We start from the raw sequence: 230,686 nt of genomic DNA on the forward strand, positions 1-230,686 counted from the left end.
ACCATAAGCGCGCTTCGAAGGTGGAATGATCGGCGGCAGAGATAGTTATTTTGTTCATTATTTGATCGCTGTGCTGACGAGAGTTAGCCGGCCGTGTCAGGCGGCGCTGTTACCATCTCCGTTATGTGTCAAATTGTAAATAGCTGGGAGGCGACTTTTGCCGCGATGTGAGAAAACAGGTAAACTCCGGCTGCTTTTTTGGCCGGTATTTCTACTGGGGAGCCGGAATCCGGTCAATTCAAAATTTCACAAAACCCTGCATATAACGATAATTCAGGGTTATCAGGAGGCGGTATGAACGAGCAATTTTTCCAGGAGCGTTATCCGGAGGGCTATCCGAGTTCGATAGACCCGGATAAGCACGAATCATTAGTCGAAATCTTTAATGGTTTCGTAGAACGTTTTGCTGATCGCCCGGCTTTTACCTGTCTGGGACAAACCCTGACCTATGCCGAACTGAATAAGCAGAGCGCCGCCTTCGCAGCTTACCTGCAGAACGAGACCAGCCTGCAGGCCGGTGACCGCATCGCGGTGCAGCTGCCGAATATTCTGCAATATCCGATTGTTGTGTTCGGTGCTATGCGTGCTGGTATGGTGGTGGTTAATACCAACCCGTTGTATACCGAACGCGAGATGGAACACCAGTTTAACGACTCCGGCGCCAAAGCGCTGGTTGTGCTGGCTAACATGGCCGACAAAGCTGAAAAGGTTCTGCCAAATACCGGTATCAAGCACGTTATCGTCACCAACGTTGGTGATATGCACGGCACAATCAAACGTGTGCTGATTAATACCGTTCTCAAGCACGTTAAAAAAGAAGTTCCGGCCTTTAACATTCCGGGTGCTGTTGCCCTGCGCAGTGCGCTGAAAACCGGAGCAGGAAAAACCTTCACCGAAGTTAAAATGGACCGCAATGATGTGGCCGTGCTGCAGTACACCGGCGGTACCACCGGCGTCGCCAAAGGTGCAATGCTGACTCACCGCAACCTGATGTCGAACATGATGCAGTGTCATGGTCTGTTTACTATGGTGCTGGAAGAAGGCAAAGAAACCGTTATCGCGCCGCTGCCGCTGTACCATATCTACGCCTTTACTGTGCATTGCATGGTGCTGCTGGAAACCGGTAACCACTCGATTCTGATTCCTAACCCGCGTGATATTCCGGGCTTTATCAAAACCCTGCAGGGTGCTGAGTTCAGCGGTTTTGTGGGTCTGAATACACTGTTCGTTGCGCTCTGCGGTCAGGAAGCCTTCCGTGCCCTGAACTTCAGCAAACTGAAACTGACCATCTCCGGTGGTATGGCGCTGACCAAAGACGCGGCAGACCAGTGGCAGAAAGTTACCGGTTGTGAAATTGCTGAAGGTTTTGGTATGACTGAAACTTCTCCGGTTGTTTCTTTCAACCCGCCAGGCCATATCAAGCTGGGTACCATCGGTATGCCGGTTGCTGGTACTAACTGTAAAGTGATCGACGAAGAAGGTAATGAATTACCTCTGGGTGAGCCGGGTGAACTCTGCGTTAAAGGCCCGCAGGTAATGAAAGGTTACTGGCAGCGTCCGGAAGCGACCGCCGAAACCATCACCGAAGATGGCTGGCTGAAAACCGGCGATATGGCGGTGATCACGGATGACGGTTACATGAAGATCGTTGACCGTAAAAAAGACATGATCATTGTCTCTGGTTTCAACGTTTACCCGAACGAAGTGGAAGATGTACTGGTATCTCACCCGGACATCGTTGAAGCCGCTGCAATCGGTATTCCGGATCCTAAGAGCTCTGAAGCGGTTAAAGTGTTTATCGTTTCCAAAAACGAAAACCTGACCGCAGCAGAAGTAAAAGACTGGTGCCGCGAGCGTCTGACCGCTTATAAAGTACCGCGTCATATTGAGTTCCGTGACGAGCTGCCGAAGACCAACGTCGGCAAAATCCTGCGTCGCGAACTGCGTGATGCGGAGCTGGCCAAGCACAACTGAGTTGTCCAGGGCCTGTCCACACTAATTGAATAGGGCCTGCTGAGAGCCAGTTTTTCTCAGAACAAGGAGAGAGGAGTGATATTAGCGGGCTAAATGAATGACGAGCGACGATGTTAATGGGGAAAACTGGCCTCAGCCCGAAGGGTTATGGCTAAAAATCCCTCATCCTGCGTTGCTGTTCGTTCGCTTAACCCGTTAGGCCACACTCTCAGCGCCTTGTTTGAGAAATTTTTAGCCAATAACAGGCCTGTTTAATTAGTGTGGACAGGCCCTGGGTCGTGATAAAAACGCCCTGTATTTTCGGATACGGGGCGTTTTTATTGGTGGAGCCGGCGAATTTACCGCCGAATCCACATGTTAACAATAATGGAGATTCCCGTGAGCGCTGACGCTTTTACTGCCGACTGGGCAGCCCTGCATAAAGCCATTGACCAATGTTTGCTGAAAGATCAGCACGGCATGCGCCGCAGTGTGCAGCAGTTAAAGAAGCGCTCGCCGGATGATGCTGCCACTCAGGCGCAGCTGGAAAAACTGCTGCAGCGTATTCAGCGCAGCCAGCAGACGGTAGCGTTGCGCTCTCAGCCTTTACGTATTGCCTATCCGGAAGAACTGCCGGTCAGCGGCAAACGTGATGAGATTCTCGCGGCACTGCGCGACCATCAGGTAGTGGTGGTCGCCGGTGAAACCGGTTCCGGTAAAACCACGCAATTACCTAAAATTTGCCTGGAAGCCGGTTTTGGCCGCCAGGGGCGGATTGCTCATACCCAGCCACGGCGTCTGGCTGCGCGTGCGGTTGCGCAGCGAATTGCTGAAGAACTGGGTTGTGAGCTTGGTCAGCAGGTTGGCTATCAGGTGCGCTTTACCGATCAGAGTGTCGATGCCAGCCGGGTAAAGCTGATGACCGATGGTATTTTGCTGGCGCAAACCCAGCACGATCGCTTTCTCAATGAATACGACGCCATCATTATCGACGAAGCGCATGAGCGCAGTCTGAATATTGATTTTTTGCTGGGCTATTTAAAGCAGTTGCTGCCGCAACGTCCGGATCTGAAAATTATTATTACCTCAGCCACCATCGATGTTGACCGTTTCGCTCAGCATTTTGCCGATGCCAGTGGTAAAGCCGCTCCGGTGATTGAAGTATCCGGTCGTACTTTTCCGGTTGAAGTCCGATACCGTTCTTTATTACGTGATGAAGAGGACGCGGATGACCGCACTTTGTTTGAGGGTGTGGCTGAAGCACTGGCAGAACTGCGCGAAGAAGATAAAAAATCCGGTCAGCATGGTGATGTACTGATTTTTATGCCGGGTGAGCGTGAAATCCGCGAGTGCGCCGAATTTTTACGCCGCGCACAATTACCGGCCACCGAAATCCTGCCGCTCTATGCGCGTTTAAGCGGTGCCGATCAGCAGAAAATCTTTAAGCCTCACGGTGGCCGGCGGGTGGTGCTGGCCACTAACGTGGCCGAAACCTCGCTGACGGTGCCGGGCATCCGTTATGTGATTGATTCCGGCGTGGCGCGCATCAGCCGCTACAGTTACCGCAGTAAAGTACAGCGGCTGCCGGTTGAGGCTATTTCTCAGGCCAGTGCCAATCAGCGTGCTGGTCGTTGTGGCCGTACTTCGCCGGGTATCTGTATCCGTCTGTACGAAGAAGCCGATTTTCTTGCCCGCTCAGAATTTACCGATCCGGAAATTCAGCGCACGAATCTGGCCGCGGTTATTTTGCAGATGCTGCATCTGAAACTCGGCCGGCTGCAGGATTTCCCATTTATCGATGCCCCCGACGAGCGCTTTATTAAAGACGGTTTTAATCTGCTGCAGGAACTTGAAGCGGTTGATGCCGACGGGAATATGACAACGCTGGGCCGGCAGATGGCGCGTCTGCCGGTCGATCCGCGTATTGGCCGGATGTTGCTCGAAGCAAAGCAGCAGCAATCATTGCGCGAGGTGCTGATTATTGCTGCGGCATTAACCGTGCAGGACCCGCGTGAGCGCCCGCCGGAAAAACAACAGGCCGCGGATGAAAAGCACCGCCTCTGGCAGCACGAAGAATCCGATTTTCTCAGTCTGGTGAATTTATGGTTTGCCTACGAAGAACAGCGTCAGGAAACCTCTCAGGCGCAGTTGCGTAAATGGTGCAGCAAACATTTTCTGTCTTTTATGCGCATGCGTGAATGGCGTGATACCCATCGCCAGCTGCATGTATTGTGCAAAGAGCTGGAATTAAAAGAAAACACCGAACCGGCCAGTTACGAAGCCGTACATAAAGCCTTGCTGGCCGGTATGCTCAGCCAGATTGGTTTTAAATCGGAAGGGCAGGAATATCTGGGCGCCCGTAACCGTAAATTGTTTATTTTTCCGGCGTCGGGGCAATACAAGAAAAAACCGAAATGGATGATGACCGCTGAACTGGTTGAAACCAGTAAGCTGTATGCGCGTACGGTGGCGCGCATAGAACCGCAGTGGATAGAGCAGGTCGGCAAGCCGCTGCTGAAATATCAGTATTTTGAACCGCACTGGAATGCCCAGCGTGGGCAGGTAACCGCTTTTGAACAAAGTACGTTATACGGATTGATCGTTAATCCGCGCAAACGGGTTAATTATGCGTTAACGCATCCGCAGGAAGCACGGGAAGTCTTTATTCAGGAAGGCCTGGTAGAGCAGCAGTTGCGCAGCAAACTGCCGTTTTACCGCAAAAATATTGCCCTGCTGAAAGAAGTCACTGAGTACGAAGAGAAATCCCGCCGCCGTGATCTGGTCATTGACGATGCCTGGCAGGCCGAGTTTTATCGCCGGCATTTACCACTGGAAATTCCGTCGGTCAGACACCTTGAGCGCTGGTATGAAAAAGCCTCCGCGGCGGAGAAAAAAGCACTCGAATTTACCCGCGATCAGTTACTCAGCGCGGATGCCGCAGGCATTGGCGCCAGGGATTTTCCCGGCGAACTGGAATGGCAGGGCATGGCTTTTCCGCTCAGTTATACCTTTGCACCAGGAACCGATAATGATGGCGTCAGTCTGAGTGTGCCGGTGGCTATGCTGCAACAGGTTCCGGATGCTCAGGTGGAGTGGCTGGTGCCCGGCTTTATCGGTGAAAAAGCCGCTCAGCTGATTAAAGGTTTACCCAAGGCCGTGCGCAAAAATTTTGTACCTGTACCGAATACGGTAGAAGTATTTCTGCGTCAGGCGGATGCCTCTCAGGGTGGTCTGTATATTCAGTTACTGAATTTTCTTAATAAAACCCAGCGTCCGCCGCTGGAATTATCACAGCTGCTGGAGGTTGAGTTACCGCCGCATCTGCGCATGAATATCCGGGTGATGTCCGATGGTAAGCTGCTGGCGCAGGGGCGCGATCTGGCAGCGTTAAAAGCGCAGCTGAGTGATGCCAGTCAGCAGCAGGTACTGACACTGGCGCATCAGGATTATCAGCGCAGCGATATCAGTCAGTGGGATTTTGCCGATTTACCGGAGACTATCCAAACGCAGGTGAATGGTTTACCGGTACGCGCTTTTCCGTGTTTACGTTTGCAGGGCCAGCAGCTGGAGCTGACGGTTGAGGCCAATATTAACGACGCCCGCCGCGCACACCGCACCGGCGTCAGTCGCCTGATCCGCAACGCTCTGCCGGAGCAGGAGCGGATGCTGAAAGCCCATATTCAGAAAACCATGGCCAGCCGCTGGTTGCTGGCAAAAGGTCTGGGCAGTCAGGCTGATATTGCCAATGACCTGCTTGAAGCTGCGTTTATTCAGGTGTTTGTGCCTCTGGATGAAGCGCTGCCTTACACTGAGGCTGAATATAAAGCCCGTCTGGAGCGTCGCTCTGAGCTGATCGCCCACGGTGAACGGTTACTGGCGCAATATATTGAGTGGCTGCAGCTGCGCCATACCATCCTGAAACGTATTGGTGGTGCGGTCAGTCTTGATCGTGCGATGGCCTACAGCGATGTAAAAGCTCATCTGCAGCGGCTTCTGGCTTCCGGTTTTATGAGCCGCACCCCCTGGGTTCAGCTGCAATGCTACAGCCGTTATTTACGTGCAATGGAATACCGCATCGATAAGCTGCAGGGCAATCTGCCGCGTGACCGGCAGTCGATGATTGAGTATGAGGCGCTGGCAACCCCTTATCTGGAATTACTGGCGCGTGTTGACATCGATGACCATCCGCAATTGCAGGAATTTGGCTGGCTGCTGGAGGAGTGGCGGGTGTCGTTGTTTGCTCAGCCGCTGGGTACCCGTGAGCCGGTATCGATGAAACGGCTGCAGAAGCGTTGGCTGGAAATCCGTGATATCTGATTTTTTTTCGTCTGTTCTGTAAGAAGCGGGTATACCCTGCGACTAAGGTTAGGTGCACTGCAAAAGGGTTGAATTAATTACCTTTTCCGGGCACTAATGTGTCAGCCTCCGCTCTACGGACGCGGGGCCAGACTCTTAATAACCAATGAACAGGACTACATCATGGCTAAGAAAACAATGAAACCCGTTGCTGCTGTACTGGGTACCGCCTTTATTGCCGCGCTGGCTCAGGCGCCGGTAGCCTCTGCTGCTGAAAACCCATTTGCATCCGCCGAGTTACAGTCTGGTTATAAGCTGGCTGCAAACCATGAAGGCAAGTGCGGTGAAGGTAAATGCGGCGCCGAAAAAACAAAATCTGAAGGCAAGTGCGGCGCAGAAAAAACCAAATCCGAAGGCAAATGCGGCGAAGGCAAATGTGGTGCTGAAAAGTCCAAGGCAAATGCTGAAGGTAAGTGCGGCGAAGGCAAGTGCGGTGCCAGCAAAACGAAAGCTGAAGGCAAATGCGGCGCAGATAAATAACGATGAAAACATCCTCCCACTTCGTTTCCGGAGCCGGGTTGGGTTTGCGGCGGGCTTTGATGGGCCCGCTGGCAGACGTGCCGGATTCGGCGATTGATTTTATGGAAATTGCGCCGGAAAACTGGATCGGAATTGGTGGCCGTTTTGGCAAACAATTACGCCAGTTTACTGAACGGTATGATTTTCTTTGTCATGGTCTGTCTTTATCTCTGGGTGGCCCCGCACCGCTCGATGAAGCACTGGTTCGCTCGGTCAAAAGCTTTATGCAGGAACATGGCATTAAGGCCTACAGCGAGCACCTGAGCTATTGCAGTGATGATGGTCATTTATATGATCTGATGCCTATTCCAATGACCGAAACTGCCGTTAATTATGTCGCTGAGCGCATTATGCGGGTGCAGGATATTCTCGGGCAGCGTCTGATTATCGAAAATGTGTCAACCTATGCCGAACCCGGTAAAGAAATGTCGGAGCAGGATTTTGTCTGCGCAGTACTGGAAAAGGCCGACTGCGACCTGCTGCTGGATGTTAATAATGTTTATGTGAACAGTATTAACCATGGTCAGGATGCGTTGGCTTATATCCGCGCCATGCCATCAGAACGTATCCGCTATCTGCATATTGCCGGTCATTACGATGAAGCCGATGACCTGTTGGTCGATACCCATGGTAATGCGGTTAAAGCCGATGTCTGGCAATTGTTGCAGCATGCTTATCAGTGTCATGGGGTGCTGCCTACGCTGCTGGAACGGGATTTTAACTTCCCGGAGGTGGCTGAATTAGTGGCTGAGCTTGATATTATCCGCCAGTATCAGGACGAGGCTGAGCGCACTGTAAAAAATGGTTCTCTGGTCAGCGGAGGTGTCCGTGTCAGTCGCTGAGCATAATGAACACCTTAAACTGCAGCGGGAATTTGCCGCTCATCTGCGCAATCCAGAGGTGGTAGCTGCGCCCGAGAGTATCGATGAGCGCCGCCTGTCAGTTTATCGCGAACTGTTTTTTAATAACGTTAAAGGCTTTCTGGATACAACCTTTCCGGTCTGTGCCGAAGTGCTGGGCGAATCTCGCTGGCAGGCCTTAGCGCGTGATTTTTTTGCCAGTTACCGCGCCCAGAGTCCTTATTTTCTGGAAATTCCGCGTGAATTCCTGACTTATCTTGAAACGCATTATCAGCCTGACGCTGATGATCCTGAGTATTTTTATGAGCTGGCCCATTATGAGTGGCTGGAGCTTGCGCTTGATATCGCTGTTGCTGCTGATACTACCGGACTGAAGAGTGAGTTGACTGAACAGAATCTGGCAGCCGGCATTCCCTTAGTGGCGGTGGCTGAAGGTTTTCTTTATCAGTATCCGGTACACGAAATATCGTTACAGAATAAATTCCCTGAAGCGAAAGCAACGGCGCTGATCGTTTATCGTGCACCGGATGATCAGGTCCGCTTTATTGAAACCAACCCTTTTACTCTGCAATTACTGGCTCTGCTGAAAGAACAAACGCTCAGTGGCTATGACGCTGTCTGCACGTTACTGCAGCAGGCCGGAATGAGTGTCAGCGAAGCTGCAGTTGCCGGTGGTATGGCTATTCTGCAGCAATGGGCCGGGCAGGGATTAATTACCGGTGTTCAGGCCGTAACTGAAGCGAATTAATCTGAGGAATATGTTATGTCGTTAGTCAGTTTTCTTGATGCGCAGCACGACCGGTTAAATTCAACCCGTGCTTTCGATTTTTTGGCTCCTCTTGCTTTGCGCCTGTACCTGGCTGCTGTTTTTTGGGTAGCCGGTATGAATAAAGTGGCCGGCTTCGATAATGTGGTCGAATGGTTTGGTAACAGCGATTGGGGATTGGGGTTACCTTTCCCCTGGCTGATGGCATTTCTGGCGACGGCTGCTGAAGTGGGCGGTGCGGTTTTGCTGCTGCTGGGGCTTGGCACCCGTTACATTGCTGTGCCCCTTATGATTACCATGCTGGTCGCCATTTTTACCGTGCACTGGGATCATGGCTGGCAGGCGGTTGCGGACCTGAATTCTCCGGGAGCCACGGCGGCGACAGCAGAGGCATTAACCCGTCTTGAACGGGCACGTGAAATATTGCAGGAATATGGCAACTATGCCTGGCTGACGGCGGATGGACGTTACAGCTTTGTGGTGTCCAATAACGGTATTGAATGGGGCGTAACCTATCTGCTGATGCTGCTGGTTTTGTTTTTTCAGGGGGCTGGTCGCTGGTTCAGTCTGGACTACTGGATTGAGCAACGTTACCGGGCGCAATAGAGTGTTCCGTACGTGTTGCGTTCGTGGTGCGCGTGGGTCTGTTTTTATCGGTTCTGAGCTGTTTTAATGATGCGAAATTTACAGTAGAGAATTCATGATGCGCGCACCATGGTTGCTCCCCTTATGCCTTGCTTCTTCATTAAGCTGGGCAGCAGAGACGACAGATCCAGACCCCTGGGAAGGGTTTAATCGCTCTGTATTTGCGTTTAATGAAAATCTGGATAAATACATCGCCAAGCCTCTGGCGCAGGGGTATCAGTACATAACCCCCGAGCCTGTCGATCAGTCGGTAACGCATTTTTTCTCCAACCTTGGTGATGTGCTGGTTATCGTTAATGATATTGGCCAGCTGAAAATGGGGCAGGCGTTATCAGATACAGCCCGTTTTCTTATTAACAGCACTGTTGGGTTCTTTGGCGTGTTTGATGTGGCTACGCATATTGGCCTGCCAAAGCATGACGAAGATTTTGGTCAGACGCTTGGTTACTGGGGCGTGGGCAGCGGACCTTATCTGATGTTGCCGTTCCTTGGGCCCAGCACTTTGCGTGATGGTACTGGCCTGTTGATCGACTACCAGAGTGATCTGGGCTACACCGGAATTGGCAACAACTACGCACAGGAGATTGGGCTTTATACCGTGCGTGGGGTTGACCTGCGTGCCGACTTAATTGCCTCTGAGGGGCTGATCTCCGGCGATCGTTATACCTTTATCCGCAGCTTTTATCTGCAGCGTCGTGAATATCAGATTAACGATGGTGTTGTGCAGGATGAGTTCGAAGATGACTTTGACGATTTCGATGATGAAGAAGACTGGGGAGATGATTGGGATAAGTAACGTTCTTCGCCTGGTCAGCATAAAAAAACCCGCATCAGCGGGTTTTTTTATGCGCGCCGGATGTTGATCAGGCGTTGCGCTTTGGCAGTACGTCTTTCAGTTTATTGCGCATGCTGCGGATGGCTTCCGCTGTTTCGTCCCAGCTGATGCAGCCATCGGTAACTGACAAACCGTATTCCAGATCGTCCAGATTGGCCGGGATGTTCTGGCGGCCATGTTTCAGATTGGATTCCACCATCAGGCCGATAATGGATTTGTTGCCTTCCAGAATCTGGTTGGTGACATTATCCATAACCAGAGGCTGTAACGCCGGGTTTTTATTGGAGTTTTCATGGCTGCAGTCAACCATGATGTTCTGCGCCAGATCGGATTTCGCCAGCGCCTGTTCGGCCAGGGAAATATTCACTGAGTCGTAGTTCGGCTTGCCGCCGCCACCACGTAAAACCACGTGACCGTACGGGTTACCCTTGGTCGATACGATGGATACTTTACCGCCCTGATCAATACCCAGGAAGCGGTGCGGGTTGGCAACCGACATCAGGGCATTGGTTGCAACGGTCAGGCTGCCGTCAGTGCCGTTTTTAAAGCCAACAGCAGAAGACAGGCCAGAGGCCATTTCACGGTGAGTCTGGGATTCGGTGGTGCGTGCACCGATGGCTGACCAGGTGATCAGATCCTGCAGATATTGCGGAGAAATCGGGTCCAGAGCTTCGGTAGACAGTGGCAGGCCGAACTCGGCGAGATCAATCAGCAGGCGGCGGGCAATGTGCAGGCCGTCCTGAATCTTGAACGTATCGTTCATGTACGGATCGTTGATCAGGCCTTTCCAGCCGACGGTGGTGCGCGGCTTTTCAAAGTAAACGCGCATTACCAGATACAGGGTATCGCTGACTTCTTCGGCCAGATCGCGCAGGCGAGCTGCATATTCTTTGGCGGCTTCTACGTCATGGATAGAGCAGGGGCCAACGACGATAAAAATGCGGTGGTCTTTACGGTCCAGAATATCGCGCACGACCTGGCGGCCTTGCTGTACGCTGGCAACAGCGGCTTCGCTGCTGGGCATGTCGGTTTTAAGTTGTTCCGGGGTGATCAGCGGAACAATCGACTCAATATTGAGATCTTCTACGCGATTGTCAGTCATTCTGCTTCCTGATTGTGGGCGAATGTGGGCGAATGTAATTCTGTTACAATGATGCCCGATTATGACAAATGATAACCCGCTTGCACATCCATTCCCGCTGACAGATGCACGCAATTCTGCGCAATTGTATCTGGGCCTGCCTATGTGGTTTATGCCGGACTGGAAAGGAAGGCTGCTGAATACCCATTGTGGTGCCGCAGACGCGCTGAGTAGTTATTCGCAGGTATTCAGCTCGGTGGAAGGTAACACCACCTTTTATGGGCTGCCGTCTGCTGATCGGGCAGAGCGCTGGGCGCGGCAGGTTCCTGAACATTTCCGCTTTTGTTTTAAAGTGCCGAAAAGTATCAGTCACGCAGACGATATTCCCCGTCAGCTGCTAAAAGAAGGTCCGTTGCTGGAGGATTTTATTACTCCGCTGCGTGAGCGTGTTGGTGTGCTGTTACTGCAATTGCCGGTCAGCTTTACACCTCAGCGCAGTGCAGAGCTATTTTCCGCGCTGGAAATACTACAACGGCTGGTAAAGCTGCCGCTGGCGGTTGAGTGCCGTCATCCGGGATTTTTTCTCAAAGATCAGCACGAAGTGACGTTGTTGCAGGAGTTAAAGCGGCTGGCGGTTAATCGGGTTGTCTTTGACAGCCGTGGCCTGTTCCGGGATGGCGCGATAACAGACGCGGTTATTCATGCGCAAAGTAAAAAGCCGCGCCTGCCGGTGCATCCTCTGGCAACGGCACAGAATCCCGTTGTCCGTTTTATCGGCCATTCAGACTGGCAGCAGAATCTGCTGTATCTGCAACAGTGGCAAACTAAAATTCAGCAATGGCTGCACGAGGGCCGGTCGCCATATTTCTTTGTGCATACCGCCGGGAATCATGATTGTCCGGAGTTCGCACGTTATCTGGTTAAGTTCTGGCAGGGTACTATGGCTGATTGGCCGGGAGAGGGGGGGCGGAGGTAATTCCGCTGCAGGAAATACAGCGGATTTGTTTGCTTAAGTTGCTGCCGGGATCAGCGCAGCTTGCTTTGCAGTTCTTTAAATTTCATTACTTTTTCGGCTTCGAATACCCAGGTGCCCTGAGTCTCTTCGCCGTCAAGCAGACCCTCGCGGGCATAGCGTTTTACCGTAACGGGTTTGAGTTCAAGAATTTCCGCAACTTGTTCCAATGACAGTTTTTCCGATGTGCTCACAGATATCCCTCCGTATTTTTCTGTAAGCCTAGACCGGATTTCTCCGGGTGTTGGCGGAATTAAGGAAATGTCAGGTGAAAAACAAGAGGGTGAACATTTCCGGTACGCACCTGGGCAGGAATCAGAAGAATGCGTATTTTGCTCCCAGCATCAGCAACAGGCTGGCAAGTATGGGCTTTAACAGTTCATCCGGCATTTTTCGGCTCAGGTGGCTGCCAACATGGATGGCCGGAAGAGAGCCGATTAACAGAGCGCCGAGCAGGGCGAAATCAACATTACCCAGATACATATGGATAAAGCCGGCGCACAGTGTTAACGGCACGGCGTGAGCAATGTCGGTGCCAACAATGTGGGTTGAACGCAATGCAGGATAAAGCAGCATCAGAATGGCGGTGCCAATGGCGCCTGCGCCAACCGACGATAATGTAACGAATACGCCGAGAAAAACACCCATAACAAAAGTAGCCTGAGGTCGCCATCTGGCCCAGTTGCGTGAGCTGGCTCTGCTGGCCCATTGCTGGATCTGTTTGCGCAGCAGTATGACCACGGCCGTGAGCAGCAGCATGATGCCAAGGGCATTGCGCAGTAGGTGGGCGTAGTTTTCCGGGTGTTGGAAAAGATATTCAAGCAGCAGGCCGGTCAGAAGTGCACTGGGAATGCTGCCCAGTGCCAACAGTTTTACTAAGGCCCAGCGGACATGACTCTGCCTGTGGTGGCTCCATGCGCCTCCTGCTTTGGTAATGCCGGCATACATCAGATCGGTACCTACAGCGACCTGCGGCGGGAAGCCAAACAGCAACAAAAGCGGGGTCATCAGAGCGCCGCCGCCAATGCCTGTCATGCCAACAATCAAGCCAACGCCAGCGCCAGCTGCTATATATAACAAAATATCCATGAAATATGGTCTAAAGTAGTACAGGAGGCTCTAAGAGAGGCGATTGATGCTAATGTAGAGGGTGGCATCTATTCTGGAAAAGAATATTTGTTTATATTTTTATAACAAATACTGAGGTTTGGCAGGGAGGAATTATGAAATTGCAGCAATTGCGATACATCTGGGAGGTAGCGCATCACGACCTCAACGTGTCGGCAACAGCCCAGGTGCTGTATACCTCGCAGCCGGGCATCAGTAAGCAGATCCGTCTGCTGGAGGATGAGCTGGGGGTTGAGATTTTTGCCCGCAGCGGCAAGCACCTTACCCGAATCACTCCTGCTGGCGAGGCCATTTTGCAGGTGGCTGGCGAAATCTTGCGCAAAGTTGAAAGCATTAAACAGGTTGCGCAGGAGTTCAGCGATGAAGCCAAGGGCAGCCTGTCCATTGCGACGACGCATACTCAGGCACGTTATGCGCTGCCTGGCGTAATCGAGAAGTTTATGCAGCAGTATCCGGATGTTTCCCTGCACATGCATCAGGGGACACCGATGCAGATTGCAGAAATGGCCGCCAATGGCACGACCGATTTTGCTATTGCCACCGAAGCGATGGAATTGTTCGGCGATCTGATTATGATGCCGTGCTATCGCTGGAACCGCAGTATCCTGGTGCCGCGCACGCATCCGCTGGCGCAGCACCCAAGGCCGACGCTGGAGCAGGTGGCCGCTTATCCACTGGTTACCTACGTCTTCGGATTCACCGGGCGTTCCAAGTTGGATGATGCCTTTAAGAGCCGCGGCCTGACGCCACGCATTGCCTTTACTGCGGCCGATTCCGACGTTATCAAGACCTATGTGCGTCTTGGTGTCGGTGTGGGTATTGTTGCCAGTATGGCGCTCGATAAAGAACTGGATGATGATCTGGTGGCACTGGATGCCAGCCACTTATTTGCATCCAGCGTGACCAAAATCGGCTTCCGTAAAGGAACCTTTCTGCGCGGCTATATGTTCGATTTTATTGCCGCCTTTGCGCCGCATCTTACCCGCGATCTGGTTGAGCGGGCTGCGCAGTGTCATAACAAGCAGGAAATTGATGAACTGTTTGCCGGAGTGACTTTGCCGGAGCATTGATGATTTATTCCTGTCACAAAAAAGCCGCTCAGTGAGCGGCTTTTTTGTTGTCTGGCATCAGCCCTTGCTGATGATATTACCGGCGTGCAGGCCACATTCTTTGTGGCCGGCGCCTTCCCACCACCAGCGGCCTTCACGTTCGTGCTGGTTGGGCAGGGTTGGGCGGGTGCAAGGCTGGCAGCCGATGCTGACAAAACCCTGTGCGTGCAGCTTGTTGTAAGGCACGTCGAATACTTTGATGTACTCCCACACCTGCGCTGAGCTCCACAGAGCCAGTGGGTTGTACTTGGTCAGCTCACCGTTGCGCCCCTGAAAAGCACCGTCGGCTTCGACCAGTTGTACATCGCTGCGCGTGCCGGGGCTCTGGTCACGGCGCTGGCCGGTGATCCAGGCGTCAAGGGTTGCCAGCTTGGCTTTCAGGGGGGCGATCTTACGTACGCCGCAGCACTCCTGATGACCATCTTCGTAGAAACTGAACAGACCCTTTTCGCGCACGAAGTTCTGCAATGCAACCTGCTCTGGCGTACGCACGTCGATGCTGATGTTGTAGTGTTTGCGTACCGCTTCGATAAATTCGTAGGTTTCAGGGTGCAGGCGGCCGGTATCCAGAGTGAAAATTTCGACATCAGGCTTAATTTTTACGGCCATATCGATCAGTACAACGTCTTCGGCACCGCTGAAGGATACTGCGATTGCATCGTGATTTTCGATGGCGTGGCGGATCAGATCTTTCGGGCGCTTGTCGGCAAATTGCTCATTGAGAGCGGTAAAATCCTGGGTCATGGTTCTGGCCTAATCGGTTGCTGTGGGCCGGCGTTTTCTGTTGGCTTGCGCTGATGGCACCAGGGCAGACGCCGTGCATTCTTTATGGTGGAGATTAGCATGGCATTTTTAGCTCAAATAATAATAAAAAAGAATATTATTATGCCGCTATTGTGGTGTGTATCTGCAGGGATGTTGTCAATCGGGGTGCATATGGCTAGAGTACGCGCCGAATAACAGTCTTCTGTCTAATTGTGGAGTATTCATGGAAATCGCGTGTCTTGACCTTGAGGGTGTACTGGTTCCGGAAATCTGGATTGAGTTTGCCCAAAAAACCGGTATCGAAGAGCTGAAGGCAACGACGCGCGATATCCCCGACTATGACGTGCTGATGAAACAGCGCCTGCGCATTCTGGATGAGCATAACCTGAAGATTCAGGATATTCAGGAGGTGATTGCCACCCTGAAGCCGCTTGAAGGTGCGGTGGAGTTTGTTAACTGGCTGCGTGAGCGCTTTCAGGTGATTATCCTGTCGGATACCTTCTATGAGTTCTCTCAGCCGCTGATGCGCCAGCTGGGTTTTCCGACACTGCTCTGTCACCGTCTGATCACCGACGAAACCGGCCGTGTGGTTGATTACAAGCTGCGTCAGGCTGATCCTAAGCGCCAGTCAATCCGTGCGCTGCAGACTATTTACTACCGTACCATCGCGGCTGGTGACTCATACAACGACACTACTATGCTGGCGGAAGCCGATGCAGGCATCCTGTTCCATGCGCCACAGAATGTGATTGATGAGTTCCCGCAATTTCCGGCCGTACACACCTATGAAGACCTGAAGAAGGAATTCATCAAAGCCAGTAATCGCGATCTGACTCTCTGAGCATAAAACACTCAAAAGCAGTAAAAACAACAATGCCGGCAGTTGCCGGCATTGTTGTTTCTGGAGGGTATCTGATGTCTGGAGGGGGTGGAAAGGGAGGCAGATAACGGCTCAGAGCGGCGTGTTCAGAATACGGCCTACTTTGCTGTGGATCTCCTGCCATTCATCTTCCCAGGTGGAATCCATCACGATGCCACCTCCGCCCCAGCAGACGGCTCCGTTTGTAGTTGCAGCGATGGTGCGGATAAGAATGTTGAAGTCAGCATGGCCGGCATCATCGAAGTAGCCCAGAACGCCGCAATAAGCTCCGCGTGATTCGTGTTCCAGCTCATCAATAACCTCCATGGCCCGGCGCTTGGGTGCGCCCGTGATTGAACCGCCGGGCAGGGCGTCAAAGATCACATCCACTGCGTGCTGGTCGGGGCGTCTGGTTGCTACGATGGTGCTGACCATATGATGCACATTGGCGTGGCTCTCAATATCAAACAGCTTGGTCACTTTGACTGAGAAGGGTTCGGCGCTGCGGCTCAGATCGTTGCGCAGCAAATCCACAATCATCAGATTCTCGGCACGGTTCTTGGGGCTGTTGGCCAGCCACTGACAATTGTGTTCGTCGGCTTCGGCCGTTTCACCTCTGGCAATGGTGCCCTTGATTGGCTTGGTTTCGATACGGTCACCATCAATGCGGATAAAGCGCTCCGGGCTGACGCTAAACAGTGTCTGTGCCGGTGTTTTCAGATACGCCGAAAAGGGTGCGTTGAAGGTTTGCAGCAGCGATGCCGGGTTGTGGTTGGTAAGGTCTGCCTGGCAATGAAAAGGCATTGCCAGGTTAACCTGATAGCAATCACCGGCTACCAGATAATTACGCGTAGCGCCAAAGGCCTGCTGATATTGCTCCTTGCTCCAGCCGCTCTGCCATTGCTGCTGTGGGGATGATGGGTTATCTGTTTTTCTGTGCTTCTGTATGGCTGCCTGAATGTGATTGATAAAAGGAATCGTGACTGTGTCGGGCAGATTGTGTGGATTCTGCAGGTTGCAGCTGTTTTCAGCAAAATCCAGATAAATACTCAAGGGGTAGTGAAAAAACTCTGCAAGCGGGGTAGTTGATTGCGATGCAGGCAGCCCCTGCAGAACCCTGCCGGCCTCGTAGCTTAGGTAGCCCGCCCATCCGCTACAAAAAGGCGCTGTTACTGGCGAGGAGTGTGGCCGGTTGCGGTTGCTTGCTGAGTGTTTCCGAATGACTTTGCGTATCTGCTGGAGATCCTGCTTGCTGATGGCTGTCAGTGACTTGTCAGGAAGGCAGGCAAGTACCGCTGTGCTCTTCTCTGAACTACTGACTTGGGCATTTTGCGACACCTTTGCTTGATGGCTGTCCTGGGATTTACCGGAAAACATCAGTATTGGATTATCCAATAAGTGGCCTGACAGGAGGGCTTCCAGGGCAGAGAAGGGTAGTTTTTTGTGTATCATTTCAGGCCAGTTTTTTAAGGTGCATTTAAGTTTAAGTTATTGAATTATAAAGGATATTAAGGGGTTCTTAGCAGAAAGTACCAGTGTCGTAATGGGGAGTTGGGTTAGTGCGTGTAATTAATTGTAAAAAAGTGGTGGACAACACCAAACCCCCATAATAGATTGTTCAACAATTCTCCGGGCAGTTACGAATTGCCTGAACAGAAATAAGAATAAAGAAAACTGTAATCAGAAACCAATTTTAAAAAATTCACAGAGATTGTACCGGATGGGGCTGTAACGGCCTGACGGTATGGGATCGGTGATAGGGCACGGAAAATGCCCGGAAACCTAAGAAAAATAATCAGGAGTGTGCACATGAAATTCCTTAAGAAAGCTTCTCTCGCCGCGGCTATTGCAGCAGCATCAATCTCTGCTCAGGCAGAAATGGTTGCTCTGGATGACGCTACTATGTCTGCAACCACCGGTCAGGCTGGTGTGACTATTGAGATTGATATCGATGCAACAGGCATCTCTATTGGTGAGGTCGAATATAAGGACGAAGGTTCTGTTCTGCTGCAAAACATCACAGTGAAAAACGTTAATAATTTAACTCAAGAAATTGATGTTGACGCAAGCGGGAACTTGGTAATTGGTATGTCTGGCGTTACCGGCATGGAGGTTGCTATCGGTGATACCGCAGCTGATGCAACTGGGAGTAAGAGTGCAGTAGCTTTGCGTAGTACCGCTGGTGAGACCACGGAGCTGGTTAACAATCTGGATATGACATTAAACCTGGGTAATTCTACCACTACTATCGCCAACTTGCAGGCTGCTGGTAATGCCGCTGCGCTGGGTATTACTGGTGATGCAGCTACTGGTTCAGTTGCTATTCTTGCGAATACCTCTATCGAAATTACTGATATGAATGTTGGTGCCTTTGGTTATACGGCTGCTCAGGCAGCGACACGTGCAGCGGCTGCTCGTGCAAACGGTGATATTGCTGATGATGACGCTGTAGAAGCGGGCTATGCCTCTCAGCTGGCAAATGGCTCTGCGGTTCAGGTTACTGGTCTGAAGTTCTACGGTACTGGTGGTGTTGGCACTGCAGCTACTATTGAGCAAACCATTTGGGCTAAAGGTGGTAGTGCAGCTCAAGGTGGTGGTGTGTATATCCAGATGGGTCAGATTGCTGGTACTCTGGATATTGCCGGAATCAGCATGGGTGGTGCTTCAATCGGTTCTGTTAAAGTTTCCGATATTAACCTGAACGGCATGACTCAGCGTATTTACGGTCACTAAGTTTCGCTTGGATGTCGTAAAAAAGAAACCCGCTTCGGCGGGTTTTTTTATGCTCCAACATTGTTTTGTCTTTCTTTTGTAAATTTATTTTTTTATTATCTGCGTTATAAATTTAACAATAAATGGAAGTAGGGATGCTCAGAAATAAATTAGCCCTCGCAGTTGTATCGTTATGTTCTTCTTTTCATGTTTATGCCGCTGCAATGCAGGAGTTGAGTGATCAGCAGATGTCTGGTGTTACCGGGCAGGCTGGTGTCACTATTGAAATTGATATCGACTCTTCGGGTGTTTCGGTTGGCGAAGTAGAATACAGGGATGAAGGTTCTGTTGTTCTGCAAAATATTCAGATCAGTGATGTAAATAACCTGACGCAAACTATTGATGTGGACTCGAATGGTAATTTAATCATTGCTCATGGTGAGGTTTCTGGTATTCAGCTGTTAGTGGGCGATAGTGCGGTTGACACTGATGGAAAGTACAGTGCTGTTGCGCTGAAGAGTTCGGCTGGTGAAACGGCTGAGCTGGTCAATGATATCGCGATGACGGTTGACCTGGGTGCCGGAAGTACCACGGTTGTTAATATGGCTGAAACTGCAGGTAATGCTGCATTAATTGCGGATCTGCCTGTGGCGGCACGTTCCGGGTCTGTCGCTATTCGTTCGTCTAGCTCACTTGAAATTACTGGTTTTGATATGGGCCTCTTTGGTTATACCGCACAGCAGGCGGCTGATCGTGTGGGTATTAATTTGAGTGGCCAGAATCTTGGTCAGTTTTCTGCCGCGGCACAGTCGGATTTAACTCAGGCTCAGGATCAGCTTGCTACCGCTCAAGCGAATCTGGGGAGTGCGCAGGCTCTTCTTGGCTCGACTCAGGCGACCTTGCAAAATGCCGTTGTGGCTGATGGTTTTTCGGTATCTTTTGCTGCTGACGGATCGGTTCAGGAAATTCGTGATTCAGGTAATGCGGTTATTGATATTGCTTCATCAGCCTATTCCGCGAATGCAGCAGCTGTTGATTCGGCGGCGTCCGATGCCATTCTTGCTGGAGGTGCTGTGACTGGTGCTCAGCAGGGTGTTGTTGATGCAGGTGCTGTTGTTGATGCTGCTGATCTGGCAGGAGATCTGGCCAATGGTGCTGCAGTGAAGGTTCGTGGTCTTAAATTGTATGGCGCGGCAGGTGTTGGTAGTAAGGCTGTTATTGAGCAGACTATCTGGGCTAAGGGTGGTGATGCGGCCAGTGGTGGTGGTGTTTATATTAATATTGGTCGCTTTGACGGGGTTCTTGATGTTGCGGCTGTGGAGGTTGGCGGGGCCTCTCTGGGTGGGATTAAGGTGAGAGATATTGACCTGAGTGGAATGACTCAGCGTATTTATGGTCATTAAAAAAAGATCTCCCCAGAAAAGACCCGCTAAGGCGGGTTTTTTCTGTTTCAATGGTTCAAAAAGACCGGAAAAGAAACGAAATTGACACTTTTTGTGTTGGTCGTTTGTGTGATTTTATGTAACATGAGCTTCGACTCACCATAACAATAACAAGTAATAAGTCGGAGGGGCCTCAGGCCATCATCTGTGTTTATCATTCTCCTAGGTTCCATTATTGGCTTTGCCATGGTTCACGAGCTGGCTATTGTGAACGACCGCCAGCAGGGTGATGCCTTTGTTCGCGTGGCCGTGAACGAGCCTTATCAGTATGATCAGCTGGTAAATGTTGAGCCTCTGTCCGTTAAAAAATTCAATAATGTTGTGCGCCAGGCGTATGACTATTCCTGCGGCTCTGCTGCACTGACCACATTGCTCGACTTTTATTTGGGACGTAACTTTCAGGAACGTCAGGTGATGGAAGGCCTGCTGCGTTTTGGCGAGACAGAACGTATTGTTCAGCGTCGTGGCTTTTCCCTGCTGGATATGAAGCGTCTGGTAACTGCGCTGGGACATCCGTCCGGTGGCTTTAAAGCAGAAGCCAAAGATTTGCTGGAACTGGATCACCCGGCGATTGCCCCTATTGAATATGCTGGGTTTAAGCATTTTGTGGTTATTCGTGCTGTCTATGAAAACCGCGTTTATCTGGCCGATCCTGCGTTGGGTAATATCAGTTTTACCCTTAGTCGGTTTTTGGAAATCTGGGACAATAACGTGCTGTTTATCGTTTTCCCTAACGGCCATAAACCAGCAAGCGGTCTGGAATTGCGCGAAGAAGATATGCGCTATGTTTCTGATTTTATTATCGCGGAAAACAGCTATAAAGAATTTCCGCTGATGGCCATGAAGTATGAAGATGCTATCGGTAATGAAATCGCATCAATGAGTAATAATGCTAAATCGTCATTTGTTCCTCAGCTGGACGCTAGCGGCAAAGCCTTGCGTGACGAAGATGGCAATGTGAAGTATGAAATTAAGTTGGAAGATGCGGCTGATGGTGTGAGTTCGGATGAATTCAACGTCAGAGTCACAACCGATGATCCTAATGAACGCCTGGTTAAAGAACTGCGCTTCAGAAGAAAATAATAACGATACGGGATTTAAGGAAAATTCATGTTTATTCGAACCACGCTGATCTCGCTACCGCTGCTGCTTGCATGGGGGGCTAATGTTCACGCTGACCAGGCTCAGGATTTGTCAAAAGCCCGTGAGGCGTTGACCAAACAGGATAGCGATGCTGACACCGAAAAAGCACTGGAAGAAGTGTTTGAGGCGGCAGAGAAAAATTATTCTCTGTTGAAACGGGGGGGCGTGGCACTGAATTATAACTTCGATTACAGCTACTATGGTGATCAGCGTATTGATCTGGTTATTGAACCCAATCTGGATTCGGAGGGGCAGCCGACAGGGTCGTCGTCGATCCGCAATGCGGATGTATCACCAGTAGCAAGTCATACTTTTACCAACGCCTTTACCTTTGATTATGGTTTGTTCAATAACCTGACGCTGAGTGCCCGTCTGCCTCTGGTTGCCAAGTTTGAAACCGAAGATGAGCTGACCGCTTACGCGCTGGGTGATATCAGTGGCTCGGTACGCTGGCAGCCTTATGAATACGTTCCGGGACAGATGAGTCAGACTGTATTCGGCTCGCTGAAACTGAAAACCGGCGACAGCCCCTATGAGATTGATCTGGATAGAAACTTATCCAGTGGTTCGGGGACTTATAGTCTGAGTGGTGGTTTGAGCGTATCCAAAGTGCTCGATCCGGTTGTGCTGTTCGGATCGGGTAGCTACGGTTATAACATGCCGGAAAAAGGTCTGAATCAGGTACGTGGCAGCTCTATTCTGCAAGAGGTTCATCCGGGTAACAGCCTGTCATTCTCTATGGGTTTTGCGTACTCGCTTTCTTATGACGTGTCACTGAGTGCTTCTTTTCAGGGCTCATTTAACGATCGTACGCGCTTCCAGATATATACGCCGAGTACCGGAGAAACTCAGAGCTCTATTTCTGGCAGTCAGATGAGCGGCATTATGAACTTTGCGCTGGGTGTTCGTGTTTCACCTAAAACCATTGCCAATATCAACGTTGGTTTTGGTATGACGGAATTATCTCCCGACATTATCCTTGGATTATCGTTACCGATCGACATTGAGGGTGTGAAACCTTCGTCCGGTAGCTAATAGGCTATGGCTTCTATAACGATAAAAATAACAGGGTTTCGGCGAAGCATTATGCGCATTCTTTTCCTATTCATTTTTCTGGTGCCAGGGTTGGCCAGCGCACAGTTGGCTCAAAACCTGTTTCTGGATACCAAAGCTATGTCGCTGGGTAATGCTGTTACAGCAGACCCGGTCGGGATTATGGATATTCATTTTAATCCGGCGGGTCTTACCAAGCTTGAAGGCCGGCAGATCCAGATTCAGCTGATGAATATCCTGCTGTCTTCGGAAGCAAAATTCAGTCTGCCTGATGATTACCAGTCCAATGGGGAGCTTCTGGATATCAGTAAAGATCCTATTCTGGGCAGTGATGGTCGTGCTGAAAGTCATGCGACGGCGGCGGCCTATATTCCAGGCATTGGCCTTATGCCAATGACATTGCCAGTACTGACACTGCCGACCGGCGGTGTGTCCATTCAGCCGCCCGGTTCAAAATTTACCTTTGCCAATGCGGTGTATGCACCGATGGCTGCAGGCTTTGCCAAAGACGATAACGACCCGGGTCGTTATCAGGCCAAACAGGTTGCTTTGCAGCGTTTTACTTATTTGTCACCTTCTTTTGGCTATAAGGTAACCGATGAGTTTTCGGTCGGTGCCAGTTTCCTTTTTTCTCACCAGGCTGTTGCGGTTGTTCAGGATATTCGTGCGCCAAGTGTTCTGATTGGTGTATTGGAGCAATTACAGACAGCCTTTGGTTGTTTTGATAGTGACGGTAATCCAACAGGTAATGATCCTCTGGCGCCACTGATCACACTCTGTGGTGGTAAGGTTGGACCTTATGAAGATGTGGGTACACTGAAAATTATCACGGAAGAAAGTCTCTCTCCATCATTCAACCTTGGCTTTTTATGGGAGCCGGCTGATTGGGTTGCCTTTGGTGTTGGCTATCAGAGTGAAGCTGTCTCGCACCTGAAGGGTACTTATGATCTCGAGTACACTGACGAGTTTGCTAATTTCTTCCGCACTTTCCGTTCATCCATTATTGGTGCGATTGGCGGCGCCATCTTCTCGTTACCAACCGGTGTGAAAAAAGAGAGTGGTCACGTTTCTACTGAGTTGACGTATCCGCAGCACTTTCAGACTGGCGTTAAACTACGTTTCCTGGATAAATACCAGTTAAACATGGATGCCGGCTGGACTGATTACGATAAGTGGGATGCGCTGGAGTTTGAGTTTGATCGCCAGGTAAGCTTCCTCAGTACCGCTAAAACCCTGGCGCCGACATTGGTTAGCGATACTTCTTTACGTCAGCCGCTGAACTATAAAAGCGTCTGGAGTTTTGGTTTCGGCATGCAGTACGACCTGAATTCTCGTATCAAGCTGCGCTTGGGTTATGAGCCGCGTAAAAGCTCAATTCCGGATGATGCACGCAGTATTCAGGCGCCTCTGGGCTTCGCAAAACTATACAGTGTGGGTATGGGCTATCAGTGGGATCTGGATACGGTAGTGGATTTGTCACTGAGTTTCATGCAGTCTAAAGAAACCATTCTCGCCGACCCTCAGAATGCTGAGTCTACCGGCGAATACCCTAATTCAAGTGATGCCATTAACCGTAACTGTCTGACATGTACCGTAACCAACCCTTATCCGGGTCTGGATGTAGACACCAAGCTGACCATCGGTGCAGCAGGTATCAGCTTCCGTACCAAGTTCTGATTCTGCTCTGTTTGGCTCTGGCATTTCCTGCCGGGGCTGGGCAGGAGTATTTCACCTGGGTGGATGAGCAGGGGCGCATCCATAACAGCATTAAACCTCCTTCTGAAAAATCTGAAGATCTTCCGCAGGCAAGTAATGCGCAGGAAAGTGATTTTTTGACGGAAGAAGAATTTCAGGAAAAACTGGCAAAAGATAACGCCGATAATCCTCCTTTTTATACCTGGATTGATGCGCAGGGGCGTCTGCAAAGTCAGGAAATTCCTCAGGTTAATATCGAGGTTGAGGAGCTTACTCAGTTGCAGGCGGCGGATCATTCACTGCTGCCGCCACTGCGTGTAGCCGCTGAGATAAGGGATGCCGGTTGCTGTGCACGATATACTCATCTGTTTAAAGAAACGATTCCGGAATATGATTCGGTTGTTTTTTCACAGCCACAAATGTCGGTTCCTTTCAAAACCCGCTCAGGCGATAAGCCTGCATGGTATTTTCGCCTGACAGGCAGTAATGGTGCCGCACGCCGCGCGCTGAATCTGTATTTGCGTGGAACCGATGAGCCAGAGAAGGGAGCTGCTACGGTTGCGCTTATCGCATTGAATAAGCAGCTTCAGCCGTTGTATTTTATTCCGCAGCTGATTACTCAAAGTTATCTGTCTACCTGGCGTTCTGAGGCTTGCCGGGAAAGTCTGGTCAGTATTCTTGATGCTGAAGTTTCCGCATTCATTATTTATTTTCCTGAATCCGTGCCAGCTTCCGCTTCGCTGCAGGTAGAATGGATGCATGGAAAAACATCAGATTAATTGCCGTACTTCAGGCTGCGAGCAACATGCGCTCCTGCTTCAGTACCCGTCTTTACGCGAAACTTCTGCGCCACGCCGTTTATTGTTGCTTCACGGCGCCGGTGTGCCGGGCGAAGTGACCTGGACCTATGTGGCGAATTACCTCCACGAATGGGATGAGATTCTAATACCGGACTTTGCCGGTATGGGGCGTTCCCGGTTTCTCGCGGATACCCCGCCGCGTCTGAGTGACTATGTGCTTCAGATCCGCGAGTTATGTGAAGCGCTCGACTGGACGGAATTTGATATCGCCGGCTATTCCTTTGGCGGCATGGTTGCCGTGCGTTATTTGCAGCAATATGGTTCGCGATGCTTATGTTTTTTGCTGGAGCCGGCGATGCTGTTTTCGGCTGACTGCGGCAAAATACGGCAGAAAGCGGATGATTATCTGACCGTTGCCGACCGGGTTGAACAGAATCCGCAGGATGCGGATGCCTATTTCACTTTTCTCGAATCAGTCTCTCCGCAGCGTACGCGAAATGACAAAGTTGACCGGCTGACGATTGCGCGCTTACAGGAAAATGCTCAGGGCTTTGCTCAGGCATTGCGTGCGGTCAGTCAGATGTTGCTGGACGACTGTGCAACTTACGCGGGCTGGATCGCACCCTGGCCGGGCATCAGTTTTGTCGGTGGATTGAGCCATGCGACCATGCTTGGCCGTCATCGTTTGCTGGCAGAGCAAAGTGCCGACTGGCAATGCCATGTGGTGGATAACGCTGATCACAGCCTGGTGTTTACCAAGCCGCGCACCATTGCCAAGGTCATGAATGAGCGTCGCCAGCGGGGCTGACGACGCATATTTTGCTTAGCTCTGCAGGCGACGCTGCAGACCTGTTTCGGCCATGATGCGGGTCGAAATTTCCTCGATTGAACGGTCGGTGGTGCTCAGGAACGGAATCTGCTCGCGCTGATACAGCATCTCAACTTCATCAATTTCGTGATAGCACTGCTTAAGTGACGCGTAACGGCTGTTGGCGCGGCGTTCATTGCGGATGGCGGCCAGCCGGTCCGGGTCGATGGTCAGGCCAAACAGTTTGTGGCGGTGTTGTTCCAGGCTGTTGGGCAATTTCAGGTCGGCCATATCTTCTTCGGTCAGCGGATAGTTTGCCGCTTTAATGCCAAACTGCATCGCCAGATACAGGCAGGTTGGCGTTTTTCCGGAGCGGGATACGCCCACCAGAATAATGTCGGCTTCGGCATATTGGCGGGTGCGGGCGCCGTCGTCGTTATCCAGGGCAAAGTTTACCGCATCGATGCGCGCCAGATAGCTGGTGCTGGTTGTGGGTGAGTGAGATTTACCCACACTGTAGGAGGATTCAACCTGCAGTTCCGCTTCCAGTGGTGCGAGGAAGGCGGCAAAAATATCGATCTTCAGGGCGTTGGCTGAGTCGATAATAGTGCGTATTTTTTTATCGACAATGGTGTCGAACACAATGGCCGGAGCGCCGCTGTTTTCCGCTGCCAGGTTAATCTTGGCTACGGCTTTCTCAGCCTTCTCGATTGAATCGATATACGGCAGGGTGATGCGTTCAAATTCAATGGCTTCAAACTGAGCCAACAGACTGTTGCCCAGCGTTTCGGCGGTAATGCCGGTGCCGTCGGAGATAAAATAGGCGGTTCGCTTCATGTGGAAATTTGTTCCCTCTGCCCTTAGTATTACGCAGCCGTTCGCCGCAGCAGGCGATTTTAGGTGATTATGTCCTGTGTGGCGAGACAGAACACAGGCGTTGGACATTACAGGAGAAAGACGTTGACAGATTACGTACTCTGGTTTGATCAGGTATCCATGGGCGATGTCGAGCGGGTAGGTGGTAAAAATGCCTCGCTCGGTGAAATGATCAGCAACCTGACCAGCGCCGGAGTTTCCGTGCCCAACGGCTTCGCCACCACCGCCGACGCCTACCGCGAATTCTTAAGTTACGAAGGTCTCGACAGCCGCATTCAGCAGGCGCTGGATGATCTGAACGTCGATGATATCCGCGCCCTGACCGAAACCGGCGCCAAAATCCGCAACTGGATTCTGGACGCACCACTGCCGCCGCAGCTTGAAGCCGATGTGCGTACTGCTTTCGCCAAGCTGCAGGAAGGCAATGAGTCCATGGCGGTTGCCGTGCGTTCTTCCGCAACCGCAGAAGATTTACCCGATGCATCCTTTGCCGGTCAGCAGGAAACCCACCTGAATATCGTCGGTATTGATAACGTCCTGCATGCCATCCGCGACGTATTTGCCTCTTTATTTAATGACCGCGCAATTGCCTACCGTGACCATCAGGGCTTCGACCACCACAAGGTGGCATTGTCGGCCGGCATTCAGCGCATGGTGCGCTCTGAGACAGCCTCCAGCGGTGTGATGTTTACCCTGGATACAGAATCCGGCTTCGATCAGGTGGTGTTTGTCACCTCGTCCTATGGCCTGGGCGAAACCGTGGTGCAGGGTGCAGTTAACCCGGATGAATTCTACGTTCACAAAAACAATCTGGCGGCCGGACGTCCGGCAATTCTGCGCCGCAACCTGGGCGCTAAAGCCATTAAGATGGTGTACAACAAAGAAGCCGCCGTTGGTAAGTCGGTAGAAACCCAGCGTGTTGACCGTGAGCTGCGCCAGGTCTTTTCGGTAACCGACGCCGAAGTCGAAAATCTTGCCCGTCAGGCAATGATTATTGAAAAGCACTACGGCCGTCCGATGGATATCGAATGGGCCAAAGATGGCGATGACCAGCAGCTCTACATCGTTCAGGCCCGTCCTGAAACCGTGAAGAGCCGCGCCAGCAAAAACGTGATGGAGCGTTACCTGCTGAAAGAAACCGGCAGCGTGCTGGTTGAAGGCCGTTCCATTGGCCACCGCATCGGTAAAGGTAAAGTACGCGTCATTAAAAGCATCGATCAGATGGATCAGGTGCAGGAAGGTGATGTGCTGGTTGCCGATATGACCGACCCGGACTGGGAACCGGTAATGAAACGCTCGGCGGCTATCGTAACCAACCGTGGTGGCCGCACCTGTCACGCCGCGATCATTGCGCGCGAACTGGGTATTCCGGCGGTGGTTGGCTGTGAAGATGCCACCTCTAAGCTGCAGGATGGCCAGGATGTTACCGTTTCCTGTGCGGAAGGTGACACCGGCTTTGTTTACGAAGGCGCACTGGATTTTGATATCCGCACCAACAGCGTCGATCAGATGCCGGATTTGCCATTCAAGATCATGATGAACGTCGGTAACCCGGATCGTGCCTTCGACTTCCAGGGCCTGCCGAATGCCGGTGTGGGTCTGGCGCGTCTCGAATTTATTATTAACCGTATGATCGGTGTGCACCCGAAAGCCTTGCTGAATTTCGACAATCTGCCGGAAGAAGTGAAGCCTACCGTAGAACGCCGCATTTCCGGTTATGCCGGCCCGGTAGATTTCTACGTCGAAAAACTGGTGGAAGGTATTTCAACGCTGGCGGCGGCATTCTGGCCTAAGCGCGTGATCGTGCGTCTGTCTGACTTCAAATCCAACGAATACGCCAACCTGATTGGCGGCCGCCTGTACGAGCCGGAAGAAGAAAACCCGATGCTGGGCTTCCGTGGTGCATCGCGCTACATCTCGAAAAACTTCCGTGACTGTTTCGAGCTTGAGTGCCGGGCGATGAAAAAAGTCCGTAACGAAATGGGCTTCACCAATGTCGAGATCATGGTGCCCTTTGTGCGCACCGTGGGCGAAGCCGAGCAGGTTGTTAACCTGCTGGAAGAAAATGGCCTGAAGCGCGGTGAAAATGATCTGAAGCTGATCATGATGTGCGAGCTGCCAGCCAACGCCATTCTGGCTGAGCAGTTCCTTGAATTCTTTGATGGTTTCTCCGTCGGCTCCAACGACCTTACTCAGTTAACCCTGGGTCTGGATCGTGACTCCGGCATCATTGCGCACCTGTTCGATGAGCGTAACGAAGCCATTCTGGCACTGCTGGAAAATGCCATTAACGCCTGTAAGAAAGCCGGTAAATACATCGGTATCTGTGGTCAGGGGCCATCGGATCATCCGGACTTTGCCAAGTGGCTGATGGAACACGGTATCGACAGCGTGTCGCTGAACCCGGATTCCGTGCTGGATACCTGGTTCTTCCTGGCGGACAAAAATTCCTGAATGAAAAGCAGCAGTGAATTATTTCCGGTGAGCCTGCTCAGAGCGGATGTTCTGGGCGATCTCACCGAAGACGTTTATCTGGTAAAACACAACCGCGATCCGGACCGCAGCGTCCAGATCGCGGTTTCGCATCTTGGCCTGCGCTCCCGTGGCGGACACAGTGGCCAGCCACTGATTCTGCTGCACGGCAGTTTCACCAATCGCGGCTTCTGGCTGTCCGATAAGGGCGAAGGACTGGCGCGCTATCTGCTCGAGCAGGGGTTTGATGTCTGGCTGATGGAGCAGCGAGGTCATGGCCTGTCACCGCGCAATCACGATTATGTACGCAATACGCTGGAGCGTTATGTGCTCAGCGATATTCCGGCGGTGAACGATTTTGTGCAGGAGCAGAGCGGGCATAAGCCGGTCTGGATCGGTCATTCGCTGGGCGGTGTGATTATTTCCAGCAGCGTGGCTGCCGGTCGCCTGCATGCCGAGAACAGTCGCGCCATGGTTCTGCTGGGCACTCAGGTGGTGCGTCGGCCCTGGTACCTGTGGTTGCCACTGACCAGTCTGGTGCTGCGCATGCTGGTAAAAAGCAAAGCCGAGCTGGATGGCCGTAAGCTGGGCATCGGCCCGGAAAATGAGCCAGCTGGTCTGGTGAATGAATATCTGGCGCGTCACAGCCTGTTTGGCCGCTGGCAGATCCGCAGTGAAAAGCTCAGGCTGCTGCCAGCCTGGAAGCAGGGGGCTGATTTGCCGTTGCTGGCGGTTGCCGCAGCGGCGGATAAATCCGACCCGGCGAAAGCTTGTCTGCGCTTTGCCTCCCTGTATGGCGGTGCGCAGAAAGACAATCTGCTGCTGGGCAAAGCTGAAGGTTTCAGTCGCGATTACGGCCATGTCGATATGGTGGTCAGCAAAGAGGCGGCGGCCGAGGTCTGGCCGCGTATTCAGCGCTGGCTGAGTCAGCTTGGCCAACAGGCTGGCGCCTGAGATGGGCACACGGCGCCTGTTGCTGGCTGGCGGTACCGGGCTGATTGGCCGTGCCTTGCTGGACAATCTGCTGCTGAGCGATTGGGCCGGGCACATAGTGTTGCCTGTGCGTCAGCCACAACAATGGCGCAGGGCATATCCGCAACTGGCGGCAGATAAGCGCATCCAGGTGCTGACTTATGATGAGCTGTTTGCCAGCCAGCAGCCCGTTGATCTGATGTTCTGCGCGCTGGGTACGACCCAGGCCAAGGCCGGTAAAGCCGGGTTGCGTCAGGTGGATTATCAGCTGGTTGTTGACTGTGCGGCCTGGGCTAAGCAGCAGGGCGCTGAGCTGGTGTCGGTGGTCAGTGCGCTGGGCGCCAACCGCCGTTCGCCATTTTTCTATAACCGCGTCAAAGGCGATATGGAGCAGGCGCTGGAGCAGATGAATCTGCCCCGGCTGCAGATCTGGCAGCCGTCGCTGTTGCTGGGCGAGCGCGACGAGTTTCGTCTGGCCGAGCACCTGAGTGGCTGGATATTACGCCTGCCGCTGTTTGGCAATGTACAGGCACTGGCCGGTGAACGTATTGCCCGCGCCATGATTGCGGCGGCTTCAGTGTCTGAATCTGGCTCTGAGATTGAACCTGAATCCGGCCCCGAATCATCCGTTATGCGCTATCGCGTGCGTGACATTAAACGTCTGGCCAGAGTCTGAACAGGCTTAGGCAGGCAACAGAATTTTATTATCCTCCATCACAAGTAAGGACAAAGAAATGACTCAGTACGTAACTCCGGATCTGTGCGATGCCTACCCTGAACTGATTCAGGTGGTTGAGCCAATGTTCAACAACTACGGTGGCAACGAATCTTTTGGTGGCGAAATCGTTACCGTTAAGTGCTTTGAAGATAACTCCAAAGTCAAAGAGCTGGTTGATACCGACGGCAAAGGCAAAGTGATGGTTGTGGACGGCGGCGCCTCCATGCGTCACGCGCTGCTGGGCGATATGCTGGCTGAAAAAGCGGCGAAAAACGGTTGGGAAGGTATCATCGTTTACGGTTGCATCCGTGACGTCGACGTGATCATGCAGACTGATCTGGGCGTTCAGGCGCTGGCCACTCACCCGCTGAAAACCGACAAGCGCGGTCTGGGTGATGTGAACGTTACCGTTAAATTCGGTGGTGTTGAATTTGTACCGGGTCACTTCGTGTATGCCGACAACAACGGCATTATCGTGTCTCCCCAGGCGCTGAGCATGCCGGAGTAAGGCTGTCTTATACGCATCTGGGTGCGAATAAAAAGCCGGCATTGCGCCGGCTTTTTTGTGTCTGCTGACCTGTCCTGAAATAAGGACACCTAAAAAAGCTATCAAGTGCGTGATCTACCAGGCGCGTGAACTGCCAATCAGGTGCGCTACGCGCAGGGAGCTTTCAACGGCACCGTCGAGCAACGGAATGCCATCACACAGATAAGAGCCGGTCAGCAAAATACGCTGACTGGCGTCCTGGCGGCGCAGCTCGCGTACCGCCTGACGGCTCTGCAGGGTTACCAGTGGCCGGCTGAAAGTAACATCGGCGAGCACACTTGACGGATTGGCCGCACGCAGCGGGTTCCACACCTGCAGAATGGCCGGGCCGTTGCGCAGATGACCAATGGCTTTGGCCAGATCGACGGTGGCTTCCGGGCGATTCTCGTCACCCGGTAAGAAATAACTGACCGGCGCCAGCGGCATCAGGCTGGCAGGCAGCAGTGAGGTATCGGTGTGCAGCTGCATGCGCGATTCAACCACCGGGATCTGCTGCAGCTGCTGGCAGCGTGACTGGGCGCTGGGCAGTTTGCTCAGAATCTGGCTGGCGTGATGCGGCTGGGTGGCAATAACCACGCGATCAAACACAGCGGTTTGTGCGCCGCTGCAGACGCGCACGCCGTGATTGTCTTCTTCTATATGGTCAATGGCCGTTGCGGTACGCAGGCTGACGTTGCTTTCCAGCAGTTGTGCGACCACCTCATCGACGCCGCCACTGGCGCGCATCAGGCCGTCTTTCATTACACCGCAGGTCAGGTAGTTGATCAGAATGTCCGCCGGGTAGGCCAGTACGTCGTCGTAGTCACAGGTGCACACGGTCGCCAGTGCCGGCAGCAATATCTGGCGGCAGTAATCGTTGTCGAGGCTGTGCTGCTGCAGAAAACTACCGAAGCTCTGCTGATCCGTATCCGGACTGTGTTTATGTTGCTGCAGGGTGTTGAACAGGTTGAGGTGCTGGGCGAGCAATGGGCCGTTCAGCAACTTGGGGAAGCTCAGGCTGCGCTTGCCCAGCTGCAGGTTGCCGTAATGAAAAAACAGGCGGTTATCGGCATCGGCATAAGCGGCGGCATGGTCGGTGGTTTCAGTACGCACGCCGGCATCGCGGTATAGGCGCAGCAGGCTGGGATAGTAAGCCGGAGTGAAAACCCGCAGAGGAATATCAATGGATGTGCTTTTGTCAGCCCAGGGAATGTCTACGCTGTAGATGCCCATACCCGGCTTCGCGGCGCGTTCATAGAGCGTGACGTCGTGGTCGCGACTCAGCAGCCAGGCGGCGCTCAGGCCGGCAATGCCGGAGCCAATAATGGCGATACGCTGGCGATTAATGGGAGTGGATGGGGCGGCGGGTTGAGCAGGCATGAAGGCACTTTCCTGTGAAATCTGCGCCGAGGTTAGCGCAAAGCCTGGGCAGATCCCAGAGTTTGCGCTGTCAACTTTGCTGTTTTATTGGCTGCTCTCGCTGATTGTATACAATCTTAGTCTTAATTCGCTTGAAATATGATTTTATCGGCGTAACCTAGCCAAACTTAAAGAGTATTGTAGACAAAGCTGATGAATGATAACCAAACGCTGGCCGACAAAGTGTTCGCGGAACTGACTACCGCCATTGTGCGTGGTGAGTTGCGTCCGGGCACCAAATTGTCGGAGCAGACCCTGGTTGAGCGTTATGGTGGCAGTCGCGCGCCGATGCGCGAAGCCATTCAGAAGCTTGAAGCCCGTCATCTGGTGGTGCGCATTCCCCATGCCGGTGCCCGTGTGGTATCGCTGAGTCTGGCCGAGCTGCGGGATATCTACGAAGTGCGTCTTGAGCTGGAAAGCATGGCCTGCCGTCTGGCGGCCCTTCGCATGAGCGATGACGAGATTCAGGAACTGTACGGCCTGCTGCAGGAGCATGAAGCCTCCATTGCGGCTGAGCAGGGGCAGGCCTATTACCAGAAAGCCGGTGATCTCGATTTCCATTACCGCATCATCAAAGGCAGTCAGAATCACCGTTTACATCAGATGTTGTGCGGCGAGCTGTACCACATCGTGCGTATGTACCGCTACCAGACCAGTACCAGCGCCAAGCGCCCACTGCAGGCTCTGCAGGAACACCAACGAATTGTTGAGGCTATTTCGGCGCGTGATGCCGAACTGGCTGAATTACTGATGCGACGTCATATCCAGGCATCGCTGACCAATCTGGAAAATCGTTTAGCTGAAGAGGAGGGTCACTCATGACTCCAGGTCAGAAATTCCGTAAAGCACTGGCGGATAACAAACCGCTGCAAATTGTCGGCACCATTAACGCTTACGCGGCGATGATGGCGGAGCGTATTGGTCATCAGGCCATTTATCTGTCGGGTGGCGGTGTGGCAAACGCCTCTTACGGTCTGCCGGATCTGGGTATGACCTCGCTCAATGACGTGGTGGAAGACGTGCGTCGCATCACCTCCGCCAGCAGCCTGCCATTACTGGTGGATATCGACACCGGCTGGGGCGGTGCGTTTAACATTGCCCGTACCATCCAGCAGATGGAAAAAGCCGGCGCCGCAGCCGTGCATATTGAAGATCAGGTGATGCAGAAGCGCTGTGGTCACCGTCCGAACAAAGAAATCGTCTCTCAGGCAGAAATGGTTGACCGTATCAAAGCCTGTGTCGATGCCCGTAACGACGACAGCTTCTTTATCATGGCCCGTACCGATGCGTTCGCGCAGGAAGGTCTGGATGCCGCTATCGAACGTGCTCAGGCCTGTGTGGCAGCCGGTGCTGATGGTATTTTCGCCGAAGCAATCAAAACCGAAGATGACTACCGTAAATTCTCTGCAGCATTGGATGTACCACTGCTGGCAAATATCACCGAATTTGGCCAGACCGAACTGTGGAACCGTGAACAGCTGGGTGAGTGGGGCGCGGCCATGGTGCTGTACCCGCTGAGCGCTTTCCGTGCGATGAACAAAGCCGCAGAAACCGTGTATAAAAGCATCCTGGCAGAGGGTGACCAGCGCAAGGTGGTCGATATCATGCAAACCCGTATGGAGCTGTATGATTACCTGAACTATCACGATTTTGAGCAGAAGCTGGATGCGTTATTCGCAGAAGGTAAAAACAAGTAATACATCCACCCGTCGGGCGGGCTCAGAGTCCGTCGCAACCAGATGAACATCCGCGTCTGACGTCTGACGTCCGGCGCTCTGCTAAGGGGAAATAACAATGGCAGCAGCAAAAGAACTGAGTGGCGCCGGCCTGCGTGGTCAGGTAGCTGGTAAAACCGCACTGTCCACCGTAGGTAAAGAAGGCTCCGGTCTGACCTACCGTGGTTACGACGTAAAAGATCTGGCCGACAATTGCCAGTTTGAAGAAGTTGCGCACCTGATCCTGAAGGGCAAACTGCCGAATCAGGCTGAACTGGATGCTTACAAAACCAAACTGAAAGGTCTGCGCACTCTGCCGCAGGCGCTGAAAGAAGTGCTGGAGCGTATTCCGGCTTCTGCGCACCCGATGGATGTGATGCGCACTGGCTGCTCTATGCTGGGCAACCTGGAAACCGAAGAAAGCTTTGATCAGCAGCAGGATGCCACCGACCGTATGCTGGCGGTGTTCCCGGGCATGATCAACTACTGGTACAACTTCAGCCACAACGGCATCCGCATCGATGAAAACACCGGTGCCGATTCCATTGCCGAACAGTTCCTGTGGACCCTGCATAACAAGAAGCCGTCTGAGCTGCACACCCGCGTGATGCACGCGTCTCTGGTGTTGTACGCCGAGCACGAATTCAACGCGTCTACCTTCACCGCCCGCGTGTGTGCCTCAACCCTGAGCGATATGCACTCCTGCGTGACCGGCGCCATCGGCTCTCTGCGTGGCCCGCTGCACGGCGGTGCTAACGAAGCGGCGATGGAACTGATCGAAGGCATGAAAGACCCGGAAGATGCAGAACAGAAACTGATGGGGATGCTGGAGCGCAAAGAGAAGATCATGGGCTTTGGTCATGCCATCTACCGTGAATCCGATCCGCGTAACGCCATCATCAAAATCTGGTCTGAAAAACTGGCCGGTGAAAACGGTGATACCAATCTGTACGACATTTCCGTGCGTTGTGAAGCGGTGATGTGGCGCGAGAAGAAACTGTTCTGTAACGCCGACTTCTTCCACGCCTCGGCCTACAACTACATGGGCATTCCAACCAAGCTGTTCACCCCGATTTTCGTCTGCTCCCGCCTGACCGGCTGGGCCGCTCACGTGATGGAACAGCGTGCGGACAACCGTATTATCCGCCCGAGCGCAGAATACACCGGCGAAGCCAACCGTGTGGTACCGCCAATCGGCGAGCGTTAAACCATTCAGCGCACCGCTCAGCCGGTGCGCTTTTTGTTTAAACGAATTTTTGAGCACTCCTACGAGCGCTTTGTGAGAGAGAACATGAATACTGAATACCGTAAATCACTGGCTGGCACGGGTCTTGACTATTTCGATACCCGCGCCGCTGTCGATGCGATCAAGCCGGGTGCTTATGCCACTCTGCCTTATACCTCCCGTATTCTGGCCGAACAGCTGGTGCGCCGCTGTGAGCCTGAACTGCTGACTGATGCCCTGAAGCAGCTGATCGAGCGTAAGCGTGATCTGGATTTTCCGTGGTATCCGGCGCGCGTGGTGTGCCATGACATTCTTGGTCAGACCGCTCTGGTGGATCTGGCCGGTCTGCGTGACGCCATTGCTGACAAAGGCGGTGACCCGTCCAAAGTCAATCCGGTGGTACAGACTCAGCTGATCGTTGACCACTCGCTGGCCGTTGAATGCGGTGGTTTCGATCCGGATGCCTTCCAGAAAAACCGCGATATCGAAGAGCGCCGTAACGAAGATCGTTTCCACTTTATTAACTGGACCAAGACCGCGTTCGATAACGTCGACGTGATTCCGGCCGGTAATGGCATCATGCACCAGATCAACCTGGAGAAGATGTCTCCGGTGGTGCAGGCGCAGAACGGTGTGGCCTACCCGGACACCTGTGTCGGTACCGATTCTCACACCCCGCACGTGGATGCACTTGGCGTTATCTCTGTGGGCGTGGGCGGTCTGGAAGCCGAAACTGTGATGCTGGGCCACCCATCCATGATGCGTCTGCCTGACATCGTGGGTGTTGAGCTGACCGGCAAGCGCCAGCCTGGCATTACTGCCACCGATATCGTACTGGCTCTGACTGAATTCCTGCGTAAAGAGCGCGTAGTTGGCGCTTATGTGGAGTTCTTCGGCGAAGGTGCGCGCAGCCTGTCCATCGGTGACCGTGCGACCATTTCCAACATGACACCGGAATACGGTGCGACTGCGGCGATGTTCTCCATTGATGAACAGACCATCGACTACCTGAAGCTGACCGGTCGTGAGCCAGAGCAGGTGGCCCTGGTAGAACAGTATGCCAAAGAAACCGGCCTGTGGGCGGATGCGCTGGCCACGGCTGAATACGAGCGCGTGCTGAGCTTCGATCTGTCTGCCGTTGGCCGTAACATGGCGGGCCCGTCTAACCCGCATGCGCGCGTTGCCACCAAAGATCTGGCCGCCAAAGGCATTGCCGGTAATCTGGAGGCTGCCAAAGCACAGGAAGCCGAAGGTCTGATGCCGGATGGCGCGGTGATCATCGCGGCGATTACGTCCTGTACCAATACTTCTAACCCGCGTAACGTGGTCGCGGCCGGTCTGCTGGCGAAAAAAGCCAACGAGCTGGGCCTGATCCGCAAGCCATGGGTGAAATCATCCTTCGCGCCGGGCTCCAAAGTGGCCGAGCTGTACCTCAAAGACTCAGGTCTGCTGCCGGAACTGGAAAAACTGGGCTTTGGTATCGTGGCTTTCGCCTGTACTACCTGTAACGGTATGTCCGGTGCGCTGGACCCTGTGATTCAGCAGGAAATCATCGATCGTGATCTGTATGCCACGGCGGTACTGTCCGGTAACCGCAACTTCGATGGCCGTATTCACCCGTACGCCAAGCAGGCGTTCCTGGCATCGCCACCACTGGTCGTGGCCTACGCCATCGCCGGTACTATCCGTTTTGATATCGAAAACGATGTGCTGGCTGTAGTTGAGGTGGACGGAGATGCGAAAGAAATCCGCCTGAAGGATATCTGGCCATCGGATGAAGAAATCGACGCCATCGTTAAAGAAAGCGTGAAGCCGGAGCAGTTCCGTCAGATCTACATCCCGATGTTCGATCTGGGTACCAAAGAGAAAGCCGCCAGCCCGCTGTACGACTGGCGCCCGATGTCGACTTACATCCGTCGTCCTCCTTACTGGGAAGGCGCTCTGGCGGGCGAACGCACGCTGAAAGGTATGCGTCCACTGGCACTGCTGCCAGACAACATCACCACTGACCACCTGTCACCGTCCAACGCCATTCTGATGGACAGTGCAGCGGGCGAGTACCTGCACAAAATGGGTCTGCCGGAAGAGGACTTTAACTCTTACGCAACTCACCGTGGTGACCACCTGACGGCACAGCGTGCAACCTTCGCCAACCCGAAACTGCTGAACGAAATGGTGCGTGACGAAGAGGGCAAGGTGAAGCAGGGCTCTCTGGCTCGTGTTGAGCCGGAAGGCAAAGTGATGCGTATGTGGGAAGCCATTGAAACCTACATGAACCGCAAACAGCCGCTGATCATCGTTGCCGGTGCCGACTACGGTCAGGGTTCTTCCCGTGACTGGGCCGCCAAAGGTGTGCGTCTGGCCGGTGTTGAAGCCATTGCCGCTGAAGGCTTCGAACGCATTCACCGTACCAATCTGATTGGTATGGGCGTGCTGCCGCTGGAATTCAAAGCCGGCACCACTCGTAAGACGCTGGGCCTCGACGGCACCGAAACTTACGACGTAAAAGGTGAGCTGAGCCCGCGTGGCGATGTGACCCTGGTGATTAACCGTGCCAATGGCGAAGTGGTCGAAGTACCGATGACCTGTCGCTTAGATACTGCAGCGGAAGTGGAAGTCTATAAGGCAGGGGGGGTACTGCAGAAATTCGCCCAGGACTTCCTGCAGGGCGAATAACGAAGCTGGCTACCTCGTGAGCGCTTCCGAAACGCCGCAGAATATATCGTTTTGCGGCGTTTTAAAAAATCCAAAGTAGGGTGGGCGCTGCCCACCTTTCTTTTAAGGGCATCGACGTTTTCAGTAACGTCCTGAAAGAGAAATAATTATGTCCAAACAAATTAAAATTCCGGCCACTTATATGCGTGGCGGCACTTCTAAGGGTGTATTTTTCAGCCTGACCGATTTACCCCAAGCCGCTCAGGTGCCGGGTGAAGCACGTGACAATATTCTGCTGCGCGTTATCGGCAGTCCAGACCCGTACGGTCAGCAAATTGATGGTATGGGCGGTGCGACCTCCAGTACCTCCAAAACTGTGATTCTGGCAAAAAGCGAACAGCCGGATCACGATGTGGACTATTTATTCGGCCAGGTGTCGATTAATAAACCGTTCGTCGACTGGTCAGGTAACTGCGGTAATTTAACCGCTGCCGTTGGAGCCTTTGCCATTAGTAAAGGTCTGGTTGCGGCCGAGCGCATTCCTCACAACGGCATTTGTACTGTGCGTATCTGGCAAAAAAATATTCAGAAAACCATTATCGCCCATGTACCGATCACCGATGGTGAGGTGCAGGAAATCGGTGATTTTGAGCTCGACGGCGTAACCTTTCCGGCAGCGGAAGTGGTGATCGAATTTATGGACCCGGCGGATGGCGAAGGTTCTATGTTTCCGACCGGTAACGTAGTCGATGATCTCGAAGTTCCGGGCATTGGTACGTTCAAAGCCACCATGATTAATTCCGGTATTCCGACCATTTTTGTCAATGCGGCGGATATTGGTTACAAAGGCACCGAGCTGCAGAAAGACATTAATTCCGATGCCGAAGCGCTGGCGAAATTTGAAACCATGCGTGCTTACGGTGCGGTAAAAATGGGTTTAATTGCCGATATTTCTGAAGCGGTTGCGCGCCAACACACGCCGAAAATTGCTTTCGTGGCACCTGCAACGGATTACGAAGCATCCAGTGGCAAACAGATTTCTGCAGCCGATATCGATGTCTGCGTACGTGCGTTATCCATGGGGAAATTACACCATGCGATGATGGGTACGGCGTCGGTGGCCATCGCAACGGCGGCGGCGGTACCTGGTACGCTGGTGAATCTGGCGGCCGGCGGTACCGAACGTGACTCCGTAACCTTTGGTCATCCGTCCGGTACATTACGCGTGGGTGCAGCGGCGGCGTTGGTTGATGGCGAATGGACGGCGACCAAAGCTGTAATGAGCCGCAGTGCGCGGATAATTATGGAAGGTAATGTGCATATTCCTGCCGACAACATCCATCTCTGAAGCAACATTCCTTATAGGGGTACTCCGGCCGGAGTACTCCATACTCATTAATGGCCCGTATGGCAAAGGTTCGGTCTTGCTGTAAGTCAGGGTTTGACCTTACGACGTATTTAACATGAGTAATCTTTTTATATGGATGGCTAATGTATGCGTCGGTTCTTGCTGGTTCTTTTGTTGCTGTTGCCAGGCGTTGGGGTAAGTCAGGCTGCTGAGAGGTTAAATGATGCGGAAGCCGTTAATTATGCCGGTAGTCTGCGTTATTTGTCGCAGCGGGTTATGAAAAATTATCTGGCGGTTGGCGCTGCTATTCGCCCCGATAAGGCCCATCAGCAATTGGATGAAAGTGTTGCGGAATTTGAACAACACTTGCAGCAGCTGCTTGATTATGCTGCAGATTCTGATTTGCAAAAATCGTTACGCCAGATCGAATCTTTGTGGCAACAGCAGCGCCAGATGCTGCTGTCCACACCACAAAAAGATCAGGCAAAAACCTTGTTGCAGGATAATAATCGCTTGCTGGCTTTATGTGAGCAAACTACTCATGCCATCAGTCAGGCCATTACTCAAGCCACCAACAGGCCCGAAGCTCTGCTGATTAATATTGCCGGACGACAACGGATGCTATCGCAGAAAATTGCCAAAGCTTATTTTGCTCTTTATTGGAATGTTCAGGATGAGGGGTTAAAGGCCGAATTTGAGCAGGCTGTGCAGCAATTTTCATTGGCCATGACGCAATTGCAGGGTAGCCCTGAGAGTACCGAACAGATTCGTCAGGCGTTGGCCAGGGTTGATTCGCAATGGACTTTTTCCCAGACCGGTTTTGCCTTAAATAAGGAAGGCCGTTATGTGCCGACGGTTATCGCTGTAACGACAGAATCCATTTTGTGGAAAATGGATGCCATTACTCATCAATATGAAGAGTTGATGAATCTCTGAGTATGGAGCGTCGCTGAAATATTTGTACATGGTAGTGGGCATACAAGCTAAGGCACAGCCCAAAGGCTGTGCCTTATGTTTTTTAAAGCGCCCGCTGCTGGTCGCGCAGTGCATCTTCAACGGCAAAGCGCATATATTGATCGTTCTGAGGAATGCGTTTAAGAAAATTCACAATGTCTGTATCCGGCTGCATTTTTCCTAAGGTCTCAACCATGCGGCGCTGCACCAGAGGTTCGTAGGTGGAAATCATCGACATCATCTTTTCCTGCACACCTCTGCCTAATTTAATCAGGGCGTTTTGTGCCTCTTCCGGAATTTTATGATCAAGATCGCCGAGGCTTTCTATCAATAGTTCCTGTGCGCGTAAATCCTGGGTGCGGATATTTCCCAGTACGGTGATCAGATGGCGTTTCATGGTCGTGCGGTAAGGGCCGCTGGCCTGCACGCGCACACGCTCCAATTTACGGATAACGAGGTCTTCTGCAGCCGCCGCGCGCGTTCCGTAAGCAACCAGATACTCTCCGTAAGCATTTAATTCCATGGCATTGCCGTCACCGAATAACCGGTCAGCACATTCTCTTGGCGTACAGGCTTCGGAGTCGGGCAGGTTATAACGGATAAACCACAGGTTCTTCTGTACCTCATTAATGCGCTGGCCTTTGATGATCTGAGCAAACAGCTTTGGATAGCGGCCGAGTATATTCTCGATTAATGCTGCCTGCTGCTGATTTTCTTCGGCGTTACGTTCCAGTGTTGTCAGCAGGTAATACATTGTTTTGGCAGTGTTGTCGTTGAGGGTGTCTTTTTGCTCGTTCAGTTTTTCCAGCAGCAGATTAAAGCTGTTGCTGGCCAGTTCCTGGTTGCCGGCTGCCTTCAGCTGGTTTTTATAAAAATCGGTAATGGGTTTAACTATGTCATTAATGTCCGGCAGCTCGCCACTGTACTGCTGGAATAATTCAGCCCCGATAGCCGGCTGGCGATAAGCGCTGGCTTTAATAATGCGTGCGGTCAGTTCTCCAGCGCTCAGGGCAGGGTTGCCGACTTTTCCTTTTTCTGCCGCCTGAATCAATGACTGCAATTGATTTTTCAGTTGCAGCGCGGTTTGTGGCTGATAGCTGGGCTTACCGCTGCGCGTATCATCGGGGGATTTATCGCTGTAATTGGATAACGCTGACAGCAGAGGCTGCAGGCGGTCTTCTGGCAGGCGCTGCAGGCTGCTGAGCATGGTTTCCCATTCGGTTGGTGTGATGCCGTTATCTTTGGTAATGGCGTATTTTGCGATGCCTGGAAGATATTCGGACAGATTATGCGGTGCAATCTGTGCCAGCTGGACAAACAGATAGTCCCGGTAGCCAGTAGCGGGATAGCGGCTCTGGGTGAGGGAGTAGAGCACGTTATATTGCCAGTCGTTGCAGTCGTTATCGAAAGGCGCTTTTAATGCAAAAGCGACCAGCTCGGCATTTTTATCCGGGCTTGGGGCTTTCTGTAATGTGATTTTTACCTGCTCACGTACGGCGTCACAGGGGTTTTTACCACCACTGCCAATAATGGTTGCAATCTGGGTGCTTAAACCATCGGGATCGACTTCAATTTCCGCTTTCAGGTAAAAATTTTCGCCATCCCATTTTTCTTCAAGGATCTTTGTTTTTGTCAGCGCGCTGGCAAATGTCTGGTAGTTGGCCTGCACAGTACGGCTGAATTCTTCTTTATCGAGGGTTTCGGTGTTGCTGAAACTGGATTGCACCTGCACACCGACTTCTTCAATTAACAGCACCTGAAGTTGTTGCAGGGCGGCTTTGCGGGCGGAAACCTTTGAATCATTTTCGCTGGCGTTGTAGGTGTACTCACGCACCATGGTCATCGACTCGGCACTGGCGCTCTGGCTGAATATTGTGCAGATGATCAGTGCCAGCAGCAGCTGTAAATAAGGCTGCTTGGCTGAATATGCGACGGGCATAATGGATAGGGCTTTGGCCATGGATCGTCCTTGCTGAAAATTTCTGATTCGGGTGAGGATATTACTGATAACTGTCTCGTCAGTCAGCAGTGAAACGTTTTTGCGGGCTATAAAAAAACCGCCCGGAGGCGGTTTTTCAGTCAGTAACAGACGGCGACGTACGTTGTCGCCTGTCGGTGTTACTTGTTGTGCTCGTCGGCTTCTGTTGCTGTTTCAGCGTCAGTTACCGCAGTGGTTTCTGTTGCTGGTTCAGCGTCAGCTACAACCACAGATTCGGCAGCTGGCTCTGCAACGGCTTGCTCGGTCGGTGCTGCTGCCTGTTCCGCACTATCCGCATTGCGGCGGTTGCGCGGATCATTAGGCGCACGACCGCCCGGGTTGCGACGGCGTCCACGACGGGATGCACGATCATTGCCCTGGGTTGCTGTAGCTGCTTCTTCCTGAGAAGTCGTTACTTCTGCTTCGGTTGTTTCCGTTTCGGTTGCTTCTTCCTGGACCTTTTCTGCGGCGGCTGGTTTTTCCTCAGCAACAGTCACTTCAGGCTGGGAGGCCGTTTCTTCTGCTGGCTGAGCGACAGTTTCCTGCACTTCAGCTGCTTCAGTAGTCTGTACTTCTGCTGTTTGTGTTTCAGCAGCAGGGGCTTCAGTGGCCGGAGTCTCAGAGGTCAGGGTTTCAGTGGTATGAGTCTCTGTAGTCTGGGTTTCTGCCGCTGCAGGAGCTTCAGTCGCCGGAACTTCCGCTACAGCTTCCTGAGCATCAGCACTTTCAACAGCTGCTGACTGCTCAGCGGTTTCTGCTTTTACTTCGCTGGTCTCAGCATTGGCTGATTCGACAGCGGCTTCCGCTGCATTGGCGTCAGTGTTTTCCCCATTGTCTGCTTCAGCGGCACCGGTTTTGGCCGGGCGGTCGTCACGGTTGCGATTGCGGCGGCGGCTGTTGCGTGAGCGGCGGGTTGTTTTTTCGCCATTATCATCAGCGTTGCTTTCGCTGCCCGCATCCGTGCTGTTACCGGCATCGGCAGGGGTTGCTGCATTTTCGCTTACAGCACTATCTGCAGCTACCACAGCCTGTTCTTCAGCAGCCTGTTCGTTGCTGTTTTCTTCAGCGCTGGCAGCGTTAGCCTGGGTATTGTTGCGCTCGCCACGTTCACCACGGTTGCGACGACGACGACCCTCTGGGCGACCTTCGCTGCTGCGGTTGCCGGCATCGGCGGTTTCGCTGGCCACTACGTTGCTGGCTGCTTCGTTTTCGGTCAGTTCAACTTTGTCATTGCGGACTTCGTTGCGTGGTGCGCGATTGCCGCTGCGGTCACGGCGTGGTGCACGTGGCTCGTTGCTGGCTTCGGCTTCATTGCGCTCGGCACGGTTGTCGTTACGTTCACCGTCGTTACGGTTATCGTTGCGATTGCGGGCAGGGCGGTCGTTACGGTTGCGACCGGAGCGTTCGCCACGACCTTCGTTGCGGTTTTCGCTGCGATTGCCGCGCTCGTTATCACTGTCGTTGCGGTCATCGCGGTTGCGCTCGTTACGATTGCGGTTACGGCCACGGTCATTGCGGTTGCGTTCGTTACGGTTGCGCTCATTGCGGCCGTTACTGCTTTCTTCGCGGGCTTTTTTCGGCGCAGGTTTTTCTTCCTGCTTTTCTCCGCCATCAAACAGTGCAGACAGGGCGCTGCCAATTTTGCTCCACAGGCCTTTGCTGGCTGTTGCTTCGTTTGCTGCTGCAACTGGTGCAGCGGCAGGAACGCTGTGAGCGCCGGCTTTAACCGCAGCTTGCTGTACTTTGCTGGTTTCGCGGATGGTCAGATCCAGACCGTATTCGGTCTCTTCTTCTTCCATCTTGTGTTCGTAGCTGACTTCGCCGATCAGGCTGTCATCCGGACGCAGACGCAATACTTCGTAGTGCGGTGTTTCCATGTTCGGATTCGGCAGAACCACGACTTTACTGCCGTGACGGGCTTCGATACCGGCGATCAGGGTGCGTTTTTCGTTCAGCAGGAAGGTAGCAACGGATACCGGCACAATGGCGCGGATCTGTCCGGTGTTCTCTTTAGCAGCTTCTTCTTCGATCAGGCGCAGAATTGACAGACCGGTAGACTGGATATCACGCACAACACCAGTACCGTTACAGCGCGGGCATACGTGGCCGCTGGTTTCTTCCAGCGACGGACGCAGACGCTGACGCGACATTTCCATCAGACCGAAGCGGGAAATACGGCCAACCTGTACGCGGGCACGATCCACTTCCAGTGCTTTCTTCAGGCGGGTTTCAACTTCGCGCTGATTCTTGCTGGACAGCATGTCGATAAAGTCGATCACTACCAGGCCGCCCATATCGCGCAGGCGCAGCTGGCGGGCAATCTCGTCGGCCGCTTCCAGGTTGGTGTTCAGTGCGGTTTCTTCGATATCAGCACCTTTGGTGGCGCGCGCCGAGTTGATGTCGATAGACACCAGAGCTTCGGTCGGGTCGATAACGATAGAACCACCGGATGGCAGTTTCACTTCACGCTGGAAAGCCGATTCGATCTGGCTTTCAATCTGATAGCGGTTGAACAGTGGCACGGCATCGGTGTAGCGCTTGAACTTGTTCTGGTAGTGCGGCATGACCTGCTGCACAAAGCCCAGAGCTTCTTCGTAGGCGGCATCGGTGTCGATCAGTACTTCACCGACGTCCTGACGCAGGTAGTCACGGATGGCGCGGATGATAACGTTGCTTTCCTGCAGCAGCAGGCAAGGAGCAGGGCGCTCGTCGGAGGCGCGCTTGATGGCGTCCCACAGGTGAACCAGATAGTTCAGGTCAGCCTGCAGTTCTTCGGCGCTGCGGCCAATGCCGGCGGTACGGACGATAACGCCCATTTTGTCCGGCACGGTCACGCCTTTCATGGCTTCACGCAGTTCGGTGCGCTCGTCGCCTTCGATGCGGCGGGAGATGCCGCCGGCACGTGGATTGTTTGGCATCAGTACCAGATAGCGGCCAGCCAGGGACACCTGAGTGGTCAGTGCGGCGCCTTTATTGCCACGCTCTTCTTTGTCGACCTGAATGATAACTTCCTGGCCTTCGCGCAGCACATCTTTGATGTTGATGCGGCCTGGGCCTGGGTCTTTAACAAAGTATTCGCGGGCAATTTCTTTCAGTGGCAGAAAGCCGTGACGCTCAGCACCGAAGTCGACAAACGCGGCTTCCAGGCTGGGTTCGATGCGGGTGATTTTACCTTTATAGACATTGGACTTCTTCTGCTCGCGGGAGCCGGACTCAATATCGAGGTCGTAGAGTTTCTGGCCATCTACAAGGGCTACACGCAACTCTTCAGGCTGAGTTGCATTGATAAGCATTCTTTTCATGCTGTACGTTAAGCTCGTTCTGGCAACGTACCGGCTGGCAATGCCGGACTATTCCGGCCACTACCAAAATATTTATGGGTGCTTTGCAGCAGTTGTCAGCGCCGTTTTCGGGTCGCCTGACCTGTCTCGCAGTGGTGCCTCTGGTTTGTTGTGCACCAACACTGTCCATAATTTGATAATGCGAGATTGCCCGCAGGTCGCTGCGTGGTTTATCTCACTGGGCGGGCGGCCATGGGCCTGCGCTCGCCGTAATTATTCGTCAGGAAGAGTTTTAACAGTATGTCTTCTTCCTTATACTCTGCCGCTTGATCGGCCTGGCCTCGCCTTTCGGCTGATCTTGATCGTCGGCTGGGTTGTACGCTTTCTCTGTGCCGACCAAGGCCGTGGGCGAATATAGCAACATTGGTTGCGCCCCGCAAATGCCATACCACAAATAAATCCGCCGCCTGGGCTGCTTTGAACCTATGTCAAATCACGAAATCGATACCGGTAAAGTATCGCTGTTGACGGTGACCGCCGATAACGATGGTCAGCGTGTCGATAATTTTCTTATCTCCGTATTAAAAGGTGTGCCCAAGACTCTGGTGTACCGCATCATCCGCAAGGGCGAGGTGCGGGTAAATAAAGGAAGAGTGAAGGCGGATACCCGTCTGGCGTCTGGTGATGTGGTGCGGGTGCCGCCGCTGCGCATCGCCGAGCGCGATGAAACGCCGGATGTGTCACCGGCGCTGCAGGAAATTCTGCAGAATGCCATCCTGCATGAAGATGATGGTCTTCTGGTGGTGAATAAGCCCCACGGGCTGGCCGTGCATGGCGGCAGCGGGGTGAATCTGGGGCTGATTGAAGCCTTACGTAAAATGCGCCCGGATCATCGCTTTCTTGAGCTGGTGCATCGTCTCGATCGTGATACCTCGGGCGTTATTATGATTGCCAAAAAGCGTTCAGTACTGACGGCTCTGCAGCGTATGCTGGCGAACAAATCAGGTATCAGTAAAAAGTATCTGGCCATGGTGCACGGGCATTGGCCTGCTTCTGTGACCGAGGTGCGTGAACCGCTGTTGCGTTTTGAACGCCAGTCCGGTGAGCGCATGGTGATGGTGAGTCCTGAAGGCAAAACGTCACTGACCAAAACCACCCTGAAGGCCTCGGGGTCGCATTACTCATTAATAGAAGCAGAGCCGGTGACCGGGCGTACCCATCAGATTCGGGTGCACTGTCAGTTTCAGGGCTGCAGTATTGCCGGTGATGTGAAGTACTGCGACCGCTCGCAGCAGAATATCGACAAGCGTCAGGGGGTTAAGCGTTTGTTTCTGCATGCCTGGCAGTTGTCTTTCCGCCATCCTGACAGTGGTGAGCGCCTGCAGATCAGTGCGCTGCCGGACGATGAATTCAGCAGTATTTTAAAGAAGGCGGGGTGTGAGTTTGCGCTTTAAACTGATTATTTTTGACTGGGACGGTACGCTGGTCGATTCCACTCAGCGCATTGTCGACAGTATGCAGCAGGCGGCTGGTGAGGTTGGCTTGCCGCAGGTCGCGGATGCTGCGGTGCAGAACATTATTGGTCTTGGTTTACCGGAGGCGCTTCGTACGGTATGGCCGGCGATTGATGAGCCGCAATTGCAGGCCATGACGCAGGTGTATGCGCGCTATTTCGTCGCTGACAGTCAGGTTGCCATGGGCTTCTTTCCCGGAACTCCGGAGTTTCTGGAAGGTCTGGTTGAGCGGGGCCATTTACTGGCGGTTGCCACCGGCAAAAGCCGGCGCGGACTCGACCGGATGCTGCGCGACCTGAAAATAGGGCACAGATTCGCTGCGACCCGCTGCGCCGATGAAACCCGCTCGAAGCCGCATCCGCAGATGCTCAGGGAGTTGCTGAGTGAGCTGAACATTGCGCCGGATGAGGCGCTGATGGTCGGCGATACCACCTACGACCTGGATATGGCTAATGCTGCCGGTATGGCGTCTGTGGCCATGGGGCATGGCGCGCACGATGATCGCGTGCTTCTGGCTTGTGGTCCGCTGGCCATCTGCCATAGCATTCAAGAACTTAACGACTGGATACGTATTAATGGATAACGAAAACCTCAACCAGAATCAGCCGGCAAACCGCCCGGACGATAACAGCAAAGAATGGAAGCTGATCGAAAAAGTACTGATGGATATGCAGGGCGAGCAGAAGCGCGCCCGTCGCTGGGGTATTTTCTTTAAAGCGCTCACCTTTATTTACCTGTTCGCCATTATCTGGCTGCTGCGCATGCCGGGCGAGCATGGAGCAGAAATGCTGCCGGAAGGAAATTATGCCGCCGTTATCGAAGTGAATGGGGTGATTGCCGCCGATCAGGACGCCAGCGCTGATGCGCTTATTGGTGCATTGCGTGACGCCTTCGATGATGAAAAAGCACTGGGGGTGATTCTGCGCATTAACAGCCCGGGTGGCAGTCCGGTACAGGCCGGTTACGTCTATGACGAAATCAAACGCCTGAAAGAAACCCGTCCGGATTTTCCTGTGTATGCGGTGATTATGGATCTGGGTGCTTCCGGGGCTTATTACATTGCTGCGGCGGCGGATGAAATCTATGCCGATAAAGCCAGTCTGGTGGGCTCTATCGGTGTGGTGGGCTCCGGCTTTGGCTTTGTGAAAGCGATGGAGAAATTCGGCGTCGAGCGTCGCCAGTATACTGCCGGTGAGCACAAGGGCTTCCTTGATCCTTTCCTGCCTGAGAATGAAGATGAAAAAGCCTTCTGGCAGGGCGTGCTCAAGGTCACCCATAAGCAGTTTATCGAGCAGGTGAAGCTGGGTCGTGGCGAGCGCCTGAAAGATGATCCGAATCTGTTTTCTGGTCTGGTGTGGTCTGGTGAGCAGGCGCTGGATCTGGGGCTGATTGATGGGCTGGCATCCAGCAGTCAGATTGCCCGGGAAAAACTGGATACCGAAGAGCTGGTTAACTTTACCTACCAGCCAAGCCCCTGGGATGAGCTGGTGAAGCGCTTCGGTGCAAGTATGGGGCGTGGCTTTGCGACGCTGCTGACTGAGCAGACCCTGAGTCTGCGTTAAATAATTTTGACAGAGGGGCTTTGCGTACCTATGATGTCGCGCACTATGGCAGAGGCTCAGCTTCCCAAGCGTGTTGATGCGGTAAAACTGGTTACTGTTGGACAGCAATTCAGTGCCGATATTGACAGCAAACAGCTAACCAGGCTTAACGAAGCAGTCGAAGACTGCGTCGCTCCGGTTCACTGCGAAATTCGTTTCGAACGTGATCAGGAAAAGCACCGGTTACTGCAGGGCAGCTGTAATACAAGTGTTGTCATGATCTGTCAGCGCTGTCTCGGGAATGTCACCATTCCTGTGGAAAGCAGCTTTCAGCTGGGACTTGTATTTGACGATGATCAGGCCAAGCAATTACCGAAACGGTTTGAGCCGGTCGAAGTTGACGAAAATGGTCAGCTGGATCTGTGGTCAGTGATGGAAGACGAAGTGCTGCTGGCACTGCCCATGTTTCCAACACACCCGGAAGGCGATTGTCAGTTTAAGCAACCTGAGTCGAAGCCGGAAACAACAGATTCAGACGACAAACGACCCAACCCGTTTGACGTTTTAGCTAAGCTCAAACAGAAATAGCGAATAGTTAGGAGCCTAAAATGGCGGTTCAGCAAAACAAAGTAACTCGTTCCAAGCGTGGCATGCGTCGTTCACACGATGCTCTGGACACTGCAGCAATGGCACTGTCTACCGATCCGACTTCTGGTGAAACTCACCGTCGTCACCACGTAAGCGCTGACGGTTTCTACCGTGGCAAAAAAGTCGTGGAGACTGGCAACAACTAATATGTTTACCGTTGCGGTAGATGTAATGGGCGGGGACTTAGGTCCCCGCGTTGCGTTTCAGGCCTGTAAGAAATTCCTCAAGTCGCGCCCGGATGTTCATCTGATTGTGGCGGTGACTCAGGACTTCGCTGATGAAGCGGAGTCGTTCTTTGCTTCCCGTAAATCGCGGGTACGCATTCTCCTTTGTGAAACCCAGATATCCATGCAGGATAAACCCGCGCAAATGCTGCGTCAGGGGCTGAAGTCAACCATGGCTGCCGTGCTGCATGAATATCAGCAGGGGCGCGCACAGGGTGTGCTTTCTGTTGGTAATACCGGGGCACTGATGGTGCTTGCCCGTCATCTTTTGGGAATGCTGCCCGGTCTTGACCGTCCGGCGCTGGCAACCCAGTTGCCCACGCGCAAAAAACCACTGCTGATGCTCGATCTGGGCGCCAATTTAGGTGTCAGTGCTGATCAGCTGGTGCAGTTTGCCTGCATTGGTGCGGCCTGGAGTTGCACCCAGTGCGCGACGGCGCCACGCCTTGGCCTCCTGAATGTTGGGCGCGAGTCAACCAAGGGGACGGATAATGTGCGTCATGCGGCCGAGCAGCTGCAGCGTATTATGCCGGACTACTATGTCGGCTTTTACGAAGGTGATGACCTCTACCGCGGCGAGCTGGATGTGCTGGTAACCGATGGTTTTGCCGGTAATATCGCCCTGAAAGCCAGCGAAGGGTTGTCGGAATGGCTCAGTGAGCAGCTGCAGAGCGAGTTCCGCAACACCTGGTTTCTGCGCTGGCTGTCATTCCTTTGGGCGCCGGCCATTGGTCGTATTGAGCGGCGTATATCACCGGCCCGTCATGGTGGTGCTTTGCTGTTGGGCCTGGATGGCGTGGTGGTTAAAACCCATGGCAAATCCGACGAGCGCGCTTATCGCTATGCGCTGGAGTACCTGCTGCAGAAAGTTGAGCGCTTCGACAAACCGCGTTTGCTGGCCGAGCTTAATCGTCTGCAAAATCATTAAGCGGTGAATCTGATTCAATAATATTGTGCATTGTTGACTATTTATTGTAACAATTGCTCTCCATATTATGTGTCCGGCTTTCGGCACTGATGTTGGAACGCAATTGATAGCGCGTATTCAGAAACGTTATTCAGAATTCGTACAACAGTGATTTTTATCGTGAATACAGGGCAAGTGATGACCGATGTAATTGCATTCTTCCCCGGTCAGGGAGCGCAGCAGGTTGGTATGCTGGCTGATCTGGCGGCCGAATATCCTCAGATTCAGAGCACCTTTGCACAAGCCTCTGAATCCATCAATCTTGATCTCTGGGCCATGTGTCAGGACGGCCCGGCAGAAACACTGAATCAAACCTATAACACTCAGCCAGCGTTACTGACCGCCAGCGTTGCTTTATGGCGTGTACTGCAGGAAGCCTGCCCGGCGCTGAATGTTATTGCTGGAGCAGGACATTCTCTGGGTGAATATTCCGCCCTGGTTGCTGCCGATGCTATCGATTTTGCCGACGCTGTGCGTCTGGTGAAAAAACGCGGCGAGCTGATGGAAGCTGCTGTACCGGCTGGTCAGGGTGGCATGGCCGCAGTGCTGGGTCTGGAAGAAGATCAGATCCGCGCCGTGTGTGCTGAGGCTTCTGCTGCCGGTGTGGTTGAGCCGGCGAATTTTAACGCACCTGGCCAGATTGTCATTGCCGGCGCCATGAGCGGTGTGGAAAAAGCCATCGAGCTGGCAAAGGCTGCAGGTGCGAAACGAGCATTGCCGCTGGCGGTCAGTGGTCCGTTCCACTCCAGCCTGATGAAAGCCGCGGCCGAAGAGTTTGGTGAAGCACTGAATGCTGTTTCCTTCCGCGCACCGGTATTCCCGGTGTATCACAACGTTGATAATGCGGTGGCAACTCTGGCAGAAATTCCATCGCGTCTGCTGGCGCAGCTGTACAGCCCGGTTAACTGGACTGGTGCCGTGCAGGCCTGCCGCGGACGCGCCGATAATGCGATTGAATTCGGTCCGGGCAAAGTGCTCAGCGGCCTGAACAAACGCATCGATAAAACGCTGGCAACCCATAATACGGGTGATGCCGCGTCCTTACAGGCAACCATTGCCTTTATTCAAGGATCCTGAATATGAGTGAAAAATTACTCGCCCTGGTGACTGGCGCTTCTCGCGGTATTGGTCGCGCGATTGCCGAACGTCTGGCACGTGACGGCTATCGTGTTGTTGGTACCGCAACCAGCGAATCCGGTGCAGCTTCTGTACGCGAAGCGTTGCAGCAGATCGAGGGTGACAACGATGCACTGGTGCTGAATATTGCCGATGCGGCACAAACAGACAGCGCCCTGAAAGAGTTTTTGCAGAATTACGGCACGCCACGGGTAGTGGTGAATAATGCCGGAATCACGCGCGACAACCTGTTTCTGCGCATGTCGGATGACGAGTGGGGCGAGGTGATTAACACCAACCTCACCGGCGTATTCCGCGTATGCAAATCCATGGTTAAGCCGATGCTGAAGCAGAAGGCTGGCGCCATTATTAATATCAGTTCCATTATCGGTACTACCGGTAATGGCGGGCAGGCAAACTACGCTGCTGCCAAGGCGGGTCTGGAAGGTTTCAGCCGCTCTCTGGCGCAGGAAATTGCTAGCCGGAACATCACGGTGAATTGTGTCGCGCCGGGATTTATTCAAACAGATATGACGGAAATCTTGCCTGAAACGCAAAAAGAGGCGATCCTAGCCACCATTCCAGGCAAGCGCTTCGGACAGGTAGAAGAAATCGCTGGTGCGGTTGCTTTTCTGGCCGGAAACGACGCGAAATACATTACAGGCCAGACCATTCATGTGAATGGCGGCATGAATATGGGCTGAGGTCATTAAGACCACCAGGAAACTTGAAACGGTAGGAAAAAACCATGAGCAACATTGAAGAACGCGTAAAGAAAATCGTATGTGAACAGCTGGGTGTTAAAGAAGAAGATGTTAAGGCTTCATCCTCTTTTGTTGACGATCTGGGCGCGGATTCTCTGGATACTGTAGAGCTGGTTATGGCTCTGGAAGAAGAATTCGAAACTGAAATTCCTGATGAAGACGCTGAGAAGCTGACTACCGTTCAGGAAGCGATCGACTACATCATCGCCAACCTGTAAGGTCAGCGAGCCCGAAAGCCGCCTCTTCTGACGCGGCTTTTTTTATGCCTGTTATGTGACCTTTTGGCGGCCGTGTTTGCGACTACTGGGATGAAAAACGGAATATGACAAAGCGACGTGTGGTAATTACGGGACTGGGCAGTGTTAACCCGCTTGGTCTGAATGTGGCGGATACCTGGCGCGCGCTCTGCGCCGGAGAAAGTGGTATCACCCGTATTGAACACTTTGACACGGAAGGGTACGCCACGAAGATTGGCGGCGCTGTTAAACAGTTCGACGTCACCAGCGTGATGAGCGAAAAAGATGCGCGCAAAATGGATCTCTTTCTGCAGTACGCCATGGTGGCGGCAGAGCAGGCCATTGTTGATGCAGCCTTTCCCGAATCGTTAAACCGTGACCGTGTCGGTGTGGCTGTTGGCTCAGGCATCGGCGGGATCACGACGATTGAACAGAATTACCAGCAATTGCAGAGCAGTGGCCCGCGCCGGGTATCACCGTTTCTTGTGCCTGCTGCCGTGATTAATATGGCGTCCGGCAATATTGCTATCCGCCACAAACTCCGCGGCCCTAACTTTGCTATCACCACTGCCTGCACCACAGGTACTCATAATATTGGCTATGCCGCCCGTACCATCGCTTACGGCGATGCGGATGTGATGATTGCCGGCGGGTCCGAGATGGCATCGTCGCCTCTTGGTGTCGCCGGTTTTGCCGCGGCCCGCGCCATGAGTACCCGCAACGACGAGCCGGAAAAAGCCAGTCGGCCGTGGGATAAAGACCGTGATGGTTTTGTGCTGGGCGATGGCGCGGCTGTACTGGTACTGGAATCTCTTGAACATGCTCAGGCCCGTGGCGCGACTATTTATGCCGAACTCAGTGGTCTGGGCATGAGTGATGATGCCCATCACATCACCAGTCCGCCAGAAAATGGCGAGGGCGCGCGCATGGCGATGGCCAATGCGCTTAACGATGCCGGTCTGCAGCCGCAGGATATTGATTACATCAACGCCCACGGCACCTCGACGCTGATTGGCGATATTGCCGAGACACAGGCGATTAAGGATTTGTTTGGTGATCATGTCAGCCGTCTGGCTGTCTCTTCAACCAAGTCCATGACCGGCCACCTGCTGGGGGCTGCCGGCGCTCTGGAAGCTCTGATTACGGTGCTGGCGGTACGCGATGGCATTGCGCCGCCAACCATCAATCTTGATCATCCTGCCGAAGGATGCGATCTGGATTACGTTCCGCATAAGGCGCGTAAAATGGATATCCGCGCTGCTGTTTCCAACTCCTTTGGTTTCGGTGGTACCAACGGCAGCCTGCTGTTCCGTCGTTATGATGTCTGAAGTCAGTACTGCATACGTTTGGGTTAACGGTCAGTGGCAGGAGCGGGGTCATAGCCAAGCTCAGAGCCATTGGCCGTCCAATGACCGCGCGCTGCACTACGGTGATGGTCTGTTTGAAACCATCCGTTTTGCACCCGATGGCAGCATTCCTTTATGGCCATACCATAAACAGCGTCTGCTGCAGGGCTTATGTGCACTGGATTTCCCGATAGACAGCTTTCAGTGTATCGAACAGGCTCTGGCTCAGCGCCCGCAAAGCCCGCTGCTGGCCGGTAAGCTGCTGATCAGTCGCGGCGCCGGCCCGCGTGGCTATGCGCCGCCAGCCGAGCCTGAGCTGTTACTGCAGTGGCAGGAGTTTACGCCGCCTGACTGGGGCTATCTCCGTCTTCCGCAGGGTATAGTGGCCGGATTCAGCGATATCCGGCTGGCGATTCAGCCGGCATTGGCGGGCTTTAAGCATCTGAATCGCTTAGAGCAGGTATTGGCGCGCCAGCGCTTTGAGCCCGACTGGCAGGAAGCGGTGATGCTGGATGCGCAGGGGCAGGTGATCGAAGGCTGTATGAGCAATCTGTTTCTACTGGAAAATGGTCAGCTGGTAACCCCGGATCTCAGTGGCAGCGGAGTGAATGGCGTTGTGCGGCGCTGGCTGTTGGCGCATCACAATGTCATCATTACCCCTTTTGGACGCGAACGTCTGCTGGCCGCTGATGCCGTCTTCTTCTGCAATACGCTGCAGGGGATTGTTATGGTCAGCCGCATAGACGGGCGGCAATTCGAACACCCGGCAGCGCAGCATCAGATCGCAACGCTGCAGAAGGATCTGGAGAATCTTTACGCATGACACTGAGCAAACGCCTGCTGGCTTTGTCCTCCCTTGTTTTCCTGTTACTGAGTGCCACTGTATTGGCTATCTGGCAGCTGCCAACCAGTAACGAGCAACCTGTCCGTATCGAAGTGGTCAGCGGTGACACCATCAGCAGCCTCAGTCGCCGCTGGCAGGCCGACGGCTGGTTGCCATCGGCGCTGTTGTTGCGACTTCAGGCGCGACTGACCGGTCAGGAGCGGGTGTTGCGCGTCGGCGAGTACGATGTGCCGGCAGCGCTCAGTGGCACTGAATTACTGAACTTTCTCGCCAATGCGACACCGGTGACTTATCGCGTCAGCCTGATTGAAGGGTTGCAGTTGCGCGAGGCGCTGACGGCGCTGGCTGAGGCGCCGCGACTGACCCAGGATCTGAACCCGCTGACACCGGAGCGGGTTGGCGAGATGCTTGGCCTGCAGGGCAACCCGGAAGGCTGGCTGTATCCGGATACCTACGTGTATCACAGCGGTGAAGGGGTTTCGTCGGTGATTCGTCAGGCCTACCAGCGTATGCGGGAGCAACTGGCTGCTGCGTGGGAGGCCCGTGCGGCGGACGTGCCGTACAAAAGCCCTTATGAAGCACTGATCATGGCGTCGATTGTGGAGAAAGAAACCGGCGTAGTGGCTGAGCGCCCGGTGATTGCCGGCGTTTTTGTACGCCGCCTGCAGAAAAATATGCGTCTTGAGACCGATCCGACGGTTATTTATGGCCTGGGGCCAGAATTTGATGGCAATCTGCGCAAAAAGCATCTGCAGGACCGGACAAATCCGTACAATACCTACCGCCAGAAAGGCCTGCCGCCAACGCCGATTGCGCTGGCCGGGCGTGCCGCGCTGGATGCGGCGCTGAATCCCGCTGATGGCGATGAGCTGTACTTTGTTGCCCGTGGCGACGGCAGCCATCAGTTTTCGGCAACGCTGGAAGAACACAATAAAGCGGTGCGGAAATACCAGATTTTCCGCCGTAAAAAAGATTACCGATCGGCGCCGGCAGAAGCTTCGGCGTCAGAATCCTGAGCAGGAACATCCCGTATGACAAAGCCGCAAGCAGGCTTGTTTATTACCTTTGAAGGCGGAGAAGGTGTGGGTAAATCCACCAATATCGCCTTCTGTGCCGAGTGGCTTCGCGCCCGTGGCATTGAAGTGGTCGTTACCCGTGAGCCGGGCGGCACTGAAATCGCCGAAACCATCCGCGAGCGCCTTCTTAAGGCTCATCACACAGAAAGCATGCAGCCTCTGACCGAACTGCTGCTGGTGTTTGCTGCCCGTGCCCAGCACCTGCAGGCATTCATTCAGCCTGCGCTGGCGCGCGGCGCCTGGGTGTTGTGTGATCGTTTTACCGACTCCACCATCGCCTATCAGGGCTTTGGCCGCCAGCTGCCACTGCCACAGATTGAACAGCTGAAAGCACTGGTGCAGCAGGGGCTGGAACCGGACTGCACCTTACTGCTGGAAGCGCCACTAGCGGTCGGCATGGGTCGTGCCCGTGGCCGTGCCGATCAGGCCGGCGAAGCGGTTGATCGTTTTGAGCAGGAGCAGCTGGATTTCTTTGAGCGGGTCCAGCAGGGCTTTGACTGGCTGGCCTCTCAGCATGAACGCTTCCGCCGTATTGATGCCGCACAGCCGCTGGCGCAGGTGCAGCAGCAGATCGAACAGGTTCTGCAGAGTTTGCTGCCACCGGGCGGACTGCAATGAGAGGTGAGGCATGAGTGTGCAACCCTGGCATCAGAGCGTCTGGCATGAGCTGGTGCGCCGTCAGCAAAGCGGAGGGCTGCCCCACGCGCTGCTGCTGACCGGCCTTGAGGGTATTGGCAAGCATCAGTTGGCACTGCATGTGGCCCAATGGCTGCTGTGTTTGCGTGACGAGGCTGAACCCTGTGGCCAGTGCCACAGTTGTCAGCTCTGGGCGGCCGGTACGCATCCCGATTTTATGCTGTGTCAGCCGGAAGATGGCAGTCGCCAGATCCGTATTGATGCGATCCGCAAGGTGAATGATTTTCTTGCCCAGACACCGCAGATCAGCCGCTGCCAGGTGGTCAGCCTGCGCCCGGTGGAAGTGATGAACACCAATGCCGCCAATGCCTTACTGAAAACTCTGGAAGAGCCGCCGGGTGAGAGCTTTCTGCTGCTCGAAACCGAGCGTTTCGGCTCGGTGTTGCCGACCATCCGCAGCCGCTGCCAGCGCCTGCAGCTCAGTCCGCCGGGGCAGACCGAAGCCCTGAGCTGGCTGCAACAGCAAGGCTTCAGCGCCGAGGTGGCAGAACAGGCGTTGCGCATGAATCATCAGGCGCCGCTGAAAGCGCTGGACTGGCTGACGCGTGAGCAAAGCAGTCAGCAGCAGAAGTGGTTTGAGCTGCTGCGCCAGTGGAGTCAGGGGCAAATTCCGCTGCAGGCCGCGGCGGAAGGTTGGAATAAACTTGAATTTCAGGATGTAACCTCCTGGTTTTATTCAATTTTGTCTGACTGCCTTAAAGCGAAGCTGGGTGTCGGTCCTGAGCAGCTGGTGTTTACCGATCAGGTTTTTCAGTTGCTGCCGTGCGCTACCCTGAATCCGGCAAAGCTGATAACCTTGCAGCATAAAGTTCAGGCCGTACTCGGGCAGTTGCTGTCCGGTGGCGGTAACTATAATAAGCAGTTGCTGCTTGAATCCCTGTTGCTGGATTGGCAGCAGATCGTTCAGGACAGTCATCGCGGGGAGCATGCATGACCGCCAATTTAGGTGCCCGCAGCGGCATTTTGTCGCTGACTATTAAAGATAAATCGGTTCTTTACGCCGCCTATATGCCGTTTATCAAAGACGGCGGTTTGTTTATTCCAACCAACAAGCAGTATCAGCTGGGCGATGAAGTTTTCATGCTGCTGAAGCTGATGGACGAAGCAGAAAAAATCCCGGTGGCCGGCAAGGTGGTCTGGGTAACGCCGAAAGGTGCGCAGGGTAACAAGGTAGCCGGAATCGGCGTACAGTTTACCGGCGACGAAAGCATGGCCCGCGACAAGATCGAAACCTATCTGGCCGGCGCCCTGAAGTCGGATCGTATTACCCATACGATGTGAGCTAAGCGGTCGATATAGACAAGCGGCCGAAAGAAAAAAGAGCGCCATAGCGCAATATTGTTCACTTGGCGTTTAAAGTCATTTGAAACGCCCAGTGCCTCGCAGGGGAACTTATCCCCTTGCCGGCGGGGCTTTATACCTGACCGCCATGGATGGCGGGAATGCATGTTTTGCAGGAGCAAAAACAGGCCTAGCTTCGCGCTGTGCAGGCCTTTTTCCTCCATTCAGACCACCTCGGTCACGGTAACGCGGATAATGGGCCATCCATGGCCCTATCCGCTCGCTCTGCATCCATGCAGATACGTACCGGCTCGGTGCTTTTCATTCCGGCGTCCTGCAGGCGCATTGATTACTCCGCCAAGCGGCTTTTCAGAACGGACATTATTGTTCGATAAAAACGACGTTGCGGCCGGGATAAACTGCGCCTCTGGGCCCGCCGCCATGAGCGATGATTTTTACGATCTGTCTGGCATGGATGCCAGACAAGCGTATCCGGCCATGGATGGCCGATATACGCGTGGTCAGTAAAAAACGAGTGAATAAGGACCACGGGCCAGAAAGCGCAAAGCAGGGGTTTGGGGATAAGATCCCCAAGTTGGGCGCAGGGGCTTGCCCCGCAACGGCTGTTCACATGCAGCCAGCGCTGGCTGCTTAATCTTTTTTATACCGCAAGCTACGCTCAGAGCGCTTCAAGCAAACACTCCACGGCATCTACGGCGTCTTCCATCACTTCTTGAGTGGTATGGAAGTGCGGCGAGAAGCGGATACCGCCGCCGCGATTAGCGCAAATCACCCCGGCCTGCATCAGCAGCTTGTACAGTTGTGTGCTGTCTTTACCCATAAAGTGGAAGGTCAGAATGCCCGACGGACGCTGATGCAACAGTGGATTGATAAAGGTGGCACCCTTGTCGTCCAGTAATTCCTTCAGGTACAGCACGTTGGTTACCACGCGGGTCGCAACCTGATCCATGCCGACTTCGAGCAGCAGATCGGTGCTGGCTTTCAGCGCAGTAGCGGCCAGCATATTGGGGCTGCCACACTCAAAACGCCGCGCATCGGCGGCAGGTTGCCAGTCTTTGCGGTCGTAGTTACCCATATCCTCGACCATATGCCAGCCGAATTCGGACAGGCTCAGCTGATCCATAATCTGTGGCCGTACATAGAAAAACCCCAGACCTTCCGGGCCAAGCAGCCATTTATGGCCGTCAGCCATGGCAAAATCGGCCTGAATCGCCTGAACCGAAAATGGCAGGGCACCCACCGCCTGAATGGCATCGACGCAGAACAGAGTGCCGGCCGCCCGACAGGCTTCGCCCAGCCGGACCAGATCCAGCGTCAGGCCGGTGGCATACTGCACTGCACTGATCGACAACAATCGTGGCTTCTGCGCTAAGGCTTCCAGCAACAGGGATTCCGGGTCATCCCAGGGCAGTGCGACTTCCACAACCTGCACCCCTTTATGTGCCAGCGCTTCCCAGACGATGCGGTTGGACGGGAATTCCTGATCGCTGATCACCACCACATCACCCGGCTGCCAGTCGAGTCCGGCGGCCACAAAAGACAACGCTTCTGAGGTGTTTTTAACCAGAGCGACCGAGCCTTTCGGGGCGTCGATCAGGGCTTCCAGGTTGCGTTTGAGGCCAGCTTCCATCGAGCTCCATTGTGGATAGCGGCTGGCGCCGAGGGCGGTATTCTCGGCAGCAAATTCGCTGACCGCCACGCGCGCGCGCTCTGGCCAGGGCGCAACGGCAGCGTGATTCAGATACAGACACTCGTGATTGACCGGGAATTCATCGTCCCAGCGCGCTTCGGTATTCATAGGGCTCCTGCGGTTTCATTACATAGGGCATTAGTGCACAGAAAGAACAGGCTGGTGCAACGCGGTTGTACGGCTGAGGTTCTGTGCCTGTCAGACACCTGTTAACATACCTGAGTTTACACATCAGGATAAGCAGAGAGCTGTATGTCATCATCAAACGCTTTTCGTCATCTCGGCAGCACCCGCGTTGAATCGCTGAATATCGATATTCTTCATTACGAGCACATCGCCACCGGCGCAGTGCATTATCATCTGGCTACCGACTACGATGAAAAAGCTTTTATGGTCGCCCTGCGCACCATGCCCCACGACTCCACCGGCGTAGCGCACATTCTGGAGCACACCGCATTGTGCGGCAGCGAGAAATATCCGGTGCGCGATCCGTTCTTTATGATGACGCGCCGCTCGCTCAATACCTTTATGAACGCCATGACCAGTAGTGACTGGACCGCGTATCCTTTTGCCTCACAAAACGACAAAGACTTTAAAAACCTGCTCGATGTGTATCTGGATGCAGTGTTTTTCTCGCGTCTGCACGAGCTGGATTTTGCTCAGGAAGGCCACCGCATTGAATTCAGCGAAGAAGGCAACGCCGACTCGCCGCTGGAATACAAAGGCGTGGTGTTTAACGAGATGAAAGGGGCGATGTCGTCCACGGTCAGCCAGTTATGGCAGGGCATCAGCAGCTACCTGTTCCCGACCACTACCTATCACTACAACAGTGGTGGTGAGCCGGCAGAAATCACCGATCTGACCTATGAGCAACTGGTCAGCTTCTACAAAACCCACTACCACCCATCGAATGCCATCTTTATGACCTTCGGTAATCTGGATGTGAGTGAACTGCACGAAACCCTTGAAACCCAGGCGCTGAGCCGCTTTGAGCGTCAGGACAAACAATGGCGTGTTGAACCGGAAAAACGCTATGCCGCGCCACTGGCGGTTGAGCAATGCTACGGCATCGACAGCGACGACCTGAGCGCCCAGACCCATCATGTGCTGGGCTGGCTACTGGGTGAATCAACCGATCTGGATGCTCAGCTGGAAGCGCATCTGGTCAGTCAGGTGCTGCTCGATAACAGCGCCTCACCACTGCGCCGCGCGCTGGAAGAAACCGATCTGGGCGGCTCGCCGTCACCGCTGTGCGGGCTGGAAGATTCCAACCGCGAAATGAGCTTTATGTGCGGCATCGAAGGCAGTGAGCCGGAACACGCCCAGGCGCTGGAGCAGCTGGTGCTCGACACCCTGCAGAACGTCGCCGACAACGGCGTGGAGCAGAGCATGATTGATGCCGCGCTGCATCAGCTGGAACTGCATCAGCGTGAAATCGGTGGCGACCATTACCCTTATGGTCTGCAGCTTATTTTTAACTCGTTACCGGCGGCGACCCATTACGGCGATCCGGCAGCCCTGCTGAACCTTGATCCGGCGCTTGAGCGTCTGCGCGCCAAAGCCAGTCAGCCAGGCTTTATGCAGGAGGCGGTACAGCGTCTGCTGCTCAATAACCGCCACCGGGTGCGTTTCACCCTGCGCCCGGATAACGGCGTAAACGACGAAATGAAACGCCTGGAAGAGCAGCGTCTGGCTGAGATTAAAGCCGGTCTGACTGCTGAGCAGAAACAGGCGATCCTCGATCAGGCTCAGGCACTGAAAGAACGCCAGCAGCAGGAGGATGATCCGGGCCTGCTGCCACAGGTGACTCTGGCCGATGTGCGCCCACAAGTCAGTTATGTGACGCCGAGTAACACCTATCAGGATGGTCTGCCGGCCACCGAATACGTTGCCGGCACCAACGGTCTGATCTACCAGCAACTACTGGTAGATCTGCCCGCGTTTAATGCCGAACAGCTGAGCTGGCTGCCGTTCTTTACCCAGGCCTGGAGTGAAGTAGGCGCCGGTGGTAACGATTACCTCTACCAGCAACAGAAACAGACTGCACTGGTTGGCAGCCTGTCGGCGTATGCCAGTCTGAAAGGTAAAGTCGATAATGCCGACCAGCTGGAAGGCTATCTGGTGATGAGCGGTAAGGCGCTGGCAGCCAAGGCCGATGATTTCAGTGCACTGATGCAGGAAACCTGGCAGGCACCGACCTTTGCTGAGGAGAATCGTCTGCTCGATTTGCTGACTCAGGCCAAATCACGCCGTGAACAGGGCATTACCGGCAACGGTCACGGCCTGGCTATGTCGCTGGCGGCCGCACCACTGAACCGCGCCGCCAATGTGTCAAATGACCTCGGCGGCCTGCCGCAGGTAAAACGCCTGAAAGAACGTCTGCAGCGTGCGCAGAAAGAAGGCGCAGGTTTCCTGTCAGCCGCTCTGCAGGATATTTACCGGCAGATCGCTTTGCCACAGGAGGCGCTGCTGGTGCATGACGAGCAGGGCGCGGCCGCGCATCTTGCCAGCCTGCACAACTGCTGGACGCCACAAGCTGCCGCACCTGCAGCGGCACTGAGCTGGGAAATGCCGGAAACCGCAACCTACTGGATGGTGGATTCGCAGGTGAATTTCTGTGCCTGGGCACTGCCGACGGTGACTATGGATCACGCCGATGCTGCACCGCTGGCGGTACTGGCAGGCCTGTTACGCAATGCCTTCCTGCACACTGCTATTCGTGAACGCGGCGGTGCTTACGGTGCCGGCGCGACCCAGGATTCGGCGCTGGGCTGCTTTAAATTTTATTCCTACCGTGATCCGCGGGTGGAAGGCACCTTTGCGGATTTCGCCGCCTCCATCGACTGGTTACTGGCGCGCAGCAGTGGTGACGACCTGATTGAGCAATCGGTGCTGGGTCTGATCGGTGGTATGGATCGTCCGGGCTCACCAGCAGGTGAAGCCAAGCAATGCTTCCATCAGGATAAGAGCGGCCGCTCGCGGGCACTGCGTCAGCAATTCCGTGAGCGCATTCTGGCCACCTGCTGGGCAGATGTGCAGCGCGTTGCTGAGCAATATCTGCACAATCAGGTCGGTAGCAAGGCTGTTATCGCGCCACGTGGAACTGACAATATTGCAAATAATCTCGGATTAATTGCGAATGATTATTGATTGACTACTAATCCGGCGGCATAATGCCGCCGGTTTGCAGCCATACCCGGGCGCATTCAGTTTTTGTTAATACAAAGCCGTTAGACTTCTCGCTTGAAATATCACTTCACATTGACAGGGACACGACCGGTCATGAAAACCCCGTATATCCTCGCCACATGCTTGCTGGCCTGCACGCTCAGTGCTCAGGCTGCCCCTCAAACCGGGACTCAAACCGGAACCAGGGCCGACAGCCCGTCAGATACTCTGACCAGCGCTCAGCAGCAGATCAGTGCTACCGACAACAGTGGCCGCAACAGCCAGCAGAAGGTTGAGAAACTGGATGATCAGACCCAGCTGCTGCTGAACGAGTACCGTCAGCTGCGTGCCGAAACGGAACAGCTGGCGCTCTACAACCGTCAGATGGCCGCCATCGTTTATAACCAGGATAAAGAGCTGGAGTCGCTCGCGCGTCAGATTACCGAAATTGAGCGCACCGAACGGGGCATCCTGCCACTGATGAGCCGCATGCTGGATTCTCTTGAGCAATTTGTGGCACTGGATACACCTTTTCTGCCACAGGAGCGCGGTGCCCGTATTGCGTTGCTGAAAGACCTGCTGACCCGTGCCGACGTTACCGTGTCAGAAAAATTCCGCCGGGTGCTGGAAGCCTATCAGGTGGAAGTGGATTACGGCCGCAATATCGAAGCCTACCGTGGCCAGATGGATAACATTTCTTACGATTTTCTGCGGGTCGGACGCCTGGCGCTGTACCGCATCAGCAATGACGGTCAGCATGCCTGGCTCTGGCATAAAGGGCAGGGCAACTGGCTGGCACTGGACGATGGCTATATGCGCGACCTGCGCAAAGCACTCAAAGTGGCGCAACAGATTGCCGCCCCCGAACTGATGGTTCTGCCTCTGCCGACTCAGGCCTCCCTTGAGTCCGTTATGACAACCTCAACCAACAAACAGGCGGAGGCACAATAATGAAACCTTTCCTGTCCTCCGTGTTACTGCCGGCGATTCTAAGTTTCACCTTCAGCGCTACGGCAATCGCCGCGGATGCTGCTGAACAAACCGCTAAAAACAGCGATCCACTGACTGGCCTGCTGAATCAGATCGGCAGCTACAGCCGTGAAGAAGCGGCACAGAACAAGGCCCGTGAGGCCAAATTCCTCAGTGATCTGAATACCCAGAAGCGCATGCTGAGCGAGGCTCGCGCCGCGCTGAAACGTGAACAGCAGCTGGCCGACTCGCTGAAAGATCGCTTCGACAATAACGAGCAGGCACTGACCGAACGCGAAGAAGAACTGCGTTTGCGGGTGGGGAATCTGGGCGAGATGTTTGGCGTGGTACGTCAGGTTGCTAACGATCTGAACACCGTGCTGGGCGACAGCCTGACCTCGGTTGAGATTCCTCAGCGCAAAGCCGATCTGAACAAGCTGGCGGAAGCCAAAGAATTGCCGACCATCGCCGAGCTGGAAGCGCTGTGGTTCAGCCTGCAGCAGGAAATGACCATCAATGGCGCCGTGACATCCTTTGATAGCGTGGTGATTGGCGCCGATGGCAAGCCACAGAAGCGCAGCGTTACCCGCTTGGGTGTGTTCAATGCCGTGGATAACAGCGGTTATCTGGCTTATGACGCCGAACTGAAACAGCTGCAGATGCTGGGCCGTCAGCCCGGTGCGGCGGATATGATCCCTGAATGGCTGAACGCCAATGCGGCCGTCGCACCTTTTGCACTGGACCCAAGCCGTGGCGCCTTGCTGAACCTGTCACTGGAAAGCCCGGACCTGCTGGAGCGGGTACAGCAGGGCGCGCTGGTTGGCTACATCATTATCGGCCTGGGCCTGATTGGTCTGGCACTGGCGGGCTGGCGCCTGGTAGTGCTGGGTACCGTTGGTCGCAAGGTTCGTCAGCAACTGGATAACATCGACAACGCGGCAGAAGACAATCCACTCGGGCGTGTGCTGGCCAGCTACCGCAATCTGCCGCAACCGCTGGATGTGGATGTACTGGAAGCCAAAATGGACGAGGCGGTTCTGCGCGAACTGCCGGCGCTGGAGCGCGGCCAGACCATCATCAAACTCTTTGCCGGCATCGCGCCGCTGCTGGGTCTGCTGGGCACGGTAACCGGCATGATCGCGACCTTTCAGGCGATCACCAATTTCGGCACCGGCGATCCGAAGCTGATGGCGTCCGGTATTTCTCAGGCACTGATCACTACGGTGCTAGGCCTGTTAGCTGCGATCCCGCTGCTGCTGGCTCACAACTGGGTGGCATCACGCAGCAAGGCGCTGATTCAGCTGCTGGATGAGCAGTCTGCCGGACTGATCGCCCAGGCGCTGGAAAACCGCTCCGGCCAGAACCCGAAAGGCAACTGAGATGCAGTGGCTGCTGGACTTTATGGCCCAGGGCGGCCCGGTACTGTACGGCATTCTGGTGCTGTGCGTGCTGCTCTGGAGTCTGATCATTGAGCGCCTGTGGTTTTTCTACCGCGAGATGCCACGCCTGAATCGCGCTATTGCCGAACGCTGGGCACAGCGCAGCGAACACCAGAGCTGGAATGCGCGCAAAATCCGCGCGGCCTGGCTCAGTCAGCAAAAGCAGGCGGCGCAGCAATATTTGTCACTGGTTGGCATTCTGATCGCCATCTGTCCGCTGATGGGCTTGCTGGGAACCGTGACCGGCATGGTCAGTGTGTTTGATGTGCTGGCGGTGACCGGTACCGGTAATGCGCGGGCTATGGCGTCGGGTATCTCTCAGGCGACCATTCCGACCATGGCCGGACTGGTGGTGGCACTGACCGGTTTGTATTTCCGCACCCGCTTTAAACGTTTAAGTGAGCGCGGCGTGCATCAGCTCGCCGAATGGCTAACGACCGACTGAATTTACGGATTATTTGTTATGGCACGTCGTCACACCGATAGTGAAGCCGATGGCAACGATATCGATATCACCCCGATGCTGGATATCGTCTTTATCATGCTGATCTTTTTTATTGTTACGACCTCTTTCGTTAAAGAAAGCGGCGTAACCGTCAGCCGCCCGAGTGCGCAGACCGCAGAAGAGAAAAAGGGCAGTAATATTCTGCTGGCGATCCGCGCCAATGGCGAAATCTGGATCGACCGCCGCGCCATTGATGTGCGCGCTGTGCGTCCGAACATTGAGCGCATGAAAGCAGAAAACCCGGAAGGGGCTGTGATCATTCAGGCTGACGAATTTTCACCGACCGGCCTTCTGGTCAAGGTGATGGATCAGGTACGCCTGGCCGGAATTACCAATATTTCTATTTCCGCCGAGGCGGCTAACTGATGCCCCGTTTGGCGATTGCTTTATTACTGGCTTGCGGGGTAAGTCTTGGCTTGTTCTGGGCGATGCATCAGATGGTGTCAGGGCCTGGGGAGCTTAAGCGCGATAATCGCGACAACACCTATGTCGACTTTGTGCGCCTGAAGCAGGAAAGCAAAACCCAGCTGAAAGAACGGCGCAAGCAGGAGCCACCCAAGCCGAAAAAACCGCAACTGCCAAAAGAATCGGTGGCCGAACAAAACACGCCGATGCAGCAGTTGCCGTTCAATATGCCTGATGTAAATCCGGATTTATCACTGGCGCAGAATTCGCTATTGGGCGACGCCGTGGTTGGTATGGGCTTTGGCGATACCGATGTTATTCCGCTGGTGCGGATGAATGCTGTGTACCCCCAAAAAGCAGTGCGTCAGAAAATCGAAGGCTATGTAACCGCTCGTCTGGCGATTAACCCCGAAGGCACAGTCGACGATGTCGAAATTCTGGAGGCCGAGCCGCGTGGCGTGTTTGAGCGCGAAGCCATCCGGGCGCTGTATAAATACAAATTCAAACCGAAAATGGAAAATGGCCGGCCGGTTGCGCAACAGGCAACCCAGACCATTGAATTTAAGCTGGGTGATTCCTGATGCGTCTTTTTACCACCCCGTTTCCCGGGCTGTTTTTCGGACTGCTGTTCTGCCTGCTGGCTCCGGTGCTGCAGGCCGCCAATAACAGCCTGTCACCATCCACTTATGAAGCATTGAATGCCATTCAGGAACAGCTGGCGGCACAGCAGTACAGCGGAGCCGAACAGGCTTTGCTGGAGCTGGAAGAGGATTTAACCCCCGGCTTCGGTCTGGCGCTGAGCTATCAATTGCACGGCCAGCTCTATCTGCTGCAGGAAAAAAACACTGAAGCCATGACCTGGTACAGTAAAGCGCTGAGCCTGAATGCGCTGGCTCCGGCGCAGGAGTCAGCACTGTCGACCACGCTGGCGCAATTGCATCTGGCGGCAGAAAACACCAATGCAGCCATTGCTGAGCTGGAACCACGACTGACAAACATCCTGCAGCTGGAAAAAGAAAAAAACAGCAGCAAGGGTAAAGGTGACAAAGAAAAAAACGCCGACTGGATTCAGCCTCTGAGCTTTATCACGCTGGCCTCGGCCTATCAGCTGGAAAAAAATTACGCCGCCTCCATTCCCTGGTTGTTAAAGGGTATTGGGCGCACACAGGCACGTGGCGACAAGCCGAAAGAAAACTGGCTGCAGATGCTGATGGCGGCGCACTATCAGCAAAAATCCTATCTGAAAACCGCCATGGTGCTGGATGATCTGCTGCGTATAAATCCTGCCAAAGAAGATTACTGGCAGCAGCAGGCGGCTATTTATCAGCTGCTGGAAAAGCCGAAACTGGCCCTGCGGACACTGGAGTTGGGATACGCCGGACACTATCTGAAAAAAGCCGACAGTATTCTGCTGCTGGTGCAATTATTGATCAGCGAAAATATCCCTGAGCGCGCCGGACGTATTCTGCAGGCACATATCAAAGACGAAACCGTTGAATTAAATGAACGTAACTGGCGCTTACTGGCGGCGGCCTGGCAGCAGGGGCGCGAGCGCGATAAAGCCGTAATCGCCATGCGTGAAGCCAGTGCTTTTATGGACGATGGCAGTCTGCTGTACCGTGCGGCACAGATGCAGCAACAGAATGCAGAGTATCAGACCGCTCTGAATGACAGCGAAGCGGCGCTGAAAAAAGGCCTGTCAGAACGGGATAAACCCCGGGCACTTATGCTGGCCGGCAGCTGTGCTTATGAACTGAAAGAATTTGCCGCGGCACGGCGCTATTTCCAGCAGGCGCTGACGCTGGCGGCGGTTGCAGCCAATGCCCGCGTATGGCTGGATTATCTGGATACGCTGGAACAGTATCCCGGCTGATATCTGGCCATGCGGATTTAAATAAAAAACGGCGCTTATAAGGCGCCGTTTTTTATTGCCGGAGATAAAGCCTGCTCAGGAAAAGGTTGCCCAGATCGGTGCGTGATCTGACGGTTTTTCCAGTGCGCGGATATCGTAGCTGACACCCGCTGCGGTGCATTCTTCGTATACCGCAGGCGTTGCCAGGATATGGTCGATACGCAGGCCGCGTTTGGGCTCATCATCAAAGCCTTTGGAGCGGTAATCAAACCAGCTGAAGGTGTCATTGCTGGCCGGATAATGTTTGCGATAGGTATCCTGCAAACCCCAGCCGAGCAGGCGCTGATACCATTCGCGCTCTTCCGGCAGGAAACTGCACTTGCCGGTTTTCAGCCAGCGTTTACGGTTCGGTTCGCCAATACCGATGTCGGTATCTTCCGGTGAAATATTCATATCACCCATCACAATCACCCGGTCGGCCGGGGTGAAGTTTTCACTCAGGTAACGCTGCAGGTCGGCGTAAAACTTTTCTTTAGCCGGGAATTTGGTTTCGTGGTCGCGGCTTTCCCCCTGCGGGAAATAACCGTTCAGCACATTCCAGATTTTGCCGTCAATTTCGTAGCGTGCATGAATAATGCGTTTCTGCGCTTCGGCGTCATCCCAGGGCCAGCCTTTCTGCACAAAGACGGGGGCGGTTTTACTCAGCAGAGCTACACCGTAATGACCTTTCTGGCCAAAGAACTCGACATGAAATCCCAGAGCCTGAATATCCGCCAGCGGAAATTCGGCGTCCTGCACCTTGGTTTCCTGCAAACCAAGCACATCCGGATTAAGCTGGTCGCGAATGGCTTCCAGTTGATGAGGCCGGGCGCGGACGCCGTTAATATTGAAACTGATGATGGTGGTCATGGCTGATCCTGACGCTAGGGCCTGTCGACACTAATTAAACAGGCCTGTTATTGGCTAAAAATATCTCAAACAAGGCGCTGAGAGTGTGGGATGTTCAGCACATCCCTGTGCTTCACCCCTTCGGGGTTAGCACGCCAATCTGTTCCAGACAGATTGGTAACGGGTTAAGCGAACGAACAGCAACGCAGGATGAGGGATTTTTAGCCATAACCCTTCGGGCTGAGGCCAGTTTTCCCCATGAACATCGTCGTTCGTCATTCATTTAGCCCGCTAATATCACGTCTCTCTCCTTGTTCTGAGAAAAACTGGCTCTCAGCAGGACCTATCCAATTAGTGTCGACAGGCCCTAATAAAAACAGCCACCATAATAACAGTCTGGCAACATCAGGTCAGGTCGAGTGTTGGTCGGCCGGAGCAGGGCAGTATAAGTTAATTGGCTGAAAAATAAGCAGATGAAAACCCGGACTGATCACTCCTGTTGGGTGATCAGTCAAAATCACTACACTGAGCGCCATTGTTTTTACCGGCCAGTCCGGCCATCGCAACCGATGAGGTCATCATGAACAGCACACCTTTTAAACCGGCCATTCTGGCGGTACTGATTGCTCAGATGCTTGCCAGTCAGTCTCAGGCAGCTGATACCGTCGAGCTGGATGCGCAGCGCGTTACCGGCCAGTTATTCAGCCAGAACATTGCCGAGCAGGCATTTGCGGTTGAGGTGATTGAACGCGCCGACCTGAAATTATTACCGGTGACCAATCTGGCTGATGCGCTGGAATGGGTGGGCGGACTGGATGTACGCCAGCGTGGCAGCGGTGCACAGGTCGATCTTGGTATCCGTGGAGCAGGTTATGAGCAGACGCTGATTCTGGTCGATGGCGTGCGCATGAATGACCCACAGACCGGCCATCATAATTTCGATCTGCCGGTTACTCTGGAAGATATTGAACGCATTGAGATTGTCCGCGGCCCGGGTGCCGGACAGTATGGCCCGAACGGTAATGCCGGGGTGATCAATCTGGTAACCCGCAAGCAGGTGGAGTCTGAAAATGGCCGCAGCGCGCTGTTAAAAGCCGAAGCCGGCAGCAAAGATTACGCCCGTGGTTTGCTGAGTCTGGCCAAAACCCAGGGCAACTGGAGCCACTTTGCAGCGGTCAGCCAGCAGGAATCCGATACCTACATCAAGGGTGCCGATCTGGATTACATCAGTCAGCAGGGCAATTACCGCCTGGTGCACCAGAATAATGCCCACACCACAGTGCTTGGACTGGGCTATCTGGACCGGGGTTTTGGTACTCAGGGGTTTTACACACCACCGAACCTGCGTACCAATGAAAGCACCATTCAGCGCCACGCTTACCTTACCCATGAACAGCGTTATTCCGCCGGTCGCAGTGTTGATGTTGCCGTTAACTGGCGCCAGCACGACGATGAATTTTACTATCTGAATTATGCGCCTTCCGTGCATCAGACCAATGCCTGGCAGAGCCGTCTGCGCTTTCGTCTGAATGAATCACTGGCGCTGGGCTATGAGTTTAATCAGGAAGACATCGACAGCACCTCGACGCTGGGTGATCGCCATGAACGTGAATACGGCAGTGCCTTTGCGTTTGGTCAGTACGACTTTGGCGCTGTGCAGTTGGCGGGCAGTTTGTCGTATCTCGATTATGATGGCGGCGACAGCTATACCTTGCCGGTGCTGGGCCTGACCCTGCCGCTGGCGGCCGGTCAGCAACTGTATCTGAATGCCGGTAAAAGCGTGCGCGTGCCGACCATGAATGATCTGTATCTTTACCAGATCAACCCCGTGACCAACACTGGAAATCAGGGTAACGCCGACCTTAAAGCAGAAGAGACCAGCAGCGCTGAACTGGGTGCGCGCCTGAATCTGGCGGGCCTGCAAACCCGGCTGGCGGTCTTTAAACGCAATACCAGCGATGCCATTGATTACACTCAGACAGCGGCCGAAGTCGCCGATCCGACCATTAATTACTACACCGCACGTAATATCGATGCAATTGACACCAAAGGTTACGATATCGAGCTGGATGCCACCGGCCTGCTGGCGGCAAGCGGTCTGCAGAAGGCCAGTCTGAGCTATACCCGCCTGATTCAGGACTTTACCAATCAGTATGAAAAGGCCCTCTACAGCAAATCTCAGTTTGAGCATCAGGTTGTTCTGGCGCTGGCTTATGAATTGCTGCCGGGCCTGAGTGCGACATCACTGTACAAGTTTGAAGATCGTTACAATCAGAATGGTTACCGCATCTGGGATCTGGGCTTAAAGCAGCAGAACAATGGCTGGAGCTGGGCCGTTGCGGCAACCAATGTGCTGGACGCGGATTATATCGACAGTGGTTTTATTGAAGCGCCGGGCACCGGCTATCGCTTTGAGATCAGCGCGGGTCTGTAGATCGCAGGGTGTAAAAGGTGAAATGCCGATCATAAAAAAGCCGGAGTGACTGTTCAGTATCGACAGCCACTCCGGCTTTTTTATGCGCGCAGTGTTTCAGTCTTCGCTGCTGTCGCTGGCTTCGGCCTTATAGGCTGGCTTAACAAAGCCCGGTTCCATAAACACCGCAAAGTTACCGCGCTGCTCGCTCATCAGGTGATGGGCATGAATCTTACTCATGGTGCCTTTCTGGCAGTAAAGAAGGAAGCGGGTGTCCGGCTGTTGTCTGGTCAGTTCATTCACGCGGTTATCGAGGTCAAAGAACGGAATGGTCAGCACGCTGTTGTTGGTCAGCGTCAGCGGGGCGTCTGCCGCTTCCGATGGGTGGCGGATGTCGATGATCACATCGTTCAGCCCCGGAGTGGTAACAATCTCGACATTCTCCAGGCCGCTCTCGGCGCCACTAAGCACATCGTCGATACGCTGGTAGGTGGCATCGGCCAGCGCCTGCTCCAGTACTGCCATATCAAATTTGGCTTCAGCGTCGGCGACTTTGCTGCGATCTCCCACAGTGGTCGGGTTCACTGAGATCACACCGCAGTATTCCGGCATGGTGGCGGCGAACATTTCGGTGCCGATACGGCGGGCGGTATCGATGATGTCCTGCTTATCCATAGCCGCCAGCGGACGCAGCACCATGCGGTCGGCAACGTCATCGATCACAGCCAGATTGGTAATGGTCTGACTGGCGACCTGGGCCACGGCTTCGCCGGTGACCAGTGCCGGCAGGTTCAGGTTTTCTGCCACGCGCGAGGCCGCGCGCAGCATCATACGCTTCAGTACAACGCCCATCTGTCCGGTATCGACATTGGTCAGAATTTCGGCCACAACCTTCTCGAACGGCACGGTAACAAACTTAACCCGGTGGCTTTCACCAAAGGTGCTCCACAGGTAGTGGGAAACCTGTTTCACGCCGATCTCATGCGCGCTGCCGCCCAGATTGAAAAAACAGAAGTGGGTTTTCAGGCCGCGGCGGGTCATCAGGTAGCTGGCAACGGTGGAGTCAAAGCCGCCGGAAATCAGACTCAGCACTTCGCCCTGGCTGCCCAGTGGATAGCCGCCCAGGCCTTTGATGGTTTGCTGCACCACCTGAACCTTGTCGTTACGCAGTTCCGCCAGCACGGTCACTTCCGGGCGGTGCAGATCGACGCGCAGTGCCTCGGTTTCTTTCAGAAAGCCGCCACCCATATAGATTTCCGCCTGGTGGGAGGTGAAATCGTGCAGACCCGCACGCTTGATGCGCACACAAAAGGATTTACCGGCGACGCGCTCACGGTAGGCATCGCGTACGCGCTGATAGGCTTCGTCCAGCGTGGTGAAGGTGTATTCAGTGATTTCCAGTGCTGCAGCAATGCCCGGTGTGTGCGACAGGATCTGAATGGTCTGGCGGCGGGCCGCATCGTCATCGCGGTTGACCAGAACGATCAGGCTGTCCCAGCGGTTCTGTACATCCACCGAAATAGCGTGGCGGCGGAACATATTCTGCAGGTTCTGACGCAGAATTTTGGTCATCTGCTTGCGCACACTGGTGGATTTGATGGTGATTTCCGGGAACAGCTTGATTACGAACTTCATAAGGCGGCGGAGGGACAATAAATTGGGGGCGCGGATTATATCCTACTTCCGCCCACAGGGCATCCGCAGGGCGGGCCAGAGCAGGTTTCGACCGCTTTGCGCATGGTCGGGCTATGTCCAAAGCATGAGGCTTTTAAGGGGCGTGCTGCCATATGGGGCAAGGTCATCGTAATGTCATATTGGCTGAGCAATCTCTGGTATTGCATCTCGCCCGTAATGGGATCTCATCATGAAACTGAAGGAGTAGGACATGACAAAACGAATTGCACTGGTAACCGGCGGAACCGGCGGCATTGGCACCGCGATCTGCAAGCAGCTGCATGACGATGGCTATCAGGTGGTTGCCGGCTACTATCACGGCGGCAACCACGACAAAGCGCAGACCTGGCAGGATAAGCTGAAAGAAGAGGGGTACGACATCGCCCTGGCGTACGGCAATATCCGCGACTTCGCTTCCTGTGAAGCCTGCATTGAGGGTATCCGCAAGGACTTCGGCACCATCGATGTACTGATCAATAACGGCGGCATCACCCGTGACACTACGCTGCGTAAAATGTCTCCGGAATACTGGCACGATGTGATCGAGACCAACCTGACCTCGGTGTTCTATATGACCCGCCTGGTGATCAATGACATGCTGGAGAAAAAGTGGGGGCGTATCGTCAATATCTCTTCCATTAATGGTGAGAAAGGCCAGTTCGGTCAGGCTAACTATTCTGCCGCCAAAGCCGGCATGTACGGCTTTACCAAGGCTGTCGCGCAGGAAGTTGCCAGCAAAGGTATTACCGTGAATACGGTGTCGCCGGGCTATATCGCCACCAGCATGATCATGGATGTGCCGGAAGAGATCCGTGAAGACATCCGCAAGGGGATTCCGGTCGGACGTTTTGGCGAGCCTGAAGACATCGCCCGCGTGGTGAGCTTTCTGGCCGATGAGAAGGCGGGCTTTGTAACTGGTGCCAACATCTCCGCTAACGGCGGTCAGTATATGCACTGAACCTGCCTGTTTCGCGCCGCATTTCATGCGGTGCATTCCGGGATTAAAGAGGCGAAGCCGGGGTTACAGCTCCGGCTTCAGCTTTTTATGGCGGGCACTGGCGTGGCGCTCACGCAGCTCGGTGTCGATGTAACGGTCGGTCGTGGCCATGCTGGCATGACCGGCGTCTTCCTTAACGTGTTCCTTGGGGCGGAATTTTACGTCCTCGGAAATGCCGGTGTGGCGCAGCCAGTGCACGGTGGCCACGCGTAACTCCTGTGCTTCATCTTCCAGTCCCTGGCTGCGCATACGCTCAAAGGCCTGATCGAAGCAGGACTGCACCAGATAACGGATCTGACGGGTACTGGTCACCGGCCCGCGTCCTTTCAGTCGTTGCACCAGTGGCGTCTGTTCGCCGACATAGGGCAGGCGTGGCAGATTCAGATGCTCGCGGTAGCGGCGCAGCGCGGCGAGCATATCGTCAGACACCGTCACCAGGCGTGCCTTGTTGCCTTTGCCGACAACCCTGAGCCACCAGTTACCATCGGCATCGGTATGAAAATCACCCATAACCGGTGTTGAGCGTTCATCGGCCACCAGTTCGGAGATCCGCAGATACATACCAAACAGCAGGCGCATCACAAACAGCGAGCGCTCGTGCTCGGCCGGGCTTTCTTTCGCCAGTTGTTCGACGGTTTCCAGAATGAAATCCCACTGCAGATTCGACAGGCGGCGCACCGGCTCCTGATAGGCATGGCGCTGCAGAAACTTGCTCTTCTGGCGAATCAGCGCCACCGGATTGATGCGCAGGTAATCTTCCTGCAGCAGATAATTAAAGTAGGTTGAGAGTACGGCGAACAACGCCTGCAGGCTTTTCTGTGACAGTGAAAAAACCGTACGGGCCTGCGGGTCAGCCTTGATCGCCTGATTCACAAAGGGGCGCCAGTCGGGGTTGGCGACCCGTTCACCCTGATGATTTTTAAAGCGCGCCACCTGTTTGCTGCCAATCCAGGATTTGGGAGGGGACTGGCAGAAGTGGATATAGGTCTCAAGATCCTGCCGCTTAAGCTCACCCAGACCACAACCGCGTATCAGCCAGCACCATTGCAGCAGACGCTCAACTTCACGCCGGTAGCTGTTGAACGTAGCCGTACTGCCGTTATAGCTGACCAGAAAACTGAAGCTGTGCACCAGATCTTCAAAAGCACCATCAATGCGCTGCAGCTCGGGGTGCAGTGTCAGAATGCGGCGGGCGCTGCTCAGTGGATTGCTCAGGTAGTCGAGTTGGTCTATTAGCGGGGCAGGAGAGGTGTTCAGCATGGAAATTATCGGAAATAAGAGTTAGGCAAAGAATAACGACTAATCGCGGAAGGAGCCAGTGCGCCCTTATCTGGGCCTGAAATTACAATCCTAATCTTTCTTAAGCGCTTCAAGTGAATCCTGTATGCAATTGAAAACAATAGGATTTTTATAGAATTATTTCGTAACTTTAAGAATGGGTGAAAGAATATTAAAAAAGATGGAACCCTTTGCCGCCCTGGTTCGTGTTACTGCACACACGCCAACATATAAAGAGGTACTCCGATGTTTCGTACTAACTGGTTACGCAATTCACTGTTTCTGGCGGTGACGTCCGCACTGGTTGCTGGTTGTAACAGCAGCTCCTCCGGTTCAGATACCGGCCGCCTGTCACTGAATGTGACTGATGCTCCGGTCGATTCCGCCAGCAAGGTTGTTGTCAGCTTCAGTGGTGTTGAACTGCAGTCCGGTGGCAGCCGTACCGAAATTCTGTTTGATGAGCCGCGCACCATTGACCTGCTGGCGCTGCAGGGCAGCAACTCTGCCAACCTGCTCGAAGGTCAGGAATTGCCGGTCGGTGAATATCAGTGGATGCGCCTGCTGGTGAATGCCGAGCAGGATAGTGTGCTGGATTCCTATATTGAGTTTGAAGATGGCTCTGTGCAGGAGTTAAGCGTACCTAGCGGTAGCCAGACCGGCCTGAAACTGGTGCGCGGCTTTACCTTGCTGGCCGGCGGCAGTGCGGACTTCACCATCGACTTCGACCTGCGCAAATCCATTGTTGACCCTAAAGGCGGTCAGGGCATGCACCTGAAGCCGGCACTGCGCCTGATTGATAACGCCCAGTCCGGCACCATTACCGGCACAGTGGCTGGCGAACTGATTGCCAGCGCCTGCGCCGACGCCAGCCTTGATGCAGGTGCGGTGTACGCCTTTGTCGGTAGTGATGCTGTAGCGGATGATGTGGACGGCGATGCCGGCGATCCGCTGACCTCTGCACTGATTAATGAAAACGCAGGTGTGTACAGCTATGAGTTAGGTTTTATGCCGGTAGGCACCTACACCCTGGCTTACACCTGTGAAGCAGCGACTGACGATCCGGAAAGCGATGATGTTATCGTCTTTGCCGAGCAGGCCAATGCTGAAGTGGTGGCCGATCAGACAACTCAGGCGGATTTTTCCGGTATCTGAGTGACAGGCACAGGCAGACATCGGGTCTGCTTGTGCCTATGATGGATTGCCCTGATGGTTTGTCTTTGTACCCGGAGTACCGCCGTTGGCGTTTTTTACCCGCTTATTCCGCCCGGCGCGTGCTTCAGAACGCCGCTTCAGTGAACTGGTCGGTCCCCATATTGAGACCATGTATCGCATGGCCTGGCACTGGACGCGTAACACCCATGATGCCGAAGATCTTGTGCAGGATGTGCTGATCCGCATTGTTAACCGGCTTGATGAGCTGGAAGCCGCCGATAAGCCGCAGCCCTGGCTGATCCGGGTGTTGTATTATCGCTACGTTGATCTGTATCGCCGCCGCCAGCGCTCTCCGGTTCTGCCAGCGGAAGATTGTGCGGAAGCAGGTTCTGCTGCAGAAGCAGAAAGCAGCGTTATGGACAAACCAGACCGTCTGGCGCTGGCAGCGCAGCTGGAAAGGGCGCTTACCTCACTGTCGGATGATCACCGGGATGTTGTGCTGATGCACGATTTGGAAGGATTCACCACTGCAGAAATCGCCGTGGTCTTTGGCATCAGCGAAGGTACGATAAAATCCCGTCTGCACCGGGCGCGGGAGAAGCTGAAGGGAAAATTACATGGATCGTTTTAGTCGGCCCGGACGTGTTAACAGTAACAGTCAATCATCAGCGGAGTATAGTTTATGAACTGTCAGCAATGCCGGCCACAGCTGTGCGCCGCTGAATATTCTGCTGCGGTGCTTGACCACCTGGTTGCGTGCCCCGATTGCCGCTCTGTAGCCGAGGAGCTCCGCCTGGAAGAGGCTTGCCAGCAGTTGCGGGTATCCGTCCCTATGCCTGCTGCTGATTTCCGTCAGAAGGTAATCAGTGAGGCGTTGCTGTATCAGCGCCAGCCGCAGCCTGAACCAAAGCGCTGGCTGTTACCCTCCGCGTCGGCATTTGCCGCATTGCTGCTTATGGCGGTAGCCGTGATATTCAATTCGCAGCAGGCTGCGGATATCACCTGGCAACAGAATGTGGCCCTTGTGTTTAACGCCCCTGCGGATATTGAGTCGGCGACCATTGAGATCCGGCCGGGTAAAGGGGTTTTGCTGACCGGTTATGATGAACCGGTGATTCGCTGGCAGACACCTCTGCAGCAGGGCAGCAACCGTCTGACGCTGCCCGTGAGTGTTCATTCGGTCAGCAATGGCGGACTAACGGTGACCCTGAGTTACGGTCAGTCGCACAAAGAAATCCAGGTAAATCTTGATCACCCGGCCGCTGACGCGACAATGCCGGCCAGGGCTATCTGATGGGCTTATTGAGAGGGGCTTTGCAAAGCTATGCAAAAGTACGTTAAACCGCAGCGCGTGCAGGCTCTTGCTAAAGGGACTGTTGAGCAATATCTGGCAGCGCTGCCGCGTGTCGCTGCCATGATTCTCAGCGTTGCCGCTATGTTTTTCAGCGCTTTCAGTTCCGTTGCGCATGCAGACATTAGCGATGCGGAAGTAACCATCGACGTTATCGATGAGCAGGCGACACCGGATGTGATTTACCATGAAATCCGTCTGCCTCAGCCGGCTTCATCCCGTGTGCGCCAGAATGCCGGGACCGGCTCTGACAGCGCCGCACAGATGAACCGCAATCCGGGAGAAGCTGCACGGGAACGTGCACAGGAAGCGGCAGCAGAGCGCCGCCAGCAGCGTGAACTGGACGGCCCTCCGGGTAACCGGCCGGATATTCCACCGGGGCAGAACAAAGACTGAACTACTGCTCATTGGGGCCTGTCGACACTAAGTAAATCCGGCCTGCTGAGAGCCTGTTTTTCTCAGAACAAGGAGAGAGGAGTGATATTAACGGGTTAAATGAATGACAAACGACGAAGTTAATGAGGAAAACTGGCCTCAGCCCGAAGGGTTATGGCTAAAAATCCCTCATCCTGCGTTGCTGTTCGCTCGCTTAACCCGTTAGGACACACTCTCAGCGCCTTGCCTGAGAAATTTTTAGCCGATAACAGGTCTGTTTAATTAGTGTCGACAGGCCCTAATACAGAAAGCGGCTGCCCCGCAGCCGCCCGGGGCGATATACTGCCGCCTTTGCTCCAAATGACACATCCCATTGCGATATCTTATTTTTGCGCCTGTTTTTATCCTGCTGCTCAGTGCTCCCCGCATTCTGGCCGCTCCGGCCAGTTACCAGAGCGGCATTGAGGCTTTCCGTGCCGGTGATTACCACGAGGCTCTGACGCACTTTATCGCCACCCGTCAGGCGGGCAATCAAAGCCCGGCCTTGCTCTACAACATCGGCGTCAGCTATTACCGGCTGACGCAGTACCTCCAGGCGCGTACCGCGTTTACTGAACTTGCGGCATATTCCGATTGGCAGGCGCTGGCCAGCTACAACCTCGGACTGACCGAAGCAAAACTGAGCAATCCCGGCAAGGCACGTGAGTACTGGCAGCAAGTGGTGCAGCTGGATTCTGACCTTCGCCTGGCTGCTCTTGCCAGTGAACGCCTGGCGCAGGCAGAGGCTGTCGCCAGCCTAAGGCCACAGGTGTTTATGCAGGTGCAGGGCGGTTATGACAGCAACCCGGATCAGCTGCACCATTCACTGGCCGTCGCTGATTATTACACCGACCTTTATCTGGCTGCTGATCTGCCTGCGCAACGCTGGAATGCCGCGTTATTTCTCCGTGATTATCAGCGCCATGATGCACCTGACTGGCTGCAGCTGAGTGCCGACAGAGAACTCTGGCAGTCTGCGGCAGTCGTACCCGTTGCTGCGGATGTTCGCGCCGGTGTGCGCTACGAACGCTGGGATGGTGCGCCGTATGCCGTAACACCTTTTGTAGATATATCTTCAAATTATCGGAAATATGGGGCTGAACTCTCAGCCTTGTATTCCGCCGGTTATGAGTATCGTTTTGGCGACAATACGGATGACCGCCTGCAGCAACGCCTGCGCCTGAGTCTGGAATCGGGCAATTACTATTGGCGTGGCTGGCTGGGTTACCAGCTGGAAGACACCAGCCAATCAGGCACGGAGACATCATTCACCAATAGCGGTCGTATGCTGCGCTCAGTGTTTGCCGGCACAAGAATGAGCTGGGCGCAGGGACTGAGCCTGCGCGCTCAGCTGGAAAAACGCCATGCTCTGTACCATGAATCACTGATGATCATTGATCTCGACGGCACAGAAAAAACTGCTCGCCGCCGTCAGGAGCTCTGGCGTATCAGTGCCGATCTGCAATGGCGTACAAACCAGTGGCGACTACATGCCGGAGTTATGGCGGGTAAAGCGAATGACCGTTTTGAGCTGTACGATTTTACTCAGCATCAGGTTTATGCCGGTGCAGGCTATCAGTGGTGATAACGCCTGAGTAGTCATACTCAAGCGCAGGCGCTGGGCCTGGGATTCAGCTGGACCAGAGATTCAGCTAGGCTGCAGATTCTTGAACGGGTTGCAAGTGATCGTCACGCTGGGCGGGTTTGTAATTAGCAGTGCAGGATTGCATCCGGCGTATAAATCAAAGATGTGCAGATTTATTAGAACTCGTGCCGATGGACGACAGGCGGTCCGCATTTTTACGCTTATACGCCTATTCCGATAATATCAATTATCGGAAATATAAAAGGTCGTTTGCACAGCCCTTCATCTGCAAGTAACCTCTGCACATACTCTGGAATGGAATCAGGAGTCCTTTCTGAAAGCATTTGGCCTGATCGTTATATTGCTGACCGCAGCCGGTGCGGGACTAACCCTGTGGCTTCCCGATTATCCTGCATCTCCTGCCGCATCTTCACTTGAGCTGCGTCCGGTCACCAATGCTGAGCTGTCCTTGTCCGGCCAGTTATTACCTGACTCTGCAACCGGCGCAGATATCCAATATGGACTGCAGCTGTATATGAGCAACAGCCCTGCGGTGATTGAAGCTGAATTAAAGCAGCTCGAAACTGCAGCGGTTAAGCTACCTTTTACGCCTGTTGTATTCGCCGTCAGTGAAGATGATCGTCACTGGCTTATACTGGCAGTTGGCCCCTTTGCGGAGCGCCCGGCTGCGGAACAGCTGCAGTACTCACTGATGGTTCAGGGCCAGACTCCCAGACTTATCGCCTGGCCGGCGGACTGAAGCACGCTGCGCCAGCCCGTTCAGATAATCAGTACAGGACAAGGAAATGCCGATGAAAACACCACCGCCACTGCGGAATTACCAACAGATGGTGCGGATTGTCCGCAGCGGAGCGGACAGCTCCGGCTTTACCGCCGTTCCTTACCGTTTGGCTCAGGCTTATGGCTCTGAAGCTCCTTCGCCTGCTGATGTGCGCCTGCGCAGCCTGGATGAATCAGGACTTAATCTGCGTACCAGTCGCCAGCCAGAACCCGCAGCAACGGATAATTACTTGCCGCTACGTGCAAACAGCACGCTGTTTCACCACCTCCATGCTCAGGATCAGAGCTATCTGAATGGAATGGCTCCACCACAGACTGGCAGTCGCAGAGACAGCTATCCGGGTACTAAAAGCCGGGGCTATCTGAACAGTGATGCGCTGTCCGAGAGCGTCGTTGCGGCAGCACCGCAGCCGCGAACAACGCATTCCAAGTCTGCACATAAAGCGGGAAATCTGCAGGCTGAACCCACAGAGACCTCACAGCCTCAACCAATGGCACCTGTACAGTCTGCACACCCTGCCCCAAAAGCCGGAAAACAAACCCGCCTGCCTCTGGTACAGGAAGCGCCTCTCGATGGCATTCAGGGCGTGGGGCTGGATTTCTCACTCTGATCGCCAGCCACTGCTGGCGTCAGCTGAGAATCATGACCTTGACCTGTGATGGCGTCAGTGTTGTACCAACGGTATTGGGCAGCTCGCCATTATGAAGGCTGGGTGAAAGCATTTTGGTCGCAGGCATTACCATCTTGTACACCTTGAAACTGCCCAGCATATTTTTAACCGGCCCCATCATCATGCTGGAAACCACTCCCATCAGAACCCCTGCCTGATCACCATTAGACAGCGGCACCGTGGTCAATAAATTGTGATCCGGCATAGCTACCGTATACATATTAAAAATATTGGGAATGGCTGTAGAAGACATTCCGATATTCGGATATGGAATAGGCGTAATAACCGGCCCAATCGGTGTTTTGCAAACATCCAGTGCTGACAGATGCATTGCCGGACTTTGTGTGGTGGCAAACATAGTATTCTCCTGTTTTAAATTGTGGCGCTGTCAGCCCATATTGATGCGTTTGCCATCGATACGTACATCTTCTTCGGCTGTAATTAACTGCTGCTTTGCATTCAGGCGCAGAAGGCCGCGGGCGGTCAGATTCATATGACCAACCTGTTGGATCAGATTTTCACTCTGTTGAATAAGCGCACCGGAAAAACAGAAACTCCCCTGCTCTGCAGCAACCGATAATGTGTTGACCGAAGTCAGTTCCAGCGTATGCCAGGCACTCAGCTTCAGTTCGGGAGCATGGATATACAGCGGCTGATCACTTTCGAGAGACAGAGGGCGGGAAGCGTTATCACTTTTTTGGCGCTGCAGAATCTGAGTGATGAAAAATTCCGTACCGATGCGGACAAAATAAACCAGATCACCAGCCTCCGGTTTTATTAATAAACTGACGGCCTTTTGCGCTGTGAAATGCTGATCGATAATCCATCGGTCATTGCCAGCATCAATAGCGGTAATCACCCCACTGTAGGCGCTTTCCAGTAGCGTCGGCTGATACTGATGGTTCAGTGGAAATTCTATACAGGGTGTCATGCGCTTACTCCGTAATCTGCCAGTTGTTTGTCCAGTTCCTGCTGATCCGGATCGGTCAGTAATAATTCAGCGGTGTTGCTGCCATTCCAGCGACAGCTGGTTTCTTTGCCAGCATGCAGATTAGTCCGCAAAAGCTGGACGTTGATAAAATCACAGTGCTGCAGTTGCGAGTAACTCAGATTGGCGTAGCGCATATCGCTACCGGAAAAATCAACTTTGCTGACCACTGCCAACTTAAACCAGGACTCCGTCAGGTAGCTGTTTTTAAAGCTGGTTTCACTCAGTTCGGCTTTTTGGAAATTAGCATTGGTCAGGTGTGCATTCGTAAAATGACATCCGCTGATCTGACTTTCGATAAACAGTGCCTGATTCAGATTGCAATCAGAAAAATCCACTTCCGCCAGCTGACATTTGGAAAAATTCGAATTGCCCAGATCCGCCGCACTGAAGCGGATGCGGGTAAACTGACTTTCAGTGCAGGTACAGGCCCGGAAGCGTATGCCCGACAGGTCTTTGTCGGTAAACCGGCATTGCAATAACAAGGCCTTTTCAAAGCTGACATTTTTCAGTGTGATGGTGGAGAAGTCGCTGTTCAGCCAGGAAATATTATTGAAGTCGCAGCGCTCCAGTGTCATGCCGGAAGTGTCAACTTCAGACAGATTGACCGCATGAAAGGTACAGCCACTCCAGACACTCTGGCTCAGATTACACTGGCTGAATGTTGTTGCCGTCAGCTTTACCTGCAGCCAGTGACTGAGACTCAGGTCGCTTTCGCACAACGTACTGCTGCCGCATTCCCCTCGCCATTGACTGTCATTAAAGATGCAACGGACAAAGCTGGATTGCTGGATTGTATTATCAGTCAATTGTGAGTGGCTGAAATCACACTGAATAAATACCGTTCGGCTAAGATCGCAACCGGTCAGTTGAGTAGCTGCAAAAGAACAGTCAATAAAGACCGCTCCAACCAGGGATATGTCTGCCCAGGACTCTCCGGCCAGATCCTGATTCATAATGGTCTGGCCGCTGCTGATCAGCGTCTGAATCGATGCCAGTTTATTATTCATAGTACCTTCCCTGTAACAATGAGAATCAGATTAATGATGGATCCGGTCGCTGATCCATATGTTGGCGTCTTCTGTCATGAAATATTGCTTCCTTAGTATTGCAGTGCCGCAGCTGCACCTCACTCAGATCGGCGGCTGTAAAATCTGTACCAACCAGCGTACAGCTGCTGAAAAAACTTTTCTGACAATCACAATGGCTCAGATCAGCGTGGCGCAGCAGGCAGTTATGCAGCAGCGAATGACGCAGGTCGCTGTTATTCAGCTTTGTTTCTGACAGATCACAATCCCTGAATACGGCATCGCGGATACAGCTTTGCTGCATATTGAGTTTACTGAATCCACAAATGTGCCAGCTGCTGGCGGTAAAAATGGCATGATTCAGTTCACCTTTGTTGCTGAACTGAATTTTCTCTGCCTGACAGCCGCTGAAATTGATATGGTCGGCCTTAATATCAATCATCAGGCAGCGATTGAGCTGCGCACGTTGCCAGTTTGAATGTTGCAGCTCAGCCTGAGTGAAGTTCGTTGCGCTTACGGTTGCATCCTGCCAGTCGCTGGCCGGTAACTGCGCCTGAATAAACTGCCCTTCCCTGCAATGGATCTGCTGAAAGAGACAGCTATTCAGCGTGGCTTCGGCTGCAATAAGACGATTAAGGGTTGCACCACTGAAATTGCAGCTATGCAGTTTTGCTGCAACCAGTAAGGCATGGCTGAGATCTGCGCCGGTAAAAACCGCATCATGCCCCCGCGTTCCTGATAAATTAGCGCGCTGCATGCGGGCATTACAAAAGCTGGCATAAGAGATATCAGCTTCCGTTAAAACGCTGCCATCCAGAATACAATGATCGAAGCAGCAGCCGCTCAGATCAGCCCGCTCCAGCATCACGGCAGTCATATCCTGTCCGCTGAAATCCAGACCGGCCAGATCGCTACCGGCAAGGTCACGCCCGGCCAGAGATTCTCCGGCATTCAATAAATCGACAACCCAGTCCCGGATCATCCGGGCACCGCTTGCGGGAAGAGGTTTGCTGAGCGCAGTGCATTCCGGAGCCTGTTGCCGTGCCTGGCGCTGACTGTTTTTTTGCAGGTTTTCCGCCAATTGCAGTTGTTCTGAAGTGCTGCGCTGACTGGCAGGAGGTGTCGCGGCCATCAGCTGATCCGCAGGCTGCGGCTTAAACGGGCTGAATACCCGCTGTCTCATTTCGTTTTCTGATTCGGGGGCAAGGTTCTTCTTATATTGGCTGGCCTGCATCTGCTGCTGTTTGGCATCTTGCCGGGCTTTTTCTGCCAGCGCTTTGGCTTCATCGATATAGGGAGATAAGTCAATGTCGCCACGATCAACCAGTGCCTTGGGGATCGGTGCAGGCTCTTTGGGATCATCAGCTAGTACTTGTTTGCGGATTTTATTTTTTTCTGTTTCGGATAATGGCTTATCGGCCAATATGTGTTTAAGCCAGTTCTGTTTTTTTTCCTGAATCTGAGCTTTGGCTTCAGCATAGAGCTGTCTGACTTCTTCCTCTTCGGCTGCATTTTTTTGTGGCAGCAGCTGCGACTCATTAAGAATGTGTCCGGCAGCGGTTTCAGGATCGGTTTTTTGTTTCAGAACCTGCTGGTAATACGCCACCGTGCGGGCCGGGTCATCGCTGTGCTCATAAGCCAGTAACAGCTGGGTAACATCAAGCCCCAGAGAGTTCTGAACGTGCAGCGTGCCACGATAAATCACCACGCCTATATCAAGATCAGGGAAAAACCAGACGGTATCGATGGCCGTGGCTACTTCATGGAATTCAGTTTCGCCATCAACAATCTGACTAACAAAAGCACGGGCGCGTAATTGCGGCAGATGTCCCTGAATAATTGCTGACTCAGGATGCATGCCCTGTATCTCAAATGCTTCACCGGGAGAAAAGAAACCTTTAATGTGCTGGTCCTCACTTGCTGCATTAAAGAAAAGAGGATTGGTATCCAGCGGAAAACCCGGATGAATATTATCCAGCCAGCTTTGGTCAAATGTACCGTGAAAGCGGCTGCGCTGAGGCTGCATAACATCCAGAGGTCCAAAACTGACCGGAGTTCTGGGCGCGCTATCGGCCGCTGTTTTTTCATCACAGTGATAAATATTCGGCAACTCGAAGAACCCATCTTTGGGGCGGTTTTCTTCGCTGATAATGCCCTTGCCTGCCGGGTTTTCGCTGAATCCGCTTCCGCCATAAGTCCGGCTGAAATCCAGTGACATGGAATGAAAAGGCCTGGGCGCACTGGCCTTGCGCAAAAAACGTCCGTTCCAGCGGCGATCACCAATTATCTGCAGTGTTTTTTTCAGTTTGCCTAATGATGCGCTGACATTCATTCGCGTTACCGCATCTGCGTCTGGCGCATAAGCGTTACCAGCCAACAGTATTTCACCACAGGGTTTGGCGTAGCCCATATCCAGAATCAGCCCGGATGATAATGCCGGGGTAAGCTGAGACCAGCCCTGAGCTTCGGATATAAAGGTACGTGGATTTTTCAGGCTGAAAAATCCGACCACGCCAATCGCCAGCGTGTGACGATGAAAGTGGTAGGTATTGCTGACCAGGCTGAGAGTGCGGGGTTTGATAATTTGCATAATCAGAGAATGGCCTTAATGCCGTTCAGTATTTCCGCCTGGGTTTCACTGATTTTTGCATGGGTGCAAAGCTTCATTTGTACCTCCGCCGGCGCTTCCTGCATTTTGATAACCGAACCTGCAGTGATTTCATTCAGAAAGGTGGTACTCAGATTGTTTTCGGTTTTGAGCTTGGTTCCCATGGTTGTTTCTATTTCAATTACCGAAGCAAGTTGAGTTGCAATATTCATTTTGCTGCCAATAAAAGTATCGATGGATGAGTTAGCACCTATCGTTGTTGAGATGTTGCTGCTGCCGGCCAGTTGCGTCGTTATGCTGCTTTTGACACCGATAAAGGTTTCCGTAGTGTTGCTGGCACCAATGGTGGTTGATGTTGAATTGGTCGCAGCTAACTGGGTCGATACGGAATTCTTGGCACCGATAAAGGTTTCAACGGTATTGCTGGCACCAATGGTGGTTGAGATATTGTTACTGGCAGAAAGATTGGTGGCGATACTGTTACTGAGGCTGAGGTTATTCTCAATCCGGTTGGATGCACCAATGTTGGTTGTGATCGCATTACTTAATCCAACCGAGGTGGATATTTCATTGCGGTTCCCTACCACGGTCGAAGTGTTGTTGGTATCTCCCGCGGTTGTTGTGGTTCCTGTGCTGTTCCCCGTCGTGGTGTTAGTGTTATTACTGTTGCCATTGGTTGTGTTTGACGTCGTTGTATTGCCGGTTTGGCTTGAGGTGTTGTAGTTGTCGCCAATATGCGCCGATTTATTAACCACCTTACCTACGGTCTTTGAATTTGAAAAAACCATTGCCGAGGTATCATCCCAACCAGGGGGTTCCGCCCCATTGCCACTTAAATTTACGGACCGCCCTTTAGTGTAATTCTCGTTATAGCTGTCTCCCCTGTTTAACTGGTTGGCAATATCGACAATGGACTGCTCGGGAATATGGCCGCCGATAAAGCTGGGATTGTTCAGATCCAGGGTGCCGTCATACTCTCCGGTGACCGAGCGGTTAACGCTTTTTCCTGTGCGGGAAAAACTCTGGCTGGTGCCGGTATGGCTTACACCATAACTGATCAGGGCATGGCTTTCGTTATAACTGCTCCCCTGTGAAACCGATGCGCTGAGCACTCCGGCATCCGCATTGTCACTCAGCGACAGGCTCCAGCCTCCGCCTTTGGAATAGCTGCTGTTACCGTACAACGTGCTATCCATACCGGTTTTATCATAAGCACTTTCAACCAGCGCCGAAGCCTGAGATAAATCCGTCGCGGAATTATGGCCATAGCGGATGCTGATGCTGTCACCATAGCTGGTTGAATAACTGCTTCCCCATGAGCCGTTTACCTGCCATGAAGCATTGCGCCTGCCCGGTGGGGTGACGGTTTTTGAACCATGAGATGACAACACCTGCTGCAACTCTGGCTGTTCGCTTTCACCATCCCCGCGACCAATAGTGACCAGTGAATTGATTTCAGGAACCGTCTGGGAGGTTTTAGAAAGCGTGACCCAGTACTCTTTGCCGGTTGCCAGACGCACAAGACAGCCCCGCGCCTTGCTGATATCTCCATCAAAGCTGACCTGGCCATCTTCCGGCTGGAAATTACTCTTATTAACAAAATATGAACTGGCCGGAGGGGTATGCTCAATCACCTTGGCAATAACACTGCCCTGATGAGTGTTCTGCATTGAAAATGGTGTCAGCAGGGTTTGCTCAAGTGTTTCATTACCGGTGTACAGTTGCGTCGCTTCAACACTGCCGGAGTAAGGACCGGTGGCACTCATTTTGTGCTGAATTTTGGTGACGATAAACACTTCGCCACTGAATTCAGGTCTGCCCATACTCCCCTCGTCCGGCACGGGTTCCCAAAGCGAAAATGAATACCCTGGGCTGAGTAGCGGACTGGTAACGTTACCGGTCAGAGTGCCTGCTTCGGTCTGGATTTGCTGACAGATTTTGGTGAACTGACCACGCGCCTCATCAGTATCTGCACCGTAATCATAATAACGGTAACACTGATATTCCGTATTGCCGTGGGGTTGATTATCAATCCAGGGGGTATTGTCGCTGATGGCCATTTTGTTGGTATCCCAGGCAGCCTCTATACGACTGAGCATGGTGCGCACCATGGCTGGCATCATCTTGACCGAATAGCGCAGATCGCAGAATAAATCGCCCTGTTGTAATCCCAGTTTATCAATCGAAGTGTAGCTATAACGCAGCGGTAGCGGCCCGGCCTGATAACCGGGAATAGACACTTTTTCGGTGGTCGCTGTTGTGTTTGAAAAGACCAGCGTCAGCTGATCTTTTTCATGAATAAAGAAATAATGGATACAGAATTTAGCAATAATTCTCTGGATAAAATCCATATCCGTTTCGCCAGCCTGCAACCAATCCTGGATGCGGGTCAGTGTCAGGCTGTCATCAAAATCCAGCTTTAAGCGGAAACGGTTATCCAGCAACTCCTGCGCAAAGACCTCTTTCAGAAGGTCACTGATATTGCACTGGGTATAGATATGATAACGATTGCGCAGGCTCAGAATCTGCAGCGGTGATTGCACCGTCAGGGTGTAACAACCCGGAGCGGCGAGAGCCAGTTCGGTAATCAATCCACGAAAATAACGACGACCCTGAATGCAAAGCCTTGCCCAGCGACCGATATAACGGCCATCGAGCACCGGGCCGCGTTCAGGTTGTTTGCTTGTGTCGTCAGTACGTAATTCCACCGTCATCTGGAAAGGCTGCGAAATACCTTCCTGCCCCTGAATGGACTCAACCCGGAGGTACTGCTGATCAATGCTTTCCAGTGTCCGGTCGCCTTCGATCAAAACGGAAATGGCAGGTTGTTCGCTGTCCGTTTTTTCTATCCACATTGGAGGGTGCTGCGATGTCATAAGAAGCCCGTGCCGGTAAAGACGATAAGGCTACATAGCAGGATCGGTGCCATGGATGTTTGTCGTTCAACGCAGGAAACAGCGCCAAACGGATCACTTTGGTGGGGGCATGACGCGACAGGCGGGTGTTTTTTGACCCGGAAAATGCTTCTTTGTCCCGGAGATTTTTTCTTCTGCAAACTCAGTTCAGGAGCGATTGGAACGGAATGGCTGAGTGAAATAGCTGGTCGCCTCTCTTGCGTCCTGATCGGAATGTATGGCAGATCGTTTTTTTCGTGGCTCTGGCAAAATATCATTTTTTTTCGAAACGTAGCCGCCACCACTCACTGCATTTTTATGCTGCCTTCTTGTGTCTCTTACCGGCGAAGTGCAGCGCCCATTCGCCAGACGTCTGTCCTTCGGCAGTTTTTGGAAAAAACTCTGCATATGGGTATCGACTTCCTGCTGTTCGTTTGTCGATAGTCGTTGGTATTGATCTTCAACCCTGGCCTTCACCTCCTCACGATTTTGTTCCCAATGATCTCTTACATGCTGTGCTTTGAGCTTGCGGATATTGGGGGTTTTTGACGCCACTTCTCCTGGCGCCATACTTGCGACGGCAAAAGCACCAAAAGCAACCGCTGCAATGCCTGAGGTTAAATTTTTATTCTGTAATAATTCAACGGTGCTTTCCCGGAGCAGATCGTGTGCAGACTTCTGCCCTGACTGCTTTACACCTGAACCAGAATGTCCTGCGCCACCGCCACCATCCCACCTGGGAACCGAAAGCACCGTTTGGGCGGTATCTGTACGCAAGCCGTCACCGGCATGCATTACCGTGCTGACATTAGCTTCATAAAATTTTTTGTTGCGTAATGGCTCTGGAGCGTTTGATCTGAACTGGCTGATGCCTTTTTGTCTGTGCAATCGGGCAGTCAGATGATTAACGCTGTCGGTTGTCAGCCCTGCTTCGTGATACCCCGAACTGAAACTGTGCACTGTTGGATTGGATGGAACCCGGAAATAATTTTTTTTGCTGAGGCGCCCCGTTAAAGCGGCATTGACATCAACAAACCCTCGCAGGGTTTGTTGTGATGATGTCAGTGTTCGGTCTCTCTCTATTCTGTACCTGTGCGCCCTGCGCGGTTTCTTTATTGCTCTGATCGGCGCTACTGTGTTTGAATTTTTTGTCGCACTGTGCGGTCTCTTTCTTGATGGCATATAGCACCGACCTCAACTTTTCCGAACAATCTGTTTTCGGCCAGTTGTCTTATGACGGACTGACTCAGATTTTCTAGCTGAGTCAGTGTCATGCAGTTGTTGTTGGTTCACAGCAGTCATCAATCGGGGCGCGATATATCAGCCCCCCAGACTGATTCCAGGACACCAACCCCCGTTTCTGATTAATTACTTTTGCCGCTTTGCTGCCTGCTCCTGCGCATGGCTCAGCGCGGTATAAAAAGTCGCCGCCCCGAGTGCTGCCTGGGTCAGGTGGTGACGCCTCAGTGCCGGACTAGAAGCCAGGGCACGAAACCCCGATTCCATCGTATGCTGAAGACTGTTCTTGGCGATATCCCGGTTTGTTGGCCACATAAGTATTCCTTTGCTCAGGTTATTAAATTATTCAGCCGGATGCTGTTGAGGATGCTGCGACTGAGGGGCTTGTGGTGCTGGCGGATGGTTGGCCGCTGATGCCATCGGTGATGGATCAACCGCCGGGGCCGACGATGCTGCCGCGGCAGCATGCTGAACCCGGGGAACCATATCTGCTACTGACGGTGTACGAACCCGTTTATATCGTCCGATAACCTGCTGGTGTTGAGGGTCGTGTATTGGCGGCGGCACTTCGACACCCCCTCGTACATAACGAACAGGATTGCCGCTCCAGGTCGGTGGCTGAGACCCCTGATCGGGTTCGGCCTGTGGCGCGAATAAGGCTGCATTATGAGTCTGATGACGGATTTCCTGCGAGGAGACCGAACCAAAATACCCCCCACCCTGGCGCTTGGGATCGAATATCTGACTCATATTCATACCATCAAGGCTCTGCACAATGGGCAGGCCTTTTTTCAGATTAAAATTCAGACCGCCTTTACTGGTAACGCCAAACATTCTCCGGCGTTCTTCGGCGGTCTGACTGCTTGAACTGCCCAGTGAGCGCGGCGGTGGTTTCACGTCCTGATATTCCTGATAACCCGCCATGTGTTGTTCGTATTCCCGCTGATGAGCAGAAAATCCCCGGGTTGTTCTCCGGATGTGTTCTTCACTCAGACCTCCGCGGGCCCGCGACAACATCGGATCAACCATATCATTCACTTTCATCGGCAGTTTCGCACCACCGGTTCCTATAATTCTGCTGCCATCGGTCCCGCGTTTGTTCTGATTGGATATCGAGCGCATAACGTCAGCGCGCGCACTGTCGATACCGTAAGCCAGTGTACCGGCCGGCAGCTGAGAAACCAGGTGGGCGGGAACCCCCGTTACCGGTTTTGACTTAGGTTTGCGCCCCCTGGCTTGCGGCGGTGGCATGCGCGACGAGCTCGCCACGGTGGCCCGTGAGGGTCCGGATGGTCTGGCTGATGGCGCCGCCATGGCACTCTGTGCAGTGTTGGTTCGGCGTGAAGATGAGCCACCTTGCGGCGCGGTCGTTGCAGTGGAACGCGGCGGACGTGGCTGGTTAGTCCCAGTAGAACCACTTCCGCCATTGTTGGGTGAGCCAGGCATATCAATCCCCCTTTTCAGGCTGTGTTATATCGGCTACGGAGTGCAACATCAGTCGGTTGCCGAGGTTTTAAAACCAGAAGGCACTGAGCCTCCGGCCAGTGCTTTGAGCCGGGGCGAAACCGGCTCTCCCAGCTCGTTCAGTGTGTCCCGGGTGTGTTGAGCAATCCGGAACGACACCGGGCTGGGCGAGCGCTTGCCACCTTTTTTGGTTGGCGGCAGCAAACGTGCGTCCTGACGTTCACCAATCGATGAGTTATTACTGGAATCCCCCAGAAAGAAATTATCGGGCGCGTGGTTAGCCATGTCGGTTGTCGCATCAAGAGCCAGTCTTTGCTCCTTTGCGGTCAGTGCCTTGGGAGACGGGTCGGTGGCACGTTTGGCCAGCATTGCTGCGAAGTTTTTCCGCCGTTCGAGCTGCACTTTGCGTTTGAGTTTGGGGCCGCCCATTGCACTTGTCAGGTCAGTAAATGAAGACAGAATCTTCTTGCGTTTAGCCACCGGCAGGCTGCTGTCTCCGAGTTTTTCCAGCGTTGCTTTTGATATCGTGCGGAAACGTTTGTCCGAGATGCGATGACAAGCCGCAATGCTGTTATTTTTGCGAGCACCCCCGCCAACCACCTTTTTTGCTCTTTTGCGAACACCCTGATCAACATACGACGGCGCACCCGCGGACTGTGCCGCGCGCAGGGAGGCATTCCCTTTGCGCTTCATGATCTGATCACCAAAAGTAGGTTTGCCCATTGACGCCTCCCGTCCCTGGATTCTGCGAATAAACGATTACGCCCGGCGCGTTACGTTGCCAGAGTTGTTGCTATCCGCCCCGGCCATGAGCCTGATAGGTCAGATTGGCAGTGCTCTGATTATGACTGCCCGCACTCAGCCGGAACGTTTGCCCCCGGCGGTTAGTGTGCGTGACCGCACCGAGAGCATCACCGTGCATATGGAAATTGGTAACGCTGCCACGCCGTTGTCCCGGTGCCCGCTGGTGCTGCACCACTTCCATTTGCAGGTTGTTATTGCGGTGAATTGAGTGCTGGCCATGAGCATCGTCCAGCGTACGGCCACCCCGGCCGATCATTTGCCGCATTCTGTTTGCGCCGACATAAGTCTCTGGCATATCCCTTCTCCTTTTTATTTTGCTATCGCAATCCCTGACTTAAACGGAAAAACCGTTAATTAGCCTCAACACTTAATCCCATTAATTCAAAGATATTCAGCTGTCCGCCACGGTTCAGAAACAGCTCCTGATACAAATCCGGCGCCGACTGCTCACCCCAGTGGCAGGCGGTATAAATCAGATATGGCACCGGACTGTGAGGATCATCCTGCATCAGAAACTCGGCCGCACGGTGCAGACAGGCAAAAGCATCCGCGCGGTTTCTGATGGGGCCGTCACCGCCGGAGCCGCCATTACCCGCTCCGGACGCATGTTCGCCACCATCACTTACGCCGGAAGAACTGCCTTCATTATTGGTTTCACCTTCTGCAGCGGACAGGCTGACGCCGCGCCGTTTAAGTTCGCCGCTGATCATGGCCAGAATCTGATTCAGCAGCTGGCTTATTTCAGACAGGCTCGGACTGTGGTCTCCGCAGGCATTGTCCAGCCAGGCAGAGAGGTCATCGATAGCCTGCAAACCGTCCTGCAGTTGTTCATGCTGGTGCAGAAAGAAATTGACCGGCGTTGCAGCCATATGCTGTTTGAACGATTCACTGCTGGGGCCATCCAGACGCAGGTTATCGGGCTGTTGCCGCTTCAGTTGTTCGTGGCGTTGCGCTGTATCCCAGTCGTTCCAGCTGACTTCGATATCGTCAATCCCCGCCTGAGTCAGCGGGATCAGGCGCAGAGGCAGAGCCAGCTTTTCATTGATCCAGTTAATAGGGTTAGTACGGAACTCAATATCGCCGTCTTCCATTTGCGGATACATGGTTTCCCAGTAGGTCTCACACAATGAACGGATCAGAACCGCAGCCGGTGCGATCCCGGCAAAGCCATAACGGTGAATACTGGATTCCATCAGCCAGACGCCCAGCTGCAGATCCTTGCTTTTATGGCACAGCGCACTGAGTGCGGTTTGCTCCACACTTTCCCAGTCGGCTACCTTCAGTTCATGGGTCCAGATGCCCTGCGGCAGGGTCGGATCATCGGCGCGCCGGGCTTCCTTGATTTTGAAATACACACCGTTGTGGCGTACGGACTCACCGACCTGCCCTTCACCGATCGGTGCCAGCAGGTCATCAAGGGAGTAACCGTAAAACTGCTGAATATACTGATTGATTTCAGCGTTATCTGTCTGTGGCATACGCACGGCTGCATCCTCCGGCAGGTTTCTGAATACTGCATGGCAGCAGCAGGGTTGCTCTTCCCGGGCGCTTCTCAGGTTTATCCCCTGCGCCACACTTTACGCAGGAGATATACGGCAGCGGCTTCCTGCGGTTGTGCTTTCTCTGATCTGTTACATGTTTCATTGGCAATCTCCTTTGCGCAGCTGCTCTTCCGGTGTTCCCGGATGATCAGGTCGGTTTGTGTCCGCCAGATGCTCTGGCTGAAAGCACTTTTGTGTCGTTCCCGCCCTGACTGCCCGGCAATCCGGGTGCCCGCTGTGGTAACAGGGCCGGCAGTAACAGCGCATGACTGGTGCCGTCTGCCGAGCGTGCTGAGACGTTCAGCAGCAGATGCACTTTGCTGGTATAGGATGCGGGCTTACTGTTGTCCGCAGTGGCCGCGGACGCCGCTGTAACCTTCTGCCGTGCAGCAACCGGTACGCGGAATGACAACAGGGTGCGCTGTGCAACCGGGGCGCTTTCTCCGGAGAAGCGCTGCAGCCACTCGAACATGGCCCAGCGTCCTTCACTGCTGAAGGTCGCGCTGCGATTGGCAGAGTCAATACTCAGTGGCAAATCGGTGTTGCGGACCGGAGAATATTCTGACCCGGTCGCCCAGCGCAGAGTCAGCGCCAGGCGGTTGTCCGGCTTCCAGCTCAGACGGTTATTTCCATTCGGATAAATAACCGCGTCATGACCACTGCTCAGGGTCCACTGGATGATCTGGCGGGTTCCCAGCGACTGCTCTGGCAATGCTGCAAATTCAACCTGCAAATCCAGATTCATAACGCCGTCGGCATCCTGTGCGACATCCCAGAGTGCAGCCAGCTGATCCAGACTGGAGACAAACTCCAGCCATGGGTCCAGCGCCAGTTCAGGCTGAGCATCTATCAGCTCGGCCAGCCCGGTTGCCAGTGGTTTGTCTTTCTTCGGCTGCCCCCAGATTTTCCGGTAGTCTGCAAAAAACGCCCGCACAACGCCCGGATCGATGTCGCTGTGCCCTGCCTGATCAGCCGGCGCAAAGGGGAAATGGCCCGCCAGTTCCGCATTGAAGCGCTGAGCAAGTGCCAGATAGCGTTTGATGACGGTATTTTTGCCGTACTGCTCGCAGTAGCTGCGCAACTGGTTATCTATTTCATACTGGCGGCGGGCAAACAAACCTGCGGAGGTGTGGCTGAAGGCCGGTGTCGTCAGCCAGTTATTGCAGCCTTCAGCATCAAGCTGGGGCAGCTGCGTGGCGATGAAATTCTCCAGAGAGGCAATCTGATTACCCGGATCTTTACGCTGGTAACGCTGCAGGTCGCTCAATGTCCCCAGCCACAGGCTGGCGGCACGGTCGGTATTGGCAACGCCATCGGTGTCCAGCAGGAAACTCAGCAGCGGTCTGGCGTAATTCTGCGCCAGATACTCAACCCGCAGTCTCTGACTTTGCAGATAACCATCGAGATCCGCCGGATCGGTATAGCTGAATAATGCAGCAGCGAAACTGTCGCTGGCCCACTGAGGGTTTTTCAGCGGCAGGTAGAGACGGTTCTGTGCAACCAGACTATTCAGTATCTGCAGTTGGTCGCTGATAAAACGACGGCTCGCATTCTGTAACAGAGCCACATTGCCGCTGTCCTGTTCCTGCTGCAATAAGGTCAGTAACTGGCGGATATACCCTTCTGCCTGACTGAAGCTGGTCAGGGTCCGGCCCAGTTCTGTTTCTGAATCTGTCGCGCCGGAAAGAGGCCCGCGGCTGAAGTCGTGCGGGTGGATCTGTGCCCGGGCTATCAGTTTGCGTATGGTCTGCTGCAGCTGACTGCGCAAGGCGGTGGCATAAAAAGGCTGTTGTTGTTTGCCTGCCACGACCGGCCACCATTGTTGCGTATAGGCCTGATAAGACAGCAGCATATCCAGAGCCTGTTCAAGTGGCTGAGCGTTCCACGCGACAACAGCGCCGCTGTTGTCGCCGCTATCCTGCTCACCGGCGATCGTCGGTATGCTTTGCGAAACAACACTCAGGGAACGTAACGCGGCAAACTCTTCTTCCCAGTGTTCCATCTGCGGTGAAAAATCCAGCGGACCGTCGTCTGTCAGCTGAAACAATTTGCCGAGAGGAGCAATATCAAGAGCGGCAATCTGATTACGGATTGCTTCATCACATTCTTTGTTACTGAAGGCATCTTCGATGGTGTCTGGGTAGCCGGCATCCAGCAGAACAGTCCGCAAACTCGCCATTTCCTGCTGCAGGCGACCACAGGGACTGGTTGCTGCACGGGTGTCGACCCACTGGTGTTTCATATAAAGCAGCCAGCGCTGGAAGTCCTGCAAAGAACCGGTCATGGCTGCCGCATTCTTTTGCAGATATACGGCTGAAGACTGACTCTGCGTGCTGACCAGAAAAGCACGTTGTATTGCTGCAACAGGCGGTCTGGTGGCCTGTTGATCGATCATTTTGCGTACATTATTGCTGAGTGTATTCAGCCGGGTCAGCTGTTGTTCCGGGTCAACCAGATCATGTTCATTCCAGTTGATGTCGTAAGCCGTATCGACAATCGCCCCGGCCAGCAACGGGCTGTCGAAGGTAATCGTCGATGGTATGGATGAGTTATACAGATAATCGAGCAGCGCCTGAAACTCACCGGCCACGCCCTGGTTATCAGGTAATGGGCCTGCCAGATAAATCAGGCGTTTCTGGGCCTGCTGGTATTCCCGCAGGTCGGTCATAAAGGTTTTCAGCTCACGGCTGGCCGTTTCCAGATCGCCATCCGCAGAAACAGAATCTTTTTTCAGTTCGGTTGCTTTTTCCTGCAGCCGGCAGTCCATGCCCTGAAATAACAGATTGGGGTAGATACGCTGCGCGACTGCCGCCTTCAGAGAGCGCATCTGACCACTCCCCCAGGACGCCGGCAATGAGAGTGTCAGGGGCTGTTCGCTCATTTTGCTCAGACTGCTCAGCAGCCACCAGGTGTTACTGCCACTTTCACTGCAATCGGGTTCTTTCTTTAAAATATCCGCCCAGCTTTTTTCAGTGCTGACGGAATAATGATACAGACGGGTTGAATCGATCAGCAGTGCCGACAGCAGCGTAAATGCGATGGCCAGTGTTGCGTACTGCGCATGCCGCAACGTACGGTTGGTAGAGAAACGCCGTTGCTCTGCCGGATAAGCCAGCAGGGTTTCCGGCCACAGTTTGTGATTCAGAAAGTCATCGGTCAGGGCAACCTCATCACGTACTTTGCCGCTGAACCAGATGCCACGCAGCGGCGGTGCTTCCTGATAGCTGCTGCGGGCAAAAGCAAACGCCAGCACTTCCCGCAGTGGCTCCGCCAGATTCTGAAATTCCAGATCGAACAACATAAAGGCATCAATGCCGGCAATGCCATCACCACCGGCAGCGAGTTGCAGCTGCGCCCTGCGGATACCATCCACTACGCTGGTGAAGGCATCATCGACCCACTGTGGCGAAAAGGCCGCATCCAGGCGGGTCGGATTGGACCAGCCAAACATTTCCTGCGGTCTTTCTTTTGTACCTGCAGACCAGAATTCGTTAAATCCGCGCACATGATCACATTGGGTTACCTGCACATAGACAGGTACGACAAAGCAGGTTTGCTTCTGAATGCTCCAGAGCTGCCGGTACAGAGCTTCGCCCAGCGTTCTGCGGGCAACCGGATCGCTGGCCTGCTGCAGGGCTCTGGCAGATATGGTCAGAATCAGTCCGTCTACCGGCCGCTCCGGACGGTAAAAATTGAGCAGATCGACGGTTTGTGTGAAGTGTTTTTCCTGCTCAACCTCAATGATCACTCCCTGATCAAAGAAGTGCCACTGGCTGCCCGCCGCAGCCAGCTGCTTTTCACGCGCCAGTAACTGCGCCCGCACACCAGAGCGGACACTCTGCACCCAGCTGCTTTTGCCGCTGCTATCAACCCCGGCCAGCAGATACCAGGGGGTTTGGTAACGCCAGTCCCGGCGGGTTGTCAGGTAGCGTACAACATCCATACCCTGACGCACCCGGATGCGGTTCAGCACTTGCCAGCCTGTGGGTTGTTGCTCTTCATCCTGTTGCTGCTGACGCTTCTGTGACAATGCTTGAAAGGCCTTGCGGACGGCCTTCAGTGGCCAGCTGAACAGTTTTATGGTGATGTCTGACACCGACGCCACGACATCGCTGCCGGCTTTAAGCAGCCAGATCAGCAGAATAACGAGCAGTGTCAGTAACAGAATCAGGCCAATAAACTGCCACAACGGATCGGTCCAGATTGGCCGCAGATTTTCGATCAGTGGCGCAAAGCGCTCACCAAGCGACATCAGCAAGGCCTGAACGCTGTCCTGAATCTGGTTCAGCAGGGGTTGTATCAGACTCATTTGCTATTACCCCCAGTGGCCTTTGAATGTCAGCCAGATAACCCAGCCAAGCACCAGATAGGCTGCAGCTCCCAGAGCCATCATCCGGTACCACGCTGCCAGTGGTGCAAGCCGGCGTTCCTGACGTGAGGCAAGCACATGCTGATAGGCATTCGGGCAAACCAGACCGGGCTGCGCACCACTGCTGATGCGCTTGAACAGTAATGCGCGGTAATTGCCCAGGCGCTGGGCATCTCCCCGATAGCGCCCGGCGAATCCCAGACGCAGGGCAAACAGATAAACAGAGGCCAGTTTCTGCTCCTGCTGATCCCATGAGCGGTCTGCCAGTAATGCTGCCGCTCCGGTAAAAAACCGCTCGCCGGCAAAGCAGCTGCTGAACACCCGCTCTTCCAGTGGCTGCTCCTGCCAGTGTTCTTTGCCTGGCCAGTCAAGCTCCATGATAAACAGCTCATCGGCCAGTGCGACCAGAACAAACAGTGTCTGCTCTACCCGTTCACACTCTCTTTCTGTCAGGGTTTTGGCTGCGTTCAGCCGGGTTTTTTCGACCCAGCGCTGCAGGCGCAGGGCAACGGCTTCCGTAATTTCTTCGCCACTGGGAGCCCGGTTCAGGTTGAACTGCGCAGCAACTTCGTCATTCAGCCGGCCACTGCGCACCCAGAACTTAACCTCAACCACCTGGCGGTAAAAATCGCTCATCAGTTGCACCGGGTCGCCGTAGTCTTGTGTTGCCGCAGTTGCGGTCGGCTGAAGCATGTTATCCATCACCAAATCACCAATCCTTTTCTGTGTTACTCGTGGGGAACATGCATCACGATGGAAGCCGGACGACCTTCACTGGCCTGACGGCTGGTACAGGCGATGGCCAGTTTTGCACCGGGCCGTATCAGTGTTTTATTGGCTTTGATACGGAACAGCACGTTGCCATTAGCGGCTACGATGCCGCTTTTTTCGTCGCTTTCTATCTGAACCGCACTGGCACCAAGCAAACGCCGTTGCATCAGTTCTTTATGCACGGTAACCGATGCAATACGGCAGGCTGCCAGCCAGCGGATGGCGCCTTCGCGACTGCTGCCAGAGGCCGGGCGCAGCTCTATCAGCAGGTCTTTTCCTTCCCAGGCCTTGTCGTAGTTCAGTGTGAATACCCCTTCCTGTTCCTCGTCGAAACCCAGCGAGGTGTAATTAAGATTGACCCGCTCCACCTGCTGCAGGATGTAACTCATTACCTTATCGAAGCCGGGTAATGCGTTGTCGTGGTTATAAATGGGGAAGCGTGGAGGAATGCTGCCCGGGTCGAGTTCGCTGATTGGTCCGGCCATCCGGATCAGCCCCCGGTACAGCGCTGCCGGCGGGGTTTCTGCGGTGTCTGCAAGCTGCTCAAGAGCAGCCAGCTCCTGCACCATTGCGCGAATCCAGCGATGGTGACGACGGGTAATGTTGTAGCCCAGAGACTCTCCGTCTTCAGACAAACCGGCCAGCTGCCGGGCTTTATGACGGATGGTCAGCGCCAGAGCCTGGCAGCGCTGCTGTAATGATCTGCCCGCAGATGAGGTTTCGCCGGCATGACGAAAGTGATCAGCCGCAATGCTCAGCAATGGTGGAGCGTAATCCGGGTCAAGCTGGGGGTGACCGCCTTCCGGCTTAATCACCCGGAATAAAGGCAACCCGACATAGCGGCTGCTGACCTGATCGCCACTCTGCAATGACAGCTGCGGGTACAGCCTTGGCATAATCAGTTCGTTCTCACCGGTATTTTCATCAACTCTGGGGTGATCACTGCGGCTGCTGTAGCGCTGAATTTCGGCCCGTTCACTGGCACTGCCGGGTACCTGAATCGGTACCGCCAGCTGAATGGTCTGTGCGCCCTGGCCAGGCTTGAAATCCAGTGCCAGGGTAAGCGGATTGTCTTTGCTGGCCAGATGATCAACCAGCAGACCATCCGGCATAACGGCAACCAGATGGTTAATCACCACCTGGCCTTCGAGCAAGGCTCCGCGATCGAGGCTTAGCTGAGCAATACCCCAGTACGCCGGGTTGATCAGCGATAACTGCTGACGCAGCTGCTCTTCCCAGTAAAAATGATTTTGCTGAAAATGTTGCGGTGACAGCAGCATACCTTCGTGCCAGCAGATAGGGTTTGGCAGTCTTTGCGGGTAACCCGTTGCTTTCTCACGACTTGCTGGGATCAGTAAACTGGCCTGCCCGGCCGATAAAATTGCCATGGTGTGTTATTCCTGATGCATTTCGATTAACCGGTATCCTTCCCGCTGCAGCAGGACCTTCAGTTGCCGGAATTGTCCGAGCTGAGCAACAAACTGACCTTCAGCCCCCAGATAGTTGGCAAACATCAGAATGTTGCCAGCCCTGCTGTGGTCGTCTGGCAGAGGCAGAGAGGACATAACTGACAAAGGCACAACCTCGGCGCTGACCACCTCCAGCTGCTTGTCATAGCGCATAACCAGCTCCTGTTTGCGGCTGAACCAGTCCGGGCCGCTCAGGTCTGCCAGTAACCGGGCTACCCGCTCATCGCTGATAAATACGAAATCAATGGCCACCGGCATACTGCGGTTGCAGTCGGCACTGGCCTCAATACGGATGCTGCGGACATCATTTAACGGCGACAGGCCGAGTACCGAGCAACCAGACAGTATTACGCTCAGCGCAATCAGCAGATAACAAAGCCCATGAACAGAGTGCCGACCGTACGCCTTGATCATGCTGCTACCCCGACCATAAAGCTGATATCGCGGAATCCCTGACTCTGGGGTTTGTGGCTAAGGAAAGAGGTGACACCCAATGCCATATGCTCCCCCGGTGCAACTTTGCTGCTTAAGCGCAGAGACGGCAGTTGGTTTGCCGGGCAGCGCAACGTAATCCGGCAGTCAATGCGGCAGTCGGTTATGCGCCGGATCAGATCGATCAGCCGGGAATGGTGTGCGCCTCCTGGGGTCAGTTTTTGCACTTCCGCCCAATCCAGTGGGCCGATAACCAGCTCTGTGGCTTTGTGCTGATCCCAGACCCGCTTCCCCAGGGTTGCGCCTTGTCCAAGCCGGCAACTCTGACTGTCGCCCAAACGGGAATGATCCTGGCTATCTACCGTCAGCCAGCCTCCCTGCAGGGCATTCATGTGCAGTAGCGGCAATCCCAGTGCGCACTGCAGCATCTGCCTTACCATGGGGAGTGACAGGCGGACATTGGCAAACAACCCGGTCAGGCCAAGGTCATAATCACCCTCAGGATTCATCGCTAACCGCCCGGCCAGTGCCTGCATCAGGCGACCGCTGTCGCTGACCTCAGCGGGGGCATCCATCAGCGTTGGCCGGGTGCTGCGGTGTACCAGATAGCGCAATGCCATCAGACGGTTATTAAACAGCTCGAGAAAGTCGAGCATGGCGTGATCATCCTGCTCAGACCTGTCGCGCAGCCACTCAATAAAGGGAGCCGGCAGTGGCCCGTCCGGCGACATCAGCCCGCCATGCGCCAATGTAATTGCGGTTATCCCCTGTTCTGACAGGCTCACTTCGCGCACATCCCAGGGCGGAAAGTCGGCTGCCAGAGAGGCGCGGAAGCGGACGTTATCCGCGAGGACTTCAAGCAGTTCGTTATCGCTGACAGGCTGTTTGCCGGAGGTCGCATCCGCTGTCCGGCGCAGGCGCAGCACCAGACGCACCAGCTGTAGGAAATTCCAGCCGGTTCCGTTTTTCTGCGCCAGCAGAGAATTTACAGTATGACCTGTTCGCCAATGCGCGGATGCCATTGCTTCCAGACTCCTTCCCGTTGATAACTGACCAGCTGCAGCTGGACGAAATGATTCAGGGTGGTGTAAAGGCCCAGAAAATGGCTCATTACTTCACCGAGCAACAGCGCGTTGGCGCCATCAAAAAACGCCTCATCCACTGTCAGCGTTATACGACTACCACGATAATGGCCGCGCCAGGCTTCACGCCCCATGCGCCGGACACAGCTCTCTGCCTGAATATTGACCAGACCATCCAGCTGACGCTGGTGTGAGGCGTTCTGCGGATCACTGTAGAGAGCAATCAGCTGTTTAAGCCGTGCCAGTGGATGCCCATCGTCGGCCTCAGGTAAAAGTGACAGAAAATTCAGATGCAGCTGCGATAGCAGGTTAATGTTGGCCTCCCCGCTCAGTCCTTCGCCGCGGAACAGACTGGGGCGGGTAATAATGGTCGCGTCCAGCAAGGCCCCGGCGCCGGTCAGTTTTAAGCGGTTGCCGATGCGCAAGGACTCCGGCAGCGTACGGTTATTACATAGCCCTTTAACGCTGAGCGTCTGATCAACCGGAGTGGCCGGCGTCAGATCCAGATCCTGCAGTGAAATCATGGTGTCGCAACCTGGCGTTGCCGGTGAAAGCGGAGCGACCAGACGGGTCAGGTAGCGCACGCCGGCGTCACGGATATCATCCACTCCGGCATGCCCCAGCCAGGGGGTTGCCGTTTTAACCCGGCCATCCGCCGATAACAGGCGAACATTTTCCACGCTGTGTACTTCACTCTGACCGTATTGACTTTCATCGGCATACAGACGGTATTCGTAACAGCTGTGATCCAGCTGAACCGGACAAAAAGTGGCGGGAAATAAATTAATCGCCGGAAAACTGTTAAAGCTGAGGCTGTTGCGCTCCAGTGCCGGCATGGAATCCGGCTGATTAACCAATAACAATAATTCAAACTGGCTGGATACCCGGCTGACATCGAGTCCGGTAATTTCGAAAAAGTAATACTTTTCCGGAAAATAAAAGTATTCCTGTAATAGCCGGTAAGCATCGTGACTGCCATTCGGTTGCGGCAGTACATTATGCTGCTGGTCAAATCCCAGCCACTCAATGCCGGCTTCCGGCAGTGGCACTATCTCTCCGTCCACGCGGATGGCAATACCGCAGATATGATCGCTGAGTAATTTGTACAGATCCGGCCTCAGTGCCGGGTCGTTAATAAAAAACCGCAAACGCTGCAGCGGATATTCATAGACCGGATCGGTTCCCTCGCTGCGCATTTTTATGGAGATAACTGATTGAACATCATTCCGCCCCCCGAGAAACTCAAAGATATTTTTCGGTTTTACTGCAACGTCCTCCAGCAGAAATGGCCACAGCGGCGTGTCATAGCAACACTGCATTCTGCATTCCACAGGCTTCTGCCCGGCGTCACGACGGGAAATACTTTTGGCGGAAAATAAACGTCCCTTCTCCAGGGTGTATCCATTTATAAAATTCGCACCATCAAGCAGTACATTGGCCTGCATAATTGTCATGCAGGGTATTGACCGCATCAGTGCGGGATACAGACTCAGCAATAAATGATTAGGGATTTCATGCTTTTGCTGTTGCAGGTCATTACGCAAACTGGCCGTAAGCCAGGCAAACGACTGCAGTAATTGCTCAACATGAGGGTCAGCAGAATGACCAGCACTCAGACGCAGCTCAGATGCGACAGAAGGATAAGCACGACTGAAAGCTTCAACCGCTTTACGCATTCCCCCCAGTTCATTCTGAAATTGCTGGATATCCCTGTTCATGCTGTTTAATTCCCGTTGCCCAATGGTTGTCTGCTATTCAGAAAAAAAACCGTTCTTCAATCGTGTGCTGCCCAATCTGTAATTTCAGTCTGCAGCTTGCAGTGCTTGCTGCCGAACTGACCGCAATCACCTGTACATCCTTTAATCTGGGCTCCAGTGCCAGAAGCTTTTCGCGAATCAGATCGCGGTATGCCTGCCGGGCGCTGCTGTCATCGGTATACAGTTCGACAATTTCCGGCAATCCGAAGCCTGTGATATAGCTGTTCGCCGGATCATCATCACGGACATAAATCCGGGTCGAAATAATTCGCTGAACCTGACGACAGACGGATTCCTGCAGCGATATCCCGCTGCAGGAATCGTCCAGTTTTTCCAGTAACGTAATATTCATCACCAGAAATACACCGTTACAGCGTATAGGTGCCAGGTGCGATCGGACGATTGCGAACCACACTCCAACCTGTTGCAACATGCCCTTTGTTCTGCAGACCAGGTCCTTGCAGGCAGTGCACCCAGGAGATTTCCGTAAAGTTCAGCTTAAACTGTTCCGTTGCCATATCGTTTGGATGTGACTGGAACTGAATTTCGCTGATCAGTACGTTGGTTAACTCAAACTGCATCAAAAGATTCAGGCGATCACCGGAGTTGCGTAAAACATGAATTCGACAAGGCGAGCCTTTCGAATCCAGAAGTTTTGCCCGCAAACAAAACTCATAGAGTTTTGGTGACGTTACATCCACGTATTTGACACAGGTGAAGTCAGAGATAATCGGCCGGCCCGATGTGCGCGCACTGTTGCTGACATCGGTGGTTACCTGCTGCTGAATGCCCTGATTAATAGAAACAAGTTCAACACATTTTGTGGCATCAAAACCGAGATTACCCGGATTGGCCGTGATCGCCTGCCAATCACCTTCGGCGGCACCATCAATCAATGAGCCACCGGCGGCCTGGTCGTTGCCTTTGGGTTGTGTCAGTGCCGCATCACCCAGTTCCAGAAGTATAAGATCCATAATATTCCCCGAAATTTTCAGACTTAAATTGAATTCACATTAACCCGGAATGTCAGCCACCAGGCGAATCGACGCCGACAGCTCTTCCAGTTGAAAATGTGGTTTAAGGAATACCGTTGCCTTATACGAGCCTGGTTTTCCTGGCACATCCGTCACATCAATACGGGCCTCCCGCAGCGGGTAGCGTGCCTTGATTTCATTAACGGCGCCGTCATCGATCAGTACATAACTGGCGATCCAGGTATTCAGATAATCGGAAACATTATCCTTCGTCAGAAACGATCCGACTTTGTCGCGCATAATGACTTTAATGTAATGAGCAAAACGTGAAGCATTCAGAATGTACGGCATCATTGCCGAGGTTCTGGCATTCGCGTTGGCTTCATCCGTATTATATTTTTTCGGCTGATTGGTGGTCTGACCGCCAAAGAAAGCGGCCTTGTCGGTGCCTTTGCAATGCAGGATGGCCATAAAGCCAAGATCGTTCAGTTCTTTTTCCCGACGATCGGTAATGGCAACCTGAGTCGGACAGGTCAGGCGAACATCCCCTGCTGCGGTACGGAATGTATGTGCTGGCAGCCCTTCGACCAGACCACCACCTTCTACACCGCGAATTGCAGCAAGCCAGCCAAATTTTGAAAAGGCATTGGTAATGCGCTGACCAAGAATAAATGCGGGATTTCCCCACAGATAACGACTGGCATCGGTGCCATCCACATCTTCTTTAAAATCAAAGCCATCCACCACGACGGTGTCCGGGCCATAAGGAAGACGTAACAGAACTTTAGGCAGCGTCAGTGTGACGTAACGCGAATCTTCGCTGTCGCGGAAACTGCGCCACTTGATAAGCTCGGCACTTTCAAAGATTTTAGAAAGATCGCGAGGCTGTGACAGACGGAAATAATCCTGCAAATCGAACAGCTTTGCATAAGCTGCAGCAATAAACGGGGCGTGCGCCGCCGCCGCAACACCGGATAATTTTTCCAGCAGTTCAATATCTTCAGGGTGACGTCCGAACTCATAGTCTCCGACAAGAACGCTGAAAGGATCGCCACCATAGGTGCCGAATTCATCTTCATACACTTTTTTAAACAGCGCACTCTGATCGAATTCAGACGCCTTCTGCAGATCTTTAAGGAGATCGCGTTTGGAAACGTTCAGAACCCGGAGCTTCAGACGGGTACTGGTTTCGGTGTTCATCACAAGGTAATGCAGGCCGCGCCAGGTTGCTTCCAGCTTCTGAAAACCTTCATCATGCATGACCAGGTTAATCTGCTGTGTCAGCAGATTATCGATCTGAGAAATTCGGTCATTCATACGGTCTGCAGCATCGCCGGCAGAATCACTGGCTTCCTGCCCCAGAATATCCAGAGCGAACTGACCAACCAGAGTCAGAGCGTAGCTTCTCTGCGATTCATCCAGCGCCATGCCACCTTCTTCCAGCAGCTTGCTGATAAATTCACTTGGCTCAACCGCAGACAGATCTTCCTGATCCGCATAGACGCCTTTTACTTCAGTCTGCAGAGACTCGTCGCTCAGCAACTGAGTCAGCAATTCATCCAGCGCATCGTTACCATCCAGCTTGGCCAGGAAATCGCGCAAGTGAATTCTGGCCTGATAGATCTCGTTGGTTTTTGGGATGCTGCGCACCAGATTCAGTGGCGAAAAATCATTAATCGACTTAAAGAGGAGCTCAATATTGGTTGTAGCACCTTCTTCTTCGGACAATGAATCGGCGACCTTCATGGTAAGGCGTGGCACAAAGCCTTCCATGACCTCATCGAAATTATCACGATCAATTTCAACAAAGTCCCGTTCTTTTAATACAGGCAATGGCTCAGCCGGAGAACCGGAAAGGTCAGCAAGAATGCCGACGATCAGTGGCAGTTCACGCTGTACAATCGCATTACCGATTTCGACATCATAAGTAATATGAACCCTTGGGGATCTTACTCTGGATAGTTTTTTCTGTGTGCTTTCCAATGTTATTTCCTCTCAATCGTCAATTGCAAAAAGACAGATGTTCAGCAGGATCGAATAGAACCTAATGCTCTGCGCATCTGAAAAATCCATTTCCTATCTCTTCTACAACCCCTTTTTCAATTAAAAGCTCAAGGGCAACTTTTACTGAATAAGCCGATTCATGGAGCTTTTGCTGGGTGACCCACCAACGCCATATTCCCTCAAAGCTATCCATGGCATCCGGATGTGAAAGCAGATAGCTCTCAATCAGGTTTGCAACATATAAATTTTGATTATTGCTTGAGTTATTCATTCAAATATCGCCGTCATCATGAATTTAATTTTCAGAGAAATTCCGAAGATTTATTCTCCGGTAGCAATTGAGGTGCCAGATTTTAAAGTCAGAAAAATCCGAAGAAATCCGGCATCCCGAACTAAAAAAGACAGGTTTCGGGGTGTTTTTGACGAGGGATAAATAACCCTCCGGGTAAAATAAAACTCAGTTTTATGGTTCGGCTATGCCAGTTGGGACACACTGAGTGGCAGTGGCGATTCTGAGCGGGATTAACAATTCGTCAGAGTTCGGTTGTTTATTTAACAGAAGGTCTTTATCGGGTGTCTGAAGAAATTAAGTCGTTATTCTTAGATCATTCTCACAATCCTTACGCAGAGTCGTCTTGTCATCTAGTGTCAGGCGGGGTTTTTATCACCCACCTGCAGATGCCGGGTGAGTGGTGGGTAAAACAGACCCCGGTTGTGGCCGGCACACCCCATCTGCGCCGTTTCAGCAACACCCCGGATGCATATGTAAGACGCAACACCAGAGAAATCCTGCTGGCTTTTTTTTTGCATAACAGTCAGCCCGACTCACAAGGAGATGCCGTGATGGAATTTGATATGGAGAATCCGCTCAGCCGCGACGCAGCAAAAGAAAAACGTTCATTTTCTGCGCCGCCATACTCTGACTACCCTGCACTATCGGTTCCTGGTGAACGACAGAGTAATGAAAGCTCCGGCGAATTCTATCTGGGCATCGTCAACATTGCCGGAGAGTCAAAACCTCTGGAGAAGGCTCTGGATAGCATCAGAGTATTTGGACAATATGACGCGCCGGTTCTGATCACGGGTGAAACGGGAACCGGAAAAGAGCTTGCGGCCCGGGGACTTCACTATTGCGGCAGCCGCTCTGGCCACCCTTTTGTAGCCGTAAATTGCGCCACACTGACAACCGACCTGTTTGCCAGTGAAGTGTTTGGTCACAAAAAAGGGGCATTCACCGACGCCCGTCAGGACAAGAAAGGATTACTGGCCGTGGCCGAACGGGGAACGCTGTTTCTGGATGAGATTGATAGCCTGTCACTGACATCACAGGCTGCCCTGCTGCGTTTACTGCAGGAATCTGAGTACCGGCCGGTTGGCTCAGAAAAAACATACCTGTGCGACGTCCGCCTTATTGCCTCGGCCAACTGCGACCTTCAGGAAAAAATAGCAGCCGGACTGTTTCGCCGGGACCTGTTTTATCGGCTGCACATTCTGACGGTTCATATGCCTGCCCTGCGGGATCGCAAAGATGATATTCCGGTTCTTGTACGTCACTTTCTGCGACAGTTTGCTGAACAGTATGAGCTTGGAGAAAAGATTGCCCCGGCCGAGCTGATTGATCATCTGACCTCATTATCCTGGCCAGGTAATGTGCGCGAGCTGGAAAACACCATTCATCGTTTATATCTGCTATCCGGTTCCGGGCGCATCGAAATACAGCACATGCCTGCTACCGACATTCACGCAGAACCATTCGTGCCATCTCCAATAACGACGAACACGGAGCCTGACGCAGAAAATGGTGCGGATGATTTTCCTCTTACCCGGCAATGCGGCATAGGGGCAGGTGATTACAATTTCAGCCGCGACAAGCGGCTGCTTGTTGAGCGCTTTGAAAAGGAATATCTCACCAGAATTCTGGATGAAGCGAATGGCAATGTAACCCGTGCAGCCATGATGTGCGGAAAAGACCGGCGCGCCCTGGGCAAGATGATTAAGAAATACAATATCCGCAGAGGTCTGTTTATGGAGTGAGCGGATGCCGGAAGCGGGACGCCATAACAACCCTACTGAATCGGATTTGTTATGGCGTTTTTGCGTTCAGAAAGCCACAGCAATATTGTTAGCGCTGAGCTGTCCGTGCTGCAGTTTAAGCTGACTGACTAATCGCCCATCCTGATCCTGCAACATTCCCGCGTCCAGCAAACTGATAAAGTGCTCAGCCAGCGGACTTTGCATCAGACTGCGACTCAGGTTTATCTGCAACTCACCATTAAGACGCTCCATCAGTTCCTGTGGTAGTCCGGCGGCATCACCGGCGTCCAGTCTGACCTTGCCGTTTACTTTCAGATCGCCACTGGCACCAATACCACCCGGACTCAGGTCGTTAAAAATAAACGCGGTTTCAAAGGATTCCAGCGCCAGGCTGCCGCCATTCTTCAGCACTTCGTTTGCATTCAGCATCAGACCGGCAATAGCAGCCTGATCATCGCCGGCACTCTGTACTTTTTCCAGCAGGCGCCGGTAGCCTGACCAGCTGACGCCATCGATGTACAGCGACAGATTGCTGGGATCGACGTTCAGTTCTTTGTCGGCGGAGCTGACGCGCAAATTGCTGAATGTCAGGGTAGAGAGGGATGCCAGAGTATCGCGATCAATCAGGGCGGCCTGCTCGGTCTGCAGATTATTCAGTTTTATTTTCATGGCCGGACTGTCGATATTAAGCGCACCGATACGGTAGCTGGCCTTGTCGATAAAGGGCGAACCATTACGCTGACTGCTGACAACACTGAGCTCCAGCTGCTGCAGATTGGCGTCACCCTGCGTGCTGCCCTGCAGGCTGGCAGAGGCCAGACTGAGCCTGGCCGTTCCCCGCGCCGATTCATCAAGCCGTGTTTCCGTCTGCAGGATCAGTGGTGCAACAGCCAGGCTGCCACCATCAGGCAGTGTCATCTTGATGGCCCCGGTCTGGTAACGACCGTAGATACGGTCATCGCCGCCATCCAGGTGCCACTCACCCTGCTGGCCAGCCAGCAGTTCCGGCATCTGTTGCAGCATCATGCCGGCGAGCCCCTGCTGCGGATCGATCATAAAAGTGCCTGAGGCGCGGTGCGGTTCAATGGTTACCTGCTGGCGGATACTGAACAGATCGGCGGGTTCTTCACCCAGCAGGCGAACATGATAAAGCTCCTCACGGGTAGCACCGAACAGCCCGCGACTGACCTCTTCCAACTGTATCGCAACCCCCTGCGCAGCAAGGCTGTCGTTCGCTTGTCGCAGGGACGTCTGGGTAAACGCATCATAGCGTTCGATATTCTGATAGGTGATGTAGCCTGCGGCAGCGGCTGAGGCGATTACCGGCAGGCCGACAATCAAGGCCAGGGTCTTACCCATAGTCAATGTCCTTATATGTGATTCCAGTGTGCGTTTTCCGTGCGAGTCTGAACATTCGTTGAGTCTGACCACGGACGCTGGCCTATCGTAAGAAGCCACGGCAACAATGTAAACACGAGCAAGCGTGTTTATAGCGCGGTAAAGTGCCATTGCCGGTGGGATTTAAAGCCCCCTTGCGCTAGACTGCGCGCCTGTTTTTACCGGCTGCCATGCTGCAGCCGGGTTCTGTTTGTCACGTCAAAATATCTGCAGGTTAAGCTTATATGTATACAGTGGGTCAGCGTTGGATCAGTGAGGCCGAAACCGACCTCGGTCTCGGTCTTGTGCAAAATGTCGACTTCCGGGTCGTTACTATCTATTTTCCGGCCATCGACGATGTGCGCAGCTATTCACGCCAGAACGCCCCGCTCACCCGTGTAATCTTCAAAGAAGGCGACCTGCTGCCGCTGCAGGATGGCAGCATCCTGACCGTCGCTGACGTGACCGACATCGACGGTATTGTGTTTTACAGCGACGGTGAGCGCGAAATTTCTGAGATCCACCTCAGCGGTCAGATTCAGTTAAACCAGCCAACCGATCGTTTATTCTCCGGTCAGATTGACAACAACAATCTGTACGAGCTGCGCCAGATGGCGCTGCAGCAACTGAGCAAACTGCGTCAGCGTCCTTTCTACGGCTTATTAGGTGGCCGCACCAGCCTGCTGCCGCATCAGCTCTATATTGCCGAACAGGTCACTCAGGATTCTATCCCGCGCGTACTGCTGGCCGACGAAGTGGGGCTGGGTAAAACCATTGAGGCGGGCCTGATTCTGCATCGCTTATTGTTGCAACAGCGCATCCAGCGCGCCCTTGTACTGGTACCGGATCATCTGCTGCATCAGTGGCTGGTGGAAATGATCCGCCGTTTTAACCTGCGTTTCTCGCTGGTCAGCAAAGATATGCTCGAAGATGGTGACGATGACATCTTCGCCACCGGTCAGTTATTCCTCTGCCCGCTGTCACTGGCTACCCATGAGGCCATCGCACCGCAGATCCGCGCATCCGACTGGGATATGCTGGTCGTCGACGAGGCACACCACCTGCAGTGGAGTGAAGATGGTTTCGACGAAGGCTACGCTCTGGTGGAAACCCTGTCGCGCCAGGTCGATGGCCTGTTGCTGCTGACGGCAACTCCGGAGCAGCTGGGCGTGCAGGGACACTATGCCCGCCTGCGCCTGCTCGACCCTGAGCGTTATCCGTCCCTGCAGCAGTTTCTGGCTGAACAACAGGCCTATCAGCCGGTCGCAGACCTGGCTGCCGCACTGGCCGGCAGCGATGACCTGTCAGCAGAGCAGCAGGCAACCCTTGCCCGCCTGCTGCCGGATCATGCAAAGGCCGACATCAGTGATGCCACCCAGCGTAACCGCCTGCTGGAAACCCTGATTGATCGTCATGGTCCGGGCCGGGCGCTGTACCGTAACACCCGTCATGGTGTGAGCGGCTTCCCGCAACGTCTACCACAGCTGACCGCCCTGCCGGCACCGCAAAGTGATGACCTGACGCCGACTCTGGCTGATCTGCATCCTGAACGGGGCGTTACCGGCTGGTGCGATGATGATGCCCGCACCGACTGGCTGCTGAATATTCTTACCAGCACCGGCAAAGACAAGATCGTGCTGATCTGCCATGCCGCACAGACGGTTCTCGATCTGGAAGCCTGGCTGTGGGAAACCTGCGGCATTCAGGTGGCGGTGTTCCACGAGCATATGGATCTGGTCGAGCGTGACCGGGCGGCGGCTTACTTTGCCGATCATGAGCAAGGCGCACGTATTCTTCTGTGTTCAGAAATCGGCTCCGAAGGCCGTAACTTCCAGTTCGCCCATCATCTGGTGCTGTTTGATCTGCCGTTTAACTGCGACCTGATTGAGCAGCGTATTGGCCGTCTGGACCGTATCGGTCAGGCGGAAGATATCAAAATCTACATTCCGGCATTCAGCGATCACATCAGCGGCCGCTGGGCGCAATTGCTGCACGCCGGCATTGATCTGTTCAGCCGCCCGAACCCGGCAGCCCAGCCGCTGCTGGAAAAACACCGCACTGCCATTGAGCAGGCACTGATCAGTGGCGAAGGGTTGGATGATCTGACCCGTCAGCTGGCAGCGGAACGCGATGAGCTGCTGGCCAGTCTGGAAGAAGGCCGTGATCGTCTGCTGGAGCTGCATTCCTGCCATCCGCAGCGTGCCCGTCGTCTGGCGAAAGACATGACCATCACCCATATCGAAGACGAAGCCGAGCTGAACGACTTCCTTGAGCTGTTCGCCGATGCCTTTGGTCTGGAACTGATCGATCTCGGTGGCGACTGCATTACCATCGCACCGGGTGACCATATGCTGGTGCCGGATATGCCGCATCTGCCGGAAGACGGCTTTATGGCCACCACCCGCCGTGATATCGCCCTCGCCCGCGACGACGTGCAATTCCTGAGCTGGGAACACCCGTTTGTGGATCAGGCACTGGAGCTGATCACCAGCGGCCCGGCCGGTAACGCCAGCGCCGGCTATATCGAAGATCACGACTTCCGCACCGGTGACTGCTTTATCGAACTGCAGTTTGTCGCCCGCTGCCCGGCGCCGAAAGCACTGGCGGTTGAGCGCTACCTGCCACCCAATGCCATGCATCTGATGATGACTCCTGCCGGTGAGCTGAAGGTTAACGATGGCGAGCTGCCGGCCTTTGTGCTGCCGCTGAAGCGTGGCACCGCACGCGGTCTGGTCGAGCAGAAAACAGAAGCCGTGCAGCCGCTGATCCATAAGCTGGAGAAAATGGGCAGCGCCCAGCTGAGCAAGATGGTTGATCGCGCCAGCAGCAAAGCCACAGAAGCCTTTGCCGCCCGCCTTGAGCGTCTGAGTGCCCTGAGCGAGCAGAACCCGAATATTTCGCCATTGTTAGTGGCCGATGTTAAGCGCGAGCGCGATGCGGTGCTGGATGCCATCGCCCAGTCGCAACTGGCGCTCGACAGCGTACGCCTGGTGTTCTGCGGCTGATATTTCGACGCCGCAGAACACAAAAAAGCCGGTACTGAACACAGTACCGGCTTTTTTATTGCCGCATTCAGAGCCGGTCAGCTGCGAGGGGTACGCATGGTGACGAACTCTTCGGCAGCGGTCGGATGAATGCCTATGGTGCTGTCAAACATCGCCTTGGTTGCTCCGGCCTTAATGGCGATGGCAATGCCCTGAATAATTTCCCCGGCTTCTGCTCCGACCATATGGGCACCAATCACCTGATCGGTGCTGGCGCGTACGACCAGTTTCATAAAGGTACGTTCCGGAAGACCGGACATGGTGTGGCGCATCGGACGGAAGTCGGATTCATAGATACGCAGATCATCGCCGAAACGCTCCCGCGCCTCTTCTTCGCTGAGACCTACGGTAGCAATATTCGGCTGGCAGAAGACCGCCGTCGGAATGCTGTCGTAGCTCAGCGGCTCGTTGTTGCCATCGTACCAGTGGGCAACCAGCTTCATTGCCTGCGCCAGCGCCACCGGTGTCAGTGCCGGAGTGCCGATCACATCGCCCAGAGCGTAAATGCTTGGTACTGCGGTGCGGAAGAAATGATCCACCACAATACTTCCATCGTTACGCAGCTCAACACCCTGTTGCTCAAGGTTTAAGCCTTCGGTCAGCGGTTTACGGCCGGTAGCATACATGACGCAATCGGCATCCAGTGCATCACCGTTATTCAGCTGGCAGCGCAGACTGCCATCGGCCAGCCGTTCGATGCGGCGGATATCGGTTTGGGTATGGATGCGAACGCCTTTATGGGCGATCTGGCTGGCAGCAAAGTTGCGCACGCCCTCATCAAAACCGCGCAGGATCTGCTCGCCGCGATACAGCAGGTGAGCCTCGGCACCCAGCCCGTTGAAGATTCCGGCAAATTCCACGGCAATATAGCCGCCACCAACGACAACCACACGCTTGGGGAATTCGTCCAGATAGAAGGCTTCATTTGAGGTAATGGCCAGCTCGGCACCGGGAATATCAGGCTTGAAAGGCCAGCCACCGGTGGCGACCAGAATCTTCTCAGCACTGAACTCCTGCTCGCCGACTTTTACCCGGTGAGGGTCGATAATGCTGGCTGTGCCGTGCAGGATTTCAACGCCGGAATTTTCCAGTAAATTATTATAAATACCATTCAAGCGTTTGATTTCACTGGTTTTATTATCACGGAGCGTGGGCCAGTCAAAGTTTTCCAGCTGGCCGTTAACACCAAAGCCGCGGGCTTCTTCAAACTTCTCGGCATACTCCGAGGCGTAGACAAAAATCTTCTTCGGCACGCAGCCAACGTTTACACAGGTGCCGCCCAGATAGCGGTTTTCGACTACGGCGACTTTAACGCCACGCGCTGCCGCCATACGCGATGCACGTACGCCGCCGGAGCCCGCACCAATCACCAGCAATTCAAAATCGTAATTCATAATATTCCCCTGCCCGTTACTCAAGTCTGACTCAGGGAGTCAGTGTGGCGCGGATGTCGACCAGTCCGGAGCGGTCGGTGCGATCAATAGTGATCTGGCTGACACGAATGCCGTGCCGGGACTGCATTCCTTCCAGCCAGGTGATGGCATCGTCGAAGACAGCCTTCTCCACCCAGACGCGCAGGCCTTTGCCATCCTGTTCGTAGCGACTGAGCACAATGCCAGCTTTCTTCGCCTGCTGGGTGACGGTCGCCAGAATCGGCGCATCGGAGGCGGAGGTTGCTGCCCCGCCAAAGCGGTGAGCGTTTTCTGCCAGCAGATTGTAGGTCGCCAGATTCTTTTCCAGACTCAGTGCGGCGGCTTTCTGGCCGCGGATCAACGGCGCATAAATCATCACAAAAATCAGCGCCAGCACCAGCAAAGCGGCAATCGCCTTAACAACCAGCCGATCGCGGGATGGCAGCGCCTGATACCAGTGCTGCGCCGCTTGTACGGCCTTATTGCTCTGCAACTGCGCCTGCAGCTGCCCCTGAATTAACTGAAGGCGTTCGTTCATGCCGAACCTCCGATCTTAATGCGGCCCTTAACTCCGTCCTTATCGTTGGTAGCCGACGCCACCTCCGCAACCAGACCTTCTTTTTCCAGCGCCGCACGCAGCGTTTGTAATTCATTCAGGTTACTGGCACGCACCTCAACAACCAGCTCCTGCAGGCGGTCATTAAAACGCAATGACATCAACTGCACCTGCTTTTGCAGCCCCTGGGCGGCATACACCCGCGCCAGCACGCTGGTTGTGCCAATAAAGCCTGCGCCGTCACTATTGTCTCCACCATCAAGCTTGGTTTTGATCTGACGCTCCAGCGAGCGGATACGTTCACCCGGAAACAGGTTTTTATAAAGACTGATGGCTTCCGCCCGCACCTGCTGCGACTGTTGCTTCAGCGTGTAGTTATCGATAAACAGGTACAGCGTGGCAGCAACCAGCCAAACCGCAGCGACGGCCGCGAGACCACGCCACCACACAGGCGGGCGGTCTTCAGCGACTTCGCGCACCTGAAAGCGCCCGGTCAGCAAATTGGTTAGCTTGCCCTGCAGACGTTGCTGTCGCAGTTGGTTGCCATCATTGGCAAGCAGTTCTATCTCGGCAAAAACCCCGGCAAAACTGCTTTCCAGCGTGGTTTTCAGCAACTGCGCCTGATCCAGCTGCGCGGCCATAATCTGCAGACCGGTAACCTGCTGTGCAGACTGCTCTTCATCACCATGATCAAACAATGATTCCAGCACCGGGGTCATTGCACTGTCAGTCACCCAGCCTTCAAATATCCCCGGAATACGCATAGCCCAACCCTGTCCCTGGCGCAGCATCACAGGAACATCCTGTGGCAGCAGCTGGGTCTCAGGAATCAGCTCACGCACCTGCAGGTGATGCAGCTCGCATTCTTCCAGCAGGCGCTCAATCAGGTCATTGCCAACCACATAAGCACGGACTTTTTTGCCTTCGCTGCCCGCCGGCAGAATCAGATAATCCGACAGATCATCAATCAGCCCTTCTTCCAGTGCATAGGGCAAGGCACGGGCCAGATGACGATTACTGACACCCGGCAAAGACACCCAGTGGGTAGCATAATTACAGGCAGAAAGAATCAGGCGTACCGGCGTCAGATCCGCCTGAACTTCAGCCCAGGATGCCAGCGATTGCACGCCTTGCTCTGAACCAGCGGCCATCTGATCCAGAGCAGTTACCGTCCAGCGGCCGCTGATCGCGTTCCACTGCACTTTTATCGTTTTTATGGCCTTAGCGGTTTCCATGCACTACACCTTATTGCGTCATGCCAGGTTGGGTGGTTTCGGGCTCCCTCTTCGCTTCGCGGCGGGAGTAATCTCTGTACAGTGTGGTCATCCGGCCATCACCGTTGTCACGTTTAATAAGTATTTCGCCAGTGGCGATACGGTCACCCAGCTCAACCCGGATGAAGGTTTCAAAATATTCGGATTTTACACTGAAGTCGGTTTTATCCCAGCGGGCCTTTGTTACCGGCGCTTCACCTTCGCCCGCGTTGCCGCCGTTATCCGTTTTAGTAAATGGCTCTACCTGACTGAGACTCCAGAAGTCATCAACTGTCTTAAAGCCCTTATCACCACGGGCACTGACAATCGCCTCACCATCGGCCAGTGACAGACCAGCATCAAGAGAGGCCAGTACCATCGCACTGGCCGTGTTCACATTCAGCTGTGCAGTGATAGGCAGACAGACCACATAGGGCTCAAGCTTGCGGAAGCTGACCATATCCATTCCCTCCAGCAACAGCAGCTCAGAGGGGTGTTTGCACCCCTGATACGCAGCCTTATAGGGAGGTTCCATGCCCTGATAGCGGTCATCATCCTGACTGGATTCATCCATCCAGCGTGCCAGGGTATCGGCCAGGGTGACATCCAGCCCAAGCAGGTTAAGCAGATTACTGAAGCGGATCTTCTGCGTCGCTTTATTGCTGGCCGCCACACTCAGACTGTTCAGATTAAAACGCCCCATCGCATCGGCGATATTGATGCGCGCCAGCCCGGGGGATAATGGGAAGGTGCGCTCCTGCGCCCACTCTTCATAGCGGTGATCGATTTCCTTGTCGTTTTTCCAATCAAGGTACAGACCGGTTTTTACCGCCTGCTCAGCGCCAAACACATACGAACGCGCCTGCTGCAGAGCAAGCATGGTGCCACTGCGCTGCACATCGGTTGACTGGCGATCAATCATCGCCACCGCCAGCATAGAGACAATGGCAAAAATCAGTAAAACGGTAATCAGCGCGAGGCCACGCTCAGATCTCTGCAGGCTGCGCATTATGAATCAGCTCCCCAGGACAGCAGCCACTGGCGCTCAATCTCGCCCAGGGCCGGCAGCGTCAGTCGCCAGCGGATTGCTAATGGACGCTCCTCATCACTGCCACTCTGCAGCGCCGGCCAGGCGGTATACCAGTCCCGGCCACTGATCTCTGCACTCTGCCCGTCACTTGCTTTGCGTTCCTGCTGCACCAGCAGGTCAATCTCCAGGCGCTCCACCTGCTCCAGCACGACCTGCGCCTGCGGTACAGAGTCACTGGCCCTGTCCAGCACCGGCCAGAAATAGCGCACCAGGCAATCGTGCTCAGGCTCAGTCACGCCCCAGGATTGCAGGCGCTGCAGCGCCGGCTCGCAAACTTCGCTGTCGATGGCTTCAAGGCGGTATGCAACACGCTGCAGCTCGGCCCGCGGATCGGTACTGACCGGAGAATTACGCCAACCGGCGCGGGTAAACTCCAGCGGAAAGTCGCCACTATCAAGCAACAGCGATGCCTGTGCATCACCGTATGCGTCGCGGATGCTGCGGTTGATAAACTGTTCCAGATCGCGACTGGCAACCATATTAAAACGCTGCAGACTGACCAGCTGCTCTGAACGCACTTCGCTGGCCTGTTTTGAGTCGATCACATTGCTTAATAATTGCGTGGATGCGACGCCGATCATGGCGGTAATGGAAACCGCGATCAGAACTTCAAGCAGAGTGAAACCTTTTACCGCTGACAATGGCCGCATCAGTATTTGCTCATAATGCTGACCAGCGTGATCAGATTACTGTCTTTATGCTGCATATCCGCCACCGACACGGTCACCCGGTGCGTGTCCGGAAATTCTGTTTTTTCAACCTTGGTGAACACCTTCCACTCACGGTCAGCCATATCGACCTGATCATTATTTTCCCCTACTGGCGGCAGGCCATTAAGGCGCAGCTCCACCATGCGGTTATCGGCAACAAAAGACGCCAGGGTTTTATCCTGCAGATGCAGCAGACTGCCGACACTCTGACTGGCGGTTTCACTCATCGTAGCGGCAATGGCGACAAATACGGTCAGGGCGATCATTACCTCAATCAGGGTAAAACCACGCTGACGGCGTTCAGTTTTCATAGGTTTCCACCTTGATCAGCGGCGCCCCGAAACCATCACCACGGATCAGAACCTGAAAGTGATCGTCGCTATCGTGGGTCAGCGTCAGCAGGTAAGGCGTGTATTCGTCAGAAGAAAGAAACATCAGCGCAGGTTTTGCGCCATCCTCTTCATCCAACAGGCTGTCAAAATCAACCTCCTGCCCTTCGACATTCAGCGCAATAAAAACATGCTCGGGAGCTTCAAGCTGGGATTTCAGGCTGCCACTGTAGGCCTGCCAGGGATTTTTGCTGAGTTTGTCAAGCTCTTCCCGGGTTTTATTGGCGCTGAATTCCTGGCTGTTAACATCCTGAAAGCTCAGCAGCTGCAGCGCCTGCTCATCCATAGCAACACCGAGGTCGATATTCTGAAATACCGCCTCTTGCCGATAGGCTGAAAACAGGTTGCTGAGGTGATGGGCAAACTGAGTGGTCTCATCCTGAGCCTGGCGATCACCACTGCTCAGGGTTGCCATGGCAAGCAGGCCACCAACAATGGCCAGCACCACCATCACCTCCAGCAGGGTAAAACCCCGCTGAAGCTGCTTACGCATCAGTGATCCAGACTGCTGATGTCGGCATTCTCTTCTTCGCCGCCTTCCTGACCGTCGGCACCGAGTGAGACGATTTCGTACTGCCCTTTATCAAGGAAGTACATAAACTCATTACCCCAGGAGTCAGTCGGTACGTTATTACCCTTCAGGTAGCCACCGGATTTGTAGTTTTTAGGCTCAGGGGAGCTGCTTGGTTTTTTCACCAGCGCTTCCAGGCCCTGCTCGGTGGTTGGGTAAGTAAAATTGTCCAGTTTATACAGATCCAGTGCGTTTTCGATCAGCTTGATCTGGCTTTTGGTGGTTTTAATCCGGGCATCACCGGCAGAGCCGATAATATTGGTCGCAACCAGCGCCATAATGCCGCCGATAATCGCCAGTACAACCATCACTTCCAGTAATGTAAAACCCTGTTGGCGGTTCGCGTTACGCATTGATTTCATTCCGTTCTCCTACTGAACCATTTTTTGTAATTCAAGAATCGGCAACATAATTGCCGCGACAATTGTTGCCACAATACCACCCATCACCAGCAGCATGACGGGCTCAAAAATCTTAACCAGTGCTGACACCGTATTTTCCAGCGACGTTTCCTGCTGCTGTGCGGTTCGCGCCAGCATACTGTCCAGCTCACCACTGTTTTCACCACTGGCAATCATGTGCAGCATAATCGGCGGGAAATAGCCGGTTTCGGCCAGAGCTTTATGCAGACTGCCACCCTCACTGACGGTGACGGTCGCCTGAGTCAGAGACTGCTGAATCGGCATATTGGTCACCACCTGGCTGGCAATGCGCATGGCGTCCACCAGAGGCACACCACTGGTGGTCAGAATCGCCAGCGTGCTGCCAAAGCGGGCAGTATTGGCATCTTTGACAAAGCCACGCAAACCCGGCACCCGCAGCAGAAAATGGTGGTAACGCTTACGGAAAGCCGGGCTTTTCAGGGCGCGGCCAAATGCAATCATCCCGACAATAATGGCGACCAGGGTATACATCCCCCAGGCGGTAATAAAGTGGCTCAGATCGAGCATAAACTGTGTCAGACCGGGCAGTTCCTGACCGTTTTTCACAAACACATCAACAATATCCGGCACCACGTAAGTGAGCAGGCCCACTACGATACCAATAGCCACGATGGTCAGAATCACCGGATACATGGCTGCGAGCTTGATCTTCTGATCGGCCGCCTGGCGGGCTTCGGTGTAGTCCGCCAGACGATTAAGCACGCCATCCAGATGGCCGGCATGCTCGCCGGCACTGACGGTTGAACGGTACAGATGCGGGAAAGCCTTGGGGTATTCGGCCAGCGCTTTAGCCAGTGTGTAACCTTCAAGAACCTTGGCACGAATTGCCAGAATCATGGCTTTAATGCGCTGCTTACCGGTTTGCTCTGACAGTGCCCGCAGCGACTCATCAATCGGCAGGCCAGCCTGAATAAGTGTTGCCAGCTGACGGGTAATCAGCGCCAGCTCAGGCACCGACAAACTCGGCTGACGCTCAAACAGGCTGTCTTTTTTCTGTTTCTGGGCGGTCTGTTCAACGGCCAGTGGCGTCCAGCCCTTGTCACGCAGCTGCTGGCGCACCTGACGGGCACTGTCCGCCTCCAATACGCCCTTCTGCTGCTTGCCGCGGCCGTCGATGGCCTGATATTCAAATGCTGCCATGGTTAACCTTTCGCCACCCGCAGCAGCTCTTCAATGGTGGTACTGCCACCCAGTACTTTGCGAATGCCATCCTGACGAATACTTGGCCCCAGCGTGCGCGCATGCTGTTCCATGGTTTGTTCGCCGGAGCGGTCATGAATCAGGGTTTTCATTTTCTCATCGACTTCGATGATCTCGTAAATACCCTGACGGCCGCGATAACCGAGCTGATTGCACTTATCGCAGCCTTTTGCATGGTAAATGGTCGGCGGATTGGCGGCATCAACGCCCAGCAGCTCGCACTCACTGGCATCGGCGACCGCTTCAATCTTGCAGTCATTGCATAACACCCGCACCAGACGCTGGGCGATCACGCCAATCAGACTGGACGACAGCAGAAACGGCTCAACGCCCATATCCTGCAAACGGGTAACGGCACCGATCGCGGTATTGGTGTGCAGCGTGGAAAGCACAAGGTGACCGGTTAATGAGGCCTGAATAGCGATCTCTACCGTTTCCAGGTCACGGATCTCACCGATCATCACCACGTCAGGGTCCTGACGAAGAATGGCGCGCAGGCCTTTGGCAAAGGTCATCTCAACCTTGGTATTTACCTGCGTCTGGCCGATACCCGGCAGGCTGTACTCAATCGGATCTTCGACGGTCAGAATGTTGCGGCTGGTGTCATTCAGATCACTAAGCGCGCCGTACAGCGTGGTGGTTTTACCGGAACCGGTCGGGCCGGTGACCAGAATAATACCGTGCGGCTTGCTGATGATATTGCGCATGGTGCGCAGATCACGATCGGCCATACCCAGCTGTGACAGACTCAGACGTCCGGCTTGCTTATCCAGCAGACGCATCACCACCCGCTCGCCAAAGCTGGACGGCATGGTCGACACCCGCACATCCACTTCACGACCACCGATGCGCAGTGCAATACGGCCATCCTGCGGCACACGCTTCTCGGCAATATCCAGCTTGGCCATTACCTTGATACGGGAAATCAGCAGCGCCGACAGTGCACGCTTGGGCTGTACCACTTCGCGCAGCACGCCATCGACGCGGAAGCGCACAACCAGACGTTTTTCATAGGTTTCAACGTGAATATCCGAAGCATTTTCTTTTACCGCCTCGGTCAGCAGGGCGTTGATCAGACGGATAATGGGGGCATCCCCCTCCTGCTCCAGCAAATCCTCGGTTTCCGGAACGGAATCGGCCAGGCTGGCCAGATCCATTTCGTCGCCCAGACCTTCAACCATTTCCATGGTTTCAGAGGAATCGCTCTGATAAGCCAGCCCAAGGCGCCGTTCAAATTCTTCTTTACTGACGGCTTCCAGCCGGAATGGCGCGGCCAAAAAACGCTGCACTTCCATAATGACATCAACACTGATGCCTTCTTTATGGATCAGCACCAGCTGTTCCTGCCCGCCTTCCACAACCACGCCAAAACGCTTGGCAAAGCCAAAAGGCAGGCGGGTTGCCAGGCTGGTGGCCTGATGCTGCCCCTGCGGCATACCGGTTCCGGATTCTGCTGCCGGATGTTCTGATATTACTGCGGTCATAATTAGCCTAAGTCGCGTCCGATACCGGCATAGTCAAAGCCCTGCGCTTTGAGCGCATAAGGATCGTACTGGTTCCGGCCGTCGATGATAATGGGGTGTTTCAGCAGTTTTTTCATGGCGTTAAAGTCAGGCTGACGGAAAGGTTTCCACTCAGTAACCAGCACCATGGCATCCGCATCGGCCAGCGCATCGTATTGGTGATCACAGAACACTATCTGCCCCTGCTCAAACAGTTGCGGCGCAAACCAGCGGCGCGCCTCATCCATGGCCACCGGATCATAGGCACGCACGACCGCACCAGCGGTGACCAGACGATTGATCAGCGCAACAGAACTGGCTTCGCGCATATCATCGGTACCGGGTTTAAATGCCAATCCCCAGACACCGATGGTGCGGCCAGTCATATCTTCGCCAAAACGCTGCTGCAGTTTTTCAAACAGGCGCTGTTTCTGTGCCTGATTGCGGTCTTCCACGGCACGCAAAATACGGGTGTCGAAGTTAAATTCATCACCCATATGAATCAGGGCCTGTACATCCTTCGGAAAACAGGAGCCGCCATAGCCGCAGCCCGGATAAATAAAGGAGTAGCCGATACGGCTGTCAGAACCGATGCCTTTGCGCACATTTTCGATATCTACGCCCATGCGTTCAGCCAGGTTGGCGACTTCATTCATAAAGGAGATTTTGGTCGCCAGCATGGCGTTGGCGGCATATTTGGTCAGCTCCGCATCGCGGATACCCATAAACATCAGTTTGTCATGATTACGGGAGAAGCTGTGATACAGCTCAGCCATTTGTTCACGCGCACGATCTGAATCGACGCCGATAATAATCCGGTCCGGGCGCATAAAGTCATCAATGGCTGCACCCTCCTTCAGAAATTCCGGATTGGAGACCACATCAAATTCAATCTCCGCGCCGCGGACATTCAACTCGGCGCGGATGGCATCGCGCACTTTCTCTGCCGTACCAACCGGCACGGTCGATTTATTCACAACGATGGCATAACCCTGAAGATTGCGGCCAATTTCGCGGGCCACATCCAGAACATAGGTAAGATCCGCCGAGCCGTTTTCACCCGGAGGCGTGCCGACTGCGATAAAGTACAACGCAGATTGCTGCATTGCCTGGGATAAAGAGGTGTTGAACAGCAGACGTCCGGCCTTGCTGTTTTCCCGTACGATGGCCTCCAGGCCTGGTTCGTAAATCGGGATAATGCCTTCCTTGAGTTGATGAACCTTGGCTTCATCTGTATCTACGCAGGTAACGCTGTTGCCCATTTCGGCAAAACACGCGCCGGTTACCAGACCAACGTAACCCGTCCCTACTACCGTAATATTCAAGGTTATTTCCTTATTCGTAACTTCGTAAACCGACAGTACGTTACCTTATTACGGAAAAATGACAACTCAATGACATAAAAAAACCCGGCCTTGGCCGGGTTTTTCTAAGCTACTGATATTACAGAGCATTTTCCAGTGCAGGCACTGCGTCGAACAGGTCTGCAACCAGGCCGTAATCAGCCACCTGGAAGATTGGAGCTTCTTCGTCTTTGTTGATAGCAACAATGACTTTAGAGTCCTTCATACCAGCCAGATGCTGGATCGCGCCGGAAATACCAACGGCGATGTACAGATCCGGAGCAACGATCTTACCGGTCTGACCAACCTGCATATCGTTAGGTACGAAACCAGCATCAACCGCTGCACGGGATGCACCAACAGCAGCACCGATTTTGTCGGCCACTTTGTACAGCATCTCGAAGTTGTCGCCGTTCTGCATGCCACGACCACCAGATACAACAATCTTGGCACCGGTCAGCTCAGGACGGTCAGACTTAGCCAGCTCTTCACCAACAAAAGCAGACAGGCCTGCATCTTTAACGGCAGCAACAGTTTCAACCGCCGCAGAACCACCTTCAGCCGCAGCTGCGTCAAACGCAGTACCACGTACAGTCATCACCTTGATGCTGTCAGAAGATTTAACGGTCGCGATGGCGTTACCGGCATAAATAGGACGGGAGAAGGTGTCCGCATCAACAACAGCAGTCACTTCAGACAGCATGTTCACATCCAGCAGAGCAGCTGCGCGTGGCAGGAAGTCTTTACCGGTTGTGGTCGCTGCAGCCAGGATGTGGCTGTATTCCTTGCCCAGTTCGGCAACCAGCTCACCCATGTTTTCAGCCAGCTGATATTCATAGGCTGCATTGTCTGCAACCAGAACTTTGCTCACGCCAGCCACTTTGGCAGCAGCTTCAGCAGCGGCACCACAGTTGCTGCCGGCAACCAGAACAACCACATCACCACCGATAGCGGCAGCAGCAGTTACAACGTTCAGGGTTGCGCCTTTCAGAGTAGCGTTATCGTGCTCTGCGATTACTAAAATAGCCATTACACAATCCTCTCTTACAGCACTTTGGCTTCGTTCTTCAGTTTTTCGACCAGCTCTTCTACGCTGCCGACTTTAATGCCAGCCTGACGCTCGGCCGGTGGAGTAACCTTAACCAGAGACAGAGTGGAGGTCATAGCCACACCCAGATCTGCAGGAGTAGTCACATCCAGAGGCTTGCGCTTGGCTTTCATGATGTTTGGCAGAGAAGCGTAGCGAGGCTCGTTCAGACGCAGATCGGTCGTTACGATGGCAGGCAGTTTCAGAGCAACAGTACGCAGACCACCGTCGATTTCACGGGTCACGTTTACTTTGTCGCCATCAACGGCCACTTCAGAAGCGAAAGTACCCTGAGCCATATTGGTCAGTGCGCCCAGCATCTGGCCGGTCTGGTTGTTGTCGCTGTCGATGGTTTGCTTACCCATCAGTACCAGTTGAGGCTGTTCTTTTTCCACAACGGCTTTCAGCAGTTTGGCAACGGTCAGAGACTCCAGTTTTTCTTCAGTCTCGATCAGGATGCCACGATCGGCACCCAGTGCCAGAGCAGTACGGATCTGTTCCTGAGCCACTTTAGGGCCGATAGAAACCACAACCACTTCAGTAGCGACGCCTTTTTCTTTCAGACGTACCGCTTCTTCCACTGCGATTTCACAGAATGGGTTCATAGCCATTTTAACGTTGGTCAGATCAACATCTGAGTTATCTGGCTTGACGCGAACCTTTACGTTGTAATCGATTACGCGTTTAACAGCGACAAGAACCTTCATAGATTCCTCGTATTTAACTTGGTGGATGAATAAAGGGCAAAATTACCACGCCGACAGGATGACACAGTCATATCAGGAGCCCTTTCCAGCGCGCCACATTATTCGGATGTTTACCGCGAGCGTCAATAGCAGCATTGCTGAAGCCCACAAAGACCGGGGCATTCAGGCTATTTTCCTGTCAAATCAGTTGCCTAGTGTTTAACCCAACGTATAATGGCGGCCATTTTGACTCTCAGGCAGGCACCTTTATATGGCCCGCCTGGCATGGCAAAACAATCGCCGGGCACAATTATTCAGTGCACCAGAGTCCGTGATAGCTCAGTAGCTCCCAGCTCATTTCGAGGAGATCAATATGCAACGTGAAGTAATGGAATACGATGTAGTGATCGTTGGCGGCGGCCCTGCCGGCCTGTCAACCGCATGTCGTATCAAGCAATTAGCCGAAGCCGCCGGACAGGAACTGTCTGTTTGTCTGGTTGAGAAAGGCTCCGAAGTTGGCGCTCATATCCTGTCCGGTGCGGTTATAGAAGACCGCGCCCTGGCCGAATTGTTCCCTGACTGGAAAGAAATGGGCGCCCCGCTCAATGTGCCTGTTAAAGGTGATGAAGTTTACTTCCTGACCAGCGATGAGAAGTCGATCAAGACTCCACACTGGGCCATCCCTAAACCGATGCACAACGATGGCAACTACATCGTATCTCTGGGTAATGTATGTCGCTGGCTGGCTGAGCAGGCTGAAAACCTCGGTGTAGAAATCTACCCGGGCTTTACCGCCGCCGAGTACATCGTCGAAGACGGCGCCATTAAAGGCATCGTGACCGGCGACATGGGCGTAGGTCATGACGGCCAGCCAAAAGATGAGTACGTACCAGGCATGGAACTGCGTGCCAAATACACCGTATTTGCTGAAGGCTGCCGCGGCCACCTGGGCAAGCGCCTGATCGCCGAATTCAAACTGGACGAAGGCAAAGATCCACAACACTACGGTATCGGTATTAAAGAGCTGTGGGACATTGATCCTGCCAAGCATCAGGAAGGTCTGGTACTGCACGGCGCCGGCTGGCCGCTGAATGAATCCGCCTCATCCGGTGGTTTCTTCCTGTACCACGCTGAAAACAACCAGGTAGTGGTTGGTCTGATCACTGACCTGTCGTACAGCAACCCTCACGTAAGCCCTTTCGATGAATTCCAGCGCATGAAGCACCATCCGGTGATCAAGCAGTATCTGGAAGGCGGCAAGCGCGTATCCTATGGCGCCCGCGCAATCACCAAAGGCGGCCTGAACTGCCTGCCTAAAATGACCTTCCAGGGCGGCCTGGTGGTTGGTTGTGATGCCGGCACCCTGAACTTTGCCAAGATTAAAGGCACCCACACCGCCATGAAGAGCGGCCTGGTGGCTGCTGAAGAGCTGTTCAAGGCTATTCAGGCTGGTCGTGCCAACGATGAAGTAACCGAATTCACGGCCGCCTTCGAAGCTTCATGGGCTTATCAGGAACTGCACCGCAGCCGCAACTTCGGCCCGGCAATGCATAAGTTCGGCATGTTCGGCGGCGCTGCTTTCAACTTCATTGACCAGAACATCTTCCCGATCCCGGTCACCCTGCATGACACCACGCCGGATTATGCAACCCTGAAGCCAGCAGCAGAATGCGCGAAAATTAACTATCCGAAACCGGATGGCAAAATTTCGTTCGCCAAACTGGATTCCGTCTTCATCGGTAACGTAAACCACGCCGAAGATCAGCCGTGCCACCTGAAGCTGAAAGACGCTTCCATTCCGCTGAGCGTTAACCTGCCTAAGTGGGACGAGCCTGCGCAGCGCTACTGCCCTGCCGGTGTGTACGAGATTGTGGAAGACGAAAACGGCAAGCGCTTCCAGATCAACTCACAAAACTGTGTTCACTGCAAAACCTGTGATATTAAAGATCCGTCTCAGAACATCACCTGGGTAACCCCGGAAGGTGCTGGCGGTCCGAACTATCCGAACATGTAAGCTGTTCACAAAAGAAAGCGGGCCTTGCCCGCTTTTTTTTCGACAATAAGAAACCACCATGCTGCTGAAAACCCGCTTCTACATTCCGCCACTGAGAAAAAATATTGTACAGCGCGAGCCTCTGCTGCAAATCCTGAACAGCAGCGAGGGCGGCCAGCTGGTAGTGATTTCAGCCCCCGCAGGCTATGGCAAAACCACACTGATCAGCCAGTGGCTGCACCATTCTCCGCATACCTTTTCATGGCTGGCGCTGGATGATACTCAGGCGGCTCCGGGGATTTTCTGGCGCTACTTTATCACCGCACTGAATCAGGCATCCCCCGGCTGTGGCGAACACCCTCTGCAGCTGTTGAGAGACAATCAAAACGAACACGCACTGGAAAATGCCCTTATTGCGCTGCTCAATGAGCTGGACGCTATCAGCCCATCCTCACCACGCGATGCAATAACACTGGTTTTGGATGATTTTCACCTGGTCGCAACACCGGAGCTGAGCGGGCAATTCAACAGCTTTCTTAACCACCTGCCACCGTCACTGCGCATTGTTATTACTTCACGCAGCGCGCCTGATCTGGCGCTGGCCAGACGGCGCGCCAGCAATCAGCTGGTCGAGATTGATCAGCACCAGTTGCGCTTCTCCGCAGAAGACAGCAACCGCTTTCTGCAACAGACAATGAGCCTGCCAATCAGTGGCAGGCAGAGTCAGCTTTATTTTCAGGAAACCGAAGGCTGGATTGCCGGCCTGCAACTGATTGGGTTGTCATTGCAGAAAACGGCTTCAATGCCACTTCCTGCCGTCGAAAACCACCAGGCAGAGAGTGACCACAACCGCCATAAGCAGCCCGGCCTTTCATTGCAACGCGACATTGCCGACTATCTGCTTGATGAGGTGTACTCACAACAAAGCCCCGACATTCAGCACTTTTTACTGCTGAGCGCGGCCGTACCACGCTTCACCGCTGGCCTGTGCAATGCACTGACGGGACGCAATGACAGCCTGGCCGTAATCAGCCATCTTGATCGCCACAACCTGTTTCTGCTGCCACTGGACAATCACGGCGTATGGTTCCGCTATCATGATCTGTTTCGCCGCTTTCTGCTGCAACACTTTAACAACCTGAGTACGGAAGTCCGGCAACAGGGACGCAATACGGCAGCGCAATGGTTCGAGCAAAATGGCTATCTGCAGGAAGCACTGGAACAAAGACTACAACTCCGGGACTGGGATAAAGCAGAGACACTGTTGTTACAACTGCTTGCAAGTGATGATGAAATTAATACCCTGCTGCCCACCTGGCTGGCGTCTTTTCCGCCAGAGCATTCCGTACATCAACACGTGCCGCAGATACAAGAGCAGCCCCACACCTCTCTGGCCTTTGACGCCCTGCTGACCTCGCGTGAACAGCAGGTACTGGCGCTGGTAAGTCAGGGGCACCCTAACAAAGAAATTGCCCGCCAACTGCATATTTCACTCAATACACTGAAGGTGCATATCCGTAATCTGTACGGAAAAATCGGCGTGGAAAACCGAACCGAAGCATTGCATAAACTCCTCAGCCAGGACGACAGATCACCGTAATTTCACCCCCGCCTGATAGCGGTTATCACCCCCAGGGGTGATAACAAGCCGCACCGCTTTGCTTACTCTGACCGTTACCAGCAGGTGAAGTCTCAGAGGAGAACGCAATGAAAAGAGAAACAATGGAATACGATGTGGTAATCGTTGGTGGCGGCCCTGCCGGATTGTCAGCCGCATGCCGTATTAAACAATCAGCCTCTGCCGCCGGACAGGATATTTCCGTTTGCCTGGTAGAAAAAGGCTCGGAAATTGGCGCCCATATTCTGTCTGGCGCCGTAATCGAAGACCGCGCACTGAAAGAACTTTTTCCTGACTGGAAAGCACGGGGAGCCCCACTCAATGTCGCAGTAACACACGATGATATTTATTTCCTGACGACACAAAAAAGAAGTATTAAAGCGCCACACTGGGCCATACCACGAACCATGCATAACCAGGGGAATTATATCGTCTCGCTCGGCAGCCTTTGCCGCTGGCTGGCCAAACAGGCTGAGGACCTCGGCGTAGAAATCTACCCCGGTTTTACCGCCGCAGAATACATCCTCGAAGATGGTGTCATTAAAGGCATCATTACCGGCGACATGGGTGTTAACCATAACGGTCAGCCAAAAGATGAACACGTACCGGGCATGGAACTGCGCGCCAAGTACACCGTATTTGCCGAAGGCTGCCGCGGCCACCTGGGCAAGCGCCTGATTGCCGAATTCAAACTGGATGCCGGTAAAGATCCTCAGCATTACTCGCTTGGTATTAAAGAGCTGTGGGACCTCGACCCCGCCAGACACCATAAAGGACTGGTACTGCACGGTACCGGCTGGCCACTGATGGGATCATCCACTGCCGGCGGATTTTTTTTATACCACACTGAAAATAATCAGGCGGTGGTCGGGCTGTTTACCGATTTGTCATACAGCAATCCACACCTGAGCCCGTTTAATGAATTTCAGCGCCTGAAACATCACCCGGTGTTAAAGCAATACTTACAGGGCGGCAAGCGGGTTTCTTATGGCGCCAGAGCTGCAGCCAAAGGCGGGATTAATTGCCTGCCGAAAATGACATTCCCCGGTGGCTTGCTGATAGGTTGCGACGCCGGCACACTGAATTTTGCCAAAATAAAAGGTGTTCATACCGGAATGAAAAGCGGCATGGTTGCCGCCGAAGAAATAGTCGCCGCCTTAAGCCGTGGGCGTGAGCACGATGAAATTACAGAATTCACTACTGCCTTCGAAGCATCCTGGGCCTGCAAAGAGCTGCAGCGCAGCCGCAACTTCGCCCCGGCCATGCATAAATTCGGAGTATTTGGCGGCGCAGCCTTTAACTTTATCGATCAGAACATTCTGCCAGTGCCATTCACCCTGCATGACACCACACCCGATCACACCGCACTGAAACCCGCTGCCAAGAGCCCGCAGATCGATTACCCGAAACCAGACGGCAAGCTGAGCTTTAGCCGGCTGGACTCTGTTTTTATCAGCAATGTAAACCACGCAGAAGATCAGCCATGCCACCTGAAACTGCAAGACGCTTCCATTCCACTGAGCGTTAACCTGCCTGAATGGGATGAGCCTGCTCAGCGCTACTGCCCTGCTGGCGTGTATGAAATAACAGAAGACGAAAACGGCAAGCATTTTCAGATCAATGCTCAGAACTGCGTTCACTGTAAAACCTGCGACATCAAAGATCCGTCTCAGAACATCACCTGGGTAACCCCAGAGGGTGCCGGCGGTCCGAACTATCCGAATATGTAGAAACGTTATTGCAGATAAAACAAAGGAGTTTTGCTCCTTTGTTTTCACGCCATTTATTCAGCCTCCGGTACCTTACAAATGCCCACTGATGCGCATATTTAATCCACCAAGATTGAGATCATCCACCGCTACTCTGCCAATACTTTCCTGCGCCAGCTCAATAGCTTCAACGTTCATATCGGCAAAAAAATTAACCAGACGAATATCCAGCCCAAGATCGCTGGCATGGATATTAATGCCAACAGGCAATTGCACATCCGATAATGACAACGCAGAAGAACCCCAGTCTTCCAGAGATTCAAAATAGGTATGATTAGCCAGAACCATATTGCGTACATTAATACCCAGCGGGGTTGCATCAACATCCAGACCAGCAATCCCCATCGCCATCTGGATTTGAATATCCGTCGTCTGTGCATCCACTTTCATCCGGTATTGCGTTGCCAGCCCGGCGATACTAACGGAGTTAATCAGCGCAGCACTGTGTGCATTATCCGCTGAAGATAAAGCGATCTGGCCGGTCGACAGCCCAAAATCAATCACCCCTCCGCCCAGCCCGGGATCAACAAAAGCAGACAGCACGATGTCACCATCAGGAAGAACATCGACTGTCATCATCATTCCATCAAGGCGATCGCCAGAGCGCGAACTGTACCCCCAGTCTTTGCCAAAATAGCTGCTTCTGCTGGCACCACCCAACGCAACCTGGTTGATCTGCAGGCGGCCTTCATCCCGATATTCAATCTGACCAACAGTAAGCCGCGCAGATGTAACAATGGTGATGCCGTCCTGTCCGGAAATATCAGCCAATTGTGTATCGCTAACCGGGTCCAGAGCAGCAAAAGCAAGGCACGGAGATAAAAAACAGAGAGGAAAAATGTAGCGCATAGCCGTCCATGGTGTTCGTTATTATTGAATTGGCGGCAATGTAAGGAGCGCTTATGCAGGGTTCAAGCTAAAAAACAAAAGCGGGAAAATATTCAGAATTAACCATTAAAACAAATGTTCCGGAATGAATAAGACCTTCACGCAGGTCTTATTTTTATAATTACTCCGGATCAGGATAAAAAATATTTACGTCCCTCACTGGTAACAAAATAGCGTCCATTATTATCCTCATGGGCCATATCACTGAGATCGTAAAACGCATTGCGGGAAAAACGCGCATACAGATCAGCCCGGACATTTACTTCCGGCAACAGAACACCATCCAGTTCGCTCATTAACAGAGGATGCTCCTGCCCGATGGTTACAACATCTCCGCTATTGGTGATGGCGCGTATGCTTTCATCCACACGCTCAATCATTACAATCAATAACGGCCGGTCCTCAACACTGATGCGCCATTTTTCGACCGGGGTCAGCAGGAAATATTCATCACCTTCTTTGCGCAGGATGCTGGCAAATAAGCGCACCAGTTTTTCACGTTTTATCTGCACACCTTCATGCCACCAGGTACCATCACGACGAATAACCATATCCATATCGCCGGATAATTGCGGGTGCCATTTTTCGACCGGTGGATACTGATTTTCAGTTTCAAGGCCAAGCTGTTGCTGCAAGGCATTCAGATTCATCACAACCCCCTTTGCCATTCCTGACGCAGACGAATACGTTCCGGATTATTAATCGCCATATCCAGCTGAGCCAGCATAGCGGACTTATCGGCGCCAAGCGTGCCTTTTAACGGCAGATAATTGGATGCATGGTCGCTGCGGAAAACCGTATTGGTTAACTCCAGATGAGAAATCAACTCGCGCAGTTCGACAAACAAATCATGCTGATCCGGAAGCTGGTAGTTGCCGTTAAAACCCTCGACAACGCGCTGATCGCCAAGCGGATAGCTGACAATTAATGTTGATAGAAAATCCGGCTGCGCCTCATTCATCAGCAGAGCGGAGTTACGCGCATGCTGCTCACTGTAGGCAACACCACCCATACCGTTCAGGATCATCACCGATGACTGAATGCCGGCCTGCTTTATTTTTAACAGTGCATCCAGCGTACTCTGCCAGGTTTCCCCTTTTTTAATAAAACCCAGCACCTCATCGTCACCACTTTCGGCGCCGACATAAAGAATACCCAACCCCAGCCTGCGCAACTCGGTCATTTCTTCCGCCGACTTTTTACGGATATTGCGCGGCAGGCAATAAGCCCCCACCCGCCTAACCCAGGGCAAATGCTCTTTAATGGCCAGCAGAATATTCGTGAGGCGGCGTACCGGCAGCACCATGGCGTCACCATCGGCCAGGAAGACTTTTTCAAAACGCGGACCCAGAGCAGCCGCCTGACGGATTTCATTCAGCACATCGGCTTCGTCACGGGCACGGAATTTTTTTTGCGGCTGAGTGTACATATCGCAGAAAGTACACTGATTCCACGAGCAGCCATTGGTGACTTGCAAAATAAGGGAGCGGGCTTCGCTGGGGGGACGGAATACAGGTTCGATGTAATTGAACATAAACGATGTCTCAGCCGGAAATTAACAGAGTATCAGGTATTATCCCTGAAGCTGCGATCGCAGAACACATCGGATGTTTTTAAAAAGGAGGAGTACTGCGAATGCTAGAAATGGTGCCCCGGGCCGGAGTCGAACCGGCACAGCCATAGGCCGAGGGATTTTAAATCCCTTGTGTCTACCAATTTCACCACCGGGGCATCTTGCCGCGCAGCTCGGCGAATGTCGGGATCACCGAATTTGGAGGCGCGAGCCGGAATCGAACCGGCATCGGCGGATTTGCAATCCGCAGCATAACCATTTTGCTATCGCGCCGAGATTCATTGAGTGCAATGAAAATTTGGAGCGGGAAACGAGACTCGAACTCGCGACCCCAACCTTGGCAAGGTTGTGCTCTACCAACTGAGCTATTCCCGCTTAAGTGCTGCGCATTTTAAATGGAGCAGCCTGAGAGTCAAGTGTTTTTTCTTACTTTTTAAGCACTTAGACGATTTATGCCTTGGCACGCAGTTCCGGCCAGGCAGCACGCAGATAAACCAGCATGGACCAGATGGTCAGTACCGCAGCCAGATAAAGGGTCACATAACCCGCTTCAATTAACAGCTGATGATCACCGGATGCCATCAGAATGGTAATAGAAGCCATCTGCAGTGCCGTTTTTACTTTACCGACATAACTAACGGCAATATTGGCCCTTTTGCCCAGCTCAGCCATCCACTCGCGCAGGGCTGAGATCACAATTTCCCGGCCAACAATAATGGATGCCGGAATGGTCAGCCACATACTGGCAAAGTTTTCGACCAGCAGTACCAGCGCGACCGCTACAATCAGCTTATCAGCCACCGGATCGAGGAAGGCACCCAGCGGGGTTGTCTGATTGAGCTTACGCGCCAGATAACCATCAAACCAATCGGTAACGGCGGCTAGTGCAAACAACACGGCGGCCCCGATCTTCCCGTCCGGGCCAAACCAGTAAAAACTGACCACCATCAGCGGAATCATCAGAATGCGGCTCAGGGTCAGTATGTTGGGCAAATTCATTAAAACGTATCTCCGTTACTCGCCGTGTAATTGCATGAATATCTGTTCGGCAAGTTTTTTACTAATGCCTGGAACCTTTTCCAACTCTTCGCGCGGTGCGCTGCGCATGTTTTTCAGACTGCCAAAATGCAGCAGCAGTTCACGCCGGCGCTTAGGGCCAACGCCTGTCAGAGAATCCACATCCGACTGACTGCGCGATTTTGCCCGGGCTTTACGATGCCCGGTAATGGCAAAACGGTGTGCTTCATCACGCACCCATTGCAGCAAACGGAATCCCTCATGATGGGCGTCGGGCATTATAGGTTGTGTAGCACCGGCTTCCCACAAGAATTCCCAGCCCGACTTACGGGTCTCTCCTTTTGAGATACCAAAGGCTGGCAATGAACTCAATTGCAGACGCTGCAGCACTTCCTGAATCCTGCCTATCTGGCCTTTCCCCCCGTCGATCAACAGCAAGCCGGGCAAATCATCCTGCTCTTTCAGGCGTGTCAGATGGCGGGTGACCGCCTGCTCCAGTGCGGCATAATCATCACCGGCAACAACGCCTTTAATTGAGAAGCGCCGGTAGCGCTGTTTCATTAAACCTTCTTCGCCATACACAACGCAGGATGCGTAAGTCGCCTCGCCCTGCGCATGGCTGATATCAAAACACTCGATGCGTTTGGGTGGCTCGGCCAGATTCAGCAATTGTGCAACCTGACTGAGTTTATTCAGTGCTGCCTGATGACCGGAGATTTTTGTCTGCGCACCGGTGCGGGCATTCTCGCTGGCCATATGCAGCCACTTGCGGTTCTGCCCACGTCCACCGCGACTGTGCTGAACCCTTGCCTGACGGTGCAAGCGCAATGCCTCCAGTAAGGGGGCAACATCTTCATCGCCGACATCCACGACCAGATCACGCGGAATACCTTCAAGGGCATGGTCAGCCAGATAAAACTGACTGATAAAATCCAGCAATAACTGCTCATCGCTTTCACCGGCCGGATTCTCCGGATAGTAATTTTTACTCGCCACCAATCGTCCCTGACGGAACGCCAGACGGTGAATGCAGAGAACATTCTGCCACTCAATAATAGCCCAGGCATCCGCTTCACCCTGCCCGGCATCGACAAACTGTTTTTCCTGAGTCTGGCGCAACAGCTCAATCTGATCGCGCAACGCGGCGGCTTTTTCAAAATCCAGGGTTTCGGCCGCTGCCAGCATCTGCGTTTGCAGTTCCTGCAGCAACTCCTGACTTTTACCCTGTAAAAACAGTGTCGCCTGCCGTACGCTTTGCTGGTAATCCTGCTGGCTGATTTTATTGACACAGGGTGCAGAGCAGCGCTTGATCTCATACTGCAGACAGGGCCGGCTGCGGTGATTGAAATAACTGTCTTCGCAGGAACGCAGCAAAAATAATCGTTGCAGGTAATTCAGGGTGTCACGCGCCGCGCCGGCATTCGGGTAAGGGCCAAACAAGCGGCCATCGCGGCGTTTTTTCCCTCTTCTGTAAGCCAGCAAAGGGAAGTCGTGCTCTGACAGGTGAATAAAGGGATAAGATTTATCGTCTTTCAGCAGGATGTTGTACTGCGGCTTGTGCTGTTTGATCAGCGTTTGTTCAAGCAGCAGCGCTTCCGCCTCGCTGGCGGTGACGGTCACTTCGATATGATCAATACGGCTGACCAGCGCAACCGTCTTGCTGTTCAGACCACGGGCACGGAAATAACTGGAAACACGGTTTTTAAGATTCTTGGCTTTGCCGACGTAAAGCAATTCATCGTCGGCCGCGAACATGCGGTAAACCCCGGCCCGCTGGGTCAGGGTCTGCAGAAATGCGCTGATATCAAAGTCTGCCATCAGGCGGTCGCCGCAGGATCCACCAGACCGTGGCGCATAGCCAGCAGAGTCAGTTCAACATCGCTGTCGATTTCGAGTTTTTCGAAAATCCGGTAGCGGTAGCTGTTGACGGTTTTAGGACTGAGGAACAGCTTTTCACTGATTTCAGCGACCTTCTGACAACCAACAATCATCAGCGTAATCTGCATTTCCCGCTCTGAAAGCTCATCAAAAGGTGACGTCTGATCCTGCTGGAATGGCTTGAGGGCCATACGCTGAGCAATATCCGGACTGATGTACTTCTGCCCGCTCTTCACCTTCATAATGGCGCGAACCATTTCATCCGCGTCTGCACCCTTGGTGATATAGCCCGCAGCCCCGGCCTGCAACAGACGCGTGGCATAAGGATTGTCATCACAGGCAGTGACCGCAATCACCTGAATTTCCGGATTATGACGCGTAATCTTGCGGGTGGCCTCAAGCCCACCAATACCCGGCATGCGGATATCCATAAGAATAATGTCGGGTGAGTGCTCTTTGGCGAACTGAACCGCCTCCTCACCACTTGCTGCTTCACCGACTACTTCAATTCCCTTTGCGTCTGTCAGCAGACGAGAGATACCTGAGCGAACCAGCTCATGGTCATCGACAACCAGCACTTTAATCAAGGGACCACCCCGTTATTACACAATCTCAGCAGCGCAATGCATCATGGCACTGTCGTTGTTATCTGCGGAAATATAACAAACCGTTCACAGAGGGTACATTCGTTTTCTCTGCCAGGCGTATTTAAGCGGGTTCAGATTCTTACCCACTTCCACAACCCCCTCATCCATATTGTGGTGCGCACTGAAGCCCAGACGCTCTGCCAGCTTCAGCATGCCACCATTATGCGGCAGAACGGTGCCGAAAATCTGCAGCACGCCACGCTCGGTCAGGTAGCCAATAATGCCCTGCATCAGCCGCAGCCCCAGCCCTTCTCCGCGACAGTTGTCATCGATAATAACCGAGAACTCCGCCGCGACATCATCGGCATCGATATACACCCGCACCACACCGTACAATTCCCCTTCGCGCAGCGCGACAAAGGCCATCTCACGGTCATAATCAATCTGCGTGAAGCGCGCCAGTTCCCGGTGATCAAACTGGCGGCGTGCCGAGAAGAATCTCAGGCGCAGCGATTCCGGACTCAGGCGCTGATAAAAGCGTTCCAGCGCCGGTTCATCTTCAGCACGGATCGGGCGCACATCGTAGGCGTGGCCATTACGGCTTTCATACTGGCTTTCCAGCTCTTTCGGATAAGGCATGATGGCGCTTTTCGCCGAATGCCCCACCTCGCCAGCCACACCAATCACCATATAGCGACCCACCTGACGGCGGATGGCGTTCACTTCAAAGCCCGCCATCCACGGATGGTTCAGCGCCATATGTGACAGCGCAACCAGCCAGCGCTCCAGTGTTACCAGTTCACGCTCAATATTGTCAGAACGCTCACTCAGCACCTGATAAAAGTGGCTGCGTTTAATCAGTTTTTCCGCCAGATTGGCATTCAGCGGCGGCAATGCCACCTGACGGTCCACCAGGATGTCGGCAGTGGAGCCACCACCACCAAAGAACAGGTAAGGGCCGATTTCAGAATCGCGGCCAATACCAAAAGAAAATTGCAGGTTGTCCAGCGCCCTGTGCATGGTTTGCAGGGTGTAACCCAGCACCGGACTGTTCGGAAAGGCCGTGGCAATCTTACTTTCCAGATCCTCTGCGGCATTGGTGACGTCTTCAATGGTTTTCAGCTCGCGCGCCACCGAACGCAGACGCTCGCGTGGGTTGTTGCCGTAAGCAAAGGGATAGAGGTAATCACGGTGGTGTACCCGTAATACCCAGGGGCCTTTGACTTCTTCCGCTACGCTCAGCAACTCCGACAGCGAGGCGCGATAGCGGTTTTCTGCACAGGAGAAACCATAGGCATTGAGCAGATCCCAGGCCTGATCCGGCAGCAGGTAATCACCGGGGCGATGAACCGCCAGAATGGCTTTATCGACCTCGGTGTGCACGGAAGAAATCGGAATTTCAAGACTCTCCGGCGTCTCGCGCAACAGATCCTGGGTACGCTGGTGCTGCACCATGTACATATAAGACTTAATGGCATTATCCGGTGTATCAAAGGTGGGAATGCCATGCTGGTCGAAGCATTCGCGCGCAGCTTCCACCGAGTACTCCCCCATCCAGCTGGTCAGCACGCTTTTATTGCTGTGCTGAGCGATTTTGACCAGTGTTTCGGCGTTGGCCAGCGGGTCTGAGCCAAGACTCGGAATGTAGATGACCAGTAAGGCATCAACCTGCTTGTCGCGCAGCAGCGTATTGGCAACTGCCGCCAGCTGCTGCGGCTTCAGCTCCGGATTCAGCAGCACCGGATTGTCGGTTTTCACATATTCAGGCAACAGGCTGCGCAGATGGGTACGGGTGTCTTCTGACAGTGTTGCCAGTCTTCCCTTGTCGTGCAACAGCCGGTCCATAGCCAGTATCGCCGGTCCGCGACCATTAGCGATGATTGCCAGACGCGGACCAAAACTTTCGCGTCGACGACTCAGGGCATCGACGCAATCAAACAGTTCATCAGTGGCCGATACCCGCAACACACCGGCACGGGCCAGAGTTTCATCCACCAACGCATCACGGGAACGCAGCCCTTTCGGGCTGGCAATGCGGTTTAATGGGTTTTCCTGAAAGCGATTGCTCTTAACCGCCAGTACCAGCTTATGCCGGGAGGCGGCCCGCAACGCACGGATCAGTGCTTTGCCAGAGCCTATTTCGTCCAGCTGAATCAGCAGTGTGCGTACCTGAGGCTCCTGCACGATGTAGTCGATCAGATCCGGCAGGGTTACGTCCTGACTCTTACCCAGCGTCAGCACGTGAGAAAAACCGATATTACGGCTGAATGCCCAATCCATAACACCGGAAGCCAGCGTGCCCGATTGCCCGACGTAGGCAATGTGTCCGCTGCGTACCGGCACATGAAGAAAGCTGGCGTTCAGCTTACGCCCGGGAATGACCATGCCCAGACAATCAGGGCCCAGTATGCGCATCCGGGTCTGCTGGATAACCTGATTCAGACGGTCAGACGATGGCCGGAACTGCCAGGAACGGGTTCGGGCAATACCACCGGTCAGCAGCATAGCAGCACCAACATTCTTACTGTGAAGCTGCTTAATAATCTTCGGGACGGTTTCCGCCGGAGTACAGATAATGGCCAGATCGACAGCACCATCAATCTGCCCTATGCGGGACAAAGCCGGTATGCCGTACACTTCTTTATAGCCGCGCGAGTTCACCGGAATGATCACACCGGGGTATTCGCCATTGACCAGATTGCGCACAATGGCACCGCCGAGACTGCCGACCCGCTCAGAGGCACCGATGACGGCAATTGTTTTGGGCTGAAAAAATAACTCGAGAGAGCGGGTTCCCATAAGGAATGATCCTTAAGTTTAGTTGGCGTAAACACTGGCCCTATATACACTGGGCACACAAAAAGACAAAAACTACCTCATATGACCACAGCCTACTACTCCTTCCAGCAGCATTTTGAGCACGATACCGGCGATGAACATCCGGAACACGCCATGCGTATTCTGGCGATTGAGCAGCAGCTCAAATCGCGAGGAGTGTGGGATCAGCTAACCATTCTTGACGGTCAGACCGCGCATAAGCCAGATATCCTGCGCGCCCACAGCCCAGGCTATGTTGACCAGCTACAGCTGATTCAGCCCAAGCAGGGTCATATTTATGTCGACGAGGATACACCAATGTCCTCCGGCAGCCTTGATGCAGCTCTCTATTCTGTCGGCACCAGCACATTGGCACTGGACGACATTATGGCGGGTAAGTATGACAACGCTTTTGTTTCCGTGCGCCCACCGGGTCATCATGCTGAACACCGTAAAAGTATGGGATTCTGCTTTTTTAACAATGTCGCAATTACAGCACTGCGGGCAGCAGAAGTTCACCATGCGCAGCGCGTAGCCATCCTCGACTTTGATGCACACCAGGGCAATGGCACCGTCGACATTCTTAAAAACGATCCCCGGTTTTTAATCTGCTCAAGCTTTCAGCACCCGTTTTACCCCTACTCCCACTATCAGATCGATAAATACAGCAACCTGATTAACGTTCATCTGAATGCCGGCGCCGGCAGCGATGAATTCCGCAGCAAAGTCGAAGAATCTTGGGCACCCGCGCTGCGTGGCTTCGCACCCGAGGTGATTATTGTCTCGGCCGGATTCGATGCTCACCGGGATGACCCTATGGCTGAGCTATGCCTGCTGGACGACGACTATCGCTGGATTGGGCGCTGGATTCAGGAATATGCCGCCTCGCGCAATATTCCGTGGATGGCCATCCTCGAAGGGGGATACAACCTGAACGCCCTGGGGCGGTCAGTATGTGAATTTATCAATGAAATGCTGGGTAAAAGATAATCACACAACGCCGGTGACTGATTACTCAGCGATACAGAATATGTACACGACTACAACATCACCGGCATAAAACCTAAGTCATTCTTACTGCAGGTCATCGCAGTGGAATTGCATCATGATTATCAAACGTTCCTCCTCACATCAGGATGAGGTTTCTGTCTCCCCTGCCTTATTGGCAAAAATCTATCAGGCCGAGTGGCTGGCTATCACACTGGTTGCGGGCTGTAGCTTGTACCTGCTCATCCAGGCAGCTCTTTCCTGAGCTTTTCAGGCATAAAAAAAGGCCAGCGCATGCGCTGGCCTTTTGGTATTTGGCGGAGGGATAGGGATTCGAACCCTAGATAGGGATTAACCTATGCCGGTTTTCAAGACCGGTGCTTTTAACCGCTCAGCCATCCCTCCGAACAGTGCGCGTATAATACTGAATCCAGAATTTGGGTCAATACTTTTTTTTATAAATCAACACGATAGCGGCAAAATCAACCTCCGCTTTGCATTATTGGCACAGCCGATTACCATAGCATCAACCTTTCCGGACCCATGTTATGGCCACGTTTTCGCTACTTCTGACCCAGAGTCCGCACTCCGGCATATCCCATACTCTGGCGCAGCAATTTGCCCGATCCCTGCTCTCACAGGGACATACTCTGCAGCGCGTGTTTTTCTATCAGGACGCTGTTTTTGCCGCTCTGGGCACACAGAATCCAGTGCAGGGGCAGCCGTCCATCAGTCAGCAGTGGCAGGCCCTAGCTACTGAGCATGGTTTTTCACTACAGGTCTGTATTGCTAACGCCTTGCGTCGGGGTGTGGTCGACAAAACAGAGCAGCAACGTTACAACCTGCCCACAGACACTCTGGCTGAAGGCTTTGAGCTTGCAGGGCTGGGCGAAATGGCTGAAGCAGCGCTGGATTCTGACCGTATCATCGACTTCTGAGGGCTTATGAGCACTGTTTGTATTTTAATTCGCACCGCCCCGGGGAATGACCCGGAAGCACTGGAAATGGCAATGGCACTGGCGGCCTTTGAGCATAAAATCAGCCTGCTGTTTCAGGGAGCCGGCATATTCTGGCTGCTGAACACTCAGGAAGCGCGCAAGCCTGGCGGGAAATCGCCTGCAAAAATCATCAATGCCTTGCCAATGTATGACTGCGAGACGGTTTATTATGCTGAAGATGACCTGCAGGCATTCAATATCCCAGCGGCCAGCATAAACAAACTGGCTCAGCCTCTCAGCAACCCTCAAATTCCATCGTTACTGAGCAGCGCCCAATACTGTCTGAGTTTTTAATATGACCCTGCACCTGCTATTTACCAGTCAGCTATCCAGCTTAAATGATCTCAGACGCAGCCTGAGCAGCGAAGATGCCATCGCCTTTATCGGTGATGGCGTATACGCCCTGCCCAATTGGGACAGCAGTCATCCATGCTACTACCGCATCGCAGACTGCACCCAGAGAGGCCTGTCAGAGATTCCTGGAGCCATAGCCATTGATGATGCACAGTGGGTCGAACTTTGCCTGCAATATCCCCGCACCCTGAGCTGGAAGTTATAACTCCATGAGCGAATTACAACTCGATAAGGACGGCTTTTTGCAGAATCTGGGCGACTGGTCAGAGGCCGTTGCTGCTGAGCTGGCCCAAAGCGAAGGCATTGAGCTGACTCCGGATCACTGGGAAATCCTCTGGGCGCTTCGTGACTTTTACCAACAGTACGATCTTGCTCCGGCGATGCGCCCATTGAGCAAATACCTTAAGCAGACACTCGGTGCCGATAAAGCAGGCAGCATTTATCTGCTGACATTATTCCCCGGCAGCCCGGCCAAAGTGGCTGCCAAAATTGCAGGCCTGCCCCGTCCGGAGAATTGCCTTTGAATTCGCAACACAAACTGGCGGATTACGTCCGCATTCTGGCCCGCGGGAAAAACGCCAGCCGCAGCATGTCCTATGAAGAAGCTCAGTTCACCATGCAAACGATGCTTGCCGGTGAGTATGAGCCAGAGCAGCTGGGCGCTATTTTCATGCTGATGCGCGTCAAAGAAGAAAGCGCGGAAGAGCTGGCCGGCTTTGCTGCCGCTATTAATCAGCTATGGCCTGCTGATATTCCGGCCGACCTGATCTGGCCAAGCTATGCTGGCAAACGTCGTCAGCCATTCTGGTGTTTCCTGTCAGCCCTACTGCTGACACAGATGGGATATCGCATTCTGTTTCATGGCACCGAAGCCCATACCTCCGGCCGCCTCTATATGGCCGACGTTTTTACCCACTTCAGAATGCCGGTCGCAGACACACTGAATGATATTTTGTCGATTTCAACAACAGCGCCATTAATGTATCTGCCCTGCTCTGTGCTGAATCCGCAACTGCAGCGCTGGTTATCCCTGAAATCAATCCTCGGAGTCCGCTCGCCAATCAATACGGTAATGAAGACCATTGCCCCTGCAGGCATTGCCAGCGTTCAGGGGGTATTTCATCCAAATTACGCGTTCACTCACATCAATGCTGCCCGACTGAATCAGAATGATGCTCTGGTGATTAAAGGAGAAGGTGGCGAGTTTGAAGTTAATCCGGAACGCGACTGCACTGCGCAGAGCTTTTTTGCACAAGAAGCCGGTGAAATTCACATTCCGAAACTGGCCTCTCACATTGATGATAAGCCCCAGAACACCGATATCGACTGGCTGGCGCAGATATGGCAAGGGAAAGCAGAAAATACTTATGCCAACAGCGCTATCTTACAGACGGCAGCCCTGGCCCTGTGCGCTATTGAAAGAAACAATGATATTGATACAGCCTTGCAACGATGCCGTGATGCATGGAACAACAGAGACCGTAGCCTGCTGGCATAGACAGGCCATGGAAATAGCAGCGACCATAAAAAAACCGGCAAGATGCCGGTTTTTTTTATTCAGCAAGCCACTCTCTCAGACTTTAAATTGCCCGGTAATACGCTGCAGTGTCTGCGCAATCTCCGTCAATGAGCGACTGGCCGCTGCCACTTTTTGCATACTGGCCATCGCTGTCGCCGAGGTATCTTTAATGCCGACCACGTTATCTTTGATGCTGTGAGCAGCCTGTTCCTGACGGTCAGTTGCGGAAGCGATCTGGCTGTTCATCGCCGTAATCGATTCAACTTTACTGGTGATCGCCTGCAGACTTTCATCAGTTTTTGCCGCCTGGCTAACACTGGTTTGTGCCCGCTCTTTACTGGAGCTCATAACCTCAACCGCTGAGCGTGCAGCAGACTGCAATTCTTCAATAACCGCCTGAATTTCCTGCGTCGAGTCCTGGGTTCGTGAAGCCAGTGTTCGTACTTCATCAGCAACCACCGCAAACCCCCGCCCCTGCTCACCCGCGCGGGCGGCTTCAATGGCTGCGTTCAATGCAAGCAGATTAGTCTGTTCGGCGATACCTTTAATCACATCCAGAATACTGCCTACGTTTGCTGTATCTGCTTCAAGTTTGCGAATAACTTCACTGGCACGCTCAACTTCACCGGCCAGAGCATTAATGCTTTTCACCGTATCATTCACAATGGTACGACCTTCCTTGGCTGCCTGATCTGCTTCCCGAGCCGCCTGAGCCGCGGAGCTGGCATTCACGGAAACATTTTTAACACTGGCAACCATTTCATCGACCACAAATGACACTTCTTCGGTTGCCCGGTTTTGCTGTTCGGTAATCTGTGAGGTTTCAGACGTCAGGCTGCCAAGATCACCGGATACGCCACTCAGAGGCCTGGTGGTTGCAACCACCTCACCAATACTGCGATGCAATTTGTCGACAAACTGATTGAACCAATCAACCACCTCGCCAATTTCATCATTGGATGATTTGGATATACGCCGGGTAAGATCCCCTTCACCAGAAGCAATATCTTTCAGGGATGTCAGAAGGCTGTTCACTGCGGTATTGATTGAGCTGCTGGTGCTCCAGGCAACAAATGCGAGAAACACGAGCGTTACCAGAGTAACAACCAAACCGATAGACAATGCATTCTGCGCGGCCTCATTAGACTGGGCGACCGTCTGATTGAACGCCTCAAGGCCATCATCGCTGTACTTCTGCATCAGTTTGCGGGCTGTCGCCAAAGCGGTGTTCATAGTGTCGATGGATGACGACATTAACGATGGTTCCAGTGTGCCGTCGATCATGCCACCCGACAGTTTTTTAGCTGCGGTGAAATAGGCATTAAATGCATTGCGGGTATCGCCTACCTCAGCAGCACGTTCCGGCCAAATGGTTTCAAGCTTTGCCAGCGCGTCAGTAACTTCTTTTCTGACTTTTTCTGCGGCATTCACAAAGTCCATTTCACCGGTGCTCACTGCGGTGGAAAATAGCTCTTCAAGACGGGACAGGCGCACAAGGTTAGCCTTTGAAATCTCAACCACCGGGAAGAAGGTCTTCTGAATCGTTTGCAGACGCTCAGAGTTCGCCGTATTCATATTGGTATTCACCAGAATACTGACGATAAAACCAAGAACCGCAACGCCAGTGAGAGACAGGATTTTGGTTTTAATACTTAAAGAATTCAGAAGACTCATTGCTCAGACCTGATAGTTACAACCACTAAGTCCAAGCATAGTGCATATTTTTGACTCTGCCGCTTCAGCAAGCGGCAGACTAACGTCAGAAAAGGTCGGTTTTTAACGCCATTTCAGCCGCTCATGCAGACTGACGACTGAACCGACAATGGTGAGTGTTGGCGCCTGAATGGTGCGTCCGGCGATGTAGTCAGGCATATCCTCCAGAGTGCTGACATGAACCTTCTGGTCTGGCAAGGTTCCCTTCTCAACCAGAGCCACCGGTGTTGTTTTCTCCATACCGGCAGCCATCAGCTGGGCGCAAATATGTGGCAGACCACTCAGCCCCATATATATCACCAGTGTCTGTCCCGGATGAACCAGCTCCTGCCAGGGCAAATCACAGGTTCCGTTCTTCAGGTGCCCGGTTACAAAGCGAACGCTTTGTGCGTGATCACGATGTGTCAGTGGAATACCGGCATAGGCTGCACAGCCACTGGCTGCGGTAATGCCCGGCACCACCTGAAACGGAATGCCAGCCGCGGCCAGTTCCTCGATTTCTTCACCGCCACGGCCAAATATAAAAGGATCTCCGCCCTTCAGGCGCAGTACTTTTTTGCCACGCTGGGCGGCATCAACCAACAACTGGTTAATGCCTTCCTGTGGTACCGCATGGTCACTTTTTGCCTTGCCGACATAAAAGCGTTCAGCCTGCGGATGGATAAAGTCCAGAATCAGCGGATTGACCAGACGGTCGTAAAACACCACGTCAGCACTCTGAATCAGGCGCAGAGCACGGAACGTGAGCAGATCCGGATCGCCGGGCCCGGCGCCCACCAGATACACTTCGCCCTGCTGCTCAACATTTCCATTCAGCAACTCTGCAGTAACAGCCTCGGCCCGCTCAGCCTGTCGCGCCAGTATCAGCTCAGGCGCCAGACTGCCGATCCAGCGGCGCCAGAACCCGGCTCGCAGCGGCGCAGCAAGCTGCTGCTTAATCTGCCCGCGCAGACGCTCAGCAAAGGCTCCAAGGTCGCGGTATTCCTGCGGCAAAAAAGCTTCCAGACGCTGACGCACATGGCGTGTTAATGCCGGCGATGCACCACTGGTTGAAATGCTGACAAGCAGCGGCGATCGGTCGATTACCGCCGGAAAGATAAAATCGTTGTCTTCAGTTTCATCACAGCGACACACCAGGCAACCGGCCTTGCGGGCGTTAATTGCCAGCTGCTTGTTCAATGCATGGTTATCGGTTGCCAGAACCACCAGAGAACCGGAATCAAAGGTTTCGGTAAGGCTGGCGGGACGTCGTTCGATGCTAAGGAGAGGGTTTCCGGCACAGGCGGTAATATCCGCGTGCAGTTCGGGGGCAATCAGCTGAACCTGAGCGCCGGCTTTCAGTAATGTCAGCAGCTTGCGGGCGGCAACCTGGCCGCCCCCAACCAGCACAAAAGGCCGGACACTCCCCCGGAGAACCAGGGGCAGATTCATCATGGACGGATAACTTCAAGGCCACGCATGTAAGGGCGCAGCGCTTCAGGAACAACAATACTGCCGTCTTCCTGCTGATAGTTTTCCAGAATCGCAACCATGGTGCGGCCAACCGCCAGACCGGAGCCGTTCAGGGTGTGCAGCAGTTCTGGCTTGCCGGTTTCCGGGTTGCGCCAGCGGGCCTGCATGCGGCGCGCCTGATAATCACCAAAGGTGCTGCAGGAAGAGATTTCACGGTATTTCTGCTGACCCGGCAGCCAGACTTCCAGATCGTAGGTTTTGGCTGCAGAAAAGCCCAGGTCGCCACCGCACAGGATTACTTTGCGGTATGGCAGATTCAGCTTTTGCAGAATGGCTTCCGCATGGCCGGTTAATTCTTCCAGCGCAGCATCAGAATCCTGTGGGCGGACAAACTGCACCAGCTCTACTTTGTCGAACTGATGCTGGCGGATCATGCCGCGGGTATCGCGACCATAACTGCCCGCTTCACTGCGGAAGCACGGAGTATGTGCCACTTTCTTAATTGGCAGGGTCTTGTCCGTCACGCTGTCGCGCAGCAAATTGGTGACCGGAACCTCAGCTGTCGGAATCAGGTAGAAATCTTTCTCACCCGGCACTTTAAACAGATCTTCCTCGAACTTTGGCAACTGACCGGTACCTTCCAGCGCCTGGCGATTCACCAGGTAAGGCACATAGGTCTCTTCGTAACCGTGTTCTTCGCTGTGGGTGTCGAGCATAAACTGGGTAATAGCACGATGCAGACGCGCCATGGCGCCACTCATCGCCACAAAACGGGAGCCGGCAACCAGAGCGCCGTCGTCAAAACTCAGACCCAGCGGCTCGCCCAGATCAACGTGATCCTTGGCCTCGAAACTGAACGCAACAGGCTCACCCCAGGTCAGCACTTCAACGTTATCATTTTCGTCAGAACCAAATGGCACATCGTTCTGCGGCACGTTCGGAATGCTCATCAGCAACTCGCGCAGACTCTGTTCAGCCTGTTTTGCTGCCAGCTCGGCTTCACCGATATCGGAATCGATACTGCCCATCACCTGAGCCTTGGCATCTTCCGGAGACATGCCCTGACCGATTAATGCGCCAATCTGTTTGGACGCTTTTTTCTTCTCGGCCTGCAGGGATTGAGCGCTGGTCAGTGCGGCTTTGCGCGCATCGTCCAGGCGGGTGAATTCGGCTTCATCAAACATAAAGCCTTTCTTGGCCAGGGCTGCTTTTACCTGATCCAGATTGTCGCGAATAAACTTAACGTCCAGCATTGTTTCTTATACCAAGGATTTAGATAACCACATGCCTGCGGCAGTCGCCAGCAGGCAGCCTGTAACACTGAAGCCGACATAGCTGGCCATCGCCAGCCAACGCTCCTGCTGCAGCAGTGCAATACTTTCTAATGAAAACGTAGAGAAGGTGGTAAAAGCACCGAGGAAGCCGATCATCGCCAGTTGCTTGTGATGATCACCGCCCCACTGGTGTTCTACCAGCCAAATATAGGCCATACCGATGGCGAAGGAGCCTAGCAGGTTCACTGTTAAGGTGCCATAGGGAAAGGGCTTGTCGGCCCAGCGGAAAACGGCCGTTGCCAGCAGATAACGGGAAATGGCGCCGAGCGCACCACCGATGCCGATCCACAGATACGTCATTCACCTTCTCCTGCGTCACTCAGTGGGTAACGCTGTTGTGTGGACTGCTGATTCAGTTGCTGAAGATGCTCCAGTTTCTGCCGTATCTTACTTTCCAGCCCACGGTTTACCGGCTCGTACAGCTGAGTATCTTTCAATTCCGGTGGAAAGTAATTCTCACCGGCGGCAAAGGCATCCGGCTCGTCATGGGCATAGCGGTATTCTGCACCGTAATCGAGCTGCTTCATTAATTTGGTTGGCGCATTGCGTAAATGCAGAGGCACTTCGTAGCTTGGCTGCGAAGCAATCATCGCCCGCACTTTGTTAAAAGCCTTATAGACCGCATTACTTTTCGGGGCGCAGGCCAGATAAGCAACCGCCTGCGCAATGGCCAGCTCCCCTTCCGGCGACCCCAGCCGCTCCTGCACATCCCAGGCATTCACACACAGCGTCAGGGCACGCGGATCGGCATTGCCAATATCTTCGCTGGCCATACGCACGACCCGGCGGGCGATATACAAAGGATCGCAGCCGCCATCCAGCATGCGTGCAAACCAATAAAGGGCTGCATCCGGGTCCGAGCCGCGCACCGATTTATGCAGTGCTGAAATCTGATCGTAAAAAGCCTCTCCGCCTTTATCAAAGCGACGCGCCTGATTACCCAGCAATTCTTTAACAACCGCCACACTGAGTTCATCTTCGCCGCTGAGCTGCAGCGCGAATTCGAGCATATTCAAAGCACGCCGTGCATCACCATCGGCGACATCGGCGATCATCTGCAACGCTTCTGCACTGGCTCGCGGCGCAGGATCAAGCTGCTCAATCCCCTGCTGCAAAATCTGCTGCAACTGCTCTGCACTCAGGCTTTTTAAAACATAAACCTGAGCACGGGACAGCAATGCATTATTTAATTCAAAGGAAGGGTTTTCTGTTGTAGCGCCAACAAAAATAAAGGTGCCGTCTTCCACATAGGGTAAAAAGGCATCCTGCTGGGATTTATTAAAGCGGTGTACTTCGTCAATAAACAACACCGTTTTACGACCCGTTGCACGGTATTGCTGCGCGCGCTGCACCGCTTCACGGATCTCTTTAACTCCGGACATAACCGCACTGAGAGCCAGAAAAGCCGCATCAACGTATTGTGCAATCAGGCGCGCGAGAGTGGTTTTACCTACGCCCGGCGGTCCCCAGAATATGACCGAATGCAGCTGCCCGGCATCCAGTGATTTACGCAATGGCGTGCCCGGCCCGATAACATGCTCCTGGCCGATATAATGTTCCAGCCGCTGCGGACGAAGTCTTGAGGCTAAAGGTTCGTATGCGGGCGTATGGTTACCGAAAAGATCAGATGCCATGGCGTCCGTCGATTACGTCCACACCCTCAGGCACATCAAATATAAAAGCAGCAGGATCCACAGCCGTGTTTACATTGGCGGCTGAAAATGAAATTTCCGTAACCTGACCCGCGGCATCGTAAATCATCATGCGCTTCAGGTTTTTGCCCTGATAATGAAATTCCAGCGACTCAAACAGCTGGCTCGGATCCTTAGGCACCAGCTGAAAAATAATTTCGTTACTGGCCATTTCTTTGGCAACAACAAAACTTTTTTCAACATCTGCAGTACTGCCGCTCAGCAGCAAGGCCGGAGTTTCCTGAACACGCTGATCCATGTCGCGGATGGTTACCTGCTCCAGATCCATATCATAAATCCAGATCAGCTTGCCGTCAGAAACAACCAGCTGCTCAAAAGGCGCATCGGTCTGCCAGCGCATTTTTCCGGGCTTGGCGACGGTCAGACTGCCACTCATCTGCTGCAGGATGCGTCCGGAGGTATCACGGGTCGTCTGCACAAAAGAGGATTCAAGACTCTGCAGCTGTTTCAGGCGCAGTAAAAAATCCGCTAATGCATCGCTGGATGATTGCGCTCCGGAAGGCAGACTGAAAGTTAAAGCACCAATAAAAATCAGCAAATATTTGCGGAAGAATTCAGATAAAAACACGTCGGTTACCACTTTTTTAGCGTACGTCAAAATAAAACCCGGTCAGTAATTCGGCGGCGCACCGGCCAGCACTTCACGCGAGCCATTATGTGCCGGCGATGAAACAACACCGGCCGCCTCCATTGTTTCTACAAGGCGTGCGGCGCGATTATATCCGATGCGCAGCTTACGCTGCACAGAGGAAATAGAGCATTTGCCACTTTCGGTGACAAAGGCGACCGCCTGATCATACAAATCGTCTTTTTCATCACCGCCTTCCAGTGAGAAAGCTCCGCCGCCATCTTCGTCGCTGCTGGTGATTTCCTCAATATAATTGGGTTCGCCACGCAGCTTCCATTCGGCCACCACACGATGAACCTCATCATCGTCAACAAAAGCGCCATGCACACGCTCAGGCAAGGCATTTCCCGGTGGCATATAAAGCATGTCACCGTGTCCGAGCAGTTGCTCCGCCCCGCCCTGATCAAGAATGGTGCGAGAATCGATTTTGGATGACACCTGGAACGCAATCCGGGTCGGCACGTTGGCTTTAATCAGACCGGTAATAACATCCACCGACGGGCGCTGGGTGGCCAGAATCATATGAATACCAGCGGCACGGGCTTTTTGCGCGATACGGGCAATCAGCTCTTCCACCTTTTTACCCACCATCATCATCATGTCGGCGAATTCGTCGATCACAATAACGATATAAGGCAGAGGCTCCAGCGCTGGCGGTGTCGTTTCAAAAGATTTATCAATCTGCCACAAAGGGTCCGTCAGCGGCTGTCCGGCTTCAATAGCATCGCGAACCTTTTTGTTGTAGCCGGCGAGGTTACGCACGCCCATAGCGGCCATCAGCATATAGCGCCGTTCCATTTCGGCAACCGACCAGCGCAGACCGTTGGCGGCTTCTTTCATATCGGTAATGACCGGCGTCAGCAGGTGCGGAATCCCCTCATATACCGACAACTCCAGCATTTTCGGGTCAACCAGAATCAGGCGCAGCTCATCCGGTGTCGATTTAAACAGCAGACTAAGCAGCATGGCATTCACCCCAACCGATTTACCGGAGCCAGTAGTACCGGCAACCAGCAAGTGAGGCATTTTTGCCAGATCAGTAATGATTGGGTTGCCACCGATGTCATGCCCCAACGCCAGCGTCAGCGGCGATTTCGAGCGATCATATTCTTCTGATGACAACACTTCAGAAAGTGATACCACGGCGCGGTCTTCGTTGGGCACTTCAATCCCCATCACCGACTTGCCGGGGATTACCTCAACCACACGCACACTGATCATCGCCATCGAGCGCGCTAGATCACGTGCCAGATTCGAAATCTTACTGGCCTTTACGCCGGGCGCCGGCTGAATTTCAAAGCGGGTAATCACCGGGCCTGGCGCCACAGCAGTTACTTCGATTTTTACGCCGAAGTCCGCAAGTTTCTGCACCAACAGTTTCGACATTTCCTGCAGACGCTCGGGCGAGAAGCCGCTTTTCTGATCGTTACGCGGCGGATCCAGCAGCGCAATGGATGGCAACGGCTGATCGCTCTTAAACAATGTTCCCTGTAATTCACGCTGGGCACGTTCGCTGGTGCGGTTCTCTTTACGCGCCAGAGGCTCAATAGGAATTACGGCCTCCGCAGGCTCGGCTTTTACTACCTTGGTTTTTACCGGCGTATCTTCCCATGGAGGGATTTCTGATGTGTCAGCCGCAGGCTCTGGCGCGACGGCCGGAGTTGTTTTCTCCTGGCGTGGCGGCAGATCGGTTGCTGCTACGTTATCACTGGCCGTGACCTGAACATCGCTGGTACTGAAAACATCCAGATCGCCAAGCCATGGCTCGACGTCATCGTCTGCAGTGGCTGTAGCAGCATCCATTCGGCTGAAGAAGCGATCAAAACCTGCGACTTCATCACCTGGCTTACTGGTGCTTACGGATGTTGCTTTGTCCTTTTTACCTGCGGGAGCTTTGACAGGCTCTGCCTCAGCCTGCTCACCAGAGCTCTCATAATCATCTGTGTCGTCATAATCACCGGTTACCGCAACAGCATCTGAGCTGACATGCCGTGCACTCTGGCGACGGGCGATACTGCGCTCACGCCACTCCAGCAACCACCCACCCAGGCGGTCGAACAGCTGCAGCCAGGAAAATTCAAGAAACAGCATCAGCCCCAGAGCCAGTAATGCGGTAAAAATAATGGCCGAGCCAACAAAGCTGAACAGCGGCAGAAAACCACCCACAATCACCTTGCCAACGATACCGCCAGAGCCAACAGGCAAGCCTTCGCCATGCCATATGCTCATCTCAGCCAACGCACACAGCATGCTGACAGAGAGCACCATGCCGAGTGTACGCAACAACCAGATGCGACCGCCGGGGCGCGGAGCTTTACGGAACAACAGCCACAGCTTGGCCATTACCAGCAGGGGCAGAGCAAAGGCCAGGTAGCCTAGGCCATGAAAAAGAAGGTCGGCAATGACCGCACCAATACGGCCAACCGAATTATGAGTTGCACCCTCTCCCGCCGCGGACCAGGCCAGATCGGAGGGGGTATACGAAAACAGAGCGAGCAGGAGCAGCAGGCTGACCAGCGTCAGCAGCAAAAAAATAACATCATGGCGCCGCTGCCAGCTGCCGGCAGAAGCAGAATCCGGTGTTGTTGCTGGCTGAAAACCTGCTTCAGACGTATCCTTTGGCAAAATACCCTTCCCGTTACCCTTATTCAGAGGCGAAGTTTACCACGGGTTTATCATGATTGATTGGCTAGATGAAGTCCTTCCGCCGGTATTTCCGGCTACGTCAAAAGCCCTGAACGAACCCAACGGCCTGCTCGCAGCCGGAGGCCGGGTAAGTCCGCTATGGGCGGACAGCGCCTACCGTAAAGGGATCTTTCCCTGGAATGATCCGGGGGAAGCACGGCTATGGTGGAGCCCTGCCCCGCGCGCGGTCATTACCGCCGAAAGTTTTCATCTGCCGCGTACGGTGCGCAAACTGTTGCGCCGCGAGCAACTCAGTGTCAGCTGCAACCTGGCTTTTGACAGCGTTATTCAGGCCTGCGCACAGCCACGTGACTATGAAAGCGGCACCTGGATCTGCGATGAAATCATCGACTGCTACAGCAGATTGCAGCGTGCCGGGCGGGCGTTCAGCGTGGAATGCTGGGACACAGACGGAGTCTTATGTGGCGGCTTTTATGGTCTGACCATAGGCAGCGCCGTATTCGGAGAATCGATGTTTTCGAGACGCAGCAACGCATCAAAACTGGCTTTCGCCACTGCAGCGCCGATATTGTTTGCCGCCGGAGTAACGCTGATTGACTGTCAGATGAAAACGGAGCATCTTGGGCAATTTGGCCTTATTGAACTTGAGCGCAAAGCTTTTGAAGGCATATTGCAGCAAGCAACAACGCAGCCACTGCAACTGATGCTGCCAGGGTGGCTGGCATGAAAAAAATCATGTTATTCCAACCACCGGAGACCCACAACTGCAGTTATCTTGAAGATCAGGAGTCGCGGAGTTTATATGTAGACCCTCGCGCCGAACTCGACCAGGAAACCCTGACACTGCTCAGTCTTAACGGTTTCCGTCGCAGTGGCCGCCTGGTTTACCGCCCTGACTGCCCGGCCTGTTCGGCCTGCATTTCCGTACGCCTGCGGGTTAAAGACTTTCAGCCCTCCCGCAGTCAGCGGCGCATTCTTAATAAAAATACCGACCTGCAGCTGCGCATCGAAAAACCCAGCGACAGCGATGAAATATACAATCTGTTTGAACAGTACATTAATGCTCAGCACGCCGATGGTGATATGTATCCACCCAGTCGCCGACAATTCACGGATTTTCTGGTCAGCGACTTCGGCACAACAGACTTTCTGACAGCGCGCCTGGGAGGTAAGCTGGTTGCCTGCATGGTTTTTGATCATTTACAGGATGGATTGTCAGCGGTTTATTGCTTCTACAGCGATGAATTGCCACAACGCTCCCTTGGCACCCTGATGATTCTCAGGCTAACCCAGCTCTGCCAATCTCTCGGGCTGTCTTTCAACTATCTGGGCTATCTGGTTAATGGCAGCAGAAAGATGAACTATAAGCGACAGTTTGTGCCATTAGAGGCTTACCGCGCAGGCCAATGGTCCCTCCTCAACAGCTGATTCCCACCATCCGAAACGCAACAAACGGATAGCGCTTTGCTTATTGTTGAAATTTAAGGCAGAATGCGCCCGCGTTGTGCAAGGTCTAAACAGGTGACGAATGGCAAAAGATGATCACATTGAAATGGAAGGTGAAGTAATCGACACGCTTCCAAATACGATGTTCCGGGTAAAGCTGGAGAACGGGCACGTTGTGACTGCTCATATTTCAGGAAAAATGCGTAAGAACTACATCCGCATTCTGACCGGCGACAAGGTGAAAGTTGAATTAACACCTTACGACTTAAGCAAAGGTCGTATCACCTACCGGGCACGCTGATGCCAACATGCCCGGCAGGTGACAGCAATCAGGCTGGCACCTCCTCGGGCATTGTCAGAACCAACTCTCCATCCTCGACTGCAATATCCACTTCCCCGCCCTGAGCAAGCTCGCCGAACAGAATTTTCTCGGCCAATGGCTTTTTCACTTTATCCTGAACCAAACGACTCATTGGACGAGCCCCCATACGTTCGTCATAGCCGTGCTCAGCCAGCCACTGGCGCGCATCATCATCGACATTCAGCAGCACGCGTTTGTCGTCCAGCTGCCCCTGCAGTTCTGCCAAAAACTTATCGACAACGTGCAGGATGGTATCGCGCGATAATGGCGAGAACTGAATAATACTGTCGATCCGGTTGCGGAATTCCGGCGTAAAGGTTTTCTTCAGCGCCTCCATACCATCCGTACTGTGATCCTGGAAGGTAAAGCCAATGCTCGAGCGGCTCATCTGCTCCGCCCCGGCATTTGTTGTCATGATCAGAATTACGTTACGGAAATCGGTTTTGCGACCGTTGTTATCCGTCAGTGTGCCGTGATCCATCACCTGCAGCAAAATATTGAACACTTCCGGGTGGGCCTTCTCAATTTCGTCCAATAATAATACGCAGTGTGGATTTTTATTGATTGCTTCGGTAAGCAGGCCACCTTGGTCATAACCGACATAACCCGGAGGCGCACCGATCAGACGGGAAACGGTGTGGCGCTCCATATACTCAGACATATCAAAGCGGATTAATTCCATCCCCATAACATTCGCCAGCTGTCGCGACACCTCGGTTTTACCGACACCGGTAGGCCCGGCAAACAGGAATGAGCCAATGGGTTTTTGCGGAGAATTAAGTCCGGCACGCGACATTTTAATCGCTGTCGATAAAGTCTGGATCGCCTCATCCTGACCAAACACCACCATGGATAATTTATCTTCCAGTTTAAACAGCAGTTCTTTATCCGAAGCCGATACGGTTTTTGGCGGAATACGGGCAATCGCCGCAACGACCTGTTCAACCTCAGTCACGCCGATCACTTTCTTGCGTTTGTTCGCTGGCAACAGATGCTGCAGCGCACCGACTTCATCAATTACATCAATCGCTTTATCCGGCAGATTACGGTCTGTGATATAGCGCTCCGCCAACTCAGCCGCCGCTTTTAACGCCTTATCGGTGTAGCGAATATTGTGATGCTCTTCAAAACGGGACTTCAGCCCCTTAAGAATTTTATAGGTATCTTCAACCGATGGCTGAGCCACATCTATTTTCTGGAAGCGACGGGTCAGCGCGCTGTCTTTTTCAAAAATTCCGCGGAATTCTGTAAAGGTTGTAGAGCCAATGCAGCGTATTTCACCGGAACTCAGCAGAGGTTTTAATAAATTACTGGCATCCATAACACCACCGGATGCAGCACCGGCACCGATGATGGTATGAATTTCATCAATAAATAAAATGCCATGCGGTTGCTTTTTCAGTTCGGCAAGCAAGGCTTTAAAACGTTTTTCAAAATCGCCGCGATATTTTGTTCCGGCAAGAAGCGCGCCCATATCCAGACTGTAAACAACGGCATCCTCAATAACCTCGGGCACATCGTGATCAACAATCCGCTTGGCCAACCCTTCAACAATGGCGGTTTTACCAACACCGGAGTCGCCGACTAACAGTGGATTATTTTTGCGCCGGCGGGCCAGTGTCTGCACTAGACGACTGACCTCGTAGTCACGGCCTATCAGCGGATCAATTTTACCTTCCCGCGCCAAACGGTTCAGGTTGGTTGCATATCCTTCCAGCGCACTTTTACTGCTGTTCTCAGCTTCCTCTTCCGACCCTTCGGACAGGTGATCAGAAGACTCATCCGGGCCGGATACTTTAGAAATTCCATGAGAGATGTAATTCACCACATCAATACGGGCGATATTCTGTTGTTTCAGGAAGTAAACAGCCTGACTTTCCTGTTCAGAGAAAATAGCAACCAGAACATTTGCCCCGGTAACTTCAGACTTTCCGGACGACTGAACATGAAATACGGCCCGTTGCAGTACGCGCTGAAATCCCAGCGTTGGCTGGGTTTCCCGCTCACCATCATGCTCAGGAATCAGTGGTGTAGTGGAGTCTACAAACTCCTGCAGCTCTTTGCGCAGCTTGGTGATATCTGCACCACAGGCCTCCAGCACGGAAGCTGCCGCCTCATTGTCCAGCAAGGCCAGAAGCAGGTGTTCTACCGTCATAAATTCATGACGTTTCGAGCGAGCATCCTTAAATGCATCATTCAGTGTTTGCTCTAACTCTCGGTTCAGCATATTGCCTCCTAACCTCAGTCATCTGCCGGAGAAATTTCACACATCAACGGATGCTGACAATCTCTTGCATATTGATTCACTACAGCCGCTTTAGTTTCCGCTACGTCTTTCGTATGTATTGCGCAAACCGCACTGCCTTTAGTGTGAACCGTTAACATAATCTGCGTTGCCTGCTCTGGCGTTTTACTGAAAAAACGCTGCAACACTTCAACTACGAACTCCATGGGTGTGTAGTCATCATTCATCATAACCACACAATACATAGGGGGCTTTTTCAGAGCCGGCTTTACCGCTTCAGTTACCACCCCGCCATGATCATTGGAGTAAGGATCTTCTGCTTGTAAGTTTAGTTGAGAATCAAAGATGTGGTGCATAGCCTGATAGAATCGTTGCATTTTGCTGGCATGATAACCCTCTGCCCCCCACACCTCTAGCACAGCAATGCTTCCAGAGTGTTATTTGTTAAATGCGGGCGCCCCAAACAATAACAAGTGTGAATGCAAATAAAGACCACTTATGGACGCTTGACGCTCTGTTTTTGTGGGGTTAGTGTGTTATTCAGCCATGGGTAGTAAGCCAGAGCTTATTTCAGTCGTAAGGCATGCAAGGGAGGCATAATAATGAAAACAGGGAAGGTAAAGTGGTTCAACAACGCAAAAGGCTACGGTTTCATTCTTGCTGATGACAGCAATGAAGACCTGTTCGCCCATTACTCAACTATCCAGATGGATGGCTACCGCACACTGAAAGCTGGCCAGGCCGTTCAGTTTGACACCAAGCCCAGCGATAAAGGCACCCATGCTATTAACATCCGCGCTCTAGAGACTGATGCAGCTTCGACTGATAACGAAACCTCAGACGAGCATTCATTTGCTCCCGAGGGAGCCTGATCTCATCAGACTGCATGCACGACAAGACAAACGGACATAAAAAAACCGCCTTTCGGCGGTTTTTTTATGTTGCTCACCTGATCAGCAGGAGTGGCCATCAATGGCTGCATTCAACGTTGCACTTGGACGCATCGCTTTCTCTGCCAAAGCCGGCACCGGACGATAGTAACCGCCAATGTCAACTTTGCTACCCTGCACTGCGGACAGCTCAGCCATAATTGCCGCTTCGTTATCCGAAAGTTTTTTCGCCAGTGGCGCAAAGCATGACTGAAGGTCAGTATCTTTAGTCTGCTCAGCCAGTGCTTTTGCCCAATACAACGCCAGATAAAAATGACTGCCGCGGTTATCAATATCACCCACTTTACGGGATGGCGATTTGTTATTGTCGAGCACCTGACCTGTTGCGAGATCCAGGGTTTCTGCCAGCACGTGAGCTTTATCATTGCCGGTAGCATGCGCCAGATGTTCGAGAGAGGCCGACAATGCCATAAATTCACCCAGCGAATCCCAGCGCAGAAAATCTTCTTCCAGTAACTGCTGTACATGCTTAGGTGCAGAACCGCCGGCACCTGTTTCAAACAGACCACCGCCAGCCATTAATGGCACGATAGAGAGCATTTTGGCGCTGGTGCCCAGCTCCATAATCGGGAACAGATCCGTCAGGTAATCACGCAGAACGTTACCGGTAACGGAAATCGTATCTTTGCCTTCTTTCAGGCGCTGCAGGGTTACACGTGTCGCTTCTTCCGGGGTCATAATGCTGATATCCAGACCCGAAGTATCGTGCTGAGCCAGATACTTCTCAACTTTGGCAATCAGCTGTGCATCATGAGCACGGTTTTTATCCAGCCAGAAAATCGCTGGCGTATCACTCAGACGGGCACGGGTTACTGCAAGCTTCACCCAGTCCTGAATCGGTGCATCTTTGGCCTGACACATACGCCAGATATCGCCTTCTTCTACGGCATGCTCAAGCAATACGTTACCGCCAGCGTCGACGACCTGAACGCGGCCATCAGCCTGAATCTCGAAGGTTTTATCGTGTGAGCCGTATTCTTCCGCCTTCTGCGCCATCAGGCCAACATTAGGCACACTGCCCATTGTGCGCGGATCGAACGCACCATTTTTCTTACAGAAGTTAATGGTTTCCTGATACACGCCGGCATAGCAGCGATCCGGAATAATGGCTTTGGTGTCCTGCAGACCACCTTCTTTATCCCAGAACTTACCAGACGCCCGGATCATCGCTGGCATAGACGCATCAACAATCACATCGTTTGGCACATGCAGGTTGGTGATACCCTTATCGGAATTCACCATACCCAGCTCAGGACGTTTACTGTAACACGCCTGAATATCGGCTTCGATGGCAGCACGCTGCTCTTCTGGCAGGTGGCGCAGTTTCCACAGCAAATCACCCAGACCGTTATTTGGATTAATGCCCAGCTCATCAAAGGTTTCGGCGTATTTTTCAAACACATCAGAGAAGAATACAGATACCGCATGACCAAAGATGATCGGATCGGATACTTTCATCATGGTGGCTTTCAGGTGCACAGACAGCAGTACACCCTGCTGACGCGCATCTTCAAACTCACGGGCAAAAAATTCACGCAGCGCCTTACGACTCATCACTGAAGCATCGATAACTTCATCAGCCAGCAGCGGCAGCTTGGCTTTAAGAACCGTTTTTTCACCATCAGCGGCGATGAATTCAATACGGGCATCGGTCGCCGCTGCCATGGTTACCGACTTTTCACTGCCGTAGAAATCGCCATGATCCATATGGGCAACATGGGTTTTAGAATCCGCAGACCATTCACCCATGCTGTGAGGATTATTGCGGGCGTACTGTTTAACCGAGGCTGGCGCGCGACGGTCTGAGTTGCCTTCACGCAATACCGGGTTTACCGCACTGCCTTTGATTTTGTCGTAACGGCGCTTGGCTTCTTTTTCTTCCTCAGTTTCCGGCTCTTCCAGATAACGAGGGATCTTAAAACCCTTGGCTTTTAATTCTTTGATTGCATCAATCAGCTGCGGCACAGAGGCACTGATATTTGGCAGCTTAATGATGTTGGCTTCAGGACGGTTCGCCAGAGCACCCAGCTCTGCCAGGTCGTCAGACTGACGTTGTTCTTCGGTCAGGTATTCCGGGAAAGCAGCCAGAATACGGCCGGCAAGAGAGATGTCGCGGGTTTCAACAGCAATACCAGCAGACTGAGTAAATGCCTTAACGATCGGAAGCAGAGAGTAGGTTGCCAGTGCCGGCGCTTCATCGGTCTCTGTGTAAATGATCTTTGGGGTATCGGTGGACATTGTTACTCCTATCGCATGGTAGCTGATTGCTGTTTCGCATGAGGCTTAACAGGTGGGTAGCTTTTGGCCACCGCATTTCCTGTACAATAAAGCCTCCGGTTCGGGATCTGTCCTGCTTATGCTGGGACAGTCAACCGCATCGGTGCCGGGGATTAGTTCCGGCGACTCATAGAGTCCGGGACGGTAATTTGTAGTTTTTCTACAAAAAATGCAAGCTAGACGAAAGAATAAGTAGTTTTCTTACAGAACCAACCAGACAAAGCCATGGCCACCCTGATACTGCTCAACAAGCCTTTTAACGTCCTCTCCCAGTTTAGTGACTCTGAGGGGCGCTGCACGCTCAAGGCGCATATTGACCTACCCGGTGTTTATCCGGCCGGCCGCCTCGATTACGACTCCGAAGGCCTGCTGCTTCTGACTGACAACGGCCAGTTACAGGCGCGCATCGCCGACCCGCAGCACAAGATGGAAAAAACCTACTGGGTTCAGGTTGAGGGGATTCCGGATGATGCCGCCCTTCAGGCCTTGCGCAGCGGCATCACCTTAAAAGACGGGCCGACCCGCCCCGCTGGCGCCCGCATTATTGAAGAGCCGCCACTATGGCCCCGCCATCCGCCCATCCGCCAGCGCGCCAACGACATCACCAGCTGGCTTGAGATCCGCATCCGTGAAGGCCGCAACCGTCAGGTGCGGCGCATGACCGCTCATATCGGACACCCGACACTACGCCTGATACGCGCCAATATTGGCCCCTGGTCTCTGGGGGATCTGCAGCCTGGCGAATACCGTAAAGAAACCGTACATATGCCAGCCCCGGCGCCGGGTAAATCCCACCCCACCACACAGCAGCGTGGCAGGCGCAAAATCAGCACGGCACGCAAACCGCGCTGATTTGAGCAAGCGCCCTTATTTCGGGTAAACTCCCTGCCCCTTTTTTATCAGGATGTCTCATGTCTGAGCGCTGGACTCCACATGCCACCGTTGCCACCATCGTCGAACACGAAGGCCGCTTCCTTATGGTTGAAGAAATCAGCCTCGGCCAGCAGGTAATCAATCAGCCAGCCGGACATATAGAAGAAGGCGAAACCGTTATCGAGGCGGCACGGCGCGAGACCCTGGAAGAAACCGGCTGGCTGGTGGAGCCTGAGGGCCTGGTTGGCCTGTACACCTACACCGCCCCGGCCAATCAGGTGACCTACCACCGCTACTGCCTGTTCGCCCGGGCGCTGCATGCGGTGGAAGGCGCTGTGCTCGATGATGGCATTATTGGCCCGCGCTGGCTGAGCATTGATGAACTGCGCGCAAGCACACAGCTGCGCAGTCCGATGGTTCTGACCTGTATTGAGGATTATCTCGCCGGGAAGCGTTACCCTCTGGACGTTATTGTAGAGCACCCTTAATCATGAAAACGCCTTCTGAAACCAAAGTCATTGTCGGCATGTCCGGCGGCGTCGACTCCTCTGTTTCCGCTTACCTTCTGCTTGAGCAGGGCTATCAGGTCGAAGGCCTGTTCATGAAGAACTGGGACGAAGACGACGGTACCGAATACTGCACCGCCAAAGAAGATCTGGCCGATGCCCAGCAGGTATGCGACACCCTGGGTATTAAGCTGCATCAGGCCAACTTTGCTGCCGAATACTGGGACAATGTGTTCGAGTATTTCCTCAACGAATACAAAGCCGGCCGTACGCCCAATCCGGACATCCTGTGTAACCGTGAAATCAAGTTCAAAGCCTTCCTTGATTACGCCAAGGTGCTGGGTGCCGATCTGATCGCCACCGGACACTATGTGCGCCGCCTCGATAAAGACGGCCACACTTATCTGCTCAAAGGGCTCGATGGCAATAAAGACCAGAGCTATTTCCTGCATGCCGTCGGTGAAGCCGAAATCCGCCAGACCCTGTTTCCGGTTGGTGAACTGGAAAAACCGGAAGTGCGCCGTATTGCCGAAGAACAAGGGCTGATCACCGCAGGTAAAAAAGATTCCACCGGCATCTGCTTTATCGGCGAGCGCCGTTTCAGCGATTTTCTTAAGCAATATCTGCCGGCCCAGCCCGGCCGCATTGAGACCGACAAAGGTGAAGACATCGGTGCCCACCAGGGCTTGATGTACCACACCTTAGGTCAGCGTCAGGGGCTCGGCATCGGTGGTTTGGCCGGCTATCCGGATGAACCCTGGTTTGTTGCCGGCAAAGATCTGGAACGGAATGTTCTGATCGCCGTTCAGGGCAAAAATCACCCATTACTGTTCAAAGACTGGCTGACCACCGAACAGGTTTTCTGGGTCAATGGCGAACCTGAGCTGCCACTGCGCTGCAGCGCCAAAGTGCGCTACCGTCAGGATGATCAGGCCTGCCTGATCGAACGCGATGGCAACCAGTACCGCATTACCTTTGATCAGCCACAGCGGGCTATTACTCCCGGCCAGTCGGTGGTGTTTTATGTTGGCGAAACCTGCCTCGGTGGCGGGGTTATTGAACAGACCGGTGACAACGAATGATGCTTTCCCGCAATGAAGAGCAAACCATTGCCCTGGCTGCCGTGGTACAGGCTGCGGTGCTGGTTGAACAGCTGGCCCGGACCGGTGACATCCCTGCCGATTCATCGGAGCCATTGTTACGCGCCCTGTTTATTCAGTCACCGCAGCATTTCAGCGATGTTTACGGCAACCCTCATACCAGCCTGAACGTCGGCCTGAACCACCTGGGTACCATGCTCAATCGTTCAATGCAGGGCGTCAGCCCTGACGTTACCCGCTACGCCCTGAGCCTGTTGCACCTGGAGCGCAAGCTGCGTCAGAAACCAGCGATGATGGCCGCGCTGGGCGATGGCATCCAGAGTGCCTCGCGCCAGGCGGATCATTTTTCAGTTGGCCACGAGAACACCGTCGCCGCACTGGCAGGACTGTATAAACAGACGCTGAGCAATCTCAGCTTCCGCATTCACGTCACCGGCAACCCGACACACCTGCAAAATGCCCACACTGCCAACCGCGTACGTGCGCTGCTGCTGGCCGGTATCCGCGGCGCCATTCTCTGGCGTCAGGTTGGCGGCAAACGCTGGCACCTGCTGATAAACCGCAGCCGCTACCTGAAAGCCTGCACCACCCTGCTGCAAAACCCTGCGGATAACGATCGCCAGCCATGACCAGAAAACACATCGACCGAACCTTTACCACCGCACCGATGATGGAATGGTCTGACCGCCATTGCCGTTATTTCTGGCGCCAGCTGACACGCCATGCCGTGCTCTATACCGAAATGGTCACAACCGGCGCGCTAATTCACGGCAACCGCGAACGCTTCCTTGAGTACAGCGAGCTTGAGCATCCTATTGCCCTGCAGCTGGGTGGCAGCAATCCGCAGGCACTGGGCCAGTGCGCGCGCTTTGCCGAAGAATGGGGCTATGACGAAGTTAACCTGAACGTGGGTTGCCCCAGCGACCGGGTGCAGAACAATATGATCGGCGCCTGCCTGATGGCTCACCCGCAGCTGGTGGCCGACTGCGTTAAGGCCATGAAAGACTCAACCAGTATTGATGTCACCGTCAAACACCGTATCGGCATCGATGATCAGGACAGCTATGAACAGCTGCATGATTTTGTCGGCACCGTCGCCGATGCAGGCTGTGAGACCTTTATTGTGCACGCGCGCAAAGCCATTCTGCAGGGCCTGTCGCCGAAGGAAAACCGCGAAATTCCGCCGCTGAAATACGACACCGTATTCCGCCTGAAACAGGAATTTCCGCAGCTGGAGATTCTGATCAACGGCGGCATCACCACCCACGAGCAGATTGAAGAGCTGATGCCCCATGTTGATGGGGTGATGCTTGGTCGTGAGGCTTATCATAACCCGTCGGTTCTGGCCGAAGTGGATCAGCGTTATTACTCCGCGACCTCAGAACACAGCGAAAGCTCAGCTGCCATCGACAAGGCCGCCATCGTGCGCAGCCTCTACCCTTATATCGAACAGCAGCTGAGTAAAGGCGCAACCCTGCACCATATCAGCCGTCATACCCTGGGTCTGTTCAATGGTCAGCCTGGCGCGCGCCTGTATCGTCGCCATCTGAGTGAGCAGGCACCGAAGCGTACCTCAGGTGTTGAAGTGCTTGAACAGGCATTGGCGCTGATGGGTTATTAATCCTCAGCGCCAATTACGGTCACCGACGGCCGGATTTTGACGGCTTACTTAGCCGCCTTTGCTTTCTTATCCATTTCCGCTTTCAGGCGTAGCGCATCACCCAGTCCGCCAACATTGGTCACCCGGGTGTAGCCGAGTTCCAGCAGCGCATCGCGGGCAATGCCTGCCCGGCGGCCGGACTTACAGTACAGGTAGATATCGGCGTCTTTTTCCAGCTTCAGCTTGCCAATCTGCTCCGCCATCTGCTGGTGAGGAATGTGATGCGCAACCCCAACATGCCCGGCATTGAACTCATCGGCGGTGCGCACATCAATCCAGACCGGCTCACCGGCCAGAGCAACCACACTGATCAGCCATAACGCAATGCTGCTGAAAACTTTCATAATCCATCCCCAAGTGTTTGTATTGAAATGCTTTTTTAACAGAGAAAGCTAAGGGCCGCATTGACCTTGTACCGTCATTGCGACACTCTACTCAGTATCCGATCAAACTTCAGCATAGCCCGCCACAGCAAGGCCCTGCTGCCGCAAATAAGGTTTTGGAACCCCATGAGCAAACTGGACGCCCTGAGAGCCATGACCGTTGTCGTTGCCGACACCGGTGATATCGACGCCATCCGCCAGCACAAACCGCAGGATGCCACCACCAACCCGTCACTGATTCTGAAAGCGGCTGAACTGCCGGCCTACCAAGATCTCATCCGTCACTCACTGCAGTGGGCGCAAGGCATCCATAACAGCGACAGCCTGATTGTGAACGCCTGTGACAAAATCGCCGTGGCGATTGGCTGCGAAATTCTGAACATTATCCCCGGCCTGATCTCCACCGAAGTCGACGCCCGTTTATCCTTTGATACCGCCGCAACCGTTGCCAAAGCACGCAAGCTGATTCAGATGTACGCCGATGCCGGCATTGGCCGCGAACGTATTCTGATCAAAATCGCTTCCACCTGGGAAGGCATTCAGGCCGCGCGCATCCTTGAGCAGGAAGGCATTCACTGTAACCTGACCCTGCTGTTCAACTTCAGCCAGGCCGTAGCCTGCGCCGAAGCCGGGGCAACGCTTATTTCTCCGTTCGTCGGCCGTATTCTCGACTGGTACAAAGCCAGCAAGCCGGACGCCGATTTCAGCGGCAAAGCCGATCCGGGTGTTATTTCCGTCAGCCAGATTTACAACCATTACAAAGCACACGGCTACAAGACGGTGGTAATGGGTGCCAGCTTCCGCAACACCGGCGAAGTGGAAGCACTGGCCGGTTGCGACAAGCTGACCATCAGCCCGGAGCTTCTGGCCCAGCTCAGCAGCTCTGCTGGCGATCTGCCGCAACAGCTGAACCCGGCGCAAGCCCACTCTGACATCGCCAAACACAGCGTCTGCGAAGCGCAGTTCCGCTGGGCGATGAATGAAGATGCCATGGCCACCGAAAAACTGGCCGACGGCATCCGCCGCTTTGCCGCGGATCAGCAATTACTTGAACAACGCCTGAGTCAGTTACTGTGATTGAACGCCTGCTGAGCCTGTTTCGTGACGAACAAAAGCGTCCGGAACCCCACCACATCAATCTGGCCTGTGCAGCGCTGCTGGCCGAAGTCATGCGCGCTGATCACAGCATCGATGCAGAGGAAGAACAGGCACTGGCTTTGGTGCTGAAAAACCTGTTTAACCTGAGCAGCAGCGAGTGCAGCGAACTGCTGCAGGATGCTCTGCAGCGGGTGGAAATATCCAGCGACCTGTTTCAGTTTACTGCGGTCATCAATCAGCAACTGGATGCCGCAGCCAAGTTCCGGCTGATGACCGGGCTGTGGCAGGTTGCCTACAGCAGCAACGGGCTGGATAAATACGAAGAGCACATTATCCGCCGCATCGCAGAACTGCTGTACGTTCCTCACAGCGAGTTTATCCGTGCCAAACTGGAAGCCCGAGATTCTCAGTGATCAGCGATCTGACCAGCGAATTTGATGCCCTAGTGGCTGCATTACAGACACTGCGCCAGCAATTACAGGACGCCCGCCCCACTCTCTGGATTCCGCTTAATCCCGGCGAGCAGAAAGCAACCAGCCAGCTGCAGTTTCTGACCGATATTATCTGTGACCTGTGGTATCGCGATGGTCAGGATGGCCGCGAAACCCGCAGCCGCCACGGCTTAGTCATGGCCAATGCAGAAATTGCAGAACAAATCCGGGCCATCAATCTGCAGAAAGACCGTTTCCGCAAAGCCGTGCAGCAGGTGCGTCAGGAATTGGACAATAATGACTGGCTGGAACATTACAGCCAGCTTGGCCAGCGCCACGATTCTCTGCGTGAATCCCTGACCTTTGCCGGCCTTAAACGCATCCATTTAAAACAGTGTTTCCGTCATATTCCGCTGCTTGAACATTGCCCGCAAAAAGTCGGCTTCAGCTGGTACGTCAACGGCCGCAGCATTAAAAAAATCAGTGTTCAGCAGGCGCAGGAAAAACTGCTGGAGCTGGGAGAAGAAAAAACACATATCCAGGTGCAGCTGAACAAACTAGCGCAGTTACCGGCTCACCTGCAACTGGCACAGATACAAACCCTGGCACCCGTAGTGCGGGCTAATCTGGTATTTAAACCGGAGTCAGGCCTGAGCAGAAAAGCCATGAATCTGGCGCTGCCATTATTTATCACAGGCTCCGCCGCACAACTGCCGGCGTTTAACGAAATACCACCCGAACCACCAAGCGGACGCACCCGCCAGCAACGTGGCGATCAGAAAATCAGCGCCGAAGCATTTTTGCCCAGCCTGCGCATTCATACTTATCAGGCATAAAACCCGGGCAATAAAAACATAGCAATAAAAAAGCCGCTTTTGCGGCTTTTTTATTGCTATGAACATGCATCTGAACACTTACAGGCGGTTCAGACCATTCAGCGCAGCAACCCGGTAAGCTTCTGCCATGGTCGGATAGTTAAAGGTGGTGTTCACAAAATATTTCAGTGAATTCCCTTCGCCTTTCTGACTCATAATCGCCTGACCGATGTGCACAATTTCAGCCGCCTGGTCACCAAAGCAATGAATGCCAAGAATTTCCAGCGTCTGGCGATGGAATAATATTTTCAGCATACCAACGCCTTCGGCGGTGATTTGTGCGCGGGCCAGATTTTTGAAGAAGGCCTGCCCTACCTCGTACGGGATTTTTTCTTCCGTCAGCTGACGTTCAGTTTTACCGACCGAGCTGATTTCCGGAATGGTATAAATCCCGGTTGGAACCGAATCAACAAAACGGAAATCTTCCGGTGAAGCAATAATGGCTGCAGCTGCACGCCCCTGATCGTAGGCTGCAGAAGCCAGCGATGGCCAGCCAATCACATCACCCACCGCATAGACATTAGAAATGGCCGTGCGGTATTCATGATCGACATCAATCTGACCGCGGCCATTTGGTTTCAGGCCGATATTTTCCAGCCCCAGCCCTTTGGTATTACCGCTGCGCCCCGCTGCCCATAGAAAGGCATCTGCTTTTACCTTTTTACCGGATGCCATCACCATCGTCACATAACGCTCATTGCCTTCGACCGAATCGAATTGCTCGTTGTGACGGATTAATGCACCTTTATCACGCAGGTGATAACTGAGGGCATCTGAAATTTCATCATCAAGGAAATTCAGCAGACGATCACCCGGGTGAATTAAGTCTACCTTCACACCCAGACCGGAAAAAATAGAGGCATATTCGCAGCCAATAACCCCGGCGCCATAAATAATAATGGTGCGCGGCGTGTGTTCCAGCTGCAGGATGGTGTCTGAGTCGTAAATACGCGGATGGGTAAAATCAATATTATCCGGACGCCATGGGCTGGAACCGGTGGCAATAACAATTTCCTGTGCATGCAAACGGGTATTGCTCATGCTGCCATGGTAAACATCAATGGTATTGGCGTCGGCAAATTTTGCGTTACCGGTGTACACGCTGATGCGGTTACGCCCGTAAAATTCAGTGCGCAGCTTTACCTGTTTAGCAATTACACGCTCAGCATTTTTTAATACCCGCGGGAAAGAAAACCAGCGCGGCTCGCCAATCTCCCGGAACATCGGATTGGTGTTGAACTGAATGATTTGTTTAACAGCATGACGCAACGCTTTTGAAGGAATTGTGCCCCAGTGGGTACAGTTTCCGCCGACCATGCTTTTATCCTCGACGACCGCCACCTTTTTGCCTTTTTTGGCGGCGTTCATTGCGGCACCTTCCCCGGCGGGGCCTGCACCTATAACAACGACGTCGTAGTGATAATCTGCCATGCCTGTTTACTCCATCATTCCGTCGGATTTCCGCAGAATAGACTGCGGTTTAAAGTGTGCGACAGGCCGTATGTTGAGGCCTGTCGCAGCTATCATAGACAGCTGTTATTGTAGGTGAAAATACCTATTCCGCATGATTAGCGCTTAGTCGCATCATAAAAATCTGCGCCAGAGGACTGCTCAGCAGCCTCTTTACTTTCTTTTTCGCATTTATTCTTGTCGCCACCGCAAACATCACAGGCGCCATCCATACCGATAGCACTCATGCCGCCACAGGAACCACTGATCGGCTTGCGGCCAACTAATACACCAATGGCCATTGCTGCAACGATCAGCAGCATAACGGCAAACGCAACCAACATTGTTAACATAATCAGATCCTCGTAAGTCAGTGTTCAGCTGACTGATAATGTGGAAACAGCTGACGAAAACGACTGGAAGCCAGTTCATAAAAGCCATCATCAGCGCGCACAATCATAAAAACAGCCAGTTGCTCCTGCTCGGCCAGTTGCATGCCGACATCCGGGCCTGCAACATTTAAAGCGGTTGCCCAGCCATCCGCCATACCGGCTGATTCATGGACAACGGTTACCGACGCCAGACGATGGACAATCGGACGACCGGTAAAAGGATTGATGGTGTGAGAATAGCGCACACCATTTTCTTCAAAATAATTGCGGTAATCACCGGACGTTGCGACCGCCATCTCACCAGGCTCAATCACCAGTTCTACGCCGCGTACATCGGGCATACTGCCCGGGCGCTCTACCGCAATGCGCCAGAGAGAACCATCCGGCTTCACACCTGAGGTATGCACCTCGCCTCCCACTTCAACCATAAAACGTGAGATGCCCTGAGTACGCAAAAGATCCGCCAGTTCGTCTACCGCCCAGCCTTTGGCAATAGCTGACAAGTCGATATACAGGGGTTTTTGCAGCCGGACCGCTGATGTTGCGGCATTCAGTTCAATGGCTTCCGGCCCGGTTTGCGCCAGCGCCGCAGCAATAGCAGCATCCGAAGGCACCTCATCAGTGGCCGGAGTCGGGCCAAATCCCCAGAGATTCACCAAAGGGCCAACGGTAACATCAAACAGCCCACGACTTTTCGTATGAATTTCCGCAGCGTCAGTGAGGACTGCAAAGAGGTCTTCAGATAATACTGTCCAGCCGCCGTCAGACACAGGCAAACGCCCCTGATTCAGCTTAGATAACTCGGAGTCCGGGTCGTAAGTTGACATGCTGCGGTTAATATCAGCCAGGCGTTGATCGATCTGCGCCTGAATATCGGCTGCAGCGTTCTGGTCCTGCCCGACCCAGAGAATATGATAGGACGTCCCCATGGTCGGTCCACTGATACGGATGACATCATCCGCTGGTTGAGAACACCCGGCCAGAAACACCAAAAGCAAAATAACAAAATTACGCATAACAGTTCCCATAAAGGCTGGCGGCAGTATACCTATTGTTGCCGTGGCTTGCATGACACCCGAATGGAAAATACCTTTCTCAGCGGCAGCCGGCCGACCGGCAACTAATAACAAAACAGAATATCCATAGAAATAATCATTACACAGGATGACTACATAATTATATTCTCAGTGCAGCAGTTGATTTAAAATCCGCGTACATACCGGAGAGAGCTATATGCAAGAAGTAATGTCTGATGAAATGCTGGAACTGATCGCCCAGCGCTTCCGACTGCTGTCGGACCCAATGCGCCTGCGAATCCTGCACCAGCTGCAGGGGGGAGAAAAATCCGTCAGCGAGCTGGTTGAGGCGACCGGTGCGTCACAACCTAATGTATCCAAGCACCTTTCAACTCTCCGTACCCACGGCCTGGTTCGCCGTCGCCAGGAAGGCAATATGGCTTACTTCAGTATCGGGGCACCGTTCATTTTTGATGTGTGCAATACCGTCTGCGACAGCATGAAAAGTGAATGGGAGCAGCGTAACTCCCTGCTTGGCCAGTTCAATAACGCCTGAAACCACCTCTCAGGCTTTGGCGACATCCGCCAGAGCCTTCCACAATGCCCGCACACCTTCGCCACTGACCGTCACAAACCCCAGGCTCTGCCATTGACGCAAAATCTGCTGGAACTGCCCGCGACTGATACGGATATCATCCACTGCATGCGCCTGAGTGTTACGCTTTAACAGCTGTGATTTCACCGTTCCGGCCACGACGCCCTCCAGTTGCGCGCGTAAACGATCTTCACTGGCACCGCTTTTCAGCAGCGGCATCACGCCCTGCAGCAACTGATCCAGCCGCACCGGCAGCAACACCTCTTCCTGCGACAGATTTCCTCCCTGATAGACCTTGGCAGCAATCTGCAGATTCACCACCTGACGGCTGCGGGCAAGACGCTGGCGTGCTGACAATGGCTCCGCCGTCTCTTTTGCAGGTTCAGCGGCGATAGGCATCTCTGCCACTTTCCCCGCTCCGGCAGGCACCCAGCCCGGACCAAGAACCAGCATGGAACTGGACAGAGAAGCCCGCACATGGGACATCAGCTCTTCGCGCAGGTGCCACAGTTTGTAGGGTGACTGCTGAGCCACAATCCGATGAAAACCGGCAAGACGACGCTGATCTTCAGTCAGATTCTTTTCCGGCAGAGTATTTTTAATAAAAGCCAGGGTTGGCTTATTCAGCGATTTGGCATGAACAAATTCACGATGCAGATAGCTGATACCTGTCGGTGCCATCGGGCCGTAATCGTCACCCAGCAACAGAATAAACAGGTCTGCGCTTTCAATTTGCGAGCGCACCAGATTCCAGTCATAAGGGCCGGCATCTTCACGACAGGCAAAGCCGACATTGACCATACCGTGACGGGCAAGCTGCCTTTGTACTTCATAACGTTCCAGATCCAGACCCTGAGAATTTGAGGCCAGATAGACCAGATAGCGTTTATCTACAGGCATTGAGCTCACCGACAGCGATTCCCTTTTATTTGGCAAAGCAATTTGAATTGTTTTCTGACGTCAACTATACCAGCGGCAAAAGACTGAGGACATAGACAAATCCACTGACCGTCAGCACAGAGCCAATTGTTGTCAATGCAATGGCATTAGCCGTCAATTCCGCATCCGCCCCCATACTTCTGGCCATCACGAATGCCGCAGCGGCAGTTGGGCTGGCAAACATCAGACAGATAACACCCAGCTCAACGCCTCGAAAGCCACACATCCATGCCGCCACTGCAATAATAACAGGCACGACCAGCAATTTAAGAGTAACGATATGCAACACGACGGCACTGCCACGTCGCAACGCGGCAAAACTAAGCGACCCACCGACTCCGATTAATGCCAGAGGCAATGTCATCGCCGCCAGAGAGTTACCGACCCGCAACGCAACCTCCGGCAGAGGCCACTGCAACGCACTGAATGGCACAGCCAGGACAATGGCGATGATCAGGGGATTCGACAGGATAAGACGCAACTGAGCCAGCCAGCGAACCTGTTGCTGCCGGGTAAGAAAAAATACAGCCAGCAGATTGTACACCGGGGTAATCACCGCCAGCAGCAAGGCACCTAACACACCGCCTTCCTCACCATAAGCATTAATACAGAGCGCCAGACCGATGATGCCGAGGTTGCTGCGAAACGACGCCTGAATAAAAGCCCCGCGTTGCGGCACAGACAACATAAGCGCCCCGGCCCACAAAGCAGACAGCAGCGCTCCCAGCAGTGCCGCCGACAGAACAAAACCAATCAGGGGTAAATGCTGCCCGGCGCCGCTGTCCGAACGGGCAACAGCCATAAACATCAGAACCGGCAGCGTAATATTGAAAACCAGCTTTGATGACGTGGCAATGAACGCATCATCAATCACGTTACGCCGCCGCAGCAGTAATCCGAGCAAAACAAGGATAAAAATAGGGAGAGTTGTTTCCAGCGTAAACAGCAACGACTGCCAGTACATATCCATTCCGGTTACCGTCAATAATGGTCTGATGTCCGCAGCGTATGCAGACAATCAGCGAGCGGAGCGCCACCTTACGCTTTACACGAAAAAAGTAAATCCGCATTACAACCCCTCACGGACTGCGCTAAAATGGCGGGCTACGCACCTCGCAGCATAATTCCGATGACCCGCATTAAGAAAACCCGCTCCCTGAAGCGCATCCACAAAGTAAAGACCGGCAGCATTTCCAAACTGAAGCGCGAAGCTGGTGCAGACCGTCAGAACACCAAACGCCTTAAAGGCCGTAAAACGCTGTCTGTATTTGAAAAATATCTGCTTGAAAATCCGGAAGCCAAAGAAGCGCTGACCCAGCCAGCGGCTGGTGCCGAACGACCTGTCACCAAAGGCGCTGACAAGAAAAAAGACGACAAAGCCAAAAAACAAAGCAATGAATCCTCCGTTGCGGAAAAAGCAGAAGAACGCACCGAGCGCAGCAAAACCCTGCTTGAGCAGCTCGACAGCAAAGATTTTGACAATTTCTACTGATGCCAGTCTGGGAAAACACCGGACTGACACTGTCCTGTCATCCGCTCGTACCTGATCATATCGCCCTGCCCTGGGATGCTGCAGACGATTATCTGCTGACCCGGATTGAGCCACTCAAAACCCTGACGATCAACGACCGGCATGGTGCACTGAGCTGTGCACTGGCTGCTCGCGGCATGGACGGCATCAACTGGCATGACAGCGCCTGCGCCTGCGAAGCAACCCGCCGCAATCACCACAACAACCAGCTCCCTCTGGCGAACGCTCAACTGATTCTGGATGAAGACCAGATCCCGTCGACAGTACGCCAGGTTCTGATCAAACTGCCGAAAAACCTTGAACAGCTGAAATACTGGCTGCAGTGCTGTCGCGAGCGCCTGCCAGCAGACACCCGCTACCTGCTGGCCGGCATGGTGAAACATATGCCGGTCAGCTGGCTTAACTGGCTGGAACAGGAAGCCGCAACCTACCGTCAGGAAAGAGTCGTCAGAAAGGCGCGCCTGCTTGAACTGACCTTCGCACCGGCCGTAAAAAAAGCCGATATCTGGCGCGGCTATCAGACCGCTACCGGCCTGACACTTTCCGGCCTGCCCGGCGTGTTTTCCCGTCAACAGCATGATATTGGCAGCCGGGTTTTACTGCAGCACACCGACTTACCCTTTGCCGGGCGCCTGTGCGACCTGGGTTGCGGCAATGGTCTGCTGGGCCTGACGCTGAAACAGGCGCATCCGGAACTCGACGTCATTCTCACCGATGACTCCTGGCTGGCGGTGTGTTCCGTCCGCCACAATGCTATTCAGAACAAGCTGGATGTATCCCTGAATCATGGCGACATTCTCGCCGGCATTGAAGAGCCTCTGGACTGGATTGTTTGCAACCCACCATTCCACGATGGTCATAAGCAGCTCACCAATATTGCCGAGCGCATGTTTGAGCAAAGCGCAGCAGCTCTGGTATCAGGTGGCCATTTACTGGTGATTGCCAACCGCCACCTCCCTTACGCAGGTAAACTGCGCAAGGAATTCCACACAGTTGAGGTTTTGTCTTCCGACAGCCGCTTCTCGGTTTACCTTTGCCAGAAACGCTGATTCCGCACATGCAGCAACCATTGATCAGTCTGCAGGCCGAAACTGAAGAAAAGCGCAGCCGTTTTATCAGCCTGCTTATTCCTGTTACTTCCGAAGAGTCCGTACGCAACCGCCTGGCTACCGAGTGGCAGGCACATCCGAAAGCCAGCCACATATGCTGGGCTTTCCGTGTGCAGCCGACGCCTGCCAATGCGGGTGGCAACCTTCAATTGCAGGAAGGCTATAGTGATGATGGCGAACCATCCGGCACCGCAGGCATGCCCATTCTTAAACAATTACGGCATGGAAACCTGATAAATTGTGCCCTGCTGGTCATACGCTATTACGGCGGCACCAAGCTCGGCACCGGCGGACTGCAGCGTGCTTACAGCCGCAGTGCACAGGACGTTCTGGCACAACTGAACGAAGAGAGTTGCGAACATATTATTCCCCGCCAGCGTCTACGTATCGCCTGTGATTTTGCCGAAGAGGCCCATATCAGATATCTGGCCGAACGCTATGACGGTGTACTGCAAAACACACAATATGATAAGCAGGGGGTCATTCTGGAAGTGGATATTAAAGAGGGGGATGATCGTTTAAGGCAGGACGTCCTTGTCCGGGCAGGCGTATATATCAAAGAATAATTCAGGCCAGACGGCTTTTGCGGGCAGAGCGGGCCTGGTCAATATCAAATACCGGATTGGGTGTTAAATGCTCGGATATAAGGCGATATGCGTTTTGCTCAAGCTCACCAAAACGAACCGTTACCACGCTCAGCGTCTGTGAGGCGCGGCGAACAGAATAAACACTGCCATTACCATTTATTGTACATTCGCCGGCATAACTGCGAACCGTTAACTCAAGCTCAAGGCTCTTATAGCGCCCGGCTTCGTCACGCAGACGTTCCATTTCACACAATTGCAATTCACATTGAAAACCCAGCGGGGTTATCTCAATAATATTGCCTCGCACTAATATGTCGTCTTTTTCTTTTAATAATACGGTTGCCATGCCAATACACACCTGCCAGCTGTACACAAAACAGACAATAGCCTATATACATTTTTATGCCAAGCTCACAAAAACGTGAATGCGTAATGCCCTGTAATGAATTGCATACACATCGCTAATCTTTGTGCTTTGACGCCAAACATATAACGCTGATCGTCCATCATTAACCCTGATTTATACAATATTCACAAATATCTTCGCGATAACGTGACCTACTGCTCATTTATCCGGAAATCCTCTGTATTAGCGAATAACTTAACCAGCCTGACAATAACGGCGAATTACCGTAATGGCGTAATATGGCCAAATCATATCCACCGTTAAATACCATTTCCTTATTCGCGGGTCTCCGACCCATAAGCGACAAGTAAGTTCAATTCCCCCTTACCTCCTGCGGTCGTCAAGGCTACAATTCCGCCCTTCATTCCCTGACCTGACATAACAACAATGACAAAAAAACATTCTCATCTGCTGATGCTGATCTCAGCCATCCTTATTCTGCTATCCGGTTGCTCCAGCAAGCTGCACATTCCAACCTACGCTGATGCACCAGCAACCGCCCCAGCCGCCATGCAGCATCCGCTGAGCATTCAGTATCTGGGCGTTGGCGGCCACCTGATCAAATACGATGACGTCACTCTGTTGACAGCACCTTCTTTTACCAACCCGCACTTTATGCGCGTCGGCCCTTTTATGCCGATCAGCACCGATAAAGAGCGTGTCGACCAATACCTGCCGGATGTGTCCGATGCCGAAATGATTCTGGTGGGTCATGCTCACTATGATCACCTGATGGACGTTCCTTACATCATGAGTCAGTACGCCACCAAGGCAGATGTCTATGGTTCCCGCACTATGGCCAATACGCTGATGCCTGCAGTACCTGCCGAGCGGATTCATGTGATGAACGATCTTATGGGCAACATCAGCAAACCCGGCGAATGGGTATACAGCCATAGCGGGCGTATCCGCATCATGGCGCTGGAGTCTTTTCATGCCCCCCACTTTATGGGCATGAAGTTTATGCAGGGTACCTATGATGAGCCGCAGGAATCACTGCCATGGCATGCCTTTGGCTGGAAAGAAGGTCAGACGCTGGCCTTCCTGATCGATTTTCTTGATCAGAATAAAGAGCCCGCTTACCGTATTTTTTATCAGGATTCAGCCAGTCAGGAACCACTGGGTCTGGTGCCAGAACTGGATGATCAGAAAGACATCGACATCGCGATTCTTTGTCCGGCGTCATTCTCTCAGGTTGATAACTACCCTGAGTCCATCGTGAAAAACACCCAAGCCAAACATTTTATTCTGGGCCACTGGGAAGACTTTTTTGCCAACGACCTCAGTGGCGAGCAGCGCTTTGTCCGCAACACCAATCAGGATGAATTTATTGAGCGGTTAAATGCCGTCCTGCCTGCCGGCAGCGACTGGACCTTGCCTGCTTTATTCAGCATTCAATACTTTGCCCCCGAAGGAGCATCTGCACAGTGACCACCACTCCGATTCAGCGCGCCAGTCTGTGCGCCGCTATTGCCAGCATCAACCTGCCACATATCCATTTCTGGTGTGAGCAGCAAAACGGCGATCCGGAAGCCTACCGCAAGCTGTTGAGCAAAGTGCTGTCCTACCTGCGCGGCGAGCTGAAATCGGAAGCCAACCTGCTGCGCTTTCACGAGGCCTTTTCCGAGTGGCGTCTGGCACAGAACGAAGAAGACTCGCTCTCCTATCGCATTCTGGAAGCCAGCTGCGCCGCCCTGTACAGTGCCACCGAAACCCTGTTCGACGCCGAATGTGACGATCTTGAGCTGCTGCGCCAGAGCCTGAGCGCTATTTACGATGAAATGGACGAACTGGGCGCCGAAACGGGTGATCTGCGCGAATACTGGCAGAGCCTGCAGTCAGAATGGCGCGACATGATCACCGACAGCAGCCGCATTCCGCTGCCTAAAGCCTATTTCGCATGGCTGAAAGAAGCGGATGTCAGCCTGTTCGGACTGGCTGATTAAAGCAGGATGCTGCCTGCGGGCTTTCAGGATAAACTGCCCGGAAGCCCGCGCACTAACGACCAAGGAACTGTTATGAGAAAGATGCCTTCAGCCCTCAAAGCATTCACGCTGAGCCTGACACTGCTTGCCAGTACACTGAGCTATGCCTCGCCAGCCTCAATGGAAACCCTGCGCCTGCGCGATCAGCATGACACCCCTATTAAGATGTCTGCCAACGTGCGCTTTGTCATCTTTGCCCACGACATGCCAGGCAAAGATCTGGTGAAAGAGATGCTGGCCAAAGCCGGCGAAAACTACCTGACCGAACATCACGTCGTGTTTGTTGCCGATGTCAGTGGCATGCCGCGCATCATCGCCCGAATGTTCGCCTACCCCGCCATGCGCAAGGCGCCTTATCAGATTCTGATTGACGAAGTCGGCAGTCGTACCAGCGACTGGGAACGTCAGGACTCAGCCGTTACCCTGTTCCGCCTGCAGGAATTTGCCGTTACCGGCTACGAGTTTATTGATACTCCGGAAGCTCTGAACGAAGCCATTAACCGTGCCGCAGAAGCGGTTACAGAAGCGCCGCAAACACCGACCGAAGAGAGCGACACGGAAACACCGGCCGGCGAATAGATCCAGCGCAAGTTTCGCGCAGCTTTTGCCCGGCCCGGGCTGCAGAGCTTTCCGCCAGCCTGATATAATGCCCGGATTTTCTATCCGGGCATTTGTTTTTATGACACCTGAATTACTTTCCCCCGCCGGCACCGTCCGCAACATGGAATACGCCTTTGCCTATGGCGCCGATGCCGTTTACGCCGGCCAGCCGCGTTACAGCCTGCGCGTGCGCAACAACGATTTCACCCTCGACAATCTGGCCTATGGCATCGGCCGTGCTCACGAGCTGGGTAAACAGTTTTACGTCGCCAGCAACATCGCGCCACACAACAGTAAAATCGACACTTATATGCGCGATATTGAGCCGGTGATCGGTATGAACCCGGACGCACTGATCATGTCCGATCCGGGCCTGATCATGATGGTCAAAGACCGCTGGCCGGATCAGGTGATTCACCTGTCGGTGCAGGCCAACGTGGTGAACTACGCCTCGGTTGAATTCTGGCGCCGCCAGGGCGTAAGCCGCATCATTCTGTCGCGCGAGCTGTCTCTGGAAGAAATTGCTGAAATCCGCCAGCGCTGCCCGGAAATGGAAATCGAAGTGTTCGTCCACGGCGCACTGTGCATTGCCTATTCCGGACGCTGCCTGCTGTCTGGCTATATGAACCACCGCGATCCGAATCAGGGTACCTGCACCAACGCCTGCCGCTGGAAGTACGATGCTCACGAAGCGCAGGAAACCCTGTCCGGTGATGTAATCCCGGCCGGTGTAAACGAATTTGACCCGACACTGGGGATTGGTCAGCCATCTGATAAGATTTTCCTGCTGCAGGAAGGCAATCGCGATAACGAATACATGCCAGCCTTCGAAGACGAGCATGGCACTTACATCATGAATTCAAAGGATCTGCGCGCCATCCAGCATATCGAAAAGCTGGTGGAGCTGGGTGTGCACTCGCTCAAAATTGAAGGCCGCACCAAATCACACTACTACGTAGCGCGCACCGCCCAGGCCTACCGCAAGGCAATCGACGATGCCGTTGCCGGTCGCCGCTTTGATAAAAACCTCATGGACACCCTGGAAAACATGTCCAACCGTGGTTACACCGAAGGCTTCTTCCGTCGCCATGTACATGACGAATACCAGAATTATGAGCGTGGCAGTTCACTCAGTACCCGTCAGCAATTTGTTGCTGAAGTCGTTGCCAGCGACGATAAAGAACTGACGCTTGACGTTAAAAACCGTTTCGAAAGTGGCGATTCAATGGAATTGATGACCCCCGCAGGCAACATCAGCTTTACCCTGAACAGCATTCTCGACCGTAACAATAAGCCGCGCGATGATGCCCCCGGTTCTGGTTTTGTTGTCAAAATCCCCCGTCCTCAGGGCGTCTGCACAGAAGATCTGAGCAAAGCGCTGCTGATCCGCAATCTGCCGGAATTAACCGCCTGAATCAGGGTCAAACTGCGCTAGGGCTTCTCTGTCAGAGAAGCCTTCTCTATAGTTCACCTGAGTAAACTCACGGATAAACAACAAAAAACGGGGACGTTATGAAATACGCGCTGCAATCTGTGCTGTTTGTCGCCTGCCTGCTGTTCGGACTGACCGTACAGGCCGCAGACGATGCACCACGAATCACGGTCGAGACCACGGCCAAAGCCATGACCGATCGTCTGATCAGTGACCGGGAATTAGTCCAGAATCAGGAGAACTACGTTGAACAACTGGTCGATGAGCTGCTGTTGCCAGTGGTCGACCACGTTTATATGGCCAAGCGTGTTCTGGGTAAATACTGGAAACGGGCATCCATGGAGCAGCAAAAGACCTTTACCATCGCCTTTAAAGAGAAAGTCATCCGCACTTATGCCGGTGCTTTCCGCGCCTTTGACGGCCAGACCATTTTATTTGAAGACTCCCGCCTGAATGACGAAGGCAACCAGGCCATTGTTAAAAGCCAGATTCAGCGGGTTGGCGCACCACCGATCCGGGTCGACTACAAACTTTATCTGAAGCAGAAGCAATGGCAGGTATTTGACGTCATTATCGAAGGAGTCAGCCTGACCAAGAGCTTCCGTGATCAGGTATCCCTGAGCATCGAACAGGATGGCCTGGCACAGGCTATTTCAAAGCTGGCCGATGAATACAAGAGTGCCGCCCCAACGGTAAAGCTGGGGGCACGCGCGTGGGGACCTTATCTGGGCAGTAACCTGCCCGGTTTTGGTCTTGCAGCCGATATTGTAACGACTGCATTCGCGCGTGCCGGCTATCAGGTCGAACTGGTGTTTGCTCCGGCCCTGAAGATCGAAGAAAACACCAGCGCAGGTCAGCTGCAGGGAGAAATTGCCGCCTGGCAACCTCAGCAAGCGTCAGCCACACAGCTTTATTCCGTCCCTTATCTGGAGAATACCCTGGTATTTATCAAGCGCGACGACGATCCCTTTGACTATGCCAGTCCGGATATGCTTAAGCAGCACCTGACAAACAAAGGCTACCGTCTCGGAGTTTTCAATGGTGTCGATTATGGTCAGGCGTTCAGCCAGATAGCCCCTCTGTTTCATCTGCAGAAGCTGGATTATTGCTCCCAGCTGTTCCGCGAAGTGGCCAACAAATCCATTGACCTGGCCCTGGTTGATTCCTGGATGGCGGATATTGAGCTGAACAGCAAGGAACATATTGCCAATCACCTGCAGAGAGTCGCTACGCCTTTGGCGAGCCGCGAGCTGCGTGTTAGTATCGCGCGCTCTGCAACCGGGGCCGAAGCCCTGATTCAGGCATTCAATACCGGGCTGGAACGCATTAAAGCCGACGGTACATACCAATCTTTGCTGAAAAAACACAACTACCCACAATGACCCCCCTTGATATCATTCTGGCCGATGACGACATCATCATTCTGAACAAGCCCGCCGGTCTGCTGAGCGTCCCCGGACGCTACATACCCGAATCGGCCTTCTCTCTGCTGGCTGAGCAGTTCGGCGAACTGCATGTGATCCACCGCCTCGACCGCGATACATCAGGGATTATTGTTTTCGCCCGCCATAAGGCCGCGCTTACCCATGTGCAGCAACAGTTCGAAAAGCAGAAAACCCGCAAAGTGTATGAAAGCCTGGTAATCGGCCAGCTGAAAGGCAACTGGGGCTGCGTTAATCTGCCGATTTGCGTGGACTGGCCCAACCGCCCACTGCAGAAAATCAGCCACGTTAATGGCCGCTATGCCCTGACCCGCTGGAAACGACTGGCACAGGATGAAGAAACAACCCGGGTGGAAATGTATCCGAAAACCGGACGCTCCCATCAGCTGCGCCTGCATATGCTGAATCTGGGCCATCCGATTGTCGGCGACGTGTTCTACGCCGGTGAAAGTGCCAAAGAGCAGCCGCGTATGATGCTGCACGCCCGTGAGCTGGATTTCACCCATCCGGGCAGCGGCGAAGCGTTGCAGATTGTTTGCCCGACGCCGTTCTGACGCCGGACCTTATCAGCAACTCCGCTCAGGCAGGTACAGCCCCTGAGCGGAACCTCAGAAGCCAGCACAGCAATAACACAAACAGTGCAAAAAACAGCACCCCGCCAGCAATAATCGCCAGAGCAATGCCGCCGAACAGCACAGGCGCTTTCATCAGTGTGCTCATCAACGAATCCTGATAATAAAAAAACCACTGATGATTATCGGGAAAAATCCACACATGCAGCTGATAGAAAACCTCTTTGGGGCCAACAATCAGCACTACAGCCCCGGCCATCAGCAAAGTACCCAGCAGCCAGAACAGCTGCTGCTTCCAAAGCGGTGCTGTACCCCGCCATAGCAAGCCAGCCAGCATCAATAATGTGACAAAAGCAATCAGCAGCGATGCGCTGTACAGCACATCAATCAGGTTAGCCACATCCTGCAGATGAATTATTTCCGCCCGGTGCAGCAGACCCACGGCCTGACCATTATGCTCAAACTGAATGTCCGCCAGCCCCTCACCATGCCGGTGTACCGCAATACTGATGTCATCAAACAGACGTACATGCTCTTCTTTGTCCAGAAGCTCCAGCCCCGATATATAGCGGTTTTTCGGGCCGAAGCGCTCAATATGGGCGCCGATGCTGTACCAGTCATACCAGAAGCCATAGCTGTAATTCTGCTTGGCCTGTACCAGCCAGCCCAGCGCCAGGCAGCTGATAAATCCACCCAGTAAGGTCAGAAACCACAGCCCCTGAATTCTCTTCATGCCAGATCCTGCCAGAAACGGTTAATCCGGGCTGCCAGAGCGGTCACCGTGGATTCCTCCAAATGGAAATGATGGTGTCCCGGAAATTCTTCTAGTGTGGCCCCTGGCAGGTGCTTAATACGCAGATCAAACATCGCACGCGGAATCAGCCCCTGTTCGGCACGCAACACCAGAGCAGGCATATTCATCGCAGCCATAAAGGCTTCGATCTGCGGTTCGGTCAGGCGCACCTTTGAGATCGCCCGCAGGCGCCCATCGGTACGCCAGCCGACACCGCCTTCCAGTGATTGCAGGTTACGCTCGACAACCGGCCAGATGCACTCCGGACTCAACTCCGGGTTCTGCCGCACTCTGGCGGCCAATGCGTCCTCAGCACCGGCATGCACCTTCAGCGTTGTGGTTTTTACCGGCGCCGTAATGGCTTTAGCCAGCTGCTCCGGCGCCTGAGCTGGCGGCGTAGTCAGCGGCCCCAGCGCGTCCAGAGCGACATAAGAAGCGATCCTGTCAGGAAAAGCACCAGCCAGCAGCATACCCGCTGCCGAGCCCATTGAATGCCCCAGCAGGTGTACAGGCTCATCCACGGACAGCAACAGATCGTATAAAGCTTCCAGCGAAGACCAGATGGCATAATCGGCACCTTCGCCCAGCCAGTCGGAATGGCCGTGTCCCGGTAAATCCGGGGCAAGAACACAGACGTCCCGCAGCAGTGGCGCCAGCCGCGAAAAGGTTGCGGCATTGTCCAGCCAGCCATGCAAAGCCAGCACTTTAGGCTTTACCTGCTCCCCCCACTGCAATCCACGCAAAGTACCAAAGCGGCACCGCCATTCAATGGATGTCATGCCAGCAACTCTCCTAATAACTGATGAATCACCGCCGCCGTCCGCTCCGGACGTTCCAGTGGAAACATATGACTGCCCGGTAGCCAGCGCACTTTCATACCGAGGCGGCTTTGCATGTAAGCGCCATTAAGACGGCGGAATACTTTGCTGTGCTCACCGCCGAGCGCAGCGCCAGGAACCTGAAGTCCGGAACGGATACGCAGGTTATGCGGCACCGTGCGGTAAATCTTCATTTCAATATCCGGATCAAAACGCAGAGCGACGCCATTCGCTGTCGGCTCAGTTCCGCTTTGCACATAATCCTTCAGGCAACGCTCATCGAAATAGCGCAACAACGACTTGCCGCGGAAGTACTCAATGGCATCCTCTTGCGAAGCCCACTCACTGCGCCGTCCTTCTGTTCGTCCGGCCGGTGTGACTTTATCAACCAGTCCCAGGCGTTTAACCAGTCGCAGGCCATTGGCCTCCAGCGGTGACAATGCCGGAGAGTCCAGCATGATCAGGGCTTTTACCAGATCAGGACGTTTTACTGCCACCATCAGACTCAGCAGCCCTCCGAGCGAGTGCCCCACGGCAATCACAGGTTGCCTGTAATGATGCTCAAAATAGTGAATCAGCTCGGCTTCCAGATGGCGCCAATTATCGGTGACCGGGTAATCCGGATTGTGTCCGATTCGATCGATGCTGCGTACATCGTAATGGGCCGACAGCGCTTCGAATAACACCCGATAGGTGCCAGCCGGAAAACCATTGGCATGAGAAAAATGGAGAATATCTTTCATAAACGCGCGCAATAAAAAAACGCAACGCTATAACCATGCGGGAAACAACACAAGGGGGAATGCGGCCGTTATCGGAGCTTAACGGCCACAATACATTTCACAGTCCGTCGAGCACCGGGTACCAGACAGCATCGACACTCATACAAGCGGCGGCAGCAAGATCCCCCTGCAGAATCCAGCATTCAGCCGGCGACCAGGGCTGATCATACAGCTGGCCATCAACCAGCATGGCAGCCAGATGACCGACCAGGGGTAAATGCGACACCAGAATCAGATCCTGCTCCTGGGCGGAAAGATCATTCAGCAACTGCTGAACATCACCGTCCGGCACCAGATGCGGCATGGTTTCAACCGCCAATCCCAGACTCCCGGCAATGGCCTGTGCCGTTTGCTGTGCACGCAGAAAAGGGCTGGCAAGAATGCGGGGATTGTTAAAGGTTTGTTGTGCCAGCCAGCGGCCGGCACCTGCGGCCTGACCGGCACCCCTGTCAGTCAGGCCGCGATTCTGATCCTGAACAGCCCCACTGACCGCAGAACCATGACGAACAATACAGATTTTCACTCGGCAGAAGCCTTCTCTTTACTGTTAGGCCAGTCCTGAAACGGAAAAGGCTTTTCATCGCTGGCGCCAGTCAGGTAGTGAATAATCTGCTTCACATACTCTCCCAGTGCCTGGCCAAACTCCGTCAGTGACGCATTCGGCTCGCCGGATACCAGACGGAACACCCACTGCACCAGAGTAATCAGCAGCAAAACCAGATCCAGCACACGGTAAACGATGAAAAATCCGATGATATAGAGCGTTTTTAACCAGAACGCATCGGATGTGACATTTTCTTTAAAATCGTTCATTTCTGACCTCATGAATAAAATTGCGCAACCATACTGACAACCCTGTCCGCGTTATATTTCACAGCGGGGTAAGGCAAACTCCACATCAGAAGCATGCTCGCCGGTCATCAGACCCTGCGCAACCACCCGGGGATCGGCCGCATTGAACAATACCTCATAAGCGCCCATCACCAGGGGCATATAAATACTCAATTCCTGTGCTTTTGCCCTGACATAACGCAAGGTATTAACACCTTCAGCCACTTCGCCCAGTTCGTCCACGGCCTCAGCCAGACTTTTACCCTGACCAATGGCGTAGCCAACCCGGTAATTGCGGCTCAGCGGTGATGTACAGGTCACCACCAGATCACCCACACCTGCCAGGCCGAGGAATGTCAGCGGGTTGGCCCCCAGCGCTACGGCAAAGCGGCTCATCTCGGCCAGCGAACGGGTAATAATCATACTGCGGGTGTTTTCACCCATGCCAAGGGCGGCGACGAAACCGGACACAATGGCGTAGATATTCTTCAGCGCCCCGCTCAGCTCAACCCCATACAGGTCGTTGGATGCGTACACACGGAAGTAAGGACAGCTCAGCGCTTCCTGAATATTGCGTCGTAAGTCACTGTTTTCACTGGCAATAACAGTTGCCGCCAACTCGCGCTTAGCAATCTCTTTGGCCAGATTGGGGCCACTGAGGACACCGACCGGATTGTCCGGGCAAATCTCCGCCAGTACCTGGCTCATCAACAGGAAACCGTCCGGTTCAATACCTTTGGTGGTGCTGACCAGTGCCTGATCCGGTGTCAGTTCAGCTGCAAATGATGACACTACTTCACGTACCGATTTGCTCGGCACAGAAACAAAAATCACCCCTGCTCCGCGAATCGCCTCAAGCAGATCAGTGGTCGCCGTCAGTGACGGATTCAGACTGACATCCGGCAGGTACTGTGGATTGGTGTGCTGTTCATTGATGCTGCGGGCAACGTCATCGTTGCGCATCCACTGCACGGTGTGTATTTGATTGTCGGCAAGAATATTGGCCACTACTGTGCCAAAGCTGCCACCGCCGATTACGGCCGCCTTCTGGATGACCACTTAGCCCCCTTGGGTTCGCAGGATGAATTTCAGCTGTTAAGAGTGGAAACGGTCAGATTCAAGCGAATCAACCAACTCCCGGAATGCATCTTTATTTTTATCATTGAGGCTCATCAGAACCCGATGAGCAGAAATAACCTGTTCGCGTGCCTTATCTTCATCGACAGCATCCGCTGCCCATTCGCGAAAATCGGCCTCATCCGAGAACGGTTCATTAATAATATGGAAAACCTGGTCAAAGCCCATGCTGAGCAGAATCCGGGTAATGCCCGGATTAGGACTGGAGATCGTTGGAGTAATGCCAAAACGTTCGCGGCAGATGATGGATATTTTGGCAATCTGACCCAGTGTTGTACTGTCGACACCTTCCGCCAGTGACAGATCAACGATGACGTTATCAAAATCCGGATGGTTCAGGATGTCATCAAGGTAGTGCTCCAGTGCAGAGCACAGGTTAAGACGAACATCACCGATCAGTCGGATCACATGAATGCCTTTGCAAAAGGCTACCTGCACTTTACCTGATGTCATAACACACCCCGGCCAATAGCAACCATCGCGATGTCATCCGGAACCTCAGGGAGGTCGTCAATACCCAGCTGCCCACAGATCTGCTCAAGGTTACCGCGACTTTTTGCCGCCACCTTTAATAATAAGGCTTCTTTATCATTCAAGGTCGGTTCCGCCATGATTTCCAGTATTCCATCCGAAAACAACAACAGACTGAAGGGTTCCGGCAGTTGCAGCTGATAATTCTGATATTCAGCTTCACGGAACATGCCCACCGGCATACCACGCCCGGTCAGATATTCAGCCGAATCACCATGCAGCAGCACCGGCATTGGAAAATGGCCGCCAACGCTGTATTCCAGCATCAGGGTTGCGGTATCAATCACGCCGTAAAACATAGTCAGGTGTTTTTCCAGCTCAGAGGCCAGCAGTTCTGAATTGATACGGGCCAATACCTGCGACGGATGCAGCAGGTCATCACTGGAGCCTCGCTGCAGGTTGCGGCGCAGGCGGTAAGTCAGGTTTTTCAGCAACACCGTCACGAATGCAGAAGATGCACCATGGCCGGACACATCAGCGATGTAAAACACCAGACGTTTATCGTCCAGTTCGAAATAGTCGAGGAAGTCGCCGCTGAGCATCAGTGAAGGGATGATTTTATGGTCGCAGCGGATGCCGTCGAGTAATACCGGCTCGGGCAGCATGCGCAACTGCGCCTGACGGCCGGCAAGCTGATCATTACGCAGCTCATCAAGGCCACGTTTAAGCTCGGTATTGGTTTTTTCAAGATGCTCGCGGTAGGCATTATTATCTGCCTCAAGCTGTGCACGTTGCAGGGACTTTTTCAGCGAGTGATGCAGCACTTCCATATCCAGGATGGGCTTCACCAGATAGTCGTCAGCTCCCAAGCGCAAAGCCTTCACCACATCATCCATCACCCCGGCGCCAGAGACGACAATCACCGGCAACAAAGGCTGTTGCTGCTTCAGCTTTTCAAGCAGCTCAATGCCGTTCAGACCTGGCATCTTGAGGTCACAGACAACAGCATCCACGCTGCGCTCGGCCAGCAGCTGTAAAGCCTCGCGGCCACAGGCGGCAGACAGCACCTGATAATCATAGTCATCCAGAAAGGCAACCATGCTATCGCGGACAGTCGAATCATCGTCAATGACCAGCACACTCGCGGCCATCAGTAACTCCCGGCATACGCTCAATTGGGGCGAACACTAACGTCATCTGCCCCCCCTTGCAATCCCTAAAATTAAGCCGCCCGGCAAAAACCTCTCCGCACAGTCAGGTTCCTGATTTAAGCACTGAATAATGGTTCTTAAAGCAGACTTTTAGCGGGATTAAATTATTAGCTGAAGGCGCTTATGGCACGGGGAATGCTGAATTTTTCTCAATGTACAAAAATTAGTCACCACGATAGCATCGGAAAGACTCTAATAAGGAGAAAAACCATGTCCAGTCTGGCGAGAAACTACCAAGAAAAACGGAATTTTATCCGCATGCAGGTATCCGCTCCGGCGACCCTGACGCTCAATGACGGCAACAGCTACGACCTGACCTGTCTGGACCTCAGCAGCAGTGGCGTACAGCTGCAGCACTTTGAGGCCATCCCCATGGGCATGAGTGGCCGCCTGACGGTATCCAGTGGCGGAGGCTATACCACCCCGCTGGAAGCTCAGGTAACGGTTTGCCGGATCGAAGAAGACGGCAGTGAAAACTACCGTATAGGCGCAACCATCGATTCTTTTCTCTGACGGTTCAATCAGGAACAAAAAAGCCAGCAATCTGCTGGCTTTTTTTGTTTCAGACAACGTGCTTATGCCTTATTTGAAATAAGCATTATCAGCCTGAGTATGATCCGTCACGTCACGTACCGCTTTTACTTCCGGGATCTTGGCAATCAGCGACGCTTCGACACCATCTTTCAGAGTCATATCCACCGCACTGCATCCCTGACAGCCGCCGCCAAATTTCAGCACAGCCACGCCATCTTCGGTCAGCTCAACCAGACTGACATCGCCACCATGTGCTGCCAGGCCAGGATTGATTTCGGTATACAGCAAATAGTTGATGCGCTCTTCCACCGGACTGTCGGCGGTAACCTTTGGCATTTTGGCATTCGGCGCCTTGATGGTCAGCTGACCACCCATGCGGTCCTTGGCAAAATCGATGATGGATTCTTCCAGATAAGGAATGCTCATTGCCTCAACAAACACCCGCAGCTTGTCCATTGCCTGCAACTGGTCTGAGGCATGAACTTCTTCCGGACGGCAGTAGGCCAGGCAGGTTTCAGCGTATTTGGTGCCGGGCTGAGTAATAAAAACACGAACAGCCATCCCCTCGACATTCTGCTTTTCCAGCAACTGTGCCAGATAGTCTTCCGCATCCGGGGTGATGGTTACATAGGTTGTCATAGTCTTTACCTCTATCAAGTGTCGCCATTGTAACGAATGGCGCTGCGCGGCGAAATACCCCAGCAAAATGGTTGGATAAGACAAGTGTTTCCACCTCTGGTACAATCCGGCGCCATTTTTCCGGTTTAAGACATCAGAGATTTATGAGTCAGACTACCTCTTCCCTTACGGCCATTCGCCAACAGCGTATCGCCCGCCTGAAAGACAACCTGAAGCAGCGTATCCATATTCTGGACGGCGGCATGGGCACACTGATTCAGTCGCATATGCTGGAAGAAAAAGATTACCGTGGCAGCCGTTTTGCCGACATCAGCCAGGATGTCAAAGGCAACAACGACCTGCTGGTACTGACTCAGCCGGACATCATTGCCGGTATTCACAAACAGTATTATCTGGCCGGCGCCGACATCGTTGAAACCAACACCTTCAACTCTACCCGCGTCTCCCAGGCCGATTATCAGATGGAAGATCTGGTACCGGAGCTGAACCGCGAAGCGGCTGCTCTCGCCCGCCGCGTGGCCGACGAAGTCGAGCGTGACACCGGTATTCCGCGCTACGTTGCCGGCGTGCTTGGGCCGACCAGTAAAACGGCGTCGATTTCCCCGGATGTAAACGACCCCGGTTACCGTGCCATCAGTTTTGATCAGCTGGTGGATGAATATGTGGAAGCGACCCACGGCCTGATGGACGGCGGCGCTGATATTATTCTGATCGAAACCATCTTCGATACCCTGAACGCCAAGGCCGCGATTTACGCCGCGCAGGAAGTCTTCGAACAGCGCGGCGAAGAGCTGCCGATTATGATTTCCGGCACCATTACCGACGCTTCCGGCCGCACCCTGTCGGGCCAGACCGCTGAAGCCTTCTGGAACTCGGTTGCCCACGCCCGTCCGCTGTCGGTCGGCCTGAACTGCGCACTGGGCGCCGAAGAACTGCGTCCACACGTTGAAGAACTGTCGAAAAAAGTCAGCACCTTTGTCTCGGCCCACCCGAATGCCGGCCTGCCGAACGAGTTTGGTGAATACGACCAATCCGCCGCCGAAATGGCCGTGATCGTCGAAGAATTTGCCGCCTCCGGCTTCCTGAACATTGTCGGCGGCTGCTGCGGCACAACCCCAGCGCACATCAAAGCCGTTGCCGAAGCGGTGGCCAAACATGCCCCTCGCGCCCTGCCGGACATCAAACCCGCCTGTCGCCTGGCCGGTCTGGAGCCATTCAACTTTGACGAAGACAGCCTGTTTGTAAACGTCGGCGAGCGCGCCAACGTCACCGGCTCAGCCAAGTTCAAGCGCCTGATTATCGAAGAAAACTATGACGAAGCGCTGGAGATCGCCCGCCAGCAGGTCGAGAATGGCGCCCAGATCATCGACATCAACATGGACGAAGGGATGCTCGACTCCCAGGCAGCCATGGTGCGCTACCTCAACCTGATCGCCTCCGAGCCGGATATTGCCCGCGTACCGATCATGGTCGACTCCTCCAAGTGGGAAATCATCGAAGCCGGCCTGAAGTGCATTCAGGGCAAGGCGGTGGTGAACTCCATCAGCCTGAAAGAAGGCGAAGAAGAATTTATCGCCAAAGCCAAGCGCTGCCTGCGCTATGGCGCCGCCGTGGTGGTGATGGCCTTTGACGAAGACGGCCAGGCCGATACCGAAGCGCGTAAGAATGAAATCTGCGAGCGCTCTTACCGCGTACTGGTCGATAAAGTCGGCTTCCCGCCGGAAGACATCATCTTCGACCCGAACATCTTTGCCGTTGCCACCGGCATCGAAGAACACAACAACTACGCCGTTGATTTCATCAACAGTTGTAAGTACATCACCGAGAACCTGCCCCACGCCAAGATTTCCGGCGGCGTCTCCAACGTATCGTTCTCTTTCCGCGGTAACGAGCCGGTACGTGAAGCCATTCACTCCGTGTTCCTCTATCACGCCATTCAGAACGGTATGAGCATGGGTATCGTCAACGCCGGTCAGCTGGCGGTATACGACGACCTGCCGGCGGAACTGAAAGAGCGCGTTGAAGATGTGATCCTCAACCGCCGCGCCGACGGTACCGACCGCATGCTGGAAATCGCTGAGAAATACCGCGGCGACGGCAGCGTGCAGGAAAAAGAAACCGAAGAGTGGCGCACCCTGCCGGTCCGTGAGCGCCTGACCCACGCCCTGGTAAAAGGCATCAACGCTTACGTTGAAGAAGACACAGAAGAAGCCCGCAAAGGCTTCGCGCGTCCGATCGAAGTGATCGAAGGTCCGCTGATGGACGGCATGAACGTGGTCGGCGACCTGTTCGGCTCGGGCAAAATGTTCCTGCCGCAGGTGGTAAAAAGCGCCCGCGTTATGAAGCAGGCTGTAGCCTATCTGCTGCCCTTTATCGAAGCCGAGAAAAACGGCAAGTCGGAAACCCAGGGCAAGATCCTGATGGCCACCGTCAAAGGCGACGTGCACGACATCGGTAAGAACATCGTTGGCGTGGTACTGCAGTGTAATAACTTCGAGGTGATCGACCTCGGCGTGATGGTGCCTGCGGAGAAGATTCTGAAGGTTGCCAAAGAAGAGAACGTCGACATCATCGGTTTATCGGGTCTGATTACCCCGTCGCTGGATGAAATGGTGCATGTGGCGCGCGAGATGCAGCGTCTCGACTTCCATCTGCCACTGATGATCGGTGGCGCAACCACGTCCAAGGCGCACACCGCGGTAAAAATTGAGCCGCAGTACAAAAACGACATCGCAGTTTATGTCGCCGATGCGTCCCGCGCCGTTGGCGTAGCACAGAAGCTGGTGACTCCGGCCGCCAAAGCCGAGTTTATTGCCGAGCGCCGCGACGAATACGAAGCCGTGCGTATCCGCAATGCCAACCGTAAAGCCAAGGCCCTGCTGACCTACGAACAGGCCTGCGCCAACGCTTATCAGGGCGACTGGGATAACTACCAGCCACCCAAGCCTAACAAGCTGGGCATCACCGTTTACGAAGACTTCGATATTGCCGATCTGGCCAAATACATCGACTGGACACCGTTCTTTATGTCCTGGGAACTGGCCGGCAAATACCCGCGCATTCTGGAAGATGAAGTGGTCGGCGAAGCCGCCACGGCCCTGTTCAAAGATGCTCAGGCAATGCTGGCGCGCATCATCGATGAAAAACTCTTCAATGCCCGTGGTGTGGTTGGCCTGTGGCCTGCGCAGCGCCGCGGTGCGGACGATATTGCGGTATTTAATGAAGACCGCAGCGCTGAGCTGGCGGTTCTGCATCAGCTGCGTCAGCAGACCGATAAGCCCAACGACCAGCCTAACTACTCGCTGGCTGACTTTGTGGCGCCGGAAGGCAGTGTCGACGACTACATGGGCGCTTTCGTGGTCACCGCCGGTATCGAAGCCGAAAAACTGGCCAACGATTACGACGCAGCACACGATGATTACAACAGCATCCTGATCAAGGCACTGGCCGACCGTCTGGCCGAAGCCTTTGCCGAGCGCCTGCATGAAATTGTGCGTAAGGAGTTGTGGGGCTACGCCAGTGATGAACAGCTGAGCAATGAAGAGCTGATCAAAGAAAACTACAAAGGTACCCGTCCGGCACCGGGTTACCCGGCCTGCCCGGATCATACTGAAAAAGCCACCCTGTTCCGCCTGCTCAATGCCGAAGCCAATACCGGCGTCAGCCTGACCGAAAACTTCGCCATGACCCCGGCAGCCTCCGTCAGCGGCTGGTATTTCTCCCATCCGGATGCCAAATACTTCGGTCTGGGCAAGATCGATAAAGATCAGGTAACGGATATTGCCGCCCGTAAAGGAATGGATCTGGAGCAGATGGAGCGCTGGCTGGCCCCCAACCTCAGCTACGACCGCTGAGTTGTGAACTGGCTGCAGCCGTTAAGCAGCCTGCTGCGGATTGAACCGCAGCGGCTGCTGCGCATCCTCACCATCGGCGTGCCGATTATCGGCGGCATGCTGTCACAGAGCCTGATCAATCTGGTCGATGCGGCCATGGTCGGGCGCCTCGGCGATGCCGCTCTCGCCGGTGTTGGTGTTGGCGGTTATGCCACCTTTATTACCGTGTCGATGGTGATGGGTTTATCTGCCGGTGTGCAGGCTCTGGTCGCCAGACGCTTCGGCGCTGGCGAACATGAGCGCCTGTTCGAACCCTTAATCGCTGGTCTTATCCTCGCCCTCGCCATCAGTCTGCCGCTTACGCTGCTGTTTATTCTGATCGCGCCCTACCTGATTCCGCTCTTTAACTCCGATCAGCAAGTCCTTGATATTGCAGTGCCTTATTTTGAATGGCGCACTCTGGCTACCGTTGCCGTTGGCATGAACTTTGTCTTCCGTGGTTTCTGGAACGGCATAGGAGAAGGCAAAACCTATCTGCAGACACTGCTGGTGATGCATCTGGTGAACGTCGGCGTCAGCTATCTGCTGATTTTTGGTATTGGCAGCTGGCAGGGACTGGGCGCCGTCGGTTCCGGCATCGGTACCACCATCGCCCTGTTCTTTGGTTGTGCGCTGTATTTCTGGCAGACCTTTACCCGTCACCGTCAGCGCTTCCATGGCCATAACCGCACCCGGCGCGGCACCATTCTGAGCGTGATGCGCCTTGCCCTGCCCAATTCGACCCAGCAAACACTGTTCGCCCTTGGTGTCAGTGTGCTGTTCTGGATCATCGGCCAGGTCGGCACCCAGGAGCAGGCCATCGGCCATATTCTGATCAGCCTCGCGCTGCTGCTGATTCTGCCAGCCGTGGGGCTCGGCATTGCTTCCACCAGTCTGGTAGGTCATGCGCTGGGACGTGGTGACCGCGATGACGCTTACCGCTGGGGCTGGGAGGTGGTACGGGTGGCCATGCTGATGATGGCCCTGCTCGGTCTGCCGTTGTGGCTATTCCCTGAGCTGGTGCTGCGCCTGTTTACTCCGGAGCAGCACCTGATTGAGCTGGGACTCTGGCCGCTGCGCATTACCGGCATCAATATCGTATTTGAAGTCACCGCCATGGTGCTGACCCAGGCACTGCTGGGCGCTGGCGCCAGCCGTCAGGTGATGCACATTAACCTGCTGATGCAATGGGGCATACTGCTGCCACTGGCCTTCCTGGCAGGACCTGTCGCGGGCTTCGGTCTGTTGGGAATCTGGTTGCTTCAGGGCGGCCAACGTATTACGTTGTCGCTGATTTATGGCCTGATCTGGCGCTCCCGCCGCTGGGCTCATATTTCTATTTAACGATCATCAATTCCGGATCAATCACACCGAGTCCAGCCATGCCTACCATGATTCCTTTTTCCAGCCCTGACGCCTACGAAGAGATAAGCCCGGTCATTGCCCATCGCGGTGCCAGCGGCCATGCGCCGGAAAATACCCGTGCAGCCATTGAGCTGGCGGCGCGCCAGGGAGCACGCTGGGCCGAGGTTGATGTCACCATTTCTGCCGACGGCATTGCCGTTATTCACCACGACGCCGATCTTAAGCGCTGCTCGGACGGTGACGGACTGGTGATTCAGAAGCGTCTGGCCGAGCTGAAGCAGCTCGATGTCGGTAGCTGGTTTGCTGAGCAGTATCGTGGCGAACAGATCCTGACTTTGTCGGAATTGCTGGTGCTGGCCAATCATCTGGAGCTGGGACTGAATCTTGAGATCAAACCGACCATCGGGCGCGAGCCGGAAACCGTCTGGGCCATTCATAAAGCCTTACAGCAGGTTCACTTTGAGCAGCCACTGTTGCTCAGCAGCTTCAGTATCCACGCATTGCAATCTGCGCGCCGGCATATGCCCCACATCACCCGCGCGCTGAACGTCGAAGCCATTCCGGCCGACTGGCAGCATCGCCTGGAAGAAGCCGACTGCGCCGGACTGCATTTCGCCAAAGAATTTTTCGATGCCGCACAGGTGAGTGCCATCCGTGAGGCGGGCTACCATATGCTGGTGTTTACCGTGAATGATGCGGACACCGCCCAGGGCCTGCTGCAGGCCGGTGTCGACGGTGTCTTTACCGATCTGCCGCAGGCCCTGGAGCAGGCACTGGGCAATGCCCGCGGCGGCAGTGTCAGCCACTGATAGCGCGCTGAAAAATATGGCGCCGGGATGCCGCAGCCAGCTGATCGTTACTAGATCAAACGGTTATTTGTATATAGATAAATATTAATTTTAAGAATATACAAGCTCTGCTATCGTTCGCCGCCATAACGACTTTTCTAATAACCACAGGTTAGCAACCGGTTTTTTATGTACGTATACGATGAGTACGATCAGCAACTGCTGAATGAGCGCGTCGCCCAGTTTAAGGGGCAAATGGAGCGCTATCTCGCCGGCAAGATCGCCGATGACGAGTTCCTGCCACTGCGTCTGCAAAATGGCATTTACGTGCAGCGCTACGCGCCTATGCTGCGGGTTGCTGTGCCTTACGGTCAGATGAACTCGGCTCAGATGCGTGCCCTGGCGCGTGTCGCACGTGAATATGACAAAGGCTATGCCCACTTCTCGACCCGTCAGAACGTACAGTTCAACTGGCCGAAACTGGAGCAGTGCCCACAGATTCTGGCCGATCTGGCTGAAGTTCAGATGCACGCAGTGCAGACCAGTGGTAACTGTATCCGTAACACCACCACCGACGAATACGCCGGGGTCATTGCGGAAGAAACCGTTGATCCGCGTCCGTACTGCGAAATCATCCGTCAGTGGTCGACCTTCCACCCGGAATTCGCCTTCCTGCCGCGTAAATTCAAAATTGCCGTGAACGCGGTGCCCGGTGCTGACCGCGCTGCCATTCAGGTGCACGACATTGGCGTGAACATTATCCGCAATGCCGAAGGCCAGATCGGCTATCGCATTCTGGTCGGTGGTGGTCTCGGCCGTACGCCGATCGTGGGTGAAGAAATCCGCAGCTTCCTGCCAGAAGAAGACCTGCTGACCTATCTCGATGCTGTTATCCGTGTGTACAACCAGTTTGGTCGCCGTGATAACAAGTACAAAGCCCGTATCAAGATTCTGGTGAAAGCACTGGGTGTTGAGCGTATGGCTGAGCTGGTTGAAGCCGAGTGGGAACGCATTAAAAACGGTGACAGCAAACTGACTGCTGCCGAACTGGAACGCGTGAAAAAACACTTCACCGACCCGGCGTACAAAACACTGAGCGATGAACCCGCCGAGCTGACCTCAGCCCGCGCTGAAAATGCCGCCTTTGCCCGCTGGCTGCAGCGCAACGTGCGCGCCCACAAGCAGGCCGGTTACGCCATCGTGACCCTGACGCTGAAGCAGAAAGGCACACCTCCGGGTGATGTGACTGCAGAGCAGATGGATCAGATCGCCATGCTGGCCGACAAATACAGCTTTGGTGAAATCCGCTCTACGCACCAGCAGAATCTGGTACTGGCCGATGTCGAACAGAGCGAACTGTTTGCCCTGTGGCAGGAAGCGAAAGCACTGGGTCTGGCCACGCCGACTCTGGGTCTGCTGACCGATATGATCTGCTGCCCGGGCGGCGATTTCTGTGCTCTGGCCAACGCCAAGTCCATTCCGGTTGCCGAAGCCATTCAGCTGCGCTTCGATGATCTGGATTATCTGCACGATCTGGGTGAAATCGACCTGAACATTTCCGGTTGTATGAACGCCTGTGGTCACCACCACGTTGGTAATATCGGCGTACTGGGTGTCGATAAGAAAGGCGAAGAGTTCTATCAGATCTCTCTCGGCGGCAACGCCGGTGAAGATACGTCACTGGGCAAGATCCTTGGGCCATCTTTCGCCCGCGATCAGATGCCGGACATCATCGCCAAGATTCTCGACTTCTATGTCGCCAAGCGCAGCGAAGGTGAAACCTTCCTCGAAACCTACCGTCGTATCGGTCATGACCCATTCAAGGAGGCGATCTATGGCCCAGCTCATTAAACAAGGCCAGCTCGTCAGCAACGACGAATGGCACCTGATCGAAGACGATGCCATCATCGCTGACTACGGCATCATCAGCCTCAAGCGCTGGCAGGAAAACGCTGCTGCCCTGCTGCCGCTGGCCCAGGCCGGTAAAATCGGCCTGCTGCTGAACAGTGATGAAACCGCCGACCTGATTGGCGATGATTGCCGTCAGTTTGTACTGATTGCCGTGAACTTCCCGAAATTCAGCGACGGCCGTGGTTACAGCACCGCCCGCCTGCTGCGTGAACGTCATGGTTTTAAAGGCGAACTGCGTTCTGTCGGTGACGTACTGATCGACCAGCTGTTCTTTATGAACCGCTGTGGCTTCAACAGCTTTGCACTGCGTGACGATCAGGATCTGAACGACGCTCTGGCTGCGTTCGCGACCTTCACCGTCTGCTATCAGAACGACGTTAACGATCAGCGCCCGCTGTTCCGTCGCCGCTAGTTCTTTCCGGCCCCCGCGCAGTGCTGACAATGTCAGATTCTGCGCCGGGGGCATGGCACATCCCCGCCCCCTGCCTTACCCTTATGGCTGAACCCGGGGATTTTTCATGCCACAAGATATCGTTTTTTCGTTTTTTCTCGTCTTTGCCGGCGCTCTCGTACTGGCGACCTTCGCACTGTTTACCCGCCAACCATTACTGATTGCTTATATTGCCCTCGGCGCCATCGTTGGCCCTTTTGGCATGGGCTGGATTGAACACCCGGATGAACTGGCCGACATGGCCGATATCGGCATTATTTTCCTGCTGTTTCTGCTGGGTCTGGATATGCAGCCATCTGCTCTGCTGGCGATGTTGCGTAAAGCGATGCTGGTGGCGCTGGCCAGTTCGCTGGTGTTTTTTGCAGCGGGCTTTGGCCTGACTCAGGCCTTTGGGTTCAGCACCATGGACAGCATCATCATCGGTCTGGCGATGATGTTTTCCAGCACCATTATCGGCCTTAAACTGCTGCCCACCACGGTTCTGCACCATAAGCACATCGGCGAGCTGATGATCGGCCTGCTGCTGATTCAGGACATGCTGGCCATTCTGGTACTGATTCTGCTCGGCGTGCTCGAAGGCGGCAGCAGCATGCCGGTTTGGCAGCCCTTTGTCGCACTCCCTCTGCTTGCTGCCGCCTGCTACCTGCTGGTTAAAGGCGTTCTGCTGCCATTGATAGTGCGTTTCGACCGCTACCACGAATACCTGTTTATTCTGGCTATCGGCTGGTGCCTGGCTGTGGCAGAAGGTGCCAAACTGGTTGGCCTGACCCATGAAATTGGTGCTTTTATCGCTGGCGTTACCCTTGCCACCAGTCCGATAGCACAGTTTATTGCTATCAGCCTGAAGCCGTTGCGGGATTTCTTTCTGGTGATGTTTTTCTTTGCTTTGGGCGCGCGCTTCAATCTGCAGTTACTGGCCGATGTGGCCCTGCCGGCAAGTCTGCTGGCCCTGTTGGTACTGGTGTTGAAACCGGTGAGTTTCAGGCTGTTGCTGGGGCGTTTCAGCGAACGACACGAGCTGGCCTGGGACGTTGGCCTGCGCCTCGGCCAGATCAGTGAGTTTTCGCTGCTGATCGGCTTTGTCGCCGTGCAAAGTGCCCTGCTCAGTGAACAGGGCTCATTGCTGATTCAGGCAACGGCCATTCTGACCTTTGTCATTTCAAGCTACATCGTGGTGTTCAGTCTGCCCAATCCCATTGCTGTCAGCGATAAACTGCGCCGGGATTAGGGCCTGTTAATCAGTTCGCGCCTGACGGTGCATAGATGCGCAGACGGTGGCCATCCGGGTCCAGCACGGTAAAGGTATAACCAAATTCCATCATGACCGGCGCCTGTGCCACCGCAATCTGCCGCGCAGACCAATCGGCATACAGTGCATCCACCTGAGCAGCATCGGCCACCGGAATGGCGATCTCTCCGCCACCTGAAAGCTGTGTGCCGCTTACTTTCGGCTGTACGTCACTGCGCGACCAGACACCGAAACGAAATGCCGGGTTCAGGGCAAACAGAGCAAAATGTTCCGTGGCTTCAACCGGTACACAATCAAGCAGCCCGGTGTAAAAATCGGTGCTGCGACGGGCATCATTAACGTAAAGAATGACAAGGTTCGGGTTTAACATAAGGATATTCCTGTGCGGTGTTAAATAATCCGGGGCTCCTGCCCCGGTCCGTACAGAATATAAAAGCCTGCTGTCAGTTTTTGTCAGCAGTGTGAATTGCCTGTACAGGCACCCCGGTGACCCTGCGCCATTCCGCCAGCAACTGCTGACGCCGGCGCGGGTAGCGCTCTTCCAGTGGCGTCAGCGCCAGAACCCGGTCGGTACGGAAATGGCGAAAATCCCCGCGCATTTCACACCAGGCAACCAGCACCCGTACACGATCAAAATATCCCAGCGCAAAAGGCCAGATCAGCCGCTGCGACTGCTGGCCGTTCTGATCGCGATAATCGATATTCACTTTATGTCCGCTGCGGATAGCCTGACGCAGGGTGGCGACATCGACACTGTCTTCCATCCGCTCAGCCGCAGGCCCGACCAGCAATGCATTGGCGTCCAGAGCATCGCGTAAATCCTGTGGCAATACCGCTGCAATCCGGCTCAGTGCACTGCTAGCAGCAACCGCCATCTGTCTGTCGGTACGGCCCGCGACCCAGCGCATCCCCAGAACCAGCGCTTCCAGCTCTTCTTCACTGAACATCAGCGGCGGCAACATAAAACCGGGCCTGAGCATATAGCCAACTCCGGCTTCTCCCTCAATATTCGCCCCCTGCTGCTGCAGCGTGGCGATATCGCGATAAAGAGTACGCAATGAGATGCCCAGCCGCTCCGCCAGCTCTGCTCCGGACACAGGAAAGCGGTAGCTGCGCAGCAACTGGATAAGATCGAGCAAACGTTGAGAACGGCTCATACAATTTCCGGCCGGTAAAAACGCCATACTGCCAGAAAATGGCAGCAAGAAAAGCTAAAAACTGAACACTAAAACGCAGGCACAAAAAAGCCCCGCATGGCGGGGCTTGTCAGCTAACAGAAAATCAATCGCACTTCAGGTTCACCCGGTAACGACCAACGCCCTGGCCCGCCAGAATGGCTGCCAGTACCGCAGGTAATTCTGCACGACCAATCTCGGTGGTCATCTCTTCGAGCTGCGGCAGACGCCAGGCCGCAGCCACCTTATTCAGTACCGCCTGCTTATCAGCTAGCGGGATTTCAACCGAATCCACACCCAGCAGGCTGACGCCGCGCAAAATAAACGGAAACACACTGGCTTCGATTTTGACGCCGGCAATCATGCCACAGGTAGTCACCGCGCCTTCCGGCTGGATCTGCGGAATCAGTGCAGAGACCAGATCACCACCAACGGTATCAATGGCGGCCTGATACAAAGGCTTGGCCATTGCCTTGCCCTTCAGTGCCAACACCTCATCGCGACCGATAACCCGGCTTGCTCCCAAACCTTTGAGAAAAGCTTCCTGCTCGGGCTTACCTGACAGCGCCACAACCTCATACCCCTGAGCGGCGAGCAACGCCACCGCCACCGAACCCACACCACCGGTTGCACCGGTCACAACCACAGGACCAGCATCCGGGCGAATACCGGCACGCTCCAGCTTTTGCAGACTCAGGGCGGCAGTAAAACCTGCCGTCCCCCAGGCCATACTTTCCGCCATGCTCAGTGCCTGCGGTTTATGCAGCACCCAGCCGGCCGGCACACGAACGTGCTGGCCAAAACCACCGGCGGTATTCATACCCAGGTCGTAACCGAAGACCACAACTTCGTCACCGGTTTTAAACTGCGGATCGTTACTGGCCAGCACAGTGCCGGCAACATCAATGCCCGGCGTATGCGGGTAAGCACGGGTCACACCTTTATTGCCGCTGGCGGACAGTGCGTCTTTGTAATTGACCGAGGAGTAAGCCACGTCAATCAGCACATCCCCTGCGGGCAGATCGTCATCGTTCAGAGTCTGCCAGGCGGCCTTTATGCCCTGTTCGGTTTCTTCTACCCGGTATGCGAGAAAAGTCATAGTTACTCCTTATTTTTTATCAGTATCAGCCTTTGCTTTGCTGCTGTTTGTTCAGCAGGGTCAGCAGACGGGTAAAGGCGCCCTCTGCACCCTTCTGTACCGCCAGTCCCAGCTTTTCCTGCAGCGACTTTTTGTATTCATAGCGCACGCTGTAAACATCAGAATTAGCGCAGGCCGCCACAAGATAATCATCGCTGGTGCCGACATCATCAATCAGACGATGATCCAAGGCCTGCTGGCCATACCAGATATCTCCGGTAGCCACGGCCTCGATATCGATGCGTGGACGGCTGTGCTTCACATGCTGTTTGAACAGTTCATGGGTATCTTCCAGATCAGACTGGAACTTATCTTTGGCTTTTGCTGAGTTATGGCCAAACATGGTCACCGTACGCTTGTATTCACCGGCGGTGAACAGCTCGTAATCAACATCGTGCTTTTTCAGCAAACGGTTGAAGTTAGGCAACTGCGCTACCACACCAATAGAACCAACAATAGCAAAGGGCGCTGCAATGATACGGTTGGCCAGACAAGCCATCATATAGCCACCACTGGCAGCCACTTTATCGACACAGACCGTCAGCGGGATACCACGGTCACGGATACGCTTGAGCTGCGAAGCTCCAAGGCCGTAGGTATGCACCATGCCACCGCCACTTTCCAGACGAACAACGATCTCATCATCGCCGGTCGCCATGGTCAGTACCGCAGTAATCTCCTGGCGCAGCAGCTCAACCTGGCTGGCCTGAATATCACCATCAAAGTCGAGCACATACACGCGCTTGCGCTTTTCGGTATTTTCAATACTGTCTTTAATACGTTTCTTTTCCGCTTTTTCTTTGGCTTTTTCTTCTTTCTTCTTGTCTTTTTCCAGCGCTTTCAGCTCTTCTTTCGAATACAGCGCATACTCAAGATCTTCTTTGTGGTTATCGAGCTCATCATTGAGCTTCTTCACAACCAGCTCGCCGTCCTCTGAACGGCGGTTACGCATGCCGATAGAAACCACGCCCCCAACGACCACCAGAATGGCCACCACAACGGTGACCGCCTTCAACAGAAAAGCTCCGTACTCTGCCAGGAATTCCACGCTTTGTTCCTTAATGAATTTAAAATAGTCCGCAAGCATAACTGAATGGCAGGCGCGTACAAGTAAGCGCACTTTGTGCGTTTCAAACAATCGTATGATTTTTCGTTGACACCCGCATTGCCAGCCCATAGAGTTGTGCGGTCTGACGCAAGACAAAGTCCTGACAGGATGCTGATATGCGCATCACCCATCAGCAGATCTCCTGTCTTTTGTAGCAATAATAAGGAAACCGTTATGGCATCTGTTGCAGAAATCATCGAAACCATGAACAGCAAGTTCAACGCCGCGGCTGCTGCCGGTGTTGACCTGATCTTCCAATTCAACATCGAAGATGGCGAAACCTATCACCTGATCGTTAAAGATGGCACTTGTGCTGTTGCTGAAGGTGCAAACGATGACGCTAACGTTACTCTGATCATGAACACCGAAACCTTCGCAGGTATCGCTTCTGGTGAGACTGACGGCATGCAGGCTTTCATGTCTGGTCAACTGCGCGTTGAAGGCGACATGATGCTGGCAACCAAGCTGGGCGAATTCTTCCCTGCTTAATTGCTGACAGCATAAAAAAAGCGACCATCCGGTCGCTTTTTTTATGCCTGCGGTTCAGACACTGTTACCACTCACCCTGCAGAGCCTGCTCCGCCACGTCATTCAGTGGCCGCGCAATCAACCCCTTGGGGCTCAACTGCACAGAATAAACAGCGCCATTTACCAATGGCATATAAACCGCACTGCCAAACTGAGCATCCAGCCAGAGTTTGTGATGACGCAGGGAATCCCAGAGATCAAACCAGCGTGACTCAGCCAGACTGTAGACACTGCGCTCTGCTGTACGCTCCTGTTCCAGAGAGAGGTAGCGTCCGGATAAACGGTCAAGGCGATACAAAGGTGTCGCGCCCAGCGCAGCAAAAGGCCCATTCCAGACCAGCAAGCGAACATCCAGCTGCCACTGATCACCCAGAATTTTAAACCGGCGTTCATGGTTATCAGTATCGACCAGAGTCAGATCGAACACCTGATCATCCAGCTGATAAACACTGACACTGACCAGCGGCTCTTCTTTGAGCAGCTGCTTGTAACTCCAGATATCAACCAGCATAAACACGGCGACAATGCTGCTGACCAGCAGGACCAGACCAACAGTCCCCTTAAGCCACTGAATGAACCAATCACGCCCCCACCACAGCACAACAATGACCGCCAGCGCGACCAAAAGAAAGACGAGCGTAAAGCCCGTCAGGCTTCCCTGCAGCATGTTATTTCCTCAGATGCGCAATACTTTCTCTGGCCAGCTGCAACGCTTCTTCCGCTCCGGCAGACTGCCCATTAAGGGAGTCAAGGAAGTATTCAATGGCGGTAATTGCGTCAGCAAAAGCCTCCATTTTGGCTTCTGACGGCGGCAGATCTTCTTCCAGAACCTGTTTGGTTACAAAGGTATCCAGATCAAGCAGCATGTTGTATACCGGCTCTTTTTCCAGAAACATCATGGCGCCGGCCACATCAATCAGGCTCTTCCCAACATTACGTACGTGTAACTTGTCACCACTGGAATCCAGATAAGCACCGATAGCACGCTTGATCATGGTCAGAGCGGTCATAGATTCCGACAATACGGCAATCTTGGCCTCACTGAGGCTGACCGGGTCAACCAGAGAGTCCTTTTCCAGCCCTTTATGCGTCAGAGCCCGCATTGCCTGTTCGATATGAATGATTTCATCGGCAATAAAGGCCATATCAGCCAGCACACCTTTCGGACCCGCGGCACGCAAACGCTGACACAGATGACCTGTACGCTCCGCCGCTTCAGCCAGGTTGGCTATCTGCAGGGTGTCACCAATACGCGCCAGCGATGAAACTAACTCGTCAAAGTTAGCTTCACTAACGTCCGTACGTTCAAACAGATCGGCCAGATCTTTTACCGATTGCAGTTCTTCCTGCAAAGCATCCGACAATGACTCCAGCGCTGACTGATCAGGGCCGGATAATTTAGCCCGCGATACAGCCAGCTGCTTTTCTTTGATGCTGCGGTCAATATGGAATTCCTGCTGCAGCTGGCTCAGCAGATCCGTTTCCGGTTCAGCTAAAGCAACCAGATACAAAAATTCTTTCAGCAGCCAGTCAGGCAGTTTCTCGTTAAACGCCTTACCTTCAGTATCCTGAATTTTACGCACCTGACGATCAAGGGTGCCCAGCAGCAACAGGCGCTGCGGTGTCATCTCAAATGAATCCTGCGATAAAGCATCAAGCGCACCGCTGACAACATGCCAGAACAACCAGGCAGCTCCACCACGGCTGGCACGCTCAAAACGACGCACTGCCCGCAGCATTACCTGCAACGGCCCGCGACGCCCATTACCCCGCATCAGACCAATCAGCCCCAGCTGATATAGCTGACGCGCGCGGCGATAGGGAAAACTGGCAGCCCCGGCTTCTGCCGCCGGAACGGCCAGTTTGGGCCGCAGGTTAACCAGAAAGAAATAGGCTTCCGGCAGCGGCTTTTCGTGGCGCTCTTTGCGGACAAGATTAATCGTCGGCAGCAACAGACTCGGTGCCACCGGGTCGCCGCTGACCACAAAGTCCACATATCGCTTCAGAAAAACAATGGCCTGAGTAAAAGCAGCCAGTGTAGATTCGGCTACACTCTGGTTACGCACTACCCGTCCGGTTTCTGCCAGTTCTTCGCACAGACGCTCGCCTGCCCGGAAGTCCAGCATTTTGAAGGTACCCCGAACCTGCTGCACCTCTTCAAGAAAGGCACGCAGGTTATCGGCGTTTCCATGTTCCGAGTACACATCAAGCTGCGCAGCGGCCTGATCCAGTGCATTGGCAATTTCAGCCTTCACCAGATTCAGGGAGGCGGCAAATTGTGTGATTTCACTTCCTGTCGATATATCAGCCATTACTAGCGTCATTCATTGTTATGATCTGTGTGATTCTAACGACTATAAGAGCAAAGCGCGAAGCGTTTTCCGCAAAGCCTTGCCCTTCAACTATACTGAGTGCACAAAAACCCACTTGGCAATTCAGACAAACGGGGTCAGCTTTGGTTTCAACGGCTCAATATGTACGATTCCCTTCAAGGATGAGTTGCAAATAATTGAAAACCCATTAAATTGCCCACGCGCTTAGCCCTTCGGCCTGATCAAAAGGAATCCCACCATGCAGTCCTCCCTGTCAGCTGCTTTTGTCAGTAATTTTCTTGGCAACGCCCCGCTCTGGTACAAAAAAACGATCCTGGCCTTTCTGGCCCTGAACATCGTCTTTCTCTACACCCTGGGTTCTTACATCACGGGCTGGATTCTGATCGTAGAATTCATTTTCACCCTGGCGATGGCACTGAAATGTTACCCGTTGCAGCCCGGCGGCCTGCTGGCCATTGAGTCTATCCTGCTCGGAATGGCAAGCCCTGAGATCGTGTATGAGGAGACTCTGGCTAACTTCCCGGTCATTCTGCTGCTGATGTTTATGGTGGCGGGCATTTACTTTATGAAGGACCTGCTGCTGTTTGTATTCACCAAGATTCTGCTTGGTGTGCGCTCTAAAATGGCACTGTCCTTTCTGTTTTGTGCCGTTGCCGCGGTTTTATCGGCGTTCCTTGATGCTTTAACCGTAACGGCTGTTCTGATCAGTGTATCGGTGGGTTTTTACAGCGTTTATCACAAAGTTGCGAGCGGCAAGAACTTCAACAACGACCACGACCATGGCAACGATGATGAGCTGAAAGAACAGCATCGTGTCGACCTGGAAAGCTTCCGCGCGTTTCTGCGCAGCCTGATGATGCACGGCGCTGTCGGTACCGCACTCGGCGGTGTCTGCACGCTGGTAGGCGAACCGCAGAATCTGCTGATTGCCAAGGTTGCCGGCTGGGAGTTCGGTGAATTCTTCACCATGATGGCACCGGTCACAATGCCTGTATTGGTAGCTGGCCTGCTGACCTGTCTGTTACTGGAGAAAATGAGCTGGTTCGGTTACGGCGCCAAATTACCAGACGATGTACGCAGCATTCTGGAAAACTTCAATGAAGAACAGAAGCAGCATATGACTCAGAAGCGTGTAGCTCAGCTCTGGGTACAGGGACTGGTCGCTATATTCCTGGTGATTGGTCTGGCCATGCATCTGGCGGAAGTTGGTCTGATTGGTTTGCTGGTGATCGTATTACTGACTGCATTTAACGGTATTATCGAAGAGCATCAGCTGGGCAAGGCCTTTGAAGAAGCCCTGCCTTTCACCGCACTGCTGGTGGTGTTTTTCTCAATCGTCGGCGTTATCCATGCCCAGCATCTGTTCACGCCGATCATCACCTGGATTCTGAATACTGACAACGTATCGACCGCTGCTCAGCCGGGTGTGTTTTTCCTGGCCAACGGCGTACTGTCGATGATCAGTGATAATGTTTTCGTGGCAACCGTCTACATCTCGGAAGTAAAAGCTGCCCTGACGGCCGGTGATATCACCCGTGAGCACTTCGACCTGCTGGCCACCGCAATTAACACCGGTACCAACCTGCCAAGTGTCGCCACGCCTAACGGTCAGGCCGCATTCCTGTTCCTGCTGACCTCGGCCCTGGCTCCGCTGATCCGCCTGTCTTATGGTCGCATGGTGGTTATGGCTCTGCCCTACACCGTTGTGATGACCGGTGTTGGCTATATCGCGGTAACCCACTGGCTCTGAGATTTCAGAGCCGGAAAGCACAAAGCATATATCAGCGGCGCCAGATGGCGCCGCCGCTTTTTTTATCGATCAGATCGAGCATCTTCTCATGCGCGGCAGTCTCTTCAGCACTGGCCCGGATGATGCGCTGATTAACTGCATCCAGGTCGATATCACCGATATCGATCACCACCTCTTCCTCTTCTTTTTCTTCTTCAACCGCCAATGCCAGCGCGGTCTGACCACCGGTCATGGTCAGGTAAACATCCGCCAGAATCTCAGCATCCAGCAAAGCGCCGTGCAAATCGCGATGACTGTTATCGATGCCATAACGCTTACACAAAGCATCCAGGCTGTTTCTTGCCCCGGGGTGCAGATCCCGGGCCATTTTCAGCGTATCGAGCACACCGCAGAAGTCGCGGGTCATGGATAAGTTCAGGCGGCGGAACTCAGCATCCATCATGCCCACGTCGAACGCCGCGTTATGGATCACCAGCTGCGAACCGGCAATAAACTCGCGGAATTCTTGCGCAACCTGAGCGAAAACCGGGGCCCCCTGTTCAATCAGCCATTCGTTGGTAATACCGTGTACCGCGGCAGCTTCCGGGTCGATATCACGTTGCGGATTGATATAGACGTGATAATGCCGCCCGGTCAGCTTACGCTCGAAAATCTCAACGCAACCGATTTCAACGATACGGTGCCCCTCACCAATACCGGTGGTTTCAGTATCCAGTACGACCTGTCTCATGCTTTTACTCCGGCAACGCCTTGATTGGCCAACTGGTCGGCCCGTTCATTCTCTGCATGGCCGGTATGACCACGCACCCAGCGCCACTCAATCTGATGACGCTGACATTCGGCATCCAGCTGCTGCCATAAGTCCTGATTCTTAATCGGTTGCTTGGCGGCATTACGCCAGCCCTTCTTTTTCCAGCCGGCCAACCACTCGTTAATGCCCTTCATCACATACTGCGAATCCGTGGTCAGAATGACCTGACACGGACGTTTCAGTGCCTTTAAGCCTTCGATAGCAGCCATCAGTTCCATGCGGTTATTGGTGGTATTGGCCTCGCCACCAAACAGTTCTTTCTCCATGTCACCGTAACGCAGCAAGGCCCCCCAGCCACCCGGGCCAGGATTGCCTTTGCAGGCACCATCGGTAAACAGTTCGACTTTTGCAGTCATGTTATCTTCCACAATGTTGAGTACCGGCCACGCTCGATGCAACCGGAGTCGCCAAACCGAAGCCTGCTTCAGCCAACTGCCAGCGGCGTGGGCGGATGGGTGTCAGTCCGGCTACGGTCTTGCGGGCGACAAGTACATAGGCGTTCGCTGGCAGCCAGCGTGTTCCAGCCAGTACCCGATCAATCCGCCGGCTGACCGATTCAGAAATAATATTAAGAGGCCAGGCATGAGCAACCGGAGATACCTGCTCGACCCGGAAATCCAGCAGCAGCAACCAGTCGCGCAGACGGGATTCGCTGACCGGGTTAGTCAGCCACGGCAGCTCAGTTGAGAAGGTTCTCAGCCAACGCATACCTCCCCACCAACTGTATGGGTTAAAGCCAACCACAATCAGATAACCGTTGGGCATGACCGTTCGCGCCGCTTCCCGGATCATCTGGTGCGGGCGGTGGCTCATATCGAGCGAATGCTGCAACACCACCACATCCAGGCTTTCATCAGCAAAGGGCCAGGCGCCATCAGCCATTTCCCCCTGAGGATCAACTACTCCACGGGCCCACGGCAGCCCCATGCGGAAACTGTGCTGCAGACGGCTGCGCTGCAGAAAACGGGGTTCGGCATCAATGCCACTGTAAAGAAGATGACAACCATGCAGTTGACTAACCCAATCGCGCAACCAGCCGGCTTCGAGAGCCAACAGCCGCTGAGTCGCCGGGCGCAGTAGCCAGCGTTGGTAAATTTCCGGTTTGATCCGGCTGCCGACGGTATTCATATGACCTCGTTTACTTGCTACCCGACGCCCTGGAAACTAGACTGGCCGGCCACGTAGCGACATTGTAATCACATGCAGCAATTCACTCTATTACTGTCTGTCCTTTTTATGGCTGGTTGCAGCCAGTTGACCACCAGAACAGACAGCGAGCCGGAACAAAAACGTTCCGATATGGTTCTGACCGTCCTTGAAGACTGGCAACCGCAGGATATATCCCATACAACCTATGAAGATATCTGGCAACGTATCATTGCCTCTTATCAGCTGGACACCAATATCGACAACCCGCGGATTGAAGCGCAGCTGAACTGGTATAAGTCACACCAGGCGTATATGGATCGCGTAGCGGAACGTGGGGTGCGCTATCTGCATTTTATTGCTGAGCAGATTGAAGCGCGCAATGTTCCCGGTGAACTGGCCCTGCTGCCGATTGTGGAAAGCGCCTTTGATCCTTTTGCCTACTCCCACGGTCGTGCATCCGGTGTGTGGCAGTTTATTCCGTCGACCGGTCGCGATTTCGGCCTGCAGCAGGACTGGTGGCATGATGGCCGGCGCGACATCCGTGCCGCTACTGAGGCCGCACTGATGTATCTTGATGCCCTGCAGCGTGAGTTTAACGGTGACTGGCTGCTGGCACTGGCGGCGTATAACTCCGGAGCCGGTACCGTGCGGAAGGCCATGCGTAAAAACCGTGCCCGTGGTCGTGCAACCGATTTCTGGTCGCTCGATCTGCCCAAAGAAACCCGTGATTACGTACCCAAACTCATCGCTCTGGCAAAACTGATTAAATCGGCAGAAGAATATCAGGTCACACTGGTGCCCGTGCCGGATGAACCCTACTTTGCCGTGGCAGAAACCGGTGGTCAGATTGATCTGTCACAGGTGGCAGAACTGGCCCAGACTCCACTCGATGAAATCTACAAACTCAACCCCGGATTTAATCGCTGGGCCACACGCCCGACGGGGCCGCACGAGGTACTGATCCCTGTGGCTCAGTACGAAGTCTTCACCGAGCAACTGGCCGCACTGCCACCAAGCGCCCGCCTGAAGTGGCAACGCTATGCAGTCCGTAACGGTGACAGCCTGATAACCATTGCCAAGCAGTTTCATACCACCCCGGAAGCGTTGAAGCAGGCTAATGGCATTCGCGGCAATATTATCCGCGCGGGTGAACAGCTGTTGATTCCCAGCGCCTTCAAAAGCCAGGACGCTTATTCGCACAGCGTATCCCAGCGCCTTGACCGCCTGAAAACACTGCGCCGCCCGGGTAACAGCGAACGGGTTGAATACCGCGTCCGCTCAGGCGACAGCTTCTGGGAAATAGCCCGTTCACACGATGTTAAAGTCAGCGAGCTGGCACGCTGGAATGGCATGGCACCCGGCGATCCACTGCGCGCCGGACAAACGCTGGTCATCTGGAGCAAGAAAAACATGCCGGGCAAGCGCGAAGTTATCCGCAAAGTGAATTACCGCGTCCGCCCCGGTGATTCTCTGGCCCGTATCTCACAAAAATTCAACGTCCGGGTCTCTGATGTGAAGCGCTGGAATTCATCACAGGTAAAAGAGAAATATCTGCAACCGGGCCAGACATTAACGCTCTATGTGGACGTTATGCGCTGAGCGGGCGTCATTATTAACGCTGTGGACACAATATGTGGAATAACTACGGATTGCCAAAGTGCAGGCACTGCCCATAGGATGGGCCATATGACGCTCATACCACTCAACAACCGATCAATCCTGCCGCTGGCTCTCCTGATCAGCCTTATACTACTCAGCCAGATTGCCCGTGCCAGCATTGCTGTAACTGACAACCCCAGCAGTGAGCTGGCCGGCGTTGCCTGGCAAAGCAATGACGACAGCGCTCCCTGGGGAGATGCAAGCGCACAACGTGGCGGCATCTCACGTCAGCCCTTACTGCACTTCCCTCCAAATATCCGCCGCATCGGCCCGCAAACACCACACAGCTTCAGCGCTACGCTGGAAAACCTGCAACTGCCGCTTATCGCCCGCCACCCACAGGACTCCCGCTGGATTCCTATGCTGGCCAGCCGCTGGCTGGTCAATGAGCAGGCCATGCGACTGTATTTTGAACTGGACGCCGATGCGCGCTGGTCTGATGGTGTCGCAGTCACCACCGAGGACGTACGTTTTACTCTCGAATTTCTCACTGACCCGGCGACAGCGGCTGCCTGGCAGGCAGAACGTCTGCAACAACTGATCAGCGGGCTGGAAGTGTTTGACCAGCAGAGATTTGCCCTGGTTCTGCAAAAGCCGGCCACTATGAACAGCATTCGCGAACTGGCTTCACTGCGCCCTTTTGCCGCCCATGTTTACCGTAATCCACGCGGCTGGCCAAAAAGTTTTGACTGGTACCCCGAGCCAACAACTGGACCTTATTATCTCGCGCAATTGAACCCTAACGCGCAGATTGTCTTGCGCGAAACCAGTGACTGGTGGGGACGTGACAAGCGGTATTTTAAGCATCGCTTCAATGTCCGCCGGGTTAACCTGCGTATACCGGACAAGGACTATTCTGTTGTCGATCTGCTGGAACGCGGTGAACTGGATGTCATTCCGCTTAACACTACCGAAAACTGGCAATCTGAGCAGATTAGCCAGCTCAGCAACAGCAAGCGCATTAACCGGATTCAGTTCTACCATCAGGCTCCGCTCCCCTTCACTGGCCTGCTATTAAATGCCAATCACCCGAGCCTGAGCAGCAAGTCCCAGCGAGCTGCCGTTCTCTCGGCACTGAGTCCGCAAACAGCCATCTCAGAACTGAACGAAGCTGAATCACTCAGCGCTGATTTTATCCGCCGTTCTGAGACATCTGATCAACAGCCGAATGCAGAAATATCGGTATTGCCAGACGAGCTGACCCTAATCTATAGCGACCAGCAGGATCTGATGTTTTTGCGCCTGCTGCAGCAACAGGCAAAGATAAAGGGGATGAATATTCTTTTGGAAAAAGTTTCACCTGCGAAATTACGCAGTGCCCTGCAGCAGGCCAATTACGATCTTACCTGGCTCCGCTTTTCATCCCCGCTGAATGGCGAGAATTTCCTGTCGCTATTCCAGTCCGGAAACGGGCAGATTTTTATCAGCATGGATGCGGTACAGCGTTTTATATCCGGGACAGGCAATACGGCTACAGCAGAACAGCTTTTTAAGTACCTGCAGGATGAATCAATATTTCATACGGGCTACGGCTACCCCTACTGCCGCTCAGCAAGCTGGCAATGGTTAAAGCTGCCCGAAAATCAGGGAACACGAATCAGCACTGATTTGTTCAATCCTTTTGATGCCGTTACCGGCGGACTTTTCTGGATAGACCGCAAGCAACGTGCTGACATACTGGCGAAACCTGAGCGTGGTAAAAACGATGACAGTAAGCCACATATTAATATTCAATACAGACTGAACAATAATCAGCTCTGACAACCAAAACCGACTGTTTCAGTCCGGAATAAAAGGATCTCAACATGGGTATGTTAACCGGTAAAAAAGCTCTGATTGTTGGCGTGGCCAGCAAGCATTCTATTGCTTATGGCATTGCTGATGCGTTCCATCGCGAAGGTGCAGAACTCGCTTTTACCTATCAGGGCGAAAAATTAAAAGAACGGGTAGAGAAAATGGCCGCCGGCTGGGATTCTGATATCTGCCTGCCATGCGACGTAGCCTCTGATGAAGAAATCGCCGCCGTTTTCACCGAACTGGAAAAGAAATGGGGTCATCTCGACATTCTGATTCACTCCGTAGGCTTTGCACCGGCTCACGAACTGGATGGCGATTATCTGAGCGTGACTACCCGCGAAGGTTTCCGTATTGCTCACGATATCAGCTCATACAGTTTTGTCGCCCTGGCAAAAGGCGCACGTCCGTTAATGCAGGGACGTAACGGCGCCATGCTGACCCTGACCTACCATGGCTCCCAGCAAACCCTGCCAAACTATAACGTTATGGGGCTGGCAAAAGCGTCTCTGGAAGCATCGGTGCGCTACCTTGCAGGTTCTCTGGGCAAAGAAGGTATCCGTGTTAACTCCATTTCAGCAGGTCCGATTAAAACCCTCGCAGCGGCTGGTATTAAAAGCTTCCGCCGCATGCTGAAAAAGAACGCAGACCGTGCACCTTTAGGCCGGAACATCACCATCGACGAAGTGGGTAATACCGCAGCCTTCCTGTGCTCTGATCTGGCATCTGGTATTGCCGCGCAGAATATCTATGTTGATGGCGGCTTTAACACCTGCGCCATGAACGTGGATGAGATGGAAGAATCCTGAGCCGCAAAAAAAGCAATAAAAAAGGGGCCTGAGCCCCTTTTTTATTGCCTGACACTATCTGCCAATATTATGAGCCGGAACGCTCAATCTTAGTGGCTGACTTAGCCCATGCCTGATAGCTCAGCATATCAGCGCGGCTGTTCTGGGCACGCCCTGCTTCTTTCGCTTCGTCACTAACGGCCATGTCCTGCCAGTTTTTTGCATCAACCGCATCCAGCGTTACTACGGTAAAGCCGCCCGGAGTTTTAACAACATCCGATTGACCAACGGTGAGTGCAAACGCTTTCTGCTGCGCCAGACGAGGAGCCTCACTGGACTGCTGGAAGGTCGCTGAAACTTTCTTCCAGGCTTTTGCCTGCTCATCACCACTGACGATCGCATCAGCCAACACACGAGCCTGAGCAAGCGCACGTTCACGCTTCAGGCTCATCACAACCTGAGGCTTAACTTCAGCCAGAGGTTTTACCGATGCGTCTTTATGCTCACTCACCGCCAGAACAACAGCACCATCCTGCAGCTCAACGACTTCGCTGATTTGCTTATCCAGCATCACATTTTCTTCAAAAGCAACCTGGCGTACACCTTCGTTCAGAGCAATGCCGTTACCATTTTCACGGCTGAAAAATTCCGTGCTCTGTAATTCCAGATTCAATGCTTTGGCAACATCGTCAATGGATTCAGCAGAAAATGAAATATTCGACAGCTCCTGCATCTGCTCGGCATAAACCGCTTCCGCTTTACCTTCACGAACCTCACGGCTCAGTTCAGCTTTAACATCAGCCAGTGATTTAACACTTGGCGTTACGATGCTGTCGAGGCGAATGATGTGGTAGCCAAATTCACTTTTAACCGGTGAAGAAATCTGGTTTTTCTGCAACGCATACAGAGTATCTTCAAATTCCGGAACAAAGCTTCCTTTGGTGCTCAGGCCCAGATTACCACCGGCATTTTTGGTACCGATATCATCAGAGTATTCTTTTGCCAGTGCAGCAAAATCTTCGCCTTTATCCAGACGTGATTTAATGTCGTCAGCCAGAGCCAGAGCTTCAGCATCGCTGCGATCATCATTTACTTCGATCAGGATATGGCTGGAACTGCGTTGCTCTTTCGCCAGTTCACGGGACTGATAATCGATGTAAGCGGCCTGCAACTCATCCTCTGTCACATCCTGCTTAGCTGCGATGTCAGCACGTTTAAGCTGTACATACTGAATACGCACCTGCTCTTCAGTTTTGTAACGGTCTTTATTTGCTTCGTACGCCAACTGAATATCTTCATCCGATAATTCGATACTGGCTTCCAGATCTTTGGCGTTGACTTCGTAGAAACTGAAGGTGCGCAATTCGTTATTCAGTGCTTCGCTCACCTGAACAGCAAACGGGGTTTCCACACTGCTTAAAACAAAAGCCGCACGCGCCTGATTGGTTTTAATATCGTCCGCCAAGCTGGCGCGGAACGTGAGTGGCGACAGGCCATTCATGCGCAGTACGTTCTGGAACTGTTCTTTATCAAAACGACCATCCTGCTGGAAAGCAGGAATGCTTACGATGGTTTCATCAATAGCACTGGAAGCTGCACGCAACCCCAGTTTATCGGCCTGAACCAAAGCAACTTTTTGCTCAATCAGCTGCTCAAGCGCTGATTGACGCAGAAATTTTTCGTTAAACAGATTTTCATCATACTGCTCACCAAACTGACGACGCAGGTTAGCTTTCTGTTGTTCAACGGTCCGTACGATATCTGCTTCCGTGATTTCCTGATCGCCAACTGTCGCTGTGGCCGGTGTTCCACCGCCCAGGCTGACAATGCTTTCAACGCCCCACAGCGCAAAGACAAAGATAATAAAAAATACAATTACTTTAGCGATCATACCCTGAGCATTATCGCGCATTGTCTGTAGCATGCTTCCTCCAATGATTATTCGAGCCACCAATACAAAAAAAGCGCATCAGGGATGCGCTTTTAATTTTGGCGGACCGGACGGGACTCGAACCCGCGACCCCCGGCGTGACAGGCCGGTATTCTAACCGACTGAACTACCGGTCCTTAATCCAACTAACTTAGTTGACAGCGTCTTTCAGTGCTTTGCCTGGTTTGAAGCCAGGAACTTTAGCTGCCTTGATTTCGATCGGAGCGCCGGTCTGTGGGTTACGGCCAGTGCGAGCAGCACGCTCTTTAACCATAAAAGTACCAAAACCAACGAGAGCGACCTGATCGCCTTCTTTCAGTGCACCGCCAATGCTTTCGATCATGGCGTCTAAAGCACGGCCAGCTGCTGCTTTTGGAATGTCCGCAGAAGCTGCGATTGCATCGATTAATTCAGATTTGTTCACACTTATCCCCTTACTCTGTGCGCAATAGTGAATTCTTGTTATGCGACTGGGCGATCGCTACAGGAAAATATTAGAGCGACGATTTATACCAAGCGCTCCCCAGACCGTCAAGCGGCCTTAGTGTGTGCTGGGCCTGGTATTGTCGTCTTTTTTACCGGCAGCCTCATCTTTGGTGATAATTTCACCAACATGAGGCTCCGGTTTGCTTTCCAGTGCCAGATCCAGCACTTCGTCAATCCAGTCAACCGCCACAACATTCATATCTTCCAGAATGTTCCCCGGAATGTCGCGAAGATCCTTTTCGTTCTCTTTTGGAATAATTACGGTCTTAATACCGCCACGATGAGCTGCCAGCAGTTTCTCTTTCAGGCCACCAATGGCTAATACCTTACCCCGCAGGGTAATCTCACCCGTCATCGCTACATCTGCACGCACAGGAATGCCCGTCATCACAGAAGCCAGGGCCGTTGCCATACCAATACCAGCACTTGGACCATCTTTCGGTGTAGCGCCTTCCGGCACGTGCACATGCAGATCGTGCTTTTCAAAGTACTCGGGCGACACCCCCATACCAACAGCACGGCTACGCACGACAGTAAGCGCCGCTTGGATGGATTCCTGCATAACGTCACCCAGAGAGCCTGTTTTCACAATACGCCCCTTACCGGGGGTTGCAGCCGATTCCAGTGTCAGCAACTCACCACCGACCGAGGTCCAGGCCAGACCTGTCACCTGCCCGATCTGATTATCCAACCCGGCCAGACCATAACGGAATTTCTGTACACCCAGATACTCGTCTAGAAGCTCGGCGCTGATGTCGCGGGTCTGCTGGTTTTTCTCCAGCATGTTAGCTTTGACAACGCGGCGGCAAAGCTTGGCAATCTCACGCTCAAGACCACGCACGCCAGCCTCACGGGTGTAATGGCGTATAATGTCGCGCAAGCGATCATCACTCACTTCAATTTCACGCTCATGCAAACCATTCAGCTTAATCTGCTTCGGTAACAGGTAACGCCGTGCAATGCTGACCTTTTCCGCTTCGGTATAACCCGGAATACGGATCACTTCCATACGATCCAGCAACGGACCAGGAATATCCATACTGTTGGACGTACATACAAACATCACGTCTGACAGATCGTAATCGACTTCCAGATAGTGGTCCGCAAAGGTCGAGTTTTGTTCAGGATCAAGCACCTCCAGCAATGCAGATGCAGGGTCGCCACGATGATCCATGCCCATTTTGTCGATTTCATCGAGCAGGAATAACGGGTTTTTCACCGCAACTTTAGACATTTTCTGCACAAGCTTGCCAGGCATCGAACCAATATAGGTACGACGGTGCCCGCGAATTTCCGCCTCGTCACGCACACCACACAAAGCCATACGCACAAACTTGCGGTTTGTTGCACGTGCAATGGATTTACCCAGAGAGGTTTTACCAACCCCCGGAGGCCCAACCAGACACAACACAGCGCCTTTTACTTTTTTCACACGGGTCTGAACTGCGAGGTATTCCAGAATACGCTCTTTCACTTCTTCCAGGCCAAAGTGATCAGCATCCAGAATTTCTTTGGCATTGGTCAGGTCATGATTTACACGGCTACGTTTTTTCCACGGCAGGTTAACCAACCAGTCCAGATAGCCGCGTACAACCGAAGCTTCGGCTGACATCGGTGACATCATGCGTAATTTCTTCAGCTCGGCATCAGCCTTTTCACGGGCTTCTTTGGTCATGCCGGACTGTTCGATTTTATGCGTCAGCTCATCAAACTCATTGCTGCCATCTTCCAGATCGCCGAGTTCTTTCTGAATAGCCTTCATCTGCTCATTCAGATAATACTCGCGCTGGCTTTTTTCCATCTGCTTTTTAACGCGACCACGGATACGTTTTTCAACTTTCAGCAGATCAATTTCGGATTCCATTAATTCCATTAAATGTTCGACACGCTCACGCGGATCGAGCATTTCCAGAACATTCTGCTTTTCATCCAGTTTCAGTGAAATATGTGCGGCAATGGTATCGGCCAGACGCGAAGCGTCTTCGATTCCGGAAATTGTTGACAATACTTCGCTCGGAACTTTTTTAGACAATTGAACATACTGTTCAAAATGCCCGGTCAGGGAGCGGACCAGAACTTCGTTTTCACGTTCTGTTAATTCATCCGCAGATATGGCTTCAACCGTGCCACGGAATAATTCTTCTTCGTCAATCAATTCAGAAAGCTGCGCCCGCACATCACCTTCAACCAGTACTTTTACGGTGCCATCCGGCAGTTTCAATAACTGCAGAATATTGGCGATGGTGCCGACGGTATGCATATCTTCACAGCCCGGCTCATCATCCGATGCATCTTTTTGTGCGACCAGCATAATCCGCTTGTCGAGACTCATCGCTTCTTCCAGTGCGTTGATTGATTTTTCCCGTCCCACAAACAGCGGAATCACCATGGCAGGAAAAACGACCACGTCACGAAGGGGTAATAGTGGTAATACTTCTTGAGTCATGAACAATGCACCTAAAAACTGCGTCTTTGACGCCAATATGTCAGGAAGTGAGGGCGAAGCGCAAGAAATACAAGGCCTGAAAAAACAAAAGGAGCCAAAGGCTCCTTTTGTTGACGGGATTATGATACGTATCAGTCGTTGTCCGGAGACACCTTACCAACATCAGCGGTTTCATAAATGATCAGCGGCTCAGACTCACCATTGATCACGCTTTCTTCGATCACTACCTTCGCCACATGTTCTTCCGACGGAATACGGTACATAGTGTGAAGCAATGCACCTTCCATAATCGAACGCAGACCACGGGCACCGGTTTTACGCTCCATCGCACAGGTTGCAATTGCATCCAGCGCGCTGTCACGGAACTCCAGCTCAACCGATTCCATTTCAAACAATTTCTGATACTGACGCACCAGAGAGTTGCGAGGCTCAGTCAGAATACGCACCAGCGCATCCTTATCGAGCTCATCCAGCGTTGCCACGACCGGCAAGCGGCCAATGAATTCCGGAATCAGACCGTATTTCACCAGATCACCCGGCTCCACTTCACGCAGAACCTCACCAACCGCCTTCTGCTCTTCTTTACCTTTCACGGTAGCCGAGAAGCCAATACTGCTCTTCTCTGAGCGATCGCGGATGATGTTATCCAGGCCGGCAAAAGCACCACCACAGATAAACAGAATGTTGGAGGTATCAACCTGCAGAAATTCCTGCTGCGGATGCTTACGGCCACCCTGCGGCGGAACAGAAGCGACTGTACCTTCAATCAGTTTCAGCAGTGCTTGCTGTACACCCTCACCCGACACATCACGGGTAATCGATGGGTTATCAGATTTGCGTGAAATTTTGTCAATTTCGTCGATGTAAACAATACCACGCTGAGCTTTCTCAACGTCGTAATCACACTTCTGCAACAGCTTCTGAATGATGTTTTCAACATCCTCACCCACATAACCTGCTTCAGTCAGCGTGGTTGCATCAGCAATGGTAAAAGGAACATTCAGCAGTCGTGCCAGTGTTTCAGCCAGCAGAGTTTTACCACTACCGGTTGGCCCAATCAGCAGAATATTACTTTTGGACAGCTCAACCTCTGCCTTACCTTCACCACTCTGCAGGCGCTTATAGTGGTTATAAACCGCTACCGCGAGAACGATCTTGGCCTTCTCCTGGCCAATAACGTATTCATCCAGTGTCGCCTTGATTTCTTTTGGCGTCGGCAGTTTGTCGCCTGAGCCTTTGTTCTCGGCTTCCTGCACTTCTTCACGAATGATGTCATTACACAGATCGACACACTCGTCACAGATGAACACCGAAGGCCCGGCAATCAGCTTGCGTACTTCATGCTGGCTCTTACCGCAAAACGAGCAGTAGAGCAGCTTACCGCTATCGTCGCCTTTGCCCTTTGTATCGTCGGTCATTCGACTGCCTCATTATTCGTTGCACTGATCCAGAAGATGGATCTTTTTATCGGGTATTTCAAGGCCGGAAACAGAGTAATCCAGCCTTAAGTCAATCAGCGGTTTGTAACAACCTTGTCGATCAGACCGTAAGCCAGCGCAGCTTCCGGATCCATAAAGTTGTCGCGCTCAGTATCCGCGGTCACTTGTTCAATACTCTGCCCGGTATGATGAGCCAGAATACGGTTCAGGCGTTCTTTGGTGTCCTGAATGTTACGCGCATGGATCTGAATATCCGTTGCCTGCCCCTGCGCACCGCCACTCGGCTGGTGAATCATAACGCGGGAGTTAGGCACACTGAGACGTTTGCCTTTGGCGCCAGCTGCGAGCAGAAATGCCCCCATACTGCAGGCCTGACCAATCACCATCGTACTGACATCCGGCTTAATGAACTGCATGGTGTCATAAATAGACAGACCTGCAGACACCGAACCACCCGGCGAGTTGATGTACAGGTGAATATCCTTGTCCGGATTCTCAGACTCAAGGAACAGCAACTGCGCCACCACCAGATTAGCCATATGGTCTTCGACCGGGCCAACCAGGAAGATTACGCGCTCTTTCAGCAAGCGTGAGTAGATGTCGTAAGCACGCTCACCGCGGGCTGACTGCTCTACCACCATTGGTACCAGACCGCTTGCCTGGATGATTTCTGACTGTTGTTTCATGGAGTCAAACATTCGACCCTGTACTCCCTGACATAATTAGCTTTTTTACAAAAACAGCCGCAATGTGTGCGGCTGTCTCTGAGTTTAGCCATTGATTGGCGTTGTGTCAGTCACTCTGTCGAGTGATCAGGCAGGCTGATTAGCCGCGCGGATCACTTCTTCGTAAGTGGCTTCTGACTGGCTGATCTTAGCCCCTGCCAGAACTTTCTCAACCGCCTGCTCTTCCAGAGCCAGCGCTTCTACCTGAGATTTCTGCTGCGGGTTGCTGTTGTAGTAGTTGCGCACCTCTTCAGGATCCTGATAAGTCGCGGCAACTTCTTCAATCAATTCAGCCACTTTTTCTGCCGAAGGCGTCAATTCGTTCGCTTCGATAACCGCATTCATCAGCAGACCGATAACAACGCGCTTCTCAGCCTGATCTTTGAACAGCTCAGCTGGCAGCATGTTAGGATCCAGCTGCTGGCCACCGCCAAACTGCTGAACAGCCTGCTTACGCAGACGATCAATTTCCTGATCAACCAGAGAAGACGGAGCTTCAACGGTGTTAGCAGCAACCAGACCAGCAATAACCTGCTGCTTGGTCAGACTGCGCAGAGCACGGGCCAGTTCACGGTCCATGTTCTTACGGATTTCGGTTTTGAATTCAGCTTCATCAGCGGTTTCGACACCAAAACCTTTGAAGAATTCTTCGTTCAGTTCAGGCAGCTGAGGCTTCTTAACCGCAGTAACGGTTACCTTGAACTGAGCAGGCTTACCTTTCAGTTCTTCTTTGTGGTAGTCCTCAGGGAAAGCAACGTCCAGAGTTTTCTCTTCGCCGGCTTTCGCACCCACCAGGCCCGCTTCGAAGCCAGGAATCATAGAGTTGGAACCCAGAGTCAGGCTGTAACCTTTGGCTGCACCACCTTCAAATGCTTCACCGTCGATGAAACCTTCGAAATCGATCACTACCTGGTCGCCATCAGCGGCAGCTTCAGCAGACTCTTCCCACTTGGCATTCTGCTTACGCAGAGTATCCAGCATGGTGTCCAGATCCGCGTCGGTTACGGTAGCGGTTTTCTGTTCAACTTCGATGCTCCCGAAATCGGCCAGAGTGATTTCCGGGTAGACTTCAAACGTTGCTTTAAATTCCAGATCCTTACCGTCTTCATCAACGGTAGGCTCGAAAGTTGGCATGCCGGCCAGTTTTACATTCTCGTCCTGCACGGCTTTAAAGAAAGACTGTTGCATTTGCTGGTAGATAGCTTCGTAACGCGCCTGCTTACCAAACATACGCTTGGCAACAGCCGGAGGCAGCGGCTTGCCTTTACGGAAACCATTTACGCGCTGGCCTTTGGAGATACGCTTCAGTTCAGCAGTTACTTTACCTTCTACTTCTGCTGCAGGAACGCCAATGGTCATTACACGCTGAAGACCGGAAGTGGTCTCAATGGACACTTGCATAGATGCCTCTCAATATACTGTTCAAAAAATAACGCACAGGCCTCGCCCGGCGCCGATAAAATCAGAAAGGCGCGGATTATAGCGCAAGGCACTGCCCGAATAAAACCATTTAGAATGCTTGAGCAATCAAACACTTAGGAGATATAAACAAAAGGAATTAAGAAGGGGAAGTGGGGTGGCCGACGGGGCTCGAACCCGCGACAACAGGAATCACAATCCTGGACTCTACCAACTGAGCTACGGCCACCACAAAAATTCTGCTGAGATTGCCAAATGGCGCACCCGGCAGGGATTGAACCTGCAACCCTCGGCTTAGAAGGCCGATGCTCTATCCAATTGAGCTACGGGCGCATGTCAATTCATTCAGACATTAGTGGTCGGGGTAGAGAGATTCGAACTCCCGACATCCTGCTCCCAAAGCAGGCGCGCTACCAGACTGCGCTATACCCCGAACTTACTTGCTTTGCGAAGTGCCCTGCAAGTGGCTGCGCATATTATAGATGAGCCCCCACCCAGTCAACGACTTTTTGAAAAAAATTAATAAAAACAATCGGTTCGGTGATTTTTTGAGCGTTTCTGCATTTATCCGCAGGCTGGCGCCAGCGGTATCTTTGTTTTTCTCAGCGCACATGAGAAAATCGCGCGCTTTGATAACTGCTACAGGTTTACTGCGCTTATGACCGCTCAACTGATCGATGGCAACGCCACTGCCAAAGCGATTCGCGAATCCATTAAACAGCAGGTTCAGGCCCGCACAGAGAAAGGTCTGCGCGCACCCGGCCTGGCGGTCATATTAGTAGGCAGCGACCCGGCGTCCGAAGTCTATGTGGCGCATAAGCGTAAAGACTGCGAACAGGTCGGCATTGTCAGCAAGGCCTTTGACCTGCCGGCAGAAACCACCCAGCAACAACTGCTGGACCTGATCGACGAGCTGAACCATGACAGCAGTGTTGATGGCATCCTGGTGCAACTGCCCTTACCTGCCGGCCTGAAAGCCGATGAAATTCTTGAGCGTATCGACCCAACCAAAGATGTTGACGGCTTCCACCCATTCAATCTTGGCCGCCTGGCACAGCGCATGCCGATGCTGCGCCCCTGCACTCCGGCTGGCATCGTTGACCTACTGGACGGCACCGGCGAGGAAGTTCGTGGCAAACATGCGGTCATTGTTGGCGCATCCAACATTGTTGGCCGCCCGATGGGTCTGGAACTGCTGCTGAAAGGCTGTACAGTAACCACCTGCCACCGCTTCACCAAAGATCTGGCGCATCACATCCAGCAGGCCGACATTGTGGTCGTTGCCGTTGGTAAGCCGGGTATTGTTAAAGGTGAATGGATCAAGCCCGGCGCCACCGTGATTGATGTTGGTATTAACCGCCAGGCTGACGGCAAACTGATTGGCGATGTGGATTTTGCCGCCGCCGCTGAACGCGCTGCCTTTATCACCCCGGTTCCGGGTGGTGTAGGCCCGATGACCCGCGCCAAATTGCTGGAAAATACCCTGTTTGCCTGTGAGACTCTGCACAAGCAGTAATCGCTGAAGATTAAAATAACAAAAAGCCCGGACAGATCGCTCTGTCCGGGCTTTTTCATATCTGCCGCTAACGGCGGATTATTGCTTTGACCAGCTGGTGCCTTCCGGACCATCACGCAGCACAATTCCCTGCGCCAGCAACTCATCACGCACCTGATCTGCCGTAGCAAAATCTTTGGCTTTTTTCGCCTCAGCACGCTTACTGATCATATCCTGAATCCAGGCCTCATCCACATCGGCACCGGACTGCAAAAAGGCTTCCGGCTCAGACTGCAGACAACCCAGAACACCCGCCAGATAACGCAACTGACCGGCCAGCGCTGCCTGCTCTGCACCTTCGGCTTTATTCACCGCCCGCACCAGATCAAACAAGGCGGCAATGGCTTCCGGCGTATTGAAGTCGTCATCCATTGCAGCATGGAAGCGTTGCGAATATTCATTATCAATATCCGCAACCTCGCCAACCACAACACCACGCAGCGCATTATAAAAACGCTCCAGCTTGGTATGCGCTTCTTTCAGGCTGTCTTCGGAATAATTGATCGCGCTGCGATACTGACTGGAGAGCAGTAAAAAGCGCACCACTTCCGCCGGATATTTTTCCAGAATTTCGCGAATGGTGAAAAAGTTGCCCAGCGATTTGGACATCTTTTCGCCATCAACACGAACAGCTCCGGCATGCATCCAGGTATTCACGTACTTTTTACCTGTTGCTGCCTCCGACTGGGCAATTTCATTTTCATGGTGCGGAAATTTAAGATCCGGACCGCCACCATGAATATCAAAGGTTTCACCCAGACAGCAGGATGACATCGCCGAACATTCAATGTGCCAGCCCGGGCGACCAATCCCCCACGGCGAATGCCAGTGTGGTTCGTCGGTTTTGGCGGCTTTCCACAACACAAAATCCAGAGGATCTTGTTTATGTTCGTCAACATCGACACGCGCACCGGCTTCTAAATCATCCAGAATCTTCCCGGATAATTTGCCGTAACCTTCGAATTTACGCACCGAGTAATACACATCACCATTCCCCGGAGCGTAGGCATAACCTTTGGCAATCAGGGTTTCGACCAGACGGATAATATCGTCGATATGTGCCGTGGCTTTTGGCTCTGCATTCGGGCGCTCAATTTCCAGCAGGTCGGCATCTTTGTGCATTTCAGCAATAAAGCGCTCGGTTAACGCATCAAAAGCTTCGCCGTTTTCGTTAGCGCGTTTGATAATTTTATCGTCGATATCGGTGATATTACGGATGTAATTCACCTCATAACCACGATGACGCAAGTAACGGGCAATAACGTCAAACGCCACCATCACCCGCGCATGGCCCAGGTGACAGAAGTCATAAACCGTCATACCACAGACATACATGCCAACCTTGCCTGGCTGTAACGGTTTAAACTCTTCTTTCTGACGCGTCAGCGTATTAAAAATCTGCAAAGTCATAATCAGCCTTAATCTGCCTGCAGTGATTTATCTTCACGCAAGCCAATGGTCAGGTTAAAGACCGGCTTGTCAGCGCTGTGATCGTAGCGGTCGGCAACAAAATAGCCTTCACGCTCAAACTGGAAATTACTTTCGACACCGACATTGGCCAGTGCAGGTTCAACCCAACCAGTAGTAACGGTGAGCGAATCGCGATTTACAAACTGCATAAAATCGCCGTCGACTTTATCCGGCGTCGGGTGATTAAACAGACGCTCATAGAGGCGCAATTCGGCCTGCACCGAATGGCTGGCCGAAACCCAGTGCACCACCCCTTTCGGGTTATCACCGTCGGCCGGGTTTTCACCCAGCGTGCCTTCGATTAATTTCGCCCGCACCAGCACAACATTACCGGCTTCGTCTTTTTCGTAGCTGGTTGCTTCGATTACATAAGAATGACGCAGACGGATACGTTTACCCGGCGTGAATTTCTTTTTGAATTTCTTGCTGTACTCTTCTTTAAAATCATCCTGATCGATATAGATCTCACGGGTAAACGGCATTTCGCGCGAACCCAGATCCAGCTCGTGATGATATTCGGCGCTGAGCATTTCCAGATGATCGGCGGCCAGATTTTCGATCTCGACTTTTAACGGCCGGATCACACACATCGCACGCGGTGCATGCTTGTTCAGATCGTCACGCAGCGCGTGCTCCAGCATCGCCACATCGACCATACCGTCACTGCGGGTCACACCAATCATTTCGCAGAAATTACGCACCGAGCGCGGAGTAAAACCACGACGACGCATACCGGCAATGGTCGGCATTCGCGGATCATTCCAGCCAGCAACCACCTGATCATCCACCAGAGCTTTCAGCTTACGCTTGGAGGTTACGGTGTAATCCAGATTCAGGCGGCCAAATTCGTACTGACGCGGCTGTGCCGGCACCGGCAGATTGGCAATAAACCAGTCATACAGTGGTTTATGGTCTTCAAATTCCAGCGTGCAGACCGAATGGGTAATGCCTTCGATGGCATCCGACTGACCATGGGTAAAGTCATAGGTCGGGTAGATACACCATTTGTCACCGGTCTGATGGTGATGCACTTTACGGATACGATAGATGATCGGATCACGCAGGTTCATGTTTGGCGATGCCATATCAATTTTGGCGCGCAGCACACAGGCACCTTCGTTGAAATCACCGGCACGCATTTTCTCAAACAGCGCCAGGTTTTCTTCTACCGTGCGCTCACGGAACGGGCTGTTTTTACCCGCTTCGGTCAGAGTGCCACGGTATTCACGCGCCTGCTCAGGGCTGAGGTCACAGACATAAGCCTTGCCTTCACGAATCAGGTGCAGCGCCCACTGATGCAGCTGGTCGAAGTAATCCGAGGCATAACGCACCTCTCCGGCCCAGTTAAAGCCCAGCCAGGTGATGTCGTCTTTGATCGCATCAATAAATTCCTGGCTTTCTTTTTCCGGGTTGGTGTCGTCGAAACGCAGGTTACACTGGCCGTTAAACTGTTCGGCCACGCCGAAGTTCAGGCAGATTGATTTGGCATGGCCCACATGCAGATAACCGTTAGGCTCAGGCGGAAAGCGTGTCACAACGCTCTGAACCTTACCGCTGGCGAGGTCATCCTGAACGATTTTGGCAATGAAATTGTGGCTGTTTGGAGTTGTGTCTGTCATAACCATCCGTTTCTGAGTAGTACCGGCAGCTTGCCGCGCGGAGGCTGTTCCGGGCGGAAATTCCGGCAATCGTGCCACGGCGCTGTCAGGCCGCGAAAAAGGCGGTATTATACGCACTCAATCCCATGAAGGGATACACGATTCAATGACAGAGGCTTCACATGATCCTGCTTAAAACCAACTTCGGCGACATCAAAATCGAACTGAACCACGAGAAAGCGCCAAAAACTGCGGCCAACTTCGAGAAGTACGTAAAAGAAGGCTACTACGACGGCGTGATTTTCCACCGTGTGATCGACGGTTTTATGATCCAGGGCGGCGGCTTTGCCCCGGGTATGGTTAACAAAGAAACCGACATGCCGATTGAAAACGAAGCAGACAACGGTCTGAAAAACACCGTTGGCACTCTGGCCATGGCCCGCACCATGGACCCACACTCCGCCAGCGCGCAGTTCTTTATCAACGTATCGGACAACGACTTCCTGAACCACACCAGCAAGTCCACTCAGGGCTGGGGTTATGCCGTATTTGGTGAAGTGGTTGAAGGCATGGACGTGGTTAACCGCATCAAAGCCGTTAAAACCACCACCCGTATGGGCCACCAGGACGTTCCGGTCGAAGACGTCATCATCGAAAAAGCTGAAATCATCGCGTAATGGCGGTTTATTTCATCTCCGATCTGCATCTTGAGCCTGGCCGCCCGGCCATGGCTCAGGGCTTTGTGCATTATCTGCAGAATCTGCAGGATGCCGATGCGCTGTATATTCTTGGCGACTTTTTTGAAGTTTGGATGGGCGATGACTTTGATCATCCCTTCGTCAGCAGCATCAAAGACGCCCTGCGCGCACTCAGCAACAAAGGTACCCGCCTGTTTCTGATGCACGGCAACCGCGACTTCCTGCTGGGCCAGACCTTCTGCGAACAGACCGGCGCCACCCTACTCGATGATCCGGCCGTGATCACCTTAGGTGACGACGCGGTACTGCTGATGCACGGCGACAGCCTCTGCACCCTTGATGTGGAATATATGAAGATCCGTCAGATGTTCCGCAACCCGGCCTGGCAGCAGGACTTTCTCAGTAAACCACTGGAAGAGCGCATTGCCTTTGCCCGCCAGGTTCGCAGCGAAAGCCAGAGCGGTCAGCAGATGAAAAGCTCCGACATCATGGACGTCACCCAGAAAGAGGTAGACCGCGAAATGGATCAGGCCGGCGTTACCACCCTGATTCATGGTCACACCCACCGCCCGGATGATCATCGCTGGATGCACAACGGATGCGAACGCCGCCGTCTGGTACTGGGCGACTGGTCAGACGATTGCGGCTGGATGATCCGCTGGAGCGAAGAAAGCGGACTGCAGCTCAGTCAGTTTACGTTCTGAATGAAGCGACTAAACAGACCCTGACTGCAGTAATAAAAAAGCCGGCTTTATGCCGGCTTTTTTATTACTGACGTATTTCTGCAATCCTGTTCAGAACGGCTGCGGCTCAGGCTCCAGCTGCACACCAAATTGCTCATTCACACTGGCGACCACCGCATCACGCAAGTGTTCAATATCGGCATAGGTTGCCGCACCATTGGTGGTCAGCACCAGCGCCTGCTGATCGTGCATCCGTACCGGGCCAAGCCAGCGCCCTTTCCAGCCGGCCTGTTCAATCAGCCATCCCGCCGCCAGTTTGATACGGCCATCGGCCTGCGGATAGGTTGGTAACGACGGATGCTGAGCACTCAGCTGTGTTGCCTGATATACCGACACCAGCGGATTTTTGAAGAAAGAACCGGCATTGGGAATTTGCACAGGGTCCGGCAATTTACTCTGGCGAATCGCACACACCTGTTCAATCAGCGCCTGCGGACTGATCGCATCGCCCTGCGCCGTCGCCCAGCTGGCCAAAGGGCCATAACTCAGATCCGGCGCAAAGGTTTTACTCAGGCGGAAAACCACGCGGGTGACAATAAAGTCACCGGCCAGCTCATGCTTGAAAATGGAATCACGATAGGCAAAGCGGCATTCGGAAACACCTAGCGTGCGCCACTGGCGAGTGCTGAGCTGAATGCCGGATACCGAGTCGATAGAGTCGGCGACCTCAACCCCGTAAGCGCCGATATTCTGAATCGGCGAAGCACCGACAGAACCCGGAATCAGAGACAGATTCTCCAGCCCATGGCCAAACTCTGTGCTGTCCTGTACCCACTGATGCCAGTTCATGCCGGCATCCACCGCCAGCCAGCGATGGGTTGCATCTTCGCGCAGCAAACGCACCGAGGTCATGGCCGACTGCAGCACCAGACCGGGCACGTCGTCGGCCAGCAATACATTACTGCCGCCACCCAAAACCCGTACAGGCCAGTTATGCCGTTGCGCCAGCGTCAGCAAACTGAGCAATTCCGAGGCGGAAGAAAAACGCGCAAAGGCTTCGGCCTGCGCCGGTAAGCGCAGCGTATTCAGCGCCGACAGATCGTAGTTTTGCTGCACCTCGGGTACGGGATGATTCACAGTGTTTCCTTTGCGCGCTGGTTTAAGCGCTGACGAATATCGGCCAGCAAACCTTCACAGGCATCTTCAACCAGATCCAGCACCTGCTCAAAGCCATCAGCACCGCCATAGTATGGGTCCGGTACTTCGTCGCTGTTAAAGCGGCGGGCAAAGCTGCGTAAAAACAGCTGGGGTTCAGTACGCGCAGCGGCGGGTTTTAACGCCCGCAGGTTGCTGAGGTTTTCCAGATCCATCGCCAGCACATAATCAAACTGATCAAAATCGGCAGCCAGCGCCTGACGCGCACGTAACAGCGATAAATCGTAACCGCGCTCAGCCGCGGCTTTGATGGTGCGCGGGTCAGGCGTTTTGCCGATATGCCAGGCGGCAGTGCCGGCTGAGTCCACCTCAACCTGATCACTCAGCCCGGCAGAGGCAACCATGCTGCGGAAAACGCCGTCGGCGGTCGGTGAACGGCAGATATTGCCCAGACAAACAAAAAGCACACGCAGCACAGTGCTTACTCAGCCTGTTCTTTGGCGGCTTTCTGCGCTTTTTCGAGCTTTTCTTCTTCGCTCATACGGCGTGCTTCACCTTCCAGCATCACCGGCACACCATCGCGCAGCGGGAATGCCAGACCGTCGAAGGTACACAGCAGCTCCTGTGCGTCTTTTTCATACTTGAGTTTGCCCTTGCACAGCGGACATACCAGCATGCTCAGTAATTGCTTATCCATGAGTTTTTCCACTCCAGGTCATTAATAAAGAATCCAGCCGCGCGGCTGTCTCAGGCTGTGCCACCGCACTGACCTGCAGATACCACCAGTCGGGCCGGGCAAAGTCACGGCATTTTACCCAATCTTTTTCCGTCATCACGAGCGGCAGATCAGGTGTTTGCTGATGAAAGTCCAGATCATCGGGCTGAAACTGATGATGATCGGCAAAACTGTGCTCCTGTGGTTGCATCCCCAGACTGCGCAGTGAGTCGTAAAAACGCTGCGGATTGCCAATACCGGATACCGCCACCACCTCGCGCCCACTGAAGCTTTGCAGAGCAATCTGCTCACCACTGACAGCATTTACCAGTGCCGTTGGCTGCACCTGAAAATCCGCGCCGTTGCGCAACACCAGATCCACCGTTTTAAGCCGTGCCAGCGGCTCGCGCAATGGCCCCAGCGGCAACAACCAGCCGTTACCAAAACCACGGGCATGATCGACCACCACGATTTCGGCGGCTCTGGCCATGGCGTAATGCTGCAGGCCGTCATCGCTGAAAACGATATCCGCCCGGCCGGCAAGCTCAGCCACCGCACGGCGGCGCTCAGGATCGACCACTACCGGACAAAAGGAGGCACCGGCATTCAGGCGGTTAAACAGCAAGCGGGGTTCGTCACCACTGTGCTCTACCGGCGTATCAGCCGTCAGATCCAGAGGATATTGCGGGGCTTTAGCACCGTAGCCACGGCTGACGACCGCGGGTCTGAGACCCAGCACCCGGGCACGCTCGGCCAGCAAGGTAATGAGCGGCGTTTTGCCAGTCCCGCCCACGGTAATATTACCAACCACCACCACAGGCACAGGATTGGCCTCTGGCGGATTTTGCAAAAACCGCCAGCGGCGCAGGTGCACGACCACCCAAACCAGCGGCCAGAGCGGCAGCAGCCACAGATTGCCCAGCACCGAGCCATACCAGTTGCGTTCAATCCGTGCCGCCAGCCCGGCGAGAGCATTGCTCATAGCGACTGTTATTCGCTGAACTGAATCTGGTGCAGCTGGGCGTACATGCCCTGCCGCGCAATCAGCTCGGCATGGGAGCCGTCTTCACGCACTTCGCCCTGATCGATCACCACAATACGGTCAGCGCTCTCAATGGTGCTCAGGCGGTGGGCGATCACAAAGGTGGTACGGCCTTTCATCACTTCTTCCATGGCCGCCTGAATATGGCGTTCAGACTCGGTATCCAGCGCAGACGTCGCCTCATCCAGAATCAGCACCGGAGCATTTTTCAGAATCGCCCGGGCAATGGCAATGCGCTGGCGCTGGCCGCCGGATAACAGCACGCCGTCTTCACCGACCTGGGTGTTGTAGCCTTCCGGCAGACGGGAAATAAACTCATCGGCATGGGCGGCTTTGGCGGCGGCGATGATTTCTTCATCGGTTTTAGCCGCCAGCGAACCGTAGGCAATGTTGTCGCGGATGCTGGCGTTGAACAGCGTCACCTGCTGACTGACGATAGCGATCTGGTCACGTAGACTGTCGAGGGTCAGATCACGGATATCTTCACCATCAAGCAGAATACGGCCGGAACCTACTTCGTAAAAACGCGGAATCAGATTCACCAGCGTGGTCTTACCACTGCCGGACCTACCAACAAAAGCGACCGAAGTGCCCGGTGTCACTTTCAGACTGATGCCTTTCAGTGCATCGTTTTCGGCGCCCTGATAGCGGAAGCGAACATCATCGAAGCAGACCTCCCCCTTAGCGCGGGTCAGGGTTTTGGTGCCCTGATCCACTTCGGCGTCGGCATCCAGCACCGAGAAAATAGATTCTGCAGCGGTCATACCTTTCTGAATCACGGCATTGATATCGGTCAGCGCGCGCAGCGGCTTGGCGATCAACGAGGCGGCGGTCATAAACTGCAGAAACTCAGCGCTGCTCATACTGCCGTCGGCCACCCGCTGAAACATCAGATACACCATCAGACCCAAACCGACAGCCACAATCTGCTGAGTCAGCGGCACGTTAATGGCTTCGGTCAGACCAAACTTCAGCGATTGCTTGCGGTTATAGTCACTGGCTTTACGGAAACGCTGCTGCTCATATTCAGTACCGCCAAAAGTACGCACTTCACGGTAACCATTAATACTCTCGTTGGTTACCTGGGTCACATCCCCCATCGCTTTCTGAATACGCTGGCTGTAACGACGGAAGAAGCGACTGGCGAAAGCAACCACCAGAACAATCACC

210 protein-coding genes, 8 tRNA genes and 2 pseudogenes (2 of these 220 cut by a window edge) are annotated in these 230,686 nt (G+C 53.6%); 107 read left to right on the forward strand and 113 right to left on the reverse strand.

All coding sequences use genetic code 11. The features are described from left to right. On the reverse strand, window positions 1–58 hold the 5' end (the start) of the coding sequence (locus MT343_RS09100) for an alpha/beta fold hydrolase (protein WP_145468817.1). 854 nt of this gene lie to the left of the window's left edge; 58 of the gene's 912 nt are visible here — the first part of the coding sequence; the start codon lies at window positions 56–58; the stop codon falls past the left edge of the window. Window positions 59–294: 236 nt separating this feature from the next. On the opposite strand from MT343_RS09100, the gene MT343_RS09105 reads away from it, so the two are divergent. From MT343_RS09105 to MT343_RS09135, 7 genes are all read left to right on the forward strand, one after another. Further along, window positions 295–1,974 carry an AMP-binding protein gene (locus MT343_RS09105; RefSeq protein WP_145468816.1) on the forward strand — a complete coding sequence of 560 codons (1,680 nt, stop codon included), beginning with the start codon at window positions 295–297 and terminating at the stop codon, window positions 1,972–1,974. 378 nt (window positions 1,975–2,352) lie between these two features. Further along, window positions 2,353–6,270, forward strand: a complete 3,918-nt coding sequence (gene hrpA, locus MT343_RS09110) for an ATP-dependent RNA helicase HrpA (RefSeq protein ID WP_243989493.1) — start codon at window positions 2,353–2,355, stop codon at window positions 6,268–6,270. Window positions 6,271–6,432: 162 nt separating this feature from the next. Further along, complete coding sequence (locus tag MT343_RS09115; RefSeq protein ID WP_145468814.1) at window positions 6,433–6,789, forward strand: HvfA family oxazolone/thioamide-modified RiPP metallophore; 357 nt, start codon at window positions 6,433–6,435, stop codon at window positions 6,787–6,789. A 2-nt stretch (window positions 6,790–6,791) separates the two neighbouring features. After that, on the forward strand, window positions 6,792–7,670 hold the full coding sequence (locus MT343_RS09120) for an HvfB family MNIO-type RiPP peptide maturase (RefSeq protein ID WP_145468813.1): 879 nt from the start codon (window positions 6,792–6,794) through the stop codon (window positions 7,668–7,670). Next, window positions 7,657–8,436 (forward strand): HvfC family RiPP maturation protein, encoded by a 780-nt coding sequence (locus MT343_RS09125; protein ID WP_186435879.1) that lies wholly within the window; start codon window positions 7,657–7,659, stop codon window positions 8,434–8,436. Before MT343_RS09120 ends, MT343_RS09125 begins: the two co-directional genes overlap by 14 nt. Window positions 8,437–8,451: 15 nt before the next feature. Further along, window positions 8,452–9,060, forward strand: coding sequence for an HvfX family Cu-binding RiPP maturation protein (locus MT343_RS09130; protein WP_145468811.1), 609 nt, complete (start codon window positions 8,452–8,454; stop codon window positions 9,058–9,060). 94 nt (window positions 9,061–9,154) lie between these two features. Then, window positions 9,155–9,895 carry an MlaA family lipoprotein gene (locus MT343_RS09135; protein WP_145468810.1) on the forward strand — a complete coding sequence of 247 codons (741 nt, stop codon included), beginning with the start codon at window positions 9,155–9,157 and terminating at the stop codon, window positions 9,893–9,895. A gap of 67 nt (window positions 9,896–9,962) precedes the next feature. On the opposite strand, the gene MT343_RS09140 is transcribed toward MT343_RS09135, so the two are convergent. After that, window positions 9,963–11,036, reverse strand: coding sequence for a 3-deoxy-7-phosphoheptulonate synthase (locus MT343_RS09140; protein ID WP_145468809.1), 1,074 nt, complete (start codon window positions 11,034–11,036; stop codon window positions 9,963–9,965). Window positions 11,037–11,097: 61 nt separating this feature from the next. On the opposite strand from MT343_RS09140, the gene MT343_RS09145 reads away from it, so the two are divergent. After that, entirely contained in the window at window positions 11,098–11,991 is an 894-nt protein-coding gene (locus tag MT343_RS09145; protein ID WP_145468808.1) for a DUF72 domain-containing protein, read from the forward strand. Between the two features lie 50 nt (window positions 11,992–12,041). On the opposite strand, the gene MT343_RS09150 is transcribed toward MT343_RS09145, so the two are convergent. Further along, window positions 12,042–12,221, reverse strand: coding sequence for a helix-turn-helix domain-containing protein (locus MT343_RS09150; RefSeq protein ID WP_186435878.1), 180 nt, complete (start codon window positions 12,219–12,221; stop codon window positions 12,042–12,044). A gap of 121 nt (window positions 12,222–12,342) precedes the next feature. Next, window positions 12,343–13,116, reverse strand: a complete 774-nt coding sequence (locus MT343_RS09155) for a sulfite exporter TauE/SafE family protein (protein WP_145468807.1) — start codon at window positions 13,114–13,116, stop codon at window positions 12,343–12,345. Between the two features lie 134 nt (window positions 13,117–13,250). Between MT343_RS09155 and cysB the strand changes: the two genes are divergently transcribed. Beyond that, window positions 13,251–14,225 (forward strand): HTH-type transcriptional regulator CysB, encoded by a 975-nt coding sequence (cysB, locus tag MT343_RS09160; RefSeq protein ID WP_145468806.1) that lies wholly within the window; start codon window positions 13,251–13,253, stop codon window positions 14,223–14,225. A gap of 57 nt (window positions 14,226–14,282) precedes the next feature. On the opposite strand, the gene MT343_RS09165 is transcribed toward cysB, so the two are convergent. Continuing rightward, window positions 14,283–15,008 (reverse strand): phosphoadenylyl-sulfate reductase, encoded by a 726-nt coding sequence (locus tag MT343_RS09165; RefSeq protein ID WP_145468805.1) that lies wholly within the window; start codon window positions 15,006–15,008, stop codon window positions 14,283–14,285. Between the two features lie 244 nt (window positions 15,009–15,252). Here MT343_RS09165 and thrH point away from each other — a divergent pair, with 244 nt between their 5' ends. After that, on the forward strand, window positions 15,253–15,870 hold the full coding sequence (gene thrH / locus MT343_RS09170; RefSeq protein WP_145468804.1) for a bifunctional phosphoserine phosphatase/homoserine phosphotransferase ThrH: 618 nt from the start codon (window positions 15,253–15,255) through the stop codon (window positions 15,868–15,870). A 111-nt stretch (window positions 15,871–15,981) separates the two neighbouring features. Here thrH and pabB read toward each other — a convergent pair whose 3' ends face one another. Beyond that, entirely contained in the window at window positions 15,982–17,283 is a 1,302-nt protein-coding gene (pabB, locus tag MT343_RS09175; RefSeq protein ID WP_243989494.1) for an aminodeoxychorismate synthase component I, read from the reverse strand. Between the two features lie 414 nt (window positions 17,284–17,697). On the opposite strand from pabB, the gene MT343_RS09180 reads away from it, so the two are divergent. From MT343_RS09180 to MT343_RS09210, 7 genes are all read left to right on the forward strand, one after another. Continuing rightward, window positions 17,698–18,621 (forward strand): DUF6160 family protein, encoded by a 924-nt coding sequence (locus MT343_RS09180; protein ID WP_145468802.1) that lies wholly within the window; start codon window positions 17,698–17,700, stop codon window positions 18,619–18,621. Window positions 18,622–18,755: 134 nt separating this feature from the next. Then, on the forward strand, window positions 18,756–20,003 hold the full coding sequence (locus MT343_RS09185) for a DUF6160 family protein (RefSeq protein ID WP_145468801.1): 1,248 nt from the start codon (window positions 18,756–18,758) through the stop codon (window positions 20,001–20,003). Between the two features lie 186 nt (window positions 20,004–20,189). Beyond that, the gene (locus MT343_RS09190; RefSeq protein ID WP_243989495.1) at window positions 20,190–21,125 is read left to right on the forward strand and encodes a C39 family peptidase; all 936 of its coding nucleotides are present in this window, start codon (window positions 20,190–20,192) and stop codon (window positions 21,123–21,125) included. 27 nt (window positions 21,126–21,152) lie between these two features. Then, complete coding sequence (locus tag MT343_RS09195; RefSeq protein WP_186435877.1) at window positions 21,153–22,220, forward strand: transporter; 1,068 nt, start codon at window positions 21,153–21,155, stop codon at window positions 22,218–22,220. Window positions 22,221–22,271: 51 nt separating this feature from the next. Then, the gene (locus MT343_RS09200; RefSeq protein ID WP_145468800.1) at window positions 22,272–23,915 is read left to right on the forward strand and encodes an OmpP1/FadL family transporter; all 1,644 of its coding nucleotides are present in this window, start codon (window positions 22,272–22,274) and stop codon (window positions 23,913–23,915) included. Next, complete coding sequence (locus MT343_RS09205) at window positions 23,825–24,712, forward strand: DUF4124 domain-containing protein (RefSeq protein ID WP_145468799.1); 888 nt, start codon at window positions 23,825–23,827, stop codon at window positions 24,710–24,712. Before MT343_RS09200 ends, MT343_RS09205 begins: the two co-directional genes overlap by 91 nt. Then, window positions 24,693–25,541: an alpha/beta fold hydrolase gene (locus MT343_RS09210; RefSeq protein WP_145468798.1), complete on the forward strand. Its 849-nt coding sequence runs from the start codon at window positions 24,693–24,695 to the stop codon at window positions 25,539–25,541. The genes MT343_RS09205 and MT343_RS09210 overlap by 20 nt, the downstream gene beginning before the upstream one ends. 15 nt (window positions 25,542–25,556) lie before the next feature. Here MT343_RS09210 and ppsR read toward each other — a convergent pair whose 3' ends face one another. Continuing rightward, window positions 25,557–26,378, reverse strand: coding sequence for a posphoenolpyruvate synthetase regulatory kinase/phosphorylase PpsR (ppsR, locus tag MT343_RS09215; RefSeq protein ID WP_145468797.1), 822 nt, complete (start codon window positions 26,376–26,378; stop codon window positions 25,557–25,559). Between the two features lie 123 nt (window positions 26,379–26,501). On the opposite strand from ppsR, the gene ppsA reads away from it, so the two are divergent. From ppsA to rraA, 4 genes are read left to right on the forward strand one after another with little or no spacing between them, the layout of a single operon-like run. Further along, window positions 26,502–28,871 carry a phosphoenolpyruvate synthase gene (gene ppsA, locus MT343_RS09220; protein ID WP_145468796.1) on the forward strand — a complete coding sequence of 790 codons (2,370 nt, stop codon included), beginning with the start codon at window positions 26,502–26,504 and terminating at the stop codon, window positions 28,869–28,871. Next, complete coding sequence (locus MT343_RS09225) at window positions 28,872–29,843, forward strand: alpha/beta fold hydrolase (RefSeq protein ID WP_145468795.1); 972 nt, start codon at window positions 28,872–28,874, stop codon at window positions 29,841–29,843. 1 nt (window position 29,844) lies between these two features. Then, complete coding sequence (locus MT343_RS09230) at window positions 29,845–30,537, forward strand: NAD(P)H-binding protein (RefSeq protein ID WP_145468794.1); 693 nt, start codon at window positions 29,845–29,847, stop codon at window positions 30,535–30,537. A 58-nt stretch (window positions 30,538–30,595) separates the two neighbouring features. Further along, window positions 30,596–31,087: a ribonuclease E activity regulator RraA gene (gene rraA / locus MT343_RS09235; protein ID WP_145468793.1), complete on the forward strand. Its 492-nt coding sequence runs from the start codon at window positions 30,596–30,598 to the stop codon at window positions 31,085–31,087. 114 nt (window positions 31,088–31,201) lie between these two features. On the opposite strand, the gene MT343_RS09240 is transcribed toward rraA, so the two are convergent. Next, on the reverse strand, window positions 31,202–32,485 hold the full coding sequence (locus MT343_RS09240; protein WP_145468792.1) for an FAD-dependent oxidoreductase: 1,284 nt from the start codon (window positions 32,483–32,485) through the stop codon (window positions 31,202–31,204). 192 nt (window positions 32,486–32,677) lie between these two features. Between MT343_RS09240 and MT343_RS09245 the strand changes: the two genes are divergently transcribed. The 6 genes from MT343_RS09245 (at window position 32,678) to MT343_RS09270 (ending at window position 40,403) form a co-directional block, all read left to right on the forward strand. Next, entirely contained in the window at window positions 32,678–33,346 is a 669-nt protein-coding gene (locus MT343_RS09245; protein ID WP_145468791.1) for a GntR family transcriptional regulator, read from the forward strand. After that, entirely contained in the window at window positions 33,343–34,221 is an 879-nt protein-coding gene (gene prpB, locus MT343_RS09250; RefSeq protein ID WP_145468790.1) for a methylisocitrate lyase, read from the forward strand. The genes MT343_RS09245 and prpB overlap by 4 nt, the downstream gene beginning before the upstream one ends. 97 nt (window positions 34,222–34,318) lie before the next feature. Then, window positions 34,319–35,446, forward strand: a complete 1,128-nt coding sequence (gene prpC, locus MT343_RS09255) for a bifunctional 2-methylcitrate synthase/citrate synthase (protein ID WP_145468789.1) — start codon at window positions 34,319–34,321, stop codon at window positions 35,444–35,446. Between the two features lie 84 nt (window positions 35,447–35,530). Further along, entirely contained in the window at window positions 35,531–38,140 is a 2,610-nt protein-coding gene (acnD, locus tag MT343_RS09260) for a Fe/S-dependent 2-methylisocitrate dehydratase AcnD (protein ID WP_145469066.1), read from the forward strand. Window positions 38,141–38,288: 148 nt separating this feature from the next. Next, the gene (prpF, locus tag MT343_RS09265) at window positions 38,289–39,467 is read left to right on the forward strand and encodes a 2-methylaconitate cis-trans isomerase PrpF (RefSeq protein ID WP_186435876.1); all 1,179 of its coding nucleotides are present in this window, start codon (window positions 38,289–38,291) and stop codon (window positions 39,465–39,467) included. Between the two features lie 147 nt (window positions 39,468–39,614). Then, the gene (locus tag MT343_RS09270; protein WP_145468787.1) at window positions 39,615–40,403 is read left to right on the forward strand and encodes a type IV pili methyl-accepting chemotaxis transducer N-terminal domain-containing protein; all 789 of its coding nucleotides are present in this window, start codon (window positions 39,615–39,617) and stop codon (window positions 40,401–40,403) included. An 82-nt stretch (window positions 40,404–40,485) separates the two neighbouring features. Here the strand turns inward: MT343_RS09270 and MT343_RS09275 are convergent, their stop codons facing one another. Both MT343_RS09275 and rne read right to left on the reverse strand, forming a co-directional pair. Further along, window positions 40,486–42,381 (reverse strand): hypothetical protein, encoded by a 1,896-nt coding sequence (locus tag MT343_RS09275; RefSeq protein WP_145468786.1) that lies wholly within the window; start codon window positions 42,379–42,381, stop codon window positions 40,486–40,488. A 158-nt stretch (window positions 42,382–42,539) separates the two neighbouring features. Next, complete coding sequence (rne, locus tag MT343_RS09280) at window positions 42,540–45,701, reverse strand: ribonuclease E (RefSeq protein ID WP_145468785.1); 3,162 nt, start codon at window positions 45,699–45,701, stop codon at window positions 42,540–42,542. A gap of 464 nt (window positions 45,702–46,165) precedes the next feature. On the opposite strand from rne, the gene rluC reads away from it, so the two are divergent. From rluC to MT343_RS09355, 15 genes are all read left to right on the forward strand, one after another. Next, complete coding sequence (gene rluC, locus MT343_RS09285; RefSeq protein WP_145468784.1) at window positions 46,166–47,134, forward strand: 23S rRNA pseudouridine(955/2504/2580) synthase RluC; 969 nt, start codon at window positions 46,166–46,168, stop codon at window positions 47,132–47,134. Beyond that, window positions 47,118–47,777 (forward strand): HAD-IIIA family hydrolase, encoded by a 660-nt coding sequence (locus MT343_RS09290; protein WP_145468783.1) that lies wholly within the window; start codon window positions 47,118–47,120, stop codon window positions 47,775–47,777. The genes rluC and MT343_RS09290 overlap by 17 nt, the downstream gene beginning before the upstream one ends. After that, a complete protein-coding gene (locus MT343_RS09295) occupies window positions 47,770–48,756 on the forward strand; it encodes a S49 family peptidase (RefSeq protein WP_145468782.1) in 987 nt (328 codons plus the stop codon). Before MT343_RS09290 ends, MT343_RS09295 begins: the two co-directional genes overlap by 8 nt. Before the next feature lie 30 nt (window positions 48,757–48,786). Next, window positions 48,787–49,323, forward strand: a complete 537-nt coding sequence (locus tag MT343_RS09300) for a YceD family protein (protein ID WP_145468781.1) — start codon at window positions 48,787–48,789, stop codon at window positions 49,321–49,323. A gap of 20 nt (window positions 49,324–49,343) precedes the next feature. After that, window positions 49,344–49,529: a 50S ribosomal protein L32 gene (rpmF, locus tag MT343_RS09305; RefSeq protein ID WP_145468780.1), complete on the forward strand. Its 186-nt coding sequence runs from the start codon at window positions 49,344–49,346 to the stop codon at window positions 49,527–49,529. A 1-nt stretch (window position 49,530) separates the two neighbouring features. After that, window positions 49,531–50,535 carry a phosphate acyltransferase PlsX gene (gene plsX, locus MT343_RS09310; protein ID WP_145468779.1) on the forward strand — a complete coding sequence of 335 codons (1,005 nt, stop codon included), beginning with the start codon at window positions 49,531–49,533 and terminating at the stop codon, window positions 50,533–50,535. Window positions 50,536–50,712: 177 nt separating this feature from the next. After that, window positions 50,713–51,651: an ACP S-malonyltransferase gene (fabD, locus tag MT343_RS09315; RefSeq protein ID WP_145468778.1), complete on the forward strand. Its 939-nt coding sequence runs from the start codon at window positions 50,713–50,715 to the stop codon at window positions 51,649–51,651. A 2-nt stretch (window positions 51,652–51,653) separates the two neighbouring features. After that, window positions 51,654–52,394 carry a 3-oxoacyl-ACP reductase FabG gene (gene fabG / locus MT343_RS09320; protein ID WP_186435875.1) on the forward strand — a complete coding sequence of 247 codons (741 nt, stop codon included), beginning with the start codon at window positions 51,654–51,656 and terminating at the stop codon, window positions 52,392–52,394. A 44-nt stretch (window positions 52,395–52,438) separates the two neighbouring features. Beyond that, a complete protein-coding gene (gene acpP, locus MT343_RS09325; protein WP_145468776.1) occupies window positions 52,439–52,672 on the forward strand; it encodes an acyl carrier protein in 234 nt (77 codons plus the stop codon). Between the two features lie 104 nt (window positions 52,673–52,776). Beyond that, entirely contained in the window at window positions 52,777–54,018 is a 1,242-nt protein-coding gene (fabF, locus tag MT343_RS09330; RefSeq protein ID WP_145468775.1) for a beta-ketoacyl-ACP synthase II, read from the forward strand. Further along, window positions 54,008–54,859, forward strand: coding sequence for an aminodeoxychorismate lyase (gene pabC, locus MT343_RS09335; protein WP_145468774.1), 852 nt, complete (start codon window positions 54,008–54,010; stop codon window positions 54,857–54,859). The genes fabF and pabC overlap by 11 nt, the downstream gene beginning before the upstream one ends. Continuing rightward, window positions 54,856–55,896, forward strand: a complete 1,041-nt coding sequence (gene mltG / locus MT343_RS09340; RefSeq protein ID WP_145468773.1) for an endolytic transglycosylase MltG — start codon at window positions 54,856–54,858, stop codon at window positions 55,894–55,896. Before pabC ends, mltG begins: the two co-directional genes overlap by 4 nt. Window positions 55,897–55,911: 15 nt before the next feature. Beyond that, complete coding sequence (gene tmk, locus MT343_RS09345; protein WP_145468772.1) at window positions 55,912–56,574, forward strand: dTMP kinase; 663 nt, start codon at window positions 55,912–55,914, stop codon at window positions 56,572–56,574. 10 nt (window positions 56,575–56,584) lie between these two features. Beyond that, window positions 56,585–57,586 carry a DNA polymerase III subunit delta' gene (locus MT343_RS09350; protein ID WP_145468771.1) on the forward strand — a complete coding sequence of 334 codons (1,002 nt, stop codon included), beginning with the start codon at window positions 56,585–56,587 and terminating at the stop codon, window positions 57,584–57,586. Next, complete coding sequence (locus MT343_RS09355) at window positions 57,583–57,933, forward strand: PilZ domain-containing protein (protein WP_145468770.1); 351 nt, start codon at window positions 57,583–57,585, stop codon at window positions 57,931–57,933. Before MT343_RS09350 ends, MT343_RS09355 begins: the two co-directional genes overlap by 4 nt. Window positions 57,934–58,612: 679 nt before the next feature. On the opposite strand, the gene MT343_RS09360 is transcribed toward MT343_RS09355, so the two are convergent. After that, window positions 58,613–59,752: an aminotransferase class V-fold PLP-dependent enzyme gene (locus MT343_RS09360; protein WP_145468769.1), complete on the reverse strand. Its 1,140-nt coding sequence runs from the start codon at window positions 59,750–59,752 to the stop codon at window positions 58,613–58,615. 144 nt (window positions 59,753–59,896) lie between these two features. On the opposite strand from MT343_RS09360, the gene MT343_RS09365 reads away from it, so the two are divergent. The 7 genes from MT343_RS09365 to MT343_RS09395 all read left to right on the forward strand — a co-directional run bounded on the left by MT343_RS09365 (window position 59,897) and on the right by MT343_RS09395 (window position 68,003). Continuing rightward, window positions 59,897–62,794 (forward strand): insulinase family protein, encoded by a 2,898-nt coding sequence (locus MT343_RS09365; protein WP_145468768.1) that lies wholly within the window; start codon window positions 59,897–59,899, stop codon window positions 62,792–62,794. Between the two features lie 132 nt (window positions 62,795–62,926). Then, complete coding sequence (locus MT343_RS09370) at window positions 62,927–63,763, forward strand: DUF3450 domain-containing protein (protein WP_145468767.1); 837 nt, start codon at window positions 62,927–62,929, stop codon at window positions 63,761–63,763. Then, on the forward strand, window positions 63,763–65,160 hold the full coding sequence (locus MT343_RS09375; RefSeq protein WP_145468766.1) for a MotA/TolQ/ExbB proton channel family protein: 1,398 nt from the start codon (window positions 63,763–63,765) through the stop codon (window positions 65,158–65,160). The genes MT343_RS09370 and MT343_RS09375 overlap by 1 nt, the downstream gene beginning before the upstream one ends. A 1-nt stretch (window position 65,161) precedes the next feature. Beyond that, on the forward strand, window positions 65,162–65,665 hold the full coding sequence (locus tag MT343_RS09380; RefSeq protein WP_145468765.1) for a MotA/TolQ/ExbB proton channel family protein: 504 nt from the start codon (window positions 65,162–65,164) through the stop codon (window positions 65,663–65,665). Between the two features lie 18 nt (window positions 65,666–65,683). Next, complete coding sequence (locus MT343_RS09385; RefSeq protein ID WP_145468764.1) at window positions 65,684–66,091, forward strand: ExbD/TolR family protein; 408 nt, start codon at window positions 65,684–65,686, stop codon at window positions 66,089–66,091. Next, a complete protein-coding gene (locus MT343_RS09390; protein ID WP_145468763.1) occupies window positions 66,091–66,711 on the forward strand; it encodes an energy transducer TonB in 621 nt (206 codons plus the stop codon). Before MT343_RS09385 ends, MT343_RS09390 begins: the two co-directional genes overlap by 1 nt. Beyond that, entirely contained in the window at window positions 66,711–68,003 is a 1,293-nt protein-coding gene (locus MT343_RS09395) for a hypothetical protein (RefSeq protein ID WP_145468762.1), read from the forward strand. Before MT343_RS09390 ends, MT343_RS09395 begins: the two co-directional genes overlap by 1 nt. 75 nt (window positions 68,004–68,078) lie before the next feature. On the opposite strand, the gene xthA is transcribed toward MT343_RS09395, so the two are convergent. Then, on the reverse strand, window positions 68,079–68,891 hold the full coding sequence (gene xthA / locus MT343_RS09400; protein WP_145468761.1) for an exodeoxyribonuclease III: 813 nt from the start codon (window positions 68,889–68,891) through the stop codon (window positions 68,079–68,081). Between the two features lie 559 nt (window positions 68,892–69,450). On the opposite strand from xthA, the gene MT343_RS09405 reads away from it, so the two are divergent. Then, entirely contained in the window at window positions 69,451–71,304 is a 1,854-nt protein-coding gene (locus tag MT343_RS09405; RefSeq protein ID WP_145468760.1) for a TonB-dependent receptor plug domain-containing protein, read from the forward strand. A gap of 96 nt (window positions 71,305–71,400) precedes the next feature. Here the strand turns inward: MT343_RS09405 and thiI are convergent, their stop codons facing one another. After that, complete coding sequence (gene thiI / locus MT343_RS09410) at window positions 71,401–72,918, reverse strand: tRNA uracil 4-sulfurtransferase ThiI (protein ID WP_145468759.1); 1,518 nt, start codon at window positions 72,916–72,918, stop codon at window positions 71,401–71,403. Window positions 72,919–73,168: 250 nt separating this feature from the next. Between thiI and phbB the strand changes: the two genes are divergently transcribed. Then, window positions 73,169–73,915, forward strand: coding sequence for an acetoacetyl-CoA reductase (gene phbB / locus MT343_RS09415; protein WP_145468758.1), 747 nt, complete (start codon window positions 73,169–73,171; stop codon window positions 73,913–73,915). A 63-nt stretch (window positions 73,916–73,978) separates the two neighbouring features. Here the strand turns inward: phbB and MT343_RS09420 are convergent, their stop codons facing one another. Beyond that, a complete protein-coding gene (locus MT343_RS09420; RefSeq protein ID WP_186435874.1) occupies window positions 73,979–75,214 on the reverse strand; it encodes a tyrosine-type recombinase/integrase in 1,236 nt (411 codons plus the stop codon). Between the two features lie 264 nt (window positions 75,215–75,478). Between MT343_RS09420 and MT343_RS09425 the strand changes: the two genes are divergently transcribed. The 7 genes from MT343_RS09425 to MT343_RS09455 all read left to right on the forward strand — a co-directional run bounded on the left by MT343_RS09425 (window position 75,479) and on the right by MT343_RS09455 (window position 81,146). Beyond that, window positions 75,479–76,384: a DUF4382 domain-containing protein gene (locus MT343_RS09425; protein WP_145468757.1), complete on the forward strand. Its 906-nt coding sequence runs from the start codon at window positions 75,479–75,481 to the stop codon at window positions 76,382–76,384. Window positions 76,385–76,469: 85 nt separating this feature from the next. Next, complete coding sequence (locus tag MT343_RS09430; protein ID WP_145468756.1) at window positions 76,470–77,015, forward strand: RNA polymerase sigma factor; 546 nt, start codon at window positions 76,470–76,472, stop codon at window positions 77,013–77,015. A gap of 201 nt (window positions 77,016–77,216) precedes the next feature. Beyond that, window positions 77,217–77,678, forward strand: coding sequence for a hypothetical protein (locus MT343_RS09435; RefSeq protein ID WP_145468755.1), 462 nt, complete (start codon window positions 77,217–77,219; stop codon window positions 77,676–77,678). Between the two features lie 30 nt (window positions 77,679–77,708). After that, the gene (locus tag MT343_RS09440) at window positions 77,709–78,131 is read left to right on the forward strand and encodes a hypothetical protein (protein WP_145468754.1); all 423 of its coding nucleotides are present in this window, start codon (window positions 77,709–77,711) and stop codon (window positions 78,129–78,131) included. Between the two features lie 352 nt (window positions 78,132–78,483). Further along, window positions 78,484–79,734 carry a tetratricopeptide repeat protein gene (locus MT343_RS09445; protein ID WP_186435873.1) on the forward strand — a complete coding sequence of 417 codons (1,251 nt, stop codon included), beginning with the start codon at window positions 78,484–78,486 and terminating at the stop codon, window positions 79,732–79,734. A 361-nt stretch (window positions 79,735–80,095) separates the two neighbouring features. Continuing rightward, complete coding sequence (locus MT343_RS09450; protein ID WP_145468752.1) at window positions 80,096–80,494, forward strand: SPOR domain-containing protein; 399 nt, start codon at window positions 80,096–80,098, stop codon at window positions 80,492–80,494. Between the two features lie 52 nt (window positions 80,495–80,546). Further along, a complete protein-coding gene (locus MT343_RS09455; RefSeq protein ID WP_145468751.1) occupies window positions 80,547–81,146 on the forward strand; it encodes a hypothetical protein in 600 nt (199 codons plus the stop codon). A gap of 19 nt (window positions 81,147–81,165) precedes the next feature. Here MT343_RS09455 and MT343_RS09460 read toward each other — a convergent pair whose 3' ends face one another. The 21 genes from MT343_RS09460 to MT343_RS09560 form a co-directional block, all read right to left on the reverse strand. Next, complete coding sequence (locus MT343_RS09460; protein ID WP_145468750.1) at window positions 81,166–81,564, reverse strand: DUF4150 domain-containing protein; 399 nt, start codon at window positions 81,562–81,564, stop codon at window positions 81,166–81,168. 30 nt (window positions 81,565–81,594) lie between these two features. Continuing rightward, a complete protein-coding gene (locus MT343_RS09465) occupies window positions 81,595–82,137 on the reverse strand; it encodes a DUF3540 domain-containing protein (protein ID WP_145468749.1) in 543 nt (180 codons plus the stop codon). Next, window positions 82,134–83,204, reverse strand: a complete 1,071-nt coding sequence (locus MT343_RS09470; RefSeq protein ID WP_145468747.1) for a pentapeptide repeat-containing protein — start codon at window positions 83,202–83,204, stop codon at window positions 82,134–82,136. The genes MT343_RS09465 and MT343_RS09470 overlap by 4 nt, the downstream gene beginning before the upstream one ends. Window positions 83,205–83,229: 25 nt before the next feature. Next, complete coding sequence (locus tag MT343_RS09475) at window positions 83,230–85,812, reverse strand: DUF2169 family type VI secretion system accessory protein (protein WP_145468745.1); 2,583 nt, start codon at window positions 85,810–85,812, stop codon at window positions 83,230–83,232. Window positions 85,813–85,814: 2 nt separating this feature from the next. Next, entirely contained in the window at window positions 85,815–88,685 is a 2,871-nt protein-coding gene (locus tag MT343_RS09480) for a contractile injection system protein, VgrG/Pvc8 family (protein ID WP_186435872.1), read from the reverse strand. Between the two features lie 207 nt (window positions 88,686–88,892). Beyond that, complete coding sequence (locus tag MT343_RS09485) at window positions 88,893–89,906, reverse strand: hypothetical protein (protein ID WP_145468741.1); 1,014 nt, start codon at window positions 89,904–89,906, stop codon at window positions 88,893–88,895. 186 nt (window positions 89,907–90,092) lie between these two features. Further along, window positions 90,093–90,278: a hypothetical protein gene (locus MT343_RS09490; RefSeq protein ID WP_145468740.1), complete on the reverse strand. Its 186-nt coding sequence runs from the start codon at window positions 90,276–90,278 to the stop codon at window positions 90,093–90,095. Between the two features lie 27 nt (window positions 90,279–90,305). Continuing rightward, the gene (locus MT343_RS09495; RefSeq protein WP_145468738.1) at window positions 90,306–91,409 is read right to left on the reverse strand and encodes a hypothetical protein; all 1,104 of its coding nucleotides are present in this window, start codon (window positions 91,407–91,409) and stop codon (window positions 90,306–90,308) included. Between the two features lie 48 nt (window positions 91,410–91,457). Next, entirely contained in the window at window positions 91,458–92,150 is a 693-nt protein-coding gene (locus tag MT343_RS09500) for a hypothetical protein (RefSeq protein WP_145468736.1), read from the reverse strand. A 70-nt stretch (window positions 92,151–92,220) separates the two neighbouring features. Continuing rightward, complete coding sequence (locus MT343_RS09505; protein WP_145468734.1) at window positions 92,221–92,526, reverse strand: hypothetical protein; 306 nt, start codon at window positions 92,524–92,526, stop codon at window positions 92,221–92,223. A 55-nt stretch (window positions 92,527–92,581) separates the two neighbouring features. After that, entirely contained in the window at window positions 92,582–93,709 is a 1,128-nt protein-coding gene (gene tssA / locus MT343_RS09510) for a type VI secretion system protein TssA (protein WP_145469064.1), read from the reverse strand. Window positions 93,710–93,920: 211 nt separating this feature from the next. Then, window positions 93,921–98,081 (reverse strand): type VI secretion protein IcmF/TssM N-terminal domain-containing protein, encoded by a 4,161-nt coding sequence (locus MT343_RS09515; protein WP_145468732.1) that lies wholly within the window; start codon window positions 98,079–98,081, stop codon window positions 93,921–93,923. Between the two features lie 6 nt (window positions 98,082–98,087). After that, complete coding sequence (locus tag MT343_RS09520; protein WP_186435871.1) at window positions 98,088–98,834, reverse strand: DotU family type IV/VI secretion system protein; 747 nt, start codon at window positions 98,832–98,834, stop codon at window positions 98,088–98,090. Window positions 98,835–98,869: 35 nt separating this feature from the next. Continuing rightward, complete coding sequence (gene tssK, locus MT343_RS09525) at window positions 98,870–100,300, reverse strand: type VI secretion system baseplate subunit TssK (protein WP_145468728.1); 1,431 nt, start codon at window positions 100,298–100,300, stop codon at window positions 98,870–98,872. Window positions 100,301–100,306: 6 nt separating this feature from the next. Further along, window positions 100,307–100,795, reverse strand: a complete 489-nt coding sequence (locus MT343_RS09530; RefSeq protein WP_145468726.1) for a hypothetical protein — start codon at window positions 100,793–100,795, stop codon at window positions 100,307–100,309. After that, on the reverse strand, window positions 100,792–101,835 hold the full coding sequence (gene tssG / locus MT343_RS09535) for a type VI secretion system baseplate subunit TssG (protein ID WP_145468724.1): 1,044 nt from the start codon (window positions 101,833–101,835) through the stop codon (window positions 100,792–100,794). The genes MT343_RS09530 and tssG overlap by 4 nt, the downstream gene beginning before the upstream one ends. Then, window positions 101,799–103,613 carry a type VI secretion system baseplate subunit TssF gene (tssF, locus tag MT343_RS09540; RefSeq protein WP_145468722.1) on the reverse strand — a complete coding sequence of 605 codons (1,815 nt, stop codon included), beginning with the start codon at window positions 103,611–103,613 and terminating at the stop codon, window positions 101,799–101,801. Before tssF ends, tssG begins: the two co-directional genes overlap by 37 nt. 37 nt (window positions 103,614–103,650) lie before the next feature. After that, window positions 103,651–104,004 (reverse strand): GPW/gp25 family protein, encoded by a 354-nt coding sequence (locus tag MT343_RS09545; protein ID WP_243989377.1) that lies wholly within the window; start codon window positions 104,002–104,004, stop codon window positions 103,651–103,653. A 16-nt stretch (window positions 104,005–104,020) separates the two neighbouring features. Then, on the reverse strand, window positions 104,021–104,626 hold the full coding sequence (locus tag MT343_RS09550) for an Hcp family type VI secretion system effector (protein ID WP_145468718.1): 606 nt from the start codon (window positions 104,624–104,626) through the stop codon (window positions 104,021–104,023). A 39-nt stretch (window positions 104,627–104,665) separates the two neighbouring features. After that, window positions 104,666–106,609 carry a type VI secretion system contractile sheath large subunit gene (tssC, locus tag MT343_RS09555; RefSeq protein WP_145468716.1) on the reverse strand — a complete coding sequence of 648 codons (1,944 nt, stop codon included), beginning with the start codon at window positions 106,607–106,609 and terminating at the stop codon, window positions 104,666–104,668. A gap of 61 nt (window positions 106,610–106,670) precedes the next feature. Next, entirely contained in the window at window positions 106,671–106,901 is a 231-nt protein-coding gene (locus MT343_RS09560) for a hypothetical protein (RefSeq protein ID WP_145468714.1), read from the reverse strand. A 572-nt stretch (window positions 106,902–107,473) separates the two neighbouring features. On the opposite strand from MT343_RS09560, the gene MT343_RS09565 reads away from it, so the two are divergent. After that, window positions 107,474–108,664 (forward strand): sigma 54-interacting transcriptional regulator, encoded by a 1,191-nt coding sequence (locus MT343_RS09565; RefSeq protein ID WP_243989501.1) that lies wholly within the window; start codon window positions 107,474–107,476, stop codon window positions 108,662–108,664. A gap of 66 nt (window positions 108,665–108,730) precedes the next feature. On the opposite strand, the gene MT343_RS09570 is transcribed toward MT343_RS09565, so the two are convergent. Continuing rightward, on the reverse strand, window positions 108,731–110,023 hold the full coding sequence (locus tag MT343_RS09570) for a DUF945 family protein (protein WP_186435869.1): 1,293 nt from the start codon (window positions 110,021–110,023) through the stop codon (window positions 108,731–108,733). A gap of 263 nt (window positions 110,024–110,286) precedes the next feature. Between MT343_RS09570 and rapA the strand changes: the two genes are divergently transcribed. After that, the gene (gene rapA / locus MT343_RS09575; protein WP_145468711.1) at window positions 110,287–113,046 is read left to right on the forward strand and encodes an RNA polymerase-associated protein RapA; all 2,760 of its coding nucleotides are present in this window, start codon (window positions 110,287–110,289) and stop codon (window positions 113,044–113,046) included. Between the two features lie 77 nt (window positions 113,047–113,123). Here the strand turns inward: rapA and gorA are convergent, their stop codons facing one another. From gorA to MT343_RS09640, 13 genes are all read right to left on the reverse strand, one after another. After that, complete coding sequence (gene gorA / locus MT343_RS09580; protein ID WP_145468709.1) at window positions 113,124–114,479, reverse strand: glutathione-disulfide reductase; 1,356 nt, start codon at window positions 114,477–114,479, stop codon at window positions 113,124–113,126. Window positions 114,480–114,510: 31 nt separating this feature from the next. After that, complete coding sequence (gene gspM, locus MT343_RS09585) at window positions 114,511–115,035, reverse strand: type II secretion system protein GspM (RefSeq protein WP_145468707.1); 525 nt, start codon at window positions 115,033–115,035, stop codon at window positions 114,511–114,513. Further along, on the reverse strand, window positions 115,032–116,288 hold the full coding sequence (gene gspL, locus MT343_RS09590) for a type II secretion system protein GspL (RefSeq protein ID WP_145468705.1): 1,257 nt from the start codon (window positions 116,286–116,288) through the stop codon (window positions 115,032–115,034). The genes gspM and gspL overlap by 4 nt, the downstream gene beginning before the upstream one ends. Before the next feature lie 10 nt (window positions 116,289–116,298). Beyond that, window positions 116,299–117,315, reverse strand: coding sequence for a type II secretion system minor pseudopilin GspK (gene gspK, locus MT343_RS09595; protein ID WP_145468703.1), 1,017 nt, complete (start codon window positions 117,313–117,315; stop codon window positions 116,299–116,301). Further along, complete coding sequence (gene gspJ / locus MT343_RS09600; RefSeq protein ID WP_145468701.1) at window positions 117,315–118,046, reverse strand: type II secretion system minor pseudopilin GspJ; 732 nt, start codon at window positions 118,044–118,046, stop codon at window positions 117,315–117,317. Before gspJ ends, gspK begins: the two co-directional genes overlap by 1 nt. Continuing rightward, entirely contained in the window at window positions 118,046–118,417 is a 372-nt protein-coding gene (gene gspI / locus MT343_RS09605) for a type II secretion system minor pseudopilin GspI (RefSeq protein ID WP_145468699.1), read from the reverse strand. The genes gspJ and gspI overlap by 1 nt, the downstream gene beginning before the upstream one ends. Beyond that, window positions 118,407–118,988, reverse strand: a complete 582-nt coding sequence (gspH, locus tag MT343_RS09610; RefSeq protein ID WP_145468697.1) for a type II secretion system minor pseudopilin GspH — start codon at window positions 118,986–118,988, stop codon at window positions 118,407–118,409. The genes gspI and gspH overlap by 11 nt, the downstream gene beginning before the upstream one ends. After that, complete coding sequence (gspG, locus tag MT343_RS09615; protein ID WP_225692700.1) at window positions 118,988–119,428, reverse strand: type II secretion system major pseudopilin GspG; 441 nt, start codon at window positions 119,426–119,428, stop codon at window positions 118,988–118,990. Before gspG ends, gspH begins: the two co-directional genes overlap by 1 nt. Window positions 119,429–119,437: 9 nt before the next feature. Beyond that, window positions 119,438–120,649: a type II secretion system inner membrane protein GspF gene (gspF, locus tag MT343_RS09620; RefSeq protein ID WP_145468695.1), complete on the reverse strand. Its 1,212-nt coding sequence runs from the start codon at window positions 120,647–120,649 to the stop codon at window positions 119,438–119,440. Between the two features lie 2 nt (window positions 120,650–120,651). Beyond that, window positions 120,652–122,193 carry a type II secretion system ATPase GspE gene (gspE, locus tag MT343_RS09625; protein ID WP_145468693.1) on the reverse strand — a complete coding sequence of 514 codons (1,542 nt, stop codon included), beginning with the start codon at window positions 122,191–122,193 and terminating at the stop codon, window positions 120,652–120,654. A gap of 2 nt (window positions 122,194–122,195) precedes the next feature. Next, entirely contained in the window at window positions 122,196–123,536 is a 1,341-nt protein-coding gene (locus MT343_RS09630; protein WP_145468691.1) for a UDP-glucose dehydrogenase family protein, read from the reverse strand. A 118-nt stretch (window positions 123,537–123,654) separates the two neighbouring features. Continuing rightward, window positions 123,655–124,584, reverse strand: coding sequence for an electron transfer flavoprotein subunit alpha/FixB family protein (locus MT343_RS09635; RefSeq protein ID WP_145468689.1), 930 nt, complete (start codon window positions 124,582–124,584; stop codon window positions 123,655–123,657). A 14-nt stretch (window positions 124,585–124,598) separates the two neighbouring features. Next, a complete protein-coding gene (locus tag MT343_RS09640; RefSeq protein ID WP_145468687.1) occupies window positions 124,599–125,348 on the reverse strand; it encodes an electron transfer flavoprotein subunit beta/FixA family protein in 750 nt (249 codons plus the stop codon). 352 nt (window positions 125,349–125,700) lie between these two features. Between MT343_RS09640 and MT343_RS09645 the strand changes: the two genes are divergently transcribed. The 3 genes from MT343_RS09645 (at window position 125,701) to MT343_RS09655 (ending at window position 130,668) form a co-directional block, all read left to right on the forward strand. Further along, window positions 125,701–127,341, forward strand: coding sequence for an electron transfer flavoprotein-ubiquinone oxidoreductase (locus MT343_RS09645; RefSeq protein WP_145468685.1), 1,641 nt, complete (start codon window positions 125,701–125,703; stop codon window positions 127,339–127,341). 58 nt (window positions 127,342–127,399) lie between these two features. Next, entirely contained in the window at window positions 127,400–128,920 is a 1,521-nt protein-coding gene (locus MT343_RS09650; RefSeq protein WP_145468683.1) for a helix-turn-helix transcriptional regulator, read from the forward strand. A 107-nt stretch (window positions 128,921–129,027) separates the two neighbouring features. After that, window positions 129,028–130,668 carry an electron transfer flavoprotein-ubiquinone oxidoreductase gene (locus tag MT343_RS09655; protein WP_145468681.1) on the forward strand — a complete coding sequence of 547 codons (1,641 nt, stop codon included), beginning with the start codon at window positions 129,028–129,030 and terminating at the stop codon, window positions 130,666–130,668. Window positions 130,669–130,740: 72 nt separating this feature from the next. Here MT343_RS09655 and MT343_RS09660 read toward each other — a convergent pair whose 3' ends face one another. From MT343_RS09660 to MT343_RS09705, 10 genes are all read right to left on the reverse strand, one after another. Beyond that, window positions 130,741–131,556 carry a DUF6160 family protein gene (locus tag MT343_RS09660; protein ID WP_145468679.1) on the reverse strand — a complete coding sequence of 272 codons (816 nt, stop codon included), beginning with the start codon at window positions 131,554–131,556 and terminating at the stop codon, window positions 130,741–130,743. Between the two features lie 170 nt (window positions 131,557–131,726). After that, on the reverse strand, window positions 131,727–132,245 hold the full coding sequence (locus MT343_RS09665; protein ID WP_222428543.1) for a DUF1285 domain-containing protein: 519 nt from the start codon (window positions 132,243–132,245) through the stop codon (window positions 131,727–131,729). Beyond that, entirely contained in the window at window positions 132,245–133,129 is an 885-nt protein-coding gene (locus tag MT343_RS09670; protein ID WP_145468675.1) for a radical SAM protein, read from the reverse strand. The genes MT343_RS09665 and MT343_RS09670 overlap by 1 nt, the downstream gene beginning before the upstream one ends. 111 nt (window positions 133,130–133,240) lie before the next feature. Next, a tRNA-Leu gene (locus MT343_RS09675) sits at window positions 133,241–133,326 on the reverse strand. A 41-nt stretch (window positions 133,327–133,367) separates the two neighbouring features. Then, window positions 133,368–133,441, reverse strand: a tRNA-Cys gene (locus MT343_RS09680). A 26-nt stretch (window positions 133,442–133,467) separates the two neighbouring features. Continuing rightward, window positions 133,468–133,543 (reverse strand) — tRNA-Gly (locus MT343_RS09685). Between the two features lie 75 nt (window positions 133,544–133,618). After that, on the reverse strand, window positions 133,619–134,167 hold the full coding sequence (pgsA, locus tag MT343_RS09690; RefSeq protein WP_145468673.1) for a CDP-diacylglycerol--glycerol-3-phosphate 3-phosphatidyltransferase: 549 nt from the start codon (window positions 134,165–134,167) through the stop codon (window positions 133,619–133,621). A 15-nt stretch (window positions 134,168–134,182) separates the two neighbouring features. Further along, window positions 134,183–136,003 (reverse strand): excinuclease ABC subunit UvrC, encoded by a 1,821-nt coding sequence (gene uvrC / locus MT343_RS09695; protein ID WP_222428542.1) that lies wholly within the window; start codon window positions 136,001–136,003, stop codon window positions 134,183–134,185. Beyond that, on the reverse strand, window positions 136,003–136,650 hold the full coding sequence (gene uvrY, locus MT343_RS09700) for a UvrY/SirA/GacA family response regulator transcription factor (protein ID WP_145468669.1): 648 nt from the start codon (window positions 136,648–136,650) through the stop codon (window positions 136,003–136,005). Before uvrY ends, uvrC begins: the two co-directional genes overlap by 1 nt. A gap of 84 nt (window positions 136,651–136,734) precedes the next feature. Further along, a complete protein-coding gene (locus tag MT343_RS09705) occupies window positions 136,735–139,449 on the reverse strand; it encodes a bifunctional acetate--CoA ligase family protein/GNAT family N-acetyltransferase (protein ID WP_145468667.1) in 2,715 nt (904 codons plus the stop codon). An 81-nt stretch (window positions 139,450–139,530) separates the two neighbouring features. Here MT343_RS09705 and MT343_RS09710 point away from each other — a divergent pair, with 81 nt between their 5' ends. Continuing rightward, window positions 139,531–140,457 carry a histone deacetylase family protein gene (locus MT343_RS09710; RefSeq protein WP_145468665.1) on the forward strand — a complete coding sequence of 309 codons (927 nt, stop codon included), beginning with the start codon at window positions 139,531–139,533 and terminating at the stop codon, window positions 140,455–140,457. 115 nt (window positions 140,458–140,572) lie between these two features. Next, window positions 140,573–140,719, forward strand: coding sequence for a hypothetical protein (locus MT343_RS09715; RefSeq protein WP_186435868.1), 147 nt, complete (start codon window positions 140,573–140,575; stop codon window positions 140,717–140,719). 50 nt (window positions 140,720–140,769) lie between these two features. Here MT343_RS09715 and MT343_RS09720 read toward each other — a convergent pair. Continuing rightward, window positions 140,770–140,859: transfer RNA gene (locus MT343_RS09720), tRNA-Ser, on the reverse strand. Between the two features lie 143 nt (window positions 140,860–141,002). Between MT343_RS09720 and tusD the strand changes: the two genes are divergently transcribed. Genes tusD through MT343_RS09745 form a run of 5 tightly spaced genes read left to right on the forward strand, consistent with a single transcriptional unit; the run spans window position 141,003 to window position 143,304 of the window. Next, on the forward strand, window positions 141,003–141,392 hold the full coding sequence (gene tusD / locus MT343_RS09725) for a sulfurtransferase complex subunit TusD (RefSeq protein WP_145468663.1): 390 nt from the start codon (window positions 141,003–141,005) through the stop codon (window positions 141,390–141,392). 6 nt (window positions 141,393–141,398) lie between these two features. Continuing rightward, window positions 141,399–141,746, forward strand: a complete 348-nt coding sequence (locus MT343_RS09730; protein WP_145468661.1) for a DsrE family protein — start codon at window positions 141,399–141,401, stop codon at window positions 141,744–141,746. Between the two features lies 1 nt (window position 141,747). Continuing rightward, on the forward strand, window positions 141,748–142,011 hold the full coding sequence (locus MT343_RS09735; RefSeq protein WP_145468659.1) for a DsrH/TusB family sulfur metabolism protein: 264 nt from the start codon (window positions 141,748–141,750) through the stop codon (window positions 142,009–142,011). A gap of 4 nt (window positions 142,012–142,015) precedes the next feature. After that, on the forward strand, window positions 142,016–142,330 hold the full coding sequence (locus MT343_RS09740; protein WP_145468657.1) for a TusE/DsrC/DsvC family sulfur relay protein: 315 nt from the start codon (window positions 142,016–142,018) through the stop codon (window positions 142,328–142,330). Continuing rightward, entirely contained in the window at window positions 142,327–143,304 is a 978-nt protein-coding gene (locus MT343_RS09745) for a glycosyl transferase family protein (protein ID WP_186435867.1), read from the forward strand. Before MT343_RS09740 ends, MT343_RS09745 begins: the two co-directional genes overlap by 4 nt. Before the next feature lie 75 nt (window positions 143,305–143,379). On the opposite strand, the gene MT343_RS09750 is transcribed toward MT343_RS09745, so the two are convergent. The 8 genes and pseudogenes from MT343_RS09750 to MT343_RS09785 all read right to left on the reverse strand — a co-directional run. Continuing rightward, window positions 143,380–144,999, reverse strand: a complete 1,620-nt coding sequence (locus tag MT343_RS09750; protein WP_145468653.1) for a methyl-accepting chemotaxis protein — start codon at window positions 144,997–144,999, stop codon at window positions 143,380–143,382. Between the two features lie 102 nt (window positions 145,000–145,101). Further along, the gene (gene cysG, locus MT343_RS09755; protein WP_145468651.1) at window positions 145,102–146,472 is read right to left on the reverse strand and encodes a siroheme synthase CysG; all 1,371 of its coding nucleotides are present in this window, start codon (window positions 146,470–146,472) and stop codon (window positions 145,102–145,104) included. After that, a complete protein-coding gene (serS, locus tag MT343_RS09760) occupies window positions 146,469–147,743 on the reverse strand; it encodes a serine--tRNA ligase (RefSeq protein WP_145468649.1) in 1,275 nt (424 codons plus the stop codon). The genes cysG and serS overlap by 4 nt, the downstream gene beginning before the upstream one ends. 6 nt (window positions 147,744–147,749) lie before the next feature. Continuing rightward, entirely contained in the window at window positions 147,750–148,124 is a 375-nt protein-coding gene (gene crcB, locus MT343_RS09765; RefSeq protein WP_145468647.1) for a fluoride efflux transporter CrcB, read from the reverse strand. Further along, window positions 148,121–149,458 (reverse strand): replication-associated recombination protein A, encoded by a 1,338-nt coding sequence (locus MT343_RS09770; RefSeq protein ID WP_145468645.1) that lies wholly within the window; start codon window positions 149,456–149,458, stop codon window positions 148,121–148,123. The genes crcB and MT343_RS09770 overlap by 4 nt, the downstream gene beginning before the upstream one ends. After that, entirely contained in the window at window positions 149,448–150,134 is a 687-nt protein-coding gene (gene lolA, locus MT343_RS09775; protein ID WP_186435866.1) for an outer membrane lipoprotein chaperone LolA, read from the reverse strand. Before lolA ends, MT343_RS09770 begins: the two co-directional genes overlap by 11 nt. 12 nt (window positions 150,135–150,146) lie before the next feature. Beyond that, window positions 150,147–151,706: pseudogene (locus tag MT343_RS09780) on the reverse strand (DNA translocase FtsK); the annotation flags it as partial. Between the two features lie 561 nt (window positions 151,707–152,267). Beyond that, window positions 152,268–152,789: pseudogene (locus tag MT343_RS09785) on the reverse strand (DNA translocase FtsK 4TM domain-containing protein); the annotation flags it as partial. 52 nt (window positions 152,790–152,841) lie between these two features. On the opposite strand from MT343_RS09785, the gene aat reads away from it, so the two are divergent. The 3 genes from aat to infA all read left to right on the forward strand — a co-directional run bounded on the left by aat (window position 152,842) and on the right by infA (window position 154,557). Then, a complete protein-coding gene (gene aat, locus MT343_RS09790) occupies window positions 152,842–153,537 on the forward strand; it encodes a leucyl/phenylalanyl-tRNA--protein transferase (RefSeq protein ID WP_145468639.1) in 696 nt (231 codons plus the stop codon). Then, complete coding sequence (locus MT343_RS09795; protein WP_145468637.1) at window positions 153,534–154,238, forward strand: arginyltransferase; 705 nt, start codon at window positions 153,534–153,536, stop codon at window positions 154,236–154,238. Before aat ends, MT343_RS09795 begins: the two co-directional genes overlap by 4 nt. A 100-nt stretch (window positions 154,239–154,338) precedes the next feature. Continuing rightward, the gene (gene infA / locus MT343_RS09800) at window positions 154,339–154,557 is read left to right on the forward strand and encodes a translation initiation factor IF-1 (RefSeq protein ID WP_028292799.1); all 219 of its coding nucleotides are present in this window, start codon (window positions 154,339–154,341) and stop codon (window positions 154,555–154,557) included. A gap of 28 nt (window positions 154,558–154,585) precedes the next feature. On the opposite strand, the gene clpA is transcribed toward infA, so the two are convergent. Beyond that, window positions 154,586–156,844, reverse strand: a complete 2,259-nt coding sequence (gene clpA / locus MT343_RS09805) for an ATP-dependent Clp protease ATP-binding subunit ClpA (protein WP_145468636.1) — start codon at window positions 156,842–156,844, stop codon at window positions 154,586–154,588. Between the two features lie 14 nt (window positions 156,845–156,858). After that, window positions 156,859–157,281: an ATP-dependent Clp protease adapter ClpS gene (gene clpS, locus MT343_RS09810; protein WP_328296335.1), complete on the reverse strand. Its 423-nt coding sequence runs from the start codon at window positions 157,279–157,281 to the stop codon at window positions 156,859–156,861. Between the two features lie 183 nt (window positions 157,282–157,464). On the opposite strand from clpS, the gene cspD reads away from it, so the two are divergent. Beyond that, window positions 157,465–157,734, forward strand: a complete 270-nt coding sequence (cspD, locus tag MT343_RS09815) for a cold shock domain-containing protein CspD (RefSeq protein WP_145468634.1) — start codon at window positions 157,465–157,467, stop codon at window positions 157,732–157,734. 81 nt (window positions 157,735–157,815) lie between these two features. On the opposite strand, the gene MT343_RS09820 is transcribed toward cspD, so the two are convergent. Beyond that, window positions 157,816–160,050 (reverse strand): NADP-dependent isocitrate dehydrogenase, encoded by a 2,235-nt coding sequence (locus tag MT343_RS09820; protein WP_145468632.1) that lies wholly within the window; start codon window positions 160,048–160,050, stop codon window positions 157,816–157,818. Window positions 160,051–160,314: 264 nt separating this feature from the next. Between MT343_RS09820 and MT343_RS09825 the strand changes: the two genes are divergently transcribed. From MT343_RS09825 to dusA, 5 genes are read left to right on the forward strand one after another with little or no spacing between them, the layout of a single operon-like run. After that, window positions 160,315–160,941: a pseudouridine synthase gene (locus MT343_RS09825; protein WP_145468630.1), complete on the forward strand. Its 627-nt coding sequence runs from the start codon at window positions 160,315–160,317 to the stop codon at window positions 160,939–160,941. Window positions 160,942–161,000: 59 nt separating this feature from the next. Further along, window positions 161,001–161,450, forward strand: a complete 450-nt coding sequence (locus MT343_RS09830) for an NUDIX hydrolase (RefSeq protein ID WP_145468628.1) — start codon at window positions 161,001–161,003, stop codon at window positions 161,448–161,450. A gap of 2 nt (window positions 161,451–161,452) precedes the next feature. After that, entirely contained in the window at window positions 161,453–162,550 is a 1,098-nt protein-coding gene (mnmA, locus tag MT343_RS09835) for a tRNA 2-thiouridine(34) synthase MnmA (protein ID WP_145468626.1), read from the forward strand. Further along, window positions 162,547–163,197 carry a high frequency lysogenization protein HflD gene (gene hflD / locus MT343_RS09840; RefSeq protein ID WP_145468624.1) on the forward strand — a complete coding sequence of 217 codons (651 nt, stop codon included), beginning with the start codon at window positions 162,547–162,549 and terminating at the stop codon, window positions 163,195–163,197. The genes mnmA and hflD overlap by 4 nt, the downstream gene beginning before the upstream one ends. Next, the gene (gene dusA / locus MT343_RS09845) at window positions 163,194–164,189 is read left to right on the forward strand and encodes a tRNA dihydrouridine(20/20a) synthase DusA (RefSeq protein ID WP_145468622.1); all 996 of its coding nucleotides are present in this window, start codon (window positions 163,194–163,196) and stop codon (window positions 164,187–164,189) included. Before hflD ends, dusA begins: the two co-directional genes overlap by 4 nt. Before the next feature lie 44 nt (window positions 164,190–164,233). Here the strand turns inward: dusA and MT343_RS09850 are convergent, their stop codons facing one another. Next, window positions 164,234–164,572 (reverse strand): rhodanese-like domain-containing protein, encoded by a 339-nt coding sequence (locus tag MT343_RS09850; RefSeq protein ID WP_145468620.1) that lies wholly within the window; start codon window positions 164,570–164,572, stop codon window positions 164,234–164,236. Between the two features lie 165 nt (window positions 164,573–164,737). Between MT343_RS09850 and tal the strand changes: the two genes are divergently transcribed. Genes tal through MT343_RS09865 form a run of 3 tightly spaced genes read left to right on the forward strand, consistent with a single transcriptional unit; the run spans window position 164,738 to window position 166,976 of the window. Further along, entirely contained in the window at window positions 164,738–165,688 is a 951-nt protein-coding gene (gene tal / locus MT343_RS09855; RefSeq protein WP_145468618.1) for a transaldolase, read from the forward strand. Continuing rightward, window positions 165,685–166,122 carry a tellurite resistance TerB family protein gene (locus tag MT343_RS09860; protein ID WP_145468616.1) on the forward strand — a complete coding sequence of 146 codons (438 nt, stop codon included), beginning with the start codon at window positions 165,685–165,687 and terminating at the stop codon, window positions 166,120–166,122. Before tal ends, MT343_RS09860 begins: the two co-directional genes overlap by 4 nt. Next, the gene (locus tag MT343_RS09865; RefSeq protein ID WP_145468614.1) at window positions 166,119–166,976 is read left to right on the forward strand and encodes a DNA replication terminus site-binding protein; all 858 of its coding nucleotides are present in this window, start codon (window positions 166,119–166,121) and stop codon (window positions 166,974–166,976) included. Before MT343_RS09860 ends, MT343_RS09865 begins: the two co-directional genes overlap by 4 nt. Window positions 166,977–167,054: 78 nt before the next feature. Here MT343_RS09865 and sthA read toward each other — a convergent pair whose 3' ends face one another. The 3 genes from sthA to MT343_RS09880 all read right to left on the reverse strand — a co-directional run bounded on the left by sthA (window position 167,055) and on the right by MT343_RS09880 (window position 169,872). Then, window positions 167,055–168,446 (reverse strand): Si-specific NAD(P)(+) transhydrogenase, encoded by a 1,392-nt coding sequence (gene sthA / locus MT343_RS09870; protein ID WP_145468612.1) that lies wholly within the window; start codon window positions 168,444–168,446, stop codon window positions 167,055–167,057. 137 nt (window positions 168,447–168,583) lie between these two features. Further along, window positions 168,584–168,817: a (Na+)-NQR maturation NqrM gene (nqrM, locus tag MT343_RS09875; protein ID WP_145468610.1), complete on the reverse strand. Its 234-nt coding sequence runs from the start codon at window positions 168,815–168,817 to the stop codon at window positions 168,584–168,586. 17 nt (window positions 168,818–168,834) lie between these two features. Next, window positions 168,835–169,872 (reverse strand): FAD:protein FMN transferase, encoded by a 1,038-nt coding sequence (locus MT343_RS09880; RefSeq protein ID WP_145468608.1) that lies wholly within the window; start codon window positions 169,870–169,872, stop codon window positions 168,835–168,837. 217 nt (window positions 169,873–170,089) lie between these two features. On the opposite strand from MT343_RS09880, the gene MT343_RS09885 reads away from it, so the two are divergent. Beyond that, window positions 170,090–170,428 carry an ArsR/SmtB family transcription factor gene (locus MT343_RS09885; RefSeq protein WP_145468606.1) on the forward strand — a complete coding sequence of 113 codons (339 nt, stop codon included), beginning with the start codon at window positions 170,090–170,092 and terminating at the stop codon, window positions 170,426–170,428. A gap of 9 nt (window positions 170,429–170,437) precedes the next feature. Here MT343_RS09885 and MT343_RS09890 read toward each other — a convergent pair whose 3' ends face one another. Together MT343_RS09890 and MT343_RS09895 are read right to left on the reverse strand one after the other, a co-directional pair. Next, on the reverse strand, window positions 170,438–171,367 hold the full coding sequence (locus tag MT343_RS09890; protein WP_145468604.1) for a DUF4062 domain-containing protein: 930 nt from the start codon (window positions 171,365–171,367) through the stop codon (window positions 170,438–170,440). A gap of 64 nt (window positions 171,368–171,431) precedes the next feature. After that, complete coding sequence (locus tag MT343_RS09895) at window positions 171,432–172,376, reverse strand: AEC family transporter (RefSeq protein WP_145468602.1); 945 nt, start codon at window positions 172,374–172,376, stop codon at window positions 171,432–171,434. Window positions 172,377–172,535: 159 nt separating this feature from the next. Between MT343_RS09895 and MT343_RS09900 the strand changes: the two genes are divergently transcribed. Genes MT343_RS09900 through MT343_RS09910 form a run of 3 tightly spaced genes read left to right on the forward strand, consistent with a single transcriptional unit; the run spans window position 172,536 to window position 174,612 of the window. Further along, window positions 172,536–172,898, forward strand: coding sequence for a hypothetical protein (locus tag MT343_RS09900; RefSeq protein ID WP_145468600.1), 363 nt, complete (start codon window positions 172,536–172,538; stop codon window positions 172,896–172,898). Further along, window positions 172,898–173,986 (forward strand): class I SAM-dependent methyltransferase, encoded by a 1,089-nt coding sequence (locus MT343_RS09905; RefSeq protein WP_145468598.1) that lies wholly within the window; start codon window positions 172,898–172,900, stop codon window positions 173,984–173,986. Before MT343_RS09900 ends, MT343_RS09905 begins: the two co-directional genes overlap by 1 nt. Before the next feature lie 8 nt (window positions 173,987–173,994). Then, on the forward strand, window positions 173,995–174,612 hold the full coding sequence (locus MT343_RS09910) for an IMPACT family protein (protein WP_145468596.1): 618 nt from the start codon (window positions 173,995–173,997) through the stop codon (window positions 174,610–174,612). A gap of 1 nt (window position 174,613) precedes the next feature. Here MT343_RS09910 and MT343_RS09915 read toward each other — a convergent pair whose 3' ends face one another. After that, complete coding sequence (locus tag MT343_RS09915) at window positions 174,614–174,979, reverse strand: hypothetical protein (protein ID WP_145468594.1); 366 nt, start codon at window positions 174,977–174,979, stop codon at window positions 174,614–174,616. 447 nt (window positions 174,980–175,426) lie between these two features. Between MT343_RS09915 and MT343_RS09920 the strand changes: the two genes are divergently transcribed. The 6 genes from MT343_RS09920 (at window position 175,427) to MT343_RS09945 (ending at window position 181,052) form a co-directional block, all read left to right on the forward strand. Then, on the forward strand, window positions 175,427–176,470 hold the full coding sequence (locus MT343_RS09920) for an MBL fold metallo-hydrolase (protein ID WP_145468592.1): 1,044 nt from the start codon (window positions 175,427–175,429) through the stop codon (window positions 176,468–176,470). Then, window positions 176,467–176,985, forward strand: coding sequence for a hypothetical protein (locus MT343_RS09925; RefSeq protein WP_145468590.1), 519 nt, complete (start codon window positions 176,467–176,469; stop codon window positions 176,983–176,985). The genes MT343_RS09920 and MT343_RS09925 overlap by 4 nt, the downstream gene beginning before the upstream one ends. Before the next feature lie 72 nt (window positions 176,986–177,057). Beyond that, window positions 177,058–177,603 (forward strand): hypothetical protein, encoded by a 546-nt coding sequence (locus MT343_RS09930; RefSeq protein WP_145468588.1) that lies wholly within the window; start codon window positions 177,058–177,060, stop codon window positions 177,601–177,603. A 100-nt stretch (window positions 177,604–177,703) separates the two neighbouring features. Then, entirely contained in the window at window positions 177,704–179,038 is a 1,335-nt protein-coding gene (gene trhP, locus MT343_RS09935; protein ID WP_145468585.1) for a prephenate-dependent tRNA uridine(34) hydroxylase TrhP, read from the forward strand. A gap of 98 nt (window positions 179,039–179,136) precedes the next feature. Further along, complete coding sequence (locus MT343_RS09940) at window positions 179,137–180,438, forward strand: ABC transporter substrate-binding protein (RefSeq protein WP_145468583.1); 1,302 nt, start codon at window positions 179,137–179,139, stop codon at window positions 180,436–180,438. Continuing rightward, complete coding sequence (locus MT343_RS09945; protein WP_145468581.1) at window positions 180,435–181,052, forward strand: RluA family pseudouridine synthase; 618 nt, start codon at window positions 180,435–180,437, stop codon at window positions 181,050–181,052. The genes MT343_RS09940 and MT343_RS09945 overlap by 4 nt, the downstream gene beginning before the upstream one ends. Window positions 181,053–181,077: 25 nt before the next feature. On the opposite strand, the gene MT343_RS09950 is transcribed toward MT343_RS09945, so the two are convergent. From MT343_RS09950 to MT343_RS09985, 8 genes are all read right to left on the reverse strand, one after another. Beyond that, window positions 181,078–181,803, reverse strand: coding sequence for a lipoprotein intramolecular transacylase Lit (locus MT343_RS09950; RefSeq protein WP_145468580.1), 726 nt, complete (start codon window positions 181,801–181,803; stop codon window positions 181,078–181,080). Then, the gene (locus tag MT343_RS09955; protein ID WP_145468578.1) at window positions 181,800–182,642 is read right to left on the reverse strand and encodes an alpha/beta fold hydrolase; all 843 of its coding nucleotides are present in this window, start codon (window positions 182,640–182,642) and stop codon (window positions 181,800–181,802) included. The genes MT343_RS09950 and MT343_RS09955 overlap by 4 nt, the downstream gene beginning before the upstream one ends. Further along, window positions 182,639–183,424 carry an alpha/beta fold hydrolase gene (locus MT343_RS09960; RefSeq protein ID WP_145468576.1) on the reverse strand — a complete coding sequence of 262 codons (786 nt, stop codon included), beginning with the start codon at window positions 183,422–183,424 and terminating at the stop codon, window positions 182,639–182,641. Before MT343_RS09960 ends, MT343_RS09955 begins: the two co-directional genes overlap by 4 nt. Before the next feature lie 97 nt (window positions 183,425–183,521). Then, window positions 183,522–183,986, reverse strand: coding sequence for a phosphohistidine phosphatase SixA (gene sixA, locus MT343_RS09965; RefSeq protein WP_145468574.1), 465 nt, complete (start codon window positions 183,984–183,986; stop codon window positions 183,522–183,524). Then, on the reverse strand, window positions 183,983–184,276 hold the full coding sequence (locus MT343_RS09970; RefSeq protein WP_186435865.1) for a DUF4389 domain-containing protein: 294 nt from the start codon (window positions 184,274–184,276) through the stop codon (window positions 183,983–183,985). Before MT343_RS09970 ends, sixA begins: the two co-directional genes overlap by 4 nt. Before the next feature lie 51 nt (window positions 184,277–184,327). After that, the gene (locus MT343_RS09975) at window positions 184,328–185,353 is read right to left on the reverse strand and encodes an NAD(P)H-dependent glycerol-3-phosphate dehydrogenase (protein WP_145468570.1); all 1,026 of its coding nucleotides are present in this window, start codon (window positions 185,351–185,353) and stop codon (window positions 184,328–184,330) included. A gap of 36 nt (window positions 185,354–185,389) precedes the next feature. Next, the gene (locus tag MT343_RS09980) at window positions 185,390–185,884 is read right to left on the reverse strand and encodes an STAS domain-containing protein (protein ID WP_145468568.1); all 495 of its coding nucleotides are present in this window, start codon (window positions 185,882–185,884) and stop codon (window positions 185,390–185,392) included. After that, window positions 185,881–187,053 carry a fused response regulator/phosphatase gene (locus MT343_RS09985; RefSeq protein ID WP_145468566.1) on the reverse strand — a complete coding sequence of 391 codons (1,173 nt, stop codon included), beginning with the start codon at window positions 187,051–187,053 and terminating at the stop codon, window positions 185,881–185,883. Before MT343_RS09985 ends, MT343_RS09980 begins: the two co-directional genes overlap by 4 nt. A gap of 270 nt (window positions 187,054–187,323) precedes the next feature. Between MT343_RS09985 and MT343_RS09990 the strand changes: the two genes are divergently transcribed. Continuing rightward, window positions 187,324–187,626 carry a PilZ domain-containing protein gene (locus MT343_RS09990; protein WP_186435864.1) on the forward strand — a complete coding sequence of 101 codons (303 nt, stop codon included), beginning with the start codon at window positions 187,324–187,326 and terminating at the stop codon, window positions 187,624–187,626. A gap of 69 nt (window positions 187,627–187,695) precedes the next feature. Here MT343_RS09990 and nfuA read toward each other — a convergent pair whose 3' ends face one another. Continuing rightward, window positions 187,696–188,286: a Fe-S biogenesis protein NfuA gene (nfuA, locus tag MT343_RS09995; protein WP_145468562.1), complete on the reverse strand. Its 591-nt coding sequence runs from the start codon at window positions 188,284–188,286 to the stop codon at window positions 187,696–187,698. Between the two features lie 143 nt (window positions 188,287–188,429). On the opposite strand from nfuA, the gene metH reads away from it, so the two are divergent. The 6 genes from metH to MT343_RS10025 all read left to right on the forward strand — a co-directional run bounded on the left by metH (window position 188,430) and on the right by MT343_RS10025 (window position 197,901). Then, complete coding sequence (metH, locus tag MT343_RS10000; RefSeq protein WP_145468559.1) at window positions 188,430–192,140, forward strand: methionine synthase; 3,711 nt, start codon at window positions 188,430–188,432, stop codon at window positions 192,138–192,140. Between the two features lie 3 nt (window positions 192,141–192,143). Further along, window positions 192,144–193,502 (forward strand): MATE family efflux transporter, encoded by a 1,359-nt coding sequence (locus MT343_RS10005; protein ID WP_243989378.1) that lies wholly within the window; start codon window positions 192,144–192,146, stop codon window positions 193,500–193,502. Between the two features lie 38 nt (window positions 193,503–193,540). Next, window positions 193,541–194,332: a glycerophosphodiester phosphodiesterase family protein gene (locus tag MT343_RS10010; RefSeq protein ID WP_145468558.1), complete on the forward strand. Its 792-nt coding sequence runs from the start codon at window positions 193,541–193,543 to the stop codon at window positions 194,330–194,332. A 168-nt stretch (window positions 194,333–194,500) separates the two neighbouring features. Continuing rightward, window positions 194,501–196,162 (forward strand): nitrite/sulfite reductase, encoded by a 1,662-nt coding sequence (locus tag MT343_RS10015; protein ID WP_145468556.1) that lies wholly within the window; start codon window positions 194,501–194,503, stop codon window positions 196,160–196,162. Beyond that, window positions 196,146–196,634: a DUF934 domain-containing protein gene (locus tag MT343_RS10020; protein WP_145468554.1), complete on the forward strand. Its 489-nt coding sequence runs from the start codon at window positions 196,146–196,148 to the stop codon at window positions 196,632–196,634. The genes MT343_RS10015 and MT343_RS10020 overlap by 17 nt, the downstream gene beginning before the upstream one ends. 106 nt (window positions 196,635–196,740) lie before the next feature. Next, window positions 196,741–197,901, forward strand: coding sequence for a cation:proton antiporter domain-containing protein (locus MT343_RS10025; RefSeq protein ID WP_145468552.1), 1,161 nt, complete (start codon window positions 196,741–196,743; stop codon window positions 197,899–197,901). 10 nt (window positions 197,902–197,911) lie between these two features. On the opposite strand, the gene MT343_RS10030 is transcribed toward MT343_RS10025, so the two are convergent. From MT343_RS10030 to sohB, 4 genes are all read right to left on the reverse strand, one after another. After that, a complete protein-coding gene (locus tag MT343_RS10030) occupies window positions 197,912–198,292 on the reverse strand; it encodes a VOC family protein (protein ID WP_145468550.1) in 381 nt (126 codons plus the stop codon). 73 nt (window positions 198,293–198,365) lie between these two features. Next, window positions 198,366–199,079 carry a helix-turn-helix transcriptional regulator gene (locus tag MT343_RS10035; protein ID WP_145468548.1) on the reverse strand — a complete coding sequence of 238 codons (714 nt, stop codon included), beginning with the start codon at window positions 199,077–199,079 and terminating at the stop codon, window positions 198,366–198,368. A gap of 124 nt (window positions 199,080–199,203) precedes the next feature. Continuing rightward, window positions 199,204–200,196: a YhdH/YhfP family quinone oxidoreductase gene (locus tag MT343_RS10040; protein WP_145468546.1), complete on the reverse strand. Its 993-nt coding sequence runs from the start codon at window positions 200,194–200,196 to the stop codon at window positions 199,204–199,206. A 25-nt stretch (window positions 200,197–200,221) separates the two neighbouring features. After that, window positions 200,222–201,283, reverse strand: a complete 1,062-nt coding sequence (sohB, locus tag MT343_RS10045) for a protease SohB (RefSeq protein ID WP_145468544.1) — start codon at window positions 201,281–201,283, stop codon at window positions 200,222–200,224. Window positions 201,284–201,517: 234 nt separating this feature from the next. On the opposite strand from sohB, the gene MT343_RS10050 reads away from it, so the two are divergent. Beyond that, window positions 201,518–201,832, forward strand: coding sequence for an SCP2 sterol-binding domain-containing protein (locus MT343_RS10050; RefSeq protein WP_145468542.1), 315 nt, complete (start codon window positions 201,518–201,520; stop codon window positions 201,830–201,832). Between the two features lie 64 nt (window positions 201,833–201,896). Here the strand turns inward: MT343_RS10050 and MT343_RS10055 are convergent, their stop codons facing one another. After that, entirely contained in the window at window positions 201,897–202,538 is a 642-nt protein-coding gene (locus MT343_RS10055) for a cation/multidrug efflux pump (protein WP_145468540.1), read from the reverse strand. A 1-nt stretch (window position 202,539) separates the two neighbouring features. Beyond that, window positions 202,540–204,183, reverse strand: coding sequence for a hypothetical protein (locus tag MT343_RS10060; protein ID WP_145468538.1), 1,644 nt, complete (start codon window positions 204,181–204,183; stop codon window positions 202,540–202,542). A 259-nt stretch (window positions 204,184–204,442) separates the two neighbouring features. On the opposite strand from MT343_RS10060, the gene nhaB reads away from it, so the two are divergent. Further along, the gene (gene nhaB, locus MT343_RS10065; protein WP_145468536.1) at window positions 204,443–205,954 is read left to right on the forward strand and encodes a sodium/proton antiporter NhaB; all 1,512 of its coding nucleotides are present in this window, start codon (window positions 204,443–204,445) and stop codon (window positions 205,952–205,954) included. Between the two features lie 31 nt (window positions 205,955–205,985). On the opposite strand, the gene dnaQ is transcribed toward nhaB, so the two are convergent. Genes dnaQ through MT343_RS10080 form a run of 3 tightly spaced genes read right to left on the reverse strand, consistent with a single transcriptional unit; the run spans window position 205,986 to window position 207,893 of the window. Beyond that, window positions 205,986–206,684 (reverse strand): DNA polymerase III subunit epsilon, encoded by a 699-nt coding sequence (gene dnaQ, locus MT343_RS10070; RefSeq protein ID WP_145468534.1) that lies wholly within the window; start codon window positions 206,682–206,684, stop codon window positions 205,986–205,988. Beyond that, complete coding sequence (rnhA, locus tag MT343_RS10075; protein WP_145468533.1) at window positions 206,681–207,121, reverse strand: ribonuclease HI; 441 nt, start codon at window positions 207,119–207,121, stop codon at window positions 206,681–206,683. The genes dnaQ and rnhA overlap by 4 nt, the downstream gene beginning before the upstream one ends. A 1-nt stretch (window position 207,122) precedes the next feature. Beyond that, a complete protein-coding gene (locus tag MT343_RS10080) occupies window positions 207,123–207,893 on the reverse strand; it encodes a class I SAM-dependent methyltransferase (RefSeq protein WP_145468531.1) in 771 nt (256 codons plus the stop codon). A 126-nt stretch (window positions 207,894–208,019) separates the two neighbouring features. Here MT343_RS10080 and MT343_RS10085 point away from each other — a divergent pair, with 126 nt between their 5' ends. The 3 genes from MT343_RS10085 (at window position 208,020) to MT343_RS10095 (ending at window position 212,176) form a co-directional block, all read left to right on the forward strand. Next, window positions 208,020–209,513: a lytic transglycosylase gene (locus tag MT343_RS10085; RefSeq protein ID WP_243989379.1), complete on the forward strand. Its 1,494-nt coding sequence runs from the start codon at window positions 208,020–208,022 to the stop codon at window positions 209,511–209,513. 87 nt (window positions 209,514–209,600) lie between these two features. Continuing rightward, on the forward strand, window positions 209,601–211,334 hold the full coding sequence (locus tag MT343_RS10090) for an ABC transporter substrate-binding protein (protein ID WP_186435863.1): 1,734 nt from the start codon (window positions 209,601–209,603) through the stop codon (window positions 211,332–211,334). 44 nt (window positions 211,335–211,378) lie between these two features. Continuing rightward, the gene (locus tag MT343_RS10095; protein WP_145468525.1) at window positions 211,379–212,176 is read left to right on the forward strand and encodes an enoyl-ACP reductase FabI; all 798 of its coding nucleotides are present in this window, start codon (window positions 211,379–211,381) and stop codon (window positions 212,174–212,176) included. Window positions 212,177–212,243: 67 nt separating this feature from the next. On the opposite strand, the gene MT343_RS10100 is transcribed toward MT343_RS10095, so the two are convergent. The 10 genes from MT343_RS10100 to MT343_RS10145 form a co-directional block, all read right to left on the reverse strand. Then, window positions 212,244–214,079, reverse strand: coding sequence for a SurA N-terminal domain-containing protein (locus tag MT343_RS10100; RefSeq protein ID WP_145468523.1), 1,836 nt, complete (start codon window positions 214,077–214,079; stop codon window positions 212,244–212,246). Window positions 214,080–214,145: 66 nt separating this feature from the next. After that, window positions 214,146–214,222: transfer RNA gene (locus tag MT343_RS10105), tRNA-Asp, on the reverse strand. Between the two features lie 14 nt (window positions 214,223–214,236). Then, the gene (locus MT343_RS10110; RefSeq protein WP_145468521.1) at window positions 214,237–214,509 is read right to left on the reverse strand and encodes an HU family DNA-binding protein; all 273 of its coding nucleotides are present in this window, start codon (window positions 214,507–214,509) and stop codon (window positions 214,237–214,239) included. Between the two features lie 117 nt (window positions 214,510–214,626). Further along, window positions 214,627–217,017 carry an endopeptidase La gene (gene lon / locus MT343_RS10115; protein ID WP_243989380.1) on the reverse strand — a complete coding sequence of 797 codons (2,391 nt, stop codon included), beginning with the start codon at window positions 217,015–217,017 and terminating at the stop codon, window positions 214,627–214,629. Between the two features lie 131 nt (window positions 217,018–217,148). After that, a complete protein-coding gene (gene clpX / locus MT343_RS10120; protein WP_145468517.1) occupies window positions 217,149–218,435 on the reverse strand; it encodes an ATP-dependent Clp protease ATP-binding subunit ClpX in 1,287 nt (428 codons plus the stop codon). 95 nt (window positions 218,436–218,530) lie between these two features. After that, window positions 218,531–219,154 carry an ATP-dependent Clp endopeptidase proteolytic subunit ClpP gene (clpP, locus tag MT343_RS10125; protein WP_145468515.1) on the reverse strand — a complete coding sequence of 208 codons (624 nt, stop codon included), beginning with the start codon at window positions 219,152–219,154 and terminating at the stop codon, window positions 218,531–218,533. Between the two features lie 114 nt (window positions 219,155–219,268). Further along, a complete protein-coding gene (gene tig / locus MT343_RS10130; RefSeq protein WP_145468513.1) occupies window positions 219,269–220,582 on the reverse strand; it encodes a trigger factor in 1,314 nt (437 codons plus the stop codon). A gap of 171 nt (window positions 220,583–220,753) precedes the next feature. Next, window positions 220,754–220,829 (reverse strand) — tRNA-His (locus tag MT343_RS10135). 27 nt (window positions 220,830–220,856) lie between these two features. Further along, window positions 220,857–220,933, reverse strand: a tRNA-Arg gene (locus tag MT343_RS10140). Window positions 220,934–220,956: 23 nt separating this feature from the next. Then, window positions 220,957–221,033, reverse strand: a tRNA-Pro gene (locus MT343_RS10145). 225 nt (window positions 221,034–221,258) lie between these two features. On the opposite strand from MT343_RS10145, the gene folD reads away from it, so the two are divergent. Next, window positions 221,259–222,116, forward strand: a complete 858-nt coding sequence (gene folD, locus MT343_RS10150; protein WP_145468511.1) for a bifunctional methylenetetrahydrofolate dehydrogenase/methenyltetrahydrofolate cyclohydrolase FolD — start codon at window positions 221,259–221,261, stop codon at window positions 222,114–222,116. Between the two features lie 78 nt (window positions 222,117–222,194). Here the strand turns inward: folD and cysS are convergent, their stop codons facing one another. Both cysS and MT343_RS10160 read right to left on the reverse strand, forming a co-directional pair. Continuing rightward, complete coding sequence (gene cysS / locus MT343_RS10155) at window positions 222,195–223,565, reverse strand: cysteine--tRNA ligase (protein ID WP_145468509.1); 1,371 nt, start codon at window positions 223,563–223,565, stop codon at window positions 222,195–222,197. Between the two features lie 8 nt (window positions 223,566–223,573). Then, window positions 223,574–225,244: a glutamine--tRNA ligase/YqeY domain fusion protein gene (locus MT343_RS10160; protein WP_222428541.1), complete on the reverse strand. Its 1,671-nt coding sequence runs from the start codon at window positions 225,242–225,244 to the stop codon at window positions 223,574–223,576. A 161-nt stretch (window positions 225,245–225,405) separates the two neighbouring features. Here MT343_RS10160 and MT343_RS10165 point away from each other — a divergent pair, with 161 nt between their 5' ends. After that, a complete protein-coding gene (locus MT343_RS10165) occupies window positions 225,406–225,900 on the forward strand; it encodes a peptidylprolyl isomerase (RefSeq protein ID WP_145468505.1) in 495 nt (164 codons plus the stop codon). Next, window positions 225,900–226,625 (forward strand): UDP-2,3-diacylglucosamine diphosphatase, encoded by a 726-nt coding sequence (locus MT343_RS10170; RefSeq protein WP_145468503.1) that lies wholly within the window; start codon window positions 225,900–225,902, stop codon window positions 226,623–226,625. Before MT343_RS10165 ends, MT343_RS10170 begins: the two co-directional genes overlap by 1 nt. Window positions 226,626–226,715: 90 nt before the next feature. Here the strand turns inward: MT343_RS10170 and murB are convergent, their stop codons facing one another. The 5 genes in view from murB to msbA are tightly spaced (at most 8 nt apart) and all read right to left on the reverse strand, a layout consistent with a single transcriptional unit that may run on beyond the window. Further along, window positions 226,716–227,741: a UDP-N-acetylmuramate dehydrogenase gene (murB, locus tag MT343_RS10175; protein WP_222428540.1), complete on the reverse strand. Its 1,026-nt coding sequence runs from the start codon at window positions 227,739–227,741 to the stop codon at window positions 226,716–226,718. Continuing rightward, window positions 227,738–228,235 carry a low molecular weight protein-tyrosine-phosphatase gene (locus tag MT343_RS10180; protein WP_243989381.1) on the reverse strand — a complete coding sequence of 166 codons (498 nt, stop codon included), beginning with the start codon at window positions 228,233–228,235 and terminating at the stop codon, window positions 227,738–227,740. The genes murB and MT343_RS10180 overlap by 4 nt, the downstream gene beginning before the upstream one ends. A 5-nt stretch (window positions 228,236–228,240) precedes the next feature. Continuing rightward, window positions 228,241–228,456, reverse strand: coding sequence for a Trm112 family protein (locus MT343_RS10185; RefSeq protein WP_145468501.1), 216 nt, complete (start codon window positions 228,454–228,456; stop codon window positions 228,241–228,243). Beyond that, window positions 228,449–229,456 carry a tetraacyldisaccharide 4'-kinase gene (lpxK, locus tag MT343_RS10190; RefSeq protein ID WP_145468499.1) on the reverse strand — a complete coding sequence of 336 codons (1,008 nt, stop codon included), beginning with the start codon at window positions 229,454–229,456 and terminating at the stop codon, window positions 228,449–228,451. Before lpxK ends, MT343_RS10185 begins: the two co-directional genes overlap by 8 nt. An 8-nt stretch (window positions 229,457–229,464) precedes the next feature. Continuing rightward, on the reverse strand, window positions 229,465–230,686 hold the 3' portion of the coding sequence (msbA, locus tag MT343_RS10195) for a lipid A export permease/ATP-binding protein MsbA (RefSeq protein WP_145468497.1). Its footprint extends 518 nt past the window's final position; 1,222 of the gene's 1,740 nt are visible here — the last part of the coding sequence; its start codon lies off the right edge, out of view — the gene reads right to left on this strand; it ends in the stop codon at window positions 229,465–229,467.

The organism is Venatorbacter sp. C2-1 (assembly GCF_022832715.1).
Classification (GTDB): Bacteria; Pseudomonadota; Gammaproteobacteria; order Pseudomonadales; family Oceanobacteraceae; genus Venatoribacter; species Venatoribacter alkanivorans.

What these genes read in the sequence shown, in the direction of transcription:
- dnaQ (WP_145468534.1), bottom strand. Translation starts at nt 206,684, where the DNA reads ATGAGACAGGTCGTACTGGATACTGAAACCACCGGTATTGGTGAGGGG.
- tusD (WP_145468663.1), top strand. Translation starts at nt 141,003, where the DNA reads ATGGCCACGTTTTCGCTACTTCTGACCCAGAGTCCGCACTCCGGCATA.
- MT343_RS09390 (WP_145468763.1), top strand. Translation starts at nt 66,091, where the DNA reads ATGCCCCGTTTGGCGATTGCTTTATTACTGGCTTGCGGGGTAAGTCTT.
- MT343_RS09380 (WP_145468765.1), top strand. Translation starts at nt 65,162, where the DNA reads ATGCAGTGGCTGCTGGACTTTATGGCCCAGGGCGGCCCGGTACTGTAC.
- MT343_RS09900 (WP_145468600.1), top strand. Translation starts at nt 172,536, where the DNA reads ATGACCCGCATTAAGAAAACCCGCTCCCTGAAGCGCATCCACAAAGTA.
- MT343_RS09990 (WP_186435864.1), top strand. Translation starts at nt 187,324, where the DNA reads ATGTCCAGTCTGGCGAGAAACTACCAAGAAAAACGGAATTTTATCCGC.
- MT343_RS09165 (WP_145468805.1), bottom strand. Translation starts at nt 15,008, where the DNA reads ATGACCCAGGATTTTACCGCTCTCAATGAGCAATTTGCCGACAAGCGC.
- MT343_RS09920 (WP_145468592.1), top strand. Translation starts at nt 175,427, where the DNA reads ATGACAAAAAAACATTCTCATCTGCTGATGCTGATCTCAGCCATCCTT.
- MT343_RS09635 (WP_145468689.1), bottom strand. Translation starts at nt 124,584, where the DNA reads ATGGCTATTTTAGTAATCGCAGAGCACGATAACGCTACTCTGAAAGGC.
- MT343_RS10055 (WP_145468540.1), bottom strand. Translation starts at nt 202,538, where the DNA reads ATGCTGCAGGGAAGCCTGACGGGCTTTACGCTCGTCTTTCTTTTGGTC.
- MT343_RS10040 (WP_145468546.1), bottom strand. Translation starts at nt 200,196, where the DNA reads ATGACTTTTCTCGCATACCGGGTAGAAGAAACCGAACAGGGCATAAAG.
- gspK (WP_145468703.1), bottom strand. Translation starts at nt 117,315, where the DNA reads ATGCGCAGCCTGCAGAGATCTGAGCGTGGCCTCGCGCTGATTACCGTT.
- MT343_RS09485 (WP_145468741.1), bottom strand. Translation starts at nt 89,906, where the DNA reads ATGCCATCAAGAAAGAGACCGCACAGTGCGACAAAAAATTCAAACACA.
- MT343_RS09820 (WP_145468632.1), bottom strand. Translation starts at nt 160,050, where the DNA reads ATGTCCACCGATACCCCAAAGATCATTTACACAGAGACCGATGAAGCG.
- nqrM (WP_145468610.1), bottom strand. Translation starts at nt 168,817, where the DNA reads ATGTTAACAATGTTGGTTGCGTTTGCCGTTATGCTGCTGATCGTTGCA.
- MT343_RS09180 (WP_145468802.1), top strand. Translation starts at nt 17,698, where the DNA reads ATGAAATTCCTTAAGAAAGCTTCTCTCGCCGCGGCTATTGCAGCAGCA.
- MT343_RS09770 (WP_145468645.1), bottom strand. Translation starts at nt 149,458, where the DNA reads ATGGCATCTGATCTTTTCGGTAACCATACGCCCGCATACGAACCTTTA.
- MT343_RS09655 (WP_145468681.1), top strand. Translation starts at nt 129,028, where the DNA reads ATGAAAAGAGAAACAATGGAATACGATGTGGTAATCGTTGGTGGCGGC.
- MT343_RS09940 (WP_145468583.1), top strand. Translation starts at nt 179,137, where the DNA reads ATGAAATACGCGCTGCAATCTGTGCTGTTTGTCGCCTGCCTGCTGTTC.
- MT343_RS09130 (WP_145468811.1), top strand. Translation starts at nt 8,452, where the DNA reads ATGTCGTTAGTCAGTTTTCTTGATGCGCAGCACGACCGGTTAAATTCA.
- acnD (WP_145469066.1), top strand. Translation starts at nt 35,531, where the DNA reads ATGAATACTGAATACCGTAAATCACTGGCTGGCACGGGTCTTGACTAT.
- tal (WP_145468618.1), top strand. Translation starts at nt 164,738, where the DNA reads ATGAGCAAACTGGACGCCCTGAGAGCCATGACCGTTGTCGTTGCCGAC.
- MT343_RS09880 (WP_145468608.1), bottom strand. Translation starts at nt 169,872, where the DNA reads ATGCGTAATTTTGTTATTTTGCTTTTGGTGTTTCTGGCCGGGTGTTCT.
- serS (WP_145468649.1), bottom strand. Translation starts at nt 147,743, where the DNA reads ATGCTGGACGTTAAGTTTATTCGCGACAATCTGGATCAGGTAAAAGCA.
- rluC (WP_145468784.1), top strand. Translation starts at nt 46,166, where the DNA reads ATGTCAAATCACGAAATCGATACCGGTAAAGTATCGCTGTTGACGGTG.
- MT343_RS09455 (WP_145468751.1), top strand. Translation starts at nt 80,547, where the DNA reads ATGAAAACACCACCGCCACTGCGGAATTACCAACAGATGGTGCGGATT.
- MT343_RS09890 (WP_145468604.1), bottom strand. Translation starts at nt 171,367, where the DNA reads ATGCCTGTAGATAAACGCTATCTGGTCTATCTGGCCTCAAATTCTCAG.
- folD (WP_145468511.1), top strand. Translation starts at nt 221,259, where the DNA reads ATGACCGCTCAACTGATCGATGGCAACGCCACTGCCAAAGCGATTCGC.
- plsX (WP_145468779.1), top strand. Translation starts at nt 49,531, where the DNA reads ATGTTTACCGTTGCGGTAGATGTAATGGGCGGGGACTTAGGTCCCCGC.
- MT343_RS09515 (WP_145468732.1), bottom strand. Translation starts at nt 98,081, where the DNA reads ATGAGTCTGATACAACCCCTGCTGAACCAGATTCAGGACAGCGTTCAG.
- MT343_RS09830 (WP_145468628.1), top strand. Translation starts at nt 161,001, where the DNA reads ATGTCTGAGCGCTGGACTCCACATGCCACCGTTGCCACCATCGTCGAA.
- MT343_RS09665 (WP_222428543.1), bottom strand. Translation starts at nt 132,245, where the DNA reads ATGAATCTGAATGCCTTGCAGCAACAGCTTGGCCTTGAAACTGAAAAT.
- MT343_RS09750 (WP_145468653.1), bottom strand. Translation starts at nt 144,999, where the DNA reads ATGAGTCTTCTGAATTCTTTAAGTATTAAAACCAAAATCCTGTCTCTC.
- MT343_RS10160 (WP_222428541.1), bottom strand. Translation starts at nt 225,244, where the DNA reads ATGACAGACACAACTCCAAACAGCCACAATTTCATTGCCAAAATCGTT.
- MT343_RS10185 (WP_145468501.1), bottom strand. Translation starts at nt 228,456, where the DNA reads ATGGATAAGCAATTACTGAGCATGCTGGTATGTCCGCTGTGCAAGGGC.
- gspM (WP_145468707.1), bottom strand. Translation starts at nt 115,035, where the DNA reads ATGAACGAACGCCTTCAGTTAATTCAGGGGCAGCTGCAGGCGCAGTTG.
- MT343_RS09370 (WP_145468767.1), top strand. Translation starts at nt 62,927, where the DNA reads ATGAAAACCCCGTATATCCTCGCCACATGCTTGCTGGCCTGCACGCTC.
- gspF (WP_145468695.1), bottom strand. Translation starts at nt 120,649, where the DNA reads ATGGCAGCATTTGAATATCAGGCCATCGACGGCCGCGGCAAGCAGCAG.
- fabG (WP_186435875.1), top strand. Translation starts at nt 51,654, where the DNA reads ATGAGTGAAAAATTACTCGCCCTGGTGACTGGCGCTTCTCGCGGTATT.
- mltG (WP_145468773.1), top strand. Translation starts at nt 54,856, where the DNA reads ATGACACTGAGCAAACGCCTGCTGGCTTTGTCCTCCCTTGTTTTCCTG.
- MT343_RS10165 (WP_145468505.1), top strand. Translation starts at nt 225,406, where the DNA reads ATGATCCTGCTTAAAACCAACTTCGGCGACATCAAAATCGAACTGAAC.
- MT343_RS10170 (WP_145468503.1), top strand. Translation starts at nt 225,900, where the DNA reads ATGGCGGTTTATTTCATCTCCGATCTGCATCTTGAGCCTGGCCGCCCG.
- cysB (WP_145468806.1), top strand. Translation starts at nt 13,251, where the DNA reads ATGAAATTGCAGCAATTGCGATACATCTGGGAGGTAGCGCATCACGAC.
- MT343_RS09545 (WP_243989377.1), bottom strand. Translation starts at nt 104,004, where the DNA reads ATGAATATTACGTTACTGGAAAAACTGGACGATTCCTGCAGCGGGATA.
- tssG (WP_145468724.1), bottom strand. Translation starts at nt 101,835, where the DNA reads ATGGCATCCGCGCATTGGCGAACAGGTCATACTGTAAATTCTCTGCTG.
- thiI (WP_145468759.1), bottom strand. Translation starts at nt 72,918, where the DNA reads ATGAAGTTCGTAATCAAGCTGTTCCCGGAAATCACCATCAAATCCACC.
- gspH (WP_145468697.1), bottom strand. Translation starts at nt 118,988, where the DNA reads ATGCGTAAGCAGCTTCAGCGGGGTTTTACCCTGCTGGAGGTGATGGTG.
- pgsA (WP_145468673.1), bottom strand. Translation starts at nt 134,167, where the DNA reads ATGAATTTGCCCAACATACTGACCCTGAGCCGCATTCTGATGATTCCG.
- MT343_RS09885 (WP_145468606.1), top strand. Translation starts at nt 170,090, where the DNA reads ATGCAAGAAGTAATGTCTGATGAAATGCTGGAACTGATCGCCCAGCGC.
- cysS (WP_145468509.1), bottom strand. Translation starts at nt 223,565, where the DNA reads ATGACTTTGCAGATTTTTAATACGCTGACGCGTCAGAAAGAAGAGTTT.
- nfuA (WP_145468562.1), bottom strand. Translation starts at nt 188,286, where the DNA reads ATGACAACCTATGTAACCATCACCCCGGATGCGGAAGACTATCTGGCA.
- MT343_RS10095 (WP_145468525.1), top strand. Translation starts at nt 211,379, where the DNA reads ATGGGTATGTTAACCGGTAAAAAAGCTCTGATTGTTGGCGTGGCCAGC.
- MT343_RS09905 (WP_145468598.1), top strand. Translation starts at nt 172,898, where the DNA reads ATGCCAGTCTGGGAAAACACCGGACTGACACTGTCCTGTCATCCGCTC.
- crcB (WP_145468647.1), bottom strand. Translation starts at nt 148,124, where the DNA reads ATGACGTATCTGTGGATCGGCATCGGTGGTGCGCTCGGCGCCATTTCC.
- tmk (WP_145468772.1), top strand. Translation starts at nt 55,912, where the DNA reads ATGACAAAGCCGCAAGCAGGCTTGTTTATTACCTTTGAAGGCGGAGAA.
- clpP (WP_145468515.1), bottom strand. Translation starts at nt 219,154, where the DNA reads ATGTTTGACTCCATGAAACAACAGTCAGAAATCATCCAGGCAAGCGGT.
- MT343_RS09385 (WP_145468764.1), top strand. Translation starts at nt 65,684, where the DNA reads ATGGCACGTCGTCACACCGATAGTGAAGCCGATGGCAACGATATCGAT.
- MT343_RS09120 (WP_145468813.1), top strand. Translation starts at nt 6,792, where the DNA reads ATGAAAACATCCTCCCACTTCGTTTCCGGAGCCGGGTTGGGTTTGCGG.
- MT343_RS09155 (WP_145468807.1), bottom strand. Translation starts at nt 13,116, where the DNA reads ATGGATATTTTGTTATATATAGCAGCTGGCGCTGGCGTTGGCTTGATT.
- MT343_RS10025 (WP_145468552.1), top strand. Translation starts at nt 196,741, where the DNA reads ATGCCACAAGATATCGTTTTTTCGTTTTTTCTCGTCTTTGCCGGCGCT.
- MT343_RS09240 (WP_145468792.1), bottom strand. Translation starts at nt 32,485, where the DNA reads ATGCCTGCTCAACCCGCCGCCCCATCCACTCCCATTAATCGCCAGCGT.
- MT343_RS09115 (WP_145468814.1), top strand. Translation starts at nt 6,433, where the DNA reads ATGGCTAAGAAAACAATGAAACCCGTTGCTGCTGTACTGGGTACCGCC.
- MT343_RS09645 (WP_145468685.1), top strand. Translation starts at nt 125,701, where the DNA reads ATGCAACGTGAAGTAATGGAATACGATGTAGTGATCGTTGGCGGCGGC.
- MT343_RS09405 (WP_145468760.1), top strand. Translation starts at nt 69,451, where the DNA reads ATGAACAGCACACCTTTTAAACCGGCCATTCTGGCGGTACTGATTGCT.
- mnmA (WP_145468626.1), top strand. Translation starts at nt 161,453, where the DNA reads ATGAAAACGCCTTCTGAAACCAAAGTCATTGTCGGCATGTCCGGCGGC.
- MT343_RS10050 (WP_145468542.1), top strand. Translation starts at nt 201,518, where the DNA reads ATGGCATCTGTTGCAGAAATCATCGAAACCATGAACAGCAAGTTCAAC.
- MT343_RS09205 (WP_145468799.1), top strand. Translation starts at nt 23,825, where the DNA reads ATGTACCGTAACCAACCCTTATCCGGGTCTGGATGTAGACACCAAGCT.
- MT343_RS09475 (WP_145468745.1), bottom strand. Translation starts at nt 85,812, where the DNA reads ATGCAAATTATCAAACCCCGCACTCTCAGCCTGGTCAGCAATACCTAC.
- MT343_RS09225 (WP_145468795.1), top strand. Translation starts at nt 28,872, where the DNA reads ATGAAAAGCAGCAGTGAATTATTTCCGGTGAGCCTGCTCAGAGCGGAT.
- prpF (WP_186435876.1), top strand. Translation starts at nt 38,289, where the DNA reads ATGTCCAAACAAATTAAAATTCCGGCCACTTATATGCGTGGCGGCACT.
- pabC (WP_145468774.1), top strand. Translation starts at nt 54,008, where the DNA reads ATGATGTCTGAAGTCAGTACTGCATACGTTTGGGTTAACGGTCAGTGG.
- MT343_RS09355 (WP_145468770.1), top strand. Translation starts at nt 57,583, where the DNA reads ATGACCGCCAATTTAGGTGCCCGCAGCGGCATTTTGTCGCTGACTATT.
- fabD (WP_145468778.1), top strand. Translation starts at nt 50,713, where the DNA reads ATGACCGATGTAATTGCATTCTTCCCCGGTCAGGGAGCGCAGCAGGTT.
- MT343_RS09735 (WP_145468659.1), top strand. Translation starts at nt 141,748, where the DNA reads ATGACCCTGCACCTGCTATTTACCAGTCAGCTATCCAGCTTAAATGAT.
- MT343_RS09670 (WP_145468675.1), bottom strand. Translation starts at nt 133,129, where the DNA reads ATGTTCAATTACATCGAACCTGTATTCCGTCCCCCCAGCGAAGCCCGC.
- MT343_RS09730 (WP_145468661.1), top strand. Translation starts at nt 141,399, where the DNA reads ATGAGCACTGTTTGTATTTTAATTCGCACCGCCCCGGGGAATGACCCG.
- MT343_RS09565 (WP_243989501.1), top strand. Translation starts at nt 107,474, where the DNA reads ATGGAATTTGATATGGAGAATCCGCTCAGCCGCGACGCAGCAAAAGAA.
- MT343_RS09495 (WP_145468738.1), bottom strand. Translation starts at nt 91,409, where the DNA reads ATGCCTGGCTCACCCAACAATGGCGGAAGTGGTTCTACTGGGACTAAC.
- tssK (WP_145468728.1), bottom strand. Translation starts at nt 100,300, where the DNA reads ATGGCAATTTTATCGGCCGGGCAGGCCAGTTTACTGATCCCAGCAAGT.
- MT343_RS10035 (WP_145468548.1), bottom strand. Translation starts at nt 199,079, where the DNA reads ATGAGCCGTTCTCAACGTTTGCTCGATCTTATCCAGTTGCTGCGCAGC.
- MT343_RS10090 (WP_186435863.1), top strand. Translation starts at nt 209,601, where the DNA reads ATGACGCTCATACCACTCAACAACCGATCAATCCTGCCGCTGGCTCTC.
- MT343_RS09710 (WP_145468665.1), top strand. Translation starts at nt 139,531, where the DNA reads ATGACCACAGCCTACTACTCCTTCCAGCAGCATTTTGAGCACGATACC.
- MT343_RS10015 (WP_145468556.1), top strand. Translation starts at nt 194,501, where the DNA reads ATGTACGTATACGATGAGTACGATCAGCAACTGCTGAATGAGCGCGTC.
- acpP (WP_145468776.1), top strand. Translation starts at nt 52,439, where the DNA reads ATGAGCAACATTGAAGAACGCGTAAAGAAAATCGTATGTGAACAGCTG.
- MT343_RS09825 (WP_145468630.1), top strand. Translation starts at nt 160,315, where the DNA reads ATGGCCACCCTGATACTGCTCAACAAGCCTTTTAACGTCCTCTCCCAG.
- MT343_RS09480 (WP_186435872.1), bottom strand. Translation starts at nt 88,685, where the DNA reads ATGTGGATAGAAAAAACGGACAGCGAACAACCTGCCATTTCCGTTTTG.
- MT343_RS09350 (WP_145468771.1), top strand. Translation starts at nt 56,585, where the DNA reads ATGAGTGTGCAACCCTGGCATCAGAGCGTCTGGCATGAGCTGGTGCGC.
- aat (WP_145468639.1), top strand. Translation starts at nt 152,842, where the DNA reads ATGATTGATTGGCTAGATGAAGTCCTTCCGCCGGTATTTCCGGCTACG.
- clpA (WP_145468636.1), bottom strand. Translation starts at nt 156,844, where the DNA reads ATGCTGAACCGAGAGTTAGAGCAAACACTGAATGATGCATTTAAGGAT.
- gorA (WP_145468709.1), bottom strand. Translation starts at nt 114,479, where the DNA reads ATGAATTACGATTTTGAATTGCTGGTGATTGGTGCGGGCTCCGGCGGC.
- MT343_RS09145 (WP_145468808.1), top strand. Translation starts at nt 11,098, where the DNA reads ATGACAAATGATAACCCGCTTGCACATCCATTCCCGCTGACAGATGCA.
- MT343_RS09985 (WP_145468566.1), bottom strand. Translation starts at nt 187,053, where the DNA reads ATGGCCGCGAGTGTGCTGGTCATTGACGATGATTCGACTGTCCGCGAT.
- MT343_RS09980 (WP_145468568.1), bottom strand. Translation starts at nt 185,884, where the DNA reads ATGACATCAGGTAAAGTGCAGGTAGCCTTTTGCAAAGGCATTCATGTG.
- gspI (WP_145468699.1), bottom strand. Translation starts at nt 118,417, where the DNA reads ATGAAAACTGAACGCCGTCAGCGTGGTTTTACCCTGATTGAGGTAATG.
- MT343_RS09970 (WP_186435865.1), bottom strand. Translation starts at nt 184,276, where the DNA reads ATGAACGATTTTAAAGAAAATGTCACATCCGATGCGTTCTGGTTAAAA.
- MT343_RS09660 (WP_145468679.1), bottom strand. Translation starts at nt 131,556, where the DNA reads ATGCGCTACATTTTTCCTCTCTGTTTTTTATCTCCGTGCCTTGCTTTT.
- hflD (WP_145468624.1), top strand. Translation starts at nt 162,547, where the DNA reads ATGATGCTTTCCCGCAATGAAGAGCAAACCATTGCCCTGGCTGCCGTG.
- MT343_RS09795 (WP_145468637.1), top strand. Translation starts at nt 153,534, where the DNA reads ATGAAAAAAATCATGTTATTCCAACCACCGGAGACCCACAACTGCAGT.
- MT343_RS09530 (WP_145468726.1), bottom strand. Translation starts at nt 100,795, where the DNA reads ATGATCAAGGCGTACGGTCGGCACTCTGTTCATGGGCTTTGTTATCTG.
- infA (WP_028292799.1), top strand. Translation starts at nt 154,339, where the DNA reads ATGGCAAAAGATGATCACATTGAAATGGAAGGTGAAGTAATCGACACG.
- MT343_RS09395 (WP_145468762.1), top strand. Translation starts at nt 66,711, where the DNA reads ATGCGTCTTTTTACCACCCCGTTTCCCGGGCTGTTTTTCGGACTGCTG.
- metH (WP_145468559.1), top strand. Translation starts at nt 188,430, where the DNA reads ATGAGTCAGACTACCTCTTCCCTTACGGCCATTCGCCAACAGCGTATC.
- rnhA (WP_145468533.1), bottom strand. Translation starts at nt 207,121, where the DNA reads ATGACTGCAAAAGTCGAACTGTTTACCGATGGTGCCTGCAAAGGCAAT.
- MT343_RS09270 (WP_145468787.1), top strand. Translation starts at nt 39,615, where the DNA reads ATGCGTCGGTTCTTGCTGGTTCTTTTGTTGCTGTTGCCAGGCGTTGGG.
- xthA (WP_145468761.1), bottom strand. Translation starts at nt 68,891, where the DNA reads ATGACCACCATCATCAGTTTCAATATTAACGGCGTCCGCGCCCGGCCT.
- rapA (WP_145468711.1), top strand. Translation starts at nt 110,287, where the DNA reads ATGTATACAGTGGGTCAGCGTTGGATCAGTGAGGCCGAAACCGACCTC.
- MT343_RS09550 (WP_145468718.1), bottom strand. Translation starts at nt 104,626, where the DNA reads ATGGATCTTATACTTCTGGAACTGGGTGATGCGGCACTGACACAACCC.
- MT343_RS09135 (WP_145468810.1), top strand. Translation starts at nt 9,155, where the DNA reads ATGATGCGCGCACCATGGTTGCTCCCCTTATGCCTTGCTTCTTCATTA.
- fabF (WP_145468775.1), top strand. Translation starts at nt 52,777, where the DNA reads ATGACAAAGCGACGTGTGGTAATTACGGGACTGGGCAGTGTTAACCCG.
- lon (WP_243989380.1), bottom strand. Translation starts at nt 217,017, where the DNA reads ATGACTCAAGAAGTATTACCACTATTACCCCTTCGTGACGTGGTCGTT.
- rraA (WP_145468793.1), top strand. Translation starts at nt 30,596, where the DNA reads ATGACTCAGTACGTAACTCCGGATCTGTGCGATGCCTACCCTGAACTG.
- MT343_RS09360 (WP_145468769.1), bottom strand. Translation starts at nt 59,752, where the DNA reads ATGAATACCGAAGCGCGCTGGGACGATGAATTCCCGGTCAATCACGAG.
- MT343_RS09650 (WP_145468683.1), top strand. Translation starts at nt 127,400, where the DNA reads ATGCTGCTGAAAACCCGCTTCTACATTCCGCCACTGAGAAAAAATATT.
- MT343_RS09505 (WP_145468734.1), bottom strand. Translation starts at nt 92,526, where the DNA reads ATGCCAGAGACTTATGTCGGCGCAAACAGAATGCGGCAAATGATCGGC.
- MT343_RS09230 (WP_145468794.1), top strand. Translation starts at nt 29,845, where the DNA reads ATGGGCACACGGCGCCTGTTGCTGGCTGGCGGTACCGGGCTGATTGGC.
- MT343_RS09955 (WP_145468578.1), bottom strand. Translation starts at nt 182,642, where the DNA reads ATGACATCCATTGAATGGCGGTGCCGCTTTGGTACTTTGCGTGGATTG.
- tssA (WP_145469064.1), bottom strand. Translation starts at nt 93,709, where the DNA reads ATGCCACAGACAGATAACGCTGAAATCAATCAGTATATTCAGCAGTTT.
- MT343_RS09945 (WP_145468581.1), top strand. Translation starts at nt 180,435, where the DNA reads ATGACCCCCCTTGATATCATTCTGGCCGATGACGACATCATCATTCTG.
- MT343_RS09950 (WP_145468580.1), bottom strand. Translation starts at nt 181,803, where the DNA reads ATGAAGAGAATTCAGGGGCTGTGGTTTCTGACCTTACTGGGTGGATTT.
- MT343_RS10100 (WP_145468523.1), bottom strand. Translation starts at nt 214,079, where the DNA reads ATGCTACAGACAATGCGCGATAATGCTCAGGGTATGATCGCTAAAGTA.
- MT343_RS09560 (WP_145468714.1), bottom strand. Translation starts at nt 106,901, where the DNA reads ATGAATAACTCAAGCAATAATCAAAATTTATATGTTGCAAACCTGATT.
- cspD (WP_145468634.1), top strand. Translation starts at nt 157,465, where the DNA reads ATGAAAACAGGGAAGGTAAAGTGGTTCAACAACGCAAAAGGCTACGGT.
- MT343_RS10010 (WP_145468558.1), top strand. Translation starts at nt 193,541, where the DNA reads ATGCCTACCATGATTCCTTTTTCCAGCCCTGACGCCTACGAAGAGATA.
- MT343_RS09105 (WP_145468816.1), top strand. Translation starts at nt 295, where the DNA reads ATGAACGAGCAATTTTTCCAGGAGCGTTATCCGGAGGGCTATCCGAGT.
- sthA (WP_145468612.1), bottom strand. Translation starts at nt 168,446, where the DNA reads ATGGCAGATTATCACTACGACGTCGTTGTTATAGGTGCAGGCCCCGCC.
- MT343_RS09715 (WP_186435868.1), top strand. Translation starts at nt 140,573, where the DNA reads ATGATTATCAAACGTTCCTCCTCACATCAGGATGAGGTTTCTGTCTCC.
- MT343_RS09435 (WP_145468755.1), top strand. Translation starts at nt 77,217, where the DNA reads ATGCCTGCTGCTGATTTCCGTCAGAAGGTAATCAGTGAGGCGTTGCTG.
- MT343_RS09500 (WP_145468736.1), bottom strand. Translation starts at nt 92,150, where the DNA reads ATGGGCAAACCTACTTTTGGTGATCAGATCATGAAGCGCAAAGGGAAT.
- MT343_RS09640 (WP_145468687.1), bottom strand. Translation starts at nt 125,348, where the DNA reads ATGAAGGTTCTTGTCGCTGTTAAACGCGTAATCGATTACAACGTAAAG.
- prpC (WP_145468789.1), top strand. Translation starts at nt 34,319, where the DNA reads ATGGCAGCAGCAAAAGAACTGAGTGGCGCCGGCCTGCGTGGTCAGGTA.
- MT343_RS09465 (WP_145468749.1), bottom strand. Translation starts at nt 82,137, where the DNA reads ATGACACCCTGTATAGAATTTCCACTGAACCATCAGTATCAGCCGACG.
- MT343_RS10080 (WP_145468531.1), bottom strand. Translation starts at nt 207,893, where the DNA reads ATGAATACCGTCGGCAGCCGGATCAAACCGGAAATTTACCAACGCTGG.
- MT343_RS10030 (WP_145468550.1), bottom strand. Translation starts at nt 198,292, where the DNA reads ATGTTAAACCCGAACCTTGTCATTCTTTACGTTAATGATGCCCGTCGC.
- MT343_RS09705 (WP_145468667.1), bottom strand. Translation starts at nt 139,449, where the DNA reads ATGGGAACCCGCTCTCTCGAGTTATTTTTTCAGCCCAAAACAATTGCC.
- nhaB (WP_145468536.1), top strand. Translation starts at nt 204,443, where the DNA reads ATGCAGTCCTCCCTGTCAGCTGCTTTTGTCAGTAATTTTCTTGGCAAC.
- lpxK (WP_145468499.1), bottom strand. Translation starts at nt 229,456, where the DNA reads ATGAGCAATGCTCTCGCCGGGCTGGCGGCACGGATTGAACGCAACTGG.
- MT343_RS09140 (WP_145468809.1), bottom strand. Translation starts at nt 11,036, where the DNA reads ATGACTGACAATCGCGTAGAAGATCTCAATATTGAGTCGATTGTTCCG.
- gspJ (WP_145468701.1), bottom strand. Translation starts at nt 118,046, where the DNA reads ATGCGGCCATTGTCAGCGGTAAAAGGTTTCACTCTGCTTGAAGTTCTG.
- MT343_RS09195 (WP_186435877.1), top strand. Translation starts at nt 21,153, where the DNA reads ATGTTTATTCGAACCACGCTGATCTCGCTACCGCTGCTGCTTGCATGG.
- clpX (WP_145468517.1), bottom strand. Translation starts at nt 218,435, where the DNA reads ATGACCGACGATACAAAGGGCAAAGGCGACGATAGCGGTAAGCTGCTC.
- MT343_RS09570 (WP_186435869.1), bottom strand. Translation starts at nt 110,023, where the DNA reads ATGGGTAAGACCCTGGCCTTGATTGTCGGCCTGCCGGTAATCGCCTCA.
- phbB (WP_145468758.1), top strand. Translation starts at nt 73,169, where the DNA reads ATGACAAAACGAATTGCACTGGTAACCGGCGGAACCGGCGGCATTGGC.
- MT343_RS10020 (WP_145468554.1), top strand. Translation starts at nt 196,146, where the DNA reads ATGGCCCAGCTCATTAAACAAGGCCAGCTCGTCAGCAACGACGAATGG.
- MT343_RS09420 (WP_186435874.1), bottom strand. Translation starts at nt 75,214, where the DNA reads ATGCTGAACACCTCTCCTGCCCCGCTAATAGACCAACTCGACTACCTG.
- MT343_RS09210 (WP_145468798.1), top strand. Translation starts at nt 24,693, where the DNA reads ATGGAAAAACATCAGATTAATTGCCGTACTTCAGGCTGCGAGCAACAT.
- trhP (WP_145468585.1), top strand. Translation starts at nt 177,704, where the DNA reads ATGACACCTGAATTACTTTCCCCCGCCGGCACCGTCCGCAACATGGAA.
- MT343_RS09915 (WP_145468594.1), bottom strand. Translation starts at nt 174,979, where the DNA reads ATGGCAACCGTATTATTAAAAGAAAAAGACGACATATTAGTGCGAGGC.
- MT343_RS09275 (WP_145468786.1), bottom strand. Translation starts at nt 42,381, where the DNA reads ATGGCCAAAGCCCTATCCATTATGCCCGTCGCATATTCAGCCAAGCAG.
- MT343_RS09185 (WP_145468801.1), top strand. Translation starts at nt 18,756, where the DNA reads ATGCTCAGAAATAAATTAGCCCTCGCAGTTGTATCGTTATGTTCTTCT.
- rpmF (WP_145468780.1), top strand. Translation starts at nt 49,344, where the DNA reads ATGGCGGTTCAGCAAAACAAAGTAACTCGTTCCAAGCGTGGCATGCGT.
- MT343_RS09245 (WP_145468791.1), top strand. Translation starts at nt 32,678, where the DNA reads ATGAATGATAACCAAACGCTGGCCGACAAAGTGTTCGCGGAACTGACT.
- ppsR (WP_145468797.1), bottom strand. Translation starts at nt 26,378, where the DNA reads ATGAAGCGAACCGCCTATTTTATCTCCGACGGCACCGGCATTACCGCC.
- MT343_RS09375 (WP_145468766.1), top strand. Translation starts at nt 63,763, where the DNA reads ATGAAACCTTTCCTGTCCTCCGTGTTACTGCCGGCGATTCTAAGTTTC.
- dusA (WP_145468622.1), top strand. Translation starts at nt 163,194, where the DNA reads ATGACCAGAAAACACATCGACCGAACCTTTACCACCGCACCGATGATG.
- MT343_RS09470 (WP_145468747.1), bottom strand. Translation starts at nt 83,204, where the DNA reads ATGAATAATAAACTGGCATCGATTCAGACGCTGATCAGCAGCGGCCAG.
- cysG (WP_145468651.1), bottom strand. Translation starts at nt 146,472, where the DNA reads ATGATGAATCTGCCCCTGGTTCTCCGGGGGAGTGTCCGGCCTTTTGTG.
- gspE (WP_145468693.1), bottom strand. Translation starts at nt 122,193, where the DNA reads ATGACCGCAGTAATATCAGAACATCCGGCAGCAGAATCCGGAACCGGT.
- MT343_RS09910 (WP_145468596.1), top strand. Translation starts at nt 173,995, where the DNA reads ATGCAGCAACCATTGATCAGTCTGCAGGCCGAAACTGAAGAAAAGCGC.
- tig (WP_145468513.1), bottom strand. Translation starts at nt 220,582, where the DNA reads ATGCAAGTGTCCATTGAGACCACTTCCGGTCTTCAGCGTGTAATGACC.
- prpB (WP_145468790.1), top strand. Translation starts at nt 33,343, where the DNA reads ATGACTCCAGGTCAGAAATTCCGTAAAGCACTGGCGGATAACAAACCG.
- MT343_RS09460 (WP_145468750.1), bottom strand. Translation starts at nt 81,564, where the DNA reads ATGTTTGCCACCACACAAAGTCCGGCAATGCATCTGTCAGCACTGGAT.
- MT343_RS09490 (WP_145468740.1), bottom strand. Translation starts at nt 90,278, where the DNA reads ATGTGGCCAACAAACCGGGATATCGCCAAGAACAGTCTTCAGCATACG.
- MT343_RS09200 (WP_145468800.1), top strand. Translation starts at nt 22,272, where the DNA reads ATGCGCATTCTTTTCCTATTCATTTTTCTGGTGCCAGGGTTGGCCAGC.
- thrH (WP_145468804.1), top strand. Translation starts at nt 15,253, where the DNA reads ATGGAAATCGCGTGTCTTGACCTTGAGGGTGTACTGGTTCCGGAAATC.
- MT343_RS09440 (WP_145468754.1), top strand. Translation starts at nt 77,709, where the DNA reads ATGCAAAAGTACGTTAAACCGCAGCGCGTGCAGGCTCTTGCTAAAGGG.
- MT343_RS09365 (WP_145468768.1), top strand. Translation starts at nt 59,897, where the DNA reads ATGTCATCATCAAACGCTTTTCGTCATCTCGGCAGCACCCGCGTTGAA.
- MT343_RS10060 (WP_145468538.1), bottom strand. Translation starts at nt 204,183, where the DNA reads ATGGCTGATATATCGACAGGAAGTGAAATCACACAATTTGCCGCCTCC.
- MT343_RS09850 (WP_145468620.1), bottom strand. Translation starts at nt 164,572, where the DNA reads ATGAAAGTTTTCAGCAGCATTGCGTTATGGCTGATCAGTGTGGTTGCT.
- MT343_RS09895 (WP_145468602.1), bottom strand. Translation starts at nt 172,376, where the DNA reads ATGGATATGTACTGGCAGTCGTTGCTGTTTACGCTGGAAACAACTCTC.
- tssF (WP_145468722.1), bottom strand. Translation starts at nt 103,613, where the DNA reads ATGAACAGGGATATCCAGCAATTTCAGAATGAACTGGGGGGAATGCGT.
- MT343_RS09295 (WP_145468782.1), top strand. Translation starts at nt 47,770, where the DNA reads ATGGATAACGAAAACCTCAACCAGAATCAGCCGGCAAACCGCCCGGAC.
- MT343_RS09930 (WP_145468588.1), top strand. Translation starts at nt 177,058, where the DNA reads ATGAGAAAGATGCCTTCAGCCCTCAAAGCATTCACGCTGAGCCTGACA.
- uvrC (WP_222428542.1), bottom strand. Translation starts at nt 136,003, where the DNA reads ATGGCAGACTTTGATATCAGCGCATTTCTGCAGACCCTGACCCAGCGG.
- MT343_RS09425 (WP_145468757.1), top strand. Translation starts at nt 75,479, where the DNA reads ATGTTTCGTACTAACTGGTTACGCAATTCACTGTTTCTGGCGGTGACG.
- gspG (WP_225692700.1), bottom strand. Translation starts at nt 119,428, where the DNA reads ATGAAATCAATGCGTAACGCGAACCGCCAACAGGGTTTTACATTACTG.
- rne (WP_145468785.1), bottom strand. Translation starts at nt 45,701, where the DNA reads ATGAAAAGAATGCTTATCAATGCAACTCAGCCTGAAGAGTTGCGTGTA.
- MT343_RS09520 (WP_186435871.1), bottom strand. Translation starts at nt 98,834, where the DNA reads ATGCTTCAGCCGACCGCAACTGCGGCAACACAAGACTACGGCGACCCG.
- MT343_RS09740 (WP_145468657.1), top strand. Translation starts at nt 142,016, where the DNA reads ATGAGCGAATTACAACTCGATAAGGACGGCTTTTTGCAGAATCTGGGC.
- MT343_RS09300 (WP_145468781.1), top strand. Translation starts at nt 48,787, where the DNA reads ATGATGTCGCGCACTATGGCAGAGGCTCAGCTTCCCAAGCGTGTTGAT.
- gspL (WP_145468705.1), bottom strand. Translation starts at nt 116,288, where the DNA reads ATGGAAACCGCTAAGGCCATAAAAACGATAAAAGTGCAGTGGAACGCG.
- MT343_RS09960 (WP_145468576.1), bottom strand. Translation starts at nt 183,424, where the DNA reads ATGAAAGATATTCTCCATTTTTCTCATGCCAATGGTTTTCCGGCTGGC.